Source organism: Streptomyces aurantiogriseus (assembly GCF_014649375.1).
Lineage (GTDB): Bacteria > Actinomycetota > Actinomycetes > Streptomycetales > Streptomycetaceae > Streptomyces > Streptomyces aurantiogriseus.
Map to the genome: position 1 here is coordinate 57672 of NZ_BMSX01000014.1, position 227999 is coordinate 285670.

206 protein-coding genes and 7 pseudogenes (2 of these 213 cut by a window edge) are annotated in these 227999 nt (G+C 72.0%); 92 read left to right on the top strand and 121 right to left on the bottom strand.

Features of this window, described 5'->3' with window-relative positions; genetic code table 11:
- On the bottom strand, window positions 1-469 hold the 5' end (the start) of the coding sequence (locus IE263_RS27365) for an alpha/beta hydrolase (protein WP_189940467.1). It extends 866 nt beyond the left edge of the window; the window shows 469 of its 1335 coding nt (coding positions 1-469); its start codon is at window positions 467-469; its stop codon lies beyond the left edge, outside the window.
- A 68-nt stretch (window positions 470-537) separates the two neighbouring features.
- Here IE263_RS27365 and IE263_RS27370 point away from each other — a divergent pair, with 68 nt between their 5' ends.
- Complete coding sequence (locus IE263_RS27370; protein WP_189940468.1) at window positions 538-1155, top strand: TetR/AcrR family transcriptional regulator; 618 nt, start codon at window positions 538-540, stop codon at window positions 1153-1155.
- Window positions 1156-1304: 149 nt separating this feature from the next.
- Here IE263_RS27370 and IE263_RS27375 read toward each other — a convergent pair whose 3' ends face one another.
- Window positions 1305-1943 (bottom strand): hypothetical protein, encoded by a 639-nt coding sequence (locus tag IE263_RS27375; RefSeq protein ID WP_189940469.1) that lies wholly within the window; start codon window positions 1941-1943, stop codon window positions 1305-1307.
- On the opposite strand from IE263_RS27375, the pseudogene IE263_RS27380 reads away from it, so the two are divergent.
- Window positions 1942-3182: pseudogene (locus tag IE263_RS27380) on the top strand (IS701 family transposase). The gene IE263_RS27375 and the pseudogene IE263_RS27380 sit on opposite strands and share 2 nt — an antisense overlap.
- 79 nt (window positions 3183-3261) lie before the next feature.
- A complete protein-coding gene (locus tag IE263_RS27385; RefSeq protein WP_189940470.1) occupies window positions 3262-3942 on the top strand; it encodes a hypothetical protein in 681 nt (226 codons plus the stop codon).
- 74 nt (window positions 3943-4016) lie between these two features.
- On the opposite strand, the pseudogene IE263_RS27390 reads toward IE263_RS27385, so the two are convergent.
- Together IE263_RS27390 and IE263_RS27395 are read right to left on the bottom strand one after the other, a co-directional pair.
- Window positions 4017-4418: pseudogene (locus tag IE263_RS27390) on the bottom strand (DUF4982 domain-containing protein); the annotation flags it as partial.
- Complete coding sequence (locus tag IE263_RS27395; protein WP_189940471.1) at window positions 4388-4693, bottom strand: hypothetical protein; 306 nt, start codon at window positions 4691-4693, stop codon at window positions 4388-4390. The gene IE263_RS27395 and the pseudogene IE263_RS27390, both read right to left, overlap by 31 nt.
- 269 nt (window positions 4694-4962) lie before the next feature.
- Here IE263_RS27395 and IE263_RS27400 point away from each other — a divergent pair, with 269 nt between their 5' ends.
- Window positions 4963-7347, top strand: coding sequence for a SpoIIE family protein phosphatase (locus tag IE263_RS27400; RefSeq protein ID WP_189940472.1), 2385 nt, complete (start codon window positions 4963-4965; stop codon window positions 7345-7347).
- A 39-nt stretch (window positions 7348-7386) separates the two neighbouring features.
- Here the strand turns inward: IE263_RS27400 and IE263_RS27405 are convergent, their stop codons facing one another.
- Window positions 7387-9405 carry a ricin-type beta-trefoil lectin domain protein gene (locus IE263_RS27405; protein WP_189940473.1) on the bottom strand — a complete coding sequence of 673 codons (2019 nt, stop codon included), beginning with the start codon at window positions 9403-9405 and terminating at the stop codon, window positions 7387-7389.
- 335 nt (window positions 9406-9740) lie between these two features.
- Window positions 9741-10664 carry a helix-turn-helix domain-containing protein gene (locus IE263_RS27410; protein ID WP_189940474.1) on the bottom strand — a complete coding sequence of 308 codons (924 nt, stop codon included), beginning with the start codon at window positions 10662-10664 and terminating at the stop codon, window positions 9741-9743.
- 63 nt (window positions 10665-10727) lie between these two features.
- Here IE263_RS27410 and IE263_RS27415 point away from each other — a divergent pair, with 63 nt between their 5' ends.
- Window positions 10728-11546, top strand: coding sequence for a phytanoyl-CoA dioxygenase family protein (locus IE263_RS27415; protein WP_189940475.1), 819 nt, complete (start codon window positions 10728-10730; stop codon window positions 11544-11546).
- A gap of 139 nt (window positions 11547-11685) precedes the next feature.
- On the opposite strand, the gene IE263_RS27420 is transcribed toward IE263_RS27415, so the two are convergent.
- On the bottom strand, window positions 11686-12654 hold the full coding sequence (locus tag IE263_RS27420; RefSeq protein ID WP_189940476.1) for an aldo/keto reductase: 969 nt from the start codon (window positions 12652-12654) through the stop codon (window positions 11686-11688).
- A 68-nt stretch (window positions 12655-12722) separates the two neighbouring features.
- A complete protein-coding gene (locus IE263_RS27425) occupies window positions 12723-14078 on the bottom strand; it encodes an ankyrin repeat domain-containing protein (RefSeq protein ID WP_229911190.1) in 1356 nt (451 codons plus the stop codon).
- Window positions 14079-14543: 465 nt separating this feature from the next.
- Between IE263_RS27425 and IE263_RS27430 the strand changes: the two genes are divergently transcribed.
- The 5 genes from IE263_RS27430 (at window position 14544) to IE263_RS27450 (ending at window position 20762) form a co-directional block, all read left to right on the top strand.
- Complete coding sequence (locus tag IE263_RS27430) at window positions 14544-17288, top strand: helix-turn-helix transcriptional regulator (protein ID WP_229911191.1); 2745 nt, start codon at window positions 14544-14546, stop codon at window positions 17286-17288.
- 97 nt (window positions 17289-17385) lie between these two features.
- Entirely contained in the window at window positions 17386-18210 is an 825-nt protein-coding gene (locus IE263_RS27435; protein WP_189940479.1) for an alpha/beta fold hydrolase, read from the top strand.
- A 53-nt stretch (window positions 18211-18263) separates the two neighbouring features.
- Window positions 18264-19085, top strand: a complete 822-nt coding sequence (locus tag IE263_RS27440; RefSeq protein WP_189940480.1) for an alpha/beta fold hydrolase — start codon at window positions 18264-18266, stop codon at window positions 19083-19085.
- A gap of 27 nt (window positions 19086-19112) precedes the next feature.
- A complete protein-coding gene (locus IE263_RS27445; protein ID WP_189940481.1) occupies window positions 19113-19910 on the top strand; it encodes an alpha/beta hydrolase in 798 nt (265 codons plus the stop codon).
- Between the two features lie 60 nt (window positions 19911-19970).
- Window positions 19971-20762 (top strand): MBL fold metallo-hydrolase, encoded by a 792-nt coding sequence (locus tag IE263_RS27450; protein WP_189940482.1) that lies wholly within the window; start codon window positions 19971-19973, stop codon window positions 20760-20762.
- 15 nt (window positions 20763-20777) lie between these two features.
- On the opposite strand, the gene IE263_RS27455 is transcribed toward IE263_RS27450, so the two are convergent.
- Window positions 20778-21293 carry a flavoprotein gene (locus tag IE263_RS27455; RefSeq protein ID WP_189940483.1) on the bottom strand — a complete coding sequence of 172 codons (516 nt, stop codon included), beginning with the start codon at window positions 21291-21293 and terminating at the stop codon, window positions 20778-20780.
- A gap of 264 nt (window positions 21294-21557) precedes the next feature.
- On the opposite strand from IE263_RS27455, the gene IE263_RS27460 reads away from it, so the two are divergent.
- From IE263_RS27460 to IE263_RS27470, 3 genes are all read left to right on the top strand, one after another.
- Window positions 21558-22763, top strand: coding sequence for an acyltransferase family protein (locus tag IE263_RS27460; RefSeq protein WP_189940484.1), 1206 nt, complete (start codon window positions 21558-21560; stop codon window positions 22761-22763).
- A gap of 347 nt (window positions 22764-23110) precedes the next feature.
- On the top strand, window positions 23111-23734 hold the full coding sequence (locus IE263_RS27465) for a LysE family transporter (RefSeq protein ID WP_189940485.1): 624 nt from the start codon (window positions 23111-23113) through the stop codon (window positions 23732-23734).
- A gap of 258 nt (window positions 23735-23992) precedes the next feature.
- Window positions 23993-24442, top strand: a complete 450-nt coding sequence (locus IE263_RS27470) for a nitroreductase family deazaflavin-dependent oxidoreductase (RefSeq protein ID WP_189940486.1) — start codon at window positions 23993-23995, stop codon at window positions 24440-24442.
- 108 nt (window positions 24443-24550) lie between these two features.
- On the opposite strand, the gene IE263_RS27475 is transcribed toward IE263_RS27470, so the two are convergent.
- Window positions 24551-25579, bottom strand: coding sequence for a cation diffusion facilitator family transporter (locus IE263_RS27475; protein WP_189940487.1), 1029 nt, complete (start codon window positions 25577-25579; stop codon window positions 24551-24553).
- Window positions 25580-25680: 101 nt separating this feature from the next.
- Between IE263_RS27475 and IE263_RS27480 the strand changes: the two genes are divergently transcribed.
- The gene (locus tag IE263_RS27480) at window positions 25681-26700 is read left to right on the top strand and encodes a glutathione S-transferase family protein (protein WP_189940488.1); all 1020 of its coding nucleotides are present in this window, start codon (window positions 25681-25683) and stop codon (window positions 26698-26700) included.
- Window positions 26701-26732: 32 nt separating this feature from the next.
- Window positions 26733-27029 (top strand): DUF4235 domain-containing protein, encoded by a 297-nt coding sequence (locus IE263_RS27485; protein ID WP_189940489.1) that lies wholly within the window; start codon window positions 26733-26735, stop codon window positions 27027-27029.
- A 96-nt stretch (window positions 27030-27125) separates the two neighbouring features.
- On the opposite strand, the gene IE263_RS27490 is transcribed toward IE263_RS27485, so the two are convergent.
- From IE263_RS27490 to IE263_RS27500, 3 genes are all read right to left on the bottom strand, one after another.
- Window positions 27126-27605, bottom strand: coding sequence for a hypothetical protein (locus tag IE263_RS27490; protein WP_189940490.1), 480 nt, complete (start codon window positions 27603-27605; stop codon window positions 27126-27128).
- 118 nt (window positions 27606-27723) lie between these two features.
- Entirely contained in the window at window positions 27724-28116 is a 393-nt protein-coding gene (locus tag IE263_RS27495; RefSeq protein ID WP_189940491.1) for a VOC family protein, read from the bottom strand.
- Window positions 28117-28184: 68 nt separating this feature from the next.
- Window positions 28185-28649, bottom strand: a complete 465-nt coding sequence (locus tag IE263_RS27500) for a pyridoxamine 5'-phosphate oxidase family protein (RefSeq protein WP_189940492.1) — start codon at window positions 28647-28649, stop codon at window positions 28185-28187.
- A 141-nt stretch (window positions 28650-28790) separates the two neighbouring features.
- On the opposite strand from IE263_RS27500, the gene IE263_RS27505 reads away from it, so the two are divergent.
- Both IE263_RS27505 and IE263_RS27510 read left to right on the top strand, forming a co-directional pair.
- On the top strand, window positions 28791-29153 hold the full coding sequence (locus IE263_RS27505) for a DUF1304 domain-containing protein (protein WP_189940493.1): 363 nt from the start codon (window positions 28791-28793) through the stop codon (window positions 29151-29153).
- Window positions 29150-29713: a TetR/AcrR family transcriptional regulator gene (locus IE263_RS27510; RefSeq protein WP_189940494.1), complete on the top strand. Its 564-nt coding sequence runs from the start codon at window positions 29150-29152 to the stop codon at window positions 29711-29713. Before IE263_RS27505 ends, IE263_RS27510 begins: the two co-directional genes overlap by 4 nt.
- Before the next feature lie 4 nt (window positions 29714-29717).
- On the opposite strand, the gene IE263_RS27515 is transcribed toward IE263_RS27510, so the two are convergent.
- Window positions 29718-30572 (bottom strand): hypothetical protein, encoded by an 855-nt coding sequence (locus IE263_RS27515; RefSeq protein WP_189940495.1) that lies wholly within the window; start codon window positions 30570-30572, stop codon window positions 29718-29720.
- Between the two features lie 163 nt (window positions 30573-30735).
- On the opposite strand from IE263_RS27515, the gene IE263_RS27520 reads away from it, so the two are divergent.
- Window positions 30736-31686, top strand: coding sequence for an NADP-dependent oxidoreductase (locus IE263_RS27520; protein ID WP_189940496.1), 951 nt, complete (start codon window positions 30736-30738; stop codon window positions 31684-31686).
- Between the two features lie 22 nt (window positions 31687-31708).
- Here IE263_RS27520 and IE263_RS27525 read toward each other — a convergent pair whose 3' ends face one another.
- Together IE263_RS27525 and IE263_RS27530 are read right to left on the bottom strand one after the other, a co-directional pair.
- Entirely contained in the window at window positions 31709-32815 is a 1107-nt protein-coding gene (locus IE263_RS27525; protein ID WP_189940497.1) for an NAD(P)-dependent alcohol dehydrogenase, read from the bottom strand.
- Between the two features lie 25 nt (window positions 32816-32840).
- Window positions 32841-34295, bottom strand: coding sequence for an aldehyde dehydrogenase family protein (locus IE263_RS27530; RefSeq protein WP_189940498.1), 1455 nt, complete (start codon window positions 34293-34295; stop codon window positions 32841-32843).
- 104 nt (window positions 34296-34399) lie between these two features.
- On the opposite strand from IE263_RS27530, the gene IE263_RS27535 reads away from it, so the two are divergent.
- Together IE263_RS27535 and IE263_RS27540 are read left to right on the top strand one after the other, a co-directional pair.
- Window positions 34400-34837 carry a MarR family winged helix-turn-helix transcriptional regulator gene (locus IE263_RS27535; RefSeq protein ID WP_189940499.1) on the top strand — a complete coding sequence of 146 codons (438 nt, stop codon included), beginning with the start codon at window positions 34400-34402 and terminating at the stop codon, window positions 34835-34837.
- Window positions 34838-35053: 216 nt separating this feature from the next.
- Entirely contained in the window at window positions 35054-35434 is a 381-nt protein-coding gene (locus tag IE263_RS27540) for an anti-sigma factor antagonist (protein ID WP_229911193.1), read from the top strand.
- Between the two features lie 90 nt (window positions 35435-35524).
- On the opposite strand, the gene IE263_RS27545 is transcribed toward IE263_RS27540, so the two are convergent.
- Together IE263_RS27545 and IE263_RS27550 are read right to left on the bottom strand one after the other, a co-directional pair.
- A complete protein-coding gene (locus tag IE263_RS27545; RefSeq protein ID WP_189940501.1) occupies window positions 35525-36478 on the bottom strand; it encodes a ribose-phosphate diphosphokinase in 954 nt (317 codons plus the stop codon).
- An 87-nt stretch (window positions 36479-36565) separates the two neighbouring features.
- The gene (locus IE263_RS27550; RefSeq protein ID WP_189940502.1) at window positions 36566-36916 is read right to left on the bottom strand and encodes an alpha/beta fold hydrolase; all 351 of its coding nucleotides are present in this window, start codon (window positions 36914-36916) and stop codon (window positions 36566-36568) included.
- Between the two features lie 19 nt (window positions 36917-36935).
- Between IE263_RS27550 and IE263_RS27555 the strand changes: the two are divergent.
- Together IE263_RS27555 and IE263_RS27560 are read left to right on the top strand one after the other, a co-directional pair.
- A pseudogene (locus IE263_RS27555) lies at window positions 36936-37115 on the top strand (response regulator transcription factor); the annotation flags it as partial.
- A 97-nt stretch (window positions 37116-37212) separates the two neighbouring features.
- On the top strand, window positions 37213-37875 hold the full coding sequence (locus IE263_RS27560) for a DUF4230 domain-containing protein (RefSeq protein ID WP_189940504.1): 663 nt from the start codon (window positions 37213-37215) through the stop codon (window positions 37873-37875).
- Between the two features lie 13 nt (window positions 37876-37888).
- On the opposite strand, the gene IE263_RS27565 is transcribed toward IE263_RS27560, so the two are convergent.
- The 6 genes from IE263_RS27565 to IE263_RS27590 are packed head-to-tail and all read right to left on the bottom strand — an operon-like array spanning window position 37889 to window position 41626.
- Window positions 37889-39649 carry a complex I subunit 5 family protein gene (locus IE263_RS27565; protein ID WP_189940505.1) on the bottom strand — a complete coding sequence of 587 codons (1761 nt, stop codon included), beginning with the start codon at window positions 39647-39649 and terminating at the stop codon, window positions 37889-37891.
- Window positions 39649-39999, bottom strand: coding sequence for a sodium:proton antiporter (locus IE263_RS27570; RefSeq protein ID WP_189940672.1), 351 nt, complete (start codon window positions 39997-39999; stop codon window positions 39649-39651). The genes IE263_RS27565 and IE263_RS27570 overlap by 1 nt, the downstream gene beginning before the upstream one ends.
- A 5-nt stretch (window positions 40000-40004) precedes the next feature.
- Complete coding sequence (locus tag IE263_RS27575; RefSeq protein ID WP_189940506.1) at window positions 40005-40745, bottom strand: MnhB domain-containing protein; 741 nt, start codon at window positions 40743-40745, stop codon at window positions 40005-40007.
- Entirely contained in the window at window positions 40742-41002 is a 261-nt protein-coding gene (locus IE263_RS27580; protein ID WP_189940507.1) for a Na(+)/H(+) antiporter subunit B, read from the bottom strand. Before IE263_RS27580 ends, IE263_RS27575 begins: the two co-directional genes overlap by 4 nt.
- Window positions 40995-41447: an MrpF/PhaF family protein gene (locus IE263_RS27585; RefSeq protein ID WP_189940508.1), complete on the bottom strand. Its 453-nt coding sequence runs from the start codon at window positions 41445-41447 to the stop codon at window positions 40995-40997. Before IE263_RS27585 ends, IE263_RS27580 begins: the two co-directional genes overlap by 8 nt.
- Complete coding sequence (locus tag IE263_RS27590) at window positions 41444-41626, bottom strand: hypothetical protein (RefSeq protein ID WP_189940509.1); 183 nt, start codon at window positions 41624-41626, stop codon at window positions 41444-41446. Before IE263_RS27590 ends, IE263_RS27585 begins: the two co-directional genes overlap by 4 nt.
- 221 nt (window positions 41627-41847) lie before the next feature.
- On the opposite strand from IE263_RS27590, the gene IE263_RS27595 reads away from it, so the two are divergent.
- Window positions 41848-42471, top strand: coding sequence for a VanZ family protein (locus IE263_RS27595; protein WP_189940510.1), 624 nt, complete (start codon window positions 41848-41850; stop codon window positions 42469-42471).
- Between the two features lie 132 nt (window positions 42472-42603).
- Here the strand turns inward: IE263_RS27595 and IE263_RS27600 are convergent, their stop codons facing one another.
- Entirely contained in the window at window positions 42604-42840 is a 237-nt protein-coding gene (locus tag IE263_RS27600; protein ID WP_189940511.1) for a hypothetical protein, read from the bottom strand.
- A 531-nt stretch (window positions 42841-43371) separates the two neighbouring features.
- On the opposite strand from IE263_RS27600, the gene IE263_RS27605 reads away from it, so the two are divergent.
- Entirely contained in the window at window positions 43372-44799 is a 1428-nt protein-coding gene (locus tag IE263_RS27605) for an MFS transporter (protein ID WP_189940512.1), read from the top strand.
- Window positions 44800-44954: 155 nt separating this feature from the next.
- Here IE263_RS27605 and IE263_RS27610 read toward each other — a convergent pair whose 3' ends face one another.
- Complete coding sequence (locus tag IE263_RS27610) at window positions 44955-45764, bottom strand: SDR family oxidoreductase (RefSeq protein ID WP_189940513.1); 810 nt, start codon at window positions 45762-45764, stop codon at window positions 44955-44957.
- A gap of 130 nt (window positions 45765-45894) precedes the next feature.
- Between IE263_RS27610 and IE263_RS27615 the strand changes: the two genes are divergently transcribed.
- From IE263_RS27615 to IE263_RS27630, 4 genes are all read left to right on the top strand, one after another.
- Entirely contained in the window at window positions 45895-46932 is a 1038-nt protein-coding gene (locus IE263_RS27615; protein WP_189940514.1) for a PHP domain-containing protein, read from the top strand.
- An 83-nt stretch (window positions 46933-47015) separates the two neighbouring features.
- Window positions 47016-47672 carry an HAD family hydrolase gene (locus IE263_RS27620; RefSeq protein ID WP_189940515.1) on the top strand — a complete coding sequence of 219 codons (657 nt, stop codon included), beginning with the start codon at window positions 47016-47018 and terminating at the stop codon, window positions 47670-47672.
- On the top strand, window positions 47669-48868 hold the full coding sequence (locus IE263_RS27625) for an FUSC family protein (RefSeq protein ID WP_189940516.1): 1200 nt from the start codon (window positions 47669-47671) through the stop codon (window positions 48866-48868). Before IE263_RS27620 ends, IE263_RS27625 begins: the two co-directional genes overlap by 4 nt.
- Window positions 48869-49152: 284 nt before the next feature.
- On the top strand, window positions 49153-50181 hold the full coding sequence (locus tag IE263_RS27630; RefSeq protein ID WP_189940517.1) for an SDR family oxidoreductase: 1029 nt from the start codon (window positions 49153-49155) through the stop codon (window positions 50179-50181).
- Between the two features lie 29 nt (window positions 50182-50210).
- Here the strand turns inward: IE263_RS27630 and IE263_RS27635 are convergent, their stop codons facing one another.
- From IE263_RS27635 to IE263_RS27655, 5 genes are all read right to left on the bottom strand, one after another.
- Complete coding sequence (locus IE263_RS27635; protein WP_189940518.1) at window positions 50211-51119, bottom strand: hypothetical protein; 909 nt, start codon at window positions 51117-51119, stop codon at window positions 50211-50213.
- A gap of 62 nt (window positions 51120-51181) precedes the next feature.
- The gene (locus tag IE263_RS27640) at window positions 51182-51412 is read right to left on the bottom strand and encodes a hypothetical protein (RefSeq protein WP_189940519.1); all 231 of its coding nucleotides are present in this window, start codon (window positions 51410-51412) and stop codon (window positions 51182-51184) included.
- Window positions 51413-51485: 73 nt separating this feature from the next.
- Window positions 51486-52769: an ROK family transcriptional regulator gene (locus IE263_RS27645; protein WP_189940520.1), complete on the bottom strand. Its 1284-nt coding sequence runs from the start codon at window positions 52767-52769 to the stop codon at window positions 51486-51488.
- A gap of 103 nt (window positions 52770-52872) precedes the next feature.
- Window positions 52873-53847 carry a phosphotransferase family protein gene (locus IE263_RS27650; RefSeq protein WP_189940521.1) on the bottom strand — a complete coding sequence of 325 codons (975 nt, stop codon included), beginning with the start codon at window positions 53845-53847 and terminating at the stop codon, window positions 52873-52875.
- A 24-nt stretch (window positions 53848-53871) separates the two neighbouring features.
- Window positions 53872-54012 (bottom strand): hypothetical protein, encoded by a 141-nt coding sequence (locus IE263_RS27655; RefSeq protein ID WP_189940522.1) that lies wholly within the window; start codon window positions 54010-54012, stop codon window positions 53872-53874.
- A gap of 12 nt (window positions 54013-54024) precedes the next feature.
- On the opposite strand from IE263_RS27655, the gene IE263_RS27660 reads away from it, so the two are divergent.
- The 5 genes from IE263_RS27660 to IE263_RS27680 all read left to right on the top strand — a co-directional run bounded on the left by IE263_RS27660 (window position 54025) and on the right by IE263_RS27680 (window position 59256).
- On the top strand, window positions 54025-54621 hold the full coding sequence (locus tag IE263_RS27660; protein ID WP_189940523.1) for an HD domain-containing protein: 597 nt from the start codon (window positions 54025-54027) through the stop codon (window positions 54619-54621).
- Window positions 54622-54768: 147 nt separating this feature from the next.
- Window positions 54769-55263 (top strand): FBP domain-containing protein, encoded by a 495-nt coding sequence (locus IE263_RS27665; protein ID WP_189940524.1) that lies wholly within the window; start codon window positions 54769-54771, stop codon window positions 55261-55263.
- Window positions 55264-55500: 237 nt separating this feature from the next.
- Window positions 55501-56754, top strand: coding sequence for an FUSC family protein (locus IE263_RS27670; RefSeq protein ID WP_189940525.1), 1254 nt, complete (start codon window positions 55501-55503; stop codon window positions 56752-56754).
- A 46-nt stretch (window positions 56755-56800) separates the two neighbouring features.
- Window positions 56801-57856, top strand: a complete 1056-nt coding sequence (locus IE263_RS27675; RefSeq protein ID WP_189940526.1) for a GyrI-like domain-containing protein — start codon at window positions 56801-56803, stop codon at window positions 57854-57856.
- A gap of 221 nt (window positions 57857-58077) precedes the next feature.
- Window positions 58078-59256 (top strand): lactonase family protein, encoded by a 1179-nt coding sequence (locus IE263_RS27680; protein ID WP_229911194.1) that lies wholly within the window; start codon window positions 58078-58080, stop codon window positions 59254-59256.
- On the opposite strand, the gene IE263_RS27685 is transcribed toward IE263_RS27680, so the two are convergent.
- Both IE263_RS27685 and IE263_RS27690 read right to left on the bottom strand, forming a co-directional pair.
- The gene (locus tag IE263_RS27685; RefSeq protein WP_189940528.1) at window positions 59224-59949 is read right to left on the bottom strand and encodes a DUF2470 domain-containing protein; all 726 of its coding nucleotides are present in this window, start codon (window positions 59947-59949) and stop codon (window positions 59224-59226) included. The genes IE263_RS27680 and IE263_RS27685 overlap by 33 nt on opposite strands.
- Window positions 59950-60130: 181 nt before the next feature.
- Complete coding sequence (locus tag IE263_RS27690) at window positions 60131-60745, bottom strand: TetR/AcrR family transcriptional regulator (RefSeq protein ID WP_189940529.1); 615 nt, start codon at window positions 60743-60745, stop codon at window positions 60131-60133.
- A gap of 109 nt (window positions 60746-60854) precedes the next feature.
- Here IE263_RS27690 and IE263_RS27695 point away from each other — a divergent pair, with 109 nt between their 5' ends.
- Window positions 60855-62426 (top strand): cytochrome P450, encoded by a 1572-nt coding sequence (locus IE263_RS27695; RefSeq protein WP_189940530.1) that lies wholly within the window; start codon window positions 60855-60857, stop codon window positions 62424-62426.
- On the opposite strand, the gene IE263_RS27700 is transcribed toward IE263_RS27695, so the two are convergent.
- Window positions 62388-63218: a pentapeptide repeat-containing protein gene (locus IE263_RS27700; protein ID WP_189940531.1), complete on the bottom strand. Its 831-nt coding sequence runs from the start codon at window positions 63216-63218 to the stop codon at window positions 62388-62390. The genes IE263_RS27695 and IE263_RS27700 overlap by 39 nt on opposite strands.
- Window positions 63219-63399: 181 nt before the next feature.
- Between IE263_RS27700 and IE263_RS27705 the strand changes: the two genes are divergently transcribed.
- On the top strand, window positions 63400-63600 hold the full coding sequence (locus IE263_RS27705) for a DUF5999 family protein (protein WP_189940532.1): 201 nt from the start codon (window positions 63400-63402) through the stop codon (window positions 63598-63600).
- Window position 63601: 1 nt separating this feature from the next.
- On the opposite strand, the gene sigJ is transcribed toward IE263_RS27705, so the two are convergent.
- The 10 genes from sigJ to IE263_RS27755 form a co-directional block, all read right to left on the bottom strand.
- A complete protein-coding gene (gene sigJ / locus IE263_RS27710; protein WP_189940533.1) occupies window positions 63602-64504 on the bottom strand; it encodes an RNA polymerase sigma factor SigJ in 903 nt (300 codons plus the stop codon).
- 34 nt (window positions 64505-64538) lie between these two features.
- Window positions 64539-65282, bottom strand: coding sequence for a PIG-L deacetylase family protein (locus IE263_RS27715; protein ID WP_189940534.1), 744 nt, complete (start codon window positions 65280-65282; stop codon window positions 64539-64541).
- A gap of 55 nt (window positions 65283-65337) precedes the next feature.
- Window positions 65338-66639: an alpha/beta fold hydrolase gene (locus IE263_RS27720; RefSeq protein WP_189940535.1), complete on the bottom strand. Its 1302-nt coding sequence runs from the start codon at window positions 66637-66639 to the stop codon at window positions 65338-65340.
- 102 nt (window positions 66640-66741) lie between these two features.
- On the bottom strand, window positions 66742-67773 hold the full coding sequence (locus tag IE263_RS27725) for a LacI family DNA-binding transcriptional regulator (RefSeq protein WP_189940536.1): 1032 nt from the start codon (window positions 67771-67773) through the stop codon (window positions 66742-66744).
- A 79-nt stretch (window positions 67774-67852) separates the two neighbouring features.
- Complete coding sequence (locus IE263_RS27730; protein ID WP_189940537.1) at window positions 67853-69283, bottom strand: BNR repeat-containing protein; 1431 nt, start codon at window positions 69281-69283, stop codon at window positions 67853-67855.
- A gap of 49 nt (window positions 69284-69332) precedes the next feature.
- Complete coding sequence (locus IE263_RS27735) at window positions 69333-69653, bottom strand: L-rhamnose mutarotase (protein ID WP_189940538.1); 321 nt, start codon at window positions 69651-69653, stop codon at window positions 69333-69335.
- A gap of 17 nt (window positions 69654-69670) precedes the next feature.
- Window positions 69671-70753, bottom strand: a complete 1083-nt coding sequence (gene rhaS, locus IE263_RS27740) for a rhamnose ABC transporter substrate-binding protein (RefSeq protein ID WP_189940539.1) — start codon at window positions 70751-70753, stop codon at window positions 69671-69673.
- Between the two features lie 33 nt (window positions 70754-70786).
- Complete coding sequence (locus IE263_RS27745; RefSeq protein ID WP_189940540.1) at window positions 70787-71797, bottom strand: ABC transporter permease; 1011 nt, start codon at window positions 71795-71797, stop codon at window positions 70787-70789.
- On the bottom strand, window positions 71790-72830 hold the full coding sequence (locus IE263_RS27750; protein WP_189940541.1) for an ABC transporter permease: 1041 nt from the start codon (window positions 72828-72830) through the stop codon (window positions 71790-71792). Before IE263_RS27750 ends, IE263_RS27745 begins: the two co-directional genes overlap by 8 nt.
- Window positions 72827-74344 (bottom strand): sugar ABC transporter ATP-binding protein, encoded by a 1518-nt coding sequence (locus IE263_RS27755; protein ID WP_189940542.1) that lies wholly within the window; start codon window positions 74342-74344, stop codon window positions 72827-72829. Before IE263_RS27755 ends, IE263_RS27750 begins: the two co-directional genes overlap by 4 nt.
- Window positions 74345-74659: 315 nt before the next feature.
- Between IE263_RS27755 and rhaI the strand changes: the two genes are divergently transcribed.
- The 6 genes from rhaI to IE263_RS27785 all read left to right on the top strand — a co-directional run bounded on the left by rhaI (window position 74660) and on the right by IE263_RS27785 (window position 82407).
- Window positions 74660-75820: an L-rhamnose isomerase gene (rhaI, locus tag IE263_RS27760; protein WP_189940543.1), complete on the top strand. Its 1161-nt coding sequence runs from the start codon at window positions 74660-74662 to the stop codon at window positions 75818-75820.
- 116 nt (window positions 75821-75936) lie between these two features.
- Window positions 75937-77976, top strand: a complete 2040-nt coding sequence (locus IE263_RS27765) for a bifunctional aldolase/short-chain dehydrogenase (RefSeq protein WP_189940544.1) — start codon at window positions 75937-75939, stop codon at window positions 77974-77976.
- A 5-nt stretch (window positions 77977-77981) separates the two neighbouring features.
- Window positions 77982-79433 (top strand): rhamnulokinase, encoded by a 1452-nt coding sequence (locus IE263_RS27770; protein WP_189940545.1) that lies wholly within the window; start codon window positions 77982-77984, stop codon window positions 79431-79433.
- 72 nt (window positions 79434-79505) lie between these two features.
- The gene (locus IE263_RS27775) at window positions 79506-80261 is read left to right on the top strand and encodes a (Fe-S)-binding protein (protein ID WP_189940546.1); all 756 of its coding nucleotides are present in this window, start codon (window positions 79506-79508) and stop codon (window positions 80259-80261) included.
- Window positions 80258-81736 (top strand): LutB/LldF family L-lactate oxidation iron-sulfur protein, encoded by a 1479-nt coding sequence (locus IE263_RS27780; protein ID WP_189940547.1) that lies wholly within the window; start codon window positions 80258-80260, stop codon window positions 81734-81736. Before IE263_RS27775 ends, IE263_RS27780 begins: the two co-directional genes overlap by 4 nt.
- Complete coding sequence (locus tag IE263_RS27785) at window positions 81733-82407, top strand: LutC/YkgG family protein (RefSeq protein WP_189940548.1); 675 nt, start codon at window positions 81733-81735, stop codon at window positions 82405-82407. Before IE263_RS27780 ends, IE263_RS27785 begins: the two co-directional genes overlap by 4 nt.
- 10 nt (window positions 82408-82417) lie before the next feature.
- On the opposite strand, the gene IE263_RS27790 is transcribed toward IE263_RS27785, so the two are convergent.
- Both IE263_RS27790 and IE263_RS27795 read right to left on the bottom strand, forming a co-directional pair.
- Complete coding sequence (locus tag IE263_RS27790; protein WP_189940549.1) at window positions 82418-83956, bottom strand: FAD-dependent oxidoreductase; 1539 nt, start codon at window positions 83954-83956, stop codon at window positions 82418-82420.
- 121 nt (window positions 83957-84077) lie between these two features.
- A complete protein-coding gene (locus IE263_RS27795) occupies window positions 84078-84443 on the bottom strand; it encodes a winged helix-turn-helix transcriptional regulator (RefSeq protein ID WP_189940550.1) in 366 nt (121 codons plus the stop codon).
- A 105-nt stretch (window positions 84444-84548) separates the two neighbouring features.
- Between IE263_RS27795 and IE263_RS27800 the strand changes: the two genes are divergently transcribed.
- The gene (locus IE263_RS27800; RefSeq protein WP_189940551.1) at window positions 84549-85394 is read left to right on the top strand and encodes an SDR family oxidoreductase; all 846 of its coding nucleotides are present in this window, start codon (window positions 84549-84551) and stop codon (window positions 85392-85394) included.
- Between the two features lie 10 nt (window positions 85395-85404).
- On the opposite strand, the gene IE263_RS27805 is transcribed toward IE263_RS27800, so the two are convergent.
- Window positions 85405-85983 (bottom strand): hypothetical protein, encoded by a 579-nt coding sequence (locus tag IE263_RS27805; RefSeq protein ID WP_189940552.1) that lies wholly within the window; start codon window positions 85981-85983, stop codon window positions 85405-85407.
- Window positions 85984-86113: 130 nt separating this feature from the next.
- Between IE263_RS27805 and IE263_RS27810 the strand changes: the two genes are divergently transcribed.
- Both IE263_RS27810 and IE263_RS27815 read left to right on the top strand, forming a co-directional pair.
- A complete protein-coding gene (locus tag IE263_RS27810) occupies window positions 86114-86971 on the top strand; it encodes an AAA family ATPase (protein ID WP_189940553.1) in 858 nt (285 codons plus the stop codon).
- Entirely contained in the window at window positions 86968-88326 is a 1359-nt protein-coding gene (locus tag IE263_RS27815) for a vWA domain-containing protein (protein WP_189940554.1), read from the top strand. The genes IE263_RS27810 and IE263_RS27815 overlap by 4 nt, the downstream gene beginning before the upstream one ends.
- Before the next feature lie 65 nt (window positions 88327-88391).
- Here the strand turns inward: IE263_RS27815 and IE263_RS27820 are convergent, their stop codons facing one another.
- From IE263_RS27820 to IE263_RS27830, 3 genes are all read right to left on the bottom strand, one after another.
- Window positions 88392-88757, bottom strand: coding sequence for a cupin domain-containing protein (locus IE263_RS27820; protein WP_189940555.1), 366 nt, complete (start codon window positions 88755-88757; stop codon window positions 88392-88394).
- 144 nt (window positions 88758-88901) lie between these two features.
- Window positions 88902-89879, bottom strand: coding sequence for a pyridoxal-phosphate dependent enzyme (locus tag IE263_RS27825; RefSeq protein ID WP_189940556.1), 978 nt, complete (start codon window positions 89877-89879; stop codon window positions 88902-88904).
- A complete protein-coding gene (locus IE263_RS27830; protein ID WP_189940557.1) occupies window positions 89876-90568 on the bottom strand; it encodes a helix-turn-helix transcriptional regulator in 693 nt (230 codons plus the stop codon). The genes IE263_RS27825 and IE263_RS27830 overlap by 4 nt, the downstream gene beginning before the upstream one ends.
- Before the next feature lie 253 nt (window positions 90569-90821).
- Here IE263_RS27830 and IE263_RS27835 point away from each other — a divergent pair, with 253 nt between their 5' ends.
- Window positions 90822-91640, top strand: a complete 819-nt coding sequence (locus tag IE263_RS27835) for an SAM-dependent methyltransferase (protein WP_189940558.1) — start codon at window positions 90822-90824, stop codon at window positions 91638-91640.
- Between the two features lie 10 nt (window positions 91641-91650).
- On the opposite strand, the gene IE263_RS27840 is transcribed toward IE263_RS27835, so the two are convergent.
- Both IE263_RS27840 and IE263_RS27845 read right to left on the bottom strand, forming a co-directional pair.
- Window positions 91651-92571: a helix-turn-helix domain-containing protein gene (locus IE263_RS27840; protein ID WP_189940559.1), complete on the bottom strand. Its 921-nt coding sequence runs from the start codon at window positions 92569-92571 to the stop codon at window positions 91651-91653.
- Between the two features lie 123 nt (window positions 92572-92694).
- Window positions 92695-92925 (bottom strand): DUF397 domain-containing protein, encoded by a 231-nt coding sequence (locus IE263_RS27845; protein ID WP_189940560.1) that lies wholly within the window; start codon window positions 92923-92925, stop codon window positions 92695-92697.
- A 127-nt stretch (window positions 92926-93052) separates the two neighbouring features.
- Here IE263_RS27845 and IE263_RS27850 point away from each other — a divergent pair, with 127 nt between their 5' ends.
- Genes IE263_RS27850 through IE263_RS27860 form a run of 3 tightly spaced genes read left to right on the top strand, consistent with a single transcriptional unit; the run spans window position 93053 to window position 94990 of the window.
- Window positions 93053-93508, top strand: coding sequence for an ATP-binding protein (locus IE263_RS27850; RefSeq protein ID WP_189940561.1), 456 nt, complete (start codon window positions 93053-93055; stop codon window positions 93506-93508).
- A 2-nt stretch (window positions 93509-93510) separates the two neighbouring features.
- Window positions 93511-94038, top strand: a complete 528-nt coding sequence (locus tag IE263_RS27855; RefSeq protein WP_189940562.1) for a hypothetical protein — start codon at window positions 93511-93513, stop codon at window positions 94036-94038.
- A complete protein-coding gene (locus IE263_RS27860; RefSeq protein ID WP_189940563.1) occupies window positions 94025-94990 on the top strand; it encodes a pirin family protein in 966 nt (321 codons plus the stop codon). The genes IE263_RS27855 and IE263_RS27860 overlap by 14 nt, the downstream gene beginning before the upstream one ends.
- A 296-nt stretch (window positions 94991-95286) precedes the next feature.
- Here the strand turns inward: IE263_RS27860 and IE263_RS27865 are convergent, their stop codons facing one another.
- The 5 genes from IE263_RS27865 to IE263_RS27885 all read right to left on the bottom strand — a co-directional run bounded on the left by IE263_RS27865 (window position 95287) and on the right by IE263_RS27885 (window position 100812).
- Window positions 95287-95694: a hypothetical protein gene (locus IE263_RS27865; RefSeq protein ID WP_189940564.1), complete on the bottom strand. Its 408-nt coding sequence runs from the start codon at window positions 95692-95694 to the stop codon at window positions 95287-95289.
- A 29-nt stretch (window positions 95695-95723) separates the two neighbouring features.
- Window positions 95724-96185, bottom strand: a complete 462-nt coding sequence (locus tag IE263_RS27870; RefSeq protein WP_189940565.1) for a hypothetical protein — start codon at window positions 96183-96185, stop codon at window positions 95724-95726.
- 260 nt (window positions 96186-96445) lie between these two features.
- Window positions 96446-97126, bottom strand: a complete 681-nt coding sequence (locus tag IE263_RS27875; protein WP_189940566.1) for a response regulator — start codon at window positions 97124-97126, stop codon at window positions 96446-96448.
- Window positions 97123-98343 (bottom strand): sensor histidine kinase, encoded by a 1221-nt coding sequence (locus tag IE263_RS27880; protein ID WP_189940567.1) that lies wholly within the window; start codon window positions 98341-98343, stop codon window positions 97123-97125. Before IE263_RS27880 ends, IE263_RS27875 begins: the two co-directional genes overlap by 4 nt.
- Window positions 98344-98457: 114 nt before the next feature.
- Window positions 98458-100812, bottom strand: coding sequence for an MMPL family transporter (locus IE263_RS27885; RefSeq protein ID WP_189940568.1), 2355 nt, complete (start codon window positions 100810-100812; stop codon window positions 98458-98460).
- Window positions 100813-101121: 309 nt separating this feature from the next.
- Here IE263_RS27885 and IE263_RS27890 point away from each other — a divergent pair, with 309 nt between their 5' ends.
- The 3 genes from IE263_RS27890 to IE263_RS27900 are packed head-to-tail and all read left to right on the top strand — an operon-like array spanning window position 101122 to window position 102472.
- The gene (locus IE263_RS27890) at window positions 101122-101604 is read left to right on the top strand and encodes a MarR family winged helix-turn-helix transcriptional regulator (RefSeq protein WP_189940569.1); all 483 of its coding nucleotides are present in this window, start codon (window positions 101122-101124) and stop codon (window positions 101602-101604) included.
- Window positions 101601-102050 carry a winged helix DNA-binding protein gene (locus IE263_RS27895; protein WP_189940570.1) on the top strand — a complete coding sequence of 150 codons (450 nt, stop codon included), beginning with the start codon at window positions 101601-101603 and terminating at the stop codon, window positions 102048-102050. Before IE263_RS27890 ends, IE263_RS27895 begins: the two co-directional genes overlap by 4 nt.
- Window positions 102051-102100: 50 nt before the next feature.
- A complete protein-coding gene (locus tag IE263_RS27900; protein ID WP_189940571.1) occupies window positions 102101-102472 on the top strand; it encodes a tetratricopeptide repeat protein in 372 nt (123 codons plus the stop codon).
- Window positions 102473-102532: 60 nt separating this feature from the next.
- Here the strand turns inward: IE263_RS27900 and IE263_RS27905 are convergent, their stop codons facing one another.
- The gene (locus tag IE263_RS27905) at window positions 102533-103930 is read right to left on the bottom strand and encodes a PepSY-associated TM helix domain-containing protein (protein ID WP_189940572.1); all 1398 of its coding nucleotides are present in this window, start codon (window positions 103928-103930) and stop codon (window positions 102533-102535) included.
- A 148-nt stretch (window positions 103931-104078) separates the two neighbouring features.
- Between IE263_RS27905 and IE263_RS27910 the strand changes: the two genes are divergently transcribed.
- Window positions 104079-104723, top strand: a complete 645-nt coding sequence (locus tag IE263_RS27910; RefSeq protein WP_189940573.1) for a peptide deformylase — start codon at window positions 104079-104081, stop codon at window positions 104721-104723.
- A gap of 23 nt (window positions 104724-104746) precedes the next feature.
- Here the strand turns inward: IE263_RS27910 and IE263_RS27915 are convergent, their stop codons facing one another.
- Window positions 104747-106165 (bottom strand): dihydrolipoyl dehydrogenase family protein, encoded by a 1419-nt coding sequence (locus tag IE263_RS27915; RefSeq protein WP_189940574.1) that lies wholly within the window; start codon window positions 106163-106165, stop codon window positions 104747-104749.
- A 143-nt stretch (window positions 106166-106308) separates the two neighbouring features.
- On the opposite strand from IE263_RS27915, the gene trxA reads away from it, so the two are divergent.
- Entirely contained in the window at window positions 106309-106701 is a 393-nt protein-coding gene (gene trxA, locus IE263_RS27920) for a thioredoxin (protein WP_189940575.1), read from the top strand.
- Window positions 106702-106704: 3 nt separating this feature from the next.
- On the opposite strand, the gene IE263_RS27925 is transcribed toward trxA, so the two are convergent.
- From IE263_RS27925 to IE263_RS27940, 4 genes are all read right to left on the bottom strand, one after another.
- Window positions 106705-108141: an aldehyde dehydrogenase family protein gene (locus tag IE263_RS27925; protein ID WP_189940576.1), complete on the bottom strand. Its 1437-nt coding sequence runs from the start codon at window positions 108139-108141 to the stop codon at window positions 106705-106707.
- 30 nt (window positions 108142-108171) lie between these two features.
- Window positions 108172-109350 carry a 4-hydroxybenzoate 3-monooxygenase gene (locus tag IE263_RS27930; RefSeq protein WP_189940577.1) on the bottom strand — a complete coding sequence of 393 codons (1179 nt, stop codon included), beginning with the start codon at window positions 109348-109350 and terminating at the stop codon, window positions 108172-108174.
- A 28-nt stretch (window positions 109351-109378) separates the two neighbouring features.
- The gene (locus IE263_RS27935; protein ID WP_189940578.1) at window positions 109379-110416 is read right to left on the bottom strand and encodes a LacI family DNA-binding transcriptional regulator; all 1038 of its coding nucleotides are present in this window, start codon (window positions 110414-110416) and stop codon (window positions 109379-109381) included.
- Window positions 110417-110516: 100 nt separating this feature from the next.
- Window positions 110517-111167 (bottom strand): TetR/AcrR family transcriptional regulator, encoded by a 651-nt coding sequence (locus tag IE263_RS27940; protein WP_189940579.1) that lies wholly within the window; start codon window positions 111165-111167, stop codon window positions 110517-110519.
- A gap of 117 nt (window positions 111168-111284) precedes the next feature.
- Here IE263_RS27940 and IE263_RS27945 point away from each other — a divergent pair, with 117 nt between their 5' ends.
- Window positions 111285-111848 (top strand): NAD(P)H-dependent oxidoreductase, encoded by a 564-nt coding sequence (locus IE263_RS27945; RefSeq protein WP_189940580.1) that lies wholly within the window; start codon window positions 111285-111287, stop codon window positions 111846-111848.
- Window positions 111849-111932: 84 nt separating this feature from the next.
- On the opposite strand, the gene IE263_RS27950 is transcribed toward IE263_RS27945, so the two are convergent.
- Entirely contained in the window at window positions 111933-112814 is an 882-nt protein-coding gene (locus IE263_RS27950; protein ID WP_189940581.1) for an LLM class F420-dependent oxidoreductase, read from the bottom strand.
- Window positions 112815-112992: 178 nt separating this feature from the next.
- Here IE263_RS27950 and IE263_RS27955 point away from each other — a divergent pair, with 178 nt between their 5' ends.
- The gene (locus IE263_RS27955) at window positions 112993-113940 is read left to right on the top strand and encodes an FkbM family methyltransferase (RefSeq protein WP_189940582.1); all 948 of its coding nucleotides are present in this window, start codon (window positions 112993-112995) and stop codon (window positions 113938-113940) included.
- Here the strand turns inward: IE263_RS27955 and IE263_RS27960 are convergent.
- Window positions 113930-114901 carry a TerC family protein gene (locus IE263_RS27960; protein WP_189940583.1) on the bottom strand — a complete coding sequence of 324 codons (972 nt, stop codon included), beginning with the start codon at window positions 114899-114901 and terminating at the stop codon, window positions 113930-113932. The genes IE263_RS27955 and IE263_RS27960 overlap by 11 nt on opposite strands.
- Before the next feature lie 242 nt (window positions 114902-115143).
- Here IE263_RS27960 and IE263_RS27965 point away from each other — a divergent pair, with 242 nt between their 5' ends.
- The 5 genes from IE263_RS27965 to IE263_RS27985 all read left to right on the top strand — a co-directional run bounded on the left by IE263_RS27965 (window position 115144) and on the right by IE263_RS27985 (window position 120788).
- Window positions 115144-116118 carry an alpha/beta hydrolase gene (locus IE263_RS27965; RefSeq protein WP_189940584.1) on the top strand — a complete coding sequence of 325 codons (975 nt, stop codon included), beginning with the start codon at window positions 115144-115146 and terminating at the stop codon, window positions 116116-116118.
- Window positions 116119-116406: 288 nt separating this feature from the next.
- Window positions 116407-117396, top strand: a complete 990-nt coding sequence (locus IE263_RS27970; protein WP_189940585.1) for a helix-turn-helix domain-containing protein — start codon at window positions 116407-116409, stop codon at window positions 117394-117396.
- Between the two features lie 181 nt (window positions 117397-117577).
- Complete coding sequence (locus IE263_RS27975) at window positions 117578-118708, top strand: ABC transporter substrate-binding protein (protein ID WP_189940586.1); 1131 nt, start codon at window positions 117578-117580, stop codon at window positions 118706-118708.
- A gap of 89 nt (window positions 118709-118797) precedes the next feature.
- Window positions 118798-120147 (top strand): sensor histidine kinase, encoded by a 1350-nt coding sequence (locus IE263_RS27980; protein ID WP_189940587.1) that lies wholly within the window; start codon window positions 118798-118800, stop codon window positions 120145-120147.
- Window positions 120144-120788, top strand: a complete 645-nt coding sequence (locus tag IE263_RS27985) for a response regulator transcription factor (RefSeq protein ID WP_189940588.1) — start codon at window positions 120144-120146, stop codon at window positions 120786-120788. Before IE263_RS27980 ends, IE263_RS27985 begins: the two co-directional genes overlap by 4 nt.
- Window positions 120789-120846: 58 nt before the next feature.
- Here the strand turns inward: IE263_RS27985 and IE263_RS27990 are convergent, their stop codons facing one another.
- Entirely contained in the window at window positions 120847-122304 is a 1458-nt protein-coding gene (locus tag IE263_RS27990) for an MFS transporter (RefSeq protein WP_189940589.1), read from the bottom strand.
- 120 nt (window positions 122305-122424) lie between these two features.
- On the opposite strand from IE263_RS27990, the gene IE263_RS27995 reads away from it, so the two are divergent.
- Complete coding sequence (locus IE263_RS27995) at window positions 122425-122880, top strand: MarR family winged helix-turn-helix transcriptional regulator (RefSeq protein WP_189940590.1); 456 nt, start codon at window positions 122425-122427, stop codon at window positions 122878-122880.
- 13 nt (window positions 122881-122893) lie between these two features.
- Here IE263_RS27995 and IE263_RS28000 read toward each other — a convergent pair whose 3' ends face one another.
- The 9 genes from IE263_RS28000 to IE263_RS28040 all read right to left on the bottom strand — a co-directional run bounded on the left by IE263_RS28000 (window position 122894) and on the right by IE263_RS28040 (window position 131904).
- Window positions 122894-123565, bottom strand: coding sequence for a formylglycine-generating enzyme family protein (locus tag IE263_RS28000; protein ID WP_189940591.1), 672 nt, complete (start codon window positions 123563-123565; stop codon window positions 122894-122896).
- A 24-nt stretch (window positions 123566-123589) separates the two neighbouring features.
- Window positions 123590-124414, bottom strand: a complete 825-nt coding sequence (locus tag IE263_RS28005; protein WP_189940592.1) for an SAM-dependent methyltransferase — start codon at window positions 124412-124414, stop codon at window positions 123590-123592.
- 159 nt (window positions 124415-124573) lie between these two features.
- Entirely contained in the window at window positions 124574-125764 is a 1191-nt protein-coding gene (locus IE263_RS28010) for a cytochrome P450 (protein WP_189940593.1), read from the bottom strand.
- Window positions 125765-125783: 19 nt separating this feature from the next.
- A complete protein-coding gene (locus IE263_RS28015; RefSeq protein WP_189940594.1) occupies window positions 125784-127166 on the bottom strand; it encodes an alkaline phosphatase family protein in 1383 nt (460 codons plus the stop codon).
- Window positions 127163-128431: a metabolite traffic protein EboE gene (gene eboE / locus IE263_RS28020; protein ID WP_189940595.1), complete on the bottom strand. Its 1269-nt coding sequence runs from the start codon at window positions 128429-128431 to the stop codon at window positions 127163-127165. The genes IE263_RS28015 and eboE overlap by 4 nt, the downstream gene beginning before the upstream one ends.
- Window positions 128432-128437: 6 nt before the next feature.
- On the bottom strand, window positions 128438-129292 hold the full coding sequence (locus tag IE263_RS28025; RefSeq protein ID WP_189940673.1) for a TatD family hydrolase: 855 nt from the start codon (window positions 129290-129292) through the stop codon (window positions 128438-128440).
- Window positions 129292-130026 (bottom strand): EboA domain-containing protein, encoded by a 735-nt coding sequence (locus IE263_RS28030; RefSeq protein WP_189940596.1) that lies wholly within the window; start codon window positions 130024-130026, stop codon window positions 129292-129294. The genes IE263_RS28025 and IE263_RS28030 overlap by 1 nt, the downstream gene beginning before the upstream one ends.
- 121 nt (window positions 130027-130147) lie before the next feature.
- Window positions 130148-131008, bottom strand: coding sequence for a sugar phosphate isomerase/epimerase family protein (locus tag IE263_RS28035; protein WP_189940597.1), 861 nt, complete (start codon window positions 131006-131008; stop codon window positions 130148-130150).
- Entirely contained in the window at window positions 131005-131904 is a 900-nt protein-coding gene (locus IE263_RS28040) for an SCO3242 family prenyltransferase (protein WP_189940598.1), read from the bottom strand. The genes IE263_RS28035 and IE263_RS28040 overlap by 4 nt, the downstream gene beginning before the upstream one ends.
- A 248-nt stretch (window positions 131905-132152) precedes the next feature.
- Between IE263_RS28040 and IE263_RS28045 the strand changes: the two genes are divergently transcribed.
- Both IE263_RS28045 and fxlM read left to right on the top strand, forming a co-directional pair.
- Complete coding sequence (locus IE263_RS28045) at window positions 132153-133061, top strand: hypothetical protein (protein ID WP_189940599.1); 909 nt, start codon at window positions 132153-132155, stop codon at window positions 133059-133061.
- A gap of 312 nt (window positions 133062-133373) precedes the next feature.
- Window positions 133374-135677: a methyltransferase, FxLD system gene (gene fxlM / locus IE263_RS28050; protein WP_189940600.1), complete on the top strand. Its 2304-nt coding sequence runs from the start codon at window positions 133374-133376 to the stop codon at window positions 135675-135677.
- A 103-nt stretch (window positions 135678-135780) separates the two neighbouring features.
- Here fxlM and IE263_RS28055 read toward each other — a convergent pair whose 3' ends face one another.
- From IE263_RS28055 to IE263_RS28085, 7 genes are read right to left on the bottom strand one after another with little or no spacing between them, the layout of a single operon-like run.
- The gene (locus IE263_RS28055; protein WP_189940601.1) at window positions 135781-136509 is read right to left on the bottom strand and encodes an alpha/beta fold hydrolase; all 729 of its coding nucleotides are present in this window, start codon (window positions 136507-136509) and stop codon (window positions 135781-135783) included.
- A 33-nt stretch (window positions 136510-136542) separates the two neighbouring features.
- Window positions 136543-137238: a maleylpyruvate isomerase family mycothiol-dependent enzyme gene (locus IE263_RS28060; protein ID WP_189940602.1), complete on the bottom strand. Its 696-nt coding sequence runs from the start codon at window positions 137236-137238 to the stop codon at window positions 136543-136545.
- Window positions 137235-138068, bottom strand: a complete 834-nt coding sequence (locus IE263_RS28065; RefSeq protein WP_189940603.1) for a fumarylacetoacetate hydrolase family protein — start codon at window positions 138066-138068, stop codon at window positions 137235-137237. Before IE263_RS28065 ends, IE263_RS28060 begins: the two co-directional genes overlap by 4 nt.
- Window positions 138065-139168 (bottom strand): cupin domain-containing protein, encoded by a 1104-nt coding sequence (locus IE263_RS28070; protein WP_189940604.1) that lies wholly within the window; start codon window positions 139166-139168, stop codon window positions 138065-138067. The genes IE263_RS28065 and IE263_RS28070 overlap by 4 nt, the downstream gene beginning before the upstream one ends.
- Window positions 139158-140831 carry a (2,3-dihydroxybenzoyl)adenylate synthase gene (locus IE263_RS28075; RefSeq protein WP_189940605.1) on the bottom strand — a complete coding sequence of 558 codons (1674 nt, stop codon included), beginning with the start codon at window positions 140829-140831 and terminating at the stop codon, window positions 139158-139160. The genes IE263_RS28070 and IE263_RS28075 overlap by 11 nt, the downstream gene beginning before the upstream one ends.
- Window positions 140824-142887, bottom strand: coding sequence for an acetate--CoA ligase family protein (locus IE263_RS28080; protein ID WP_189940606.1), 2064 nt, complete (start codon window positions 142885-142887; stop codon window positions 140824-140826). Before IE263_RS28080 ends, IE263_RS28075 begins: the two co-directional genes overlap by 8 nt.
- Window positions 142884-144389 (bottom strand): FAD-dependent monooxygenase, encoded by a 1506-nt coding sequence (locus tag IE263_RS28085; protein ID WP_229911195.1) that lies wholly within the window; start codon window positions 144387-144389, stop codon window positions 142884-142886. Before IE263_RS28085 ends, IE263_RS28080 begins: the two co-directional genes overlap by 4 nt.
- Before the next feature lie 204 nt (window positions 144390-144593).
- Between IE263_RS28085 and IE263_RS28090 the strand changes: the two genes are divergently transcribed.
- Entirely contained in the window at window positions 144594-145409 is an 816-nt protein-coding gene (locus IE263_RS28090; protein WP_189940608.1) for a PaaX family transcriptional regulator, read from the top strand.
- 10 nt (window positions 145410-145419) lie between these two features.
- On the opposite strand, the gene IE263_RS28095 is transcribed toward IE263_RS28090, so the two are convergent.
- Window positions 145420-146202: an IclR family transcriptional regulator gene (locus IE263_RS28095; protein ID WP_189940609.1), complete on the bottom strand. Its 783-nt coding sequence runs from the start codon at window positions 146200-146202 to the stop codon at window positions 145420-145422.
- Between the two features lie 336 nt (window positions 146203-146538).
- Between IE263_RS28095 and IE263_RS28100 the strand changes: the two genes are divergently transcribed.
- From IE263_RS28100 to IE263_RS28120, 5 genes are read left to right on the top strand one after another with little or no spacing between them, the layout of a single operon-like run.
- Window positions 146539-147531, top strand: a complete 993-nt coding sequence (locus IE263_RS28100; RefSeq protein ID WP_189940610.1) for an amidohydrolase family protein — start codon at window positions 146539-146541, stop codon at window positions 147529-147531.
- A gap of 16 nt (window positions 147532-147547) precedes the next feature.
- A complete protein-coding gene (locus tag IE263_RS28105) occupies window positions 147548-149098 on the top strand; it encodes a bifunctional 3-(3-hydroxy-phenyl)propionate/3-hydroxycinnamic acid hydroxylase (RefSeq protein WP_189940674.1) in 1551 nt (516 codons plus the stop codon).
- Window positions 149095-150387, top strand: a complete 1293-nt coding sequence (locus IE263_RS28110; protein ID WP_189940611.1) for an MFS transporter — start codon at window positions 149095-149097, stop codon at window positions 150385-150387. The genes IE263_RS28105 and IE263_RS28110 overlap by 4 nt, the downstream gene beginning before the upstream one ends.
- On the top strand, window positions 150384-151532 hold the full coding sequence (locus IE263_RS28115; RefSeq protein ID WP_189940612.1) for a maleylacetate reductase: 1149 nt from the start codon (window positions 150384-150386) through the stop codon (window positions 151530-151532). The genes IE263_RS28110 and IE263_RS28115 overlap by 4 nt, the downstream gene beginning before the upstream one ends.
- Window positions 151525-152382, top strand: coding sequence for a hydroxyquinol 1,2-dioxygenase (locus IE263_RS28120; RefSeq protein ID WP_189940613.1), 858 nt, complete (start codon window positions 151525-151527; stop codon window positions 152380-152382). Before IE263_RS28115 ends, IE263_RS28120 begins: the two co-directional genes overlap by 8 nt.
- Window positions 152383-152411: 29 nt before the next feature.
- Here the strand turns inward: IE263_RS28120 and IE263_RS28125 are convergent, their stop codons facing one another.
- The 5 genes from IE263_RS28125 to IE263_RS28145 all read right to left on the bottom strand — a co-directional run bounded on the left by IE263_RS28125 (window position 152412) and on the right by IE263_RS28145 (window position 158542).
- On the bottom strand, window positions 152412-154166 hold the full coding sequence (locus tag IE263_RS28125) for an amylo-alpha-1,6-glucosidase (protein WP_189940614.1): 1755 nt from the start codon (window positions 154164-154166) through the stop codon (window positions 152412-152414).
- An 86-nt stretch (window positions 154167-154252) separates the two neighbouring features.
- Complete coding sequence (locus IE263_RS28130; protein ID WP_189940615.1) at window positions 154253-155104, bottom strand: carbohydrate ABC transporter permease; 852 nt, start codon at window positions 155102-155104, stop codon at window positions 154253-154255.
- Window positions 155101-156084, bottom strand: coding sequence for a carbohydrate ABC transporter permease (locus tag IE263_RS28135; RefSeq protein WP_189940616.1), 984 nt, complete (start codon window positions 156082-156084; stop codon window positions 155101-155103). The genes IE263_RS28130 and IE263_RS28135 overlap by 4 nt, the downstream gene beginning before the upstream one ends.
- 21 nt (window positions 156085-156105) lie before the next feature.
- Window positions 156106-157347, bottom strand: coding sequence for a sugar ABC transporter substrate-binding protein (locus IE263_RS28140; protein ID WP_189940617.1), 1242 nt, complete (start codon window positions 157345-157347; stop codon window positions 156106-156108).
- 148 nt (window positions 157348-157495) lie between these two features.
- Window positions 157496-158542: a LacI family DNA-binding transcriptional regulator gene (locus IE263_RS28145; protein WP_189940618.1), complete on the bottom strand. Its 1047-nt coding sequence runs from the start codon at window positions 158540-158542 to the stop codon at window positions 157496-157498.
- A gap of 306 nt (window positions 158543-158848) precedes the next feature.
- Here IE263_RS28145 and IE263_RS28150 point away from each other — a divergent pair, with 306 nt between their 5' ends.
- Both IE263_RS28150 and IE263_RS28155 read left to right on the top strand, forming a co-directional pair.
- A complete protein-coding gene (locus IE263_RS28150) occupies window positions 158849-161542 on the top strand; it encodes a carbohydrate-binding protein (RefSeq protein ID WP_189940619.1) in 2694 nt (897 codons plus the stop codon).
- A gap of 94 nt (window positions 161543-161636) precedes the next feature.
- Window positions 161637-163460 (top strand): RICIN domain-containing protein, encoded by a 1824-nt coding sequence (locus IE263_RS28155; RefSeq protein ID WP_189940620.1) that lies wholly within the window; start codon window positions 161637-161639, stop codon window positions 163458-163460.
- Between the two features lie 308 nt (window positions 163461-163768).
- On the opposite strand, the gene IE263_RS28160 is transcribed toward IE263_RS28155, so the two are convergent.
- Window positions 163769-164473 (bottom strand): SDR family NAD(P)-dependent oxidoreductase, encoded by a 705-nt coding sequence (locus tag IE263_RS28160; protein ID WP_229911196.1) that lies wholly within the window; start codon window positions 164471-164473, stop codon window positions 163769-163771.
- Window positions 164474-164894: 421 nt separating this feature from the next.
- Between IE263_RS28160 and IE263_RS28165 the strand changes: the two genes are divergently transcribed.
- Window positions 164895-165833 carry an ATP-binding cassette domain-containing protein gene (locus IE263_RS28165; protein WP_189940621.1) on the top strand — a complete coding sequence of 313 codons (939 nt, stop codon included), beginning with the start codon at window positions 164895-164897 and terminating at the stop codon, window positions 165831-165833.
- A complete protein-coding gene (locus tag IE263_RS28170) occupies window positions 165830-166675 on the top strand; it encodes an ABC-2 transporter permease (protein ID WP_189940622.1) in 846 nt (281 codons plus the stop codon). Before IE263_RS28165 ends, IE263_RS28170 begins: the two co-directional genes overlap by 4 nt.
- Window positions 166676-166884: 209 nt before the next feature.
- On the opposite strand, the gene IE263_RS28175 is transcribed toward IE263_RS28170, so the two are convergent.
- Window positions 166885-167331 carry a MarR family winged helix-turn-helix transcriptional regulator gene (locus IE263_RS28175; RefSeq protein ID WP_189940623.1) on the bottom strand — a complete coding sequence of 149 codons (447 nt, stop codon included), beginning with the start codon at window positions 167329-167331 and terminating at the stop codon, window positions 166885-166887.
- A 234-nt stretch (window positions 167332-167565) separates the two neighbouring features.
- On the opposite strand from IE263_RS28175, the gene IE263_RS28180 reads away from it, so the two are divergent.
- Complete coding sequence (locus tag IE263_RS28180; RefSeq protein WP_189940624.1) at window positions 167566-168819, top strand: PP2C family protein-serine/threonine phosphatase; 1254 nt, start codon at window positions 167566-167568, stop codon at window positions 168817-168819.
- A gap of 153 nt (window positions 168820-168972) precedes the next feature.
- On the opposite strand, the gene IE263_RS28185 is transcribed toward IE263_RS28180, so the two are convergent.
- From IE263_RS28185 to IE263_RS28205, 5 genes are all read right to left on the bottom strand, one after another.
- Window positions 168973-169437, bottom strand: coding sequence for a helix-turn-helix transcriptional regulator (locus tag IE263_RS28185; RefSeq protein WP_189940625.1), 465 nt, complete (start codon window positions 169435-169437; stop codon window positions 168973-168975).
- 26 nt (window positions 169438-169463) lie between these two features.
- The gene (locus IE263_RS28190; protein WP_189940626.1) at window positions 169464-169874 is read right to left on the bottom strand and encodes a VOC family protein; all 411 of its coding nucleotides are present in this window, start codon (window positions 169872-169874) and stop codon (window positions 169464-169466) included.
- A 67-nt stretch (window positions 169875-169941) separates the two neighbouring features.
- Window positions 169942-170721: a YqjF family protein gene (locus IE263_RS28195; RefSeq protein ID WP_189940627.1), complete on the bottom strand. Its 780-nt coding sequence runs from the start codon at window positions 170719-170721 to the stop codon at window positions 169942-169944.
- A gap of 413 nt (window positions 170722-171134) precedes the next feature.
- Window positions 171135-171815 carry a cytochrome P450 gene (locus tag IE263_RS28200; protein ID WP_229911197.1) on the bottom strand — a complete coding sequence of 227 codons (681 nt, stop codon included), beginning with the start codon at window positions 171813-171815 and terminating at the stop codon, window positions 171135-171137.
- Between the two features lie 158 nt (window positions 171816-171973).
- Complete coding sequence (locus IE263_RS28205) at window positions 171974-174256, bottom strand: peptidoglycan recognition protein family protein (RefSeq protein ID WP_189940628.1); 2283 nt, start codon at window positions 174254-174256, stop codon at window positions 171974-171976.
- Window positions 174257-174985: 729 nt separating this feature from the next.
- Between IE263_RS28205 and IE263_RS28210 the strand changes: the two are divergent.
- A pseudogene (locus IE263_RS28210) lies at window positions 174986-175102 on the top strand (NAD-dependent dehydratase); the annotation flags it as partial.
- On the opposite strand, the pseudogene IE263_RS48800 reads toward IE263_RS28210, so the two are convergent.
- Window positions 175100-175252 (bottom strand): annotated as a pseudogene (locus tag IE263_RS48800) (two-component sensor histidine kinase); the annotation flags it as partial. The pseudogenes IE263_RS28210 and IE263_RS48800 sit on opposite strands and share 3 nt — an antisense overlap.
- An 82-nt stretch (window positions 175253-175334) precedes the next feature.
- Window positions 175335-178415, bottom strand: a complete 3081-nt coding sequence (locus IE263_RS28215) for an alpha-L-rhamnosidase (RefSeq protein WP_189940675.1) — start codon at window positions 178413-178415, stop codon at window positions 175335-175337.
- A gap of 529 nt (window positions 178416-178944) precedes the next feature.
- On the opposite strand from IE263_RS28215, the gene IE263_RS28220 reads away from it, so the two are divergent.
- Window positions 178945-179517 (top strand): LacI family DNA-binding transcriptional regulator, encoded by a 573-nt coding sequence (locus IE263_RS28220; protein ID WP_229911198.1) that lies wholly within the window; start codon window positions 178945-178947, stop codon window positions 179515-179517.
- 134 nt (window positions 179518-179651) lie between these two features.
- Here IE263_RS28220 and IE263_RS28225 read toward each other — a convergent pair whose 3' ends face one another.
- On the bottom strand, window positions 179652-181184 hold the full coding sequence (locus tag IE263_RS28225) for a glycoside hydrolase family 43 protein (protein ID WP_189940629.1): 1533 nt from the start codon (window positions 181182-181184) through the stop codon (window positions 179652-179654).
- Between the two features lie 124 nt (window positions 181185-181308).
- Window positions 181309-182348, bottom strand: a pseudogene (locus IE263_RS28230) (LacI family DNA-binding transcriptional regulator).
- A 628-nt stretch (window positions 182349-182976) separates the two neighbouring features.
- Here IE263_RS28230 and IE263_RS48805 point away from each other — a divergent pair.
- Window positions 182977-183618 carry a glycoside hydrolase family 5 protein gene (locus tag IE263_RS48805; protein ID WP_229911199.1) on the top strand — a complete coding sequence of 214 codons (642 nt, stop codon included), beginning with the start codon at window positions 182977-182979 and terminating at the stop codon, window positions 183616-183618.
- Entirely contained in the window at window positions 183615-183800 is a 186-nt protein-coding gene (locus IE263_RS28240; protein ID WP_189940630.1) for a hypothetical protein, read from the top strand. Before IE263_RS48805 ends, IE263_RS28240 begins: the two co-directional genes overlap by 4 nt.
- A 23-nt stretch (window positions 183801-183823) precedes the next feature.
- Here IE263_RS28240 and IE263_RS28245 read toward each other — a convergent pair whose 3' ends face one another.
- From IE263_RS28245 to IE263_RS28260, 4 genes are read right to left on the bottom strand one after another with little or no spacing between them, the layout of a single operon-like run.
- Window positions 183824-184735 (bottom strand): YceI family protein, encoded by a 912-nt coding sequence (locus IE263_RS28245; RefSeq protein WP_189940631.1) that lies wholly within the window; start codon window positions 184733-184735, stop codon window positions 183824-183826.
- 29 nt (window positions 184736-184764) lie between these two features.
- Window positions 184765-185862 (bottom strand): maleylacetate reductase, encoded by a 1098-nt coding sequence (locus IE263_RS28250; RefSeq protein WP_189940632.1) that lies wholly within the window; start codon window positions 185860-185862, stop codon window positions 184765-184767.
- Window positions 185859-186728 carry an intradiol ring-cleavage dioxygenase gene (locus tag IE263_RS28255; RefSeq protein ID WP_189940633.1) on the bottom strand — a complete coding sequence of 290 codons (870 nt, stop codon included), beginning with the start codon at window positions 186726-186728 and terminating at the stop codon, window positions 185859-185861. Before IE263_RS28255 ends, IE263_RS28250 begins: the two co-directional genes overlap by 4 nt.
- Window positions 186729-186746: 18 nt before the next feature.
- Entirely contained in the window at window positions 186747-188504 is a 1758-nt protein-coding gene (locus IE263_RS28260) for an FAD-dependent oxidoreductase (protein ID WP_308430763.1), read from the bottom strand.
- 186 nt (window positions 188505-188690) lie between these two features.
- On the opposite strand from IE263_RS28260, the gene IE263_RS28265 reads away from it, so the two are divergent.
- On the top strand, window positions 188691-190475 hold the full coding sequence (locus IE263_RS28265) for a helix-turn-helix domain-containing protein (protein WP_229911200.1): 1785 nt from the start codon (window positions 188691-188693) through the stop codon (window positions 190473-190475).
- 89 nt (window positions 190476-190564) lie between these two features.
- Here IE263_RS28265 and IE263_RS28270 read toward each other — a convergent pair whose 3' ends face one another.
- Window positions 190565-191377: a sugar isomerase domain-containing protein gene (locus IE263_RS28270; RefSeq protein WP_373312094.1), complete on the bottom strand. Its 813-nt coding sequence runs from the start codon at window positions 191375-191377 to the stop codon at window positions 190565-190567.
- A gap of 170 nt (window positions 191378-191547) precedes the next feature.
- Between IE263_RS28270 and IE263_RS28275 the strand changes: the two genes are divergently transcribed.
- The 6 genes from IE263_RS28275 to IE263_RS28300 all read left to right on the top strand — a co-directional run bounded on the left by IE263_RS28275 (window position 191548) and on the right by IE263_RS28300 (window position 201108).
- Window positions 191548-192432, top strand: coding sequence for a MurR/RpiR family transcriptional regulator (locus IE263_RS28275; RefSeq protein ID WP_189940637.1), 885 nt, complete (start codon window positions 191548-191550; stop codon window positions 192430-192432).
- 104 nt (window positions 192433-192536) lie between these two features.
- Window positions 192537-197009: a glycoside hydrolase family 38 N-terminal domain-containing protein gene (locus IE263_RS28280; RefSeq protein WP_189940638.1), complete on the top strand. Its 4473-nt coding sequence runs from the start codon at window positions 192537-192539 to the stop codon at window positions 197007-197009.
- Window positions 197006-197704, top strand: coding sequence for a peptidyl-prolyl cis-trans isomerase (locus tag IE263_RS28285; protein ID WP_229911201.1), 699 nt, complete (start codon window positions 197006-197008; stop codon window positions 197702-197704). The genes IE263_RS28280 and IE263_RS28285 overlap by 4 nt, the downstream gene beginning before the upstream one ends.
- 139 nt (window positions 197705-197843) lie before the next feature.
- Entirely contained in the window at window positions 197844-199214 is a 1371-nt protein-coding gene (locus IE263_RS28290; protein ID WP_189940639.1) for an extracellular solute-binding protein, read from the top strand.
- Window positions 199211-200233 carry a carbohydrate ABC transporter permease gene (locus tag IE263_RS28295; RefSeq protein ID WP_373312096.1) on the top strand — a complete coding sequence of 341 codons (1023 nt, stop codon included), beginning with the start codon at window positions 199211-199213 and terminating at the stop codon, window positions 200231-200233. The genes IE263_RS28290 and IE263_RS28295 overlap by 4 nt, the downstream gene beginning before the upstream one ends.
- Window positions 200230-201108, top strand: a complete 879-nt coding sequence (locus tag IE263_RS28300) for a carbohydrate ABC transporter permease (RefSeq protein WP_189940641.1) — start codon at window positions 200230-200232, stop codon at window positions 201106-201108. The genes IE263_RS28295 and IE263_RS28300 overlap by 4 nt, the downstream gene beginning before the upstream one ends.
- Here IE263_RS28300 and IE263_RS28305 read toward each other — a convergent pair.
- Both IE263_RS28305 and IE263_RS28310 read right to left on the bottom strand, forming a co-directional pair.
- Entirely contained in the window at window positions 201072-203297 is a 2226-nt protein-coding gene (locus IE263_RS28305) for a glycoside hydrolase family 3 N-terminal domain-containing protein (protein ID WP_229911205.1), read from the bottom strand. The genes IE263_RS28300 and IE263_RS28305 overlap by 37 nt on opposite strands.
- Window positions 203298-203433: 136 nt before the next feature.
- Window positions 203434-204453, bottom strand: a complete 1020-nt coding sequence (locus IE263_RS28310; protein WP_308430764.1) for a BadF/BadG/BcrA/BcrD ATPase family protein — start codon at window positions 204451-204453, stop codon at window positions 203434-203436.
- Between the two features lie 30 nt (window positions 204454-204483).
- On the opposite strand from IE263_RS28310, the gene IE263_RS28315 reads away from it, so the two are divergent.
- Window positions 204484-205767, top strand: coding sequence for a glycoside hydrolase 5 family protein (locus IE263_RS28315; RefSeq protein WP_373312098.1), 1284 nt, complete (start codon window positions 204484-204486; stop codon window positions 205765-205767).
- A 19-nt stretch (window positions 205768-205786) separates the two neighbouring features.
- On the opposite strand, the gene IE263_RS28320 is transcribed toward IE263_RS28315, so the two are convergent.
- From IE263_RS28320 to IE263_RS28360, 9 genes are all read right to left on the bottom strand, one after another.
- Window positions 205787-207280, bottom strand: a complete 1494-nt coding sequence (locus tag IE263_RS28320; protein WP_189940644.1) for a glycoside hydrolase family 3 N-terminal domain-containing protein — start codon at window positions 207278-207280, stop codon at window positions 205787-205789.
- 153 nt (window positions 207281-207433) lie between these two features.
- The gene (locus tag IE263_RS28325; protein ID WP_189940645.1) at window positions 207434-209809 is read right to left on the bottom strand and encodes a discoidin domain-containing protein; all 2376 of its coding nucleotides are present in this window, start codon (window positions 209807-209809) and stop codon (window positions 207434-207436) included.
- A complete protein-coding gene (locus IE263_RS28330) occupies window positions 209806-211011 on the bottom strand; it encodes a peptidyl-prolyl cis-trans isomerase (protein ID WP_189940646.1) in 1206 nt (401 codons plus the stop codon). The genes IE263_RS28325 and IE263_RS28330 overlap by 4 nt, the downstream gene beginning before the upstream one ends.
- Window positions 211008-212435 carry an alpha-L-fucosidase gene (locus IE263_RS28335; protein WP_229911202.1) on the bottom strand — a complete coding sequence of 476 codons (1428 nt, stop codon included), beginning with the start codon at window positions 212433-212435 and terminating at the stop codon, window positions 211008-211010. Before IE263_RS28335 ends, IE263_RS28330 begins: the two co-directional genes overlap by 4 nt.
- The gene (locus IE263_RS28340) at window positions 212432-212620 is read right to left on the bottom strand and encodes a DUF6903 family protein (RefSeq protein ID WP_189940647.1); all 189 of its coding nucleotides are present in this window, start codon (window positions 212618-212620) and stop codon (window positions 212432-212434) included. The genes IE263_RS28335 and IE263_RS28340 overlap by 4 nt, the downstream gene beginning before the upstream one ends.
- 48 nt (window positions 212621-212668) lie before the next feature.
- A complete protein-coding gene (locus tag IE263_RS28345; protein WP_229911203.1) occupies window positions 212669-213577 on the bottom strand; it encodes a carbohydrate ABC transporter permease in 909 nt (302 codons plus the stop codon).
- Between the two features lie 11 nt (window positions 213578-213588).
- Window positions 213589-214584 carry a carbohydrate ABC transporter permease gene (locus IE263_RS28350; RefSeq protein ID WP_229911204.1) on the bottom strand — a complete coding sequence of 332 codons (996 nt, stop codon included), beginning with the start codon at window positions 214582-214584 and terminating at the stop codon, window positions 213589-213591.
- Window positions 214585-214708: 124 nt separating this feature from the next.
- Window positions 214709-216031: a carbohydrate ABC transporter substrate-binding protein gene (locus IE263_RS28355; RefSeq protein WP_189940648.1), complete on the bottom strand. Its 1323-nt coding sequence runs from the start codon at window positions 216029-216031 to the stop codon at window positions 214709-214711.
- A 257-nt stretch (window positions 216032-216288) separates the two neighbouring features.
- Entirely contained in the window at window positions 216289-217308 is a 1020-nt protein-coding gene (locus tag IE263_RS28360; RefSeq protein ID WP_189940649.1) for a LacI family DNA-binding transcriptional regulator, read from the bottom strand.
- A 107-nt stretch (window positions 217309-217415) separates the two neighbouring features.
- On the opposite strand from IE263_RS28360, the gene IE263_RS28365 reads away from it, so the two are divergent.
- The 5 genes from IE263_RS28365 to IE263_RS28385 all read left to right on the top strand — a co-directional run bounded on the left by IE263_RS28365 (window position 217416) and on the right by IE263_RS28385 (window position 222970).
- Complete coding sequence (locus tag IE263_RS28365; protein ID WP_189940650.1) at window positions 217416-219257, top strand: glycoside hydrolase family 35 protein; 1842 nt, start codon at window positions 217416-217418, stop codon at window positions 219255-219257.
- Window positions 219258-219347: 90 nt separating this feature from the next.
- Window positions 219348-219995 (top strand): hypothetical protein, encoded by a 648-nt coding sequence (locus tag IE263_RS28370; RefSeq protein WP_189940651.1) that lies wholly within the window; start codon window positions 219348-219350, stop codon window positions 219993-219995.
- Between the two features lie 109 nt (window positions 219996-220104).
- Window positions 220105-220329 carry a ferredoxin gene (locus tag IE263_RS28375; protein WP_189940681.1) on the top strand — a complete coding sequence of 75 codons (225 nt, stop codon included), beginning with the start codon at window positions 220105-220107 and terminating at the stop codon, window positions 220327-220329.
- Window positions 220319-221710, top strand: coding sequence for an NAD(P)/FAD-dependent oxidoreductase (locus tag IE263_RS28380; RefSeq protein WP_189940652.1), 1392 nt, complete (start codon window positions 220319-220321; stop codon window positions 221708-221710). Before IE263_RS28375 ends, IE263_RS28380 begins: the two co-directional genes overlap by 11 nt.
- Before the next feature lie 24 nt (window positions 221711-221734).
- Complete coding sequence (locus IE263_RS28385) at window positions 221735-222970, top strand: cytochrome P450 (RefSeq protein ID WP_189940653.1); 1236 nt, start codon at window positions 221735-221737, stop codon at window positions 222968-222970.
- Window positions 222971-223012: 42 nt separating this feature from the next.
- Here IE263_RS28385 and IE263_RS28390 read toward each other — a convergent pair.
- A pseudogene (locus IE263_RS28390) lies at window positions 223013-223243 on the bottom strand (gamma-glutamyl-gamma-aminobutyrate hydrolase family protein); the annotation flags it as partial.
- A gap of 39 nt (window positions 223244-223282) precedes the next feature.
- A complete protein-coding gene (locus tag IE263_RS28395) occupies window positions 223283-223870 on the bottom strand; it encodes a rhodanese-like domain-containing protein (RefSeq protein ID WP_189940654.1) in 588 nt (195 codons plus the stop codon).
- Window positions 223871-223949: 79 nt separating this feature from the next.
- On the opposite strand from IE263_RS28395, the gene IE263_RS28400 reads away from it, so the two are divergent.
- Window positions 223950-224237 carry a metal-sensitive transcriptional regulator gene (locus IE263_RS28400; protein WP_189940655.1) on the top strand — a complete coding sequence of 96 codons (288 nt, stop codon included), beginning with the start codon at window positions 223950-223952 and terminating at the stop codon, window positions 224235-224237.
- Window positions 224238-224279: 42 nt separating this feature from the next.
- Here the strand turns inward: IE263_RS28400 and IE263_RS28405 are convergent, their stop codons facing one another.
- From IE263_RS28405 to IE263_RS28420, 4 genes are all read right to left on the bottom strand, one after another.
- Window positions 224280-225026, bottom strand: coding sequence for a sulfite exporter TauE/SafE family protein (locus tag IE263_RS28405; protein WP_189940656.1), 747 nt, complete (start codon window positions 225024-225026; stop codon window positions 224280-224282).
- Window positions 225023-225424 carry a rhodanese-like domain-containing protein gene (locus tag IE263_RS28410; protein WP_189940657.1) on the bottom strand — a complete coding sequence of 134 codons (402 nt, stop codon included), beginning with the start codon at window positions 225422-225424 and terminating at the stop codon, window positions 225023-225025. The genes IE263_RS28405 and IE263_RS28410 overlap by 4 nt, the downstream gene beginning before the upstream one ends.
- Window positions 225425-225474: 50 nt before the next feature.
- Complete coding sequence (locus IE263_RS28415) at window positions 225475-226842, bottom strand: MBL fold metallo-hydrolase (protein WP_189940658.1); 1368 nt, start codon at window positions 226840-226842, stop codon at window positions 225475-225477.
- Window positions 226843-227237: 395 nt separating this feature from the next.
- On the bottom strand, window positions 227238-227999 hold the 3' portion of the coding sequence (locus IE263_RS28420; protein ID WP_189940682.1) for a LacI family DNA-binding transcriptional regulator. Its footprint extends 240 nt past the window's final position; 762 of the gene's 1002 nt are visible here — the last part of the coding sequence; its start codon lies beyond the right edge, outside the window; the stop codon is at window positions 227238-227240.

The window sequence follows — 227999 nt, forward strand, 5'->3', positions numbered from 1 at the left end:
GGAGTTGCAGGAACTGGTGGTCGAGCACCGAGATGCCGCGGACCGGTCCGCCGTTGAGGTACACGAGCGGGATGGGGTGCCGGGGGCGGGCCTTAGCGGGCGGGTAGTGATACACCGCGACCCGGCTGCCTGTGGTCAGGGTCCAGTGCTGCGTGGCTACGAACGGCAGGGCGGGCGGGTACTGCCGGGTCGTCGGCACGGTCGGGATGCAGACCGCCGCCGTCAGTGCTGCCGCGACGAGCACCGGCAGGAACGGCACGAGCCGCGCCGGCCAGGTGCGGTGCCGGCCCCGCCACATGGCGAGGACAGTCCCGGCCCCGAGGGTCGTCAACCATGCGGCGAGCCCCGAGCCTGCCCCGTCTGTGAGGGCGATCAGTGCGAGAAAGACGACGACCAGCGTCGCGACGGCGGCCAGGGCCAGCAGTAAGCGTCCGGCGAAGCGGACGAGGCGTATGGCGGACGTGGGCACGGCGGACCTCCGACAGTTTCAGAACACTGTTTCAAAACGACGTTATCAGAGGGGGTAGGCTGCTGGCCGTGGGTAGGCCGAGAACAAACGACGAGGCCGTCAAAGAGCGGCTTGTGGAGTGCGCGACCGAGATGCTCGCCACCCGTCCGCGGGAGTCGGTGACGGTCCGCGCCGTGGCTGCTGCTGCCGAGGCGTCGACGACGGCGGTGTACTCCTTGTTCGGTGGTAAGGACGGCCTGATCGGTGCGGTGCGCGACAGAGCCGTCGCCAGCCTGTTCCAGGATCTGTCGGCGGTTCAGACCTCCGCGGACCCTCTCGCCGACCTCTACGCGTTGGCCGTCGCCTACCGTCGTTGGGGGTGCGGACACAGCCACCTGTACACGGTGCTGTTCGGTGGTGTGCAGTCCTTCGACCCGTCGGGGGAGGTCGGTGCCAGTGACCCGATCCGTCCGCTCCTCGCGGCGATCGATCGCGCCTTGACGGCGTCCGTCTTCACTGGCGACGCAACGTCGATCGCCCTGTCGATCTGGGCAACCCTGCACGGGCTCGTGACTCTCGAACTGGCCGGGGCCCTCGACGCCACCACGGCCGAGGCCGCATTCCGCTCGTCGATTCACGCCACACTGCGCGGATGGACGACCGCGGAGGTGTTCCACAGTCTTCGCCAAGCCGAACTCGCTCAGTGACAGGATCAGGGCCGGTATCCGGGCTCTCCCGATCCTGGCGAGGAAGCAGTGGTGCGTGGTCGGTGAAGACCGGCATGCCAGGGTCAACCAGCTGCGGCCGGCCATCGGTCGGAGCCCGTTTGAGGCTGTTGAGCTTGGCCATCGCGGCGTCAAAGCTGACTTGATGTCCTTCGCCCTCGCCGAGCCAGCCGTTGGCGCGGGCCTCTCGAATGCGCTCGCGGAGGTTCTGGATGATCTCCAGGAGGCGGGGCCGTTGGCGAGGATCCATCTGGAGGACCGGGCAACGGATGCAAGCATGCTCGTGCTTGCAGGGGGTTCCGTAGGGGCGCCCGCAGGTGCCCCAGTGACACCTCGCGGACCCCGCCGGGAAACGTCTGCTGAACGTCCTTGAACAGCCGTAATGCCTTGTAGCCGCGCAGGAAGGCGTATCCCGGCAGGACGATCCGACTCATCATCAGGCAGTTGAGGCCCGCCACCAGCCCGTTGCGCTGGGATGCACTGTCACCCAACACGGCGGCGAGTACGAATGCCTTCCCGCTGTCGGCGCCGGCCGCCCGCCAGCGTTCCTGCCACCCGTCGCCGGGATGATCCGCGAGCCAGTCCAGGATCTTGGCCGCGTTCAGCAGCCGCATGTGCCCCCGGTCCCGGTCCGCTTTGGAATCGCGGGACGGCCAGGACGGAGAGGTGGGCAGCAGCGCGAGAACTTCGGCGCGGGTCAGGTGATCGTGGGGCCCGATACGTCCCTCGTCGGCTTTCAGTTCATGGTCGACGAACTTCGAGGTAGTCATGGGCCGGATCGCTGCCCGGTTCGCGCGGGTCGAACCTCGGCTGTGGGCTGGGCGGTTGGTGCTCGGCCTGCTGTCGGACTTGCCGCGCAAGAACTGCTGGACGATCGCGGAGTGGGCCGGTGAGGCCACCCCGCACGGCATGCAGCACCTGCTTGGCCGGGCCTCCTGGGACGCCGATGCAGTCCGCGACGACGTGCGCGCATACGTCGTCGAGCACCTGCACGACGAGGCCGCGGTACTGGTCGTCGACGAGACGAGACCGGAGACGTGAAAAAGGGCACCCACACTGTCGGCGTCCAGCGCCAATACACCGGCACCGCCGGGCGGATCGAGAACGCCCAGGTGGCCGTCTACCTCGTCTATGCGGGCGAGCGCGGGCACGCGGCGGTGGACCGGGAGTTGTACATGCCGCGCTCCTGGACGTGCGACCCGGATCGCTGCCGGGCCGCGGGGCTCGGCGAGGACACTGCCTTCGCGACCAAGCCGGGCCTGGCCCGCACAATGATCGAACGGTTCCTGGACGCCGGACACCGCGCCGGCTGGGTGGCCGGCGACGAGGTCTACGGCGGCAACCCGAAACTACGGTCCGCGCTGGAGGAACGCGGCGTCGGTTATGTCCTCGCCGTGGCCTGCTCTGCCGAAGGGACCACCAGTGCGGGCACGTTCCGCGCCGACACTCTGATGAAGAAGGTGCCCAAGCGAGCCTGGCAGAAGCTCCCGGCCGGAAGCGGCGCGAAGGGACAGAGGCTCTACGACTGGGCCGTCATCGACCTGGCCGAACCGGCGCCGGGCCACCGCCAGTTGCTGATCCGCCGCAACCGCACGACCGGTGAACTCGCCTGCTACCGCTGCTACTCGCCCGAACCGGTGCCCCTGACCACGCTGGTGCGAGTCGCAGGGTCCAGGTGGCGAGTCGAGGAGTTCTTCCAGTCCGGAAAGTTCTTGGCCGGCTTGGACGAGCACCAGCTCCGCCGTTACGCGTCCTGGTCCCGCTGGGTCACCCTCGCCATGCTCGCGCATGCCTTCCTGGCCGTCGTCCGCGCAGACGAACATGCCCGCAGCCCCGCGTCGGACGGCCTCATACCGCTCACTTGCAACGAGATCCAGCGCCTGTTCATCACGCTCGTCGTCCGGCCCGCCCTCGACGTCGCCCATCGACTCGGCTGGTCCGACTGGCGACGCCGCCACCAGGCCCGATCCCGGGCCAGCCACTACCGGGACCGAGCCGTTCGGGGATGAAGGTCACGATCTGCGGCAGGGGCTGGCGGAGATGCGGCGGGGTTGGCAGTTACGGTTGCCGTTCCTAGGCTCGGCAACCATGACGGTTCTGATCACCGTGTGGGGAGCATCTCCCGGAGTGGGCAAGTCGACGCTGTGTGCTGGACTGTCCCGATGGCTGGCCGATGCAGGACTGCGGGTGGACCACTTCCGCGAGGAAGAGATCTTGACCAGGCCGCAGTTCGCTGCTGTGGCTGAGGCTTTCAAGACGACCGGCGCCGTCGACCTGGGGACGTTGATCGCGACGACTGCCCAGTTCGTTGATTCAGCTCTGGCCAGCGGCGATGACGTCGTGATCGCGGACGCCCTGATGCCGTTCGTGCCGACACTGCTGGCCATGGGGCACGGCGAAGAGACGATCGACGCTTTCATGGCCGACCTCACAGAGGTGCTCGCACCACTCTGCCCGGTCATGGTCTTTCTCGATGGGAATGCCGAGGCCGCATTGTCCCGGGCCGCGAGGAGGGAAGGGGAGCAGTGGCTGGACTGGTATGTCGGAAAGCTCGCCAGGTACGAGGTAAGCCCGTCGGTGACGGACGTCGCGTCTGCGGTGACGTACCTGCTGCGCGAACGTGCGGTGACACTTGGCACAGTCGGCCGGAAGGAATGGGGCCTCGTTGTGATCGAGCGAGCCGATGAGCTGCCCCCAGGTGAGGTGCTGAGGGCCGCGCAACGGAACCTGATGCCGTGGCTGGGCAGGACCGTCACACACGAACCGTAACGATCTACCGCTGGAGTACTAGGCCGACTGGGGGATGCGCAGTGGCCCGGCGCGTCGCTCGGTAGTCCGGTCAACACCTCCAGGACGCCCGCCTCGGAGCCGGAGCGCACGATGGCGAGTGCCTTGCCGTGGAAGGCGGTCCGGGTGCTCCCCTGGTAGCGCTCGGCGCTCTCCTGCCGCCCGTTGTCGAGCCTGGCGAGGGAGCCGCCGCTCACCTGGAAGGAGATGAGGTGTTCGGCGTCGGGCACGACCACCCCGCGCGCGTCGACGACCTCGGCGGTGACGAAGACCAACGAACGCCCGTCCGCCGGAACCGACTTGCGGTCCGGGGTGAGGCGGACCGCGTGCGGGGCGCCGGCCGTGCGCAGGACGTCGGTGGCGACCACCTTGCCGTCCCTGCGGGCCACCGCCTTCAGCACGCCCGGCGCGTACGGCACTTTCCAGGTCAGGTGCAGCTTGCCCGTGCTGCCGTTGGGGTCTGCTCGATGCTCCAGTAGTGCGGCACAGCCACCTCGCGCCAGGCGGAGTCGTCGTGACCGGGGGCGGCGGCGTCGGCGTACTGCCCGGTCGGGTCGGTGATCCCGCCCGGGTCGACCAGTGCGAAGCACCAGCCGTCGCGCAGCGCGACCGTGCGGCGGCCGGAGCCGCTCGCGCCGATCTCGGCGGCTGCGGCCGCCGGAGTGCCGAGGAGCGCTCCGGTGGCGGGTGCGGCCGCGGAGGCGAGCAGGACCGATCTGCGAGTGACCGTCATGGCGGCTCTCCCTCATCAGGAACCAGAAGTACTCACAACTGATCGTCAGCAAACAGAATCTGACGCCGCGGCACTCCTGCCCGTCAAGGGTGCGGTCCGGCCCTTCTGCCTCACGCACCCCGCCTGTCTCACATCGTCCGGGTCCGCGCTCCTGGCCGCCCGCTGGGAGGGCAAGGAGGGGTTCCCCTCCGCGCCCGAGCCGCACGCACTAAGGTGGAACTCAAGTGGCGTGCCTGTTCACTGTGAGTGTCCGCGATGGAGTGGGGACGATGAGCTCGGACTACCCGTTCGACGATGCCTCGACGGCGCGGGCGGTCATCCACGAGGACGGCACGCTGACCCGGTGGAGCGAGGGCGCGCGCCGCCTGCTGGGCTATGACCCCGCCGAGGTCGTCGGACGGCCGGCCGCCGATCTGCTCGCCGACGGCGACGTCCGCGGCCCCGACCCCGACGAGGAGCGCTGGAGCGGCACTGTCGCGCTGCGGCACCGCGACGGCCACACCGTGTCCGTGTGGGTGCTCGCCCACCGCAGAGGGCCGCAGGACGGGGGCCCGGTCACCTGGCTCGCCGTGACACCGCTGGTCAGCGGGTATCCGGCGCCCGAGGACGACGACCTGATGAGGGTTGCCCTGGCCCAGTCACCGTGCGCCACGGTGATCTTCGACGACCAGTTGCGGCTGCGCGGCGCCAACGAGGCCATGGCGGAGCTGATCGCACTGCCCTCCGCCCGCATGCGGGGCCTGCGGCCCGTCGACCTCGCCATCAGACCGCAGAGCACCGAGCTCGAGACGCATCTGCGCCGGGTCCTCGCCACCGGTGAGCGCCAGGAGATGCAGACCTACCTGAAGGCCACGAGCGAGGAGCGGGCGCACGCCTGGCTGGCCCGGATGGCGCCGCTCACCGATGCCGCCGGGCAGGTGCGGGGCGTCTGCATGACCGTCCACGACTTCACCGAGCACTTCCTCGCCCGGGAGCGGCTGCAGCTGGTCAACGAGGCGAGCGTGCGCATCGGCACCACCCTCGACGTCACGCGCACGGCACAGGAGCTGGCCGAGGTGTGCGTCCCCACGCTGGCCGACTTCGTCAGCGTCGACCTGCTCGATCCGCAGGAGTACGGCGGTGAGGCCACCGGCCCGCTCGCCGCACCGGTCCACCTGCGGCGGGCGGCCCATCACTCGGTCAACCCGGACGCCCCGGAGGCCGTGGTCAAGCCGGGCCAGATGGACGTCTACCCCGAGGGCCTCCCCCAGGCCACCTCCCTGCTCGCGGGCCGCACCGTCGTGGCCGCGGTGCCGAACGGCGACCTGGACGCCTGGCGCGCCTGGGACGAGCGGCGCGTGCAGCGGGTCAAGGAGTTCGGCATCCACTCCACGATGTCCGTGCCGCTGCGGGCCCGCGGTACGACCCTCGGTGTCGTCGTCTTCACCCGCTTCCGGCGCCCGGACCCCTTCTCCCCCGACGACGTGCTGCTGGCCGAGGAGGTCACGGCCCGCGCCGCGGTCTGCATCGACAACGCCCGCCGCTACTCCCGCGAGCGCGAGACCGCCCTCGCCCTCCAACGCAGCCTGCTGCCGCGCACCCTGCCGCGGACCGCCGCCGTCGACGCCGCGTCCCGCTACCTGCCGGCGGCCCGGGCCGGGGTGGGCGGCGACTGGTTCGACGTGATCCCGCTGTCCGGGATGCGCGTGGCGATGGTCGTGGGCGACGTCGTCGGGCACGGCATCCAGGCGTCGGCCACCATGGGCCGGCTGCGCACCGCCGTGCGCACCCTCGCCGACATCGACCTCGCCCCCGACGAGCTGCTCACCCACCTCGACGACCTGGTCGTCCGGCTCTCGGAGGAGGCCGGCGGGGAGGGCGGCAACCCCGGCGAGATGGGGGCGACCTGCCTGTACGCGGTGTACGACCCGGTGTCACGGCGCTGCACCCTGGCCCGGGCCGGGCATCCCGCACCCCTGCTGCTGCCGCCCAACGGCGTGCCCCGCGGCATCGACCTGCCCGCCGGTCCCGCGCTGGGCCTGGGCGGGCTGCCCTTCGAGTCGGCCGAGCTGGAGCTCACCGAGGGCTCGGTGCTCGCGTTCTATACCGACGGCCTGGTCGAGTCCCGAGCGGGGGACGTGGATGCCGGTCACCGGATGCTGAGCGAGGCGCTGGCGGCGTACTCGGACTCCCTGGACGAGACCTGCGACCGCGTGCTGCACGCGCTGCTGCCCGAGGGGGGCGCCTCCGACGACGTGGCCCTGCTGCTCGCCCGCACCCGGGGGCTGCCCGCCTCCCAGGTCGCGACCTGGGACATCCCGCCCGATCCGGCGCTCGTCGCGCCGATCCGCAAGCAGGTCGTCGAGCTGCTGGAGCGCTGGCAGCTGCTCGAGGCGTCGTTCACGGCCGAGCTGGTGGTGAGCGAGCTGGTCACCAACGCCATCCGGTACGGCGCCCGCCCCATCCGGCTCCGGCTGATCCACAACGCGGCCACCCTGCTCTGCGAGGTTTCCGACACCAGCCACACCGCCCCGCACCTGCGCCGTGCGAAGACCTTCGACGAGGGCGGCCGGGGGCTGCTGCTGGTCGCCCAGCTCACCCAGCGGTGGGGCAGCCGCCACACAGCCGAGGGGAAGACGATCTGGGCGGAGCTGGGGCTGATCGAGGAGGGGTGAGGGGATCCCGGTCCCCTGCCTCGCGCCGCCCGCTCGCCGTCAGCGGCGCCCGCCGTCCGAGTCCCCTCCACCGGATCCGAATCCGGAACCGCCGTATCCATAGCCGGAACCGCCGTAACCGGAGCCGCCGTACGAGCCGGACTGGCCGTTCCACGAGCAGTAGTACCCGTAGGGGTACGAGCAGGACGTGCTGCCGGAGCCGGGCGAGGAGCTCGTCGCGGTCGGCCCGGGGGTCGTCGGGGTGGCGGACGGCTTCGGGGTGGGCGTGGGCGTGGGGGTCCGCGCCGCCTTCGGGGTGGGGGTCGGCTCCGCGGTGACCTCGGCGTCCCAGTTGACGACCTGGAGCTGGGGGTCGGGCTGCGAGGTGTCGATCACCCAGCGCTGGGCCGCGCTGTCCTCGCGGTTCTTCAGGACGACGGCGCCCGATCCGTCGGTGGCGGCGGGGGCCAGGGCGAGGTTCTGGTTGCCGCGCGGGACGAGCGTGCCCTGCAGGGTGAAGTCGTAACGCATGTTCTTGGCAGCGGCCGTGCAGGGCGACAGCCGCACCGAGAAGCCGAGCTGCGAGTCGAGGCACAGATCCGGGTTCTGGGCGCTGCGCAACAGCCCGTCGGTCTCGTACGACCACTGCTGGCCGGCCGCGGAGGAGCAGTCGGCGAGTACGCTCTCGGCGCCCTTGACGGCCTTGCCCCCGGCGACGGTGATGCACAGTCCGGAGGAGACGTTGTGCAGGCGGCCGCGCAGGGTGCCCTGGACCTCCTCGCCCGCGCCGGCCCAGGACGGGCCGGAGGTGGCCGTGTCCGTGGCGGGGGCCGGGGTCTGTCCGGCCTCGTCGCCCGTCCCCGGGGCGCTCCCGTCGCCGGAGCCGAGGACGGACCACACCACGAGCGGCAGGACGACCAGCCCGCTGACGGTGAGGGCGGCGGCGGCCAGGTTGCGCCGACGGGCGCGGCGGGCGGCCTTCTGGGCGGAACGGCGTGACGCGGGACGGGAGTCGGCGGGGCGCGCTCCGGTGCCCGGCCGCGGTGCGGGACCGGGCTGCGGTGCCGTGCCGGGGCGCGGTCCGGCGGCCGGGAGCGGGTCCGCTTCTGGACGGGGTCCTGTGGGCGCCGAGGCCTCAGCGCCGTAGGTCTCGTACGTCTCGTCGGTGAACGCCTCGCCCACGACCGCCGGGGGCCGTCCCCCGAGCTCGGCGGCGGACGCGGCGGCAGATGCGCCGGCGGGTTCGGTGACACCGCTCGCTCTGATCGCCATGTACTCCGCGGCGGCCCAGCCCAGCACGCCCTCGGCGAGCGCGGCGCCGAGGTGGCCTTCGAACTGGCTCAGCTGGTCGGCGGTGTGGGCGCAGTGCCGGCACTGGTCCAGGTGGGCGCGCAGGTCGGGGTCGGCGTCGGCGCCGCCGCGGCGGCAGGTGACGTCGAGGAGCCGGTGGTAGCGGTGGCACTCCTCGTCGACGGCGAGTTCGCGATGGAGCTGGAGGCACTCCTCGCGCAGCCGTTCGTGGGCCCGGCGCAGTTCGACGCGGGCGCCCTCCTCCTCCATGCCGAGCAGACCGGCCGGGACCGCGAGGGGCTCGGCCTCGACCTCGGCGTGCCACAGCAGACAGGCGGCGGACTGGGGCAGCCGCTGGAACGCCCGGGAGAGCAGGCGCCGGTGCGGCGGCGGAAGCAGGCGGGCGGCCAGGCGCTCGGTGTCGCCCTCCGCGGAACGCAGATCCGGGTGCAGCAGATCGCGGCGGCCGTCGGAGTCCCACTCCGCGGCGATCCGGCGCACGGTGACCAGCAGTTGGGGGCGCCAGGCGGCGGTCGGCCCGTTCTGCCGCAGAGCCTCCCCGAAGAGCCGGGTGAAGGCCGCCGTGGTGAGCATGCCGGCCGCACGCTCCCCGTCGGCGCACAGCCGCGCGTAGGTGAAGGCCGCCGCCCAGTGCCGGTCCAGCAGTTCACCGACGGGATGCAGCGCGGGCGACGCTCCCGTCCAGCCCTTCAGCTCGGCGCTCAGCTGTTCGTCCGTCACCTCGAAGCGGCGCGCCGAAGGGGAATTCGACAGGCCTGCGTCTTTCACGGCTGCATTCCTCCCGGGAACTGCGGCATAAAAAGTACATACCAACGGGTATGCGACCCCGACGTCGCGGCGCCTGGATCCTCTCGCACTGGGTTCGACACCTCGGACGCCCTTGTGGCACAGCTCTTTTGGAGCAAGGGGGGTATGGACGGGAGATGCCTCGCGCGCACAGCGGGGAAAAGTATTGTCCGTGCGCCGACACGGCACACCTTCGCACAGCCGGACCAGGAGGAACAAGTGATCTCACGGTTTCGTGCTTTGCGTACCTGGGCTGACTTTGACGGAGTGTCAATCCGGGATCGCCATTCTGGGCGGTCCCTGTATCGGTGTCCCTTTCAGGGCGTCATTGTGCCGTGCATTCCGTCCCGGTACGCGCCGGGCGGCATCCCGTAGCGGGCGCGGAACACCCGGGTGAAGTGGAAGGGGCTGGCGAACCCGGAGGCGGCGGCGACCCGTTCCACGGAGAGCCCGGTGCCCTCCAGCAGCCGGGCCGCGTGCCGCAGTCGCGCCTCGCGCAGGGCGCGCATCGGCGACTGGCCGACCTGCTCGGTGAACAGGTGGGCGAAGCGGGAGGCCGACAGCGCGACCTCACCGGCGAGTGAGCGGACGGTGTGCGGGGCGCCGGGGTCGGCGGCGATCAGTTCCTGGGCCCGGCGGACGCGGTCGTCCACACCGGACTCGGACGTGGGCGGGCGTGCGGAGGCGGTGGTGAGCAGTACGGCCTCCTCCAGTGCGCCCAGGGCGAGTTCGCGGGCGGCGGTGCCGTGCGCCACGGCGATCTCGTGGTCCGCGTGCGCGGTGACGGCCGGTTGTCCGAGGCCGGCCCAGCGGGCGTCGGCGCGCATCCGGCGGAAGGCCGCCTCGACCCGCTCGTGCAGTGCGGGCGGCACGGGGGCGACGACGTACACGCCGTCGCCGGTGTCGTACGGGCGCAGCCACGGTGTCCAGGTCGGGCGGGCCTGGCAGTGGGCCCACCAGAACCGCCAGTGCCGGGCGGCGGGTTCGGTCGTGTAGCGGTGCGGGACGCCCGGGGCGAGCACGACCAGGTCGCCGGGGTCCGCCCGGACCTCGGTGGCGCCCTGGCGCAGCCGGCCCTGCCCGCCCGTCGTCCAGGTGAACAGCCAACTGTCCGAACCCAGCGGGCGGTTGGCGCCGTAGCCCGGGCCCTGGTCGAAGTGGCCGACCACCACCAGGCCGGGCGGCGGGGACGGATCCCCGGGCGTGGCAGTCACAGGCAGGTCGTCAGCACGCACGGGCATCCTCCCGGACCTCGAATCCACCTAGCGTGACGAGCCGAGGACCTCGGACCGAGGAGGGCACACATGACAGTCACGGGCATCGGCGCCGCCGGAGCTCCCATCCTGACGGAGACGGGGCTGCGGCAGTACCGGCAGGACGGCTTCACCGTCGTCCGCGGCCTGTTCGGATACGACGAAGTGGACCGGCTGCGCGCCGAGTTCGCGGCGCTCCACGCGGCCGGGCAGCCGGTGCCCGGGCACTTCGAGCCGCGGCCCGGCACGGACCCGCTGGACGCCTACCCGAGGGTGATGCAGCCGCACGAGTTCAACCTGCTCGCCCGGCGGACGCTGCTGGACGCGCGGCTGCGGGAGGTCCTGGAGACGCTGCTGGGCGAGGAGGTGCTGGCCGCGCAGAGCATGTTCTACTTCAAGCCGCCCGGTGCCCGGGGGCAGGCGCTGCACCAGGACAACTTCTATCTGCGGGTCGAGCCGGGCACCTGTGTGGCGGCGTGGCTGGCCTGCGACGAGATCGACCGGGACAACGGAGGCCTGGAGGTGGTCCCCGGCACCCACCGGATGGAGCTGTTCTGCCCGGAGGAGGCGGACGCGGAGGTGTCGTTCGCGCGGGAGTATGTGCCGCCGCCGCCCGGCCTGGCGGCCGTGCCGGTCGACATGGCGCCGGGCGACGTGCTGTTCTTCAACGGCAGTGTGGTGCACGGCTCGCAGCCGAACCGCTCCGCTCGGTTTCGGCGGTCGTTCATCGGCCACTACGTGGGCCGCTCCACGGCGCGGATCGGTTCGTACTACCGCACGCTGTCGATGAGCGGGGCGCGGGTGGCTCTGCCGGAGAGCGAGGGGGGTGGTCCCTGCGGCACGGAGTTCGTGCCGCAAGGACCGCATTGAGCTCCGCCGGAGAGGCCGTGTTACGGGTGCGGGTCCACGGTGGCCGGTCGCTCCCCCACTCTCGGCTTCGCTCGAGCGGGGGACCCCCATCGCGGCGGAGCCGCACATCGATACAGCCCCGCGCCTCTCTGGGGCGCCTTCAGTGGCCCGCGATCGGGTGTGGGGCGTACGGCTGCTCCAGTTCCTCCAGCTCCTTCTCGTTCAGGGTCAGTTCCACCGCTGCCACCGCGTCCTCGAGGTGATGCGGCTTGGACGCGCCGACGATCGGGGCCGTCACCGTGTCCTGGTGGAGCAGCCAGGCCAGCGCTACTTGGGCGCGGGGGACGCCTCGGTCGTTCGCGATGCGGGTGACCGCCTCGACGATGGTGCGGTCCCCCTCCTGGTAGAGGCGGCTGCCGAAGTCGTCCTGGGTGCTGCGGTCGGTGGCGGTTCCCCAGTCGCGGGTGAGACGGCCGCGGGCCAGAGGGCTCCAGGGCAGGACGCCGACACCCTGGTCGGCGCAGAGGGGCAGCATCTCGCGCTCCTCCTCGCGGTAGAGGAGGTTGTAGTGGTTCTGCATGGAGACGAACCTGGTCCAGCCGTGCCGCTCGGCGGTGTACTGCATCTTGGAGAACTGCCAGGCGTACATCGAACTGGCCCCGATGTAGCGGACCTTGCCCGCCTTCACCAGGTCGTGCAGCGCCTCCATCGTCTCCTCGACCGGGGTGTGGGGGTCGAAACGGTGGATCTGGTAGAGGTCGACGTAGTCGGTGCCGAGGCGGCCGAGGCTGTGGTCGATCTCGGTGAAGATCGCCTTGCGGGACAGTCCCCCGCCGTTGGGGCCGGTGCGCATCCGGCCGTGCACCTTCGTCGCGAGCACGATCTCGTCGCGGCGGGCGAAGTCGCGCAGCACCTTGCCGACGATCTCCTCGCTGGTGCCGTCGGAGTAGACGTTCGCGGTGTCGAAGAAGTTGATGCCGGCGTCCAGCGCCTGACGGATCAGCGGACGGGACGCCTCCTCGTCCAGGGTCCACTCGTGCACGCCCCGGTCGGGGAGGCCGTAGGTCATGCAGCCCAGACAGATCCGCGACACGTCCAGACCGGTCGAGCCGAGCTTCACGTACTGCATCGTCGCTGCTCCTGACGTCGGTGTGGGGTACCGAGGGTGGTTCGCAGGATAGCCCTCGCCTCCCACCGTCACTCGGACGTCGCGTCCTCCTGCCGCCACCTCCATCGCGCGATCCCGTCCACCCGGTGGTCGTGGGCGAAGGCGTCGGCGTCGAGCGGGCCCACCCGCTCGACGGCCTCGGCGGTGCGCGGATCGTCGCGCCGGACCAGACCGTAGGCGGCCTCCAGGCGGACCTGTTGCTCGTCGTCGCCGGACAGCGCCGCCAGGGCGTCGGCGACGGCGGGCGCGGGGTCACGGGAGCGGGCCAGTTCCGCCGCGGCGTCCCAGCGCACCTCGGCATCCGGGTCCTCGACCAGCAGGACCAGCGTCCGGGTGATCTCCGGGAGGAGTTCCTCGTCCCGGTCGCCCGCCGCGCACGCCGTGACCCGTACTCCGGCGTCCGGATCGCCGATGAGCGTGCGCAGCGCGGCCCGGCCTGCCGGCGTGAGGGGGGTGTCCTGCGAGGTGAGCAGGTAGGGCACTTCGCGCCGTACCCGGGGGTCGGGGTGGCCCGCATGACGGAGGGCGACGGCCTCCTGGGCGGGGTGCTCGTAGTGGGCGAAGGCGTCGAGGAGCTTCGTGAGCAGCTCGCCGTCCGCCTCCTCGGCCGTCCAGGTGGCCAGGAGTTCGCTCTCCTTCTTCTCGTAGTAGCTGTGGCCGCTCCACACGAACAGCCGCATCCGGAGGTAGTCCGCCACGAACCGGCGGTGTACGGGGTCGGGGTGGTGGCGGTGAGCCACGACGGCCGACCAGGTCTCGTAGCTCCGGCGCTCGACGAGGGTCCAGGAGGCCGCCGACCAGTCGACATGGTCCTCGTCGGCGTGCCGGACGGCGCGGGCGATCAGCTCGTCGACGGGCGTGAGGATGCGGAAGGCCCACTCCAGCGAGGTCAGGATGGCCGCGTGCCCGTCCCTCACGACGAGCCCGCCGAGCGAGACCTGGTCGACGTGATCGATCTCGTTGTCCTGGACCCGGACCGTCGTGGCGGGGCCCGGCGCGCCCGTCCTGCGCCGCAACTCCTCGGCCGCGCCGGTCTCGTACCAGCTCCGGGCCAGGGCGAGCAGCCGTTGGCGGGCGCTTTCCGGGAGCCGCAGCCGGGGCTCGCGGCCCAGCACCGCGCCGAAGACCGCCGGGGAACCGCCGTCGATGGCACGCCACAGCGGAGTGGTCCCGTCCGGCAGCACCCGGTCGGGGTCGGCTCCACCCTCCACCAGCGTCTCGGCGACCGGCTTGTCGTACGCCGCCACCGCCCGGCACAGCACCGGCAGCCCGTCCGCGTCCAGGGTGTCCGGGGCCGCGCCCCTCTCCAACAGGGCCTGCACCTCCTCCGCGTCCCCCTCCCGGACCGCCGACACCAGCCGACCGTCGAGTCCCCCCTCGGCCACGCACCGCCCCCTCCCGTGATCCACACCTGCCCGAGAGCCTACGGCGCCGCAGTCGCCGGCGTTGCTGCCCTTGACCGCGCAGAAGTCGAGCCCGACGCACCGCATCCAGGCGGGTGACCACCACGGACGCCCGCTGCGTCGATCCGCTGACCGGGCGCTCCCCCTCGAGGACCAGGAGCATGTACGCCCTCGACCGTGCCCTCGACGACCTGCAGCCGGGACGCCTCGCGACTGTCGTCGTGCGGGTAGCGGTGAAGAACACCTGCTCCGCGGTGGTGCCGAAGCCGGGCGCCATGGGATGCCGCGGAGGAAGGCCCTGCACACCGGGGCCATGCCCGCGGGCCCTACGGTCGTGTGCGGGTGACCGTTCGTGCCCCGCCGGTCGCCCTGGGTTGATTGAATGGGACCGCTTCACGGAATATGCCGATGGCCTTCACAACTGGGCCACTCTCGAAGGGCGTTGGCGTGATCCTCAGAGGGCGGGTCCGGGAACGGGAGCGGCTCGACGGTCTGGTCGCCGCGCTGCGCGAGGGCCTCAGCGGTGCGGTCCTGCTGCGCGGTGACGCCGGGATCGGCAAGACGGCCCTCCTCGACCACGCGGTCGCGCAGGCCGCCGATCTGCGGGTGCTGCGGGTCGCGGGGGTGGACGCGGAGTCCGGTTTCCCGTTCGCCGCGCTGCACCGGCTGCTCGTACCGCTCCTGGACGGTCTGAAGGAACCCGGTGTGCTGCCCCCGCCGCAGCACGCGGCGCTGCGGGTCGCCTGCGGACTGACCGACGGCCCGCCCGCCGACCGCTTCCTGGTGGGTCTCGCCACGCTCACGCTGCTGGCGGAGACCGCGAAACGGCGACCCGTGCTGGTGTGCGTCGACGACGTCCAGTGGGTCGACGAGGAGTCGCTGGGCGCGCTCGCGTTCGTGGCGCGCCGGGTGCACGCGGAGGGCGTCGGACTGCTGTTCGCGGCGCGCTCCGGCTTCGAGGTGCCGGCGGGGATCGCCGTGACCGATGTGGCCGGGCTCGAGGAGACGTTCGCGCTGGAGCTGCTGCGGGAGGCGGTCGCGGGGCCGCTCGACGCGCGCGTGGCGGCGCGGATCGTGGCGGCGACGGCCGGGAACCCCCTGGCGCTGGCCGACCTCGGACAGGAGCTGACGGCCGAACAGTTGTCGGGCGGCCTCGCGCTGCCCGAACCGCTGCCGCTGGGCAGCCGTCTGGAGGCGCACTACCTCCAGCGGGTCCGCGAGCTGCCCACGGCCACACAGGAGTGGCTGCTCCTCGCCGCCACCGAGCCCGGTGGCGACCTCGGCTATATCACGCGCGCGGGGCGGCTGCTCGGCTTCGGCCCCGAGGTGTCGGCCGCGGCCGAGCACGCACGGCTCGTGGTGCTGCGCGCCCACGCCGTCTTCCGGCACCCGCTGGTGCGCTCCGCGGTGTACGGCGGCGCGACCAGCGTCGAACGCAGGCGGGCGCACGGGGTGCTGGCCCGGGTCACCGACCGTCCCGCCGACACCGACCGGCGGGCCTGGCACCGGGCGGCGGCCGCGCTGGGCCCGGACGCGCGGGTCGCCGAGGAGGTGGAGCGGGCGGCCGACCAGGCGGGGGCGCGGGGTGGTTACGCGGGCCGGGCGACGTTCCTGACGCGCGCGGCGGAGCTGACGCCCGTGGGCGAGGTGCGGGCCGGACGGCTGCTGGCGGCGGCGGAGGCGGCCTTCACCGCCGGGGCGCCGCTGCAGGCCAGAACGCTGTTGGACACCGTCGACACCGACCTGCTCGACGGCGTCGGCCGGGGCCGGGCCCTGCTCCTGCGGTCCGGGACGCTGAACGGCCTGGGCGAGCCCGACTCCCACGCCGACGCCGCGGCGCTGTGCCTGGCAGCCGCGGCCGCCTCGGCGCAGCAGTCCCCGGAGTTCGCTCGTGAGGCGCTGCTGCGTGCCACCCAGTGGGCCCTGCTCGCACGGCACCGGGCCCCGCACCGCACGGTCGCGGAGATCGCCAAGGCGGTCCTGGTCCGTTCCCCCGTGGCCGGCCCGCCCACCTCGGTCGACCGCCTGCTGCACGGCTTCGCCGTCCTCGCCTCCGACGGCTATGAGCAGGCCGTCCCCCACCTGCGCGAGGCTCTCCACGCGCTGCTGGACCCGCAGACCACCGACGACGAGTTCCTGCGGGGCTATCAGGTCGGCGTCTGGTTCACCACCACCCTCTGGGACCACGAGGCGCGCACCGCCCTGCTCCGGCGTGCCGATGGCATCGCCCGTCGGACCGGCTCCCTCTGGCACCTCAACGTGATCCTTTTCTCCGCCGCCATGGCCGAGACCACCCTCGGTGCCCTGGCCGCCGCCGACACCCTCGTGGCGGAGGACCAGCAGATCCGTGCGGCGATGGGCGCGACGAGCACGCAATGGGACATGTACCGGCACCCGGAGCTGCTCGCCTGGCACGGGGACGACGATGCCGGTGCCGTGCTGCGCCGTGCCATGGAGGCGGCCACGGTCCTCGGCAACGGCGCGATGGAGTCCATCGCCCGGATCGGCATGGTGATCGTGGCGCTGGGGCGCGGCGACTACGCCGAGGCCCGCCCTCTCGCCCACGAGGTGATCGAGCAGGACGTACTCGGCGTGGACTCCCGGGTACTCCCCTGTCTGATCGAGGCGGCCGTCCGCTGCGGCGACCGGGTCCTGGCCGCCGCCGCTCTGCGGACCCTGGAGTCCCGGGCGACGGCGACCGGCACCCCGTGGGCACGGGGCCTCCTGGCCCGCTCGCAGGCCCTCCTCGCTCCGGCGAGCGACGCCGAGCCGCTGTACCGCCGGGCGCTGGAGCTGCTGTCCGGGACACCGACCCGCTCGGACCTCGCCGTCGCCCACCTTCTCTACGGTGAGTGGCTGCGCCGCCGCAAGCGCCGACGGGACGCCCGTGAGCAGCTGCGTACGGCGGTGGCGCTGTTCGACGCGATGGGCGCCGCCGGGTTCGCGGCCCGGGGCGCCCGGGAGCTGGCCGCGACCGGCGAGCACCCCCGCCGCGCGACGGCCGGCCCCCCGAACGCGCTGACCCCGCAGGAACTCGCCATCGCCCGCCTCGCCAAAGGCGGCGCGACCAACGCCGAGATAGCGGCCCAGCTGTTCATCAGCGCGAGCACCGTCGACTACCACCTCCGCAAGGTCTTCCGGAAGCTCGACGTGACCTCCCGGCGGCAGTTGGCGCGCTCTCCCGAGCTCTGAACCCGGGTCACGACTACGCGCCGCACGGGATACGGGCGGTCCGCCCCCGGACGAGGATCGGCCCATCGGACCACGTCCCGCAGACGGGAGCACCACCATGCCGTACGTCACCACGGCCGACGGCGCCGAGATCTTCTACAAGGACTGGGGCACCGGCCGCCCTGTCGTCCTCAGTCACGGCTGGCCGCTGAACTCCGACAGCTGGGAGGCCCAGCAGCTCTTCCTCGCCTCGAACGGCTACCGCGCGATCGCCCACGACCGGCGTGGCCACGGCCGCTCGACGCAGACCTGGCACGGCAACGAGATGAACACCTACGCCGACGACCTGGCCACTCTGATCGAGACGCTGGACCTGCGCGACCTGACCCTGGTCGGGTTCTCGACGGGCGGCGGTGAGGTCGCCCGCTACGTCGGCCGGCACGGTACCGCGCGGGTCGCGCAGGTCGTGCTCGTCTCCGCTGTGCCGCCGTTCATGCTCCGGACCGACGACAACCCGGGTGGGGTGCCCGGCGAGGTGTTCGACGCGATCCGTGCCGGTTCGCTGGCGGACCGGTCGCAGTTGTACCGGGACCTCGCCGACGGGCCGTTCTTCGGGCACAACCGGCCGGGGGCGGGCGTCTCGCAGGGCGTCCGGGACGCCTTCTGGCGGCAGGGGCTGCAGGCCGGGCACCGGGGCGCCTACGAGTGCGTCGCCGCGTTCTCCGCCACCGACTTCCGCGCCGACCTGGACGCGATCGACGTGCCCACGCTGGTGGTGCACGGCGACGACGACCAGGTCGTGCCGTTCGAGGTGGGCGGTCAGGCGTCGGCGGCCCGGATCAAGAACGCGACGCTGAAGGTCTATCCGGGTGCCCCGCACGGCATCACGGACACCCACAAGGAGCAGCTCGGCGCGGATCTCCTGGAGTTCCTCAACTCATGAATGAAGCTCTCTTCCTGACGTCTCATCAACGAAACTGAAAGGAATTCCCTCCGATGGAAGCCACCTCCCGTCGCCGTGTCCTCGGCGGCATGCTCGCGGCCGGCGCGGTCACCCTCGGCGCGACCGGCCCGGCGTCCGCCACCGGCGGCAAGGGCGCCAGACCGACCGTCGTGCTCGTGCACGGCGTCTTCGCCGACGCCTCCGGCTGGAGCGCCGTCACCGCCTCCCTGCTGGACGCCGGCTACGAGGTGATCGCCCCGGCCAACCCGCTGCGGGACTTGGCGGGCGACTCGGCCTACGTCGGCAGCGTCGTCGACTCCGTCCCCGGGCCGGTCATCCTCGTCGGCCACTCCTACGGCGGCGAGGTCATCACCAACGCCGCCCGCGGGCGCGCGAACGTCAAGGCGCTGGTGTACGCGGCCGCCTTCGCGCCCGACCAGGGAGAGACCGCGCTGCACCTGGCCGAGAAGTTCCCCGGCAGCCAGTTGCCGGGCGCGCTCATCGCCCGCGACTACCCCGTGCCCGACGGGAGCCCGGACCCCGGGCAGGACGGATACATCGACCCGGCGAAGTTCCACGACGTGTTCGCCCAGGACCTGCCCAGGTCCACGACGAGGATCATGGCGACCGCCCAACGCCCCGGCAGCTTCGGCGGACTGGGGAGCCCGAGCGGCGTCCCGGCCTGGAAGAGCCTGCCGTCCTGGTATGTCGTCGCGACCGCCGACCGGGTCATCCCGCCCGCCGTCCAGCGCTTCATGGCCCGCCGGGCCGGCAGCCACACGGTCGAGGTCAGGGGAGCCTCGCACGTGGTGATGATGTCGCACCCGGGCGCCGTGGTCCGGCAGATACGGGCCGCCGACCGCGCGACCCGCTGACCCCTCGCGCTCCGGAAAGGAGCAGTCATGAGCACTCCGGACACCATCGTCCTGATCCACGGCTTCTGGGTGACACCCCGGAGCTGGGAACACTGGATCGCCCACTACGAGAAGCGCGGCTTCCGCGTGCTGGCGCCCGCGTACCCCGGCTTCGAGGTGGAGGTCGAGTCGCTCAACGCCGACCCGACGCCCGTCGAACAGGTCACCGTCCCGCAGATCGTCGAGAGCCTGGAGTCCCTGGTCCGCGGCCTGGAGAAGCCGCCGGTGCTCATCGGGCACTCCGCGGGAGGCGTGTTCGTCCAGTTGCTGCTCGACCGCGGGCACGGCGCGGCGGGCGTGGCGATCAACTCGGCGCCCACCGAGGGCGTCGCCGTCCTCCCGCTGACCCAGGTCAAGGCGGCCTTCCCGGTCCTGAAGAACCCCGCCAACCGGCACCGCGCCGTCGGCCTGAACTTCGACCAGTGGCACTACGCCTTCACCAACACCTTCCCGCTGGACGAGTCGAAGGCGCTGTACGAGCGGTACGCGATCCCCGCCTCCGGGAGCATCTTCTTCGACAGCGCCCTGGCCACCCTGCGCCCCGGCCACCAGAGCACGTACGTCGACTACCACAACGACGATCGGGCGCCGCTGCTGTTCGTCGCGGGCGAGAAGGACCATCTGATGCCGCCCAAGGTGCAGCAGTCCAACGCCAGGCACTATAAGTCGAACACCGTGACCGAGATCAGGGAGTTCCCGGGCCGGCCCCATCTGCTGCCGGCGGCGCCCGGCTGGGAGGAAGTCGCCGACTACGCCCTGGACTGGGCGCTGGCGCAGGCGAAGTAGGCCGTACGTCCGGGGGCGGGCGCGCGCCCGCCCCCGGAACCTGCCGGAAGGGATCCCCGCATGACCGAGGTCCGTGTCACCCATGTCGGGGGCCCGACCACCCTGATCGAGGCGGCCGGATGGCGGCTGCTGACCGACCCGACCTTCGACCCGCCCGGCCGCCGCTACGCCTTCGGCTGGGGCACCTCGTCCCGCAAGACGGCCGGGCCGGCCCTCGGCAGCGACCAACTGGGCCCCGTCGACGCTGTGTTGCTCACCCACGACCACCACGCCGACAACCTCGACACGGCCGGGCGGGCCCTGCTGCCGTCGGCGGGGATCGTGCTGACGACTGTGTCCGGGGCCGGCCGGCTCGGCGGCAACGCACGGGGGCTCGCGCCGTGGGCGACGTGGCGTCTGGAGTCCCCCGGCCGCCCGGCGATCGAGGTCACCGCCACCCCCGCCCGCCATGGCCCCCCGCTGTCGAAGCCGCTGGTCGGTGACGTGACCGGGTTCGCGCTGCGCTGGGCGGGCCAGCGGCACGGCGTCCTGTGGATCTCCGGGGACACCGTCCTGTACGCCGGTGTCCGCGAGGTGGCCCGCCGCCTCGCCGTGGGCACGGCCCTGCTGCACCTGGGCGGAGTGGGTTTCCCGATCACCGGTCCCGTCCGCTACACGCTGACGGCGTCCCGGGCGGTGGAACTGTGCCGGATCCTGCGCCCGCACACCGTGCTGCCGGTGCACTACGAGGGCTGGTCGCATTTCCGGGAGGGCCGCCGCACGGTCGAGGCCCGGCTGGCGAAGGCACCCGACGGCCTCCGCGACCGTTTCCGGTGGCCGGCTCCCGGCACGGCCACCGAGGTCACCGTCTGACTCACTCGATCCGGCTCACTCGACGAGGTCCAGCGCCCGCTCCCACGCGAACTCCTCCCCCTCCGCGCCGGCGTACGGATATCCGAACCGCACGCCCATCCCGCGCAGCCGTATCAGGCTGTCGTTGTAGGCGGGGTGCGCGGCCAGGGCGTCGGACACGCAGGGCAGGACGGCGATGGGGACGCCGAGACCGGACACCTCGCACAGGGTGCCCAGGGCGAGGGTGTCGGCGATACCGGCCGCCCACTTGTTGATGGTGTTGAAGGTGGCCGGGGCGACGACGACCGCGTCGGGTTCCGGGAAGGGCCGCGGGTCGCCCGGGCGCCGCCAGGCGGAGCGGATCGGGCGGCCGGTCTGGGCCTCGACGGCGGCGGTGTCGAAGAAGCCGTTCATGGCGAGGGGTGTGGCGATGACACCGACATGCCACTCCCGCTCCTGGGCGGCGGTGATCAGTTTGCCGACGTCCGCCGCGATGCCGGCGGCGCAGACGACGACGTAGAGGAAGGGCGGCTTCTCGTCCTGTTCGGTCACGCGGGAACCCTACTCAGAAGGGGGCTCGGTTCGGGCCTCCGCGCCTCAGGGATGCGGAGCCTCCGTTTCCGTTTTGCGCCGTTGAACACAGAAAAGGAACGGCACGTCAGGAAGGGTATGGAATCTCCACTCCCCGTCCGGCCGCCGCTGGAGCGGCCGGCCGAAGCGCCGCCCCGGTCCTCCGCAGCCGACGTGTCGGCCCGCCCGCCCCGATCACCCACGACCGATGCCTCGGCCCGCCCGCCCCGATTACCCGCGTCCGGCATGCCGGCAGGACCGCCCGGACCGTCGCGGCTGGGCTGGCTGGACGCGTTACGCGGCATCGCGGCGCTCGTCGTGGTGTTCGACCACTCGTCGTACGCCTTCATGGCGGAGTTACGGCGGGAGCTGATGCCGCAGTTCAACACCAGCCGGTTCGGCATCATGGTGTTCTTCCTGGTCAGCGGCTACATCATCCCCGCGTCGCTCGAGCGCCGGGGCCGCGTCCGGACGTTCTGGATCGGACGACTCTTCCGGATGTACCCGCTGTGGGCGGCTGTCGTCGCCGCCGTCCTCGCCCTCGACCTGGTGGGCGTCGCGGAACTCCGCGCCGACTTCGGCGGGCAGAGCGCCGCCACGGTGGCCGCCGCCCATGTCACCTTGCTCCAGGAGCTGTTGGGGACGCCCAATCTCCTTCTCGTCCTGTGGACACTCTCCTACGAGATGGCCTTCTATCTGCTGGTCGTCGCTCTGTTCACGGTCCGCCTCCACCAGCGGTCGGCCGGGGTTGCCGTCGTCCTGGCCGTGTGCGCCGCCGTGAGCGGGACGGTGGGAGGCACCGTGCCGGCCTCCGCCCTCTCCGGTGCGATCGGCACCGCCCGGCTCATCGCGCTCGCCTCGGTCGTCATGGTGGTCGCCATCTGCTGTGCGAGCGCCAGGTCACCCGCGCTGCGCGTGTGCGGAGGACTGCTGGGCGGGGCGCTGGCGCTCGTCCTGGCTCTCAACGGCACGGTTCCCGTGTGGGAGAGCCTGGTCGTCCTCGCCGTGATGTTCCTCGGCACCGCCGTCCACCGCGCCGAGCGCGGTCAGAGCACCTGGCGGTGTGTGGGCTGGGCGACCGCCGTGGTGCTCGCCTGCGCCGTCGGCAGTGCGTACGGGCACGGCGACGGGCCGCAGTTCACCCGGCGCGGCTGGATCGTGGCGTTCCTGCTGGCCGTGCTCACCTTCGGTGCCGGACTGGCGTTGCGCCACCGGCGGACACCGCGCTGGCTGACCGGACTGGGAACGATCAGCTACTCGGTCTATCTCGTGCACCCGGTGCTGCTGGCGGTGACCGACGGCACGATCGGCCGGTGGCGACAGGACCGCCTCGATCTCGAACTGGCGTTCTTCGCCGTGCTGCTGCCGCTGTGCGCGCTGACCTACCGATGCATCGAGGCACCGAGCCAGACCTGGGGCCGGAAGCTGGCACGGCGCATGGAGCCGCCGTGACGGGCGGGCCGCGCGCGGGCCTCGTGACCGTGGCGGTTCCGGCCCCCTGACTGCACCGACCGGGCAGGCCCGTGCGGCCTCCCGGCCGGGCAGCAGGGGAACGAGCTGAAGCCGTCGTCGCCCCGGCGCTGGGGCCGGAACCGGCCACTGCGGCACGTGGGTGGGAAGGCGGCAGACGCCTCAGGTCGCGGCACCGCCCGTGAAAACCGGTTGCCGCCGGCCGCACCCCACCCCCAGGATCTGGCCATGCCTGCCCTCGTCGCCTTCCCGTCGCCGCTGTCCGCCGTCGCTCGTCCGGCGCGCCGACAGCAGCCCGGCCGTCCCCGAAGGCCCGATCCCGCGCGCCCGTGACGGCCGCGCTGGTCGCCGGCCTGGTCGCGGGATACGGCATCGCCGTACCCGTCGGCGCGGTCGGGACCTACCTCGTCTCCCTCACCGCCCGTACGTCCCTGCGCACCGGGGTGTGCGCCGCGCTCGGCGTCGCCACCGCAGACGGGCTCTACGCCCTCCTCGCCACGGCGGGGGGCTCCGCCGTCGCCGCCGCACTGCGTCCGGTGCTGGTACCGCTGCGCTGGGCCTCGGCGTTCGTGCTGCTGGGGCTGGCGGCCTGGGGCGCGGTCGCGGCCGTACGCCGGTACCGCGCCCACCGGCTCACCACCCGGTCCGCGCCTCCCCCACCGAGCCCGGCCCGGGCCTACCTGAGCCTGCTCGGCATCACCCTCCTCAACCCGACCACCGTGGTCTACTTCGCCGCGCTGGTCCTCGGCACCGGCACCGCGGACGCCGTACGCCCCCTGGAACAGGGCGTGTTCGTACTGGCGGCCTTCGTCGCGTCCGCGAGCTGGCAGGTGCTGCTGGCCGGGGGCGGCGCGCTGCTGGGCCGGGCGCTGACCGGGCATCGGGGGCGGCTGGTGACGGCGCTCGTGTCGAGCGGGGTGATGACGGTGCTGGCGGTGCGGATGGTGGTGTAGCCCGGTAGGGGCGGCCGGTGGTGGCCGCGAGCTCCCGGTGGTGGGCGGCCGCGTCGGCCCGGGCGGAGCGGTGCCGGATCCAGGGGGTCGCGACACGCCCGTGCCCGGCCTCCGGCCCGCTCAGCCTCGCCTGGGGTGTCATGGCGCACCGGTGCGGTGCGGATGAAACCCGCGGGTACCGGTGTTGAAACACGGTGCCAGTCGGACGACACCGTGCCGATGACCTGACGAGAAGACCTGACGAAGGGGACGGATGCCATGCCTCTCGAGGGCGAGTACGAACCCAGCCCGACCCAGTGGGTGCGCGAGCAGGTGGAGCTGTACGAGAGCTCCGGTGGGACGAAGGGGACGACCCTGCTGGACACGGGGCTGCCCGTGGTCCTGCTGACGACGCGGGGTGCGAAGAGTGGGAAGATCCGCAAGACGCCGCTGATGCGGGTGGAGCACGAGGGGCGGTACGCCGTGGTCGCCTCCCTGGGCGGAGCGCCCAAGCACCCGGTCTGGTACCACAACCTCACAGCCGACCCCCGGGCGGAGCTCCAGGACGGGCCGGAGAAGCAGGACATGACGGCCCGTGAGGTCACCGGCGCGGAGAAGGCCGAGTGGTGGGAGCGTGCCGTCGCCGCGTATCCGCCGTACGCCGACTACCAGAAGAAGACCGACCGGGAGATTCCCGTCTTCGTGCTGGAGCCGACGGACGGTCACTGACCTGCGGAAAGAGGCTCCCCCGCGACCGCGTGAGGGTCCTCGCCGAAAAACTCGTAGAAAAATCTGCCCGCAACGCGCATGTTCGGATGCGTGCCGGGCACCCGAAGGTCAGGCCCCGCCGCGTTCCCCCGTCGCGGCGGGGCTTTCTTGTGCCTCGCGGGCGGGTCGGTCCGTCACGTCGAGGAAGATCTGGTCCGCCTCGCGGACGGCGCCGGCGATGGAGCGCTTGATGCGGACGGCGACCTCCTCGACCCGCTCGCTGTCCAGGCCCGGTACGAGGTCGACGCGGGCCGCGACGAGGGCCGAGTCGATGCCGGTCTTCATCGTGAACAGCGCCTCCACGCTGTCGATCTCCGGCTGGGCCGCCAGGATCGCGTGGATACGGCTGCCGGTCTCGGCGTCGGCGGCCTCACCGATCAGCTGGTCGCGGGCCTCGCGGCCGAGGCCGTAGGCGACGTAGACGAGCAGGGCGCCGATCGCGAGCGAGGCGCACGCCTCCCACACGACCTGGCCGGTGAGCATGTGCAGGCCCATGCCGGTGGCGGCCAGGGTGACGCCGAGCACCGCGGTGCCGTCCTCGGCGACGACCGTGCGCAGGGCCGGGTCGCGCAGGCCGGCGGTGCCGCCCTGCCGGCGCACCTGGTGCAGGGCCCGGATCAGTGAGGCCCCTTCGGCAAGGAAAGCGACGCCGAGGACGATGAGGCCCGCCACGTATCCGCTGAACCTCTCCTCGCCACCGGACCGGAGGGCCTCGACGCCCTGCAAGAAGGAGAAGCAGCCGCCCATGACGAAGATGCCGACGGCCGCGAGGAGCGACCAGAAGAAGCGTTCCTTGCCGTAGCCGAAGGGATGGCGCCGGTCGGCCGGGCGGCGGCTGCGGCGCAGGGCGGCGAGGAGGAAGACCTCGTTGAGGCTGTCGGCGACGGAGTGGGCCGCCTCCGAGAGCAGGGCGGGTGAGGCCGCGAGCAGGCCGCCGGCCGCCTTGGCGACGGCGATGACCAGGTTGGCCGCGAGGGCCACCAGCACGGTGACGCGTGTCCTGCGGTCCGCCGCCCGTTCGGCCTGTTTCCCCGCATTCGCTGTTGCTTTCCCTTCTGTGGTCCGTCGCGTGCTGCGTTCCGAGGATGTACCGGTCACTTCCGCCGACTGCCCCGGCCCGTCCGCCTCACACCGTGCCGTCGGCGGAAAACGGGGAACGCGTTGAGCAGGGCACGCACGCACCACGAGCGGGAGGAACCATGAGCGGCGGGGGCGACGGCAACCGCGACTACGGGCACAAGGCGTTCATGCGCTCCAAGAGCCACTTCACCGACCGGATCACCGCGGACGGCCGGGACGGCTGGCCGGTGGAGGCCGGCCGTTACCGCCTGGTGGTCAGCCGTGCCTGCCCGTGGGCGAGCCGGGCGGTGATCTCCCGGCGGCTGCTGGGCCTGGAGGACGCACTGTCGATGGCGATCGCCGATCCGATCCAGGACGACCGCAGCTGGCGCTTCACCCTCGACCCCGAGGGCCGCGACCCCGTCCTCGGCATCCGCTTTCTCGCCGAGGCCTACGAAAGGCGGGAGACCGGCAGTCCGGGCGGGGTGAGCGTGCCGGCGGTCGTCGACGTGCCCAGCGGGCGGCTCGTCACCAACGACTACCAGCGGATCACCCTCGACCTCGCCACCGAGTGGTCCGACCTGCACCGGCCCGGGGCGCCCGACCTCTACCCGCGGGCACGGCGCGACGAGATCGACGCGGTGATGGCCGAGGTGTACGAGGACGTCAACAACGGGGTGTACCGGGCGGGTTTCGCCAACGGGCAGGACGAGTACGAGGAGGCCTGCGCCGGTGTCTTCCGGCGGCTGGAGCTGCTGGCGTCCCGGCTGGCCGGGCAGCGTTACCTCGTCGGCGACACGATCACCGAGGCGGACATCCGGCTGTTCACCACACTGGTGCGGTTCGACGCCGTGTATCACGGCCACTTCAAGTGCAATCGCTGGAAGTTGACGGAGAATCAGGTCCTGTGGGCGTACGTCCGGGACCTCTTCCAGACGCCCGGCTTCGGTGACACCGTCGACTTCGACCACATCAAGCGGCACTACTACCAGGTGCACACCGGTATCAACCCGACCCGGATCGTCCCCCTCGGCCCCGACCTGTCCGGCTGGCTGACCCCGCACCACCGGGAGGAGCTCGGCGGACGCCCGTTCGGCGACGGGACGCCGCCGGGCCCGGTGCACAACGGCGAGGAGGTGCCGGCGCGGGGCCGACCCTGACCCATCCCCCTGGTACGCACAAGGAGGCGCACGTGGGCAAGAAACAGAAACTCCCCCTCGTCTACAAGCCGGTCGGCTTCATGTTCGGCTGGGCGAGCGGAGCGCTGGCGGGCATGGCCTTCCGCAAGGTCTGGAAGGCGATACGGCACGAGGACGACGCACCCGACGCCCTCGACCGGGACCGCGGCTGGGGGGAGGTCCTGCTGGCCGCGGCGATCCAGGGCGCGATCTTCGCCGCCGTACGCAGCGCGGCGGACCGCACGGGGGCGAAGGCCATCGAACGGTCCACGGGGGTGTGGCCGGCCAAGGAGAAGGGGGGTCGGGACTGAGGTGCCGGCCGGGCCGGTCTCGGCCGGCACCGACGGGCAACCGGTGACGTTCCGGGCCCCGCCGTCCCGGGAAGGGGGCGGCGGGGCCCGGACCCGTCACCCGGGGAAGTCCACCCAGTTGAGGCAGACCGTGGAGGACTTCGCCTCGTTCGTCACCCCGTTGACGGTGAACCGCACGGTGCCGCCGTAGGGGCCGCCGGTGGCTCCGGCTCCCCAGTCGTAGCAGTCGGGGACGGCCGCAGTGGGTCCGTAGCAGGCCCGCTGGGTACCGGTGCTCAGCGTCATCTGCTCGCAGGAGGCGTCGCCGAAATCGCTGGCGATGGCGCCGGAGACGGTGACGGCTCTGCCGGAATGGTTGTTCACAACCAGGACGACCTGGGCACGGCCCAGTTCGCTGACGACGAGACAGCCTTGGAAGTTCACCCCGCCGACCGCGCTGTGCGCCACGCTCTTCTCGCAGCTGGTGACCTTGCCGACCGACTGCCACTGGGGCGCGGCCACGGCAGCGCCGGAGCCCAGGATCACACTGCCGAGCACGGCAGCTCCCGCCGAGATTGTCTTCACTGTGCGACGCATGGCGCCCCCCTCTGTGATGCCGATCACGAGATTCGAACACTAGATCAATTCAGAGGGGGGCGCGCCCGGGTTTTCGGACAACGGGCGGGGCGGAGCCGTGAGCGGGCGAGGGTGCCCTTCAGCCCTGCTTCGGGGCCGTGGACGGCACCCGGCGCAGGGTGAAGGAGTGGCCGGCCGGGTCGGCGTAGCCGCGTTCCTCGTACGGGCCGGGGGCGCCCTTGGCGTCCAGGGGACGGCCACCCAGGCCCACGACCTTGCGCTCCGCCTCGTCCAAGTCCTCGACGAGGAAGTCGAGATGGGCCTGGAGGGAGTTCTCGGGGCGGGGCCAGCTGGGCGGGGTCGCGTTGACGTCGCGGCGGAAGGCCAGCCGGGTTCCGCCGGCGCCCTCGACCTCCACGCGGTTGGCGGTGACGTCGGTCTCCCGGGCGTCCAGCAGCCCCTTGTAGAACTCGGCGAGCTTCTCGGGCTCGGCGCAGTCGAGCACCACGACGCCCGCTTTCACCAGTGCCATGTCTCCTCCGCAGGTCCTTGGCCGGGGACGGACCGGCACCGCCCCCGAACCTTGCGGATACCCCGGTTTCAGCCGCCCACCAGCCATTCCCCGTCCCGCATCAGCTCCCGCCCGACCAGTTCGTCGGCTTCGCGCCAGGCCTGGATCCGGCGGGGCAGGACGCGGAAGTACAGGTAGGGCGCGGCCAGTTCGCGCGGGTCGAAGCCGGTCTTGCCCGCGAAGATCTCGGCGTCCTCCTCCGGCAGGTCGGCGGGCTCCACGGCCGCGGCGGTGCCCTCGACGAGCACGACGTCCCGGGTGGGGCCGATGCCGAGGCGGACGACGCCGGTGTTCAGCAGGTTCCGGCCGGTGGGGCTGGTGGCCGGGGTGGCGAACAGGAAGGTGGCGCCGTCCCACACGAAGGAGAGCGGGACCAGGTACGGGGCTCCGCCGTCCGGGGCGGCCGTGGCGACCCAGGCGTCGACGTCGTGTTCCAGCCGGTGCAGGGTGTCGCGCTTGCGCTGCTCTGCGGGGCGTGCGGGTGCTGAGGTCATGTCTCCAGTGTGGCCGCCGACAGCCGTGCGCGGGGGGAGCTCGGTGATCAACGGCGGGAACGATTGGTCGATCACCCGGGGGAGACGTCTTGGACACCTGTCCAGCTATAGTGGACACCTGTCCAAGAAGTGAGGGAGACCATGGAAGCCGTCGCGAACGTGTTGGTGGCGCTGATCGCCGCGCTGCACCTCTACATCCTGGTGCTGGAGATGTTCCTCTGGCAGAAGAAGCCGGGGCGGTCGTTCCACGGCTTCGACGCCGAGATGGCGCGGGCGACCGCCGCGATGGCCGCCAACCAGGGGCTGTACAACGGGTTCCTCGCCGCGGGCCTGGTGTGGGGGCTGATCGCCGCCGATCCGACCGGCTTCCGCGTCCAGGTCTTCTTCCTGTCCTGCGTGATCGTCGCGGGCGTCTACGGCGCGGTCACGGCGAACCGCCGCATCCTGGTCGCGCAGGCCCTGCCCGGCGCCCTCGCCCTGGCCGCCGTCCTCGTCGCCCAGTGAACCGCGGCGCGCCGGAGGACCCGCGGGCAGCCCGGACGCGCGCGAGGCTGCGGGCAGCCCTGCTGGAGGAGTGCGCCGAGCGGCCGCTGGAGGAGGTCGGCGTGGCCGCGCTGGTGCGGCGGGCGGGCGTGGGCCGGGCCACCTTCTACGTCCACTACGCGGACCTGGAGGCCCTCGCGGTCGACGCCTGCGCGGACGTCGTACGCGAGGCCGTGGAGGCGCTGCACGCCTGGCAGGGGCGGCCCGATCCGGTGCGCGCGCCGGCCGCGCTCGCGGAGTTCTTCGCCTCGCTGACCCCGCACGCGGCGCTGTACCGCACGCTGCTCGCACCCGGTGGCGGCGGTCCGCTCGGCCGGGTGCTGCACCGGGACCTGCGGGCGTACAGCTCGCGGGAACGCGAGCGGGCGGGGGCGGCGGACGCGCCGCTGGTCGCCTCCGCCGTCGCCGCCACCTTCGCCGGGGTGCTGGCGGACTGGCTGCACGGCATGCTCGACGCCACGCCCGCCGAGATCGCCGACCAGGTATGGCAGTTGCTGGTCGCGCTGCACGCGAGCCGCTGAGCACTCACATGCAGCCCACGCCGTCCTTCGCCGAGGGCCAGGCCTCGACGCCGTCGGGCGTGCGGACGTACGCCGTCGCGCGGTCGTCCGTCAGCCACAACTGCCAGTCCTGGTAGCGGTATCCGGTGTCGTGCGCGTCGGCGGGCATCCGGACGTCGCCGTCGTACGGGGCGTTCAGCATGCCGGGTTCGAGGACATCGTCGGGGTCGCGGACGTACGTCCTGGCGTCCGCGCCCCGGCCCAGTGCCAGGAAGCGCGCCTTCTGCCAGCCGCAGTGTTCCGCGCCGACGGACGTGTGGATCCGCGCGACCGGCTGCCGCTCGCCGTGCTCGTCCGTCCAGACCTCGTACCACGAGGAGTTCGTGAACTCCGCCGGAAGTTCGGCCGGGTCGCAGGAGGCGTTGGTCTCCGGGCCCCAGCCGGGCCGGTCCTTCTGGTCCCGGGCGACCACGACCGCCACCTTCGTCCGGCCGCCGACGTCGAAGGAGTACAACACCCGGTCCGCGTCCTTGTGCTCCACGCGGTAGCCGGACCGGGGCACTTCGGGCTCGAACATGTCGAAGTAGAGCCTCAGTCCCTCCTCCGGTGTGTCACCGCCGTCGCGCCTGCTCCATCCGTCGGGCCCTTCGCCCGCGTACATCTCGCCGTCACACTCCAGCGCCCGGCCCGCCGCGCCGGACCGGAGGCGCAGCGCCTGCGGCGTGTCCTCGTCCAGGGCCTTGGTGGGGATGTCCAGGGGGCCGCCGTACGGCGTCGCCGGGGGTGTTCCCTCGACCACGACGTCCCGCCCGCTCCCGTCGCCGCACGCCACCCCCGTCACGGCCGCCAGCACCGTCACCGCCACGAGCCCTCTGCGCATTCCCGCCCCTGTTCCACCGGCTGTCCCTGCGCTTCTGCGACGCGGGAGCGGTCCGGAACGTTCAGTGGGCCGCCCGAGGGGCCGGCAGCACCTCGTGACGGCCGCCCACCACGCCGAGGATGCGGCTTCTGCTGCGGTGCGGACCCTGGCAGGCTGTGGCCTCATGAGCACTGAGCGCACGATGCGCGTCATCAGACAGGACGAACTCGGCGGTCCCGAGGTTCTGCGGGAAGTACAGGTGGAGCGGCCCAAGCCGCGGCCCAACGAGGTACTGGTGCGGGTGCGCGCCGCCGGAGTGAACCCCACCGACTGGAAGCACCGCGCGTCGGGCGGCTTCCTGGGCAAACCGCCCTTCGTGCTGGGCTGGGACGTCTCCGGCACGGTCGAGGAGGTGGGCATCGGTGTCGCCGCCTTCCGGCCCGGGGACGACGTCTTCGGCATGCTCCCCTACCCGCACGGCCACGGCTCCCACGCCGAGTACGTCATCGCCCCGGTCCGCGCCCTGTGGCACAAGCCGGCCTCGATCGACCATGTGCAGGCGGCCGCGCTGCCGCTGGTCTCGCTGACCGCCCTGCAGGCGCTGGGAGAGGTCGCCGACCTGCGGGCCGGGCAGCGGATCCTGATCCACGCGGCGGCCGGCGGTGTCGGGCATGTGGCCGTGCAGATCGCCAAGGAGCGCGGCGCGCACGTGATCGGCACGGCGAGCGCCGCCAAGCACGACTTCCTGCGGGAGCTGGGCGCCGACGAGGTGATCGACTACCGGGAGACGGACTTCACCGAGGCCGTGAAGGACGTCGACGTGGTGCTGGACACCATCGGCGGGAGCACGTCGACGGGCTCCCTGCGCGTCCTGCGGCCGGGCGGCATCGTGGTGTCGATCCTGCCGGTCGGCTCGCGGAAGTTCTTCGACGAGGCCGAGGCGCTCGGCGTCCGCGCGGTGCGCATGCTCGTCGACGCCGACCGGGCCGGGATGCGGACGATCGCCGAGCTGGTCGAGGCGGGCACGCTGCGCGCCACGATCGCCGGGACGTTCCCGCTGGCCGATGCCGCCGAGGCACACAGGCTCGGCGACACCGGCCGGACCACCGGGAAGCTGGTCCTGACCGTCGACTGACGGTCGCTGACGGTCCGTCGGCTCAGAACGTGAGTACGGGCTTGATGGTCTTGCCCGCGGTCATGTCCCGCACCGCCTGGTCGATGTCCTCGAACGCGTAGGTGCCGATCAGGCGGTGCAGCGGGAGCCGTCCTTCCTTGACCAGCCGGACGAGGGCCGGGATGAAGGTCTGCGTCTCGCTGTCGCCGAGGGTGAGGCCGACGACCTGCTTGCCGCCGAGCAACCCGTTGACGTCCAGGGCGACTTCGCTGCCGAAGGGCGGGGCTCCTACGACGACGAGGGTGCCGCGGGCGGCGAGCGCGTCGACGCCCTGGCGCAGGACACCGACGTTGCCGGTCGTCTCGACGATGCCGTCGGCGCCCTGGCCGCCGGTGATCTCGGCGATCGCCTCACCGAGGACGGCGGAACCCGCGTCCACGGTGTGCGTGGCGCCCAGCTCCTTGGCCAGTTCCAGGCGTTCGGCGACACGGTCGACGGCGACGATCGTGGTGGCCGGGGTGAGCGCGGCCGCCATGACCGCCGAGAGGCCGACGGCTCCGGCGCCGAGGACGACGACCGTGCTGCCGGTCACCGGCTTCAGCACGTTCCAGACGGCACCCACCCCGGTCTGCACACCGCAGCCCAGCGGGGCGATCGAGGCCAGCGGTACGTCCGGGTCGACCTTGACGAGGCTGCGCTCGTCCACCAGCGCCCGCTCGGCGAAGGAGGACTGGCCGAAGAAGTGGCCGCCGAGGGACTCGCCGTCCCGGCTGAGGGTGCTGGTGCCGTCGGCGCGGCGACCGCCGATGAGGTTCAGCGGCAGCCAGGTGGAGCAGTAGGCCGGGTGGCCGCCGTGGCAGTTGCGGCACTCGCCGCAGGAGGTGAAGGACAGCACGACGTGGTCGCCGGGGGCCACGCCGGTGACGGCCGAACCGACCGCCTCCACGACTCCGGCGCCCTCGTGGCCGAGGACTCCGGGCAGCGGGAACGGCAGTCCGCCGCTCGCCACACCCAGGTCGGTGTGACACAGACCGGTCGCCACCAGGCGGACGACCGCCTCGTGCGGTCCGGGGTCGTCGAGGACGACGTCGGAGAGGGTGAAGGGCGCTCCGGCGCTCTCGACGACGGCGGCGCGTGTGGTGATGGGCATCGTACGAACTCCTGGGGTACGGCGCTCAGTCGAGCGAGACGACGACGGACTTGACCTTGGTGTAGGAGGCGAGCGCCTCGGGGCCGTACTCGCGCCCGAAGCCCGACTCCTTGACGCCGCCGAACGGGACGGCGGGGTCGAGCATCGCCCAGTCGTTGACCCAGACGATGCCGGCCTGGAGCCGGTCGGCGACCCGGTGGGCCCGGGCCAGGTTGCCGGTCTGCACACCCGAGGCCAGGCCGTACGGCGTGGAGTTGGCGAGGGCGACCGCCTCCTCCTCTGTGTCGAAGGGCTGGACGGTGAGGACCGGCCCGAAGATCTCCTCCTGGATGACGCGGGAGTCGTTGGCCAGGTCGGCGATCACGGTGGGCTGGTAGTAGTAGCCGCCGTCCAGGTCGAGGCGCTCACCGCCGCAGACGATCCGGGCGCCCTCCTTGCGGGCGATCTCGACGTACTCCTCGACCTTGCGCAGGTGCCGCTCCCCCGCCATCGGGCCGACGACGGTCTCCGGCTGGCGCGGGTCGCCGACGGGGACGCCGGGGACGGCCTCGGCGAGGATGTTGAGCAGGGTGCTGTAGACCGGGCGGGCCACCAGCAGGCGCGGTCCGCCCATGCAGAACTGGCCGGTGTTGAAGACGAAGCCCTTGATGATCGCGCCGACGGCCTTCTCCAGGTCGGCGTCCTCGAAGACGATGTGCGCGGCGTTGCCGCCGAGCTCCATGGTGACCGGCTTGAGGGACTCGCCGGCGACGCTCGCGGCGTGCCGGCCGATCGCGGTGGAGCCGGTGAAGGCGATCTTGTCGACGCCGGGGTGGCGCAGCAGTGCCTCGCCGGCGACCGGGCCGGTGCCGGTGACCACGTTGACGACGCCGTCGGGGACGCCGGCCCGCTGGAGCAGCCCGGCCATGTACAGGGCGCTGAGCGGGGTCTCGTCGGCGGGCTTGTGCACGACCGTGTTGCCGGCGGCGAGGGCCGGGGCGATCTTGGAGCCCGCCAGGATCAGCGGGAAGTTGAACGGGGTGATCGCGGCGACGACACCGAGCGGGCCGCGCTTGGTGTAGGCGTGGGCGTTCATGGGGACGTCGCGGGTGGCGCCGTCGAGGGTGTACGCCAGGGAGGCGTAGTACTCGTAGTCGTTCGCCGCGTTCGTCACGTCGACGGCGTGGGCCAGGGTGATCGGCTTGCCGACGTCCAGGCTCTCCAGCCGGGCGATCTCGTCCGCGTTCTCCCGGATCAGCTCGGCCACGCGGTACAGGACGCGCCCGCGCTCACGGCCGCTGAGGCCGGACCACTGTCCGGCGTCGAAGGCCTCGCGGGCGGCCCGCACCGCGGCGTCCACGTCGGCGGCGCCCGCCTCCGCGACGGTGGTCACGACCGCGCCCCGGGACGGGTCGACCACCTCGGTGCGCGCTCCGTCGGCGGCCTCGCGCCACTGTCCCCCGATGAAGAGCCGACCGGGGTCGATCTCGAAGGTGGTCATCGCCACTCCTCAGCTTCGTCGCCAAGATTTCAACCAACAGGATTCCTGTTGGTTCGCAGTCTCATTACAGACAGGTTTCCTGTCAATGCTCTAGGCTCGCCCTCATGGCCGGCACCCAGACAACCAAGGCACCCCCGTCCCTGCTCTACATGGTGAAGCAGGTGGAGCTCGTCGTGCGATCCCATCTGGACGAGCTGGTCAGGCCGTCCGGGATCACGGCGCTGCAGTACACGGCGCTCACCGTGCTGGAACGCCACGACGGGCTGTCGGCCGCACAGCTGGCCCGGGACTCCTTCGTCACCGCCCAGTCCATCGCCGACCTGGTGCGCTCCCTGGAGAGCCGTGGCCTGATCCGCCGCGAGCGCAATCCGCGCAACCGGCGCGAGCTGCTGATCCTGCTCACCGAGGAGGGGCGCGAGCTGCTCGCACGGCACTCGGGGCCGGTCCGGGAGCTGGAGGAACGCATGGTGCGGGACCTCACGGACCGCCAGGCCGACCAGTTCCGGCTGGCCCTGTCCAAGGCGTGGCAGGCCCTGTCGTAGAGACGCGGCCCGCGCCGCCGCACGACCTCCCTCACCCCTTCGCTCACGACGCGAAAAAACTCGGTCGAGACACGTCCTCAATTCGAAGACATATGTCAACCGAACATGCTGGAATTCACCCCATCGGGGGTAACTTGCTGGGGCGGGGAACTGCTGTGCGCTCCCCCGCCGTTGGAGGCTCCCGACCGGTGGAGCTGTGTGGGAGGCGATGTCGTCGTGCAGCAGGAACCCGCCGCGGGCACCCCGCATCTGCGTGTCCGTCAGGACCGTGGATACACGGTGCTGGAGTTCCGCGGCGAGATCGACATCGTTGCCGCGACGGAGATCGCCCCGCGCCTCGACGAGGCCACGGCGGGTCGCGCCCCGCGGGTCGTGATCGACCTCAGCGGGATCGACTTCTTCGACTGCTCCGGGCTGCGCCTGCTCTACCGCGCCCGCGGTCGCGTCCTGGAGCACGGCGGGCATCTGCACCTCGTCTGCGCCCACCCGCTGACCCTGCGCATCCTGCGCGCCACCGGACTGTCCCGGCTGTTGCCGCCCGCGCCGACGCTGGACGCGGCCCTGGAGAAACCCGAGGCCACATCCGGCTCGTTATGACCGCGCCCCGCGCGCTGCCTGACGATCTCCGTGACGGGCCGGCGCCCACCGTCCGCCGCCCTCACGCATGGCGAACCTTCTCCTTCCCGTCTAGGCGTTCCGGGGCGCGTCGAACAGGGCGCTCACGGACTCACCGTTGTGGATCCGGCGTACGGCCTCGGCGAGGGCGGGGGCGACGGTCAGGATCCGCAGCTTGTCGGTGTGGTCCTCGACGGGCACGGGCACCGTGTTGGTGCACACGATCTCCAGCACGTCGTCCTGCTCGCTGAGCCGTTTGAGGGCACCGGCCGAGAACAGACCGTGCGTGCAGGCCACCCTGATCGACCTCGGGGCCAACTGCCTTAGCCGGTCGAGGAGTTCGAGGACGGTGCTGCCCTTGGCGATCTCGTCGTCGAGGACGATCAGGTCCCGGTCGGTGACCTCGCCGATCACGGAGCTGATGCTGACCCGGTCGTCGGCGTACCGCTGCTTGGCGCCGGCCGCGACCTGAGCGCCGAGCATCCGGGCGAAGGCGGCGGCCTCCTTGGCGTTGCCGAGGTCGGGTGAGACGACGGTGGTGCGGGAGAGGTCGTGGTGGCGGAAGTGGGCGGCCAGTTCGCGGCGGGCGTGCAGATGGTCGACGGGGACCGAGAAGAAGCCGTGCACCTGCGGCGAGTGCAGGGTCATGGCGAGGACACGGTGCACACCGGCCGCCGCGATCAGGTCGGCGACCAGACGTCCGCCCAGCGAGATACGGGGCGCGTCCTTCTTGTCGGAGCGGGCGTAGGAGTAGTGGGGCATGACGACGGTGATGCGGCCCGCGGACGCCCCGCGGGCCGCGTCGCACATCAGCAGCAGCTCGACGAGGTGCTCCTGCACGGGCCGCACCAGCGGCTGCACCAGGAAGACGTCGCGTTCCCGGCAGTTGGCCTGGAGCTGGACCTCCAGGCAGTCGTTGGCGAACCGGCTGACCCGGGTGGGGCTGAGGGGGACGCCGAGGTGGGCGCAGACCTCGGCGGCCAGGTCGGGGTGGGCACTGCCGCTGAACACGGAGATGTCTCGCACGATCGGCTCCTCGGATGACGATGGTCCGGCGGGCTCACTCCTGCTCTGGATCCCTCATGCTGGCGGATCTCTCCCGCCCCGTCACCCTCACGAGTCCAGGAAGCGGACGACCGCCCGCCGGTACACCCCGCGCTGCTCGGCGTCGACGAGGTGGCCCGCGCCGGCGACGGTCAGCAGCGTGGCGTCCCGGAGAACCTCGTCGTACTCGCGGGCGATGCCGGGGTTCTTGTGGTCGCAGACGCCGCGGACGACCAGCACCGGCACATGGGCGCGGCGCAGGACGGGGCGCGGGTCGGGGACGGTGAGCTGGTCGGCGGTGGTGAGCTGGATGGCGTAGAAGCCGGGCAGAGAGGCCGGGAGGCCGCTCAGGGGGCGCTCGGGGTGGAAGGTCGCCGCAGGGGCCGCGGACGGCCGGGAGGCGCGGCCGGCGGCCTCCACGGCGCCGGACGTGCACGCCGTGCTGCTCCTGCTCGGCCGTGGTCTGTCGAACGCGGAGATCGCCGGGCGGCTGCACATCGGCGAGGCGACCGTGAAGACGCACGTCGGACGGGTCCTGGACAAGCTGGGTCTGCGCGACCGGGTGCACGCCGTCGTCTTCGCCTTCGACCGTGGGCTGGTGCGGCCGGTCGGACGGTGACCCGCTGTACCACGGGCGCACTGTCACAGGTCCTCGACAAGCCGGTCTGCCAAGGAGTTTGGCGGGAATCCGGTCAGTAGGAAGGAGGACCGTCGACATGACGACTTCCATCAAGCGCCTCCCCAGGCGCATGCCCGGCTGGGCCAAGGTGCTCACCGCCGTCGTGGTCGTGCTCGTCGTGATGTTCGCCGGGATCCGGCTCAGCCTGCTGCCGGGTCTGCGCGACTTCTTCGGCACCGAGACCCGCGACCGCTCGGGCCCCGCACTGCTCAAGTCGATCCAGGACATGAGCCGTTACGACGCCGCCTCCGGCAACTTCCAGGTCGTCGTGGACCTGGAGAAGGACGCCAAGTACCTCCCCGACGCGCTCCGCGGCACCCGCACCCTGTACGTGGGGGCCGGCACCGTGGACGCCTACGTCGACCTCGGCAAGGTCGGCGACAAGGACGTGACGGTCAACGACGACCGCACGTCGGCCACCCTCAAGCTGCCCCACGCACAGCTCGGCACCCCGGCCCTCGACCCGGACCGCTCCTACGCGGTCTCCAAGCAGCGCGGACTCCTCGACCGCCTTGGCGACCTCTTCTCGGACAACCCCAACAGCGAGCAGGCCGTGCAGAAGCTCGCCGTGCGGCACATCGGCGACGCGGCCAAGGACAGCGAGCTGACCGCGCGTGCCGAGTCCAACACCACCGACATGCTCCAGGGACTGCTGCGCTCCCTCGGCTTCAAGGAGGTGCGGGTGACCTACGGCGCCTGATGCCCGCACCTGGTCAGGCGCCCAGCACGCCCGGCAGGGCCAGCGCGCCCAGCAGGGCCGTGCCGACCAGCAGCCAGGCCACGTAGTCCCCGACGTGCCCGGACTGCAGGCGGCGCAGCGGCAGGGCCCGGTCGGGGGCGGCGAGCAGTCGCGGACGGGTGACCGCGACGGCCGCCAGCCCGACGGCCGCGAGGGTCGAGGCCAGGCCCAGCAGGGCTCCGGTCCAGGTCCAGTGGACGGAGGTGAGCGCGCCTCCCGACCCGGCCTCGTGCACGGCGTGCGCGACGACGTGGGCGAGGCCGGGGGCCACGCCGGCGGCGACCGACGCCGCCAGCAGCAGCGCGGGGACGACCGTCATGGTGTCGGGGACGCGGGTCAGCCGGCCCCGCGTCTCCGGCCGGTCGCCGGCGCCGGTCGTCTCGTCCCCCTCGTGTTCCTCGGGGAGGGGGCCGAGGCCGAGGAAGACACGGGCGGTGACCCGCAGCACCGCACCGGCCGTCACCGCCGAGACGGCGACGTACACCACGGTGAGGGCGTGGCCCACGGCATGCTCCGTGACGGACTTGCCGAGCGCCGTACCGAACGGCGGCAGGCCCGCGAGCCCGAGCGCCCCGGCGGTGAACATCGCGGCCACACCCTTCAGCCGCCGTGCCCTGCCGTGCAGGGCGTGTTCGTCGACGCTGCCGTAGCGGTCGAGGAGGATGCCCGTGCAGGCGAACAGGGCGGCCTTCACGCCCGCGTGCCCGAGGACGTACAGGGCGACGCCGTCGTCGGCCTCGGGCTTCAGGACGCCGATGCCGATGAGGAACAGTCCGGTGTGGGCGATCGTCGAGTAGGCCAGCAGGCGTTTGATGTGCCGCTGGTACCAGCACATGACCGCGCCGAGCACCGCCGTCAGCGCGCCCAGCACCACCAGCGCGCGCTCCAGATCGGCGGCCGGGATGCCGCCGGGCCCGGCGAACACGGTCCCGTACACGCGCCACACGCCGTACACGCCGAGCTCGACCATGACGCCGGACAGCAGCATGCACACGGGGGTGGGCGCCACGGCGTGGGCGTCCGGCAGCCAGAAGTGGAACGGCACGACGGCCGCCTTGACGAGCAGGCCGGTCAGGACGAGGACGAAGGCGGCGAGGACCAGCGCGTCGGGCCCGCCGTGCGCGTCCAGGCCGCGCCCGATCTGTGACATGGCCAGTTCACCGGTACGCCCGTACAGCAGCCCGATGCCCATCAACATCGCGTAGGCGCCGAGCGAGTTGACGACGGCGAAGGCCAAGGCGCCCTGGACGGCCTTGGGTTCGTCGATGCGGTAGCCGGTGAGCGCGTAGGCGACGACGCTCATCACCTCGAAGAACACGAACGCGTTGAACAGGTCCCCGGCGATCGCGAAGCCGCACATGCCCGCCTGGAAGACCAGCATCAGCGCCGGGAAGGACCCCGCGTGGCGGCGCGGCGGCTCGTCGAAGTAGTGCCAGGAGTACACCAGTGCCGCCAGCGTGAGCAGGGAGGCGAGCGCGGCCATGCCGAGGCCCGGGCCGTCGCCGACCACGACGATGCCGACGCTCCGGCCGTTCACCGGTGTCCAGGCGCCGGCCCACTCGATCCGGGGCGGCGAGGAGTTCAGCAGCAGGACGAGGGCGAGCGCGGCCGTGCCGGCGGAGACGGCGCAGCCGATCGTCTCGGCGGCCACCCGGGGCAGTCGGCGGCCGCCCGCGACCAGCAGGGCGGCCCCGAGCAGCGGCCCGGCGACCAGCAGCGGCAGCAGGTGGCCCATCAGCCGCGCAGCTCGGAGAGTTCGTCGGGGTCGACCGTGCCGTGCCGCTTGGAGATCTGCACGACGAGCGCGAGCAGCAGCGCGGTGACGGTGGCGCCGACGACGACGTCGGTGAGGGCGAGGGCCTGCACGACGGGGTCGACGACCGGCCGGGAGCCGGGTTCCACGTCCGAGAAGACGGGCGCGGTGGCACCGTCGCGGTAGCCGACGGCCAGCAGCAGCACGTAGGTGGCGGACTGGCAGACGGCGAGGCAGCCGACGGCGTGGATCAGGTTGCGGCTGGTGGCGAGGCCGTAACAGCCGGCCAGGAAGATCCAGACGGCGACCAGGTACGGCAGGACGCCCATCATGGCGCTCACAGCGATCTCACTTCCTCGATCTCCACGGCCTGGTCCAGGAAGCGGGCGAGCAGCACGACGACCGCGCAGGCGACCTCCATGCCGATCGCCGCGTTCAGCAGCGGGACCGTGCCACCGGAGGACAGCGTGTTGAACGTGCCGTACGGCAGCAGGGTGTTGGCGAGGAAGGCGGTGCCGGCGAGGACTCCGGCGCATCCGGTGACGACGTAGGCGGAGGCGGACAGGGCGTCGCCGACCTCGTACACGCCGATGGGCCGGACGCGTTCCAGGGCGCGGTAGTCGGCGCCGACGTAGAGCAGGTGCAGGGAGGTCGCGGCGACGACCCCGCCCTGGAAGCCGCCGCCGGGGCTGAGCTGGCCGTGCGCGATCACATAGAGACCGGTGAGCAGGGCGACGGGCAGGACGAGCAGGGTGTAGCGGCGTACGGGCCGGTCCACGTGGGCGGGTTCGGGGCGGGCGCGGTGTTCGTCGCGGGTCTGGCGCAGCAGGACCACGCAGCCGAGGACCGCCGCGAACAGGATGCTCATCTCGCCGAGGGTGTCGAAGGCGCGCTGGTCGAAGTTGACGGAGGCGACGGTGTTGGCGGTGCGCCGGGCGAGGGAGGCGTCCACCGCGCGGTCGCCGTACGGGTGCCGGTCGCCGCCGAAGCCGGGCAGGTCCAGGCAGGCGGCGACGAGCAGCGCGGCGAGGCCGGAGCCGGCGGCGCACACGAGCCACAGCCGCAGACGCGGGCTCATCTCCCACCGTCCCTGTCCTGGGCCCGTCGCCGCACCTTGCGGACCGTCAGCAGCAGCAGGAGCGGGGTGAGCGCGGAGCCCACCGCCAGTTGCGACAGGCCGACGTCGGGGGCCTGGAGGACGGTGAAGAGCACGGCGAGGACGATGCCGAGGACGGCCAGGACCAGGGCCTGGCGCACCGGGTCGCGGGTGACGACGGCCACCGTGGCCGAGACGGCGACCAGCAGCAGCGCGACGGCGATCAGCGCGTCAGCCACGGCGCACCCCGCGGAACCCGCCGGCCAGCGCCCGTGAGGCGACGACGTTGCCGCCGATCAGCAGAGCACCCGTCAGCAGCAGCTTCACCGTGGCCCGGCCCGGCGCCGTGGCCGCGCACAGGGCGAGGACGACACCGGCCCCGACGCCCGCGGCCGCCCATGTGGCGCCCCAGGCGCGCGGCGGGTCCCCGGCGAGTTCGTCGGCGAGCAGACGGGCGAAGACGAGGGTGCCGACCGGGCCCAGCAGCGCGAGGACGAGGGCGAGGTCGACGTAGGAGGGGCGGTCGTAGCCCTGGGAGAGCAGGAGCAGGATGGGGCAGGCGAGGGCCGAGGAGAGGTTCTGGGCCACGACGCGGCGGCGCAGCGGGCCGGTGGCGACGCCCCACAGGGTCGCCCCCACTCCCCCGGCCAGGACGACGGCCGCCGCGAGCAGCCAGCCGTTCACCGGCCGGTCACCGCCCGCCGCGCCGCCCGGGCGGCGAGTGCGGCGAGAGCCGCGGTCCCGGCGCCCACCACGAGTTCGAGGACGTCGACGGTGCTGACGAGGACCAGCCAGAGGAGGGCGAGCGCGGTCCACCAGGCCAGGTACTCGCCCAGCACCGGAAGCGCCGTACGCGGTCTCATGCGCCGCCTCCCGGGGTCGTCCGTGATCACTGGTCACCGGCATCCAAACACCGCCCCCTGCCCTGCGGAGAGCGGCACGCGCGGCTCACAGCGCGGAGTGCCCCGAGCGCAGGAACGGAAACCCGGCGTGTGCCGGGGACAGCGGTGCCGCCGACCGCATCCTCCGGCCGTTCGCGGGTAACCGCCTTACTACGCAGGGAAGTTGAAGACTGGAGGACCGCATGGCCCGTGCAGCCTTGCGTCCGCGCGCCGTCCAGCGCGCGCTGACCGCGTTTCGCCTGCGCACCACCAAGCCCCGAGGGCCGGCTCCGACCGAGCCCGCCGAGGGGGCGAAGGACAAGAGAGCCCGAGACAGGAAGGACAAGGAGCCGAAGCGGCCCGAGCGCGGGCCGGTGCCGTTCCCGCTGCGCCTGCTGGCGATGCTGTTCGCCTTCGCGTTCATGGTGGCGTTCGCCGTGGTGCTCGCCCGCGTCACCCTGGCGCCGTCCCCCGCCTCGGAGGCGCTGGTGCACTCCAACCTGCGGCCCGGCCGCTCGCTGCGGGCCTATCTGGACCAGCCCGAACTGCGCGACGCGGTGAAGCAGATCGGCGGAAACCTACTGCTGGGCGTGCCGTTCGGCATCCTGGTGCCGGTCCTCGCGCCGAAGACGCGCGGACCGCTGCGGGTGCTGCTGCTGACGGCGTCCGTGATGCTGCTGGTGGAGTTCGCGCAGGGCGCGCTGGTGACCGGGCGCGCCTTCGACATCGACGACGTCATCCTCAACACGGCGGGCGCGCTGATCGGTTACCTGCTCGTCGGCCGGCGGATGAGCCGGGCGATCCACGCACGCGAGCGGCGCGCGTGACCCCGGCGGACGGCGGGGGCGCTGGGATCCAGGGCCTGTCCGGCGGATCATGCCGCAGACGCGGGGCTTGGCACGCCCATCCGCGTTGATGAGTCACCGCCGGTTCCTGCGACCTGATCCGCCGGACAGGCCCTAACGCGGTGTCCAGGTGTACCGGTCACCGCCCACCCAGCGCACCACGTCCGGGTCGTCGAGGTCGTGGACCGTGATGCCGAACGCGGCGGCTGTCTGGAGGACGTCGGTGACGGCCCTCGCCTCACCGACCACCTCGCCGTCTATTTCCACGATGCGGAACGGCGATGCGCCGGGCTGTACCCCGAGCACCGTGATCCGCGGGTGGGAGATGTAGGGGCTCGCGATTTCGGTCATGTCATAGAGCGTAGAGCGGAACCGGCGGGTAGGAATCTCCCCGTTTGCCCCTTGGGGAAGATCGAGTTCCGTCCATCGACGCGCCTTGGGGAGATCCAGCTCCGACCTGGTCGCCCACCGACACCCGGGCGATCTTGGTTCCACCCTTGGCCGGAAGGCGTGACCGCCTTCCCACCGTGAGGCAGAGAGCCGGCGGTGCCGACGGCAGGGGGCGCCGCTCCCCGGGTCGGCATCCGGTCGATGGCGCCACCGCGATCTCAGCCGAGCATGCAGGTGACCGCTGCGCGGCGGATGCTCGGTGAACCGGCCGGCGACGCCGGCCGCCACACCAGGGGAACACGCGGGCCCGTCACACCGACGGCGCATTCGACAGCGGTCGCAGCCCCGACTGGCCCGAGTTCCGTGGGAGAAGCGCCGATCTCGCACACGAGCCAGTCGAGCCGAGTGAGCAGCCCGGCTCCCGCAACGCCGAACACATATCCCTTATTGTCGCTTTTGATGTGATCTCGCGGACGGGATGGAGTTGGGGCCGTGGCGTTCGCGGAGTCGGCCGGTAGCGGTGAGTCGCTGCCCTCTCCCGAGTGCGCCCCGGAGTCCGAGCGGCGGTCCTGGGCACCGCTGCTGGCGGTGTGCGCCGGGTATTTCATGGTGATCCTGGATGTGACGGTCATCAACGTCGCCGTGCCGGTGATCGGCCGGGAACTGTCGGCCTCGCTCACCGGCATCCAGTGGATCACCGACGGGTACACCCTGGTCTTCGCCGGGTTCCTGCTGACCGGTGGCGCGCTGGGCGACCGGCTGGGCAACCGTCGGGTCTTCTGCTCGGGCGTGGTGGTGTTCACCGTGTCCTCGGCCGCGTGCGCGCTCGCGCCGAGCGCCCCCTTCCTCGTTGTGGCCCGGCTGGTGGAGGGGCTCGGCGCGGCGCTGATCGTGCCCGGTTCCCTGGCCCTGCTCCAGCAGGCCTACCCGGCGCCGACCGCACGCTCGCGGGCCTTCGGGCTGTGGGGTTCGATGGCCGGCATCGCGGCCTCTGCCGGCCCGCTGCTGGGCGGGCTGCTCGTCTCCACGGTGGGTTGGCGCTGGGTGTTCCTCATCAACCTGCCCGTCGGTGTGGCCTGCCTGGTGCTGACGCTGCGGTATGTGGCCCGCTCGCCCCGGCGCGCCGACCGGGCCCTGGACTGGCCGGCGCAGTGCGCGGTCGTGGCGGCGGTGGCGCTGCTCACCGCGGCGCTCAACGAGGCCGGACGGCGGGGCTGGTCCGATCCGGCTGTTCTCGCCGGGGTGGGCCTGGCCGTGTCGGCCACCGCGGCCTTCGCGATGCGCGAGCGGCTGGCCCGGTCTCCCGTCCTTCCGCTGAGCCTGCTGCGCTCCCGCGCGATGAGCGGTGGAGCCGTCATCGGCCTGCTGTTCAACTTCGGCTTCTACGGCATGGTGTTCACCGCCAGCCTGGAATTCCAGCACCAGCGCGGCTACAGCGCCCTCGGCACCGGGCTGGCGCTGTTCCCGGCGGTGGCGATGACCATGTTCGCCTCCGTCCTGTCCGGGCGGCTGACCCGCCGCACCGGCGATCGTCCGCTGGTGGTCTCCGGCATGCTCCTGGCCGCCCTGGGGCTGGCCGGCTGGGCCGCGGCGGGAGCCGACCCCGCCTACCCGCTGCTGGTGGCCCCGATGATGGCCGCGGGGTTCGGCACCTCCTTCGCCCTCACCGGATCGACCGCCACCGTGATGGGTGCCGCACCCCCGGCGTACTCAGGGGCCGCCTCCGCCCTGTTCAACACCACCCGCCAGATCGGCAGCGCCACCGGCGTGGCGCTCGGCGGCAGCCTGCTCGCCACAGCCACCGACTTCACCACCGGGCTGCGCACCAGCATGGCCATCGGCGCGCTCGCCTATGTGACCGCCGCAGGCCTCGCGTGGCTGTGCGTGCCGGCGAAGTCCGAAGGACACAGGGCGTCCTGAGGCCGTCGGGCAGGAGGCGTGACCATCCGTTCTCCGCACGGGCCACCGTCGACCGTCTCACCTTCAACGGCACCATCGGGCGGGCGCGACGGCACCCCGGGTGCTGCGCGAGCTGGACCGTGCCGGGATCTCGAGACGTTCTCCGTGGGACGGCCTCAGGGGCGGCGCCAGTCGTCGCTGGTGAGGTGGGAGCCGGCCTGCGGGCCCATCCGCAGCATGCCGCCGTCGACGCTCCAGGAGGCGCCGGTGACGTACGAGGCTTCGGGGCCGGCGAGGAAGGCGATGACGGCGGCGACCTCGCGGGCGTCACCGGGCCGGCCCAGCGGGACGCCGGGGCGGTCGACGGTGTGCACGTCGGTGTTCTCCTGCCCGGTCATGGGTGTGGCGATCTCGCCGGGCGCCACCGCGTTGACGGTGATGCCGAACTCGGCGAGTTCGAGGGCCATCACCTGGGTGAGCAGGCCGAGGCCGCCCTTGGCCGCGCAGTACGGGGCGGCGCCGACGCGCGGCTGGTGCTCGTGGACGGAGGTGACGTTGACGATCCGCCCGCCGTCGCCCTGCTGGATCATGTGCCGGGCCGCCTTCTGCCCGCACAGGAACGGGCCGACGAGGTCGACGTCGAGCACTCGGCGCACGTCCTCCAGTTCCAGGTCGAGGAACGGCGTCATGGTGCCCGTACCGGCGTTGTTGACCAGCACGTCGAGACGGCCGAGCCGGTCGCACAGCTCGTCGACGGTGCCGGCGGCGGTGGGCAGCCGGGTCAGGTCCAGCTGCGCGACGGCGGCCCGCCGGCCGTGCGAGCGGACCTCCTCGGCGGTCTCCTCGGCGCCCTTGAGGTCGCTGTGCCAGGTGATCCCGATGTCCATCCCGGCCTCGGCGAGGCGTACGGCGGTGGCACGGCCGATGCCGGAGTCGGCGCCGGTGATCACGGCCACCTTGGGGCGGGGTGCGGTGGGGGCGGACATCACTGACCTCCTCGTGGACGGCGAGGGTGGGTGGGACGTCGCAGTACCCGGGTGCGTACGGGGCAAACCGCCGGCCGTCCCGTTGTGCGGGCCGGGCGCGGCTGGGGAACCCTGGAGCCAGGAGGTGGCGATGGATCCCGTCGAGGCCCTGGACCGGATCGCCTTCCTGCTGGAGCGGTCCCTGGCGCCGACGTACCGTGTCCGCGCCTTCCGCACGGCGGCCCGGGTGCTGGGGCGGCTGCCGGCCGGGGAGGTGGCCGAGCGGGCGGACGCCGGAACGCTGGAGTCGCTCCGGGGTGTCGGCCCGAAGACCGCCCAGGTGGTGCGCGAGGCGCTTGCCGGGCGGGTCCCGGCCTACCTGGAGAAGCTGGAGGGCGAGGTCGGCAGGCCGCTGACGGACGGCGGCGCGCGGCTGCGGGCGCTGCTGCGCGGCGACTGCCATGTGCACTCCGACTGGTCGGACGGCGGCAGCCCCATCGAGGAGATGGGCCGGGCGGCGGCCGCGCTGGGGCACGAGTGGACGGCGCTCACCGACCACTCGCCACGGCTGACGGTGGCCCGCGGGCTGTCTCCGGAGCGGCTGCGCCGGCAGGTGGAGGTGGTCGAGGAGCTGAACCGGACCTGGGCCCCGTTCCGGCTGCTGACCGGCATCGAGTGCGACATCCTCGAGGACGGCTCCCTCGACCAGGAGCCGGAGCTGCTGGAGCGGCTCGACGTGGTCGTGGTGTCCGTGCACTCCAAGCTGCGCATGGACGCCCGCGCGATGACCCGCCGCATGGTGAACGCCGTCCGTGATCCGCACGCCGACGTGCTCGGCCACTGCACCGGGCGGCTGGTGACGGGGCGGGGGCGGCCGGAGTCGCAGTTCGACGCGGACGAGGTGTTCGCGGCGTGCGCCGAGGCGGGCACGGCCGTGGAGATCAACAGCCGGCCCGAGCGGCTCGACCCGCCGCGGCGGCTGCTGCGCCGGGCCGTCGAGGCGGGCGTGCTGTTCTCCGTCGACACCGACGCCCACGCGCCCGGCCAGCTGGACTGGCAGGTCCTCGGCTGCGAGCGGGCCGAGGAGTGCGGGGTGCCCGCGGAGCGGGTGGTGACCACCTGGCCGGTGGAGGACCTGCTGGGTTGGACGCGGGAGGGCAGGGTGCCGGCGGGCGTGGCGGGCGCCTGACGTGGTACTCGGGGCGCCGCCCCGCCAGGACGCCCACGATGAAGGCGCCTCCCGCTCGGGCGCCCGCGAGAGAAAGGACCCGGATGGAACGCGCCGCTGTCTTCGACGTCGACGGCACCCTCGTCGACACCAACCATCTGCATGTCGTGACGTGGTGGGAAGCCCTGCGGCAGGCGGGCCACCGGGTGCCGATGCACGCCGTGCACCGGGCGATCGGCCTCGGCTCCACCGACCTCGTCGCCCACCTCCTGGGCGAGGACCGCGACCAGGACGAGGACGCCGAGCTGAGCGCCGCCCACAAGGCCCTGTACGGGCAGTACTTCGACCGGCTGCCCCCACTGCGGGACGCCGGCCCCCTGCTGGAACGGCTGCACGGCGACGGCTGGACCGTCGTCCTCGCCACCTCGGCGAGCGGGGCGGAACTGTCGGCGCTGCGGCGCGCCCTCGACGCCGACGAGGCGATCACCGCCACGGCCAGCGCGGACGACGTCGAGCAGGGCAAGCCCGCGCCGGAGCCCGTCCAGCACGCCCTGGAGCTGGTCGGGGTGCCCGCCGAGCGGGCCGTGTTCGTGGGTGACACCGTCTGGGACATGCGGGCGGGCCGCCGGGCCGGGGTGCGCTGCGTGGGCGTGCTGTGCGGTGGCATCCCGCGCGCCGACCTGGAGGCGGCGGGCGCACAGGCGATCTACGCCGACCCGGCCGACCTGCTGGCGTCCCTGGAGGACAGCCCGCTGGCATGAGCAACCGGGTCGGGACACAGGCGGCGGACGGAGCGGGGGCTCGCTGGGCGGGGGCCGTACGGCGGGAGGCGGGGGCCGTGGGCCGGGCCGCTCGGGCGGCCCGGGACGGGCCCGGGCGCGAGCGGGACCTGGTCGTGCAGGCCCTCAAGGCGGCGCTGTCCGCGGTGCTCGCCTGGTTCGTGGCGAGCGACTGGCTGGGCGACCCGATGGCCCTGATGGCGCCCTGGGTGGCTCTGGTGCTGGTGCAGGCCACGGTGTACGGCTCGCTGCGGCAGGCCGCCCAGCAGTGGACGGCGATCTGCGCGGGCACGCTGCTCGCCTCGGCGGCGCAGGCACTCACCGGGAACACCCTGGGCGCGCTCGCGCTGTCCGTGCCGTTGCTGATGCTGCTGGCGCAGTGGCCCCGCTTCGGCGACCAGGGCGTCTACGCGGCGACCACGGCGGTGTTCACGCTGGCCTCGGGCGCGGTGTCGGTGCCGGCGGTGGGGCATCGGGTGGGGCAGGCGGCGCTCGGTGCGGTGATCGGGGTGGCCGTCAACGCGCTCGTGCTGCCGCCGGTGCATCTGCGGGACGTGCGGGAGAACCTGGGCGCGCTGGCGCGGGAGGCGGCCGAGGTGCTGCACGCGGTCGCCGCCGGGCTGCGGGACGGCGAGTGGGACGCGGCGACGGCCGGCGACTGGTCGCGCGGGGCGGCCCGGCTGGAACGGCGCCGGGAGGGACTGCGTTCGGCACGGGGCTGGAGCCGGGAGAGCCTGCGTCTGACCACCGGACCGCTGCGCGCCCTGCACCGGGTGCCGCTCGACGTACCGCCGGAGTCGGAGGACGCCCGCTGGGGCCGTGTCACGGACCATGTCACCGCTCTCACCCGCACCCTCGCGGTCGCGGCCGACGACACCCGCGCCCCGGCCCCGCCGGAGGCGGCGGCCCTGCGGGTCTACGCCCGGCTGCTGGACCTGATCGGGGACGCGTGCGAGGCCGAGGCCGAGCGTTTCCGGGGCGCGGGCGCCGTCGGGTATCCGGACGCCGAGGCCGAGACGGAGACGGAGGAGCTGCGGACCCGGCTGCAGGGCAGTCTGCGCGTCCATGCCGGGCAGGGCGCGGCGCGCACCGCGGTCCTCGGCACGCTGCTGCTCCAGGCGGAGAACCTCTGGGTCGAGGCCGTTCCCGGCACGCGACAGCGGGAGCGGGCCGAGTGACACGGATCACCGTGGAGGGGCGCCAGGAACGGGAACACCGGCAGGTGGTTCCCCGTTGAACGAGCCGTGGGTGCGGATGGGACAGTGTCCCCGGGCCTCACCTTTTGCCCACAGGGACGATCGTTCGGCTGAAGCCCTGTGGAGCCTTTCGCCGAGAGGCGACCGCCATCCGCGCCCACCACCTGACTGCCCCGACCGTGATTCCCCCGTCCGGTCGGGGCTTTCTCCTGTTCGGCACCGGGGTACTCGGGTCGCTCCAGCCGCAGCGGCGAGAGGAGTCGGTGGTGAGCAGCGAGTCGGGCAGAAAGGTCGTGGTCACGGGGGCGACCGGCAATGTCGGCACGAGTGTGGTGCGGCTCCTCGCGGAGGATCCGGAGATCGGGTCCGTGGTGGGGCTGGCCCGGCGGACCCCGGAGTGGGCGCCGCCCAAGACCGAGTGGTCGGCGGTCGACCTCGCGTCGGAGCAGGCCGACCTGGACGGGCTGTTCGAGGGCGCGGACGCCGTGGTGCATCTGGCGTGGGCGTTCCAGCCGACGCACGATCCGGCGGTGACGTGGCGGACGAACGTGCTGGGCAGCATGCGGGTCTTCGAGGCGGTGGCCGCCGCGGAGGTGCCCGTCCTGGTGCACGCCTCGTCGGTGGGCGCGTACTCGCCGGGGCCGAAGGACCGCCCCGTGGACGAGTCGTGGCCGACGCACGGGTGGCCGGACGCCGCGTACTGCCGGGAGAAGGCCTATCTGGAACGGGCCCTGGACACCTTCGAACGTGACCGGCCGGGCGTGCGGGTGGTGCGGATGCGGCCGGCGTTCCTGTTCAAGCGGGAGTCGGCGAGCGAGCAGCGCCGCATCTTCGGCGGGCGCTTCCTGCCGGGCCAGGTCGTCCGCCCGGAGCTGCTGCCCTTCCTGCCGGACATCCCGGGGCTGCGCGTACAGACGCTGCACACCGACGACGCGGCGGAGGCGTACCGGCTCGCCGTGCGCACGGATGTGCGCGGGGCGTTCAACCTGGCCGCCGAACCGCCGGTCGACGCCGAACTGCTGGGCGAGATGTTCGACGCCCGCCCGGTCCGTATGCCCCGTACGGCGGCCCGTTCGGCCATCGCCGCCGCGTGGAACCTGCGCCTGCTGCCCGCCTCCCCCCACCTCTTCGACGCGGTCCTGCGCCTGCCCCTGATGGACTGCACGCGCGCGCGTGTCGAACTGGGCTGGCGCCCGGAGCGTACGGCGACGGAGGTGCTGGAGGAGTTCCTGCGCGGCATGCGCGCCGGAGAGGGGGCGCCGACGGAGCCGATGCGGGGGCGGAAGGTCGGCTGAGACCCGCGCTCACCACCTGTCGCCCGCGCTCACCAGCTGTCGATCGTCCGTACGACGCGGTCCGCGACGGCGTCGGACACGGCCGCCTGCAGCCAGCCGAGCCAGAACGAGCCGGGCCGCTGGGACCAGTGGTGCACGGCGTCCTCCCGCAGTTCGGCGCGTGCCTGCTCGGGGCTCACCCGGGGCGGCAGGAACCGGCCGGGCGCCGCCCGGGCGTGCTGCTGCCAGCGGTCCTGCCAGCACTCCACCGTCCAGCCGGGCCACCGCGCGGCCATCTCGTCCGCCTCCGCCACCGCGCTGAGCAGCCACCAGCCGACCCGGCGGCGCACGGGGTCGATGTGCAGGCCCGCCTCGGCGGCGACGGTGCAGTGTCCGTGGTCGGGGGCGTCCGCCAGTCGGTCGAGGAAGGCCGGGCCCTCGACGACGGGATGGTCGTTGATGGCGGCCAGCAGGTGACAGCGGTCGTCGCCGATCGTGACGACGGTGACGAGCGGGTCGCGTTCCAGAAGTTCCTCGTCGTCGGGTTCGAGCACCGGCGCCGGATACACCTTGCGGTCGCTTTCGCGCACCGCTTCCGGGTCCAGGCCGAGGTGGCGGCGCAGGTCGGCCGGTCCGTCGTAGGTCCAGCGCAGTTCCCAGCCGGGCCAGGCCCGGGCGATGCGCTCCCAGGTGACGGCCCGGTGCCGGAACTGCGTGACCGGGCCCTCGCTCGCGAAGAACAACAGGATCCGGCGGCGGAGATCGAACAGAGCCGCCGCCTCGCACTGCGAGTCGCCGCGCCAGCACCCCTCCACACGGGACCGGGCGCGGACGGCCGGCAGGACGACGTCCGGGCCTGCCAGCAGGTCGAGGTCGATGCCGACCGCTCCGAAACGCGCCTCGTACACCTCGTGCGTGCCGTCCTCGGGCACGACGGCGAACACCGCCCAGTCAGCCATGCGGCAGATGATCGCAGCCGGCCCGTCGGTGCCGCCTGCCCTTTTCGGGTGCCCTTTTCGGGTCAGGCGGACGGCTCGTCCGGCACCGGCTGGTCGGGGTTGACGCCGGCCGCGTGCGGGGCGCCCTGCCGGCCGGTGCCCGCCTCGTCGGTGTCGGGAACGTTCTCGCCTTCCGGCTGGTCGGGGTCGTCGACGTCCCAGGGGTCCTCGCCCGCGTCGGCCTGCTGGTCCGGCAGGTCGCGCGGGACCGGCGTGCCGTTCTCGCCGGGGCCCTCGTCGCGGTGGTCGGCCACGGCGTGCTCCCTTCGCGGTCGTGCTGCACTCGGTGCGGGACACGCGAGTACCTCTGCCGCCACCTGCGAAACCTCAGCGCGGGGCGCGTTCCTCCAGCGCCGTGCGCCAGTCGGGCTCGGGGCCGCCGGCCAGGGGTTCGGGGCGTCGGCCGCCCCGGGAGAAGAAGTCGGCGAGCGGCAGGATCGCGGCGCCGACGGTGACCGCGTCGGGGCCGAGCCGGCCCAGCTCGACGGTGACCTTCCCGGCCGGGTGGCGCAGCGCGTACGCGGTGGAGTGGCGGCGTACGGCGGGCAGGAGGCGGGGGCCGAGCTGGAGTCCGGCCCAGCCGCCGATGAGGATGCGCTCGGGCTGGAAGAGATTGATCAGGTCGGAGAGGCCGGCGCCCAGGTACTCGGCGGTCTCCTCCAGGACGGCGAGGGCGACGGGGTCGGGCGCGCTGCCGTCGGGCGGGTGGGCGGCGGCCAGCATCGCCGTCAGCGCGGTCTCCTCGTCGGCGCCCCGGGGAGGCTCGCCGCCCTCCTCACGCCAGCGGTCGACGAGCGCCCCGGCGCCCGCATACGCCTCCAGGCAGCCGAGCGCGCCGCAGCGGCAGCGGCGCCCGCGCACCCGTACGGTCAGATGCCCCCACTCGACGGCCCGCCCGTGCTCCGCCTCGGGGGTGACGAGGCTGGCGCCGACGCCCGAGCCGAAGAGGACGACGACGGCGTTGTGGGCGCCGCGGCCGCCCCCGAACCACATCTCGGCCTGGCCGAGGGTCTTGGCGCCGTTGTCGATGTAGTACGGGACGGCGTCGGGCAGAGGGGAGCGCTCGCGGAGCAGTTGCTCCAGGGGGACGGCGTCCCAGCCGATCGTCTGGCCGTGGACGACGGCCCCGCGGCCGGGGGTGCGCTCGACGATGCCGGGAACGCCGATGCCGACGCCGAGGAGCCGGTCGGCTGCGAGGTCCGCGGCGGCGAGCACCTCGGCGATCCCGTCGCGGATGTGGCCGACGATGCCCTCGACCTCGTACCGGCTCTGCTCCAACGGCCGCTCCACGCGGGCCAGTTCGGTCATCGTCAGATCGAACAGCTCGACGCGCACCCGGGTCTCGCCGACGTCCACGCCGATCATGTGGCCGCTGCCGGGGGCGACCCGTAGCAGGATGCGGGGGCGGCCGCCGTCGGAGTCGACGCTGCCGGCCTCCTCCACCAGTCCGTCGGCGACCAGGTCGGCGACGACATTGCTGACCGAGCCGGAGCTCAGGCCGGTGACCGGGCCGAGTTCGAAGCGGCTGAGGGGGCCGTCGAAGTAGAGCCGTCGCAGCACGGCCGTGCGGTTGGCCCGCCTGAGATCGCGTACCGTACGCCCGCCCGCCATGCGGCTCCCTCCGAACCCCTGTCCGAGCTGCAACATACCGCCGTGGGCGGGCCCGGGCGCGCTGTGCCTCCACCCCTTGGTTTACGAGGTGAGCCAAGTTAGTTCACGATGTGAGCCAAGCGTCTCCCGCGTCCTCGATCTCGCGCAGCGCGGTGAGCAGTTCGGGGGCGACCGTCTCCTGGAGCCAGCGGTTGCGCCCCTCGTCGAACGCGCGCGGAACCGTCTCGGTGAGCATGATCAGGTAGAGGTAGGCGCGGTAGAGGGCGAGACGCAGACGGGCCGGGGCGTCGAAGTCGGCCCGGCCGCCCGCCTCCCGGTAGCCGGCCAGGAACGCCTCGTCCTGGCGGATGTCGCCCAGCAGCGCCAGGGAGACGAAGTCGGCCAGCGGGTCGCCCCAGAACATGCGCTCGCCGTCGATGAGTCCGCCGATCCGGGCCTCCCCCGCGGTGCGGTCCACCAGCACGTTGCCCGGCCACAGGTCGAAGTGGACGAGACGCGGGACACCGATCTCGTCGAGGGCGTGGTACGCGGTCCGGGCGACGGCGGCCACCTCGTCGGCGGGGCGGGGCAGCCGGGCCCGGTAGTCGCAGGCGTCGTCGAGGACGGCGTCGAACATCGCGGTGAACGCGGTGCGCCAGTCGGCGGCGAGCGGGCCGAGGGCGCCGGACGGGTAGCCGAAGCCGGGCCCGGTCACGCCGTGCAGGCGGGCGACCTGGCGGCCCAGCTCCGTGCGCAGGTCCGCCTGTTCGGTGGCGGAAAGCGAGCCGTCCCAGGGGTCGCCCGCGCACAGGGTCATCAGCAGCTGCTGTCCGTCGAGGACCACGACACGCGGCGCCGGTACGCCGACCTCGGCCGCCGCACGGTAGAACTCCGCCTCGGAGACGAGCAGTCGGTTCTCGTGGCGCAGGCCGGGTGCCGTGGGCGCGGCCTTGAGCACGTAGCGGCTGCCGTCGGTGAGGCGGAGTTCCTCGACGGTGTTGTAGGTGCCGCCGTCGAGGGGGCGCAGGTGCGCGAGGCGGTCGGGGGGTATGCCCGCCGCTCCGAGGATGTGCCGGGCCCGTTCCCAGGAGTCCGTCACCGTACGCCCACCCCTTCCCGTCGGTCAGCCCGCGGCGTACACGTCCTCGACGTCACCCCCGGCTGCGATCAGCTCGCCGAACCACGCCCCGGCCGTCGTGTCCTCGGCTCCGGCGTCCGGTCCCGGTACAGCGTACGGAACACCTTCCGCACGCGTACGGGTCATTACGCTGACCCGATGGCCACCTCCCCGAACCTGCTGTCGATCGCCCTGGACGAGACGCCGGATCCCCCGTTGCGGCCCCTGCCCGTGCCCGTCGCCGAGTTGCTGGGGGAACTCGGCGCGCCGCCCCGGCTCGTGGCCCACCTCCGTGCCGTGCACGATGTCGCCGTGCAGCTCGTCGACTGGGTCGGGCGGCGCTGCCCGGGACTGGAGATGGACCGGGAGGCGGTGGTGTTCGGCGCCGCCACCCATGACGTCGGCAAAACCGTGCACATCGCCGAGCTGTCCGGCCCCGGCGCCCGGCACGAGGAGGCCGGGCGGGATCTGCTGCTGGCCCACGGGGTGCCGCCCGGCCTGGCGCGCTTCGCCGCGACCCACGCCTCCTGGGACAAGGGCGTCGGCATCGAGGACCTGCTGGTGAGCCTGGCCGACAAGGTCTGGAAGAACAAGCGGGTACCCGGCCTGGAGGACCTGGTGGTGGCGGAGCTGTCACGCGCGGGTGGGCGTCCGGCGTGGGAGGAGTTCATGGAGCTGGACGAGCTCCTCACCCGCGTCGGCGAGGACGCGGACCGCAGGCTGGCCTGGCAGGCGGCCCATCCCGTGCGGGCGTGAGGAGGTTGGTTCGGGTGGACGCGGGTCGGCCTCATGGAAATTCACTGGCTCCCGCTCACTGCAGCTTCCTACGCTAGGCATGAACCTAGTACCCCTAGGTAAAGCGAATTCAGACCAACAGCCGGGCCACGCCCCAGGAGTCCCTCCATGAAGCCACTCACCGAGCACGACATCCGCTCCTCTTTCATCAACTGCTCCAAGGGGGAGGCCAAACGTCTGACGGTCCCGCGTGACCTGGACCAACTCCCCTGGGACGACCTGGACTTCCTGGGCTGGCGCGATCCGGGCGCCCCCGACCGCAGCTACCTGGTCACCGACCGGGAGGGCCGTCTCACCGGTGTGACCCTCCGCTTCCCGTCCTCGCAGCGCGGCTTCCTGCACCGCAGCATGTGCTCGCTGTGCCTGACCACGCATCCCGGCGGCGGTGTCTCGCTGATGACGGCCCGCAAAGCGGGCGCGGCGGGCCGCGAGGGCAACTCCGTGGGTCTCTACATGTGTACGGACCTGGCCTGTTCCCTCTACGTCCGGGGCAAGAAGACCCCGGAGGCGGGAGGCCGTTTCGAGGAGAGCCTCACGCTGGAGGAGCAGATCGCCCGGACGACGGGCAATCTGTCCGCCTTCCTCGACAAGCTCCACGCCTGAGGTCGGTCGCCGCGGGCGAGGCGGTGGCCGAAAACGTGGCGGACGTCACGGACAGGAGGGCCGACAGGGGCAGGACGACGGCTGTGCGAAAACCGGTCGGATGCCGTTTCATGGTCCGAGGCTCCCGCCGGAGCATGCGGGCCCACGATCCGGCAGGCCACCGCCACGTCGTGGGGAACCCCACCCGGTGGCGGAAGAAACGTTCGGGGCCCCCGAGGAACGGGAACTGGCCAAGGCATGGCAGACGTACGTGAGCGTGCCGCGCCGCTCGTGCGGTTCGTGCAGCGGCACCGGGAACCCGTGGTCGTCCAGACCGTGCGGTCCGCCGCCGCGGCGACGATCGCGTATGTCATCGCGCTGCGCCTGAGTCCCGAGGCCGCTCCGCTCACCGCGCCGCTGACCGCGCTGCTGGTCGTCCAGGTCACCCTGTACGCGACGCTCACCAACGGTGTGCGGCGGGTCAACTCGGTGGTGGCCGGGGTGCTGGTCGCCATCGCGTTCAGTCTGCTGGTGGGGCTGACCTGGTGGAGTCTCGCGCTGCTGATCGTGGCGTCGCTGGTGGTCGGGCGTCTGGTGCGGGTCGACGAGTACGTGCCCGAGGTGGCGATCAGCGCCATGCTGGTGCTGGGCGTGACCACGGTCGGGGACACGGCCTGGGCGCGGGTGCTGGAAACCCTGATCGGGGCCGCGGTCGGGCTCGGCATCAACCTGCTGCTGCCGCCTCCGGTGTGGGTGGAGGAGGCCGGCGAGTCGATCGAGGGACTGGCCCGGCGGGTGCGGCAGCTGATGCTGCGCCTCGGGGAGCAGGCCGCCGGACGTGTCGTGGTCGAGCAGGCGGCCGCCCGGCTGCACGAGGCGCGCCGGCTGGACCACGACATCGTGGGGGTGGACGCGGCGCTGCGGCAGGCCGAGGACAGCCTGCGGCTCAATCCCCGGGTGCGGGAGGGCCTGCTGCACCGCGTGGTGCTGCGCACCGGCCTGGACACGCTGGAGATCTGCACGGTCGTCCTGCGGGTGCTGGCCCGTACCCTCACCGATCTCACCAAGGAGCGCGAGCCCCATCCCCTGTTCGAGGCCGAGATCGGCGAGGTGGTGGAGCGGCTGCTGTCGGAGATCGCCGACGCCGTGGTCAGCTTCGCGGTGCTGGTCACCACCCAGGTCAGCCTCAACGCGGACGCCGCCGAGGCCCGGCTCTCCGCGGAGCTGCGGCAGGCCGCCGCCACCCGCGACAAGCTGGCCCAGGTGCTGCTGGAGCGGCTCCAGCACGACGCCCGCCAGTGGCAGCTGCACGGCGCGGTGCTCACCGAGGTCAACCGCATCCTCGACGAGCTCGACACGGAGCACCGCTCCCGCCGGCTCCTGGAGGAACTGGACCGTGTGTCGGGGGAACAGCGCGCACGGATGCCGCGTCTGACCCGGCTGCGCGAACGCCTGGGCGTTCAGGAGGAGCTGTGGCGGAACCGTACGGGCATCGGCGGGCGTTTCCGCTGAGGAAGCGCCGGTACGGGGCCGGCACGGGGCGCGAGGGAGCGGGCCGATGGCCGACACCGCCGTACGGATCGACGGGGACACACTGAGGCTGCCCGGGGGTGTGGCCGTACGGTTCATGCGGACCCTCCGCCTGCCGGAGAGCGGGACGCACGAGCTGCCACCCGGCCTCGGGACGTTTCCGGTCCGCCGGGTCCGCGACCACCCCGACACGGCGCCCGCCGAGTGGCTCGCGCGCGGGGGCGTGATGCTGCCCCTGTATCTGCGCGAGGCCATGTGGCTCAGCTTCTCGGGCACGACCCGGCCCGCGGCGCTCCAGGTCGGCGTGGGCAAGGTGTGCGCCGTCTCGGGCAAGCCCTGGAGCGACCGGCTCCGCCGGGACCCGCAGAACTACGTCGTGCTGCCCCGTCAGCCCTGGCTGGACGGCATCAATTCCGGCAAGGGCACGGTGCGCCAGTTCGTGGCGGTGCCGCTGGGACTGGGGGCGACGGTGGAGGGTCAGGTGACCGGCGAGGAGGTGTGGGGCGGGGTCCAGCTGCAGTCGTTCACGCTGAGTCCGGAGAAGCTCGCCGAGCTGCGGGAGGCGGAGCGGCAGCGGGCGGAGCGGATGCGCGTACGGAGCCCGCTGCCACCGCCGTCCGGTGGATACGGCGGCCTGCCCACTCCCGGCGCTCCCGCGATGCCCGCCGCGGCCGCCGCTCCCGGCAGCGCGCCCCGGGCCGCCGCCGCGCTGGGCCTGGGCGTCGGCGGGTCGATGCGGCAGGAGGTCTACCGGGACGACCGCCCGCTGACGGACTGGGCGCCCGAGCCCGCCGGCCGGGTCTTCGTGCACCTGGTGACGCCCCCGGACTGGCGGCGCATCACCGGCGAGGCACCCCCGCCGTCCCCGGTCGACCGCGCCGCCTACACCCGCGCGGGGCTGCCCTGGTTCGAGTACTACGACCAGGACGCCCACGATCTCGCCCCGAGCGACACGCTCGGCGAGGTGAAGCCGGTCGGCGACTGGCTCGGCGACGACCTCGACCCCTGGCAGGCGCCCGGCCCCCACCAGGTCAAGCAGCTGAAGGACGCGCCGGGGAAGCCGGTGGAGGACGGCGACTGGTAGACCGCGATTTTGCGTTCGGCGGTCCCCGCAGCCAGGGTGGAGTGTCACGGCAGTGGCGTACGACGACCTGAGGTGCGGGCATGGGCAGTGGGACGGAAGCGGCACGATGGGGGTCCCCCCGCTCATGGGGGTCCCCCCGCTCGAGCCAAGCCGAGAGCGGGGAAGAAGCGAAGAGTGGGGGAGGCTGGAGCAGGCGCCGCTTCGTCGGGGCGCTCGGCGCGGTGACGGCGGCGTCGGCGCTGGCCGGCTGCGGCGACGGCGCCTCGGAGACTCCCGGGGCTCCTTCCGGAACCCCTCGGGCGAAGGAGAGCACGCAGGGCGCCGCGCCTGCCCCGACGCCCACCTCACCCCAGGCCTCGAAGAAGCCGTCCGGCCCCCGGCCGCTCTACGTCGGCACCTACACCTCGGCCGAGGGCGGCGGCAAGGGCATCGGCCTCGCCACGTACGACCCCGCGTCGGGCCGGATCGCCGGTCAGGGCACGATCACGGGCGTCCAGGACCCGTCGTATCTCGCCGTACACCCGAACGGCGGGACGCTCTACGCGGTCAACGAGCGCGAGCGCGGGGCCGTGACCGCCGTACGTCTGTCGGACCGCGAGGTGCTGGGGAGCCGATCGACGGGCGGGGCCCACCCCTGCCATCTGTCCGTGCATCCGGGCGGGCGCTGGCTGCTGAGCGCCGACTACGGGTCGGGCAGCGTGGCCGTGCACCCGATCGACGCCTCGGGGGCGCTCGGCGAGCGCACCGACATGGTCACCCACAGCCGGCCGGCGCCCGCCCCCGGCCAGGAGGGGCCGCACGCGCACCAGTTCCTCACCGCCCCGGACGGCGGCCACGTCCTCGCCGTGGACCTCGGCACCGACACGGTCTACACCTACCGGCTGAACGAGAGGTCCGGCACGCTCACCGAGGTCGCCCAGGCGCACACCCGGCCGGGCGCCGGTCCACGCCACCTCACGTTCCACCCGGCGGGCCGGTACGCCTACCTCGCCAACGAGAACGACGACACGGTCGCGGTCTGCGCCTACGACCCGCCCACCGGCCGTCTGACGATCGGCAAGCCGCAGTCGACGGGCGCGAAGGCGGACACCAACTACCCGGCGCAGTTCGCGGTCACGCCGGACGGCGCGTACGCCTACCTCGCCAACCGCGGCGACAACACGCTCGCGCGCTACGCGGTGGAGGCGGACGGGGCCCGGCTGCGGCTGCTCGGCACGGTGCCGGTGGAAGGGGACTTCCCCCGGCAGATCGCCCTCTCGCCGGACGGGGGCCTGCTGTTCGCGGCGAACCAGCGCTCCGGCACGGTCAGCGTGTTCCACGTGGACGGCACGAACGGTGGACTGCGGCTCGCGGGCGAGCCGTTCGCGTCACCCGTCGCCGTCTGTGCGCTGCCGCTGTAGGGCGCGCGGGCAGGAGGCCGCGCTGGCCTGGCTGAGCAGGACGTGCATGCGCTCGGTGAGCTGCCCGACGTCGTCGGCGGGCGCGTGGAAGGGCAGGCGTACGTCGCCGTGGGAGCGGGCGCGCTCGATGCGCAGGGTGAGGCCGTGCCGGTCGACGGCGAGCGGCTGCACGCGGACGGCGCCGTGCAGGCTGTCGCTCTGGACGAGCCGGGTGAGCCGCTCGACCGCGTCGGGGTGGGCGTCCGCGAGGTGGGTGAGGAGCTGGGCCTCGGCGGTGGCGAGCGGGTCGGGTGCGGCGGCGGCGAACTCGTCGAGGTCGACGACGACCGCGCCGGAGGGCTGGTTCAGTACCACGCGGGTGGCGTGGAAGACGAGGTGGTCGTCCCCCGGGACGAACCAACCGGCGAGCCAGAGGCGGGCGCGGATACGGCCTCGGACGGGGACGGGCGCGACGTCCGCGAACTCCAGCACCGCGGACGGCTCGCCGCGGGGCGCGCAGATCGCCGCCGTGAGCAGCGCGCTGTCCTCGGGCACGTGCAAATGCACCCGCCCGTCCTCGTCGACGGTGTGCGCACCGACGAACTCCTCACGGCCGCCGTCCGCGGTCACCGCGCAGGACCACGAGGCGGCGAGCACCGTCCGGGCCCGTTCGGCCGCGGCAGGCGCGGCCGCCCAGCTGTGACTGTCGCCCATCCCAGAACCTCCTTAGGTAAGCCTTGCCTAACCTATCGGAGATCCGGGTGTGCGCCAACCGTGGTGGCCGCAGGCGTTGGACTCAGGCATGAGCCGCCACCCCTCGGACGTGAAGGTGAAGGTGTCGTCGAAGCGTCCGTCGCAGCCGAAGCGGGAAGGGAGGTTCCGCAGGCACCGACGATCACCCCGGAGGCGAAACGACCCCCAGCAGCGCCCTCGCGCACAGGTCCCGTACCTGGTCACGGGAGAGATCCGAGTCGCGCAGCCACTCCAGACAGACGGCTGTGATGAAGGCGAGCCAGCCACGGACCGCCAGCCGTACGTCGGCGCGTTCCTCGAAGAGCGGGCCGAACTCGGGGTCGGCGGCGAGGGCCGCCAGGATCTGTTCCTCCTGGGCCGCCAGCGCCCGCTGGTAGACCCGCCGGACCGCCTGGTCGCCGGCCGCGTCCGCGCGGTGGAAGGCGCGGTAGCCGTGGGCGTGGGTGCGGACGTGATCCAGATAGGTGTCCAGGCCGGCGGTGAGCTGTTCACGGACGGGGACGCCGGGCACCGCCGCCGTCAGGCACAGCATCCGCTCGCTCTCCCGCTCGACGACCGCCGCGAAGAAGTCCCGCTTGGTCGGGAAGTAGTGGTACAGCAGCCCCCGCGAGACCCCGGCGATCTCGGCGACCTGCTCGATCCACACCTCGTCGTAGGGGTTCTCCGAGAACAGGCGCGCGCCGACCGTGAGGAGCTGTTCCCTGCGCTCCGCGGTGCTGAGGCGGCGCCGTGTGCGCGTCTCGTGGTTCGCGGCCATGCCCGCACTTTACTTGACGCCGGTTCAACAACGGGACGAGACTGAGGCCGCACTATTGAACCCACGTACAACATGCTCGACCTGCCGCTGGATCAAGGGAGATCGCGTCATGGCGGAGACGACAGCAGGAGCGACGACAGGAACGAGGGCCGGCACGGCGACCGGGGCATCGACGAGGGCGACGAGCGAGGATCTGCCGCCGAAGGGATTCCGCGGTGCCGAGCTCGGGTGGCCCGAACTGCACCGCATCCCGCATCCGCCGTACCGGCTCCCGCTGCTCGGGGACGTCCTGGGCGCGAGCCGGACCACGCCCCTGCAGGACTCGCTGCGGCAGGCCCGCCGGCTGGGGCCGATCTTCCGGCGCCGTGCGTTCGGGCGGGAGTTCGTGTTCGTGTGGGGTGCCCGGCTCGCCGCCGACATGATGGACGAGGCGCGGTTCGCCAAGCATGTGGGGCTGGGGGTCGCCAATCTGCGGCCGGTGGTCGGGGACGCGCTGTTCACGGCGTACAACCACGAGCCCAACTGGCAGTTGGCGCACGACGTGCTGGCCCCGGGGTTCAGCCGGGAGGCGATGCAGGCCTACCACCCGATGATGCTGGACGTGGCGGAGCGGCTCACCGCCCACTGGGACCGTGCGTCGGCCGCGGGGCGGGCCGTGGACGTGCCCGGGGACATGACGAAGCTGACCCTGGAGACGATCGCGCGCACCGGCTTCGGACACGACTTCGGCTCCTTCGAACGGTCCCGGCCGCATCCCTTCGTGACGGCGATGGTGGGCACGCTCAGCTACGCCCAGCGACTGAACACCGTGCCGTCACCGCGATTGTTGTGGCGGGCCGCGCGCCGCAACGAGGCCGACATCGCCTACCTCAACCGCACGGTCGACGACCTGGTGCGGGCGCGCCGGGCCGGGAGGAGCGGCGAGGGCGATCTGCTCGACCGGATGCTGGAGACGGCCCACCCGGAGACGGGCGAACGGCTGTCGGCGCAGAACGTCCGCCGTCAGGTCATCACCTTCCTGGTCGCGGGCCATGAGACCACCTCCGGCGCGCTCTCCTTCGCCCTGCACTACCTCTCCCGGCACCCGGAGGTCGCCGCCCGCGCCCGCGCCGAGGTGGACCGGGTGTGGGGGGACGCGGCGGCGCCCGGCTACGACCAGGTGGCCAAGCTGCGGTACGTCCGCCGGGTGATCGACGAGTCGCTGCGGCTGTGGCCGACGGCACCGGCGTTCGCACGGGAGGCCCGCGAGGACACCGTGCTGGCCGGGGAGCATCCGATGCGGCGCGGCGCCTGGGCGCTGGTGCTGACGCCGATGCTGCACCGCGATCCCGAGGTGTGGGGCGCCGGCGCCGAACGGTTCGACCCGGACCGCTTCGACGCGGGGGCGGTCCGCGCGCGGGCCCCGCACACCTTCAAGCCGTTCGGCACGGGTGCGCGGGCCTGCATCGGGCGGCAGTTCGCGCTGCACGAGGCCACGCTCGTGCTCGGCCTGCTGCTGCGCCGCTACGAGCTGCGGTCCGACCCGGCCTACCGGCTGCGGGTCACGGAGCGGCTGACGGTGATGCCGGAGGGGCTGCGGCTGCGCCTGGGGCGTCGCACGGCACCTGCGGCGCCGGGTGGGCCGGTCGGGGAGGAGGGCGGGTCAGAGGCCCGCTGTCCAGTGCGCGGGGCGGGTGACTGACTCCGGCAGCCTGGTCCCGGCACTCCCCCGCGCCGCGTCGAGCTGCGGCTGAGTCAGGAAGAACGCCCCGGTGAGGTCGGCGTCCGTGAGGTCGGTGTCGCGCAGGTCGGCCCCTATGAGGTCCGCGCCGCGCAGATCGGCGCCGGTGAGGTCGGCGGCTATCAGGTAGGCGCCGCGGAGGTTCGCCCCGCGCAGGTCGGCGCCCTTGAGGCGGGCGCCCATCAGATCGGCGCCCCGGCGTTCCTTCTTGCGCCCGGGTATGCCCGCGCGGGCCAGTTCGCTGGTCTTCAGGAGCAGGGCGTTGACGTCCTGGCGGTGCGCCGGGACGTCCAGGGCGGCGAGTTCCTCGGGGGTCTGCCGGGCGAGGCGTTCGGTCTTCTCCAGGGCCTGCCGCAGCCGGGGGTGGACCGGGCGGGCCGCGGGCAGGGCGAGTGCCTCGGTGAGGTACCAGAGCAGCTCGTGGAGCTGCCGGACGACCGGGAACGCCTCGACCATGCGACGGGCGTGCTCGCGGTCGGCCGTACGCCAGTCCCGGCCGCCGAAGGTGACCTGCGAGACCTTCTGCCCGGCGCCGAAGCAGTCGTAGACCGTGCAGCCGGTGAAGCCCTTGTGCCGCAGCCGGGCGTGGATGCCGCAGCGGTGGTCCTCCCCCAGGTTGGGGCACGGCTTCCCCGCGTCCTTGTCGATGGCGAAGTCGGCCGATCGGGCGAACGGCAGGGCCACGCAGCACAGCCCGAAGCAGTTGGCGCAGTCACCGCGCAGGTCGTCCCGGTCCACCCTCTGTTCTCGCATTCCGTCCACCTTACTGACCTGCGGCCATGGCGCGGACATCGTGCCGCCCCCGGCCGGAACGAAAACTCACCGCTGAGTTTCCGGCCCTGTGGGGGTCCTCTCATCCAACGGAAAACAACGTCGGCTATCACGGAGTCAGGAGCCGGCAGCGGCAGGAGCCCGACGGACCGAGGAGTACGTCATGTGCAGTCACCAGCCCCCGTGCCCGACCGCGGACAGCGCCGACCGTCACACGGCCGTCGTCGTCACGGCCCACCCCGAGCAGGGGTGGAGCCTGCTGTGCAACGGGACCGTCGTCTTCGACGACACCGGTGAACTCCTGCCGGACGGGCGGGTCGTGGACCCGCACCGCGTCCCCGGCCCGCCCGTCCTCGCCGGCTGACTCAGCCGGCCTCGTCCGGTACCCGCAGCCCGGCCAGGCGCTCCGGGTCGGCCAGGATGTGCAGGGCGACGATCCTGCCGTCGACGACCGTGACGCCCATGACCGACAGCAGCTGCCCGTCGGGGGCGTTGAGGATGCCGACCTCGCCGTTGACCAGCGCGATACGGCCGTAGGGGGCGAACTGGCGGAACAGCAGCGCCTGTTCGGCGACCGCCTCGGCCCCGCGCACCAGCTTGGACGCGGCCGCGCCCCGCACCAGCGTCCCGGAGTCGGCGCGCAGCACCACGTCGGGGTCGAGGACGGCGAGCAGTGCCTCGAAGTCGCCGGCCCGGCAGGCGGCCAGGAAGGCGTCGACGATCTCCCGCTGTCGGGCGAGGTCGGGCTCCGGGGAGGGTGTGGCGCCCTGGACCCGGCGGCGGGCGCGGCTGGCGAGCTGCCGGGTCGCGGCCGAACTGCGTTCCACGATCGGCGCGATGTCGTCGAAGGGCACGGCGAAGAGGTCGTGCAGCACGAACGCGAGCCGCTCGGCGGGCTCCAGGGTCTCCAGGACGACGAGCAGGGCGAGGCCCACCGAGTCGGCCTGGAGCACCTCCTGTTCCGGGTCGATCGAGGAGAGGGGGCGGAGGACGGGGTCGGGGACGAACGTCTCGTGGCCGTCGTCCATCGGCTGCTCCCGGCGGGCCGTGCGTGAGCGCAGCATGTCCAGGCAGACCCGGCCGATGACGGTGGTGAGCCAGCCGCCGAGGTTGCGGACGTCGCTCGTGTCGGTGCGGCTGAGCTTGAGCCAGGTCTCCTGGACGGCGTCGTCGGCCTCGGCGAGCGAGCCGAGCATCCGGTAGGCCACGGCCTTGAGGTGCGAGCGGTGCTCCTCGAAGCGGTCCGCCAGCACTTCTTCGTCGTTCATGCTCCCCCTGTTCATGCTCTCCCTGTCGAGGGAACTATCGGTTGAAGAGTTCGAAGGCCACGGCCGGCTTGCCGCCGAAGCGCTTCCCCACGGAGTGCGCGATCTCGGTCAGGAAGCCGCGGGCGTAGGCCTCCGGTTCCTCGTCGGTCAACGCCTCGATGTACGTGCGGTGTTCGAGCAGTGAGGCCACGGCCCGCTCCAGGCCCGCCGTGGCGTCCACGGCGTGGGTGGGTGTCGCGGATCCGGCGACGGCGACCCAGCGGACGCCGTTCCACGGCTGAAGGCCCTGCTCGGCCAGTTCCGGGAAGATCCAGCGGTTGCCGGCGTCCGCGGCCGCGTCGAGGGTGGCGCGGCCGACGGCCACGTGGTCGGGCGTGTTCCAGGCGACCCCGCCCCAGGTGTCGCGGTGGTTCAGGGTGATCACGAGCTCGGGGCGGTGCCGGCGGATGGCGGCGGCGATGTCGCGGCGCAGGGCGACCCCGTACTCGATCACGCCGTCCCTGTGGTCGAGGAACTCCACCTCCGACACACCCACGACGGCCGCGCTCGCCCGCTGCTCCCGCTCCCGCAGCGGGCCGCACTCGGCGGGCGGGACGGTGTCGATGCCCGCCTCGCCGCGGGTCGCCAGCACATAGGCGACCTCGCGGCCGGCGTCGGTCCAGGCGGCGATCGCCGCGGAGCACCCGTACTCGAGGTCGTCCGGGTGCGCCACGACGGCGAGGGCGCGCCGCCAGTCCTCGGGCATGGGCTTGAGCTGAGTGATCGTCGGCTCGGTCATGCCCGCAGACTAGCCGGGGCGCGCGGCCTGGCACCTGCGACTTTTCCGAGGCGCGTCAGACCTCGTCGCGGGTGAGCGCCAGCAGCCGGTCGAGGACGCGGGGGCCGCCGGCGCGGACGCCGTCGTGCTCGAACTCGTCGGTGACCCACGTCCGCAGGCCGCGGACGGCGCGAGCGGTCCGCAGGGAGTGGGCGGTGTCGACGTAGAGATCGTCGTGGTAGATCGCCGCCGCGACCGGGACCTCGTTGGCGGCGAGGCGGGTGGGGTCGTACAGGGGCGTCCAGTCGGTGCGGGCGGCCAGGAGGCCGGCGGTCTCGCGCAGCGGGCGCAGCGCGGGGTCGCAGTCGAACAGCCAGGGGTGGACGGTCTCGCCGGTGAACAGCAGCGGTCCGTCGCCGGTGAGCGTCTTCGCCGCGTCGAACTGGGGGAACTCGGCGCGCACCCGGTCGGCCGCCCAGGCGGTGGGGCGGGTGTCCTGGCCGTAGATCGCCTCGTGGACGAGGGCGTAGAGGGGGTGGCTCGCGTAGGAGAGCAGGCCCTGGAGCTCCTCCTGGAAGGCGTCGGACAGGGCGGGGCCCTGCGGGGTGGGGACGAAGGCCTCTTCGAGGAGGTAGTGCAGACGGTGGCTGCCCTCGCTGCCGCCGAGGAGGATGCCGAGGCTCTGGAAGGCCTCGACGGTCAGCCGGTAGCCGTTCGGGAGGGTCACCTCGTGCGTGAGGAGGTGGTCGGCGATACGGCGGGCGCGGTCGACGTCCTGCGGGTAGCGAGCGTAGTGCGCGGCGACCTTGCGCTCCATGCGCGGGTAGGCGGCGCGGTAGACGTCGTCGGCGTGGGCGTCCAGGGAGGGCAGTCCACCGGTGATCACGGCGGCGGTGAGGCCCTCGGGGGCGAGGGAGAGGTAGGTGACCGCGCAGAAGCCGCCGAAGCTCTGGCCGAGGACGGTCCAGGGCGCGCCGCCGGTGACCTCGCGGCGCACCAGCTCGCAGTCGCGGACGATGGCGTCGGCGCGGAAGCGGGTGAGGTAGTCGGCCTGTTCGGCGGGGCCGCCGCGCAGCGGGAGCGTCTGGCGGTTGGCGGGGGTGGAGTGGCCGGTGCCGCGCTGGTCGAGCAGGAGGACGCGGTACTCCTTCAGGGCGCGGCCCAGCCAGGCCTGCCTGCCGACGAACCGGTTGGCGCCGAAGCCGGGGCCGCCCTGGAGATAGAGCAGCCACGGAAGGTCCTGGCCCGCCTTGTCGCTCGCGACGACCTCCCGGGCGTAGAGCTCGATCGTCTCGCCGGCCGGGTCGGCGTGGTCGAGGGGCACGGTGAAGTGGCGGTCGGTGAGGACGACGCCGGGCTGGCGGTAGCTGAGGGACAACAGAGGCTCCCGGGACGATCGGTGTGCGGGCCGCGTCCCAGTTCAGCACATGTCCGGGCGGCACAGGAGCCTGGGGATCATGAACTGCTACTGAACGGGCGCTCAGCGCGCCGACAGGCTGGAGCGTCGCACCACCAGCTCCGGCTGGAGCACCACGCGCCGGTGCTCGTGCGCCCGCTTCCTGCCGTCGGGCTCCTCCTCGGTCTCCTCCAGGAGCATCTCGGCGGCCAGGGCGCCCATGGTGACGGCGGGCTGGCGGACCGAGGTGAGGGGAACGGCCGCGGCGGCGGCGAACTCGATGTCGTCGTAGCCGACGATCGCGAGGTCGTCGGGGACGTTGATCCCGGCCGCGTACATGGCCTGCAGGACACCGAGGGCGAGCAGGTCGTTGGCGCAGAACACGGCGGTCGGGCGGTCGGCGAGGCCCAGCAGACGGGCACCCGCGTCCCGGCCCGCGGCGACGTCGAGCCGCTCGGTGGGCAGTTCCCGCAGGTGTTCCGGGCCCAGGCCCGCCTCGGCGAGCGCGTTGAGGGCGCCGGTGCGCCGGTCGCGGACCTGGTTGAAGCCGGGCGGGCCGCTGACGTAGGCGATCGAGCGGTGCCCGGCATCGATGAGGTGGCGTACGGCGAGGGCGCCGCCGGCCACGTCGTCGACGGAGACCGAGCACTCGGTGGTACCCTCCGCGACCCGGTCGACCAGTACGAAGGGGATGTTGTGCCGGCGGAAGGCGTCGATGTTGCGTCCGGTGGCGTCGGCCGGGGTGAGCAGCACGCCCCGCACCCGCTGCTCGGCGAAGAGGGAGAGGTACTCGGCCTCCTCCCCGGGGCTCTGGGCGCTGTTGCAGACCATCACGCCGAGGCCGGCCTCGCGCGCGGCCCGCTCGGCGCCGCGCGCGACGTCGACGAAGAAGGGGTTGCCCATGTCGAGGACGAGCAGGCCCATGATCCGGCTGCGGCCCGCGCGCAGCTGGCGCGCGGACTCGCTGCGGACGTAACCGAGCCGGTCTATCGCGGACAGCACACGGGCACGGGTCTCGGAGGCCACCGTGTCCGGGCGGTTGATGACGTTGGACACGGTGCCCACCGACACTCCGGCGACGCGAGCGACGTCCTTGATACCCACCGACTGGGTCATCGGGCAGGGACCTCCAGGAATACGAGGGGCGGCGGGAAGGCCTTCACATTACCGTCGGACCGCCCCGGAACAGCGGTGGTCAGGCGGGCAGGCGGAAGTTGAGGTTGCGCAGCGCCGAGGGCGTCGTCCCGCTGGACTTCTCCTGGTACATGATCGACAGGAAGTTGTCCTGGGCGATGCGCGTCTCGTCGATGACCACCTCGCCGAAGGCGCTGAGCCCGGCGCCGACGCCGTCGTACAGGATCGTCCAGTCCGTGTATCCGGATGCCTTGGAGGCTCCGGCGATGCGGCAGAAGGGGAAGATCGCGTACGCGTTGTCGTACTTGTCGAGGATCAGCTTGGTGCGCTGGCTGGAGTTCAGCGGGACCGGTATCTCGGTCTTCTGCCAGGCTCCGGAGGAGTTCTTGCGGACGTGGAAGGCGCGGCCGTTGTTCGTGCGGTCGGTGACGTAGTTGGTGGTGCACTGGCCGAAGCGGCCGGGGACGTAGCTGATGACGGCGTGCGGCAGGCCGGCCGAGTCGGTGAACTGGCTCTCCTGGTTCATCAGGGAGTGGTCCGGGTTGAGCGGGTCCACGACCAGCCCGGCGTCGGTGACGGAGACCCTGTCGGAGCCGCCGGTGGTGCCGACGACGGTGCCGGCGTTGTTGCGCCAGGTGCGGCCGCGGTCGTCGGAGTAGACGTAGCCGGTGTCGTGGTTGGTGATGCCGCCGCTGCTGCACATCACGGCGCCGTTCTGCTCGCGCCAGGTGAAGAAGGAGTGCAGGCGCCCGTTCTTGTCGTAGTCGATGCCGTGCAGGTACATGTTGCGGGCGGTCGAGGAGCCGTGCTCACTGGTGTAGGTGCCGGTGGAGCTGGTCCACTCGCCGAGGTTGGTCCAGGACGTGCCGTTGTACTCGGCGAGGGCGTTGCGGCCGTTGCCGGAGATGCCGACGCGGTAGCTCAGCTGCAGCTTGCCGTCGGGGGTCGAGATGAACTGCGGGTAGGTGAACTGCGAGGTGAGCGCGAGCCCGTCGAGGGTGGACTGGGGGGCGCCGAAGCGGCTCGCGGTCCAGCTCAGTCCGGCCGGGTTGTCCATCAGCCCGGCCACCGACTTCACATAGGTGAAGCCGTCGCTGTGGGAGTCCATGTTGAGGTGGAGGCGGCCGTCGACCTTGGAAATGCCCATGGAGATGACGTTGTGGGAGTCGTTGTAGCGGAGCGTGTGGCCGACCTTGACGGTCGACCAGGTGCTCGAGCCGAGGACGCGGCGACCCACGACGGCGTTGCGGTCGGCGGTGTACCAGACGGCGTACTGGTAGCCCTTGTAGCTCAGCAGGCCGTTCTTCTGGAAGGCGTTGTTGTTGACCAGGCCGTCGTACGACACGAAGTAGATGGCCTGCGTGTCGAGTGTGGTGGTGCCGGTCAGGGTGAGCGACGGGCCGGGGTCGGCGGCGCGGGCGGTGCCGGAGGCGAGGGCGGGGGTCATCACGGCTCCTGCGAGGGCGGCGCCCAGCAGCGTACGTCTCTTCATCTCGGGGACTCCGTTGTCGAGCGAGGTGCGGGAGGGGACGAGCGGGGTCTCAGGCGAGGTGGAACACCTCGGTGAGCGGCTTCATCGCCTCGTCGGGGCGGGACCCGTCGAGGGACTCGAAGAAGGGGGCCATCTCGGCCTGCCAGCGGGCGTTGACCTCGGTGGCCTCCATGCCGGCGAGGGCGGCCTCGAAGTCCTCGGTCTCCAGGTAGCCGACGAGCAGGCCGTCGTCTCTGAGAAAGAGCGAGTAGTTGTGCCAGCCGGTGGCCGAGAGAGCTTCGAGCATCTCCGGCCACACGGCGGCGTGGCGTTCGCGGTACTCGGCGATCCGGTCCTCGCGGACCTTGAGGAGGAAACAGACGCGCTGCATGAAGTACCGCTCCCGCACTAGAAGTTGAACTGGTCGATGTTCTTGGCGTCGAACACGGTCGGCTTGCCGAGGCTGATCACGCCGTCCTTGCCGATGGTGTAGCTGGTGCCGCCGGCCTTGAAGGTCTCGCCCTCCTTGCCGGTGATCTGGCCGGAGACCAGGGCGACGGCGGTCTGCGCGGCCAGGGCGCCGAGCTTCGCCGGGTCCCACAGCTCGAACGCGTCGACGGTGCCGTTCTTGACGTACTTGCGCATGTCGTTGGGGGTGCCGAGGCCGGTCAGCTTGACCTTGCCCTTGTACTTCGAGCCCGACAGGTACTGGGCGGCGGCCTTGATGCCGACGGTGGTCGGGGAGATGATCCCCTTCAGGTTCGGGTACTCCTGGAGCAGGCCCTGGGTCTGCTGGAAGGACTGCTGGGCGTCGTCGTTGCCGTACGCGACCTTGACGAGCTTGATGTCCTTGTACTTGGGGTCCTTCAGCTCGTCCTTCATGAAGTCGATCCAGATGTTCTGGTTCGTCGCGGTCTGCGCGGCGGACAGGATCGCGATCTCGCCCTTGTAGCCGATCTGCTCGGCGAGCAGCTGCACCTCGGTGCGGCCCAGGTCCTCGGCGGAGGCCTGCGAGACGAAGGCGTTGCGGCACTCGGGGTTGGTGTCGGAGTCGTAGGTGACGACCTTGATGTCGTTGCTCATGGCCTGCTTGAGCGCGGTGCACAGGGCGCCCGGGTCCTGTGCGGAGACGGCCATCGCGTCGACCTGCTGCTGGGTGAGGGTGTTGACGTACGACACCTGCCCGGAGGTGTCGGTGGCGCTGGACGGGCCGACCTCCTTGTAGCTGGAGCCCAGCTCCTTCAGGGCCGCCTCGCCGCCCTTGTCGGCGGAGGTGAAGTACGGGTTGTTGACCTGCTTGGGCAGGAAGCCGACGGTCAGGCCCTTCTTGGTGGCCGCGTTCGGGTCGGCCTTGCCGCCCGCGGCGGCCGCGCCCGTGCTCTCGTTCTTCACGTCCTCCTTCGTGGTGCCGCCGCAGGCGGTGGCGGCGAGGGCGAGGGAGGTGACGGCCGCGAGGGCCGCGCAGGCACGACGGAGGGATGACTTGCGCATGGCGGGTCCTTTACGAGGGTGAGCGGGGCGGTGTTACGAGGTGGGCGTGGGTGCCTTGGACACCGGCGCTGAGGCGGCTGTGCGCCCGGCCCTCGCGACGGAGATCTGGCGCGCGACCCGGGGGCCGAGCACGGAGACGACGAGCAGGACGCCGGTGACGACGATCTGCGACTGGGCGGAGACGTCCTGGAGGCTCATCACGTTCTGCAGCGCGCCCAGCAGGAAGACTCCCGCGATCGCGCCGCCGAGCGTGCCCTTGCCGCCGTCGAAGTCGATGCCGCCGAGCAACACAGCGGCGATGACGGAGAGTTCGAGCCCGGTGGCGTTGTCGTAGCGGGCACTGGCGTAGTGCAGGGCCCAGAAGATGCCGGTGAGGGAGGCCATCAGGCCGGTCAGCGTGAACAGGATCAGCTTCTGCCGCTTGACCCGGATGCCGGCGAACCGGGCGGCCTCCTCGCTGGCGCCGATCGCGAACAGCGACCGTCCGAACGGGGTGGCGTGCAGGGCGACCACGGCGATCGCCAGCAGGACCAGGAAGGGCAGGAAGGCCTGCGGGACGAACGTGTCGCCGATGCGGCCGGCGGCGAAGTCCAGGTACTGCGTGGGGAAGTCGGTCACGGCGTCCGAGCCGAGCACGATCTGCGCGATGCCCCGGTAGGCGGCGAGCGTGCCGATGGTGACGGCGAGGGACGGCAGCCCGAGCCGGGTCACCAGCAGACCGTTGATCAGCCCGCAGACGACCCCGAGGAGCAGGCAGATCGGGATGATCGCCTCGATGGTCATGCCCTGGTTCCACAGGGCGCCCATCACCGCGCCGGACAGGCCGGCCGTGGAGGCGACCGACATGTCGATCTCGCCGGAGACCACGAGCAGGGTCATGGGCAGGGCGATCAGCGCGATCGGCAGGGTGTTGCCGATCAGGAACGACAGGTTGAGGGCGTTGCTGAAGCCGTCGACGGTGGAGAAGGACAGCAGCAACAGGACGATCAGGAGGGCGCCGACGACCGTGTCCCAGCGGATCGCGCGGCTGAGGGACTCAGGCATGGCGGGCGTTCCTCTTCTTCAGTGCGGAGGCCACGCGCAGCGCGACGATCCGGTCGACCGCGATGGCGAGGATGAGCAGGGTGCCGTTGATGGCCATCACCCACACGGAGCTGACGCCGAGGGCGGGCAGCACGCTGTTGATGGAGGTCAGCAGCAGCGCGCCGAGGGCCGCGCCGTAGACGCTGCCGGAGCCGCCGGTGAAGACCACACCGCCGACGACGACCGCGCTGACGACGGTGAGTTCGTAGCCGTTGCCGGTGCCGGAGTCGACGTTGCCGAAGCGGGCCAGGTACATGGCTCCCGCGAGGCCGGCGAGGGCGCCGCAGAAGGTGTACGCGGCGAGAATCCGCTTGCGGACGGGGATGCCGGCGAGGCGGGCGGCCTCCGGGTTGGAGCCGAGCGCGTACAGTTCGCGGCCGCTGCCGAAGTGCTTGAGGTAGTAGGCGGTGGCCACCAGCACGGCGAGGGCGATCAGGGCCAGGTACGGCACGGCGGAGATGCCGCCGGAGCCGAAGTCCACGAAGCCGCCGGGCAGGTCGGCCGCGGTGATCTGGCGGGAGCCGACCCAGATGGAGTCGATGCCGCGGATGATGTACATCGTGCCGAGGGTGACGACCAGGGCCGGCACCTGACCGAGGCTGACGAGCAGGCCGTTCAGCAGTCCGAAGCCGATGCCGAGCAGGACCGCCAGGGCGATGGCGACGATCGGGTTGCCGCCGTCCTGGAGGTAGATGCCGGCGGCGAAGGCGGTGATGCCGAGGGTGGAGCCGACGGACAGGTCGACGTTCCTCGTGATCACCACCAGGGACTGGCCGGTGGCGACCAGCACCAGGATCGTCGCGTTGAGCAGCAGGTCCTTGATGCCCTGCTCGGACAGGAACTCGCTGTTGCCGGCCTGGGTGACGGCGATCATCACCAGGAAGACGACCAGGATGGCGAGCTCGCGCATCTTGAAGACGCGGTCGACCAGCCGGGTGCCGCTGGACTTGGGCACCTCTGCGGCGGGGGCTTGGTTCGGGGTGATCACCGTCATGCGGCGGCCCTCCCCGTGGCTGCGGCCATCACGGTTTCCTCGGTGGCGTCGGAGCGGGGGATCTCGGCGGTGAGCCGGCCCTCGTGCATCACCAGCACGCGGTCGGCCATGCCGAGGACCTCGGGCAGGTCGGAGGAGATCATCAGGACGGCCACACCGTCGGCGGCCAGCTGCGACAGCAGCCGGTGGACCTCGGCCTTGGTGCCGACGTCGATGCCGCGCGTGGGCTCGTCGACGATGAGCACCTTCGGGCCGGTGGCCAGCCACTTGGCGAGGACGACCTTCTGCTGGTTGCCGCCGGAGAGCGTGTTGACGGTGTCGGCGATCCGGGCGTACTTCACCTGGAGCTTGACCGCCCAGTCGAGCGAGCGGCTGCGTTCGGCGCCGCGGTCCATCAGGCCGGCCTTCACGGTCGTACGAAGCCCGGTGAGGCCGATGTTGCGCTCGATGGACATGTCCATCACCAGGCCCTGGGCGCGCCGGTCCTCGGGGACCAGGGCGAGCCCGGCGGCCATCGCGGTGGAGGGGGCGCCGTTGATCAGCTTCCGCCCGTCCACCTCGACCTCGCCGGCGTCCCAGCGGTCGATGCCGAAGACGGCTCGGGCGACCTCGGTGCGGCCGGCGCCGACGAGTCCGGCGAGGCCGACGATCTCACCGCGGCGGACCTCGAAGGAGACGTCGGTGAAGACGCCCTCGCGGGTCAGCCGGCGGACGCTGAGGGCGACCTCGCCCGGCTCGACCTCCTGCTTCGGGTACAGCTCGTCGAGGTCGCGGCCGACCATACGGCGGACCAGGTCGTCCTCGGTCATGCCGTCCAGCGGCTCACTGGCGATCCAGGCGCCGTCGCGCAGGGTCGTCACCCGCTGGCAGATCTCGAAGATCTCCTCCAGCCGGTGCGAGATGAAGAGGACGGCCGCGCCCTGTTCGCGCAGGGTGCGCACGACGTTGAAGAGGCGGGCGACCTCGCTGCCGGTGAGGGCCGCGGTCGGCTCGTCCATGATCAGGACCCGGGCGTCGAAGGAGAGGGCCTTGGCGATCTCCACGATCTGCTGGTCGGCGATCGACAGACCGCGCGCCGGGCGGTCGGGGTCGAGGTCGACACCCAGGCGCTGCATCAGGGCGGCGGTCGCGTGATGGGTGGCCTTGTGGTCGATGCGGCCGAGGGCCCGCCGGGGCTGGCGGCCCATGAAGATGTTCTCGGCGATCGACAGGTCCGGGAAGAGCGTGGGCTCCTGGTAGATGACGGCGATGCCGGCGTCACGTGCGTCACCGGGGCCGTGGAAGACGACGGGCTCACCGTCGAGCAGTACCTGGCCGGCGTCCGGTCGGTGTACCCCGGCGAGCGCCTTGATCAGGGTCGACTTGCCCGCGCCGTTCTCACCGGCGAGGGCGTGCACCTCGCCGGGGAACAGCTCCAGGGAGACGCCCCGCAGGGCGCGTACGGCGCCGAAGGACTTGGCGACGTCCCTGAGCGCCAGCACCGGGGCCGGTCCCGCGTCGGACGGGTGGGTCATGGGTGGCTCCTCGACGACGTCGGCGAACTGTTCCCATCGGGAGCGTCACGACGTCGTGAAAGGTTTCAACTGGATGGCCGGGACGTTAGGCATGGCGGCCATGTGACGTCAATGCCTTCGGCTCGAAAAGTTTTCGATAGCCGAAGGTCACGCGCCGGTCACGGAAAACGCTCCTGGACAGAGGGCTTGACACGCCCCCGACGGGCTCATAGCTTCCCGTTCTGAATCGTTTCATCACGAGCTCTTCAAAAGCTCGTCCCCAGCTCGTTGGAAGCTCGTCCGGAGCCGTCCGGACCGATGTCACAGGAGCCCGAAGTGACCGACCTCGCCGCGGTGAAAGCCGCGCTGAAGACACAGGCCGTCGAGACGCCGTCGTGGGCGTACGGGAACTCGGGGACCCGCTTCAAGGTGTTCGCCCAGCAGGGCGTTCCGCGCACTCCGCAGGAGAAGCTGGACGACGCCGCCAAGGTGCACGAGTTCACGGGCGTGGCCCCCACCGTCGCCCTGCACATTCCCTGGGACAAGGTGGAGGACTACTCCGCACTTGCGAAACATGCCGAGGACCGGGGGGTGAAGCTGGGAGCGATCAACTCCAACACCTTCCAGGACGACGACTACAAGCTGGGGAGCATCTGTCATCCGGACCCGGTGGTGCGGCGCAAGGCCGTCGACCATCTGCTGGAGTGCGTCGACATCATGGACGCGACGGGGTCGACGGATCTGAAGCTGTGGTTCGCCGACGGGACGAACTATCCCGGGCAGGACGACATCCGTGAGCGGCAGGACCGGCTGGCCGAGGGGCTGGCGGAGGTGTACGAGCGGCTCGGTGACGGGCAGCGGATGCTGCTGGAGTACAAGTTCTTCGAGCCGGCCTTCTACACGACGGACGTGCCGGACTGGGGCACGGCGTACGCGCACTGCCTGAAGCTCGGGCCGAAGGCGCAGGTCGTGGTGGACACCGGGCATCACGCGCCCGGTACCAACATCGAGTTCATCGTGGCCACCCTGCTGCGGGAGGGGAAGCTCGGCGGCTTCGACTTCAACTCGCGCTTCTACGCCGACGACGACCTGATGGTGGGGGCGGCGGATCCGTTCCAGCTGTTCCGGATCATGTACGAGGTCGTGCGTGGGGGTGGGTTCACCTCCGAGGTGGCGTTCATGCTCGACCAGTGCCACAACATCGAGGCGAAGATCCCGGCGATCATCCGGTCGGTGATGAACGTGCAGGAAGCGACGGCGAAGGCCCTGCTGGTCGACCGGTCGGCGTTGGCTGCCGCGCAGGCCTCCGGTGATGTTCTCGAGGCCAATGCGGTGCTGATGGACGCGTACAACACGGATGTGCGGCCGCTGCTTCGTGAGGTGCGGGAGGAGATGGGGTTGGGCCCCGACCCGATTGCTGCGTACCGGGCTTCCGGGTGGGCCGAGAAGATCATTGCTGAGCGGGTTGGTGGGGAGCAGGCCGGTTGGGGGGCGTGAGCGTCTGCCCGGTTCTGTTTCGTCGCGGGGTGCGGGCCGGTTGTGGCTGGTCGCGCAGTTTCCCGCGCCCCTGAAGCACATGCACTCACCCTCTCTCGAGTAAGGACTGACAGTTCATGGCAACCCATCCCGAAGCCGCTGCTCTTCTCGCCCGGTCCCGCCGACTCGGTGCTGATCCCCGTAACACGAACTACGCCGGCGGCAACGCCTCCGCCAAGGGCACCGACACCGATCCCGTCACCGGTGGTGATGTCGAGCTGATGTGGGTGAAGGGGTCCGGTGGGGACCTCGGGACGCTCACCGAGGCGGGGCTGGCGGTTCTGCGGCTGGACCGGCTGCGGGCTCTGCAGGACGTCTACCCGGGCGTCGAGCGCGAGGACGAGATGGTCGCCGCGTTCGACTACTGCCTGCACGGGAAGGGCGGGGCGGCTCCGTCCATCGACACCGCCATGCACGGGCTCGTCGACGCCGCCCATGTCGATCATCTGCACCCCGACTCGGGGATCGCGCTCGCCTGCGCGGCCGACGGGGAGAAGCTGACCGCCGAGTGCTTCGGGGACGCGGTCGCCTGGGTGCCCTGGCGGCGGCCCGGGTTCCAGCTGGGGCTGGACATCGCCGCCATCAAGGCGGCCAACCCGCAGGCGATCGGCGTGATCCTGGGCGGACACGGCATCACAGCCTGGGGTGACACCGCCGAGGAGTGCGAGCGGAACTCGCTGCACATCATCCGGACCGCCGAGGCGTTCCTGGAGGAGCGGGGGAAGGCCGAGCCCTTCGGCGCCGTCATCGAGGGGTACGAGGCGCTGCCCGAGGCCGAGCGCCGGGAGCGGGCGGCCGCCCTCGCGCCGTATGTGCGTGCCATCGCCTCTCAGGACAAGCCGCAGGTCGGGCACTTCAACGACTCCGAGGTCGTCCTCGACTTCGTGGCGCGGGCCGAGCATCCCCGGCTGGCCGCGCTCGGTACGTCGTGCCCCGATCACTTCCTGCGGACCAAGGTGCGGCCGCTCGTCCTCGACCTGCCGCCGACCGCGCCGCTGGAGGAGGCCGTCGCACGGCTGAAGGAACTGCACGTCGAGTACCGGGAGGAGTACGCCGCCTACTACGAGCGGCACGCCCTGCCCGACTCCCCCGCGATGCGCGGTGCCGACCCGGCGATCGTGCTCGTGCCGGGCGTGGGCATGTTCTCCTTCGGCAAGGACAAGCAGACGGCGCGGGTGGCCGGCGAGTTCTACGTCAACGCGATCAACGTGATGCGGGGCGCCGAGGCGGTGTCCTCGTACGCGCCGATCGAGGAGTCGGAGAAGTTCCGCATCGAGTACTGGGCGCTGGAGGAGGCCAAGCTCCAGCGGATGCCGAAGCCCAAGGCGCTGGCCACGCGGGTGGCGCTCGTGACGGGGGCCGGCAGCGGGATCGGGAAGGCGATCGCGCACCGGCTCGTGGCGGAGGGGGCGTGTGTCGTCGTCGCCGATCTCGACGCCGAGAACGCGCAGGCCGTCGCGGAGGAGCTCGGTGGGGCCGACAAGGCCGTCGCCGTGACCGTCGACGTGACGTCGGAGGAGCAGATCGCCGACGCCTTCAAGGCCGCCGTGCTCGCCTTCGGCGGGGTCGACCTCGTCGTCAACAACGCCGGTATCTCCATCTCCAAGCCGCTGCTCGAGACCTCGGCCAAGGACTGGGACCTCCAGCACGACATCATGGCCCGCGGGTCGTTCCTCGTGTCGCGGGAGGCCGCCCGGGTGATGATCGCGCAGGAGCTGGGCGGGGACCTCGTCTACATCGCCTCGAAGAACGCCGTGTTCGCCGGTCCCAACAACATCGCCTACTCCGCGACCAAGGCCGATCAGGCCCATCAGGTGCGGCTTCTCGCCGCCGAGCTGGGTGAGCACGGCATTCGTGTCAACGGGGTCAACCCGGATGGCGTGGTGCGCGGGTCGGGCATCTTCGCCGGTGGCTGGGGTGCGCAGCGGGCGGCCGTGTACGGGGTGGAGGAGGAGAAGCTGGGCGAGTTCTACGCGCAGCGGACCATCCTGAAGCGGGAGGTGCTGCCGGAGCACGTGGCCAACGCCGTGTTCGCGCTGACCGGTGGGGACCTCACCCACACCACCGGGCTGCACGTCCCGGTCGACGCCGGCGTCGCGGCCGCCTTCCTCCGGTGACGGCCGTGAAGTCGTACGCCGCGGTCGACCTCGGCGCCTCCAGCGGGCGGGTGATGGTCGGCCGTATGACCCCGGACTCGCTGGAGCTGACCGAGGCGCACCGCTTCCCCAACCGGCCCGTACGGGTCCCGGAGGGGTTGCGCTGGGACGTGCTCGGGCTGTACGCGGGGGTGCTGGACGGGCTGCGGGCGGCCGGTGCCGCGGCCGGGGGCCGGCTCGACTCGGTCGGCATCGACAGCTGGGCCGTGGACTACGGCCTGCTGGACGCCGACGGGGCCCTGCTCGGCAACCCGGTGCACTACCGCGACGCCCGCACGGAGGGCGTCGCGGAGAAGGTGTGGGCGACCGTGCCGGCCCCGGAGCTGTATACGGCGACGGGGTTGCAGTACGCCCCCTTCAACACCCTCTATCAGTTGACGGCGGCGGCGTCTTCGGCCCAGCTCGCGCATGCTCGGCGCCTGTTGCTCATCCCCGACCTGCTCGCATACTGGCTGACCGGCGAGCAGGGCACCGAGCTGACCAACGCCTCGACGACCCAGCTCATCGATCCCCGGACGCGTGACTGGTCGTACGACGTCGCCGCGCGGCTGGGCATCGACCTGAGTCTGTTCGCGCCGCTGCGACAGCCGGGGGATCCGGCGGGGACGCTGCGGGCGGAGGTGCTGGAGGAGACGGGGCTGGCCGGTCCGGTGACGGTGACGGCCGTCGGTTCGCACGACACCGCGTCCGCGGTGGCCGCCGTGCCGGCGACGGGCGAGAGGTTCGCCTACATCTGCACCGGCACCTGGTCGCTGGCCGGCCTGGAGCTGGACGCGCCCGTGCTGACGGAGGCGAGCCGCGCCGCCAACTTCACCAACGAGCTGGGGCTGGACGGCACGGTCCGCTATCTGCGCAACATCATGGGACTGTGGCTGCTCCAGGAGTGTGTACGGGCCTGGGGCGACCCGGATCTGGGCGTGCTGCTGCGGGAGGCGGCCGGCGTGCCGGCGCTGCGGTCGGTGGTGGACGCCGGGGACGCCGCGTTCCTGGCGCCGGGCCGGATGCCGGAGCGGATCGCCGAGGCGTGCCGGGCGTCGGGGCAGCCGGTGCCGGAGACACGGGGCGAGATCACACGCTGCATCCTCGATTCGCTGGCCCTCGCCCACCGGCGAGCCGTCGAGGACGCCCAGCGGCTGGCCGGCCACCCCGTCGACGTCGTGCACGTCGTCGGGGGCGGCACCCGCAACGCGCTGCTCTGCCAGCTCACCGCCGACGCCTGCGGGCTGCCGGTGGTGGCCGGTCCGACGGAGGCGGCCGCCCTCGGCAACGTCCTGGTCCAGGCCCGGGCGCACGGCCTGGTCGGTGACCGCCACGCCATGCGGCGGCTGCTCGCCCGTACCCAGCCCCTGACCCGGTACGAGCCGCAGGGCGGCACCGACCGCTGGCGCGAGGCGGAGGCCCGGCTCGCCACGCGGTGAGCCGGGGTCTCCCCCGACCCGAGGTGCCGGACTACTCTGCACTCATCCGATGACCAACCCCGAGGAGCCGCGATGCGTGTCGCACTGTTCCTGACCTGTGTCAACGACACGCTCTATCCGGACACCGGCCGTGCCGTGCTGAAACTGCTGACCAGGCTGGGCGTCGAGGTGGACTTCCCGATGGCCCAGACCTGCTGCGGACAGGCCCACTACAACACCGGCTACCGCCACGAGGCCGAGCCGCTGGCCCGGCATTTCTCCGATGTCTTCGGGGAGTACGAGGCGATCGTGACGCCGTCCGGGTCGTGTGGGGCGATGGTGCGGGAGCTGTATCCGCGGATGGGCGAGCGGGCGCGGGCCGAGGGGCGGGGGGACACACTGGCGGCGACCCTGGCGCCGGTGGTGCCGAAGACGTACGAGCTGACCGAGTTCCTGGTGGACGTGCTCGGGGTGACGGACGTCGGGGCCTACTACCCGCACACGGTGACCTACCACCCGACCTGTCACGGGCTGCGCGGGCTCGGGCTCGGGGAGCGGCCCCGGCGGCTGCTGCAGGCCGTGAAGGGGCTGGAGCTGGTGGAGCTGCCGGGGGCGGACGAGTGCTGTGGTTTCGGCGGCACCTTCGCGCTGAAGAACTCCGACGTCTCGGCGGCGATGGGCGCGGACAAGGTGCGCAACGCCCAGTCGACGGGCGCCGAGGTGCTGTGCGCGGCGGACAACTCGTGTCTCATGCACATCGGCGGCACGATGGCCCGGCTCCAGTCGGGCATGCGGCCGGTGCACATCGCGGAGATCCTGGCGAGCACGGAGGAGGAACCGGCGGTATGAGCGGCACGTTCGTAGGGATGCCGGCCTTCCCCGAGGCCGCGCACGAAGCGGTCAACAACCCGACCCTGCGCGGCAATCTGCGCCACGCCACGCACACCATCCGCGCCAAGCGGGCGAAGGCCGTGGCCGAGGTGTCCGACTGGTCCGCGCTGCGGGAGGCGGGCAAGCAGATCAAGGACCACACACTCCGCCATCTCGACCGCTACCTGGTGCGGTTGGAGGAGTCCGTCACGGCTGCGGGGGGCATCGTCCACTGGGCCGCCGATGCCGACGAGGCCAACCGGATCGTCGCCCGACTGGTCAAGGAGACCGGCGAGTCGGAGGTCGTCAAGGTCAAGTCCATGGCCACGCAGGAGATCGGCCTCAACGAGGCCCTCGAAGCCGAGGGCATCCGCGCCTACGAGACCGATCTCGCCGAGCTGATCGTGCAGTTGGGCCGCGATCGTCCCTCCCACATTCTCGTGCCGGCGATCCACCGCAACCGCGGTGAGATCCGGGACATCTTCACGCGCGAGATGAGCGAGTGGGGCCGCCCGGCACCCGAGGGTCTCACCGACACGCCCGCCGAACTCGCCGAGGCCGCCCGGCTGCACCTGCGGGAGAAGTTCCTGCGCGCCAAGGTCGGGATCTCCGGCGCCAACTTCATGGTCGCCGAGACCGGCACCCTCGTGGTCGTCGAGTCCGAGGGCAACGGGCGCATGTGCCTCACCCTGCCCGAGACCCTGATCTCCGTCGTCGGCATCGAGAAGATCGTGCCGACCTGGCGGGACCTGGAGGTGTTCCTGCAGACCCTCCCCCGCTCCTCCACGGCCGAACGCATGAACCCGTACACGTCCATGTGGACCGGAACCACCGACGGGGACGGCCCGCAGACCTTCCATCTGGTCCTGCTGGACAACGGCCGCACCGACACCCTCGCCGACGAGGTCGGCCGCCAGGCCCTGCGCTGCATCCGCTGCTCGGCCTGTCTGAACGTCTGCCCGGTGTACGAGCGGGCCGGTGGCCACGCCTACGGCTCGGTCTACCCGGGCCCGATCGGTGCGATCCTCAGCCCCCAGCTCCGGGGCACCGCAAGCGAGATCGACGCCTCACTGCCGTACGCCTCGTCGCTGTGCGGAGCCTGCTACGAGGTGTGCCCGGTCGCCATCGACATCCCCGAGGTGCTGGTGCACCTGCGGGAACGGGTCGTCGAGGGCGGGCCGGTGACGCGAGAGGGCAACAAGGTGGTGCTGAAGCCGGCCAAGGGGCATGCGGCCGAGCGGGCCGCGATGCGGGCCGCCCGCTGGGCCTTCGCCCGGCCCGGCGCCCTGCGCGCGGGGCAGCGGCTGGCGTCCCGTACCCGTCGGCTGCATCCGCGGACGCTGCCCGGTCCCGGGAAGGCGTGGAGTGATTCGCGGGATCTGCCGGCGGTGCCCGCCGAGCCGTTCCGGGACTGGTGGCAGCGGACGCAGGGCGGAAAGGGCGACGCGAAGTGAGCAGCAGGGAACGGATCCTGGGCCGGGTGCGGCGGGCGCTGGCGGACGTACCGCGGGACGACACTCCCCCAGTGCCTGAAGGGCCTGGGAGGGACCCCCAGTACGAGCAGGCGGTTTCACGTGCGTATGTGCGGGAGCACGGCAGCCGGAGTGTCGCGGAGACGGTGGATCTGCTGGCGGAGAACCTGGCGGACTACCGGGCGATCGTGCACCGCTGCACGGCGGACGATCTGGCCGCGACGATCGCCGGGATTCTGGCTGCCCGGGGCTCGGGGACGGTGCTGGTACCGCCGGGCCTGGAGCCGGAGTGGCTCACGGCGGCCGACGTCGAGCAGGTCCCGGACCGGGCCGCCAGCACCCCGCACGAACTGGACCGCGTCGACAGCGTGGTCACGGCGTGCGCGGTCGCCGTTGCGGAGACGGGGACGATCGTGCTGGACGGCTCGCCCGACCAGGGCCGCCGCCGCATCACCCTCGTCCCCGACCACCACGTCTGCGTCGTACGCGTCCCCGACCAGGTCGTCTCCTCCGTCCCGCAGGCCCTCGAACGCCTCGACCCGGCCCGCCCGTCGACCTGGATCTCCGGGCCGTCGGCGACCAGCGACATCGAACTGGACCGGGTGGAGGGGGTGCACGGGCCGCGCACGCTGGAGGTGATCCTGGTCGGCTGACCGGACATGCTCACAAGTCGCGGTGTTCCAGGGGGTGTTGGGCTGGACCTTGGATGATCCGGCCCTCGACGTCGAAGCGGGAGCCGTGGCACGGGCACTCCCAGGCGCGTTCGGCGTGGTTGAACGCGACCAGGCAGCCCAGATGGGTGCAGCGCGCGGAGAGGGCGTGGAGCTGTCCGGCCTCGTCGCGGTGGACGGCGCACCGCTCCCCGGAGACGCGGACGATGGCGCCGTCGCCGGGGGCGATCTCGTCCACCGAAGGGCCGGTCGCCGTCGGCAGCCGGTCGCCGACGAAGTGGCGGGCCACATCGGCCTGGTGCTTGAGGAAGGCCGCGCCCTCACGGACGACGGACGCGATGCGGCGCGGGTCGTAGAGGTCGCTCCAGGGGCAGTCGCGGCCGGTGATGCGCTCGCTGAGCAGGCGGCCCGCCATGATGCCGCTGCTCATGCCCCAGCCGCCGAAGCCGGTGGCCACGTAGGTGTTCTTGCTGCCGGGGTGGAGGGGGCCGACGAGCGGGACGGAGTCGGTGGAGTCGTTGTCCTGCGTGGCCCAGCGGTGGGTGAAGGTCAGGTCGCCGAAGCGGTCGGTCGCCCAGCCGGCGAGCCGCTCGAAGCGTTCCTCGACGTCTTGGCCGGTGCCCGGGGTGAAGTGCTCGCCCGTCACGACGAGCAGGCGCCGGCCGTCGCCCAGGGGTGCCGTGCGCACCGAGCGGGTGTTCTGCTCCTGGGTGATGTACATGTCGCGCGGTGCCCTGGCGGCGTCGATCGGCGCGGCCACCACCAGTTCGCGGCGCGGGGAGAGGCGGGTGAAGAGAAGGGCGCGGTCGAAGACGGGGTAGTGGGTGGCGACGACCACGTGGTGGGCGGTCACCTTCGTCGCGGAGGCCGGGGACTCGGCGATCAGTTCGCAGGGGTCGCCCTCGTGGAGGCCGGTGATGCGGGTGTACTCGTGGATGCTGCCGCCGAGCCGCCGGATGCCGTCGGCGACGGCCAGGAGGTACTTACGGGGGTGGAACTGGGCCTGTTCCGCGACCCGGACCGCGCCCGCGACGGGGAACGGCAGCTCCGTCTCGGTCACGTACTCGGCGGGCAGCCCCGCCTCCCGCGCGGCCTCCGCCTCGGCCTTCAGCCGGCCGGTACGGGCGGGGTCCTCGGCGTAGGTGTAGGCGGTGGTGTCCTCCCACTCGCAGTCGACGCCCAGCTCCTCGGCGGTCTCCGCCGCGTGGCGGATGGCGTCCATCTGCGAGCGGGCGTACAGGCGGGCGCCTTCCGGACCGCGGGTGCGCCGCAGGTGGTCGTAGACGAGGGTGTGCTGGGCGCTCAGCTTCGCCGTGGTGTGGCCGGTGACGCCGGCCGCGATCCGGCGCGCCTCCAGCACGGCGACCTTCCGGCCCCGCCGCGCCAGCTCCCAGGCCGTGCTGAGCCCCGCGATGCCCGCGCCGACGACGGCGACGTCGACATGGAGGGGCCCCTCCGGAGGGGGCGCGGGATCGCCGGGCGGGACGCTGTCCAGCCAGTACGACCCGTGGATGTCCGCCTGCTCGTCCATGGGCACCGAGTTCCCTCGGCCGGGCGGGTCACACGGACGACCGATGAGCGGGGGCATCGGTGACCGGGGGAATCGGTGACCGACGGGGCCGGTGTCAGGCGCACTCGGTGAGGGGCGGGAGTCACCCCCTCCGGTCGTAGCCCTCCCGGGCCTGCTCCACCTTGGGCAGGTTGTCGGTGGCCCAGTCGGCGAGGTGGGCGAAGAGCGGGGCGAGGCTGAGGCCGAGCTCGCTGATCTCGTACTCGACGCGCGGGGGCACCTCCGGGTGGTAGGTGCGCACCACCAGACCGTCGCGTTCCAGCTGGCGCAGGCGCTGGGTCAGGACCTTGGGGGTGATGTTCGTGATCCTTCGTTCCAGCTCGACGAAGCGCTGGCGGCCATGGGCGTGGAGGGTCCACAGGATGGGCGTGGTCCAGCGGCTGAACACGAGGTCCACGACGGGGGCGATGGGACAGGCGAGTTCGGGATCGGTCGTGACGCCGGTCATGTACACCCCTCTTGGGAAGTCACTTTCCTCTGGGTACCTACTATATCGGCGGTGTTAGCGTCGCCCCCGCAACGCCAACCACCCACTCGGAAAAGGGAGTTACTCATGATTGTGGTGACGGGGGCGACCGGGAACGTCGGCCGTGAGCTGGTCCGACTCCTCACGGCTGCGGGCGAGCGGGTCACCGCCACCTCCCGGAGCATCTCGAACGGGGAAGTCCCGGACGGCGTACGGCGGTTGCGTGCCGACCTCACCGACACGGACAGCCTGCGGCCCGTGTTCGACGGGGCCGACGCGCTGTTCCTGCAGAACGGTGGCGCCGCCCTGCAACTGCTCAGCCCGCGGGACATCCTCGACGTCGCCAAGTCCGCCGGGGTCGACCGGGTGGTGCTGCTGTCGTCCCAGGGGGTGGCGACCCGGCCGGAGTCGGAGTCGCACGGGGCGCTCGCGGGCGCGATCGAGGACGCCGTCCGGGAGTCGGGCCTGGACTGGACGATCCTGCGGCCGGGCGGCTTCCACTCCAACGCCTACGCCTGGGCGGAGCCGGTACGCGCCCATCGCACCGTCGCGGCGCCCTTCGGCGACGTCGGCCTGCCCACCGTCGATCCGGCCGACATCGCCGAGGTCGCCGCAGTCGCCCTGCGGGAGGACGAACACGCCGGTCGGATCTACGAGTTGACCGGGCCCGGCCCCACGACCCCCCGACAGCGGACGGAGGCCATCGGCAGGGCGATCGGTGAGCCGGTCCGGTTCGTCGAGCAGACGCGCGAGGAGGCGCGCGAGCAGATGCTGGCGTTCATGCCGGACCCCGTGGTCGAGACCACCCTGTCCATCCTCGGCGAACCGACGCCCGCCGAACGGCGCGTGAGCCCGGATGTGCAGCGGGTGCTGGGCCGCGCACCGCGCACCTTCGAGGAGTGGGCGCGGCGCAACGCGGACGCGTTCCGGTGAGCGGTCCGGCTCACGAGTAGACCAGGGGGCAGCCGTACCGCAGTGAGTACTGGGCGGCGCGCAGGTACAGCGCGGCGTAGAAGGCGGTGTCCAGGTCCGCGCTCCACGGCCCCGGTCTGGCCGCGGTGGCCCTGACCGCCTCGCCGTCCAGGAACCACGCGGTCAGTTCGAGGTTGCCGCCCGTCGCCGGTATGACGTCGAGTGGCAGGTCGAGGATCCCGGCCAGCCGCTCGGCGAGGGCGAGGATCTGCGGGGCGCCGGCGATCACCGTCTCGTCCCAGTACGCCGAGCCGACGGGCAGCAGGACTCGCTCCTCCAGGCAGAGCGGCACCAGGACGGTCCATCCCAAGAGGGTGTCCCGCTCGGCCTCGGTCAGATGCGCCTCGCAGAACGCCGCGAACCCCTGCATCGAGGGGCTGACCTTCTCCTCGAACCAGCCGCCGCCGACGGCGGCCCCGGAAACGGTCTCGTAGGGCGGCAGACCGCGCCGCCTCAGCTCCTCGTTGAGGCCCGAGGCAACGTCCGCGTGGCCGCCCTCGTCCTCACCGAACCATTCCCGCTCGTCGACACTCACCAGATACACGCCCATGATCGCAACGTACCGGGCGGCACTGACAACGCCGCCGGAATCCGGTGACAAAAGCTCTGAACAAGCGCTTAGATAGTGAGGTCGCACGCCCCGCGTGCGGTCCGACACCGCCCGACCTCCGGAGGCCCCGTTGTTCACGTCCGTCGACGATGTCTCCGCCCGTCTCGCCGAGACCGGCTACCTCGCCTCCCCCGCCGTCGCCACCACCGTGTTCCTCGCCGACCGGCTCGGCAAGCCGCTCCTCGTGGAGGGCCCGGCCGGGGTCGGCAAGACGGAACTCGCCAAGGCCGTCGCCGCGGTGGCGGGGGCCCGGCTGGTACGCCTGCAGTGCTACGAGGGCGTCGACGAGTCCCGGGCGCTGTACGAGTGGAACCACGCCAAGCAGTTGCTGCGCATCAGCGCGGGCCGCGACGAGACGTGGGACGAGACACGCACGGACATCTTCAGCGAGGAGTTCCTCCTCCCGCGCCCGTTGCTGACCGCGATCCGCGGCGACGAGCCGACGGTGCTGCTGATCGACGAGACGGACAAGGCCGACGTCGAGGTGGAGGGCCTGCTCCTCGAAGTCCTCAGCGACTTCCAGGTGACCGTCCCGGAGCTGGGCACCATCACCGCGACCCGCCGCCCCTTCGTCGTGCTGACGTCGAACGCGAGCCGTGAGCTGTCGGAGGCGCTGCGCCGTCGCTGCCTGTTCCTCCACATCGGCTTTCCCGACGAGGAGCTGGAGCGCCGGATCGTCCGGCTGAAGGTGCCCGGCATCGACGCGGCGCTGGCCAAGTCGGTGGTCCGGGTGGTCGGGGCGCTGCGCGCGATGGACCTGCGCAAGGTGCCCTCCGTCGCGGAGACCATCGACTGGGCGCGCACCCTGCTCGCCCTGGGGGCCGGCACGCTCGACGCGACGCTCGTCCGCGACACGCTGGGTGTGATCCTCAAGCACCAGGACGACGTGCAGAAGGCGGCGGCGAAGCTCGACCTGGACGCGGTATGACCGCGCCGGCGGACGCGACCGCACGGCTCACCGGTTTCGTCGCCGCGCTGCGTGCGCACGGCGTCCGCATCGGTACCGGGGAGACGGTGGACGCGGCGCAGGCAGCGGCGGCGCTGGGGTTCGCGGACCGGGTGCTGCTGCGCGAGGGGCTCGCCGCGACGCTGCTGCACACCACGGATCAACGGCGCCTGTTCGACGCCGTCTTCGACCTGTACTTCCCGCGAGGCGTGGGCGCGCCCGAGGGGGAAACCGGTGACCGGGACGACCTGCGGGACCGGCTCGCCGACGCCCTCGCCGCGGGCGACGACATACTGCTCGCCCAGTTGGCGGTCGAGGCGGTCGACGGGCTGGGCGGATACGGGAGTTCACCGGGATCGGACGGCTGGTCGTCGTACCAGACGCTCGAACGGCTGCGCCCGCAGACGCTGATGGCGCGCGTGCGGGACGACGTCCGGCGGCAGGGCGGGGGTGAGGGCTTCACCGGGCGGCTGCTGGAGGACGAGATCCGGCGGCGTATCGAGGCCTTCCGGGCGCTGGTGGCCGCCGAGGCGCGGCGGCGGGTGGCGGAGCGGCGCGGGCGGGACGAGATCGCCCGGCGGGCGGTGGCGCCGACCGCTGACCGGGTCGACTTCCTCTACGCGGGAAAGGACCGGCTGGCCGAACTGCGGCGGACCGTACAGCCGTTGGCGCGCAAGTTGGCCACCCGGCTGGCCGCGCGACGGCGTCGGGCCTCCCGTGGCACGATCGATCTGCGCCGCACTCTGCGCGGCTCGCTGTCGACGGGCGGGGTTCCGATGCGGCCGGTGCTGCGCCGGCGTCGCCCGGCCCGCCCCGAACTGGTGCTGCTGTGCGATGTGTCGGGCTCGGTCGCGGGCTTCTCCGACTTCACGATGCTGCTGGTGCAGGCGCTGCACGACCAGTTCAGCAAGGTGCGCGTCTTCGCCTTCGTCAACCGGATCGACGAGATCACCGGGCTCCTCGACCACGGCGCCGCCGACCCGGAGGGCCTCGGCGCCCGTATCCGCGCCGAGGCGACCCTGACCGGCTGGCACGGCAGCAGCGACTACGGCGTCGCCCTGGGCGAGTTCGCGGAACGGTACGCGGGCGCGGTCGGCCCGCGCACGACGGTGTTCGTGCTCGGCGACGCCCGTACGAACATGAGCGACCCGAACCTGGCGGCCGTCCGGCAGATCGCCGAACGGGCCCGCCACGTCCACTGGTTGAACCCGGAGCCGCGCGCGCAGTGGGGCACGGGCGACTCGGCCGCGTACGCCTACGCCGAGCTGGTCGCGATGCACGAGTGCCGCAACGCCCACCAACTCGGCGCTCTGATCGGGCGGTTGCTTCCCGTCTGACCCGGCTATGACCCAGCACGTCCTACCGGACCTGCCCAGCCCTGACCGGACCTGCCCAGCCCTGACTAGCCCTCCTTGGCCTTCGCGTAGTCCGTGGCCATGGCTCCCGCGAAGTCGTACAGCACGCACTGTTCGTCGCCCACGACCCAGGCGTCGTGTCCGGGCGGGACCACGAAGACGTCGCCGGGGCCCAGCTCACCCTCGCCGCCTTCGTCCATGGTGATGTGCAGGCGCCCCTGGACGACGTAGCCGTTGTGGTGGACCTGGCAGGTGTCGGTGCCCGCGATCGGTGCCACGGACTCCGACCAGCGCCAGCCGGGCTCAAAGGTCGCCACCGCGAAGTCGAGGCCCGTCATATGGACGGCTTCGAGGTGACCTCGGGGGAAATCACGCCGCTCGTCCGGCTTGTCGAGCGTCTTCACTTCCAGCATGACGCTCCTCCCTTCCGGCCGTGCTTCCACTACGGCCGGGGCCCGTCTCCCCGGCGGCCCTGGACGTCACCGGTGGGGCCGAGCCCCACACCTCCATCGTCCGCCCGCACCTCAGGGGCCGCCATTCGGGTGAACCGCGCCGCCTCAGGAGCCGCCGGCGCAGAGCCGCGCGAACCGGTCCGCGTCGATGTTGCCGCCGGAGACGATCACGCCGACGTGGCGCGGCAGGGCGCCGGCCCGGCCGGAGAGCAGCGCGGCCAGCGGGGTGGCACCGCTCGGCTCGACGACGATCTTCAGGCGCTCGAAGGCGAACCGCATGGCCGCGCGGATCTCGTCGTCGGAGACCAGGGCGATGGCGTCGACGAGCCTCCGGTTCACCGAGAAGGTCAGTTCACCGGGCGTGTGCAGAGCCTGACCGTCAGCGATGGTGTGCGGCACGGGGATGCTCACGCGCCGGCCCGCCTCCAGCGACCGCTTGGTGTCGTCCCCGGCCTCCGGCTCGACGCCCACGACCCGGATCCCCTCGTACAGCCCCTTCGCGACCGTCGCGCTCCCGGCGATCAGCCCGCCCCCGCCGACCGGTGTCAGCAGGGCACCCAGCTCCCCCACTTCCTCGAGGAGTTCGAGTGCGGCGGTGCCCTGTCCCGCCATGACGTGCGGGTGCTCGTAGGGCGGGATCAGGGTCAGGCCCCGCTCGGCGGCCAGGGCCTCGGCGATGGCCACCCGGTCGCCGTCGTAGCGGTCGTACGTCACGATCTCGGCGCCGTACGCCTCGGTCGCCTCCCGCTTGGAGCGCGGGGCGTCCTCGGGCATGACGATCACGGCGGTGGTGCCGAGTTCACGGGCGGCGAGGGCGACGGCCTGGGCGTGGTTGCCGGAGGAGTAGGCGGCGATGCCCCGTTCGAGCTGTTCGGGGCTCAGCCGGGAGGCCGCGTTGTAGGCTCCGCGGAACTTGAAGGCGCCCACCCGCTGGAAGTTCTCGCACTTCAGCAGGACTTCGGCTCCGACGAGTGCGTCGAGGGTGCGGGAGCGGAGCACGGGCGTGCGGTGGGCGACGCCCTTGAGTCGGGCGGCCGCGTCGCGGACGTCGTCGAGGGTGATCGGCGGGGGTGTGGTCGTCACGGGTTGGCTCCCTCAGAGGTGTCGTGGGCGCTGGTCGTGCCGGCCGCCCTCGCCTGGGACAGGTAGCTGTACGCGGAGGCCCGGGAGATGCCGAGGCGGGCGGCGACCTGCTCGATCGCGCGGCGCACCGCGAACACGCCGCGTTCGTCCAGGCTGCGGAAGAGCTCCAGGCGGCGCGGCCGGTCGAGTCCGGCCCAGGTCTGGTCCAGATGGCTGTCGAGGAGGGCGTCGACGACGGAGTCGATGTCGTCGCCGAAGGTGGTCACCGGCGCCTCCGCGGGCGGTCCGCCGGCCCCGGCGAGCGCGGCGAGCAGGCTCTGCACCCGGTCGACCTCGGTGACGTCGACGTTGACGCACAGGGCGCCGAACACCGCGCCCGTGGAGTCGCGCAGCACCATCGTCGACGACTTCACCAGCCGGCCGGCGCCCGTACGGGTGACGTAGTTCAGCTCGTCGGTGGCCTCGTCGCCGCGGGCGAGGACGCGCATGCCGATCTCGCTCATCGCCCCGCCGACCGTCCGCCCGGTCACCGACCCGGCGACGGCGACCACGGACTTCTCCGGCCGCCGGTAGTCGTGCAGCACCGCTTCGCACACCGGCCCGAACGTCGCCGCGATCCCGTCGACGACGGGGGCGAGCGCCCGCAGGATCGCGTCCCGCTCCGCCTCCCGGGGGTCCTCGACCGCCATCCACCCTCCCGTGCAGCTCCTGACGGATTCAGCTCCGCCGGACTCGGCTCCGTCCGACTCCGCTCCGCCGGACTCGATTAGACCACAAATCCAAGAGCTGGACGAACAGTCCAGCGAGCGAGCCTTTCGCCACCTCCCCCGTCCCGCCTTCAGGGGAACCGTCGATCAAGGGGTGGCACCGCCAATTGCCGTGTCCCTAGGATGGGTTGTCGACCGCGCCGGTCCGCGGCACGGCCCGGAACTGGGGGAAGAGATGCAGCCTGGCAACCAGTTGTCCACGAAGATCGATGCCACGGTTCCCACGGCCGCGCGCATGTACGACCACTACCTGGGCGGCAAGGACAACTACGCGGCGGACCGCGCGGCCTGCGAGGAGCTCGACAAGGTCGTCCCGAGCACCCGCGCCCTCGCGCTGAACAACCGGCGTTTCCTGCAGCGGGTCGTGAAGACCCTGACGCAGGAGTACGGCATCCGGCAGTTCCTGGACCACGGGTCCGGTCTCCCCACGCAGGACAACGTGCACCAGGTCGCCCAGCACATCGACCCCAGCGCACACGTCGTCTACGTCGACAACGACCCGATGGTGCTCGTGCACGGCCGGGCCCTGCTGGAACAGGACGAGCGCACCACCGTCATCCACGCCGACATGCGCGAGACCGAGGCGATCTTCAGCCACCCGGACACCGAGCGCCTGATCGACTTCTCGCAGCCGGTGGCCGTGCTGTTCAACTCGGTCTTCCACTGCATTCCGGACAGTGAGACGGACGGCCCGCTCGCGGTGGTCCGCCGGGTCGTCGAGCGTCTCGCTCCGGGCAGCTATCTGGTGATGTGTCAGCTGGTCAGCGAGGACCCGAAGGTGCGGGACTTCGTCACGGACTTCATGGACCAGGCCACCCAGGGACACTGGGGCCGCGTACGCGAGGAGAAGGACGTCGCCGAGTGGTTCGAGGGTCTGGAGATCCTCGAACCGGGGCTGGTGGAGGTCTCCACCTGGCGCCCGGACAGCGAGGTGACGCCCCGTCAGCTCACCCAGGAGTGGATCGAGTTCGGCGGAGTGGGCCGCCTGGGCTGACCGGAAAGGGTCACGAGGCGGGGTAGCGCCGGTCCCTCGTCTCCCTCAACAGGTCCAGGGAGTCACGCGGTTGGAGCGCTTCGTCGGCCAGCCGGTCCAGTGTGATCCGGTACTCCTCCGTCTCGTCCCGGCCCTCCAGGAAGGTGGCGCTCCTGATCTGCTCGAGATAGACGACATCGGGCAGATCGGAGCCGCCGAACCGCAGATAGGTCACGGGAATGGCCGGCGCGGAGGCATGCGTCACGTCCAACGGCACGACCTGGACGGTGACATGGGGCAGTTGCGCCATCCGCACGAGGTGGTCGAGCTGCTCCCGCATCACCTGGCGGCCGCCCAGGACGCGCAGCAGCACCGACTCGTCGACGATGGCCCACAACTGCGGGGCGTCGGGGCGGTCGAGCAGCTCGCGGCGCCGCGTCCGCAAGTCCACCCGGCGCTCGACCTCCCGGTCCGACGCCGTCGGCAGCCCGCGCTCCACGACGGCGCGGGTGTACGCGGGGATCTGCAACAGGCCGGGCACGTACTGGATTTCGAAGGTACGGATCGCCATGGCCGCCTCCTGCAGTCCGACCAGCCGGTCGAACCACTCGGGCATCAGCCGCTTGTCGTAGCGCTGCCACCAGCCCGGCTCCCCGGCGCGCCGCAGCAACTGCAGCAGTACGGACGCCTCGTACTCGTCGGCCTTGTACTGCTCCAGGAGCGCGCGCACGTCCGCCTCGGCGGGTGGGCGGCGCCCCTTGCCCGCCTCGATCCGCGACAGCTTCGCCGGGCTGAACCCGAGGGCACGCGCGGCCTGCTCCTGGGAGAGTCCGGCGTCCTCCCGGATGCCCGCCAACTGCACACCGACCAGCATTTTCAGCAAGGTCGGGGCAGGCTCGGCCCGGTTCAGATACGGTTCGAGGCGGGAGACGCGAGGTGACTCGGCAGGCATCCTGACTCCCCCCTTGACCGGCAGACGACAGACCGCATTATCGCACCCGAAGGCCTCCGACCGTACGGAGCACGGGAATTGATGCCGCACCCGTGCCCCGGACCAGAGGTGATCACAGGTCTTTCACAGCAGGTGGTCGAACTCCCCGCCCTTCGCCCCGGCGAGGAACGCGGCCACCTCCGCCGGTGTGTAGACCAGGGCCGGGCCGTCGGGGTCACGCGAGTTGCGCATCGCGATCCCTCCCCCGTCCAGGACGGCCACCTCGACGCAGTTGCCCTCGGCGTTGCTGTGGCTGCTCTTGATCCAGCGAACGCCCAGCGCGCTCGCCCGCACTCCGTTCGGCACTGACGACACTGCACTCTCCTCGCTCGTACGCGCAATTTCCCGTGAAATTGCACGAGGACATCGTCAGCGTGGATAATAACGGTGTCGTCAACCGCACTTCTGGCGCCCCGTTCTGACGTCGCCTCAGGGAGATGCCGTGTCATCACCTGCGCAGTTCCGGAGTCACGAGTCCGTCCGGTACTCGTCCAGAACCGCCACACTGCACCTCACAGGCAGCCGGGAGGGCTTCGCCGAGGCGCGGGACTTCACCCACCGCACCCTCGACAGCTGGTCCCTGGACCACTGCGCCGACGACGCGCTCACCGTCGTCACCGAACTCGCCGCCAACGCCGTCCTGCACGCACTGCCGGACCTGCCCGACGACGCTGCCGACGTACGGCTCAGGCTCACCCAGCGCCGCTCCCACCTGGTGTGCGCGGTCACCGACCCGAGCGACGGACTGCCCGTCTACCCGCGCACCGACGATTCCCTGCTGGAGCACGGCCGCGGCCTGCACATCATCGAAGCCCTCTCGGAGCACTGGGGCTGGACCCGGCGCTCCCCCGTGGGCAAGACCGTCTGGGCCATGCTGCCGACCCGTCCCCCCACCTGACCATGACTCCCACGAAGAGATCCGCACCGCTCGAGGACCTGGGACACGTGCCGTGGCCCGAGATCAAGGACTCGACCGGCTGCGCCGCGGCCATCCCCTTCCTGCTGGACGCCGTCGCCCGGGGCGACGCCGACACCGCGGGCTCCGCCCTCGGCGAACTGCGCCGGCGCATCTGCCAGTACGGCTTCCTGGTGGGCCAGGCGACGGCGGCGACGGTGCCCTTCCTCTGGGAGCTCGTCCGGCTTCCACAGGTCACCTGCCGCGTCGGGATCCTGCACCTGCTGAAGAGCATCGCCGACGCCCGCCAGTGGGAGACCACGGCCGCCGCCTACCCCAAGCTGCTGCGCCGCCGCGACAACTACGTGGAATGGGAACGCGAGGCCCGCCACGCCGTCCACGCCCAGCGCGGCGTCCTGCGCCACCTCCTCGACGAACCGGACCGGGAGATCGTCCGGGCGAGCGAGGAACTCGCCGCCACGCTGGGCAATCGGTCAAGCGCTGACCTAGGTTGTCGGCATGAGCAACCTTGACCGTGCGCCCGTGCCGAGCGTCTGCGGCGGACGTGGATTCGTCGTCGCCGAGCCCGTCCGTGAGCTGCTGAGCCCCCGGCAGGTGAAGCTCGGGGAGTCGACCGAGGTGCGTCGGCTGCTGCCGAACCTGGGGCGGCGCATGATCGGAGCCTGGGCCTTCGTCGACCACTACGGCCCCGACGACATCGCCGACGAGCCCGGGATGCAGGTCCCGCCGCATCCCCACATGGGCCTGCAGACGGTCAGCTGGCTGCACGAGGGTGAGGTGCTGCACCGGGACTCCACCGGCAGCCTCCAGACCATCCGGCCCCGTGAACTGGGGCTCATGACGTCGGGCCGCGCGATCAGCCACTCCGAGGAGAGCCCGAAGGCGCACGCCCGCTATCTGCACGGCGCCCAGCTGTGGGTCGCCCTGCCCGACGCCCACCGGCACACCGAGCCCCGCTTCGAACACCACGCCACCCTGCCCACCGTCACCGCTCCCGGCCTCACGGCCACCGTGATCCTCGGCGACCTCGACGGCGCGACCTCGCCCGGCACGGCGTTCACCCCGATCGTCGGCGCCGACCTCGCGCTCGCCCGGGGCGCCGATGTGCGGCTGCCGCTCGTCCCCGACTTCGAGTACGGCGTGCTGGCGATGTCCGGCGAGGTGCACGTGGACGGCGTGCCGGTACTGCCGGGCTCGATGCTCTACCTCGGCTGCGGCCGCTCCGAGCTGCCCCTGCGGGCCGAGTCCGACGCGGGGCTGATGCTGCTCGGCGGCGAGCCCTTCGCCGAGGAGCTCGTCATGTGGTGGAACTTCGTCGGCCGCACCCAGGCGGAGATCGAACAGGCCCGCCAGGACTGGATGACAGGCACCCGCTTCGGCGAGGTCCACGGCTACGACGGGGCTCCGCTGCCCGCGCCGGAGCTGCCGACCACGCCGCTGAAACCGCGGGGAAGGGTGCGCTGACCTGGGAAAAGCCGGGCTTCCGGTCCAGGCAGTCAAGATGGCGTGCTCGTGTCCTGAAGGGCGGTGGCTCAAGGCGTCACCGGTAGCGCGGGATGCGCACCGGTGCGGCGACTGGGAGTGAACCGCCTCGTCGGCGGCCGGGATGGTGCGCGCACCGGTGCGCAGGATGCGGAACATCGTGGTGCGCACCGGTGCGCGCGATGCGGTTCATCGCCGGGCGCGGAGCGCACCGCGTGGTTCGACTCATCCCTGGCAGCGCTTGCGATGGCGCGCGGGCTGCCACGGGGGGTTCGGTATCAGGCGGCCCAACTCCCGTTGGACAAGGCCGCCGAGCGGAAGTGGAAGTAGAACTGCGTGCCGTCGGGGACGTCGTACTCGATCACGTTCCACTCACCGCCCACGGCAAGGGTGTAGCCCGAGGGGCAGTGGCTTCCGCCGGACGCCGTCTCGAAGCACACCATGACGTAACGGTTGGTCCTGGGCATGATGTTGATGTCGGCGCAGTTGCCCGACGTCACGAACAGCCGACCAGCCGGGAGATCGGCGGTGCCCTCCGGCTTGGAGTAACTGTGCGCGCTCCCGTAACAGGAAGCGGCCGCGGCCCTCTCCTCGCCGGCCTGGGCGGCGGTCGGGGCGAGGATCGTGACCCCGGCGAGCAGCGAGGCCGCGAGGGTGCCGTTGGCGAGGCGCTTGCGGACATGCATGGTGGGTTCCTCCAGGAGAACGGCCTTTGCTACGCGTACATGACGTCCGAGGCGCAGCGCGCCCCGGAGTCGCCGGGGTACTTCGTGCCGAGGCAGACATAGACGCGGACGGACGTGTTGCCGGTGGTCGTGGAGTCCCAGTAGCCCAGGTCCTGCCCCCCGGACGTGGAGGTGTCGTCCACGGCGAGCGGCCCGTACAGACCCCAGCTGTCGCGGATGTACGCGCGGGCCGCGACGCCGTCGGCCTGATGGTCCTGGACATAGTTGTAGTAGGAGGTGTTCAAGTCGGCACTGCCACCGGAGTAGATGCAGACCGTCGCCTGCACAGTGCCGCCGCTCAGTCCCTGGGAGTTGGCGACGGTGGCCCGCAGGGTCTCGCAGCCGGCGGCGGCCCGGGCCGGCGCGGCCGCCTGGGCGGGCACCGCGAAGGTGGCGAGGGCCAGTGCCGTGCCGAGCACCACGCCCGTACACGCCGTTCGTATGCGCATCATCAGTTCCCTGTCGTCGAGGTCGGGGAGCGTCTGCGTACCCGTGGGCGGCGTGGGACGCACCGGGCGCCCACGGCCTTCGAGCCGCGGGGCTCCGGGTCGTGATCTCCCCCTCACCACGACCTTTCGCCCGGCGACCGCCACCGATGCTGGCGGCCCCGGGGAACGAGAGCAACGACAACCGTTTGTCCCGGACAGTCCCGGACAGTGCCGGGCTGTCCGGGCAGGTCAGAGCCCCGCCGTGCCCGTGTCCGGGACAGTGGTCAGGGCCTCGACGATTCCGGGCGTACCAGGCCGGTCTGGTAGGCGATGACCACGAGTTGGGCCCGGTCGCGGGCTCCGAGCTTGGCCAGGGCACGCTGGATGTGGGTGCGCACGGTCAGGACGCTCAGGACGAGTTCGGCGGCGATCTCGTCGTTGGACATGCCCTGGGCGGCCAGCACGGTGACTTCCCGTTCGCGGGGGGTGAGGTCGCTGAGGCGCTCCGGAGGGGCGAGGAGAGATCCCGGTGCAGGGGTGGAGAGGAAGCGGGTGATCAGTGCTTGTGTCGCCCCCGGCGACAGCAGGGCCTCACCGGAGGCGACCGTGCGGATTCCGGCGAGAAGCGCGTCCGTGGTGACGTATTTGCCCAGGAAGCCGCTGGCGCCCACGCGCAGCGCCTGGGCGACGTACTCCTCGGTCTCGAACATGGTCAGCACGAGGACCCGGGTCCCGGCGAGGTCGGGGTCGCCGCAGATGGTGGCGGTGGCGGCCAGCCCGTCCGTCCCGGGCATGCGGATGTCCATGAGCACCAGGTCCGGGCGGTGGGTACGGGCGAGGTTCACCGCCTGCTCGCCGTTGGCGGCCTCGCCGACCACCTCCATGTCGTCGCAGGAGTCGATCAGAAGCCGGAACGTGCCCCGCAGCAGGGCTTGGTCGTCGGCGAGCAGGACGCGGATGGTCACTGGGCGGCCTCTTGTCGTTCTGTCAGGGTCTCTTCATGGACGCGTGCCTGGAGCGGCAGTGCGGTGGTGACTTCGAAGCCCCCTTCGGGGCGAGGACCGGCGCGCAGGTCGCCACCGACGGAGTGGGCGCGTTCCCGCATGCCCATCAGACCGTAGCCGCCGCCTGGAACGGACGGAGCCACGGCGTGCCCGTCATTGGTGACGGTGATGAGCAGGCGGGAGCCCGAGTAGGTGAGCCGGACACGGGCCGCGGGGTCGGAGGCGTGTTTGGTGGCGTTGGTGAGGGCTTCCTGGATGATCCGGTACGCCGTCAGGTCCACACCCGGTGACAGGGGCTGCGGCTCGCCTTCGGTGGTGACGGTGACGGCGAGACCAGCCGACTCGCACGCCGAGACCAGCTCGGGCAGGCGGTCCAGGCCGGGAGCCGGTTCCAGGGAGTCGGAGTGGGGATCGCCGGCCTGGCGCAGCACACCGACCGTGGCGCGGAGTTCGAGCAGCGCGGAGGACGTGGTGAGGGCCAGGTCGGCGAGGATCCTCTGGGCCTGCTCGGGGTGCGTGGGCGCCAGGTGGGCGGCGGTGCCGGCCTGGGCGTTGGCGACGGCCATGTGGTGGGCGACGACGTCGTGGAGTTCCCGGGCGATGCGCATGCGTTCCTCGGCGACGCGCAGACGGGCCTCCTCCTCGCGGGTGCGCTCGGCGTGCGCGGCGCGCGCCTGAACGGACTCGGTGTAGGCGTGCCGCAGGCGGGATCTGCCGCCGCCGACCAGGGGCAGCAGCAGCCAGAGCACCGGGCCGACGGTGCGAAGCAGCAGCATGTCGGTCGTGGGTCTGTCGAGGATCGCGGTGATCACCACCATGGCCATGGCCACCAGGCCGTACACGCGCGTGATGGTGGGATCGGTGGCGGCGGCAAGCCAGTACAGCGCCATCATGAGAGGCGCCAGCAACAGGGGGGTGGGCAGATATCCCATGGCGCCGACGGCCACCGAGGAGGCCGTGGCCAGGGCGACGGCGATCCGCGGGTGACTTCGCGCCTTCACGACCACGAAGCAGGAGAGGCCGGCCAGGAGCGTGGCGGGTCCGTCGTTGTCCGGGAGATCGGTCCCGGGGACGCTGAGCGAGGTACCAAGGGCGGTGCAGCCGCACAGCGCGAGGAACATCAACGTGTCGGCGACGCGCGGATGGCGCTCCGCGTACCGCTCGAGGTTGCTCGTCATCGTGTTTCTCCGGGTGAGGGTTCCGGGTCCATGGTCGCCGACGCTCGGCTGGACGGTTGTCCGGGCCGCCCGAGGTCCTCGCCTCGGGCGGCCCGGGGACGGGCGAGCACCCGGTCAGACACGCGCCTCCACCGGCTCGTCCGGCGTCGGGTCCGGGTCGGGGGCAGGGCCCTGGGCCTCGGTCGGACGGCGGCTGAGGGCCTCTCCCTCCACGTCGACCCGCGGCAGGATCCGGTCCAGCCACTTCGGCAGCCACCAGGCCCTGTCGCCGAGCAGCGCGAGCACGGCGGGCACGATCGCCATCCGTACGACGAAGGCGTCGAAGAGCACCGCGGAGGCGAGACCGAACCCGATCATCTTGATCATGGAGTCGCTCTCGCCGATGAACCCGGCGAAGACCGCGATCATGATCAGCGCGGCGGCCACGACCACCCGGGCACTGTGGCGGAACCCGGACACCACTGCCGGCCTGGCAGCCTCGCCGTGGGTGTACGCCTCCCGCACCCGTGAGACGAGGAAGACCTCGTAGTCCATGGCCAGGCCGAAGACGATGCCCACCATGAAGATCGGCATCAGGCTCATGATCGGACCGGTGGTCTCCGCGCCCACCAGTTCCGCACCGTGCCCCTGCTGGAAGACCAGAACGACCACGCCCAGGGACGCCAGCACCGACAGCAGGAAGCCGAGGGCCGCCTTCAGCGGGACGAGCACCGACCGGAAGACCACCAGCAACAGCACGATCGCGAGACCCACCACCACGATCAGATACGGGACCAGTGCCGCCTGGACCTTCTCGGCCATGTCGATGTTCAGCGCGGTGGTACCGGTGACCTCGAAGGACGCGTCCGTCGCCGACTCGACGGCGGGACGTTCGTCACGAATGGTCTTGACCAGGGTCTTGGTCTTCTCGTCGGTGGGGCTCGTGGAGGGAGTGGCCATGAACACCGCGGTGTCACCGGCCTCGTTGAAGCGCGCCTGCGAGACCGAGACGATCCCCTTCGTGGCACCGATCTCCTCGCTGATCGTGCTCACGGCGGTCTTGGGATCGTCTGCTCCCCTGGCGTCCACGACGATGGTCAGAGGTCCGTTGAAGCCGGGTCCGAAGCCCTCGGCCAGCGCGTCGTAGGCCCGGCGCTCGGTGGTGGCGGTGGACTTGGCCTCGTCGCCCGGCATGCCCAGCTGCAGGGACGCCGCCGGCAGGGCGAGGCCGCCGAGACCCAGGACTCCGAGGAGCAGTACGGCAAGGGGGCGGCGCAGGACGAAGCGGGCCCAGCGGGTACCCAGGTTGTCCGGCTCAGGCTTCTCGTTCTCGGTCCCCCCGCTCCTCAAAGCCACGACCTCGGCCCCGGGGCTGCTCCCGGCCGGCGCGTTCTTCCTGCGCGACAGGATCCTCCTGCCGCGCAGGGTCCGCTCGCGGGTCTCGGCCTTGTCCTCGCGCTTGGCTCCCTTGCGTACCCGACGCGACAGCACCGCGTCCGGCCAGAACCCGAGGAACGCCGGGACGAGGGTCAGAGCGATCAGCACGGCGACGGCCACCGCACCCGCGGCGGACAGGCCCATCTTCGCCAGCATCGGGATGCCGACCACCGACAGACCGGCCAGCGCGATGACCACGGTCAGTCCGGCGAAGACGACCGCCGACCCGGCGGTGCCCACGGCCAGCCCGGTCGCCTCCTCCGGCGTACGGCCCCGGGCGCGCTCCTCGCGGTAGCGGGAGACGACGAACAGGGCGTAGTCGATACCGACCGCCAGGCCCAGCATCATCGCCAGGGTGCCGGTGCTGGCGGACAGGCCGAGCGGGTCGGCCAGGGTCAGGATCGCGAACAGGCTGATGCCGACGCCGACGATCGCGGTCAGCAGCGGCAGTCCGGCGGCGGCCAGCGACCCGAAGGTGAGCAGCAGCACGACAGCGGCCACCGAGATGCCGATGATCTCGGCCACTCCGCCGGGACCGCCACCGCTGTCCATCGCGGAACCGCCCGCCTCGACGGTCAGGCCCGCCTCCCGCGCCTGGTCGGCGGCCTTCTCCACCGCCGTACGGCTGGCGTCGGTGACGTCCTCGGACGTCACCTTGTAGGTGACGGTCGCGTACGCCGTCGAGCCGTCCTCGCTGACCGTCTGCGACGCGAACGGGTCCGCGACATCGGCGACCTGCGAGCCGCCGGCCAGGGAGTCCACCGCTTCTTCGACGGCCTTCCTGTTGTCGGTGGCGGTCACCTTATGCCCGTCGGGGGCGACGAAGACGACCCGCGCGGTGGCGCCGTCGGCTGCCGCGCCGGGGAAGCGTTCCTCCATGAGATCGAATGCCTTCTGGGACTCGATCCCCGGCATGGAGAACTCCTCGTCGGAGGCTGCCGGCGCCTGCAGCGCGCTCAGCCCGACGGCGGCCAGGACGGCCACCCACATCAAGGCGGCGTACCCGCGCCGCCGGAAGGCCAGACGGCCCAGCCGATACAGAAAAGCAGCCACGTCAGGGAACTCCACATCCGTACTCGACATCCGTACTCGATTGCCTGCTCAGACTGTCCTCGCGGGGCCGGTCTCGTCGTCGTGCGGCTACTGGCACTGCCGTCTACCGCAATCGCAGGTCTGCCTACTGAAACCGCAGTAGGCGCCCGGCCCGCCGTGTCCTGCGCCGGTACGACGGAGGTCCGCGTCAGCCCACGGCCCCGGGGCCTGAGGAAGGTCGACGCGGACTTGCCGTCGCCGTTCCCGGGCCTCTCCGGCCCTCACCAGAAATAGTAGCCATGGACATAGTCGCCATGTACTGTATCCGCCATGAGCAAGGGTTCCGAAAGGGCCACACCCGGTTACCTGGTGTGGCGGCTGTCGACGAAGTGGCGCGTGGCGGTCGATCGGGCGGTGGCGCCGCTGGGGCTCACCCACGCCCAGTACTCCCTGGTGGCCTCGCTGTACGGCATGCAGCGCGGTGGTGAGCGCCCTAGTCAGCGGCGTCTCGCCGACCACACGGGACTCGAACCGCTGTACGTGTCGAAGCTCGCGCGGGCGCTGGAGTCCGCGGGGCTGATCGAGCGCACCCGGGATCCGCGCGACCCGCGCGCCGTCCAGCTGGCGCTGACCGAACAGGGCCGGGACGTCACGCGACGGGCCGTCGCGGTGGTCCAGGGGCTGCTGGAGCAGCTGCTGGAGCCGCTGGGCGGCCTGGACAGCCCGCGGACGCGCACCTTCACGAGCGAGCTGACGGCCCTGCTCGACGTACCTCTCGACGTCACCGACGACCACCCTCAGGGGGAGACATGACCACCACCGCACCCACCGTCGACGGCCGCGCGATCGGCCTGGCGCACTACGCCGGCCGCGCCGTCCTGGAGCACGTCCTCGCCCGCCACGGGGCGACCTTCCCGCAGCAGATCACCCTCCGGGCGGCGGTGGTCGCCGACGGCCCGCTGGACCTGGACGCCCTGGTCGCCCAGGTCACCGGGGCACTCAAGACCGACCCCGCCGACGTCCGCGTCACGGTCGACGAACTGCTGACCAAGGGGCTGCTGTCGGCCGACGGTCCGCAGATCCGGGCCACGGAAACGGGGCGCGAGCTGATCGCCACGGTCGCCGCCGAGACGGGCAGGGTCTCCGCCCGGATCTACGCCGGCATCCCCGCGGAGGACCTGGCCGCCGGCGGCCGCGTGCTGGCGCTGGTCACCGAGCGGGCCAATGCGGAACTGGCCGCGCTCACCTCCCAGAGGTAGTGGAATATTCAACCGGCAGGTCCGGTTGTCGGCCTCGAAGGAGGCCACGAGTGGACATCACCTACGAGGCGACGTACGACACCGCCTACTACGACCACGGAACACCGGCCGAGCGCTGGGAGCGTGCGCAGCTGTTCTTCGGCGCGCGCGACTACGCCGCCGCCGCGCGGGTCCTGGCCGGGCTGGTCGAGGAGGTGCCGGAGCAGACCGGACCGCGGCTGCTGCTCGCCCGCGCCTACTACCACTCGGCCCAACTGCGCCGCGCCGAGGCCGAGTTGCGGGTCATCGTCGAACGCGACCCGGTGGAGCACTACGCCCGGCTGATGCTGGGCCGCACCCTGGAGCGTCAGGGACGGCACGAGGAGGCGGGACCGCACCTGCGCATCGCCTCCGCGCTGGCGGGCGACTTCCCGGAGGCCTGACACCACGACGGGAGCGGCCCGGCGGTGGAGATCACCGTCGGGCCGCTCCCGTCCGAGCACTCAGGCGGACGTCCGCCGCCCGCGCCGGTGCGCGATCTCGCCGAGGACGACGTCCACGACGAGGAACGCGGCGAGCGGGATGCCGAGCAGCGGAACGAAGTAGCCGAGCACGGCGATCACCGCCATCAGCGGGACGAGGACGTACGGCGGGACCTGCGCCCACGCGCCGCGCGGGATCGGCCGGCCGAAGGCGTTGCCGCGGCCGCGCTGCCACCACATGCGGTAGCCCCACACGATCAGCAGGATCAGTGCCAGTGCGAGGAGCATCAGCGCGATCTGGTTGACCAGGCCGAACAGGACGCCGGTGTGCAGGTCGATGCCCCAGCGGGTCAGCTTGGCGAGCACCGGGTAGTCCTCGAACCGCAGGACGTCGGTGACCTCGCCGGTGGCCGGGTCGACCGCCACGGAGTCCTGCTTCGTGGGCCAGCTGCGCTGTACCTGCCTGACGACGTACGCCGACTCGGCGTCCGCGGGCGGCACGATCTCCACGGGGTCGCCCAGGCCCTCGGCGCGGGCGGCGGCCAGGACCTTGTCGAGGCCGACGCCGTGCTCGCCGTTGCCGCCGGTGCCGGAGGCCGCGTCGTGACCGCCGTGTTCGCCGGCGGTCACCGCCGCCGAGATCGAGGGGGTGGACCCGCCGAGCGAGGTGCGTAGCTCGTCGATGCTCGCGCCCGCGTACTGCGACCAGGTCAGACCGGTCGCCGACAGGAAGAAGAAGCCGGCCGCGGCCCACACGCCGACCGTGCCGTGCAGACCGAGCGTGCGGCGCCGGCCGCTGGTGCCGCGGACCTTGCGCAGGTCGCGACGGCGGGAGAACCACAGCGCCACGCCACCGGCCGCGATCACCCACAGCCAGCTCGCGGCGAACTCGCTGTAGAGGCGGCCGTTCTCGCCGAGGTGCAGGTCGCGGTGGAACTCGTCGATCCAGGTCCGCAGCGGCAGCGCGCCGGTCGAGCCGTACTGCTCCAGGGCGCCGCGCACCTTGCCGGTGTACGGGTCGACGAACACGGCGAGGGTGTGGGTCTCGTCGACGCCCTTGACGCCGGACAGCATCACCCGGGTCGTGGCGTCGTCGGCCGGGGAGGGCCGTACCGACGCGACCGCGCCCTCGGGGTGCGCCTTGCGGGCGGCAGCCACCTGCTCGGATATGGGCAGCTTGGTCTCGCCGACCGGCACGGTCATCTCGTGCGCGTAGACGAGCTTCTCGGCCTGGAACGCGCCCGCGTACAGGAAGCCGGTGACGGCGGCGACGAGCAGGAACGGGGCGACGAGCACGCCGGCGTAGAAGTGCAGGCGCAGCACCAGGGGGCGCAGGGGTGCCCACGGACCGCGGGACGTCGGCGCGGGCGCTGCGGGTTGCGGGGCCTCGTCCGTGGTGGTCGAGGGAGCGGTGGACATCGGCGGGCTTCTCCGAGGGTCGTGGGGACCTTTTCAGGCGTGACGGTCCAGTAGTCGGAGCGGGACCCCGCCGAGTTCCCAGCCACCCAAGTGACCTGTGTCACAAGGGAATCCGGGAGATGCGAGGCCGTCGTGGCATGCTGGCCCGATGGCATCTCCCAGTCCCCGCGCTCCCCTTGCCGAGCGGATCGAGCAACTCCTCGCCCTCGGCGGCCCGTTGCCCATCGTCGCGGCCGGCGACCCGGTCCTGCGCGTCGGCACCGAGCGCTACGACGGTCAGCTCGACCCCGCGCTCCTGGCCCGCTTCGTCGAGGCCCTGCGCGTCACCATGCACGCGGCGCCGGGTGTGGGTCTGGCCGCCCCGCAGGTCGGTGTGGAGCTGCGGATCGCGGTGATCGAGGACCCGGCGCCGGTGCCGGAGGAGGTGCGGGTGGCCCGGGGCCGGGTGCCGCAGCCGTTCCGGGTCCTGGTCAACCCGTCGTACGAGCCCGTCGGTTCCGCCCGTGCCGGGTTCTTCGAGGGCTGTCTGAGCGTGCCGGGGTGGCAGGCGGTGGTGGCGCGGCATGCCGAGGTGCGGCTGAGGGGTGAGGACGAGCACGGCCGCCCGCTGGACGAGGTGTTCAGCGGGTGGCCGGCCCGGATCGTGCAGCACGAGACGGACCACCTCGACGGCCTGCTCTACCTGGACCGGGCCGAACTGCGCTCGCTCTCCGCCAACGAGACCGTGGCGCAGCGCTGGGCGCAGCCGACGCCGGAGACGGCAGCCAGGGCGCTGGGCTTCGAGCTGCCGTAAGGCGAGTTGCCGCCGCAGGCAGGTCAGTGGTCGCGGAACGCCTCCAGCAGCCGCAGCCACACCTCGCTGATCGTCGGGTAGGACGGGACGGCGTGCCACAGGCGGGCGACGGGGACCTGGCCGGCGACCGCGACGGTCGCCGAGTGGATCAGCTCGCCCACGCCGGGGCCGACGAGGGTGACGCCGCGCAGGATCTCGTCCTCCAGGTCGACGACCATGCGGGCGCGGCCCTTGTAGCCGTCGGCGTACAGGCCCGCCCCGGCGACGGAGGACAGGTCGACGTCGACGGCGCGGACGCGGTGACCGGCCTGTTCCGCCTCCGCCAGGGAGAGACCGACCGCGGCGGCCTCGGGGTCGGTGAAGACGACCTGCGGGACGGCGTGATGGTCGGCGGTGGCGGCGTGGGCGCTCCACGCGTCGGACTCCAGGTCCGCCACCCCCGAGGCACGGGCGGCGATGGCGGCACCGGCGATGCGGGCCTGGTACTTGCCCTGGTGGGTGAGGAGGGCGCGGTGGTTGACGTCGCCGACCGCGTACAGCCACTCGCTGTCGGTGACGCGCAGGCTGTCGTCGACCGTGAGCCAGGAGCCCGGTTCCAGGCCGACGGTGTCGAGGCCGATGTCGTCGGTGCGCGGGGCGCGGCCGGTGGCGAACAGGATCTCGTCGGCCTCGATGCGCTCGCCGGTGTCGGTGACGACCACGACGGTGCCGTCCGACCGGCTCACCGACTCCACCGAGGTGCCGGTCCGCACGTCCGCGCCGGCCTCCGTGAGCGCCTCGGCGACCATTTCGCCCGCGAAGGGCTCCATGCGGTTGAGCAGGCCCTTGCCGCGGACGAGGACGGTGACCTGTGCGCCGAGGGCCTGCCAGGCGGTGGCCATCTCGGTGGCGACCACTCCGCCGCCGACCACGACGAGCCGGCCGGGGACGGACTGCGCGCTCGTCGCCTCCCGGCTCGTCCACGGCTTGACCTCGGCGAGGCCCGGCAGATCGGGCAGGACGGCGCGGGAGCCGGTGCAGACGGCGACGGCGTGCCGGGCGGTCAGGATCTTGTCGCCCACGGTCACTGTGCGGGGGCCCGCCAGACGGCCCCTGCCGCGGTACAGGTCCGCGCCGATGCCCTCCAGCCAGCGGACCTGGCCGTCGTCTTGCCAGTCGGAGGTGTAGTAGTTGCGATGGGCGAGGACCGCGGGCGCGTCGAGGGGGCCTTGCACCGCCTGGCGCAGGCCGGGCAGCCGGCGGGCGTCGGCCTGGGCGATGACCGGCCGCAGCAGGGCCTTGCTGGGCATACAGGCCCAGTACGAGCACTCGCCGCCGACCAGCTCGTTCTCCACGACCGCGGTGGTGAGGCCGGCGGCGCGGGTGCGGTCGGCGACGTTCTCCCCCACGGGCCCGGCCCCGAGCACCACGACGTCGTACGCGATGGTTTCCGTTTCCGTCATGGGGTCAGTCTGGTGGGTGGTGTGCGGGGTGGCCACACGGGTAGGGGCGCGGAATACGCGACCGGCCGCCCGTGTTGTGCGGACGGCTTCACCTCATGCCAGGAAGCACCTGGCAGGAAGCACCGGGAAGAGGGAATGACGCCATGAGCAGCACCGTGGAGCTCACCAAGGAGAACTTCGACCAGACGGTCACCGACAACGACTTCGTCCTGATCGACTTCTGGGCGTCCTGGTGCGGGCCCTGCCGTCAGTTCGCCCCGGTGTACGACAAGGCCGCAGAGGAGAACCCCGATCTGGTGTTCGGCAAGGTGGACACCGAGGCGCAGCCGGAGCTGGCCGCGGCCTTCGGCATCCAGTCCATCCCGACGCTGATGATCGTCCGTGACCGCGTCGCCGTGTTCGCGCAGCCGGGTGCCCTGCCCGAGGCCGCCCTGGCGGACGTCATCGGGCAGGCCCGCAAGCTCGACATGGACGAGGTCCGCAAGTCGATCGAGGAGCAGCAGGCCGCCCAGGGCCAGGGCGCCCAGGGTGAGTAACTCCTAGAAGGGGTACGGCGCCACGTCCCCGCGCACCGTCGTCCAGCGCACGTCGGTGAAGGCCTCCAGGTTGGCCTCGCCGCCGAAGCGGGCGCCGGTGCCGGAGGCGGCGATCCCGCCGAACGGCGCCACGGCCTCGTCGTTCACCGTCTGGTCGTTGATGTGGACGATGCCGGTCGGGATGCGTTCTGCGAGTTCGAGGCCGCGGGCGGCGTCGCGGGTGACGATGCCCAGGGAGAGGCCGTAGGAGCTCTCCGCGGCCAGGGCGGCGGCCTCGTCCGGGGTGGAGAAGGCACGCACCGGGGCCACGGGGCCGAAGACCTCCTCCGCGTACGCGGGCGTGCGGTCGTCGACGCCCGCGAGGACGGTGGGCCGGTAGAAGAGGTTCTCGTGCGTGCCGCCCGCCGCGAGTTTCGCGCCGGCGGCCGTGCTGGCCTCCACCAGGCCGTGGACCTTGGTGAGTTGGCCTTCGTCGATGAGGGGGCCGAGGTGGACCTGGGCGCGGTGCGGGTCACCGACGGCCAGGGAGTCGGCCTTCGCCGCGAGCCGCTCGACGTACTCCTCGTAGAGGGAGGCGTGCACGAGGTGGCGGCCGGTGGTCATGCAGATCTGGCCCTGGTGGAAGAACGAGCCCCAGGCGGCCGTGGAGATCACCGCGTCGAGGTCGGCGTCCTCCAGCACGACGAGGGCGGAGTTGCCGCCCAGTTCCAGGTGGGCGCGCTTGAGGTGGCGTCCGGCGGCCTCGCCGACGGCCCGGCCGGCCGCGGTGGAGCCGGTGAAGGAGATGACGGGCACGCGCGGGTCGGCGACCAGGGCCGCGCCGGTCTCGGGGCCGCCCGGCAGGACGTGCAACAGGCCCTCGGGCAGACCGGCCTCGGCGAAGACAGCGGCCAGGGACAGCCCGCCGCACACCGCCGTACGCGGGTCCGGCTTCAGGACGACCGCGTTGCCGAGCGCGAGGGCGGGCGCGACGGAGCGGATGGACAGAATCAGCGGGGCGTTGAACGGGGAGATCACGCCCACGACGCCGACGGGCACACGCCGGGTGTACGACAGCCGGGGCGCCTCGCTGGGCAGGACCTGACCGGCCGGGCGGGAGGCGAGGGCGGCGGCCTCGTAGCACTCCTGGGCGGCGACGTGCAGTTCGAAGTCGGCCTTGCCGGGGATGGAGCCCGACTCACGCACGAGCCATTCCCGCAGCTCTTCGGCGTGCGCGGCGAACAGGTCGCCGGCCTTGCGCAGCACTCCCGCACGGACGAAGTGCGGGACGCGGGCCCACTCGGCCTGGGCGGCGCGGGCCGCCTCGGCGGCCGGGGCGACGTCCTCGGCGCCGGCCAGGACGACCGTGCCGAGGGTGTCGCCGGTGGCGGGCTCGGTGACGGGGTGCTGGGGGCCCGACAGGGTGCGGGACTGCCAGGTCGTGGGGTCGAGCAACGGCATGACGGCTCTCCGATCAGTCACCCGCGGGACTCACGTGGGAAGCGGAAGTCCCGTGTAGTTCGCCGCCAGTTCGGCGGCCGCGTGGCGGGATGCGGTGATCCGGCGCAGCCGGGCGAGCTGCAGGTGGTGGTCGAACGCATCCCCATCTGGTTGAGCGTGCAACATCCTAGTCATGTCGTAGGAGAAACGGGTGGCCTGCCACACCCGCTCCAGGCACAGGTCCGAGTACCCGTCCAGGAGCCGGGTGGAGCCTGTGGCGTGCAGTGCGGTGAAGGCGTGGGCGAGCACGCTGACGTCCGAGACGGCCAGGTTGAGTCCCTTGGCGCCGGTCGGCGGGACGATGTGGGCGGCGTCCCCGGCGAGCAGGAGCCGGCCGTGGCGCATCGGCGCGTGGACCTGGCTGCGCATCGGGGTGACCGCCTTGGCGGTGATCGGGCCGCGGTTCAGGGTCCAGTCACCGTCGATGGCGAAGCGCGCGGCGAGTTCGTCCCAGATCCGGTCGTCGGGCCAGTCGTCGAGGCTGGTGTCGTTGGGGACCTGGAGGTAGAGGCGGGACACATACGGCGAGCGCATGCTGTGCAGGGCGAAGCCGCGTTCGTGCCGGGCGTAGATCAACTCGTCGCAGGACGGCGGGACTTCGGCGAGGATCCCGAGCCAGGAGTACGGGTAGTCGTGGGTGTACGTCCGGCCGGCCGCCGCCGGGAAGGCGGCGCGGGCGATGCCGTGGGAGCCGTCGCAGCCGACCACCCAGTCACAGACGAGGGTCTGTTCGCGGCCGTCGTGCAGGAATCGTACGACGGGTGTGTCGCTCTCCGGCTTCTCCACGGCGAGCGCCTCCGCCTCGAACAACAGGGGTGGCCCGGCGGCGAGTTGGAGGGCGACGAGGTCCTTCACGATCTCCGTCTGGGCGTAGATGGTGACGGTGCGGCCGCCGGTGAGGACCGGGAAGTCGAGGTGGTGGCGCTCGCGCTCGAAGCGCAGCTCGATGCCGTGGTGGACCAGGCCCTCGGTGTCGAGGCGGTGGGCCGCGCCGGCCGCGCGCAGGGCGTCGACCGTGCCCTGCTCCAGCATCCCGGCACGCTGGCGCCGCTCGACGTACTCGCGTGTCCTGCTCTCCAGGACGACACAGTCGATGCCGGCGCGGTGCAGCAGACGAGCGAGGAGCAGTCCGGCGGGGCCGCCGCCGATGATGCCGACCCTTGTGCGCATGGCATGCCTCCCCTGGTGCGGCGGTGGGTCAGGTGGAGTCGCGGTGCACCACCGTGGCCTCGAACATCTCGTGCGACTCGGGCTGGGCGCCGGGGTTGCGGACCGCCCGGTCGACCAGCCCGGCGAGGTCGCGGCCGGAGGGCAGCGCGATGCGGACGGTGCTGAGCCGGGGGCGCAGCAGCCGGCCGAGCATCAGGTCGTCGGCGCCGATGACGGCCGCGTCCTCGGGTATGCGCACGCCCTCGTCCTGCAGGGCGCGCATCAGCAGCATGGCGTACTCGTCGTTGTAGGCGAAGACCGCGTCGAGGCCGAGGCCGGGCCAGCGGGCGGCGAGGGCGGCCGCGGACTCCTCGGTGTAGGCGAGGGGCAGCTCGGTGATGGTGGCGTCGGTGCCCTGCACGGCTTGGCGGGCGCCGGCGAGACGGGGCACGGAGAACATCTTCAGGCCGGGCTCCACGGGGACGACGACACCGATGCGGCGGCGGCCCCGGGCCACCAGGTGCCCGGCGGCGCTGCGGCCGACGCCGGCGTGGTCCAGGAGCAGGGCGTGGGCGCCCTCGACGGGCTCGGAGCTGAGGGTCACCACGGCGCGGGCGCCGGAGCGCTTGAGCACGGCGACGCCCTCCGGGCCGAGGCCGGGACCCGGCACCAGGACGGCGACCGGTCGCAGTTCGGCCCAGGCGCGGGCGGCGTCGTCCCCGTGCAGTCCGCTGGCGCCGTACTGGACGACGATGTAGTCGAGGCGGCTGAGGGCGCCCTGGAAGTCGTGCACGAACTGGCTGTAGAGGGGCCCGGCCGGGACGGGCGGGGCGGGCATCAGGACCATCCGGCTGTGTCCCGCGCGCAGCGTGCGGGCGGCCGCGTGCGGGACGTACCCGAGTTCCTTCGCGGCCTGGTGGACGCGGCGGCGCGTGGGCTCGCTGATCCGTACGGCGCTGGTGTTGTTCAGGACGTAGGAGACGGTCGCGCGCGAGACGCCGGCCAGGCGGGCCACGTCGGCGCTCGTGGGCACGGAGCGCGGCGCCGACGACGGTGTCGGCGCGGGCGTGTTCGGTATCTGCACCATGACGTACCGCATCTTGGCAGACGCGGTCGGGGCGGGGTCGGGCGGGGGAACACGAAGTGGCGCTCCACGGCCCCGCGTTACCGCGGAACCCCCCGTTCCGTCACCCCCGTGTCACACGGTCCACCAGGTCGTTCCAGGCGGCCTCCAGCCGCTCCAGCGACATGCCGCACTGGCGGGTCAGGTGATGTATGAGGACCGGGTTGAGGGAGCCCATCAGGGTGTGGGCGAGCAGGTCGCCGTCCGCGTCCGGTGCCGCCTGCCGCAGCAGCAGCGCGAGGTGGCCCTGGTGGAGACGGCGCACCGGCACCAGGAACCGGCGGTCCGCGCCTGGCTCGGCGGCCAGTTGCAGATCCAGTTCGCCGACCGATCGCCGCAGCACCGCGATGCCGAACGCCCGCAGCCGCTCCACGGGCGGCGCGCCGGGCCCCAGCGGCGGGGGACCGGTCAGGAAGGCCGCCTGGAACTTCCTCTCGGAGTGGTCCAGCAGGGCGTTCAGCAGGCCGGTACGGTCGCCGAAGCGACGGAAAACCGTCCCCTTGCCGACGTTCGCCGCGGCGGCCACCGCCTCCATCGTGACCGCGGTCACGCCGTGCTCGGCGATCAGACGGGCGGCGGCGTCCAGCAGCCGGGCCCGGTTGCGGGCCGCGTCGGCGCGCAGACAGGGCTCGTCCCCAGGCGGCCCGAGCTGCAGCAACTCGGGTTCACCGACGGTCTCCTCGGGCTTCGGCAGGGGTGGCAGGGCGGCGGACATGAACACAGCGTAAAGCACCGGGAATGAAACTGGACCGCGGTCCGGTTAGAGTGATACAACCTTAAACGGACCTCGGTCCGGATAGTTACGGCCATGTTTCAGCCCCTGGGAGTACCCATGTCTGTTCGCATTCTCGCGCTCGTCGGCAGCCTCCGCGCCGGTTCGACCAACCGCCAGCTCGCCGAGGCGGCCGTCAAGTTCGCTCCCGAGGGCGCCGAGGTCAACCTCTTCGAGGGCCTGGGCGACATCCCCTTCTACAACGAGGACATCGACGTCGAGGGCAGCGTCCCGGCCGCGGCCGCCAAGCTGCGCGAGGCCGCCCAGGCCGCCGACGCCTTCCTGCTCTTCTCCCCCGAGTACAACGGCACGATCCCGGCCGTCCTGAAGAACGCCATCGACTGGCTGTCCCGCCCGTACGGCGCCGGCGCCTTCGGCGGCAAGCCCGTCGCCGTGGTCGGCACCGCCTTCGGCCAGTACGGCGGCGTGTGGGCGCAGGACGAGGCCCGCAAGGCCGTGGGCATCGCCGGCGGCAAGGTCATCGAGGACCTCAAGCTCTCCATCCCCGGCTCCCTGACCCGCTTCGCCGAGACCCACCCGGCCGACGACGCCGAGGTCGCCGCGCAGCTGACCGAGGTCGTCGCGCGTCTGCACGGCCACGCGGGCGAGGTCGCGGCCGCCTGAGCGCCGTAGATACCGCGTCTGCGGCATGATCCGCCGGACAGGCCGAAGGGGCCCGGAGAAACCTCCGGGCCCCTTCGGCGTGGCTCAGTCCAGCTCCGCGAGACGCTCGACTGCGGGGGCCACGAACCGCTCGATCCACCCGGCCGTCTCCCCCAGGCGTGGCGCGAGGATCACGGTGTCGACGCCGAGTTCGGCGTAGCCGGTGATGTCACGCAGGAAGGCGTCGAGGTCCCCTTCGGTGGCCGGATCGGCGCCGTAGGTGAGCGTCTTCAGGATGGTGTCGTAGTCGCGGCCCTCGGTCTCGCAGTGGCCGCGCAGCACCTCCAGCTTGTGCCGGACCTCCTCGGGTGAGGAGGTGAACAGGTTGCAGGCGTCCCCGTAGCGCGCGACCAGCCGCAGCGTCTTGCGCTCACCCCCGCCGCCGATCAGGATCTCCGGGCGCGGGGCGCTGACCGGAGCCGGGACGCACAGGGTCTCGGCCAGCCGGTAGTGGCGGCCCTCGAAGGGGCCGTTGTCGTCCGGGTCCCACATCCGCAGACAGATCCGCAGGGTCTCCTCCAGCCGCTCGAACCGCTCGGCGACCGGCGGGAACGTCACGCCCAGCCCCGCGTGTTCACGGTCGTACCAGGCCGCCCCGATCCCCAGCCAGGCCCGCCCGCCGGACACCACGTCGAGCGTGGTGGCGATCTTGGCGAGCAGCCCGGGGTGCCGGTAGGTCACGCCCGTGACCAGCGCGCCGAGCCGGACGGTGGAGGTGTGGGCCGCGAGGTAGGCCAGGGTGGTGTACGCCTCCAGCATGGGTTGCTCGGCGCCACCGTTGAACTCCATCTGGAAGTAGTGGTCCATCACCGACAGCCGGCTCACGCCCGCCGCCTCCGCCGCCTCGCCGGCCGCGGCGAGTTCGGCGCCGATCGCGGGCGCGCCCCCGGAGTGACCGAACTGGTTGATGTGCACGCCCACACGCATGTCCGTCTCCGTTCACCGGGGTCTCGCCGATCCTCGTGACGCTAGATCTTGGAGCGCACTCGAAGTCAAGGCTCCCCGTCCCGGCCGAACCGTGTGTATGTAAGAAGCCGGTTACCGCAGTGCCGAATGTCGTTCAACCAGGCGACCGCGGCCCGCCCTGTCTGATAGGGGTGGCTGGATGCAGACCCTTTACCGACGACTCCTCCGGCTGATGCCCCGCCTCGGTGTGGAGGTGACCGACCTCGCCCCCGGCGCAGCGCTGGTCTCCCGGTCCACCGCCCGCTACTCGGTCACCGGCGCGGACAAGAGCACCTGGATCGTCCGGCGGACGAAGAACGGCGCGGCGGACGACACCGGCGGCGGCAGCGCGGTCCGGCTCGGCGAGAGCGGCGCGGTGCTCCTGATGGACGGGGCGGCCCGCGAGGACGAGCGCAGGCTGCAGTTGGCGGCCGCCGAGTACCTGTGCACCCAGCACGTGGCCGCCATGCTGGACCTGTACGGCGTGAACTGCGTCTTCGACGTCGGCGCCAACACCGGCCAGTACGCCCGGCGACTGCGCCGGCTCGGCTACCGCGGCCGGATCGTCTCCTTCGAGCCCGCCCCCGAGACGTTCGCCCGGCTGGAGCAGGCCGCCGCGAGCGACCCCGACTGGCGGGTGTACCCCTGCGCCCTGGGCCGCGAGGACACGGCCGCCGCCCTGCACACCGGCTGGAAGACGATGAACTCCCTGCTGGCCCCCAGCGACTACGGCAAGGACCGCTACGGGCGGTTCGCCACGTCCGACACCGCTCAGATCCCGGTCCGCCGACTGGACGGGATCATGGACGAGGCCCTGGAGGGGCTGGCCGGGCCGCGCCCCTTCCTGAAGATGGACACCCAGGGCTACGACCTGGAGGTGTTCGCCGGGGCCGGGGAGCGGATCGCGGAGTTCGTGGGCCTGCAGTCCGAGGTCGCCGTGTTGCGGCTGTACGAGGGCAGCCCGCCCATGGCCGAGGCGATCGCCGCGTACGAGACGGGCGGGTTCGGCATCACCGGGATGTACCCGGTGACGCGTGAGGCGACCACCGGGCGGGTGATCGAGTTCGACTGCGTGATGATGCGCGCGGACGCGGCGCCTACACCGTAGAGGTGTCCTGCGCGGCCTCCTCCTGCCGCTTCGCGGCTCGCAGGCTGGTGACGGTCGTGACGGTGAGGACGAGCACGATGAAGCCCAGCGAGAAGGGGATGCTGATCTCCGGGACGTGGACCCCGGACTCGTGCAGCGCGTGCAGCAGCAGCTTGACGCCGATGAAGCCCAGGATGATCGACAGGCCGTAGCTGAGGTGGACCAGCTTCTTCAGCAGGCCGCCGATGAGGAAGTACAGCTGCCGGAGACCCATCAGGGCGAAGGCGTTGGCCGTGAAGACGATGTACGGGTCCTCGGTCAGCCCGTAGATCGCGGGGATGGAGTCCAGGGCGAACAGGACGTCCGTGGAGCCGATCGCGAGCATCACGACCAGCATCGGGGTCATGACCCTCTTGCCGTTCTGCTCGATCCACAGCTTCGTGCCGTGGTAGCGGTCGGCCACACCGAAGCGCCGCTCCACCGCCTTGAGCAGCTTGTTCTCCTCGTACTCCTCGTCATGGCCCTGCTTACGGGCGTCCTGGATCAGCTTCCAGGCGGTCCAGATCAGGAAGGCGCCGAAGAGGTAGAACACCCAGGAGAACGCGGAGATGATCGCCGCGCCGGCCGCGATGAACACCGCGCGCAGGACCAGGGCCATCAGGACGCCCACCATGAGCACCCGCTGCTGGTACTGCGTGGGCACCGCGAACTTGCCCATGATGAGGACGAAGACGAAGAGGTTGTCGACGCTCAGTGACTTCTCGGTGATGTACCCGGCGAAGAACTCGCCGGTGGGCCTCCCCCCTTCGAAGAGGAACAGGCCGAGGCCGAACAGGCAGGCCAGGACGATCCAGACGATCGTCCAGGTCCCGGCCTCCTTGACCGACACGTCGTGGGGCTTTCTGCCGATGACGAAGTCGACGGCGACGAGCGCGCAGAGGGCTGCGACGGTGAGCAGCCAGACGGAGAGAGGGACGTTCACTGGTGGTACTCCTGGTGCCTGCGTGGGGATCGACATCGTTGTCCGCCCCGGGCCTGCCCTTCCACCTCCTCGAGGTGAACAAAAGGTCAGGTCCTGGCAAGGAACGAAGGCGGGCGCCGGGTGGCACCCGCCGGATGGCGGGCAGGTTCCGCCGGACGGCGGTCCTCCGCCGGGCTGCCCGTGCCCCGATGATGACCGCACGAGCCGCACGAGCCGTCGCGTTCCCGCGTGAGGAGAAGCCGATGACGTCCGTTCCCCCGCCTTTCGACCCCGAGCTGGCCGCCGCCCTGGAACTGATCAAGGACGTGATCTCGCCCGGCATGACCCCGCAGGACATCGACGTCGTCCGCCAGGGTCCGGGCATCGCGCTGCTGGCCGATCTGGATCTGACCCAGGCCGGGGCCTTCGAGGTCGAGGACCGGGCGGTGCCGGGCCCGCAGGGCGCCCCCGAGATCTCGCTGCTGATCTGCCGGCCCACCTCGCCGGCTCCCGACCGGCCGCGTCCCGTCGTCTACCACGTGCACGGCGGCGGCATGGTCCTCGGCAACAACCGGGTCGGCGTGGACGTGGCCCTGGACTGGGCGCGTGAGCTGGACATGATCGTGGTGTCCGTGGAGTACCGGCTGGCGCCCGAGCATCCGCATCCGGCGCCGGTCGAGGACGTGTACGCCGGTCTGCTGTGGACGGCGGAGCACGCCAAGGAGCTGGGCGGGGACCCGGACCGGATCGTGATCGCCGGGGCCAGCGCGGGCGGCGGTCTCAGCGCCGCGCTGGCGCTGCTGCTGCGCGACCGCGGCGGCCCGCGGCCGCTCGGCCAGCTGCTGATGTGCCCCATGCTGGACGACCGCAACGACACCCCCTCCTCCCACCAGATGGCGGGCCTCGGCATCTGGGACCGCACCGCCAACGAGACAGGGTGGACGGCCCTGCTCGGCGAGCGGCGCGGTGGCCCCGACGTCTCCCCCTACGCGGCACCCGCCCGCGCCGAGGACCTCTCCGGCCTGCCCCCGGCCTTCCTCGACGTCGGCTCCGCCGAGACCTTCCGGGACGAGGTCGTCGCCTACGCCTCCCGCATCTGGCAGGCCGGCGGAGTCGCCGAACTCCACGTATGGCCAGGCGGCTTCCACGGCTTCGACGGCTTCGCCCCCCAGGCCGCCCTCTCCAGGTCGGCCCGGGCGGCCCACCTGGACTGGCTGCGCAGGTTGCTGGCGGAGTAGGGCGTGACGGGGCCGGGGCGGGCCTCTCGGCCCGCTCGGGCCCCCGGCCGCCGCGTCCCGCTCCCGCTCCCGCTCCCGCTCCCGCTCCCGCTCAACGGCGTCCACCAGTCACCACGGCTACGAGGCACGGCCGGGGCGGGGCCCACCGGTTCCGGTCGGCACGCTGGGTTCCCCGCCACTGTGTCAGAGGGGTACGGATCCGACCGCCGCGGCGGTTTCCGCAGGTACTCGGTGCGGCCCGGCGGTCGGCCCCTCGTCTCCGGGGAGACCGTGGCGCATGATGGCCGTATGAAAGAGCTGGCCGGGCGCCTCACCGCGCTGGATCCGGATGCCGGTGCCGCCGTGCAGGTCATCGCCTACTTCGACCGGCTGGCCGAGGCGCGGGCCGGGGTGGAGGCGCTGGTGCGTGGGGCCGCCGTGCTCGCCGGGGTGCCCGCACGACTGGCCGACGCCGAGCGGCGGGTGCGGGTGCGGGTGGAGGCCGACGGCGTGCGCCGGGACTCCGACCTGCCGCCGGATCCCGCCTGGCCGGCGGCCGCGCTGACGCCGGGCGGGGCACCGGCGCTGTGGCTGGAACGCAGCGACGCGGCGCCGAGTGTGGTGGACGCCGTGATCCTGGAGCGGGCCGCCGGCGTGGTCCGGCGCGTCCTGGACCGGACGCGGGGCCGCGCTCCGCTCGACGACCCGGCTCTCCTGGAGACCTTGCTGGACGCCACGGCGCCCGAGTCCGCCCGGCTGCACGCCGCCCGCCGGCTCGGCCTCGACCCCGCCGCCCCGGCCCGTGCTCTGGCCACTCCCGACGGGCGGCCCCGGGTCCTGCCCGCGAGCCGGGAGCCGGAGGCGGCCACGGAGCGTACCGGTGTCGGCCCGGCCGTGACCGTGCTCGACCTGCCCCGCTCCTGGGCCGCCGCCCGCACCGCGCTGCGGTTCACCGCGGACGGCACCGCCCATGACCCCGGCCCCCGGGTCGTGTACGCCGACGAGCTCGGCGGGCTCGCCCTGCTGGCCGACCTCGTCGCGCCCGGCGCCGAACCCCCGCCCGACGTGCAGGCGCTGGAGACGGCCACCGCGGAGGCCCCGTGGCTGCTCGCCACCCTGCACGCCGTCACCGCCACGACGAGCCTGCGGGCGGCCGCCGCCGAGATCACCGTGCACCACTCCACGCTCCAGGACCGCCTTGTCCACGCGGAGCATCTGCTGGGCTGGCCGGTGCGCACCCCGCAGGGCCGGCTGCGGCTGCACCTCGCGCTCACGATGCGGCGGCTGGCACGGCCGTAGCGCCAGGGGGCGGGCCGTTCAACCGATCGGTTGAACGGGGATTCCACCGGACGCTCGTCCTGCGCACCGTCCGGACGACGCGCGCTCCCGTGCCCGGAGGGCAGGATCGACAGCGGTGACCGTGGCGCCCGGTCCCCTTTCCCCTTCTTTCCCTCTTCGGAGTCAAGAGAGGTCTTCCCCCATGCCCAGCTTCCCCAGCAGACGGCGTCTCCTCGCCACCGGCGCCGGTGCCGCCCTCGGCCTCGGCGCGCTCGGTGCCGCCTCGTCCCCGGCCGCGGCCACTCCCCGGCGCGCCGGCGGGGCCGAGGAGACCAGGTCGCTCGACGAGCTGTACCGGGCGGCGCTCGCGGAAGGAGGGAAGCTCGTCATCTACGCCGGCGGGGACACCCCGACCCAGCAGGACGGCACCAAGGCGGCCTTCCTCAGGAGCTTCCCGGACATCGACCTGACGCTGATCGTGGACTACAGCAAGTACCACGACGTCCGGGTCGACAACCAGCTCGCCACCGGCACCCTCGTCCCCGACGTCGTCCAGCTCCAAACCCTGCAGGACTTCGTCCGCTGGAAGGCACAGGGTCGCCTGCTGCCCTACAAGCCCGCCGGGTTCTCCCAGGTCCACGCCGGGTTCAAGGACCCGCAGGGCGCGTGGGTCGCGATCGCGGCGATCGCCTTCAGCTTCATGTACGGCACCGCCGCCGTCGGCGCGGACGCGCCCCGCACCCCGCTGGACCTGCTCGACCCGAAGTGGAAGGGCAAGATCGCGTCGTCCTATCCGCATGACGACGACGCCGTCCTCTACCTCTACTCCCTCTACGTGAAGGAGTACGGCTGCGACTGGGCGGCCCGGCTCGCCGCGCAGGACGTGCGGTTCGCGCGGGGCAGCCACTCGCCCGGGGACGCCGTACGCTCCGGGCAGTACGCGATCGGCGTCGGCGGCGCCGGCGCACCGCTCGCGACGGGCCCGGTGAAGTGGGTCCTCCCGGACGACGCCCCGTTCATGGCCTGGGGCCAGCGGGCGGCGATCCTCAAGGGGGCCAGGAACACCGCGGCCGCCAAGCTGTACCTGAACTGGCAGCTGTCCACGGCCACGCAGCAGGCCTCCTTCAACGGCTGGTCCGTGCGCACCGACGTCGCTCCCCGGGCCGGGCTGAAGCCGATCTGGGAGTACCCGAACGCCCATGTCGACGGCTTCCCCCGCTTCATGGCCGACCGGGCCGAGGTGGAGCGCTGGAAGCAGACGTTCGCCTTGTACTTCGGCGAGGTGACGGGCGCTCCCACGCCGGGTGTGCTCGGGCTCCACCCCGGGGTGTAGCGGCGGCTGCCGTCCTCACATCGCGCCTACAGGTCACGGATAGACTCGGGCCCCCTGCTCGAACAGTTCATCGTCCAAGGGGATCCGTCGTGTCCGATCGCGCTCCCGCCCGCATCCGTCCGACGGCCGCCCGCGGGAGCCGGTCGGCCCTGCCCCGGGTCGCCCATCTGACGTTCTTCCTCGTCCTCGGCGCCGGGACCGTCCGGCTCGTGCGGCTGCGGGATCCGCTGTGCTGGGACATCGTGGCGGTCAGCGGGCTGCTGGCGCTGGTGTACGCGGGCGGTCTCCTCCTCTGGGACCGGCTCGGCCGCGTGGGGCGAGCCGTCTGGGCCGTGGCGCTGCTCCTGCTCTGGGCCGGCCTGCTGCTGCTCATGCCCGCCCCGCTCGTCTCCGCCTACGGGTGGTGCGCGGTCCCGCTGGCCTGTGCGGCCCTGCGCGCGCTGAACAGGCGCGCGGCCGGTGCCGCCGTGGCCGCGATCACCGCCGTCCTGGCGGGTCAACTCGTCCGCAGTACCGGGCAGTTCGACCCGGAGGCCGTACTCGTCCCGGTGGCGGCCGTGTGGGGCACGGTGGCCCTCTACCGGGGCCAGCAGCGCGACGCCGCCGAACGGCAGCGGCTCGTCGAGGAGTTGAGGGGCACCCGGGACGTGCTGGCCCGGCAGCAGCGCCAGGCCGGGGTGCTGGCCGAGCGGGCCCGGATCGCCCGGGACCTGCACGACACCCTCGCCCAGGAACTCGCGGGCAGCGTGATGCTGTTGCAGGCGGCCGAGCGGGACTGGGACACGCGGCCCGACACGGCCCGCACCCGCGTACGAGCGGTAGCCGACGGGCTGCACGCCAACCTCGGCGAGACCCGCCGCATCATCCGTGACCTGACGCCGTCCGCCGTGGACGAGGCGGGTCTGGAGGGCGCGGTGCGCCTGCTGTGCGCCCGGGCCCAGGCGGAGGGGGCGGCGGCCCGTGTGCGGTTCCGCTCGGCGGGCGCACTCCGCCCGGCCCTGGACTCACAGGCGGCCGCGACGCTGTTCCGGGTGGCGCAGGGCACCCTGGCGAACGTACGCGAGCACGCCCGCGCGGTCGACGTCCTGGTCACGCTGCACCGGCACGAGGACCGGGTGGAGCTGGAAGTACGGGACGACGGGGTCGGGTTCGATCCCGGCCGTGTCGGCCGGGTGGGCGCCGGCGCCGGCCGCGCGACGGCCGACGGAGACGTTCCTGACCCGTCCCGTGCCGATGCGGGGCGCGTCAGGAACGGTCACGTCACCTCCGGGGGCGTCCGTGGTCTCGGGCTTCCCACCGCCCGGGCGCGGCTGCGGGAGTGCGGTGGCGACCTCGATGTGAGCAGCGCGCCGGGGCGTGGCACGCGGGTGCGGGCCGTGGTGCCCGCGTTGCCCGAGTCCCGGCCGGCCGGATCGGCGAGTGCGGTGGCCGCGCGGTGAGCGGCACGCCGTTGCGGTTGTTGATCGCGGACGACCATGCCGTCGTACGGGCCGGGTTGTGCGCGTTGCTGGAGGGTGAGCCGGATCTCGAGGTGGGCGCCGAGGCGGGCAGCGGTGAGGAGGCCGTGCGCCTCGCCGTCCGGCTGGTGCCGGACGTGGTGTTGATGGACCTGCGGTTCGGGGAGGGGGGCGGCATCGACGGGGTGGAGGCGGTGCGCCGGATGGCGGTCGAGGCTCCGGGGGTGCCCGTGGTGATGCTGACGAGCTACTCGGGCCGGGCGGACGTCGTGCGGGCGCTGGAGGCGGGGGCTCGCGGGTACGTGCTGAAGGCGGGGCCGCCGGAGGAGCTGTTCCGTGCGGTGCGCGGTGCGGCCGCCGGTGCGCTCGGCCTCGCGCCCGAGGTGGTGGGCGGGCTGGTCGGCCAGGACGGCGGCGGAGAGCGGGAGTTGAGCGGGCGGGAGGTCGAGGTGGTGCGGTTGCTGGCCGAGGGGCTCGGCAACCGGGCCATCGCCGAGGCTCTGTTCCTGAGCGAGGCGACCGTCAAGACGCATCTGGTGCGGATCTACCGCAAACTCGGTGCGGAGAACCGGGCGGCCGCGGTGTCGGAGGCGGTGCGCAGGGGGCTGCTGGACCTCGCGTGAGGCGGGCGGTGCCGTAGGGGCACCCGGCCGGCGGGTGCCCGTACGCGTCCCCGAGGGGTCAGACCTTGGCCTGGGCGGGCTCGGGAGCCGGGTCGGTGTCCTCCGTGCCGGACTCCGTGGTGCGGGCGGCGGGGATGACGGCGGCGATGGCCGCGGAGACCAGGGCGAGGCCGCCGCCGACCAGCAGCGCGGTGCGGAAGCCGTCCTCGGAGGCGAAGGTGTGGCCGCCCACGGTCGTGGTCATCTGGGCCAGGATCACGCCGATGACGGCAGCGCCGACGGAGGTGCCGAGCGAGCGCATGAGGGTGTTGAAGGCGTTGGCCGCGGCGGTCTCCGTCAGCGGCACCGAGCTCATGATCAGGGCGGGCATGGAGCCGTAGGCGAGGCCCACGCCGCTGCTGGTGATGATCGTGACCAGCATGACGCCCCAGGCGGAACCGAGCAGGGCCAGGGCGGCGAAGTAGCCGACGGCCAGCACCAGGGCGCCGCAGATCAGCGTGAACTTCGGACCGCGGGCGTTGGTGAGCTTTCCGCCGAGCGGGGAGACCAGCATCATCATCAGGCCGCCGGGCGCCATCCACAGACCGGCCGCGAGCATCGACTGGCCGAGGCCGTAGCCGGTGGCCTCCGGGAACTGCAGCAGCTGCGGCATCACCAGCATGCTCGCGTACATGCCGAAGCCGACGAAGACCGAGGCGACGTTGGTGAGGAGCACCCGGGGGCGGGCCGTGGTGCGCAGGTCGATCAGCGGGTCGGTGGTGCGCACCTCCCACACGCCCCAGCCGGCCAGCGCCACGACGGCGGCGGCGAACAGACCGAGCGTGGTGGCCGAGCCCCACCCCCAGTCGGCGCCCTTGGAGACCGCGAGCAGCAGGCAGACGAGGCCGGCGCCGAGGCCGATCGCGCCGGGCAGGTCGAAGCGCTGGCCCTTGGCGCCGGCGGGGACGTCCGGAACGAGCGTGAAGATCAGGACGGCGACGACGGCGGCCAGGGCGGCGGACCCCCAGAACAGCACGCGCCAGTTCGCGTACTGGGCGACCGCGGCGGCCAGCGGCAGGCCGATGGCGCCACCGATGCCCATGGAGGCGCTGACCAGTGCGATGGAACCGCTGAGCTTCTCGACCGGTACGACGTCCCGCAGCAGCGCGATACCGAGGGGCACCATGCCCATGCCCATGCCCTGCAGACCGCGCCCCACGATCATGGTCACGACGTCGGAGGCGAACGCGCACACCACCGAGCCCACGACCAGCGGCACGGAGCAGGCGAGCAGCATCCGGCGTTTGCCCACCAGGTCGCCGAGACGGCCCACGACCGGCACGCACACGGCCGCCACCAGCAGGGTGACCGTGATCACCCAGGCCGCGTTCGAGGACGAGGTGTCCAGGATCTGCGGCAGCTCGGCGATGAGGGGCGTGACCAGCGTTTGCATGACCGCCGCGGTGGTGCCGGCGAAGGCCAGTGTGGCGATCACCGGACCCGGACGGGCCGTGAGCTGGGGAGCGGGGGCGCCCATGGGGGACTCCTCGAGGAATGTGTGCAGAAGAGATGCGTACAGGAAGGATGTGCATCGTACATGTCGTGTGTATCAAGCACATGACGTGGCCCATACACACCCATATGCCAGGATGGACTCATGGAGACGCCCACCCATGAGGTCGAGTACGAGCAGATGCTGCTCAGCCGCCACACGTTCCTGAACCAGCGGGGCGGCCGCCGCAAGAACAGCCTCCTGGAGCGCAGCGCCTACATCCTGCTGAGCCGGATCGAGGTCCAGGGGCCCATGTCGATCGGCGAGCTCAGCGAGGCCTTCGGCCTGGACGCCTCCACCCTGAACCGGCAGACCGCGGCGGCGATGCGGGCGGGCCTCATCGAGCGCATCCCCGATCCCGAGGGCGGGATGGCCCGCAAGTTCCGTCTCACCGACGAAGGCACGCGGCTGCTGGCCGCCGAGCGCGAGGGGATCGTCGAGATCCTCGACCGGGTGATGGACGACTGGTCGGACGACGACATCGCCGCCTTCGCGGGCTACCTGCGGCGCTTCAACAACGGGATCGAGGCCATCGGCGGCCGCCCCTGGCCGCGCCCGTAGCGGTGTACGCCGGTCAGTTCACCGTGCGCGCGAGGCGGAATCCGACGTCGTCCACCCGGAAGGTGGGGTGACTGCGCCGCCGTACGGAGGCCCGGCAGCTCCAGTGCTCGTCGAACCAGCCGCCGCCGCGCAGGACCCGGTAGCTGCCGTAGACCTCGGGGTCGTACAGGTCCCAGCACCACTCCCACACGTTGCCGAGCATGTCGTGCAGGCCCCACCCGTTGGGCTGCTTGCCACCGACCTCGTGGATCCGTTCGTCCGAGTTGCCGCGGTACCAGGCGACGGCGTCGAGGGCGCCGTAGCGCGGTCCGGTCGTGCCGGCCCGGCAGGCGTGTTCCCACTCGGCCTCCGTCGGCAGGCGGTAGCCGTCGGCCGCCTGATCCCAGGCGACGGTCTCGCCGTCGGACCGGATGTCGTAGGCGGGGGTGAGGCCCTCGTGCAGGGACAGAGCGTTGCAGAAGCGGACCGCGTCCCACCAGGAGACGCCCTCGGCCGGCAGCCGCTCCCCGCCCTCAGCGTACGGCTGCCGGCCGGTGATCCGCGCGTACAGCTCCCGGGTGACCGGATGGACGCCGAGCCGGTAGGGCGCCGACTCCACCGTCCAGGTCCGCCGCGTCCGCCGGTCGGACAGCGTGACCTGCCCCGCCCCGACGCCGGTCATCCGATACTCCACCCCCGTGTCCATGGGCGGATGATCTCACCCCGAGGGCTACGGCTTGCGCCCCACCCCGCCGTAGGCGTCGACGGTGACGACGGGACCGGCCGGATCACCGAGCTCCGGACGCCACTCGGTCACCGGGACGATGCCGGGGTCGACCAGCTCCAGCCCGTCGAAGAACCCGGCGATCTCCTCGACACCGCGCACGTAGTACGGCACCGCGCCACTCGCGTTGTACGCCTCCGACGCGGCGATCATGCCCTCGCTGGTGGCGGTGCTGTCGCTGATCACCAGATGGCTTCCCGAGGGAAGGCCCGCCATGAGCCGGCGCACCAGGTCGCGGGCCAGCTCGTAGTCGGCGACATGGCCCAGCGTGTTGAGGATCATGAGGGCGACCGGCCGGGAGAGGTCCAGTGTGCCCGCGGCCGCTTCCAGGACGGCCTCCGGGTCGTACAGGTCCGCGTCCAGATAGGCGGTCCTGCCTTCGGGCGCGCTGGTGAGCAGGGCGTTCGCGTGGGCCAGCACGATGGGGTCGTTGTCGACGTACACGATCCGCGAGTCCGGGGCGACGCGCTGGGCCACTTCGTGGGTGTTGTCGGCGGTCGGCAGGCCGGTGCCGACGTCCAGGAACTGCCGGATGCCCTGGGGGCCGGCCAGATGGCGGACGGCGCGCCCCAGGAAGTGCCGGCTGGTGACCGCCACGTCGACGAGGCCGGGGAAGATCTCCTTGATCTGGTCCCCGATCTCCCGGTCGACCTCGTAGTTGTCCTTGCCGCCGACGAAGTAGTTCCAGAAGCGGGCCGAATGCGGCTTGGACGTGTCGATCCGGCCGGGTAACGCCCCGCTGTCGGTGGTCTGGGGGGTGGAGTCCGACACAGCAAAGCCTCCTGCGCGCATGAACGTTGATGATCAGAAACCAACTTAAACGAACTTGCCGCTGCACCACGGCGGTTGACTGCTTGCGGCATCGATCACCGTGGTGTTTCGGCCACTCCCGTCACAGCGGAGGTCTGTGACGGGAGGGGGCCGGATCCCTCACCAGGCCACGGGCAGCTCCCGCACGCCGTGCACGGCGCGGCCCTCGAACGCCAGGTCCTCCGCGGCGGGGCCGGTCAGGCGCAGCCGCGGAAATCTGTGGAACAGGGCAGGGAGCGCGATCTGGAGTTCGGCGCGGGCGAGGGACTGGCCGAGGCAGTGGTGGAGGCCGTGACCGAAGGCGAGGTGCCGGCCGGCGTCCCGGGTGAGGTCCAGCTCGTCCGGGTGGCCGAAGACCTCCGGGTCGCGGTTGGCGGCCTGCAGGGCGATCACCACGCCCTCTCCGGCCCGGATGGTGACGCCGCCGACCTCGACGTCCTCGGTGGCGATACGGCGCAGTCCGATGTGGACGACGCTCAGGTGGCGCAGGAGTTCCTCGACGGCGGCCGGCACCAGGGCGTCGTCCGCGCGCAGGGCGGCCAGCTGGTCCGGGTGCCGCAGCAGGGCGACGGCACCGAGGGACAGCATGCTCGCGGTCGTCTCGTGGCCGGCGATCAGCAGTTGCACGAGCACTCCGGCCGCCTCCGCCGGGTCGGCCTCCCCGGTGGCGACCCGGTCGGTCGCGAGCTTGCTCATCAGGTCGTCGCCGGGCCGGCGCGCCTTGGCGTCGAGCAGTTCCCGCAGATAGCCGAAGAGCGCCGCCCAGCCGGCCCGCATCGCCTCGGGCCCCTTGGAGACGGTGGCGAAGGCGGCGGCCTGCTCGTGGATGAACTCCCGGTCCCTGGAGGGAACTCCGAGCAGTTCGCAGATGACCAGCAGGGGCAGCGGCAGGGTGAAGTGCTCGACCAGGTCGGCCGGTTGTGGCTGCACGGCGAGGCCGTCGAGCAGTTCGTCGGTGAGCTTGCGGATGGCGGGCCGCAGCTGCTCGACCCGGCGGAAGCTGAACTCCGGGATGAGCATGCGGCGCAGCCGGGTGTGGTCGGGCGGGTCGATGGCGAACAGCTGGCCGGGGGTGCGCGGCGGGGTCGTCGGCTGCAGTCCGGGGAAGCCGGGCCGGAAGTTCTCCGAGCTGAAGCGGGGGTCGCCGAGGACGAGGCGGGCGTCCTCGTGCCGGGTGACGAGCCAGGGCTGGTTGTCGCCCCACAGCGTGATCCGGGCCAGCGGCCGTTCCTCGCGCCAACGCGCGTACTCCGGGGGCGGGTTGAGCAGATCGGGGCGCTGCTGCGGCAGGGGTGGCGGGGTGGTGTGCATCGTCCGGGCTCCGGTCGGGTCAGGGGGTGGTGAGGCCGGCCAGGCCGAGGAGGAGGTCCTTGACCTCGGTGGCGTGGATCTCGTCGCGGGGCGCCGCGGGGAGGGGTCGCGAGCACAGCAGTACGGGGCTGTCCTGCGGGTCCTGGGGCAGTCGGCCGTGGCTGCCGCGCACCCCGGAGGGATCCAGGGGGACGGTCTGTATGCGATACCGCATGCCGAGCTTCTTGCGGGCCACCTGGGCCGCGGCGCGTGCCTTGATGCCGGGCACGGTGGGGTCGTAGAGGAGTTCGGCGGGGTCGTAGCCGGGCTTGCGGTGGATCTCGACCTGGCGGGCGAAGTCCGGGGCGCGGTCGTCGTCCAGCCAGTAGTAGTACGTGAACCAGGCGTCGGGTCCGGCGACGGCGACCAGCTCTCCGGAGCGCTCGTGCGCGAGTCCGTGCTCGGCCTTGCCCAGGTCGTCGAGGACCTGGTCGACGCCGTCCAGACCGGCGATCACCTCGCGGGTCCTGTCGATGTCCGCGGGGTCGCGGACGTAGACGTGGGCGATCTGGTGGTCGGCGACCGCGAAGGCGCGGGAGGTCCAGGGGTCGAGGTACTCCATGCCGTCCTGGGTGTGGACCTCAAGGAGTCCGGCCCGGCGCAGGGCGCGGTTGATGTCGACCGGGCGGGAGGCGGGGGCGATGCCGTACTCGCTGAGGACGACGACCGTGGCGCCCTCCCGTTCGAAGTGGTCCAGCAGCGGGCGCAGCGCCTGGTCGAGCCGGCGTGCCTCGCGGGCCGACTGCGGGGAGCCGGGGCCGGAGCGCTGGGGTTCGTAGTCCAGGTGCGGAATGTAGACGAGGGTGAGGTCGGGGCGGTGTTCGTCGAAGACCTGGCGGGCGGCGCCCAGGATCCACCGGGTGGCGGGCAGTCCCGCGTTCGGCCCCCAGTAGGTGAAGAGGGGGAACGGGCCCAGTCTGCCGGTGAGTTCGTCGTGCAGGGCGGGCGGCCGGGTGTAGCAGTCGGGTTCCTTGCGGCCGTCGGAGTAGTAGACCGGGCGCGGGGTGACCGTCCAGTCGACGTCGGCGCCCATGGCGTACCACCAGCAGATGTTCGCCACCTTGTAGTCCGGCTGGGCGCGGCGGGCGGTGTGCCACAGTTTCTCGCCGCCGACGAGGGCGTTGTGCTGCCGCCAGAGCAGGACCTCGCCCAGGTCGCGGAAGTACCAGCCGTTGCCGACGACGCCGTGCTCGGAGGGCAGGGCACCGGTCAGGAGGGTGGACTGCACGGAGCAGGTGACGGCGGGCAGGACGGTGCCGAGCCGGGCCTGGAAGCCGCGTGCGGCGAGGGCCGACACGGCGGGCATGTGGCGGAGCATGCGCGGGGTGAGGCCGACGATGTCGAGGACGACCAGTCTGGTCATGCGACGCCCTCCTTTCGGGGGTGGTCCTGCGGCCGGGGGTGGTCCTGCGGCCGGGGGTGGTCCTGCTGTCGAGGACGGTCGTGCCGTCGGTGCCGGGTCTTCGTCTCCGGTGTGAGGCCGAGCGCCTCGAACCGGTCGCGGGTCCAGGCCAGTTCGGCGGCGAGACCTGCGACGAGGCCCTCGCGGCCCTGCGGGCGGAGGTGTTCCGGCAGGACCGACCAGGTGTAGGTCTCGACCTCGACGTGATCGGTGAGGGCCTGGGGACCGCCGAGCAGCGCGTCGAGGGCGGCGGCCAGTTCCGGGGCGGTGGTGCGCAGGGGCGGTTCGGCGGCGGCGTGCAGGGGGGCGTGGAAGTGCACGCGCCAGGCGGAGTCGGGGGCGAGGGCGCCGGTCAGGGCGTCCGGGAGGTCGTCCACGCCGGTGACGGCGCCGCCGGGGGCCGTGCGGGTCTGGTGCAGGAAGCGCGGTTCGGCGAACCGGGCGAGCGCCGTCCGGGCCTCCGGGTCGGCGGGGTCGTCCGCCTGGAGGGCACAGGACGCCTGCACCTTGACGACGGGGACACCGGCGTCGGCGAGCCGGCGCAGGGCCTTGTCCGGTTCCTCGAACTGCACGGCGAGGTGGCAGGTGTCCAGGCAGACGCCCAGCCGTTCGGGGTGCAGTCCACCGAGTTCCCTCGCCGCCTGCACGGTGTTCTCGACGACGCACCCGGGCTCGGGCTCGAAGCCGACGCGGATCGTGCGGCCCGTCTCGCGCTCGATGTCGGCCAACCCCGCCGCAAGCTCGTCGAGGGCCCGGCGGGCGGTGTCCCGCGCGGCCGTCGGCCAGGGTGTGCGCCAGGCCAGGGGCAGGGTCGAGACGCTGCCGCGGCGTGCGTCGTCGGGGAGGAGTCCGGCGAGGACGCGGGCGCAGTCGAGGGTGTAGCGCAGGCGGGCGGGGTCGGTCCAGTCGGGCAGGTAGACGTCCTTCTTGACCACTTCGCGGTGGAATCCGCCGTAGGGGAAGGCGTTCAGGGTGACGGTCTCCAGGCCGCGCGCGGTGAGTTCGGCGCGCAGCCGGCGGACGCCGTCGGGCCGGGCGGAGAGTTCGGTGACGACGTCGCGGGCCAGCCACAGGCCGAGGCCGAGGAGGTCGGCGCCGAGGGCCGCGCGGACCGGCTCGGCGTATTCGGTGAGCTGGTCCACCACGCCGGTCATGTCCTCGGCCTGGTGGACGTTGCTGCAGTAGGCGAGGTGAACGGTCGTACCGTCCGCGTGTCGGAAGCGCACGCCGGGTCACTCCCCGCCGCGCTTGATGGAGTTCCCCTGGAACAGGGCGGTGTCGTCCGGCTTGATCTCGTCGAGGCCGAGGCGGCCGCTCTGCCCGTAGAAGTCCACCGGGTTGCGCCACATGACCTGGTCGACGGTGTCGTCGTCGAAGCCGGCGGCGAGCATCGCGTCGGCGGTTCTGCGGGTCTTCAGCGGGTCGCTGCGGCCCCAGTCGGCGGCGGAGTTGACGAGCATCCGCGCGGTGCCGTGCTCCTGGAGGACGCGCACCATGCGCTCCTCGCTCATCTTGGTGTCCGGGTAGATGGAGAAGCCCATCCAGCAGCCGCTGTCGGCGACCATGGCCACCGTGAGCTCGTTGAGGTGGTCGACGAGGACCCGCTCCGGCGGGATGCCGGACTCGCGCACCACGTCGAGGGTGCGACGGGTGCCGACGGCCTTGTCCCGGTGCGGGGTGTGGACGAGGACCGGCAGGTCGTGCTCGACGGCGAGGGCGAGCTGACGGGCGAGGGCCTCGTCCTCCTCGGGGGTCATGGAGTCGTATCCGATCTCCCCGACGGCGACCACCCCGTCCTTGGCGAGGTAGCGCGGCAGCACGTCCAGGACCTCGGCGCAGCGCGGGTCGTTGGCCTCCTTCGGGTTGAGGGCGACGGTGCAGCGGTGCTGGATGCCGAACTGCGCGGCGCGGAACGGCTCCCAGCCGAGCAGCGCGTCGAAGTAGTCGGTGAAGCTGCCCACGGAGGTGCGTGGCTGGCCCAGCCAGAAGGAGGGCTCCACCACCGCGCGGACGCCCGCCGCGTACATCGCCTCGTAGTCGTCGGTGGTGCGCGAGGTCATGTGGATGTGGGGATCGAAGATGCGCATCATGCTGCTCCTGCGGCGGTGGGGGTGGCGTCGTACGCGGCGAGGGCGCGGGCGGCCGCGGCCCGGCGCTCGGGCACGGCCGAGTCGGCTTCCGCGGGAAGCCCGGAGGCCTCCAGGGTGTCGGGGTGGACGCGGACGACCGGCCAGATGTCGTCCGGTACGTCGCGGCCGGCGGCGACCCGCTCATGGGCGAAATCGACCAGCATGCGGGCGAGTTCACGGTCCACGCGGTCCTCGAGCCCCGCGACGCGGTCGAGCGGGATGCCGCAGAAGACACACTTGAGGACGGCCTGCCGGTAGGCATCGGCGGCGAGGTGGCGGGCGGCGTACGGGCCGAGGGCGGCTTCGATCAGATCCGTGTCGTTGCCGCGCAGCGCCTCCCGCACGAGCGGCAGCCCCAGGGCCCCGAACGACGGGTCGGCGTCCTCCAGCGCGGCCAGCGCCCGCAGCACCGCCCGCTGCTCACCCGCGTCCCCGTACCGGTGCAGTGCGGTGACCTCCTCGGCGAGCGCGGCGCCCCGTAGCGGCAGGGCGATGAGCAGCCGGACGCGGGCGGCGTCGGCGACGGTCCAGCCGGCGGTGAGGTGCCCGCGGCCGCAGCGCCGGCCCACGGCCGGGAAGGCGGTGCGCACGGTCGCCGGGTCCCCGGCCGCGCGGGCGACGGCGTCGGAGAGCCACCGGTGCGCCTCGGGGGTCAGGGTCCGGTCCAGCAGAGACGATAGGGGTGAGTCCAAGACACGTACCTCCTGTTGCGGACGCGCACACCCCAAGGGGCGTGTGGCGGTGAGGGGTTGAGGTGTGTGACACCCGGCGGCGGTCGAGGTGGTGACACCACGGCGGCGGGCCGCCGCGGTCTCAGCAGGGCTCCGCGCCTCTGAGGAACTCCAGGGACCGGCGGGCGACTTCGGGTGCGTCCAGGGACGCGCCCTGGATCTCCACCGAGACCGGCCCCCGGTAGCCGGCCGCCTTCAGGGCGGCCAGGACCGGCGGGAAGTCGATCTCGCCCGCCCCGAACTCCAGATGCCGGTGCACGCCGCGCCGCATGTCCTCGATCTGCACGTTGCGCAGATGCGGTGCGGCCAGCCGGACGCAGTCCAGCAGCGGCCGGCTCTCGACGCAGTGGGCGTGGCCGATGTCGAGGGTGATGCCGAACAGGTCGGGGTCACCGAGCCGGTGCCGCAGCTCCAGGAATCTCTCCACCGTGTCGACGAACATGTACGGCTCGGGCTCGAAGGCCAGGGCGACGCCGTGCTCGTCGGCGAGGTCCAGCGCCTCCGCGCACCCGGCGGCGAGCCGTTTCCAGGCCTCCTCCTCGGTCACGTCCTCCGGCGCCGGGCCGCTGCACAGGTGGACGGCCGGGGCGCCCAGGTCCGCCGCGATGCGCAAGGCACGCGCCAGCAGGTCGACGCGCCGCTCGGCGCCGGGCTCGGACATGAGGGTGGGGAGGTGTTTGTGCCAGGGGTCCAGCAGGTACGGCGCTCCGGTCTCCACCATGACGGCGAGGCCCAACCGGTCGAGCTTTCCCGCCAGTCGGGCGACCCGGCGGGGCAGATCGGCGGCGTACGGGTCGAGGTGGCCGTGCTCGAGGGTGAGCCCCACCGAGTCGTACCCCAGGTCGGCGAGGACGGTGAGGACGTCGTCGAGCCGGTGATGGGCGAAGCCGTTGGTTCCGAAGCCGTACCGGAGCCGCGGTGCGGGCACGGGCGGCGCGGTCATGTCGGGGACACCTTCCGTGCGAGCCGCCGGGCCACGGGGTGCGCGGCGGCCAGCAGGCCGGCCAGGGCCGGTGCCCCGCCGCCCGCGGTGAGCGCCGCCTGCAGGGGCATCAGCGACATGATCCCGGTGCCGACGGCCCGGCGGACGTTCCCCGCGGACGGTTCCCGGGCTGCGCGCAGCTGCGCCGTGCCGTACGAGGCCAGGTAGACCGACGCCCCGGCGGCCGCGCCCACTCGGGCCGCCCGGTTCCCGGGTCTCAGACGGGGCAGGGCTCCCGCGGCCAGGGCGGTGGCCGCGCTGCCGGCCAGGGTGGCGGCGGGCACCGTGCGCGGTGCGCCGACCACTTCGTGCCGGCTCAGCGCGGTCACCGTGTAGGTGTGCGCGCCGACCAGCAGCGCGGTGGGCAGCGCGGCGGTCCGGTGCCCCGGCTGCGTGCCGGCCAGGACGTTGAGCGTCCGCGCCCCGGCCATGGCGGCGGGCCCGGCGGGGGTGTCCTTGAGGCGAAGGTCGTAGGCCCAGACCAGCCCGGCCAGCGGCAGCGCCACGCCGAGCGCCCGGCGGCCGCCGGACAGCGCGGCGAGACCGAGACCGGCCGCCGTCAGCGCGCAGGCCGTGGCCAGCGCGGTCCGGCGCGGGACCCGGCCGGAGGGTATGGGGCGCTGCGGACGCTCGACCGCGTCGACGGCGGCGTCCGCGTAGTCGTTGAGGGCCATGCCCGCCCAGTAGAGGGCGACGGACGACGCGATCGTGCCGGCCGTCCGGAGCCGGGGCCTTCCGTCACCGGCGACGGCGCCGGCGAGGATGTCACCGGGCACACTGAGCGCTGCGGGGAGGCGGACCAGCTCAGCGACATCGGCGAGGCGTGGGCTGTGGCCGGGACCTTGGGTGCCGTACATGATCAGACCGTAAGAGATGATGCTTCAAATTTCATACACTTCCTCGCGGTCGCATCTGTGAAGATCTCGTGCATGGTGCATGGTGCATGGTGCATGGTGCGTGGTGCCGGGTGGACGGTGTGCGGGTAGGCGGAAGGCGTTCAGGCGGGTGGTGATGTGGGACGCCACGCCCTCCATCAGCGTGGCGGCCACTCCCCTGTCGCGCGCCGCTGCCTCTCCAGCGGCATGCGCTGGACGACAGTGAGGGCGTGCATGTCGAGCAGGTCGTCGATGAGCTGTACGCGCTCCCACCGGCCGAGTTCACCGCGGCGAGAGACGCCCGTGTCGCCGAGGCACGCCGGGCGAAGGACACGGCCGCCGCGAGGACGATCGCCGGACTGCGCAGACCGACGCTCGCCGCTTGGGTGTCGAACCTGTTCGTCCGCGAGCGGCCGAAGGAAGTCGAGAAGCTCCTGGCCCTCGGTGAGACGCTGCGCGAGGCGCATCGGACACTGGACGCGGCCAGGCTGCGGGAGGCCGGCAGCCGACAGCACAAGGTGATCGACGCGCTGGCGCGGGAGGCCGCCGGGCTCGCGCGGCAGGCCGGGCATCCGGTGAGCGAGGCCGTCCGGCACGAGGTCGAGCAGATCTTCCACGCCGCCCTCGGCAGCCCCGACATCGCGGCGCAGTGGTCGGCGGGACGGCTGGAGAAGGCTCCCCAGGCCGCGGTCGGCTTCGACTCGATCACCCCCGACGTCCTGCCCGAGCGCCGGACGGCACCGGCCGGAGAGACACCCGCGGACCTCTCCGAAAAGCCGCCCTCGGAAAAGAGGCCGAGCGCGGCGGACAGGGAACGGCGTCAGCGGCTGAGGCGCGCCCGATCCGAGGCCGACGAGACCGCTGCGGAAGCCCGTCGTAGGGACGAGGAGCTCCGCACCGCCGAGGAGGCGCACCAGGCCGCCGTCGCCCGTGCGAGCGACGCCGACGAACGTGTCGCCCAGGTGGAGGAGCGCCTGCACCGGGCCCGGCAGGAACAGCGGGACGCCCGAGCCGCGGCGGGGGAAGCCGAGACCGCGGTGAAGGCAGCCGACCGGGCGGCGCGGGACGCCCGCCGCGCGGCCGACCGGGCAGCCCGCGCACTGTCGCGACTCCCCGATCCGTCGGACGGCTCGACGTGATCGCTCAGCACCGCCGAGGCTGCTGCGACCGCTGATCGGCAGGACGGCGCTCCGACGGCCCCGCACGCACGGATGACGGTCCGCAGGCGCCGTCCCGTACGGAACATGAGGCACAGCAGGCCGACGGCCACGAGGACCAACGGGATGGTCCAGCTCGGCACTCACCACTCCTCGAAGCGTCCCCGCGGGGTTCGTATCATCGCCTCTCCTGCCCGTAACGCGTCCCGGATCAGCCCAGTTGACCGGTCGCACGTCCACGGCACCTTCCGCTGACCGACCCACACCCCTACGACCAGGCAAGGAGCCTTCACGGTGGGATACACCACCCCCGACGAGTGGGACGCGCACTACGCGAGCGGGCTGAGCTTCCGCCCCCTCGGCGACGCCGAGCGCGAGCTGCTCGCCGTCCACGCCCCGGCCCCCGACGGCGGACTCGCTCTGGATGTCGGCTGCGGGCTGGGCGAACTCGCCCGCCATCTCGCCGAGACCGGCTGGGAGGTCGACGCCGTCGACCACGCCCCGGCCGCCCTCGCCCGGGCGGAGGCCCGGGACACCGGCGCCCGGGCGGTGACCTACCGCCGGTTCGACATCGAGCGGGACAGCCTCGACGACCTGCCGCACTCCGCCTACGACCTCATCACCTTCCGCCTCAGCTGGGCCTTCGTCCGCGACCGCGCCCGTGTGCTGAACCGGCTGCGCGAGCGGCTGCGCCCGGGCGGCGCCCTCTGCGTGATCACTCCCCTGGCCACGGCCGTACCGGACAGCAAGCGGGACATCGCGCTCGACGAGGACGAGATCGGCGTGCTGTGCGCGGGCTGGGCGGTCGCCGAACGTCATGACGCGGACGGCCTGGCCTTCGTCGTCCTGCGCGAACCCGTACCCGCCCAGGTCGAGTGCGCCGACAGGGGGCGCCCCTCCCCGCACGCCCTCACCGGCGCCGGCGTCGTGGTCACCGATGCCGCCGGGAGGGTCCTGCTGGGCTGGTCGGCGCGCGGGGTCTGGGAGTTGCCCGGCGGCAAGAACGACGCCGAGGAGGACTTCCTCGACGCGGCCGTGCGGGAGCTGGAGGAGGAGACCGGGCTGAAGGCCGACGCCGGCGACGCGCGGCTGCTGGCGCTGATGATGGACTCCGTCCACGGCATCCCCCGTATGACGGCCGCCGTCCGGGTCACCGCCCACACCGGCGACCCGGTCGTCACCGAGCCGCACCTGATCCACCGCTGGGAGTGGCACGAGCCCGCCGACCTGCCCGCCCTCACCCAGCCGCTGTTCACGCCGAGCGCGCACGTCATCGACACCGTCTGGCCCGGCCTCCTGACCGGCCTGCCGCCCGTCCACCGCTACCCGATCGCCCCCATCGAAGCACCCGAGCCCGCCCGACAGGCCGCGGAAGCAGGTCGGTTGCGGCACGCGATGGCCGACCGGCTGGTCGAGGACGGCCGGGCGGAGGCAGGCAGTGCGGTCGAGGAGGCCTTCCGGCGCGTCCCACGCCACCGCTTCCTGCCCGGGCTCGCCCTGGAGGACGCCTACGACACCGAGCAGGCGCCCGTCACCAGACGCGCCCCCGGCGGGGCGGCCACCAGCTCCGTCTCGGCACCCTGGCTCCAGGCCCTCATGCTCCGCGACGCCGCCCTCCGCCCCGGCGACACGGTGATCGAGATCGGCTCCGGCGGCTACAACGCCGCCCTGCTCCAGGAGATCGTCGGTCCGCACGGCACCGTGCTCAGTGTCGACATCGACCCCTGCGTCACCGACCGCGCCCGCCGCCTCCTCGCCGACACCGGCTACCACCGCGTCGGTGTGCACCTCGGCGACGGCGAACACGCCCCGGCCCGGCTCACGGCACCCGGGAGCGTCGACGCCGTCCTCGTCACCGTCGAAGCCCGCGACATCCCGCCCGCCTGGATCGGCCGGCTCACCGAAGGCGGGCGGCTCGTCGTACCGCTGCGCATCCACGGCTACACCTGGTCCATCCCCTTCACCAAGCGGGACGGTGTGCTGGTCGCGGACGCCTACACCGTGTGCGGGTTCGTCCCCCTCCAGGGCCCGGGCCACCGCCCGGACGTCACGACCCGGCTGCGGGGCGGCGAGATCACCGTGCGCTTCGCCGACGGCACCCCCGCCGACACCAGCCGCCTCGACGCCGCCCTCGACCTGCCCCGGGTCGAACGGTGGACCGGGGTCACCATCGCCGGGAACACGCCCTTCGACATGCTCCTGCTCTGGCTGGCGACCCACCTGGGCCACGGGTTCGCCCGCGTCGCCGTCGATCCCGAGCTCGACACCGGCGTCCTCACCCGCTCCGGCGGCTGGGACGCCGCGGCCCTCGTCCGTGACGACTCCCTCGCCCACCTCCTGACCCGCAGGCTCCCCGCCGACGCCTCCCCCGCCGGCCTCTGGGAGTTCGGCGTCCACGCCCACGGGCCACATGCCGACGCACTCGCCGAGACCATGGCCGGCCTCGTCGTCGCCTGGGACCGCGGGGCACGCGACAGCCCCGGGCCCCGGCTGACCGTGCACCCCAGGGGAACCGCCGGCCATGGAGAGACCGAGGGGCACGTGCTCGACAAGCCGCACAGCCGCCTCGTCTTCACCTGGGACGTCGAGACGCCGTGACCTGAGAGCTGTCCCCTGACGGCGGCCTCTTCCAGAAGCACGAGAAGGGCGCCCGGCCCCGGGTGGTCACGGTCCGGTGCCCTTCTCGTGGGGATGACGCCGGCTACTGCGCGCAGGCGCGCAGGAACGCGTCGGCCAGTTCGGCGGGGCGGGTGAAGAGGGCCTCGTGGCTGCCGGGTGTCTCGATCATCAGCGGGTTCTTCAGGCGCTGGGGGAAGCGCTCGGCCCAGTGCCACTCGCCGGGGAGGGAGAGGTCCTCCTCGGACAGGACGTACGCGGTCGGGATGTCCATCGCGTAGAACGCGCTCGTGTCCGGCTTCTCCGTGAAAGTGCCGAGTGGCTGCGGCACGAGAAGGGAGTGGACGATCCGCTGTGTCTCCTCGTCGGCGTCCTGCATGAACGCCTGCTGGAACACCTCGAACGGGAAGGTCACTCCGTTGTTGCCGGAAGCGGCCGCCACGGCGCGGAACATCTCGCCGTAGTGCGGCGGGCACGCGTCGATCAGCGACTCGCCGTCGTTGGGCACGAACGCGCTCCAGAAGACCAGCCGACGCAGCCGGGAGGCCAGCCGGGGCGCCGCGCCCACCAGCACGTAGCCGCCCCAGCTGTGGCCGACCAGCGTGATGTCCGTCAGACCGGCGCGTTCGACGTACTCCACGAGGCTGTTCACACAGTCGGTCAGGGTCACGTCGCGCGGGTCGTCGTCCTCGCCCAGTCCGGCCAGCGTGGGGGTGTGCACCTCGTGCCCGGCGGCCCGCAGCTCGTTCGCGACGGAGCGCCAGGCCCATCCTCCGTGGCAAGCGCCGGTCACCAGGACGAAGGTCTCGCTCATGCCGATCTCCTTTGATCGTTGACAACCACTCGGTCACATCCAGCGAGGGAGCTTCGGCAGCTCGCCGCGCAGTTCTTCGGTGCTGCCCCGGCCGGTGAGCCAGGCGGCGAGGGCGTGCGGCGGTCCGGAGACCGTGCCGGCGCTCGGGGAGGGCGTTCCGAGTACGACGGTGCCGTGGCCCTCCGCCGTCAGCTCGGCCCCGATGTCGGGCGCCACGCGGGCCGACATCCACCCGGCCACATCGCGTACGAGGGCCCAGGCGAGGTCGGGCGGCAGCGCGTCCATGCCGACGCCCACCCTCAGGTCGACCAGGTGGATCCACACCTCGCGGGCCCGTAGCCACAGCACTTCGGACGCCGGGATCTCGCGGCCCTGCCCGCTGGTGACCGTGGCCGACCAGGCGTCGTCCGTCAGCGCCTCGGCCGCCTCGGCGAACCGGGCGGCGGACTCCCGTACGTCCGTCCGCTGTTCGTCGAGCGGTCGGCCGGCGCCCGCCTCGATGTCCGTGGCGCGCTGGTCCGGCGAGGTGTACATCGGGGTCGGGATACCCGTCCGGGCCCAGGTCAGGAGGTTGACCAGGGCGTCCGCGTTGCGCGCGAGGTGGGTGAGCAGGTGGCCGCGGGTCCAGCCGGGCAGGGCGGACGGTTCGGCCACCGCCGTCGGGGGCAGCGCGTCGATCGCCTGTTGCAGTCGGCGCTGCCCGTCCTCGACCCAGCCGAGGACCGTCACGGCTTGTCCTCGACGATGGTGTTCACGCACTCCCCCACACCCTCGATCACGGTCCGCACGACCTGCCCGGGCTTCAGGAACACCTTCGGGTCACGGGCCGCGCCGACCCCGCCGGGCGTACCGGTGAGGACGAGGTCGCCCGGCTCCAGCGTCGTGAACGTGCTGAGATACGCGGCGATGTGCGCCGGGGTGAAGAGCAGGTCGGAGGTGCGGGAGCGCTGCATGACCTCGCCGTCCACCTCGCAGCGGATCTCCAGATCGGCCGCGTCGTCGATCTCGTCGCCGGTCACCAGCCAGGGCCCGGCCGGGGTGCTGGCCTCCCATGCCTTGCCCTGCAGCCACTGCGGGGTACGCCACTGCCAGTCCCGCATGGAGATGTCGTTGACGACGGTGTAGCCCGCGATCGAGGCGGCCGCCTCCTCCTCGGTGGCCCGGCGGCGCAGCGGCGCGCCGATGACGAAGCCGAGTTCGGCCTCCCAGTCCAGCTCCTGTGTCTCCCCCGGGTGGACGATGTCGTCGCGGGCGCCGAGCAGCACGTTGGCGAACTTGGCGAAGAGGGCGGGGTACGACGGCATCTCGCGGCCCATCTCCGCGATGTGGGTGCGGTAGTTGTGGCCCACGCAGAAGATCTTGGCCGGTGTCGTGACGACGGGGGCGAGGTCGAGGGCCGCCGTGTCGTGTGCCGGGCCGTCCGCGGCGGCCGCGTACGTGCGCCAGTCGGGTCGGCGCAGCAGGGCGGCGACATCGGGGGCACCGGTCTCCACGGCCCGGTCGCCGTCGAGGCGGACGGCCGCCGTGCCGTCGGCGGTGCGGATGGTGGCGAGCTTCATGAGGCGCTGCTCCCGGTCGTTTCGGTGCGGGCGAGGTGGAGCGCCTCGTAGAGAGGCGCGTCGTTGAACGTGAACAGGTCGAGCTGGGTGTCGGCGGCGATCGTCAGGGCGCACCAGGAGGGGACGGCGATCAGGTCGCCGTCGCTCACCTCGACCATCCGGTCGTCGAGGGTGACGGTGCCGCTGCCGCGGAACACCTGCCAGACGGAGGAGCCGACGGTGCGGCGGGGGGCGGTGGTGGTGCCCGGGCGCAGGCGGTGCATCTCGGTGCGCAGGCTGGCGAGGGCGTCGCGGCCGGTGGCGGGGTTGGTGAAGCGGATGCCGGCGTGGCCGGGCTCGATGACACCCGCGTACCCCTCGGTCTCCAGCTGCAGCTGGGCGGTGAGGGCGTCGTCGGTGTCGGCCCAACGGTAGGCCATCAGCGGGGAGTTGGGGGTCTGCGGGGCTGCGATCGGGCGCAGGCCGGGGTGGCCCCACAGCCGTTCGTTGCGTGACCGGGACGGGGTCGACCGGTCCGACACGCCGTCCTCGCCGAACTCGAAGAACCCCGCGTCGAGGCGGTGGACGAGGGGAATGTCGAGGCCGTCCAGCCAGACCATGGGCGCGTCCCCGACGTGATGGTGGCCGTGCCAGTGCATCGACGGGGTGAGCAGCAGATCGCCGGGGCGCATCTCGACCGCGTCGCCGTTGACGACCGTCCAGACGCCCTCGCCCTCCAGGATGAACCGGAACGCGCCCTGGGAGTGGCGGTGCGCGGGGGCGACCTCGCGCGGGCCGAGGTACTGAACGGCCGCCCACAGGTTGGGGGTCGCGTAGGGCCGCCCCGGCAGGCCCGGGTTGGCGAGCGCGATCGCCCGGCGTTCACCGCCGCGTCCGACCGGCACCAGGTCGCCGGCCCGGCGGGCGAGCGGCAGGAGGGTGTCCCACTGCCAGACGTGCGGGACGGCCTCGGGCTGCGGGGTGAGCGGCATGAGGTTGCCGATCTCGGTCCACAGGGGGATGAGTCCCGCTGTCGCGAAGCCGTCGTAGAGCTTCCGGAGTTCGGGGTCCGTCTCCTCCGGGGCTATGACCGGCACGGTGGCGTCGGTGTCATTGGTCATCGGGGGTTCCTTCGGCGTCGAGGCGGCGCGCGATGTCGGCGCGCAGGGCCTTCTTGTCGATCTTTCCGACCTTGGTGGTGGCGAGTTCGGGGACGGTCACCAGCCGCTCGGGGAACTTGAAGCGGGCCACACCCGCGCGCGCCATGACGTGGTGGACGTCGTCGAGGGTCACCGTGTGGCCGGGTTCCGGTACGACGTAGAGGCAGACGCGCTCGCCGAGTCGGGCGTCGGGCATCGCGACGGCGGCGGCACGGGCGACGCCGGGGGTCTGGTAGGCGAAGTTCTCGATCTCCTCCGCGGAGATGTTCTCCCCGCCCCGGATGATCATGTCCTTGTCGCGGCCCTCGACGACGAGGTTGCCGTCCGGCCGCAGCCGCACGATGTCGCCGGTGCGGTACCAGCCGTCCTCGGTGAAGGCGCGGGCGTTCTGCTCCGCGGCGCGGTAGTAGCCGCGCGGGGTGTACGGGCCGCGGGTGAGCAGCACGCCGGGTGTCCCCTCGGGGACCGGGTTGCCCAGCTCGTCCACGACGAGCAGTTCGTCGTCCTCGCACATGGGGCGGCCCTGCGTCGTGCAGATGACGTCCTCGGGGTCGTCCGGGCGGGTGTAGTTGAGCAGCCCCTCGGCCATGCCGAACACCTGTTGGAGGGTGCAGCCCAGTTCGGGGCGTACCCGGCGGGCGACATGGTCGGCGAGCCGGGAGCCGCCGACCTGGAGGAGGCGCAGCGAGCTCAGGTCGGCGCCGGGGTGTTCCCGGTGGTGGTCGAGCCAGCGCTGGGCGACGGCCGGGACGAGGGCGGTCGCGGTGACGCCCTCGCGTTCGACGAGCGGGAACGCCTTCTCCGGGTTGGGGGAACCGAGGACGACACGGCCGCCGTGGAGCAGGGTGCCGAGCAGGCCCGGGCAGGCGAGCGGGAAGTTGTGTCCGAGGGGCAGGGCGGCGAAGTAGACCGTGTCGGGGCCGATTTCGCAGACCTCGGCGCTGCGGCGGGCGTTGTAGAGGTAGTCGTCGTGGGTGCGGGCGATGAATTTGGGCAGTCCGGTGGTGCCGCCGGAGAGCAGGAAGACGGCGATCGAGCGGCTGTCGGGCCGGTGGGCGTCCATGGCGGCGCGGGCACCCTGTGTGTCGGGGGCCCCGCACAACTCCCGCAGGTCCACGGCATCGTCGCCGACCTTGTCGCCGAGGACCAGGACATGACGCAGCGTCGACGAGGCTTCGGCGATCTCGAATGCCATCGTCTGGTGGTCGTGGTCCTTCAGGAAGTCCGGCACCGCGATGGCCACGGCCTCGCTGTGGTCGACGAGATGACCGATCTCGTGTCTGCGGTGCCCGGGCAGCGCCATGACCGGGACGACTCCGAGGCGCAGGCACGCGTAGGTGAGAATCACGAACTCGACGGTGTTGGGCAGTTGCACCACGAGCCGGTCGTCCGGGCGCAGGCCGAGCGCGGCCAGGCGCAGGGCCGTGGCGTCCGCGTGCTCGGCGAGCTGCCGGTACGTCAGCCGGCGGTCGCCGTCGACGACCGCGGTCGCGTCGGGCGTCGCGTCGGCGGTGGCGTGGAGCCGGTCGCCGAGGGCGTGGCCCTCCCAGTAGCCCTTCGCGGTGTAGAGCTCCGCGTACTCCGCGGGCCAGGGCACAGCACCGTCGCTGCTCGGCCTAGGCATGGTCGTTCTCCTCAGCAGGTGGAGCGGTATGCACGATCACGGCGTCCAGTGCGATCAGTCCGTCGGCGGTGAGCCGCAGCGGGTTGATCTCGATCTCGGCGGTGTCCGGGCTCGCGGCCAGGGCGGCGGCGAGCGAGGCGACGACCCGTCCGAACTCGGCGCGGTCGAGCACCGGTCCGCCGCGCCAGCCGTCGAGCAGGGCACGGGCGGCCAGGTCGTCGGGCATCGAGGCGGCGTCGGCCGCGGAGAGCGGGGCGAGCCGGATCGCCACATCGGCGAGCGCCTCGGCCGCGGTACCGCCGAGACCCGCCAGCACGACCGGCCCGAACACCGGGTCCCGCCGCACCCCGAGCACGAGGTCGCCGCCGGCCGGGGCCATCGCCTCCACCAGGCACCGGCGGCCGGGGCCGATGGCGTCCAGCGCCGCGTCGAGTTCCTCGGGGGTGCGCACGCCCAGGTGGACTCCGCCGACCTCCGTCTTGTGGAGGATCGCCGCGTCGAGCACCTTGACGGCGACGGGCCCGCCCAGCAGGCGCAGGGCGTAGTGGGCGTCGGCGCGGGAGTCGCAGGCGACGCGGTCGGGGGTGCGGATGCCGAGCCCCGCGAGGAACGTCTTGGCGGCGTCCTCGTCCAGGGGGCCGGGGGGCACCGGGGCAACGGCCTGCTCCGGAGCAGGCCCGTCCCCCCGCAGTGCCCTCTGCCGGGCATGCGTGACCAGGGCCCGTACGGCGTTGGCGGCGGAAGCCGGTCCGGTGAGCGCCGGAATCCCCGCCTTGTGCAGCCGTGCCCGCTGCTCGGCGACGTCCTCGGGAAGGCCGCCGACGACCACCACGGCCGGGGAGTCCGCACCGAGGCCCGCGTCCTGGGCGGCCGAGGCGAGGTCGACGCTGTCGGGCTCGGTCAGGGCGTAGACGGCGAGCAGGTCCACCGCCGGGTCCGCGGCCGTCGTGGCGAGCACGCGGGCGAAGGTCTCGCCGGGCCGGCCGGTGTCGACCGGGTTGCGCTGGTAGGTGAGCGGGGGCAGCAGCTCGCTGAGCGCGCCCTGGGTGGTCGCGGCCAGCTCCGGCATCCGGATGCCGTCGGTGCCCGCGCGGTCCGCGAGCAGCAGCCCCGGCCCGGCCTGGGCGGTCACGATGCCGAGCCCCGGGTCCGGGTCGGGCCGCAGCTGGACGCGGGAGAGCGCGGTGAGCGCGTCCACCAGCTCCCGTTCGTCGTCGACGACCACTGCCCCGGCCTGGCGCAGCGCGGCCCGCGTCGTCCGCCAGGAGGTGGCGAGCGCGCCGGTGTGCGACCGGGCGAAGTCACCGACATCGCTGCGGCCGACGACCAGGGCCACGACCGGCTTGACGGCAGCCACGCGGCGTACGGCCGCCACCAGCCGCGGCCCGTCCGGCACCGTCTCCAGATGCAGCGCGACGGCTGTCGTACGGCCGTCCTCCGCGAGGTGCTCCAGGACGTCCGCGGCGTCGACGTCGAGGCCCGCCCCGATGCCCACGCCGAGGCTGATGCCGTTCCCGGCGGCGACCAGGTCGAAGGAGAGCGCGTGGTTGACGCCGCCGCTGGCCGCGACCACGGCGATGTCACCGGCCGGAAGCTGTCCTGCCGCGGGGACGAAGCTGGCCGTCAGCCCGAGGTGGGGGGCGAAGAAGCCGGAGGTGTTGGGGCCGAGCAGCCGGACGCCGGTCTCCCGGGCGACGCGGCGCAGTTCCTCCGCGTGCTCCTCGCCCTCCGGGCCGGCCTCGCCGAAACCGCCGGCGCAGACCAGCGCTGCACGGCAGCCGGCGGCGGCCGCTTCGGCCAGGGCTTGTGCGCAGCCGGCCGCGGGGACGCAGAGTACGGCCAGATCGAGCCGTCCGTCGGTGTGCGCGGCCGCTTCGGCGACCGAGGCGTACACACCCTCGTCGGGTTCGGGGCGGCGGGCGTTGACCAGGGCGCGGGCGCCGGGGAAGGGGGCGAGTGAACGGGCCATGGCGGCGCCGAGCTTGCCGCTCTGCCGGGAGGCGCCGATCACCACCACGCCCTCGGGCGCGAACAGCGGGGTCAGGTGCGTGGTCATGCCCGCTCCCGTCCCACCAGGTCGGCGCGTCCGGACAGCAGCAGCGTCTCGGCGCGGTCGTCGTCCATGCCGTCCTCCACGATCAGTGCGGGCACGCCGTGCACCAGGCGGGCCTGTTCGGCGAGCAGCGAGCGGGTGAGCGGGGTTCCGTCCTGGACGGCGACCAGCGCGGGCGGGGTCGTGCCGTTCACGGCGCGGGCCAACTGCTCGAATATCTCGGTGAGTTGAGCTTCCGTGTCCGGTGCGGTGAGCCACAGGCACCCCGACTCCGGGCCGCTCAGGTCCTCGGGTGACACCCACCGGCCGCCGAACTCCCGCTCACCCGCCCGCAAGGGCGTGTCCAGGGGGTCGCGCCCGCCGTGCGTCGCCCGCCAGTCGCGCACGACCCGTTCGACGAACTCGGGGTCGCGGCGCGCGATGCGTTCCTTGCCGATGCTGCGGGAGATGAAGTGGAAGGCGAACTGCGTCGGCCGGAACGCGTCGTGGTACCGCCCGAAGTGCTCCCACCAGGACAGGCTGGGCCGGGCGGAGGCCTGGATCTTCTCGACCGAGGGCCGCCGGGCCGCCTCGTACGCCTCCAGGGCGCTCGGCAGGTCGTCGCGGTGGGCGAGGAGGCTGTCGGCGAGGGCGATGGCGTCCTCCATGGCCATCTTCGTTCCGGAGCCGACGGAGAAGTGCGCGGTGTGCGCGGCGTCGCCGAGCAGGACGAGGTTGCCGCTGTGCCAGCGGTGGGTGCGCCGGGTGCGGAAGTTGCCCCAGCGCGAGTTGTTGACCAGGAGTTCGTGTCCGTCGATCTGTTCGGCGAAGAGTTTCTCCAGGTAGTGCCTGGTCTTCTCGTCGCTGGGGCCGGGCGGCTGCGCGGTGTCGAAGTCGTCGAGCCCCGCCCGCCGCCAGGACTCCTCGTCGGTCTCCACGATGAAGGTGCTGACGCTGTCGCTGATCGGGTAGCCGTGCACCGCGAAGGTGCCGTGCGGGGCGTGCTCGTGGACGAAGGTCAGGCCGTCGAAAAGGTAGTTCGTACCGAACCAGATGAACTTCGCGGTCGCGACCTCCACCTCCGGCACGAGAATGTCGGCGAGACGGTCACGGAAGCGGGAGTTCGCCCCGTCGGCGGCCACGATCAGGTCGTAGTCGGCCAGCTGCTCGGGATCCGCGGGGACCTCGTGGCTGAACCGGAGCTCGACGCCGACCTCCGCGGCCCGCCGGTGCAGCAGGTGGAGCAGGGTCCTGCGGGTGATGGCCGCCATGCCGTTGCCCCCGCAGCGGATCCGCTGTCCCTTCAGCCGCACCTCGATGTCGTCCCAGTGCCGGCCGTGCTCCGCGAGCGCGGTGCGCAGCACGGGATCCGCCTGGTGGATGGCGGCCAGGGTCGCGTCGGAGAACACCACGCCGAAGCCGAAGGTGTCCTCCGGGCGGTTCCGCTCGAAGACCGTCACCTCGACCGACGGATCGGCCTGCTTGATGAGCGTCGCGAAGAACAGCCCGCCGGGGCCGCCTCCCACGCAAGCGATCCGAGAAACCATGGCTCCTGCCTCCACATCGAGTACAGGCCCAGACTCAGGCCCGGACGCATCTTGTGTCAATGGATACACGGACGTCAATAATTTGTTTCGCTTTCCTGCGATCGTTTCTCGGGCCCTGGCACGGGCTTATGACCTTCGGTGGCTCATCTTCACGACGGCCGTCCGTGTGACATAGTCGGTTCCGTGAAGCCTCGATCGATCGTCTTCGACCTGTTCGGCGACTACGTCCGCTACCGCGGCGGTGCCGCCCGGCTGCGCACCCTCAGCACCCTGATGGGCTGCTTCGGTGTCGGTGAGAGCACCGTGCGCGTGGTTCTCGCGCGCCTGCGCAAGGAGGGCTGGTTCGACGTCCGGCGCGAGGGCAGGGAGACTCTCTACGCGCTCAACAAGCGCAGCCTCCAGCTCCTCGACGAGGGCCGCTCACGCATCTTCGACCGGGCGCCGTCCGACTGGGACCGGCACTGGTACATGGTCATCTACTCGGTCCCCGAGACCGAGCGCGGCGTCCGCGACCGCATCCGCAAGGAACTGGCCTGGCTGGGCTTCGGCCCGCTGGCCCCGTCCACCTATGTCTCCCCGCACGACCGGCTCCAGCAGGTCCGGGAGAAGTTCGCGGACGAGCCGGCCGTACGTCTGGACACCCTGCGCTGCCAGTCCGGCGGGCTGCCCGTCGACCGCGAGATGGCGGCGCGCAGCTGGGATCTCGCCGCCCTCAACGAGGACTACCGGGAGCTGCTGCGCACCTACCTCGGCCGGATGCCGTCGTACCGCGCCGGGCACCTCAGCCCCGAGGAGGCGCTGGTCGAGCGCATGCGGCTGACGTACGACTACCGCAAGTTCCCCTTCCGCGACCCCGATCTGCCGACCGAGCTCCTCCCGGCGGGCTGGGTGGGCCACGAGGCGCACGAGATGTTCCTGGAGGCCCACGACCTCCTCGGCCCGTCGGCCGAGTCCTACTACGACGAGGTGGCCGGGACCCGCCCCGCCCCTCAGGAGTAGCGGTCCTGCCCTACGACAGGTGCCCCAGCTCGTGCGAGGCCGCGGCCACCGTGCTGCGCAGCTCACGGGTGACCTCGGCGAGGTGGTCCGGTGTGCCGAGGCTCTCCGGCAGGACGACGGACACGGCGAGCGGCAGCGGGTCGCCGGCCGCGAAGACGGGGGCGGCGACGGAGATGATGCCCGGGATGACACCGCCGTGCGTCACGACATGGCCCTGCTCGCGGACCTGAGCCCGCAGGGCCGCGAGGCGCTCGTCGCTCCACTCCGCCTCCCTGCCGCGGAGCTCGGAGCCCAGGACCTCGTCGGTGAGACTCTCGGGCAGGTGGGCCAGGAAGACCCGGCCCACGGACGAGGTGAGCAGGGGAAGCGTGGCGCCGACCCGCACCGTCAGGGGCAGCGGCCGGGTGCCGTACGCCCAGCTCACCACGATCGGTCCACGGTCCCCCCAGACGGCGAGGTTCACGGAGTGGCCCGTGCGGTCCCTCAGCTGCGCCGCGTGGCCGCTCGCCACCGCCACCTCGTTGGTGCGGCGCAGCGACTCGGCGCCCAGGCGGCGCATCGCGGCCCCGAAGTCGTAGAGGCCCGACGCGGGATCCTGTGAGGTCAGGCCGATGCGGCCGAGGCTGACGAGGTAGCGGTGCACCTTGCTGGGCTGCATCCCGCTCGCCTGCGCGATCGCCGACAGACTCAGCGCGCCGCCGCCGCTCTCCAGCGCCAGCAGGACCCGCATCGCCGTCTCGACGGACTGGATCCCCTGACGCTCCCCGTTCTCCCGGGGGTCGGTCGTGGTCACGGCGCGGTCCTCTTCCCTGCCGGCGAATGAACGCGTTCAGCCTATCGGCGCGGCGAGTCCGAACCGGTCCGCAAACCGATCTGACATTCACTATTGCGGAACGCGTTACGTTCTGGTGAACTGCGGGAGCGGTGGCACTCGCCTCCGCCCAGCTGCCCCCCGCCGCACCGGCGGGCCGTTCCGCAGCCGCCCCGAGCAACTGTCCTTCGGCGCACACACCCGCGCATCTCATCCGCTCCGGCACGCCCACCGAGCCGGGCACCGCTCCCCGACTGCACCCGAGACCTCGATCGCGGACGAGATCCGCGGTCGAGATCACCCGAGGAGAACTCCGCAATGAAGCTGATCGGCCTCGAAGAGCACTTCGTGACCCCGGACCTGGTCGGCCACGGCGCCTCGACCGCGTCCATCGCCGAGCCCCGAGCGTGGGCCGAGGCCTCCCGCCGCCTCCTCGACCTCACCGGGGAACGCCTCGCCGACATGGACGCCGCCGGCCTGGACATGCAGGTGCTGTCGCTGAACTCCCCCGGCATCCAGGCGGAGAAGGACCCGGAGGCCGCCGTACGTCAGGCGGCCACGGTCAACGACTTCCTCGCCGGCGTCATCGCCGAGCACCCCGACCGTTTCTCGGGGTTCGGCGCCCTCCCCCTGCAGGACCCGAAGGCCGCCGCCGACGAGCTGGAGCGGGCGGTCACCCAGCTCGGCCTGCGTGGCGCCCTCGTCAACGCGCACACCCACGGCAGGTACCTCGACGACCCCGAGCTGCGCGTCGTCTGGGAGCGCGCCGAGCACCTCGACGTACCGCTCTATCTGCACCCGGCCAACGGCGTCGACACCGCGCATGTGTTCTCGGGCCACCCGGAACTCGTCGGACCGATGTGGAGCTGGGGTGTCGACACGGCCACCCACGTCCTGCGGCTGATCTTCGGCGGCGTCTTCGACGACTTCCCGAACGCCAAGCTGCTGCTCGGCCACATGGGAGAGGGCCTCCCCTTCGTGATGTGGCGCATGGACTCGCGCTGGGAGTTCCACGCGCACCACGGCATCGAGCTGAAGCGCGGGCGCCCCTCGGAGTACATCCGGCACAACCTCTACATCACGACCAGCGGCGTCTGCTCCCCCGCCCCGCTGCTCACCGCCCTGCTCTCGATGGGCGCCGACCACATCCTCTTCGGCACCGACTACCCCTTCGAGGACATCGAGACGGCCACGACGTTCCTGCGCGACGCGCCGATCAGCGACGCCGACCGGCTCAAGATCGGCCACCGCAACGCCGAGAAGCTGCTCGGGCTCGCTCCCACCCCCGCACCCGCGTACGCCGGTGTCTGAGCGGAAGGGCACGCACATGTACGACGTCGCCGTCATCGGGTACGGGCCCGTGGGCATGGTCACGGCGGCACTGCTCGGTCGGGCAGGCCACGACGTGATCGTGCTGGAGCGCTACCCCACCCTCTACAACCTTCCGCGCGCCGCGATCTTCGACGACGAGACGATGCGGACGTTCGACCTCCTCGGCATCTCCCACGACCTGCTGCCCACGGTGCACGCCCAGCGGAACTACGAGTGGCGCAACGGGGCGGGCGAGCTGCTCATCGAGCACGACTTCGCCGCCGTCGGCGGCCAGGGCTGGGCGGAGTGGTACATGATGTACCAGCCGTACCTGGAGGACGCCCTCGACGGCCTGGTCCGCGGACTCGGGAACGTCGAGGTCCGGATGGACTCCCGGGTCACCGGCCTGCGGACCACACACCACGGCGTGGACATCGAGGTCGCGGGCGACGACACGGCCGTCTCGGCCCGGTACGTCGTGGCCTGCGACGGCGGCAACAGCTTCACCCGCTCCTGGCTCGGCATCGGGCAGGAGGACCACGGGTTCTCCGAGCCGTGGATGGTCTGCGACTTCCGTCTGACCGGTGCCGCGGACATCCCCAAGGCCCGTCAGGTGTGCGACCCGAAGCAGCCGGTCTCGATCATCTCGCTGGGCCCGCGCCACCACCGGTTCAGCTTCATGCTCGACTCGGAGGACGCGTTCTCCGTCGAACGCGAGCCCGACCGGGTGTGGGCACGGGTCGCCGCCTACGTCGACCGCGGGCAGGCCGACCTCATCCGCGTCGCCACGTACACGTTCCGCTCGCTCGTCGCGGAGCGCTGGCGCAGCGGCCGGATCCTGCTCGCCGGGGACGCGGCCCACCAGATGCCGCCGTTCCTCGGGCAGGGCATGTGCTCGGGCATCCGCGACGCCCAGAACCTCGCGTTCAAGCTCGACGCCGTGCTGCGGGGCGCCGACGACGCGCTGCTCGACACGTACCAGAGCGAACGCGAGCCGCATGTGCGGGCCATCATCGCCAAGGGCATCGAGCTCGGCCGCGTCCAGACGATGCGCGACCCGGTGGCCGCCGCCGAGCGGGACGCCCGGCTGATCGCGCTGCGCGAGGCGAACGGCCGCCCCGAGAAGATGCGCTTCCCCGGCCTCGGCCCGGGCCTGCGCGACGAGTCCCCGCAGGCGGGACACCTGATGCCGCAGGGCCGGGTGGAGTCGCACGGCACCGCGGGACTCTTCGACGAGGTGCTCGGCCGCGGGTTCGTCCTCCTTGTCGACGGCCGGGGTGGCGCCGCGCTCGACGCCTCGACCGCCGAGCTCGCCGCCCGGCTCGGCGTCGCCGTGCACCACCTCACCGATCGCCGTCTCACCACCGAGGGGATCACCGATGTCGGCGGCGTCTACGGGCGCTGGTTCGACGACACCGACCGCGCCGCCGTTCTGTGGCGGCCCGACTTCTACATCCTCGGCACCGCGGGCGTCCTGTCCGACGTCCCGGCGCTGCTGAAGACACTTGCCAACGCAGTCGAGCCCGTACAGGCTCCTGCCACCGTCGGAGAAGGGACCCGGCCATGACCGCACCGTCCGCCATACGCCCGACCGTCCGCAGCGTGCCCGCGAGCACGTTCATGCTGATCGCCGCCTGGGTCGTGGCGTCCCTCGAGGGCTACGACCTCGCCGTGTACGGCGTCACGGTCCCCGCGATCCTGGGCGACCCCTCGCTCGGCATCGACAAGGCCGAGGCCGGCACCATCGGTTCACTCGTCGGCATCGGGATGCTGATCGGCGCGGCCCTCGCCGGAGCCCTCGTCCACCGCACCGGCCCGCGCCGGCTCCTGCTCGTCGGCACCGTCGTGTTCACGGTCGGCATGGCGGTCTGCGCGGCCGCCGGCGGCGTCCCGTCCTTCGGCGCCGGACGCCTCGTCGTCGGTCTCGGCCTCGGCGTCGTGCTTCCCACGATCAACGCCTTCGTCGCCGACCTCAGCGAGCCCGGCCGCCGCAGCCGCAACGTCGCCCTGATCATGAGCGGCTACGCGGCCGGCGCCCTGCTCTCCCCGCTGCTCGGCACGGCCCTGCTCCCCGACGTCTCGTACCGCTGGCTGTACGTGATCGGCGTGCTCCCGGTGTTCCTGGCCCTGCCGCTGGTGCTCCGGCTGCCGGAGAGCCCGTTCCACCTCAGGCGCACGGGCCGCACGGCCGAGGCGCGGGAAGTGGAGGAGCGGCTCGGCCTCGCGCCGTCGGACGCCACGCCGACCTCGGACCCGGGTCGCTGGCTGGGCCTCGGCTCACTGCTGACGGGCGGGCTCGCGGTCTCGACCGTGCTCTTCTGGGCCATGTCCTTCTGCGGACTCCTCCTCGTCTTCGGCATCAGCACCTGGCTGCCGAGCATCATGCAGGCCGCCGGCTTCTCCCTCGGTTCGGCGCTGCTGCAGACGGCGGCCATGTGGCTGGGCGTCGGTGTCGGGGCGATCGTCGGTGGCCGGATCGCGGACGCGCTGGGCGCCAAGCGGGTCGTGGTCGTCGCGTTCCTGGTCGGTACGGTGAGTCTGATCGCGATGAGCACACGCCCGCCGACGCCCGTCATGTTCGTGCTCATGTTCATCAGCGGATTCGGGTTCATCGGCTCGCAGATCCTCGGCAACGCGTTCATCGTGACCAGGTATCCGGACGCCGTGCGGGGCAACGGCCTCGCGTGGGCCCTGTCGATCGGCCGCTTCGGCGCGATCGTCGGCCCGTCCCTGGGCGCGTTCGTCCTCAGCTCGGGCGCCGACATCGAGTGGGCCTTCTACGCCTTCGCCGTCCCCGCCCTCGTCGGGGCGGTCGCGGCGGGCGTCGTGCCCCGGGCCCGGCCGGTGGCGGCGTGAACCCGCTCCCGTCGCCGGTCGTCCACGAGTCCTGGGGCCAGCGGGTCGTCTTCGGCTCGGGCACCGCCCGGGAGGACGTGGCGGCCGAGGTCGCCGGGCTCGGCGCGAGCCGGGTCCTGGTGATCGCGGCCGACCGGGAGCGGGCCCTGGCCGAGGACCTCGGCAAGGACCTCCCCGTCGTGGCGGTCTTCAGCGATGTCCGGCCCCATGTGCCGGCCGAGGTGGCGCGGGCCGTACGGTCGGCCGCCCGTGAGTACGCGGCCGACCTGCTGCTCAGCGTCGGCGGAGGATCGACCACGGGCACGGCCAAGGCCGCGGCGCTCACCACCGGGCTGCCGGTCCTCGCCGTCCCCACCACCTACGCCGGCTCCGAGGCGACCCCCGTCTGGGGCCTCACCGAGGACGGCCACAAGCGCACCGGCGTCGACCCGAAGGTGCTCCCCCGGGTCATCGTCTACGACGCCACGCTGATGCTGTCGCTGCCGGCCCGGCTGTCGGTGACCTCGGGGCTCAACGCGCTCGCCCACTGCGTCGACGCGTGGTGGGCGCCGCGGCAGAACCCGATCAGCTCCGCCCTGGCCGTAGAGGGCGTCCGGTGGCTCGCGTCCTCGCTGCAGCGCATCGTCGCCGACGGCCAGGACGTCCCGGCCCGCCGCGACATCCTCTTCGGCACCTACCTCGGCGCGGTCGCCTTCGCCGGCGCCGGTTCCGGGCTGCACCACAAGGTGTGCCACGTCCTCGGCGGCGCGTACGACCTCGAACACGCCGCCCTGCACTCCGTGGTCCTGCCGCACGTGGTCGGTCTCAACCTGCCCGCGGCACCCGACGCGGCGCGGCTCCTCGAAGCGGGGCTCGGCAGTACCGCCGACCCGTTGGGCGCACTGCTCGACCTCTACGCGAAGCTCGAACCCCCGTGTTCCCTGCGTGAGTTGGGCCTCGCCGAGCGGGAGCTCGACCGGGCCACCGACCTGGTCATGGCACAGGTGCCGGACTCCAACCCGCGCCGGGTCGCCCACGGCGAGATGCGTGAACTGCTGGGGCGCGCGTACCGCGGCGACACCCCCGTGCCGGTCCCTGTCACCGGCCTTCGCACGAACGACCCGGACTTTCGCAGGAACGACACGGAAGAACGCACCGATGACTGAACAGGACCTCACCGACAAGGTCGTCGCGAGCTTCGACACCGCGAAGGACGAACGCTTCCGCGAGGTGATGCAGGCCCTTGTACGGCACGCCCACGCGTTCGTGCGGGAGACCCGGCTCACCGAGGACGAGTGGTCGGCGGCGATCGCGTTCCTGACGGCTGCCGGCCACCTCACGACCGACACCCGTCAGGAGTTCGTCCTGCTCTCGGACGTCCTCGGCATCTCCATGCTCACCGTCGCGGTGAACGAGCCGGGCCTCGGCGACGCGACCGAGTCCACCGTCCTCGGCCCGTTCTTCGTCCAGGACTCGCCGGAGATCGAGCTCGGCGGGGACATCGCCGGCGGCGCGAGCGGCGAGCCCTCCTGGGTCAGCGGCACGGTCACGGACACCGGTGGCGCCCCGGTCTCGGGGGCCCGCATCGAGGTGTGGGAGGCCGACGACGACGGGATGTACGACGTCCAGTACGACGACGGCGCCGGCGCCCTCGCCGGTCGCGCGCACCTGTTCACCGACGCCGAGGGCGGCTACCGCTTCTGGGGCCTGACTCCCACGCCGTACCCGATCCCGGACGACGGCCCCGTCGGCCTGCTGCTCCGGCACGCCGGCCGCTCACCGATGCGGGCACCGCATCTGCACTTCAAGGTGACGGCGCCCGGCTTCCAGCCGCTCATCACGCACATCTTCGTCGCGGACGACCCCTGGCTGGACAGCGACTCGGTCTTCGGCGTGAAGGAGTCGCTCGTCCGCCCCTTCGACCGTCACCAGGCCGGCACGCCGACGCCCGACGGCCGGCGGTCGGCCGGCCCGTGGACCTCGGCGCGCTTCGACATCGTCCTCAGGAAGGAGTAGAGGCCCCGCTCGGCCCGCCGGTGCCGTCATCAGCCGGACCGCACCCCGGGTGCCGTGTGCCGGAGTACGTGGGCCTCGGCGAGGATCAGGTAGCCGGCGGCGGTCCAGGTGTAGGCGCGGTCGCGCAGGCCCGTGCCGGTGAGGGCGTCGAAGTTCTCCGCGAAGCCGTGGGTTTCGCACAGGCGCAGGAAGCGGGCGCTGATCTCGTCGGCGAGGCGGTGCTGGCCGGCGCGGCGCAGGCCGTCCTCGACGAGGACGGTGGCGGGCGCCCAGATCGGGCCGCGCCAGTAGCCGTCGGGGCGGTAATGCGGTGAGGTGGGCAGCTCGGTGGCCAGGCCGTACGGAGTCAGGTGGGCCTCGATCCGGGCGGCCAGCGTCTTGGCGACGTGCTCGGGCAGGTGCTCGCCCAACGCGATGGGCATCAGGTCGAGGAGGCTGGAGCTGCCCCAGGTGTCGCCGCTGTGGGCGCCCCGTGCGACGAACCGCTCCCCCGTCCACAGCTCGTCGAGCATGGCCGCCTGCGTCACCTCCGCGGTACGTGTCCAGCCGCGGGCGTCGTCGCCACGGCCGAGTTCCGTTGCCAGGGCGGCGAGTTCCCGCAGCTGGAGGACGAGGAAGGCGGCCAGGTCGGCGGTGACGACCACGCGCTCGGGGTCGAAGGTGGTGGCGTTGTCCCAGCCGCTGTCGTTGCCGTGCTGGTAGTGGGGCAGGGCGGCGTCCGGTGCTCGGCGTGCGGTGAGCCAGAAGTCCGTCCAGCGGCGCAACCGCGCGTAGGCATCGGCGAGTTCGGCCCGGTCCAGGGGTTCGGAGAGGCGTCTGCGCAGGTGGGACAGCGTCCAGCCGTGGATGGGGGGTTTGACGAAGTTGTGCAGGACCTCCGAGTGGGTCACCGAGTCGGGCAGGCCTCCGCTGTCGTCCTGGTGGTCGAACGGCAGCGAGAACTGCTCCCAGGCCAGTGCGGGCGCCCCCGGTGCCAGGGCGAGGGCGTTGAAGCAGTGGTCCCAGCTCCAGACCTTGTCCATCCAGTGCTTGGACATCAGCACCGCCGGCCGGGTGACGAGACCCGCCGGGTCGACGGTCGCCGACCACAGGACGTACACGGCGAGTTCGGCGGCCGGGGTACTGGAGGAGCGCCAGGGGGCCACCGCGTCGGCGAAGTCGGCGAAGGCCCGCTCCGCCGCGGCCACGACCTCGTCGAACGTCGTCCAGGCGCGGTAGGGACGGCGTGCGCTGTCGAACTCCTCGACGGCGGCCTCCCAGCTTCCACCGGCGTCCGCGGTGATCGTGAGCCCGCGGTCGGCACCGCCCAGGGCCTGCCCGCCGGTGGCGTCGGCCACGACGCCGGCGAGTACGGTGACCCGGTAGCGGCGCCCGGTCTCGTACGAGGTGAACACGTACGCCCCGTCCACCGGGTCGCGGAAGAAGTAGGTGCCCGTGAACGGCGTCAGCGTCCCGGCCGCCGCGGCGATGCGCAGGCCGAGCCCGTTCCCGCGCAGGCGTACGGTGTCCGGCGACTCGTAGGCGAGGTCGACACGTCGGCCCTGCAGGGTCCAGCTGAGCCGGCCCGGTGTCGCCTCGACCCGCGTCTCGGCGCGGTCACCCCGGGCGGGGTCGAGAGGGACGAGGCGCAGAACGGCGTGCATGCCGTTCTGGTGGGAGACGAGGTGGAGGTCCTCGGCGTACGTCTTCTCCGCCAGGACCGGGGAGATGCCGAACCAGGATCCGTGCGTGCTGAACGGGATGTCGTGGACGGAGAAGGCCGGGCCGGACGGGGCGGCGGTCATGTGGACTTACTCGTTTCTTCAGCAGGGGAAGACCAGTCAGCAGGGGAAGACCAGGGGAACCCAACCGGCGGTAGGCCGGGAGGAGTTCAGTCCTTCACGGCTCCGGCGGTCACGCCGGCGGCGACGTAGCGCTGGGCGAGGACGAGGATCACCGTGGCGGGCAGGGAGGCCACGACGGCGGTGGCCATGATGGCGTTCCACTCCTGGTTGTTGTTGCCGATGTAGTGGTAGATGCCGAGGGTGATCGGCTCGTGCGCGCCGCCGTTCGCGAGGGTGCTGGCGAAGACGAAGTCGGACCAGGACCACAGGAACGCGAACAGGGACACCGTGACGACCGCGTTGCGGCTCATCGGCAGCACGATCGACCAGAACGTGCGCAGGGGCCCGGCGCCGTCCGTCCTCGCGGCCTGGAGCAGTTCCTCCGGGATCCCCGACATGAACGCGGTGAAGATCAGCACCGCGAACGGGACCGCCAGGGTGGAGTCCGCGACGATCAGACCGGGCACCGACTGGAGCAGGCCGAGGCTGAGATAGAAGGCGTAGAAGCCCATCGCCATGATGATGCCCGGGATCATCTGGGCGACCAGGAAGAGGAAGCCGATCACACCGCCGCCGCGCGGGCGCAGATGGGCCAGCGCGTATCCGGCGGGCGCGGCCAGCGCCACGGTCAGGACGACGGTGCCCAGACCGATGACGAGACTGGTGCCGAGGTAGGGCAACTGCTCGTCCAGGACCTTGCGGTAGCCCTCCAGCGTGCCGTGGACGGGGAACAGGTCCGGCGGGCTCTTGCGCATGTCCTGGTCACGGGTGAGGGACACGTTGAGCATCCAGTAGACCGGGAAGAGCATGACGGCGGTGAGGACGAGCCCTGTGGCCGTCTTCCACCAGGCGGTCCGTGCCTGACGGGGGCGTGGTCGTCGTGTCGTCGCGGTGGTCATGAGGCGTACTGCTTTCGCTGGACCCTCAGATACACCAGGCCGAAGACCAGGGCGGCGACGACGAGCAGGTTGCCGACGGCCGCACCGGGGCCGAAGGAGGGCAGCAGGTTGCCGAAGCCGAGCCGGTAGGACCAGGTGGCGAAGGTGGTGGACGAGTCCGCCGGGCCGCCCTTGGTCATGATCCAGATGATGTCGAAGACCTTGAGCGTGTAGACCAGGCCCAGCAGCAGGGTGATGGCGGACACCGGCCGCAGCAGCGGGAAGGTGATGTTCCAGAAGCGCCGCCAGGCTCCCGCGCCGTCGAGGGCGGCCGCCTCGTAGAGGCTGTGCGGGATGGACTGCAGGCCGCTGTGGAGGACGACCAGGTTGAACGGGACGCCGATCCAGATGTTGGCGATGATCACCGAGGTCAGCGACCAGGACGGCGAGGTCAGCCAGTTCACCGGACCGATACCGACGGCGTTCAGGGCGGCGTTGACGATGCCGGAGTCGCTGTTGAGCATCCACGACCAGGTGGAGGCCGACACGATCAGCGGCAGCAACCAGGGCACCAGGAACAGGGCGCGCAGGGTCGCCGACAGCCGGAAGTGCTGGTTGAAGAAGACCGCGAGGGCCAGGCCGATCACGTACTGGAAGACCAGGCAGACGGCCGTGAACACCACCGTGTGCACCAGGGCCGGGGCGAAGGTCGGGTCGTCGAAGACGGTTTCGTAGTTCTTCAGGCCGGTGAACGGGGCGTCGCCCTGGACGAAGGAACGGACCGTGTAGTGGCGCAGGCTCAGATCGATGTTGCGGTAGAGGGGATAGGCGTAGAAGAGGACGAGGTAGAGGGTGACCGGGGCGAGGAAGGCCCAGGCGGCCCACTGCTGGGAGGTCGGACGGCGCCGTGCTCGCGCGGGGGCCGGGGGCGGGGCGGCGGTGGCCACCCCGGTCCCGGCGCGCGCGGACCGGCGGTCCGGCAGCTGTGTCGTGTGGTTCATCTGCGGACCGGGAATCCCTGGCTACTTGACGGCGGACTGGGCCTTGCCCAGCGCGTCCTCGGGCGACTGGGCACCGCTGAGGGCGGACTGGACCGCCTTCCACATCTGCTCGGAGATCTTGGGGTACTTGGTCCCGAGGTCGTCACTGGTGCGTCCCTTGGCCGCCTTGACCGCCTCGACCCAGGGCTTCAACTCGGCGTCGGCCGCGATCTGCTTGTCCTGGACCTCGCTGGTGGGGGCCACGTACGACAGGGTGGTGTCGGTGGCGTACAGGTTCTCGGTGCTGGTCAGGCAGGTCACCAGCTTCTGCGCGGTGGCGTAGCGGCCGGTGTCGCCCTGGACCGGGACGGTGACGAACTCCCCGCCGGTCGGGGCCGCCGCGTTGCCCCCGCTCGAGGCCGGGATGGGCAGGACGCCGTAGTCGAAGCCGGCCTTGTCGGCATTGGCGAGCTGCCAGGTGCCGTTCTCGGCGAACGCGTAGTCCCCGCTCGCGAACTCCTGCCAGCTGGTGGTCTGGGTGTTGTTGATGACCGAGTTGGGGGCGTAGCCCTTCTTCAGCCAGTCGGTCCACAGCGACAGCGCCGACGTTCCCTGGGCGGAGTCGAGTTCGGTCAGCTTCGCCCCCGAGCCCCAGAACCACGGCAGGAACTGGAAACTGCCCTCCTCGGTGCCGATCGCGGAGAAGGTGATGCCCTTCTTGCCGGCCTTCTTCACCTTCTCCAGCGCCGCCGTCAGCGACTGCCAGTCCTTGATCGAGGCGACATCGACACCCGCGGCCTTCAGCACCTCCTTGTTGTAGTAGAGGGCGAGGGTGTTGGCGCCGATGGGCGTGCCGTACGTCTTGCCGCCCGACTGCCCGGCCGCGAGCAGGTTGGGGTCCACCTTCGAGGTGTCCAGCTTGTTGTCGTCGGTCGTGGTGAGCACTCCCGCCTCCGCCAGGGTCGACACCACCGGGTTGTCGACGATGAGCACGTCCGGGGAGTTGTCCTGCTGCGCCGCCAGGAGCACCTTGTTCGTCAGGTCACTGGTGTCGAACGCGGTCCGCTCGACCTTCACGCCCGCCTTGCTGCCGCAGCCGTCCAGCAGCTTGGCCCACGCCGAGTCCTTGGCGAACTGCGGGTACGGGTCCCAGAGGGTGTACGTGCCGCTGTCGTCCCCCTTCGCGGACGAGCTGCCGCCGGACGAGCAGGCGGTGGTGCCGGTGGCGAGGGCGACGACGGTGAGGGCCACGGCGGTCAGCCGTCGTCCGGTGGTTCTGTTCATGACGCGTTCCTTTGTGAATGCGGCGGTGAATTCGGCACGTTTTCGGCAAGGGCATGCCGAGGAAGCAGTCGTGAGCCGGCCGGCCGACAGGGCCGGTGAAGGAGCGGCGGAGGTTCCCCAGGCGCCGCGGGGAGGAAGGGAGTTGGTGTCAGTCGTCGGAGCCGGAGCCGGAGCCGGAGTCCCGGTGCGCGTGGGCGGGTCCGGTGCTGGCGCGCAGGGAGATGGGCGGCGCCAGGAGGTGGTGGCGGGGCGAGGCGTCGGGATGGTCGAGCCGCTCCACGAGCAGTTCGACGGCGAGTCGTCCCATCTGCTCCGCCGGTACGTCCGCCGCGGTGAGCTGCGGGGTCACCGTCTCCGCCCACCGGCCGGCCACCACCCCGGTGACGGAGAAGTCGCGCGGCACATGGCGGCCCGCCACGGCCAGACCCCGGTACAGACCGCCGAGCGCGGCCTCGTTCAGGGTGACCAGCGCCGTGGTGGCCGGGTCGTCGTGCAGGATCCGCTCCAGGCACGCCTGCCCCGAGGGGGCGTCGTCCCCGCAGCAGTAGGTCCGTACGGTGAGTCCGCGCTCGGCCGCGGCCTTCGTGAAGCCGTCCAGCCCGCGGTGCGCCGACTCGTAGCCGGCCCGCAGCAGGTGCTCCGGGCGGTTGACGAAGGCGATCCTGCGATGGCCCAGGTCGGCGAGGTGGTGGACGCAGGCCTCGACCAGCGCGGTGTGGTCCAGGCCGACCCACCAGTCGCCGTCCGGGTGTGCGGTGCGGCCGATGGAGACGGCGGGGAAGTTCTCGGCGACGAGGTGGTCGACCCGGTCGTCCTGGAGCCTGATCTCCATGAGGATCGCGCCGTCGACGCGCCGCTCCCCCAGCAGCCGCTGGAACGAGCGGTCGCTGTCCACGCCGCTCGGGGAGAGCAGCACGTCGTAGTCGTAGGCCGCCGCGGCCTCCACCACGCTGCCGATGAAGTCGAGCTGCATCCCGGTGTAGTGGGTGCCGGCCGGCGGAAAGACCAGGCCGATGGTGCTGGTCCGGCCGTTGGCCAGGGCGCGTGCGCTGGCATTGGGCCGGTAGCCCAGTTCGTCGATGACCCGCTGGATCTTGCGGCGGGTCTCCTCCGACACCGAGCGCTTGCCGCTCAGCGCGTAGGACACAGTGCTCCGCGAGACACCGGCCCGCTTGGCGATCTCACCGATGTTCACGGCACTCCTCGGTCGAACCGGTTCGAAAGCGAGCCGGTTGTCGAACCGGTTCGCGTGAAGGGAAGTTAGGAGCGGCCGGAGCGGCTGTCAATGCCTTGCGCGCACTTTCGGGAAAGCACCGTTCAATCCGTGTCGGAGGTATTGCTGGCCCTTTTCCGGCGGTGCTAGCTTCCGGCGAACCGGTTCGACGAAGCCGCCCAGCAGCCCGACAGTCCCCCGGCTCGAGCCTCTCCATTCCAGGCCTCTCCAGCTCGACCAGCATCGAACCGGTTCGAATCATGGGACGAATCACCCACGGAGACCTCAGTGCGACGCACACGCAGCAGAACCAGAGCCGGCGCCGGTGCCACCGCCGTCACAGCCCTCGCCGCCCTGCTCGCCGTACCCGCCGCCACGGGCACAGCCCGCGCGGCGGAACCCGAACGGCTCACCATCGACCTCGCCTCCGACACCGGCGCCTTCCACGGCGGCGCCTCCGGTTCGCTGTACGGGGTCTACGGCGACGGCGTGCCCAGCCGCAACGTCCTCGAAGGCATGCACGTCCGCACCGTGTCGACGAAGGCACAGGACGGACCCCAGCACCCGGGCGCGGACGCCCTGGAGATGCTGCCGCCGTTCGTGGACTCCGGCGGCAAGGACGTCTACATCTACATGACCGACATCTACCGCGGCTTCCCCTACCAGTGGCCGGGCGCCGACGGTCCGGCGCGGCTCGCCGACTTCAAGGAGAAGATCAAGAAGCAGGTCCAGCAGGTCCTGACCATGGGCGACTACCAGGACCACGTCGTCTACGTCCCCTTCAACGAACCCGAAGGGAACATGTTCGGCACCGGCCAGTGGAGCTACAACAAGATCTCCTGGCTGAACGACCCGCAGTACTACTTCGCGGCCTGGAAGGAGGTCTACCACCTCATCAAGGGCCTCGACCCGGACGCCCGGATCGCCGGTCCCAACACCAGCGTGCTCTACAGCCAGGTCAAGGGATTCCTGCAGTACGCCAAGGCCAACGACGTGGTCCCGGACGTGATGACCTGGCACGAGCTGTCGTCGCCCGCCGCGGTCCGTACGAACGTGGCGAAGTACCGGCAGATGGAGAAGGAGGTGGGCATCGACCCGCTGCCGATCAACGTCAACGAGTACGGCCACAACTACCACCTCTCCGTGCCCGGCCAGGTCGTCCAGTGGGTCTCCGCCATCGAGGAGTCCAAGATCGACGCCGACCTGGCGTACTGGAACATCGACGGCAACCTCAACGACTCGGCCGTCGAGGCCAACAAGGGCAACGGCCAGTGGTGGCTGTTCAACGCCTACGGCCAGATGTCCGGTCACACCGTCCAGGTGACCGCCCCGCACCCCAACCAGCAGTACACGCTCCAGGGCGTCGCCACACTCGACGAGGCCAAGAAGCAGTCCCGGGCGATCTTCGGCGGCAAGAGCGGCGACGCAGACGTCGTCTTCAAGAACATCGACCCGAAGCTGTTCGGCACGACCGTGCACGCCACCGTGCAGGAGATCCCGTGGACCGGACAGGTCGGCGACTCCTCCCAGCCGCTGCGACTGGCCGACCAGGAGCTCGAGGTCGGCGCGGACGGCACCGTGACCCTCCCCATGACCGGCATGAACGAGATGTCGGCGTACCAGGTCGTCCTTTCCCCCGGCGGCAACGGCGGCGTATCGGCCGAGCCCTCGGTGAGCTGGCGGAAGACGTACGAGGCGGAGAACGCCACCTACACCGGCAGCGGCTACTCCAAGAACGGCCCCGAGGGATCGCCCTCCCAGGTCGGGAAGTTCGCGACGTCCGGCGCCTACAACGTCGGCGGCCTGCGCACCGGCTCCGACGGAGTCCTCACCTTCGACGTGGAGGTCCCGCAGGACGGCACCTACGACCTGAGCGTGTTCGCCAACTCCTACAACCTGTACGACCTGGTGAAGGAACAGGGTCCCACCAACGTCTTCCTGCGCGTGGACGGCAAGGACCCGCAGGAGCTGCGGCTCCCGCTCGGCTACAAGTGGGTGGTCTGGGGCCACACCGACACCACGGTGCAGCTGACCGCCGGCAAGCACCGGATCACACTCGCCGCGAAGGACCCCGACCTGGGCGTCACCAAGGGCGACGCCATCATCGACAAGGTCGACCTGTCGCTGCGGGACGGACACGTGACCGCGCCGGCGATCTACGAGGCCGAGTACGCCACCCTCTCCGCGGCCCGGCCCGGCTACACCTACCCCGGTGCCTCCGGCCCCGGCGCCGTACCCCTGGCCAAGGGCGACTCCGCGACCTTCTGGGTCCACTCCCCCACCGACCGTGAAGCCGCCGTGTCCGTCGACCACCTGGGCGGCGGCCGGGCGAGCCTGTCCCTCAACGGCGAGAAGCTCGACGTACCCAAGGCGGGGGGCGGCAAGAAGGGCACCGACACGGTCCGGATGTTCCTGTCCGGCGGCGTCAACAAGATCACCGTCACGGGCGCCTCACGCGCACTGGTCCTCGACCGGCTGCGGGTCTCCCCGGCCGGCGGCGCCCTGACGACCAAGGTGTACCAGGCGGAGGACGGCACCCTGACGGGGGCCGCCGAGGTGACCGGCGCCCACCCCTTCGCCTCCGGCGGCAAGGCGGTCACCGACATCGGCGACGGCAAGGCCAACGCCCTCACCGTCGATGTCGTCGCCGGACGGTCCGGGCGGCACGCGGTGACCATCCGCTACTCCAACGCCGAACAGGCGCCCGCCACCCACTACAACCCCGACCCGATCGCCCGTCACGCCGACCTCTCGGTCAACGGCGGACCGGCCCGCAGGGTGCTGTTCCCGACGACCTTCCACTTCAACAACTTCTGGGAACTGGCCGTCCCGGTGACGCTGAAGAAGGGCACGAACCGGCTCACCTTCACGGCGGAGGAGCTGCCCGACTTCAACGGCGACACCTACAACCAGTACGACCAGCGTTCCCCGTACGCGCCGGTCATCGACCAGCTCGCGGTCACACCGCTCGCAGAGAAGTAGCCCGGCGGACGGCCCGGGCCCTCACCGGCCCGGGCCCCTCCTTCGCCCGGGCCGCGAACGGCCCGGGACCCCCCGACACCCGGGAGAGCCGCTCATGCACCTGCGTTCACCACGCCTGCTGACCACAACCGCCGTCCTCCTGGCGACCATGGCGGCGAGCCTGCTGCCCGCCACCGCCTCGCACGCCGCCGACACCAGCGTCACGGTGGACTTCGCCACCGCCGGAGGCGCCCCCGCCCACCGTGCCTCCGGAATCATCTACGGGATGACCCCGGACGGCTCGCTGCCCCAGGACCACTTCTTCAAGGACATCAAGTGGCACTTCATGCGGGCCGGCGGCGCCCAGCTCAACAACGGCGGCTACGCCACCAGCCTCGCCGCCTACCAGACCCGCTGGAACGCCACCCTGGCCCAGTACAGGCGCACCGTCGCCCTCGGCGGCACGTTCGTCCTGCTCCCGCACGACCTGTGGGGCGCCGACGGCACCACCAGCCAGGGCTGGCCCGGAGACAACGGTGACTGGACGAAGTTCGACAACTTCGTCACCCAGCTCATGGCCGACGTACGCGCCAACAACATGACCGTCCAGTGGGACCTGTGGAACGAGCCCGACCTCAGCATCTTCTGGGGCGCCTCGCAGAACCAGTACCTGCAGATGTGGTCGCGCTTCCACGCCCGGGTACGCGCCGCGTTCCCGAACCAGCTCATCGTCGGCCCCAGCACCGCGCGGCAGCCGAACTCCACCAACACCTGGTGGACGACCTTCCTCACCCATGCCAAGGCCGACAACGTCGCTCCGGACATCTGGAGCTGGCACGACCTGCCGGGCGACCCGGTCACCGACGTCGGCCGCGCCAACTCGACCCTCGCCGCGGCCGGCCTGACCAACACCCGCCCGTACCAGATCAACGAGTACGCCCCGGTGGACATGCAGACCCCGGGCGGCGGCGCCTGGTACATCGGCCGCCTCGAACGGGCCGGCGCCGACGGACTGCGGGCCAACTGGGCCTCGGGCCGCAACCTGCACGACTACGCGGCCAACCTCCTCACCAAGAACAGCGCCGGCCAGTACGTGCCGCTCGGCGAGTGGTTCATGTACCGCTACTACGGCTCCCAGACCGGCAACATCGTCAAACTGACCCCGGGCACCGGCACCGACGGCCTCGCCACCAAGGACAACGCCGCGAGGAACGCCAAGCTGCTGCTGGGCAGCAACGGCAACACCGGCACGGTCACCGTCCACCTCACCGGCCTGGGCACGACGTCGGTGGTGGAGAACAGCCGGGTCCGGGCGGTCGTCCAGCGTGTCCCGTACGACAACGGCGCCGCGGTGACCGGCCCGGAGACGATCTCCGACACCACCCTGCCGGTCAGCGGCAACGCCGCCGCGCTGAACATCCCCTGGTCGAACGCCAAGGACGGCTACACCGTCACCCTCCTGCCGCCGTCCGACACCACCGTGTCCACGGTCGCCGTCAGCCAGAACAGCGGCCAGTGCCTGGACGACACCGACCTCAGCACCGCCGACGGCACGCAGTACCAGCAGTACTACTGCGAGGGCGGCTACCAGCAGATGCTCGACCTCAGGCCGGTCGCCGGCCGGCCGAACACCTACACCGTCGTCAACGAGCACAGCGGCAAGTGCCTGGACATCGCGGGCGCCGCCACGGCCGACGGCGCCGCCGTCACCCAGTACACCTGCAACGGCCGGACCAACCAGATGTTCACCCTCAACCCCGTCAGCGCGCTCGGCAACAGCCACGACCACCAACTCGTCGCCGTCCACAGCGGCAAGTGCGTCGACGTCTCCCACGTCTCCACCCAGCCCCGGGCCCTGATCCACCAGTGGACCTGCGACCCGGCGAGCGCCCTCGGCAGCAAGAAGAACCAGATCTGGCGGCTCCTGGGCAAGATCTGATCCCCCGCCCCTCTGCTCCCCGGCGACGGGTGATCGAGGGGCGCACCACCAGGTGGATGACGGGGCGAGCGCCGTGACGGGCCGCCGGGGAGCGGCGGCAGCGCGTGCTCCTCCGGCGGCTCGTCCTCAGTGAGTCCGCGGTCGGCTGTAGCGGGTTGCGGGAGTCGGGCGGTTCCCGCCCGACAGGAGGGCGGTCTCGGCGGCCAGGAGGGCATCGAGAGCTGCGGTCCGGTCCTCCAGCCCGGGGACGCATATGGTCTCGCCCAGACGCAGACCGGCCAGGCCGGCCTGGGCCACGCCTTCCGGGGTCATGGCGACGGGAACGCCACGGCCGGCTCCGTCGTTGAAGTCGGTCGCCACCAACCCGGGGCAGACCCCACCTGGGCTCGGACACCGGTGTCGGCGACCTCGTGGGCGAGGGTCCGTGTGAAGGCCACCGTGGCGGCCTTCGCGGCCGCGTACAGGGTGCGGGACGGCATGTGCGGATCGACCTGTCCGGCACTGAAGGCAAGCAGCGAGGCGACGGTGACGACGGCGCCGTCGTCGGCGGCCAGCATGCCGGGGAGGGCGGCACGGGCGAGCTGGACGGGTGCGACGGCGTTGAGGGTGAGCAGGCGGTCGATCTCGTCCGGGGCGACATCGACGAGCGGGGCGTAGCCGCCGGCTCCGGCGTTGCTGATCAGCAGGCGGACATCGCCGGCGGCCAGGCGCTTGGTCACCGCGGCGATGCCTTCGGGCGTCCCGAGATCGGCGGGCAGGACCTCCACCGCGGCGCCGGTGGTGCGGAGTTCGTCCGCCGGCTCGGAAAGGCGATCGGCCCGCCGGGCCACCAGCACGAGGTCGTGGTCGTCCGCGAGAAGGCGGGCGTACGCGGCACCGATGCCGGACGAGGCACCGGTGATGAGTGCAAGGGGGCGAGACATGAGCCCATCGACGAACATGCCGAGACAGGCCATGACCAGTGTGGCCACCTGCCGTTCTCGCGGCTCGTTCACCGTTGGCGTGGCGTTCACGAAACTCTCCCTCGTGGCGCGGCGACGCCGCACTCGGCTGACACGAGGAAGCCTTCGAGGCACTGCCCTGGCCCGAGCCAGCCACAGCGCCCAGAACCGGGAAAACCGACATCCGGAGCAGGTCTGCGAGGGTTTTCCGACGGGCCGAACGGACTTCCGGACGCTCCTCGCGGTCCGGTCGGAGCGGCAGCCCGTCCCCGAGGAGACGAGCTGCTCCCTCGACCTTCACTGCCAGCGACTTTCGGCCACGTTTACATAGCAAGCTATATAAAGCAGGGGTGCGCGGCAGGCGTCAGCCCCAGGTCGTTACCGCCGACGGCCGCGTACTGCGGTCGTGGTACGCGCAGTGACCGCCGTAGGGCGACGCAAAAGCGCCCCCGCTCCAAGAGTCTTGAAGCCTCGAACAGCCCGGAGGTAGAACGTGATCGAGGTGAACGACCTCAGCAAGAGGTACGGGGACAAGCTCGCGGTCGACGCGCTGAGCTTCGCCGTGCGTCCTGGAGTGGTGACGGGCTTTCTCGGGCCCAACGGCGCGGGCAAGTCGACGACGATGCGCATGATCATGGGACTTGACCGGCCGTCGTCCGGAACGGTCCGCGTCAACGGCCGCCCGTACGAGCAGCACAAGGCCCCGCTGCAGGAGATCGGGGCGCTGCTGGAGGCGAAGGCGATCCACCCCGGCCGCTCGGCCTATCACCACCTGCTCGCTCTCGCGGCGAGCAACGGCATCGGCAAGCAGCGGGTGCTGGAGGTGATCGACATGGTCGGCCTGACGGAGGTGGCCCACAAACGCGCGGGCGGGTTCTCGCTGGGCATGGGGCAACGACTGGGCATCGCCTCGGCGCTGCTGGGTGACCCGCGGATCGTCATGCTCGACGAGCCGGTCAACGGTCTGGACCCCGAAGGGGTGCTGTGGATCCGCAACCTGCTGAAGGACCTCGCGGACGGCGGGCGGACGGTCTTCGTCTCCTCCCACCTGATGAGTGAGATGGCGTTGATCGCAGAGGACCTCATCGTGATCGGGCGCGGCCGGCTGCTGTCCGCCGGCCCGCTCGCCGACTTCGTCGCCCGGTCCTCCCGCCGCAGCGTACGGGTGCGCTCCCCACAGGCCGCGTCCCTGCGCGACCTGCTGACGGGCGACGGCGTCGCGGTCAGCAGCGACGAACCCGGTCTGCTGCACGTCCAGGGCCTGGAGGCCGCCGAGATCGGCGAACGCGCCGCGGCCGCCGGCGTGGTGCTGCACGAGCTGTTCGTCCAGGAGGCGTCGCTGGAGGAGGCGTTCATGGAGCTGACCCGCGACGCCGTCGAGTACCACGCCACCACCACGGAACTCGCCACCGCCGGAAGGACGAACCGATGAGCACCACCGCCCTCGGCCCACAGGACACACAGAGGACGACCGGGACCGCCGGCCGGCCTGCGGGCGGACTGCGGGTCACCTTCCCGCGCGTCGTCCACATGGAATGGATCAAGCTCCGGTCGCTGCGCTCGACGCTCTACACGCTGGCGATCACCGTGGCCCTCGTCATCGGCCTCGGGCTGCTGCTGAGCAGTCTGGTCGGCTCGGGAGAGGGCCCCGGACAGGACGACTTCAGTGACCCGACCTCGATCAGCCTGGGCGGGGTGAACCTCGCCGCGCTGGCCGTGGCGGTGCTCGGGGTCCTGATGAGCGCCGGCGAGTACGCCACCGGGTCCATCCGCGGCACGCTCGCCGCGGTACCGGCGCGCCTGCCGGTGCTGTGGGGCAAGGTGGTCGTCTTCGCGGTAGTGAGCTTCGTGCTCATGTCCGTCGCGGTCCTGGGGGCCTTCCTGGCCGGTCAGTCGGTGCTGTCCTCCCGCGACATGGCCACCGCCGCGCTGTCGGATCCGGGGGTGTTCCGCGCGGTGATCGGCGCGGCGGTCTACCTGACCGGTGCCGGGCTGATCGGCCTGGCGGTCGGCGTCCTGCTGCGCAACACGGCCGGAGCGATCACCACCGTGGTGGGCGCGCTGTTCGTGCTGCCGGGCCTGATCCAGCTGCTGCCGAGCAGCTGGAACGACGCCATCGGCCCGTACCTGCCGTCGAACGCGGCGAACGCGTTCATGACGGTGGGGAGTTCCGGTGACTCGCTGTCAGCCGGTTCCGGGTTCGCGGTGTTCGCCGGTTACATCGTCGTGCTCCTGGCCGGCGCGGCCGTCCTGCTCAAGCGACGCGACGCGTGAACGCGGTCGCCGCCGACACTCCGCCGGCCGCCCGCGCTCCTCGGGGTGTACGGGCGGCCGGCGGCGATTTCGCGGCGGGGCGCTGATCCCTCGGTGGTCGGGTGAGGAAGGCCCCCAAGGATCTGCGGCACCGTCAAGTCGGGCCTCCGGCCGCTGCGTCGGAGCGGTTCACCGCGTCGGCAGGACGAGGGCGGACGGGGTGTGCCGCATTACTGTCCGCCATCTGCTTCCAGGTTGCGCATCATTCGCGCGGTGAGGTCCAGGTACGTCGCGATCTCCGCGTCGGTGAGCCCGCCCGTGGCGGCACCGTTCACCGCCAAAGCCGCGGAGACGAGTTCCTGCTCGATCGCTCGGGCACGTTCGGTCAGACGGACGTGCGCGCGGCGCCGGTCGGACGGGTCGGGCACGCGCCGGACCAGGCCGTCCCGCTCCATCCGCTGCAAGGTGTTCGCCATGGTCGGCTGCTCGATGCGAACCCGGTCGCACAACTCGCGTTGCGACAGACCGTCCTGTTCGAACAGGGCGAGCAGCGGGGCGAACTGCCCGGGAACGACGCCGTACGGCGCGATGCGGACAGCAAGAGCCTGAGCGAACAGACGGGCCAGGTGGTTCACCTGGTAACCGAGTGACTCCTCACGAGGCAGCGCGTCCGTCATGCCTGGTTCCTCCGGTGCGTCATGGCTCCAGATCATAGCCAGCTATGCATGCGGGGAGGCGGACACGGACCGGCCGCACCGAGGGACGCGACAGCCCTCCCGCGGTCGGTCTTTCGGTCCCGTGCCGCTCATCCGCTCCGGGCGGCCGGCCACGAGCGTGCTGGCGGGCCCCCTGGTGTGTTCGCTCCTATCGTGGAACGGCACAGTCACGCTCGGCGCCGAGGCAGGCAGGACATGAGGGATCCGCAGATCGACTATGCGGCGGTCTTCCGGGCCCTGCCCGGGATGGTGGCGCTGCTCACCCCTGACCTGGTGTACGTCGACGCCAACGACGACTTCGTGCGGCTGGCCGGGCGCACACGCGAGCAACTCCTGGGCCGCTACATCTTCGACGTCTTCCCCGAGAACCCGAACGAGCCGGCCGCGGCCGGTATGCGGGAGACCCAGGCGTCGATGCTCCGCGTGGTGGCCACCGGCGAGCGCGACACGATGGCGCTGCTCCGCTACGACATCGAGGATCCCCAACGGCCCGGCCACTGGGAGGAGCACTACTGGAGCCCCGTCAACGCCCCCGTCCACGGCCCCGACGGACGGGTGGCGCTGATCGTGCACCGGGTCGAGGAGATCACCGAACTCATCCGCGCGCGCGGCGGTCCGGGCGGCGACACGCACGCCGGCCCGGCCGCCGACACCAGGGCTCGTGTCCTGGAGGCCGAGCTCTACACCCGCGCCCGGGAACTCCAGGAGGTCAACGAACGCCTTCGCACGGCGCACGCCCGTGAACGAGAGGTCGCCCTGGCCCTGCAGGCGGCGATGCTGCCCGCTCCCCGGCCCGTCGCGCAGCACCAGGCGGCCGTGCGCTACCGACCCGCCGTCGGCGCCCTGAACGTGTGCGGCGACTGGTACGACCTGGTCGACCTGCCCGGCGGGAACCTCGCGGTCGCCGTCGGCGACGTCGTCGGCCACGGGCTCGCGGCCGCCTGCGTCATGGGGCAGCTGCGCAGCGCCCTGAGCGCGGCCTGCCGCGTTGCCGGCGGCCCGGCTCCGGCCCTGGACGTCCTCGGCCTGTACGCCCGCTCCGTCGACGGCGCCGAGTCGACCACCGTGGCGACGACGTTCATCGACTGGGACGACCACTCCATCACGTACAGCTGCGCCGGCCACCCTCCGCCCGCCCTGCTGCACCCCGACGGCACCGTCGCCTTCCTCGACCGGGCCACCGATCCACCGCTCGGCGCCCGTCCGGAACACGTTCCCCGCCCTCAGGCCCGCACGCCGTTCACCGAAGGCGCGGCCCTGGTCCTGTACACCGACGGGCTGATCGAACGCCGCACCGAGGACATCGACACCGGTCTGGCCCGCCTCGCCGACGCCCTCACCCGACACCGGCGATCCGACCCCGATGCCCTGGCCGACGCCCTCCTGGCCGACCTCCTCCCACCCACCGGCGCCACCGACGACACCGCCCTGATCGTCCTGCGCCTGTGACTCGCCGGGCCTCCCGCCGACGCCGGAAGGCCCGGGGCGGAAGACCCGTGGCGGAGGGTGCAGCGGCAGTGAGGCCTCATTCGAGTGGGGGATGGCGAGCCGGTGCGACCCCGTACACGTCGTGGGTGACGGATGCGTGGGATGCCATGACCTTCACACCAGGTGCGGCTCGGTGACCGGCGCCTCCTGCTTCCTGACCGGTCTTGTCACCTGCTTCGCCACACACGGCGGCATCCCGGCCGCAGCGGCGGTCACGCGGCGCCGGTAGGCGCTGGGCGGCATGCCGACCAGTTGGGTGAAGCGGGTGCTGAAGGTGCCGAGCGACGAGCAGCCGACCGTGAGACAGACCTCGGTGACGCTGAGGTCGCCCCGGCGCAGCAGCGCCGTCGCGCGCTCGACGCGTCGCGTCATCAGGTACGCGTACGGCGACTCGCCGTAGGCCAGCCGGAACTGGCGGCTGAGGTGCCCGGCCGACATGTTCACGCCGCGGGCGAGCGTCTCGACGTTCAGCGGCTGCGCGTACGCGCGGTCGATCCGGTCGCGGACGCGGCGCAGTCGCGCGAGGTCGCTCAGGCGCTGCGCAGCGGCGCGTGCGCGCGCCCACGAGGGGTGACACATGAGAGAACTCCTCTTTCGTCGACGGCTCAGCGGAGTTCCTGGATGCGGACCAGGTTGCCCGCGGGATCGCGGAAGGCGCAGTCGCGGATCCCGTACGGCTGCTCGGTCGGCTCCTGCACGACCTCGGCGTCACCGGCCTGCAGCTTCTCGAAGGTGCCGTCGAGGTCCCGGGTGGCCAGCAGGATCCAGCCGTAGGTGCCCTTGGCCATCATCTCGACGATGGTGCGGCGCTCGTCCTCGGTGATCCCGGGGTCGGCGGCCGGCGGCGCCAGGAGGATGGACGTGTCGGGCTGACCGGCGGGGCCGACCGTGATCCAGCGCATCTTGCCCTGCCCGACGTCGCTGCGGACCTCGAAGCCGAGGGCGTCGCGGTAGAAGGCCAGGGACGCTTCCGGGTCGTCATGCGGGAGGGCGCTCGTGTGAATCGTGATGTCCATGACGATCAGGCTAGACGGGGCTCCAAGACAGGTGCTTCTCGATTCCTGATCGATCCGGCTGCCGCGGTCAGGGCGTCGGAATACCGGCCGGGCGGGCGGGACGGCCGAAGCGGGCCGGGACGCCCGGCGAGTACAGGACACTCACCGGCTCCCCCACCGGCTTCGGCAGGCCCGTCGCCACCACCAGATCCTCTGCGCACTCGACCAGGTCGGCTCGGTGCAGGGGCCAGCGCGGGTGGGCGTTGGGCAGATACATCGGCCGGCCGAAGAAGGCGCCGTGCATGCCCCAGCGCGCGGTCAGGAAGTGCTCCAGCCCGGTGGGCTCCTCGATCCGTTCGCCCACCCGCACGGTGATGCGGCTGTGGGCTCCGCGCGGGCCGGGCCAGCGGCGGGAGCTGGTGTAGGTGACGGTGTCGCCGTCGGCGTGGACGGCCATGCGGGACCAGAGATAAGGCATCCGGAAGCCGATCCGGCCGACCACCACGGGCAGCAGGCGAGAAGCGTCCAGTGACAGGAAGACCACTCCGCGGCGTCCGTGCGCGTCCACCGAGTAGAGCCGGACGTTGGTCTCCGGGAAGTTGCCGAAGTAGGGGACGCCCGGGAGGTGCAGCCAGCCGACGCGGTGCATCCGGAAGGCGACCAGACCGACATAGGTGACGCCGTCCAGGGTGTCGGGCACGGTCCCCGACGGCAGCAGACCGGCCACGTCGGCCGGGTCCGCGGCCCAGTGGAGGAAGGTGAGGTCGAGCCAGGACTGGGTGAGCAGCGGGCGCGCTATCGCCTCCGGCGCGTCAGCCGTCACGGGGTGCGGGGGCACCCCTGGCTGTGGCTCTGGTGTCGGCTGCATCCCGTCAGTATCACAGGGCGCGCACCCGTCCCGGGCCCCCACTCAGTGCTGATGCGGGATGCCCGGCCGCGCGGCGCCGTTGCCGTCCGGAACCTCCAACTCGCCCAGGTGAGCAAGTAGTCCGGGCGATGGACGCAATGGTCCCCGACCCGCTCCCGAATCCGGCCCCCACCCGGCATCGGGGTTTCCCCTCATCCTCCTCTCGGCGAGTCATCCCCCTCTCGGCGAACGCCCCCTCTCGGCGAACGCCCCCTCTCGGCGAACCCGATTCACCCGCCCCGCAGTCGGCCCGCCAGATTGAACTGCGCGGGGTGGATCGCTTCCCGCTCCTTGCATCGGACCTGTCGATGGCCGTCGTCGACGCCGGTCCGCCTCGCTGTCGAGCGGCTCGGCATGCCGTCGCGGAGCGGACATCAGCTGACGCGTACGGGCAGGCTGCGGAAGCCGCGGGTGATGTTGTTGAGGGCGCGCACCGGCTCGCCGGCCAGTTCTATGCGTTCCACGCGGGCGGCCAGGGCCTTGAGCACGGCGTGCACCTCGAGGCGGGCGAGGCCCTGGCCCGCGCAGGCGTGGTTGCCGTAGCCGAAGCCGAGGTGGTCGACGAGGTTGCGGCGGACGTCGAAGCGGTCGGGGTCGGGGAAGTGGCGCTCGTCGCGGTTGGCGGCACCGTAGCTGTGCAGGACGCGGGCACCGGAGGGGATGACGGCGCCCTCGCCCAGGTCCACCTCTCGGGTGGTGACGCGGGAGAAGACCTGGATGGGGCTCTCGACGCGGACGATCTCGTTGAACGCGGAGGGCACCAGGGCCGGGTCGGCGCGCAGCAGGTCCCACGGGTCGGGGTGGCGGGCGAACAGCCACATGCCGCTGGAGATCGCGCTGATGGTGGTGTCGAAGGCGGCCACGACATAGCCCGCGAGCAGGCCGATCGCACCCTCGACGGGGATCTGTCCCGCCTTGTGGGCCTCCAGCATGGTCCAGCCGAAGCCACCGGGCACGAGGCTCTCCTTGGCCACGACCTCGGCGAGGTAGCCCATGAGGGCTTCGACCTTGGGGACCGAGGCGGCCGTGCGCGGGCAGCTGTCGGTCGGCGGCAAGCCCCGGGCAGCCCGCGCCTGTGGCGCGCACGGTGCGGTGGTACGGCCCGGAAGCCGGCGGGCGGGCCACGGCTCGGCCTCGGCTCCCCGAGGAAGCGCGCCGCCCAGGGGCCCGGTCGCACACGATCCGGGCCCCTGGGCGGTGTCGAGCGGCCGGGTTACTTGATGTACACGAGGCCGTCCGTGGTGACGGTCGGCCGGCCGCTGGTGCCGACCACCACGATCTTGACGGTGTGCTTGGCGCTGGTGGACCAGGACCTGGTCCAGATGGCGTCGCGGTACATCGTCGTGGAGGAGCGCAGGTCGACGGTGGCGACCTTCGTGCCGTCGACGTACACGTACACCTGGCCGGAGGTGGAGGCGCGGGAGACCACCCAGGCGGCGGAGCGGCCGGTGAACGTCCAGGTCAGGCTCGCGCCCTTGGAGCCGCTGGAGTAGGACGTGCCGCCGAGGTAGCTGGTGGAGGAGCGGGTGGTCCAGCTTCCGGACCTGGTGGCGGCCGTCTCCTGCAGGACGACCGGGGTGTAGGAGGGCGAGGAGGTGCGGGAGTTGCCCGCGTAGTCGTAGGCACGCATCGACCAGGTGGAGGCGGTCCCCGGCTTGGCGGTGAGGTTGGCGGCGGTGGTCGTCGGGCCGTACGTCGCGGTGGTCGGGGAGAGCAGCTTCACGTACTGCAGAGCCGCGTTGTCGGTGGCCTTCCAGGCGAGGCGGACCGGGACGGCGGTGGTGTTGACGGTGCCGGTGCGCAGGGTCGGTTGCGGTGCGGTGGTGAAGGTCGGGGCGGTCGTCTCGGCGACGACGGTCGCGGCGGTGCTGGTCGCCGTCCTGCCGGACTGGTGGACGGCGCGTACGGCGACCTTGTGGGTGCCCACGGCGAGGGTGGCCGAGGCGGAGGTGGCGGAGCCGGAGGCGGTCGCGGCCACCTTGCCGTCGACGAGCAGTTCGAACCTCGAGATCAGCGAGGCCGGGGTCGTGGCGGACCAGTGCACGGTGATGCCGGCCTTGGTGTAGTACGTCGAGCTGTACAGGCCCGCGCCGGTGATCGAGGTGAGCTTCAGGCCGGCGACGGGACCGGAGGCCCAGCTGCGGATGGTGGGCAGTTGGGCGTAGAGCGCGCTGCCCGGGCACTGGGTGTTGTAGCCGTCGCGGTGGCCGGAGATCCGGTTGAAGGTGTACTTGGTGCCGACGGTGTAGCTCGTGCCGAAGTAGTTGTTCTGGGTCGCCCCGGCGGTGAGTTGGGCGGTGCTGCCCGGGTCGGCCCCGTACTGGCCGAGCTTCCACGCGGCGAGGCGGGCGATCGAGGTCAGCGCGGCCTGGGACGCGCCGGCGGACGTGTACTCACCCAGGACGGCGATCCCGGAGGACTCCCGGTTCCAGCCGTAGGTGTGGGCGCCGAGCACCGGTCTGTCGACACCGCCGGCGCGGCCTTCGAAGAGGGTGCCGCACTTGTCGACGAGGAAGTTGTAGCCGATGTCGTTCCAGCCGTTGGTCTTGACGTGGTAGATGTAGATGCCACGTACGATCGAGGCGGAGTCGGCGCAGCTGTAGTCGTTGGTCCCGTCCGTGTGGTGGACGAAGACGGCCTTGACGTCCGCGTCGTACGTCGGGGGATCCTCCGGGGTGATGCCCGTGCTGTCGGCGCCCCACCCGGCGCGCGAGACGATCGGCGGCTCCGGCACGGTCGACGGCGGCCCGCCGGTGGCGGAGGCGCTCGGCGAGGGCGACGTCGTCGCCGTGCTGCTCGACGAGGCGGACGGGGTCGCGCTGGTCGACGACTCGGTCGGTGACGCGCTCGGCGACGCAGAGTCCGTGGCCGTGGTCGCCGTGTCGGTGGGCGTGGCGCCGGGCGTTGCCGTCTCGGTGTCGGTGGGCGTGTCGGTCACCGTCGGGCTGTCCGAGGGAGAAGGACTCGCGCTGTCGACGGTGTACGCGGCCGGGGCGGGGTCGGCCGGGGCGGCCTTGCCGGGGTCCACGAGGTCGAGCCGCAGGCCATTCGGCAGCGAGGCCGACGTCTTGTCGCCTGTGGTGACCCGGAGTTGCACGCCGTTGGAGGGACCGGCCCAGAAGGGCTCGGTGGCGCCGCGCTCGTCCTTGGCCGGGGCGTCGCCGAGGGCGTCGTTGTTCCCGATGGTGAACCAGTGCGACCAGCTACCGGACCTGGCTTCACGTGTGCGTGCCTCGACCTTGCCCGGGGCCTTGGCCGTCGGGTCGGTCCAGCTCACTCCCAACAGGCTGAACGGCTTGGTGGACCGCTGACCGACTGTCACGTTGCCGTCCGCGCCGGGCCTCAGGGCGATGTCCTGCACGGAGGCCTTGACCGGCCCGGACTGCGGACCGCCGCCGCCATCCGTCGGGCCGCCGGCCAGTCCCTGGAAGGCCAGCACGCCTGTCACGCCGGCGGCCACCGCGGCGGCGGTCCCCCATATGCGTCGCGCTCTCAACGTCTCTCCTCAACGCCCGTTGCCGGGCGGTCCGGTGGTGTGCCCTGTGAGCCTGGGCGGGGTGTCTGATCAGGTAGGGAACGACCTGTACGCACGCCGCCCGCATCGGGGGCGCTGTCGTCCACGCACTGGGCGGCGAAACCGCCGAATTCAGCGCGCCGGCAGGCGACCTGGAAGGGATTGGCGACGTCGAGAATGCGGCGGTCGCGGTGAGCAGCACAGCGGCGCGGTCACGGCGACCGACGCCACGGCATGGCGGAGCTTCATGAAGACCTCATTCCGGGCCTGACGGGAGCAGGAAAAGCCGGGCCGCTGCAACGCATGGGGGGAAGGGGCGGAGCGGACGCAGCGATGCTAGGGGTCAACTGCGGAGGCTGGAAAGGCACTGACGCCTTGCCCTCGACGGAGGCCGAATCACCGGGGCGGGATAAATCTCGCAAATGCGCGTAGTTGCGCTGATGGCACGAGAATTTCGCATGAGCAAGGTCACATTGCGGGCGGAATTCCTCTGCACGGAACGCGCACGCCCGGGCTTTACCCGCTTGCGAATACATTACACAGCCATGATTCGCCGATGACGGAATATTTCTGCAACCCATACGACCGCGGGCTTTCGACGTCTCTCCGCGAGTCGGCTTCAACGAGCCCGCCGGCCTTACGGACTGATGACGTGCCGGGCGGTTGACCGGGCCCGGCGCGGTCGCGGGTCTGGAGTGGTCCGCGAGCGTGCTCACGATGCACAACACCGGCAGCGGCGGGCCGCACACCGTGGGCGAGACGGCCGGTGCCCCGGCCGCCGCGTACGGCGGTCCGGAGCCCGTCGTCACCGGCGAGTACCGACTGGGCCGGTGGCGTACGGGCGTGGGTGCCGCGGCGGCCGGTGTCGGAGACGCGCGGCAGGTCCTCCTCGGGGATGCCGCCGCAGCCGTCCGTCACCGGCACCACCGCCCCCTCGGGCGAGCGCTCGGCGGCGACCGCCACCGTGCCGACGGCGGGGGCCGCCGGATGCCGAGAACCGGCTGGTGAGGGCGGACCACGTGCTGCCCACGCCTGTCACGTACTCATGGGCCCACGCGGTTCAGTGCAGCCGGGTGGTCAGGTGGTACCGGCCGGACGGGATCCGGTACGAGGACACCCCCTCCGCATGGCCGAGGAAACGCACTCCGTCCACCCGTGCCAACGGCGTGCGTCCCTCATGAACGGCATCGGCGGAGGCGGCCGGAAGGCGCAGGGTCGCCTCGCTGTTCGCGGGTACGACCGCGTCGTACACCAGGGTCCGGCCCTCCTCGTCGACCTCCCACTCGCTTCTGATCTCGCCGTACGGCGACTCGTACGAGCCGGACACCCGCGTGATCCTGCCGGTGGGATCGATGTGGGGTTGCAGAACGAAGTGCTTGAAGCCGGGGCTGTCCGGGTCGCGGGCGATGCCGGCCATGTAGGCGTACATCCACTCCATGATCGCGCCGTAGGCGTAGTGGTTGAAGGAGTTCATGCTGACCGGGCCGAAGCCGGCGTCCTCGGAGTAGGAGTTCCAGCGCTCCCAGACGGTGGTGGCGCCGTTCCGCACCGAGTACAGCCAGGACGGCATCGCGTCCTGGTGCAGCAGCTTGTAGGCCAGGTCCGCGCGGCCCTCGTCGGTGAGGACGGGGGCGAGGACGTTGACGCCGAGGAAGCCGACGGACAGCGTGTTCTCGGCGTACCTGACCCGGCTGCTGTCCGGATGCGCGGCCTTGTACGCCGCGTCGTTGCCGATGTTGTCGGCCAGGTGCCCGACGAGCGTGCGGCGCTGCGCCTCCGTCTCGTAGAACCCGAGCTTGAGGACCCACAGCAGCGCCGACTGGCTGTTGTCCTCCGTCTTCTGGTTGGGGTCGGCGCCCGGTTCGATCGGGGAGGCGTCGCCCAGACTGGACTTCACCGTGACGCGGCCGTCTTCGGTGCGGAGGTACTTGGTGATGAACGCCTGCCTGATGCGCCCGAAGAACCGCTCGTACGCCTCCCCTTCGGCCGTCCGGCCGATCGCGCGCGCCATCTGCGCCATCAGCTGCGCGGCATAGCCGTAGTAGACGTCGCTCATGAGCTGGGCGCTGGTCTTCTGCGGCGCCAGCCAGTCGCCGGTGAGGGATCCCTGTCCGGCGTGGGTGTCGCCGGTCTGCTCCCGGATCCAGTCCAGGTAGCGGGTCATCGCCGGCCAGTTGTCCTGGACGATGGTCGCGTCACCGGTCATCTGCCACACGGTCCACGGCACGATGACGCCGGCGTCCGCCCAACCGCTGCCGCCCCCGGGGAAGTTGTACCGTCCGCCGGGTGCGACCCCGGTGAACTGCGCCTTGTCCATGCCGTAGAGGGTCTGGGAGTCGACGACGGTGTCCTGGAAGTGGCTGAGGAGGACGCCGGCGTCCGCGTTGTACAGGCCGGTCACCGAGAAGACCTGGGTGTCGCCGGTCCAGCCGAGGCGTTCGTCGCGCTGCGGGCAGTCGGTGGGCACCCAGAGGTAGTTGCCGCGCTGCCCCCACCGGATGTTGCTCGCCAGCTGGTTGATGTCGGGGTCGTCGGTGGTGACGGTGCCGGTCTCGCGGACGGCGGACGTGGCGACCTTTCCGGTCAGGCCGGTGATCGTGACGGTGTCCGTCGCGGTGACGGACACATAGCGGAAGCCGTAGAAGGTCAGTGAGTCCTGATGGGTCTCGCCGCGCCGGTCGCCCTTGAGGATGTACGTGCTGGTGGCCTTGGCGCTGCGGAGGTTGGCCCGGTAGACGGAGCCCTCGGGGCCGTCCGCGCCGACGCTGTCGTCGTTGAGCATCTCGCCGAACCTGAACTCGACCCGGGCGCCGGCCGGGCCGCGCAGGCTGTAGCGGGCGACGCCGACCATGTTCTGGCCGAGGTCGAAGACGGCCGTCTCGCCGCTGCCGATCGTGACGGAGGCGGAGGCCGCCTCGGCGGGGTCGGTCACCGTCCGGGCGGGGTCCACGACGATGCGCCCCCTGCCATTGGGCCTGCCGTCCTGTCCGGTCACTCCGGTGGCGACGGTGATCGACTGCGGCCGGCGGTCCCACTTCGGCATCAGGCGGGCGGTCTCGCCCGGGTAGGCGAGGAGTCGGACGTCCGGGTACCTGTCCTCGAAGGCGACTCGTTCCACGTCCGACCAGGCGGAGTCGTCGAAACCGTGCGCCGTCCAGCCCGGCAGCTGCATCCGGGCGTCGTAGGTCTGGCCGTCGTAGATGTCGTCGGCGCGGTAGGGGCCGGTGTCGGTGGCCTTCCAGCCGCTGTCCGGCGCGGTGACGACCGTCCGCGACGTGCCGTCGGCGTACCGGATCATCAGTTTGGCCTTGACCGCCAGGGCGTTGCCGTCCTCCGAGTAGTACGTGCTGCCGTCGGAGACGCGGCCGTTGTACCAGCCGTTGCCCAGGACGAAGGCGAGGGTGACCGCCCGCTCCCGCGTCACGAGTTCCGTGACGTCGTACGTCAGGTAGTTGACGCGCGCGTCGTAGTTCGTCCAGCCCGGGGGCAGCAGCTCGGTCGTGGTGCCGCCGTCCTGCGGAACGGTCACCTGGTGCCCGTTGACGTGGGCCTCGTACACGCCGAGGGCCGAGACGTACAGCCGTGCCTCGCGGACCTTGGGCCGGCTTTTCGCGGTGCTCGCCGTCCCTGGGGTTTCCTCCGTCCGCAGCAGCGGTGCGCCGGGTGAGCCGGGGGTCTTCCCCTTCATCCCGATCCACTGCGCGCCGTCCCAGCCGGCCACGCCGTCGGTGCTCATGAGGCCGGTCTCGAAGAAGGAGGGGGATGCGCTACCGACCGGGCGGCCTTCGGCGTCCCAGACCGTGACGGTCCAGTGATAGCGGGTCGAGGCACGCAGCGGCTTGCCCGCGTAGCGGACGGCCACCGAGTCGGAGGAGCGGACACGGCCGCTGTTCCAGACGTCCGCACGAGCGGCGGTCAGCTTGTCCGGAGAGCTCGCCACGAGGATCCGGTACGCCCCTTGGCTCCGGCCACGGGCTGACGACCGCATGCGCCAGCCGAAGCGTGGGCGGGCGGCGTCCACGCCCAGGGGGTTCGTGCGGTGTTCGACGGTCAGCCCGGACACCGCGGCATCTCCCGTGCGACGGGAGGCTGCCGCGTGCGCGGTGCTTCCGCCGCCCACGGCGCCGGCGACTACGGGCACAGCGCCCGCCGTCGCCGCGAGCACGCTCCGGCGGCGGACTCCCCCGCCGCCGGGACGGTCACTGTTCTCGGCATCACGGGCGGCGCCGTCTGCGTCGTGTCGCGCATTGCTCACACCTGCATCCCTTCGGTCTTCTTACGTGATCCGGGCGGTGGTCAGGAGCCGGCCGTGCAGTCGGCGTGCGCGGTCCGGACGCTGTCTGTGCGGGGCCGGGGTCACCGGGGAGCTCCTTTCTGAAACGTTTCAGTGCGGATGCCGGGTCAGGGCTCCGATCAGCGCTGGGTGCACAGGAGCGCGGTCGTCCGGGGTGGTCGGTCCGATGCCGGGCCGGGTGGTTCGCGGAGCGGGTGGGTAACGTTTCCCACAGGATGTGGCCAGACCCTAGAGAGGGTCCCGCGTGACGTCAAGATGCCGCGCACGCTGCATGATTGTTACGGCATTCGCACAGCGCAGCCTCTACGTGACACCTACCGAGCTGCACGGCCCGCCGTACACACGGCGGCAACGTTTCCCACGGGGAAGGACCCGGATGGAGCCACCAGCACCACGCCGCCGCGTCACCATCGTCGATGTCGCGCGTCACGCCCAGGTGTCCACGACCGCCGTGTCCAAGGTGCTGCGCAACGCGTACGGAGCCGGCCCCGACATGCGCGCGAGGGTCCGCCGGGCGATCGACGAGCTGGGCTACCGGCCGCACGCGGGCGGCAGAGGTCTCCGTGGGCAGACGTACACCGTCGGCGTGATGCTGCCCGACATCCGCAACCCCTTCTTCCCCGAGATCCTCGACGGGATCACCGCCTCGCTGAAGGAGACCGAGTACCAGGTGTTTCTGGGGCCCGGCTGCAACGGGGAGAAGGAGGAGGCCCGCGTCACGGAGGCGATGATCGACCGCGGTATGGACGGCATCATCCTGATCGCGCCCGTGTCGTCGCGCGCCCACCTCGAACGCGTCGCCTCGTCCGTGCCGACCGTCGTCGTCGGCCGGCACGGGACCTCTCCGGTCTACGACACGGTGGCGGACGACGACATCGAGGGCGCGTCCTTGGTCGTCGGTCACCTCGCCGGTCTCGGGCACCGCCGGATCGTTCATCCGCCCGGTTGAACCTGGATCCCGTCTTCCGCGCGCTCACCCCCGACGGGGCGTGGCCTCGGCGATCTTCCGGGACGAACCGCTCCGGGAGCGACGGAGGTTCCAGCAGACCCGGAGCGGTTCATCACCAGCCGCGTGGTGGCTCCTCAGACGAGCGGCTCGTAGTCGAACCAGTCGAAGTGAACGGAGCCGGCTGAGGCGAACATGCCGATGACCCGGCCGGTGAAGCCGCCGGCGACCTCCGTGGACAGGTACCGGCCGTCCAGTGAGGTGAGCTCGACGAACGTGCCGTCCGGTTCCTCGATGCCGATCGAGACCTGATCGGGGCCGGTGCGTGCGTCGTCGACCGTGTGCACGGCGGTCACCTCGATGCGGAGGACCACAGGGCCGGGGGGTGTCGGCCGGGCCGCCACGACTGTGCCCAGCGGACCGATGCGGGCGCGCACCCGCACCTCGCCGGACGAGACCTCGATCTCGTAGTGGTGCTGCTCGTCGAGGCGGACGGCCAGGCCACCACGTCCTTCCGCCACGTCGGCCAGGGCTCGTACCCGGCAGGACGAATGTTGCTGGCGCCGGCCGACGAACGTCACGTCGGCGTCGTCGAGCGATCCGCCGCGGGCGTTCAGGGTCAGCCAGCCGGGCCGTTCCTTGGTGGTGCAGTCCTCCGCAGGGCGGTGACGCGGCGAGATCCAGCGCGGGGCCGGCTCACTGACGTCGAAGTCGTCCCGGACCGGTTCGGCGGCAGGGGGCTGGAGCGGCCAGGAGGGCGCGGGCATGACGGACGAGAGTGCGCCGACGACCGGCCAGCCGTCGACCCAGTCGACCGGCACCAGGAACGTCTCCCGGCCGAGTACGTGCCAGCCGGGCGTGCCACCGCCCGGCCGCACGCCGAGCAGCACCATCCACCACGAGCCGTCGGGCGCCTGCACCAGGTCCGCGTGACCGGTGTTCTGGATGGGGTGGTCGGTGCCCCGGTGGGTCAGGATCGGGTTGGCCGGGCACGGCTCGAACGGGCCCGTCGGCGTACGGCCGCGGGCGATCGAGACGCCGTGGCACCGCTCGGTGCCGCCCTCGGCGATGAGCAGGTACCAGTAGTCGCCGATCCGGTACAGGTGCGGCGCTTCCGGGGCCTTGGCGCCGGGGGTGCCGGACCAGAGCCGGCGCGGCGGGCCGAGCGTCTCCCCGGTGTGGGGATCGATGCGGACCTGCCCGACTCCGGCAGTGGTGCACCAGCAGTTGCCGTCCTCGTCCCAGGCGAGATCCGGGTCGATGCCGTGCACCCCGGGCAGCCGGATGGGATCGGACCAGGGGCCGGCCGGGTCGGTGGCCGTGAAGAGCAGGTTGCCGTCGCCGCTCACATTCGTGACGATCAGCCAGAAGCGGCCGTCGTGGTAGCGCAGGGTGGGCGCGTAGATCCCCCCTGAGGAAGCCGCGTCCTGGGGCAGACGCAGCTGACTCGGGCGGTCGAGTGCGTTGCCGATCTGGGTCCAGTGCACCAGGTCCCGGCTGTGGAACACGGGCACGCCGGGGAAGTACTCGAAGCTGGAGCACGCGATGTAGTAGTCCTCGCCCGCCCGGCAGATGGACGGATCAGGATGGAAGCCGGGGATCACAGGGTTGCTGAAGGTGCTGTCCGTCTCGGGCACAGGCAGAACCACGAAAGTTTCTCTCCTCTGCATGGATAGTTTCCCGGAGGCTAGCGACGGTCACCACCGTGGTCAATGACCCCACGCAGAAGCGCCCCCAGCCGACTGGCTGCGGGGCGCCGACGCAGTGGTGCGAGGAGGAATCGGCCTTGCGGGGTCAGCTCTTGGGTGGAGCCGTGCTGGCCCGGACCGTCAGGGTGGTCGCGATCTCCAGCCCGACCTGCGGGGCCTCCTCACCGCGGCCGAGCGTGAGTGCCAGCTCGGTGGCGGCCGCGGCCATCTCGGTCAGGGGCTGGTGGACGGTGGTCAGGGGCGGGTCCATCCAGGCCACGACCGGCAGGTCGTCGAAACCGACGACGCTGAGGTCGTCGGGGATGCGCAGGCCGGCCTCGCGTGCCGCCTGGTAGACGCCGAGCGCCTGGAGGTCGTTGGCGGTGAAGATCGCTGTCGGACGGTCGGGCAGGGCCAGCAGGGGACGGGCCGCCGCGCAGCCGTCCTCACGGGTGAGCGGCGCGTGCACGACGAGTTCCGGATCGACCGGCAGGCCGGCGGACCGCATCGCGGAGCGGTATCCGTCCAGGCGGGCGCAGCAGTACAGCTGGTCCTGCGGGCCGCTGCGGTGAGGTGGCGGGTCGCGGCCCGGCCGCCGGACCAGTTGGTGGCACCCACGAACGGGACGTCGTCCGGCAGTTCCGTGGCCGGGTCGAAGACGACGAACGGGATACCCTTCGCCTTCAGTTGCTCGCGCTCGGCCTCGGAGAGCTGGGCCACGGACAGGACGCAGTTCGGACGCCGGGAGACGGTGTCGTCCCAGGTGGGCGGGTCCGTGTCGTGCAGCCCGAACTCGGACACCATGACGCCCACACGATGCTGGCGGGCCACCCGCTCGACGCCCCGGATGATCTCGACCGCCCACATGTGCTTGAGCTCGCGGAACACGAGTTCCACGACGTTGTTCCGGTTGGCGCCCGCGGGTCTGCGGTAGCCGTACTGGTTGACCAGCGCCTCGACCCGCGCCCGCGTGTCCGCGGAGACTCCCGACTTTCCGTTGATCACCTTGGACACGGTCGGGACGGACACCCCCGCCGACTCGGCGATGAACGCGATGGTGACCGGCCGGGAGGTGTCGCCCTGCCCGCCGTCCTTGTCCACCGGCCCGTCAGCTGTGTGGTCCGCCAAGGTCGCCTTCCCGATCATCGAACCGCTCGCGCCCGGTGGAGGCCTGGCGCGAAAGCCGGTCAACAGCGTCGTGTGGTGTGCCCGGCCATTCTGGCACCTCTTACCGACGAACCTGTGGCCTCGGGCACCTCTTCATGTTAATTTCTCCGCCGCACCCAGCGAAAGTTTCCTTCCCTCGTCGGCTCACACATCGGCCGACTTGAGCACACCGCACGTGTCGAACGCGTCTGGCAGGGACCCGCCAAGGTGGGGCCGCCCCCAACCGGAAGGTGCACGCGATGACGAGGAGACTGGCAAGATTCCTTCCGCGACGACGCCGGTCGTCGCGCCCCCCGCGGAGACTGGCGGCGCTCCTCCCGGCGATCGCCCTGCTTCCGCTGGCGCCCGCCACCGCGCAGGCCGCCGATCCACCCGTACCCCCGCCCAGCGCCCCGGCCGCCCGCAGCGCGGTGGCAGCCATGCAGCCCGGCTGGAATCTGGGCAACACCTACGACGCCATCCCCGACGAGACCTCCTGGGGCAACCCGCCCGTGACCAGGGAGCTCCTGAAGAAGGTCAAGTCGCAGGGATTCAAGAGCATACGACTGCCCGTCACCTGGGCATCCATCAGGGCGCCGCCCCCGGCCACCCGATCGACCCGGCCTGGATGGCGAAGGTGCGGCAGGTCGTCGACTGGGCACTGGACGAGGACCTGTACGTCCTGCTCAACATGCACCACGACTCGTGGATGTGGGTCAACAACCTCTCCACGGATCACGACGCCGTGCTCGCCCGGTACAGCGCCACCTGGACCCAGATCGCGGCGGAGTTCCGGGACGAGCCGTCCAGGCTGGTGCTCGAAAGCATCAACGAGCCCACGTTCAGCGGCACTTCCGGTGACGACGAGAACTACCGGCTGTTGGCCGAACTCAACAGGGTGTTCCATCGGATCGTCCGTGAGTCCGGCGGCGGGAACGCCACACGCCTGCTCGTGCTGCCCACCCTGTACACCAACGCCGACCAGGGCCGGCTCGACGCGCTGGCCGCCGAACTGGCCGACCTGCGCGATCCCATGGTGGCCACGACCATCCACATCTACGGCTGGTGGCCGTTCAGCGTGAACATCGCCGGCTACACCCGGTTCGACGCCACCTCGGAGCAGGACCTCACCGCCACGTTCGACCGCGCTTACAACACCTTCGTCGCGCGCGGCATCCCGGTCGTCATCGGCGAGTACGCCCTGCTGGCCTACGACCACAACCGTCCCGGCATCATCGAGCGGGGTGAGCAGCGCAAGTACTTCTCGTGAACCGCGGCAACGGCCTGCCGGGCTCCGTCAACAGCGGGTTCGGCAACGCCCACGCGGAGACCGCGCCGTTGTCGTTGCAGATGGCCGTGGTCGTGCTGACCCTGGTCCCCCTGCTCGTGGTCTACCCGTTCATGCAGAAGGACTTCAGGACCGGTGTGCTCACCGGAACCGTCAAGGGCTGACGGAACCGCGCCGAGGCCCGCTCCTACTCCGGCGGTGTCGGTGTGTCGTGCGTGCGGTACATCGCCTGGATGTCGAGTTCCAACTGGACCGTCGGGCCGACCACCGCGATGCCGCGCGCCAGCATCGAGCGCCAGTTGAGCGTGTAGTCCTCGCGGTGCAGCTCCGTCTTGGCCAGGGCGGCGCAGCGCAGTTCCTCGCCGTAGCCGCCGTTGACCATGCCCAGGTAGGTCGTGTCCAGCGCCACCGACCGGCTCACGCCGTGCATGGTCAGGGTGCCCAGCAGTGTCCATTTGCTGCCGCCCCGGTAGGCGAAGCGGGTGCTGCGGAAGTCGATGTACGGAAAGGTGTCGACGTCGAGGAAGTCGGCCGAACGCAGGTGCGCGTCACGGGTGTTGTTGCCCGTGTTGATGCTCGAGGCGTCGATGCGCACATGGACCCGGGAATCGGCCACTTCCTGCATGACCTGGATGCCGCCCTCGAAACGTTCGAAGCGGCCGTGCACATGAGCCATGCCGACATGCTTGGCGATGAAACGGATCGCCGTGTGCGGCGGGTCGAAGAGCCAGGTGCCGGGGACCGGGAGTTCGGCCTGCCGGGCCGGCTGCAGCCACACGCGCTGCGGGGACAGGCCGGAGTCGGCGACGACCTCGACGGTCTCACGGTGTGGTTCCAGCCCTTCCGCCACGATCAGCAGGCTGTAGCTGCCCGGCGGCAGGACGGCCAGGAACAAGCCGTACGGGTCCGTGGTGCCGCGTACCGAGACCTGGTGGCTGCGGAGTTCCGTCACCGTCACCTCGGCGGCGCCCAGGGGCTGGTTCACCGGGTCCAGGACCTCACGGAGGACGACACCCCCGCCGGCCGGGACGGGGAGCGTGGGGCCCGCGGCGCCTGCGGGGGCACCCCTGAGTCGCCGCCGGAGCAGTCCGAGGGGCATGGTGTTCACCTTTCGGTCTTCATCCGTCTTCATCGGTTCGGGTCGGTTCTCGTCGGTCTGGGCTTCGTTTGCGGCCGGTCGCCCTGGTACGCCGCTGTCAGTACGTCGAGGACGCCCGCCACGGTGACCGGGCGCGGGTTGGGGTACGCCTGACCGGCCGCCGCGCGCGCCGCCACCGCCAAGTCGGCTTCCTTCAGCCCGAGTTCGGCCAGGGAGCGGGGTGCGCCGAGACGGCCGGAGAGTTGCTGGAGGGCGTGCGGGGCGTCGTCGGTGTCCAGGGCACGGCCGAGCGCCGTCATCGCCTCGGGTGCGGCGGGCGCGTTGTGGGCGAGGACGTACGGCAGGACCACGGTGTGGGTCTCGGCGTGCGGCAGTCCGAAGGTGCCGCCGAGGACGTGGCACAGCTTGTGGTGCAGGCCCATGGTGGTCGCGCCGAGGGCGGCACCGCAGAGCCAGGCTCCGTACAGGGCGCGACCGCGGGCGTCCAGGTCCGCGGGGTCGGCCGCCACTCGGGGCAGTGCGCCCGTCATGGCCCGTACGCCCTCCTCGGCCATCAGTGACACCAGCGGCGAGGCGTCCGGCGCGTACAGGGCCTCTGCCGCGTGCGCCACCGCGTTGATGCCGCTGGTCACGGAGAGGGCCACCGGGAGCGACAGGGTGAGCTCAGGGTCGTAGACGACGCTGCGCGGCAGGACCGACGGGTCGCGGCCGGTGCGCTTGGCGCCGTGTTCGGTCAGGCCCCAGACGGGGGTCATCTCGGAGCCGGAGTACGTCGACGGCACGGCGACCAGCGGCAGGCCGGTGCGCAGCGCGATCACCTTGCCGAGGCCGATGGCGGAGCCCCCGCCGACGGCCACGCAGCCGTCGGCGCCGGCGGCGCGCGCCACCTCGACGGCACGGTCGGCGACCTCCGCGGGCACATGCATACGGGCCTCGGCGTGCAGCCCTGCGCACGCGTCGCCCAGCGCGTCCGCGACGGCCAGGGCCGTCCGGGCACCCCGCGGCCCGCTGACCACCAACAGCCGCCGCAGTCCCAGCCGTTCGGCCTCGTCCGGGGTCGCGGTCACGGAGGCGCCGGGCCGCAGCACGACCCGCATGGGCTGAGCCTCGTGGACGAACCCCCTCATGACCGGGACGGATTCAGTACGAGGTCGAAGCGCGCGTGCCGGAAGGGGTTCGGGACGCCGAACTCCCGCGCCAGAGACGGATCGTCGGTCTCGGTGAAGTCCTGGACGAGGCTCTCCTTGACCGCGAACACGGCGTCCGAGTCGAGGTGGTCGCTGCCGGCCACGAAGATGTGCGTGGTGACCGGCGCATGGCCTTCGGCCGAGGCGATGAAGTGGATGTGGGCCGGGCGGTAGGGGTGCCGGCCCGTCGCCCGCAGGAGGTCCCCGACGGGGCCGTCCGTGGGGATCGGGTACGGGCTCGGCACACAGGTGCGGAACCAGAAACGGCCCTCGGCGTCCGCGGTGAACAGCCCTCGCCCGTTGCCCGGCGGCTGGACCTCGGGCTGCTGGACGTCGTAGTAGCCCTCGGCGTTCGCCTGCCAGACGTCGAGGACCGCGCCGGGCAGCGGCGTGCCGTCCCGGGACAGCACGCGCCCGCTGACCACGCACGGCTCTCCGCCGCCGACCAGGTCGATGTCCGCGCCGAGTTCACGGACCGGGGACTCGGTCATGTGGAAGGGGCCGAGCACGGTCGACTCCGTCACGTCCCCGCGGCCGTCGCTGTTGATCGTCTCGACGAGCATCGAGACGCCGAGCACGTCCGACAGGAGGACGAACTCCTGCCGGGTGTCGGTGCAGGTCTGCCCGGTCGCCGTCAGGAAGTCGATCGCCTGCTCCCACTCCGCCATGGTCGGCTCGGTCTCACGGACGAAGGCGTGCAGGTGGCGGGTGAGGGCGGCGAGCAGCTCGCTCAGCCGGGGGTCGGCCGTGCCCTTGAGGCTGTCGACGACGGCCTCGGTGAGGTGGGTGGTGTATGCGGTGGTCATGTCCGGGGATCCTTCCGGTCAGGCATGCCCGAGGATGCGCCGCACCGCCTCGGTCAGCAACCGCTCGGCCTCCTCGCCGGAGGCGGCCGCCGTCGCGTGCCGGAAAGCGACGTATCCGTCCGGCCGTACGAGGAGCGCTCCCCCGTCGGCCACCTCGCTGAGCCTCGCCCAGTCCCCGTACGGGTCCTCGTACTCCTGACCGGGTCCGATGACGACGGTGGCGATCTTCGGCCCCTGTGCCTCGGCCGCCCGTACCCAGTCCGCGCCGCCGATGCCGGTGATCAGGGTGAATCGGCCCTGCCCGACGGTGTCGAGCGTGGACAGGGTGCGCGTGCCCGAGGTGATCCAGGCATGCGGGAGCTTGGCGCCGGGGCGGGAGGTGGGCTGGTGGTACAGCTCGGGGTCGCGGTCGAAGCCGGGGTCGGGGGTGCCGTCGGGGAGGATCGCTTCCGACGTGTACCGCTGGTTGAGGTCGACGCCGTGCGCGTTGAACTCGTACACCTTGAAGGCGATCGCCTCGCGCAGCTTCGTCCGCTGCTTCTGCGCCGCCTCGGTGTCCTCCTTGCGGGCCGCGATGTTGGCCCACAGCTGCTCGGGGGTCTGCGGGGAGAGCCCGTCGAGCGCCTCGAAGATCGGGGCGGTCTCACCGATGGACTTGTTGGCGCGGGTGACGATCTGCCTGCCGATCGGGGCGCGCTCGGCGGTGTAGGAGTCCAGCAGCTTCGGGGAGGCGGTGCCCTCGAGGACGAGCTTGAGCTTCCAGGCCAGGTTGTAGGAGTCCTGGATGGAGGTGTTGGAGCCGAGGCCGTTGGACGGCGGGTGGCGGTGCGTGGCGTCACCTGCGCAGAAGACGCGGCCGTTGGAGTAGGTCTCGGCGTACATCTCGTTGACGGTCCAGGCCGAGGACGACTTGATGGTCACCGGGATCTCGTCGTCGCCGACCAGCTTGCGGACGACGGACTCGGCGTACTCGGTGGTCAGGTCGGGGGCGCCCGCCGTCACGTCGTACCCCCAGACGATCAGCCACTCGTTCCAGGGCCTCACGCAGCGCACCAGGCCCGCTCCGATGCCGCCGACGGTGGCACCCGGGGCGAGCACCCAGTACAGGGTGGACGGCCGGTGGGCGGTGTACTTCGACAGGTCCGCGTCGAAGACGATGTTGATGCTGCCGGCGACACCCATCTGGCCGCCCATGGGCAGCCCGGCGTCCTCGGCGACCTGCGAGCGGCCGCCGTCGGCGCCGATGAGGTACTGGGCGCGGATGGTGTACTCGTCGCCGCGCAGCCGGTCCTCGACGGTGACCGTCACCCCGTCTGCGTCCTGGACGAAGGACTTGTAGACGGTGCTGAAGCGCAGCTGCGTGCCGCGCGCGACCGCCGCGTCGACGAGCACCGGTTCCATGAGGTGCTGGGGCATGTCGCACATGCGGGTGGGGCTGGCGAGGTCGTGCGCGGCCTGGACGAGCGGGTCGTTGCCCCAGGAGCGGACCCGGCCGAGTTCCTCGCCGGCGAGGCTGGTGCAGAAGGTCGTGTCGCCCATCAGGTGCTGGGGCGTGGCCTTCGCGACGACCTCCTGCTCCACGCCGAGGTCGCGCAGCACCTCCATGGTGCGCTGGTTGGTGATGTGCGCCCGGGGCGTGTCGGCGAGGCTCGCGTAACGGGTGACGACGATGTTCGGTACGCCGTAGGTGCTCAGGGCGAGCGCGGCGGAGGCGCCCGCGGGGCCACTGCCCACGATCAGTACGTCGGTCACGACATCGGGCTCGACGGTGTGCACGGGGGAACGCTCCAGGGATGAGGACGGGCGCCGACTGTTCAAGATCATGTAGGCGGTTCCGGGAGCGTGGGTGTCTCAATAAGAGACAGTGCGTCGGGGCCTCGACAAGAGACCGTGCGTCGGGCGCGCCGCGGAGGGAACTCGGTGGTTGCGTGTTCAACCGCTCCCGGTAGGGTGAGCGGTGCCGTGACCACCGCAGAGCGCCCCTCCGTCCGCCCTCCGCTCGCCGCGCTGCGCAGGGCCCGCGAACTGTTCCTGCAGGGACAGCAACTGCCGGACGGGATACCGGAAGAAGTCGTGGCCGGATGGAAGCGTGCCCGGTTCTTCGGTGTGCGGCACGACGTGCGGGACCCGGTGCCGGACGCCCGCCGGCCTTCCGCACAGCCGGCCGACTCCCCTCTGTTGGCCGCGGCCCGGCCCGTACTCGAACGCATCGCCCCGGCCCTGGACACCGGGCAGGCGGCGCTCCTGCTCACCGACGAGCGGCTGCGGGTCCTGTGGATCACCGGAAGCGTGCCGGACCACCCCCGCTCCGACCTCTCCGAGCAGCTGGTCGGCCACAACAGCGCCGCCCTCGCGCGGCACACCGGCCGCCGCGCCGAGGTGCACGGCCCCGAGCACTTCCTCGACTCGTGGCAGGACCTCTCGGCGGTCAGCGTGCCGATCCGGGCGCCCGAGACCGGACAGACGCTGGGCACGGTGACCGTGACCTCCCGGCTGTGCGCCGAGTGCGCACCGCATCCGGGCGCCCCGCTCGCCGAGGCCGCGGCGATCGCCGTCGAAGCGGAACTCCTCGCACGGTCGCGGGCGGCGGAACGGGTCCTGCTGGACGCGTATCTGCGGGCCGTGGGAGAGCGAGGACGCGCGGTCGTCGCCCTCGACGGACGCAACCGGCTCGTCAGCGAGGCGGCGGGACAGCTGCTGTCGCCGGAGGGGCTGGAGGCGCTGGAGCGGAGCACGGTCGCCCTGCTCCGGGGCTCGGCCGGGAGGGGCCCGCATACGACAACCGGCCCTTCCGACGGGTCCGGAGCGGCAGCCGGCCCGGCACCTTCGGCCTCGTACCGCATCCGGCTCCCGGACGGCACGGGGTCTACCGCGACCGTCACCCCTGTGCCCCACGAGGGTTCGGTGGTCGGCGCGGTCGCCGTGCTGGAGCAGGTGGGGCACACGGCCGTGACGCCGGCCGCGCGGCCCGACGTCGGACTGGCCGGGCGATCGGTGCCCTGGCGCCATGCGGTCGGCCGTGCGAGGGAGTTGACCAGGTCCTCCGAGCCCCTGCTCCTCGTCGGCGAGCGCGGCACCGGGAAGACCTCGCTGGCACGCGAACTGGTGGCGGGCTCCCTCGTCCTGGACGCGGCGGAAGGTGAACCGCCCGCCGACTTCGGCGGGTTGCTGAACGGTCGCCCGCTCCTCCTCCGCCATGTGGAGCGTCTCGCGCAGCCCGGCACAGCGGCCCTCAACTCGCTGCTCACCGCGCATCCAGGCGTACCTCTGCTGGTCACCTACACCCCCGGAACGCCGCCGGGCCCCTGTCTCCAACGGCTCCTGGACACCCTGGCAGCACGCTCGGTCACCCTCCCCGCGCTGCGCGACCGGCCCGAGGACATCAGGGAGTTGCTCACGGCCCTGGCTCCCAGGCCCTCCGCGGGACAGCCCCCGCTCACCTGGACTCTGGACGCGCTGCGCGCTCTCGAGCAGCACCCGTGGCCGGGCAACGTCACCGAACTCACCCACCTGGTCCGCGCGTTGGCCGAGCGCCGTCGCACGACTGGACCCGTCCGGCGGAGCGAACTCCCGGACCCCGTGCGTGAGGGACCCGCGCCCCGGCCGCTGAGCCCGATGGAGCATGCCGAGCGCGCCGCCATACTGGACGCCCTTCGCCGCCACGGCGGCAACAAGGCCCGCACGGCGGCGGCCCTGGGCATCGCCCGTGCCACGCTGTACCGGAAGCTGCGGGGCTACCGGGGCTGAAGACATCGCCGCGGTGCCCGTCCGCCGGCGGTCGCGCCGCCTCCGCCGGCGGTCGCACTGCCCCCGGACCTGCGGAGCCCCCGGGTCTCTCAGCCGGCGGTGCGCCGGATCCGTCCGGCGTACCGCTTCTCCAGTTCCAGGTTGCTCTCGAAGCCGCCGGGCACGTTGGCGGAGACGTAGACCGGGGGGCGGTCGCCGGAGGCGAGGAGCTGGGCGGCCGTCTCGGCGACCGCCATCTGTACCAGCAGCACGCCGGTCAGCGTGGACAGGGCACAGACCGCGCCGCCGCCGGGGAGTTCGAGGAGGGCGTCGCCGCGCGGGGCCGCGTTGTCGAGGACGACGTCGGCGAGGTCGGCGAGCTTCCTGCCGCTGGGGTGGACGGCCGGCACGGTCCCGGTGTGGGCGAGGGAGGTGACGGCGAGAAGGCGGTGGCCGCGCTCCTTGGCGTGCAGGGCCATCTCGACGACGACGTTGTTGACGCCGGAGTTGGAGATGACGACGAAGAGGTCCTGGGGACGCGGGGCGGCGAGTTCGTAGAGGCGGACCGCGATGCCGGGTTCGCGTTCGAGCAGCGGGTCGTCGAGGGCGCTGGGGTGGTCGCCGCCGTAGAGGACGAGGTCGGCCATGCTGAGGCGGTTGGTGGGCACCAGTCCGCCCGCGCGGCCGGCGAGTTCGAGGACGAGGGCCTGGGAGTGGCCGGTGCCGAAGGCCTGCACCACACCGTCCGCGCGCACGCAGTCGGCGATCAGGCCGGCGGCGGCGCTCACGTCGGCGCGGGCGGACTCGGCGAGGCGGTTCAGCACGCCCAGGCTCTCGCGCGCGAAGCGGTCGGCGCTCACCGGCTCGGTCACGGCCCCGTTGGCGGACTCGTTGGCGGACTCGTTGGCGGACTCGACGGACACCTGAGACTCCCCACTGGTGGATTGAACCACCCCATACATGGCTATCAGTGAATCACTGAACCACACGCTCGGCGTGGCGGGCAATGGCCCCAGTTCACCCGGCGATGCGTGAGGAGATCCGGTCCTGGTATTCAGGGACCACCGCCGCGGGTGGCTGTTACCTTCTCTGCATGCCCTCGACCGATGTCACCACGCTGATCCGCACCGAGCTGCCCCGGCTGGCCGGCTCCCTGCGCAAGGTCGGCGAGCTGATCCTGGAGGATCCGGCCGCCGTCACCCACTGCTCGGCCGCGGAGCTGGGCCGGCGCACCGGCACCTCGCAGGCCACCGTCACTCGGTTCTGCCGGGCCATCGGCCTCGACTCCTACCAGCACCTGCTGATCGAGCTGGCCCACGAGCGCGGCCGTGGTGAGTCCTCGGAGTGGGGCAGCGCCGAGATCGGCCCGGACATCTCACCCGACGACAGCCTGGAGCGGGTCGTCCAGGTCGTCGGCAGCGCCGATCTGCGCGCCGTGCAGCAGACCATCGACCGGATCGACCTGGACGCGATCGAGCGCTCGGCCCAGGCCGTGGCCCGTGCCCGGCGCATCGACGTCTACGGCGTCGGCGGCAGCGGCGCGGTCGCGCAGGAGACGGAGACCCGGCTGTTCCGCATCGGCTGCGCGGTGCGGGGCTGGACCGAGGTGCACGCGGCCACCACCTCCGCCGCCCTGCTCACCCCGGCGGACGTCGCCATCGGCATCTCGCACTCGGGGGCCACCCGGGAGACCATCGAACCCTTCGAGCTGGCCAAGGAGCGCGGCGCGACCACGGTGGCGCTCACCTCCGACCCGCGCTCGCCGCTCGCCAAGGCCGCCGACATCCGGCTCATCTCGTCCTCCTCGGAGACCAGCTTCCGGACCGGCAGCATCGGCGGCCGGCACTCCGTGCTCGTCCTCATCGACTGCCTCTACGTCCGGGTCGCCCAGCTCTCCTACCAGCGCGCGAGCGCCTCCCTGGCGCTGACCGACCACATCACCCCGCAGCACGCGGTGAAGTCCCGACGGAGCCGCTGAGCCCCCGGGCCGCATGGATGAACCAACCAAGGCGACAAGAAGTGGTTGATTGAATCATCCTGCGCTGCCAGGATGGGGCCCCGCCGAGCCCTCGTAGGAGCCCCATGCGCGTCATCTCTGTCGAGTCGACCGAGCTCTTCACCGGCACGGAGGACCAGCCGCACCAGGTGGTCGCCGTCGACGTCGAGCACGCCCCCGGCCGGCCGGTCCGTCTGAGCGTGGCGGGCCCGGGTGTCCGCAGCGTCGGGAAGACCGTCGTGACCGTCGACGAGGACGGCACCGCCCACGCCGAGATACCGGTGGCCGCCGACGGCCTCGCTCCCGGCGACCGCCGCCCGGTCACCGTCACCGCCGAGGACGCGGGCGCGCGCCGACCGGTCCGGCACGCAGCCGAGTTCACCGTCGCCGAACCCGGCTGGACCATGTTCATGGTCAGCCACTTCCACTACGACCCCGTCTGGTGGAACACCCAGGCCGCCTACACCGAGACCTGGGACGTCGCCGACGCCCCGGCCGTCACCGGACTGCCCGCCCGCACCTTCGACTCGCGCGGCCAGAGCGGCATGAGCCTGGTCCGGGCCCACTGCGACCTGGCCCGGCGCGACCCGGCGTACACCTTCGTGCTCGCCGAGGTCGACTACCTCAAGCCCTACTGGGACGCCTTCCCCGAGGAGCGGGCCTTCCTGCGGCAGCTGATCCGCACCGGCCGGGTCGAGATCATGGGCGGCACCTACAACGAGCCCAACACCAACCTCACCGGCGCCGAGGCGACCGTACGCAACGCGCTGTACGGCGACGGCTTCCAGCGCGGGATCATCGGGGCCGCGCCGCAGACCGCCTGGCAGCTGGACGCGTTCGGGCACGATCCGCAGTTCCCGGGACTGATGGCGGACGCGGGGATCTCCTCCAGTTCGTGGGCGCGCGGGCCGTTCCACCAGTGGGGGCCGACGCTGTCGGTGTTCGGCGAGGAGCCCCGCGACCCCCAGCGGATGCAGTTCCCGGCCGAGTTCGAGTGGATCGCCCCCTCCGGACGCGGACTGCTGACCGCCTACATGGTCAACCACTACGGCGCCGGCTGGGCCATCGACAACGCACCCACGCTCCCCGAGGCGGAGGCGGCGGCGCTCAAGCTCTTCCAGGGGCTGAAGAAGGTCGCACTCACCCGCAACGTGCTGCTGCCCGTCGGCGGCGACTACGCCCCGCCGTGCCGCTGGGTGATGGCCATCCACCGTGACTGGAACGCCCGTTACGTCTGGCCCCGGTTCGTCAGTGGCATCCCCAGGGACTTCTTCGCCGCCGTCCGGGCCGAGCTGGCGGCCGAGGGCCGCAGGGCGAGCCCGCAGACCCGGGACATGAACCCGGTCTACACCGGCAAGGACGTCTCCTACATCGACACCAAGCAGGCCCAGCGGTACGGCGAGACGCTGCTCGCCGACGCCGAGGCCTGGGCGACCCTCGCCTCCCTCGTCGCCGGGCACCCCTACCCGGACGCGGCCCTCGACAAGGCCTGGCGGCAGCTGGTCTACGGCGCCCACCACGACGCCATCACCGGCTCGGAGTCGGACCAGGTGTACATCGACCTGCTCACCGGCTGGCGGGAGTTGTACGACCTCGCCCGGACCGTGCACGCCGACGCGACCGACGCGCTGGCGCGCAGGGTGGTCCCGCTGCCCGGCGACGCGCCCGACCTCGTCGTCTTCAACTCCGCGACCTGGCAGCGCCGGGACGTGCTGACCGTCGCCGACCCGGGCCTGGTCCCGCTGGACCTCACCGGTCTGCCGCTGCCCGCGGTGCGCGAGGACGGCGAACTGCGGGTCGTCGTCCCGGACGTGCCCGGTGCGGGCCTCAAGGCGCTCTCCCTCGCGGAGGGCAGCGTGCCCGGCTGGACGGCGGCCGAGGGGACCACGATCCGCAACGAGTTCTACGAGGTGACGGTCGACCCCGCACGCGGCGGCGGTGTCAGCAGCCTGCGCGCACTCGCCGAGGGCGGCCGGGAACTGCTGCGCCCCGGAGACATCGGCAACGAGCTGGTGGTGCAGGAGGAGTACCCGAGACACCCCCGCTTCGGCGAGGGCCCCTGGCACCTCACGCCGACCGGGACCACCGCCGCCAGGAGCCGTGACGTGACGGCTGACATCGATGTCGAGCACGCGCCGGCCGGCTCCCGCATCACCGTCCGCGCCGACCTGGGCCTGTTCCGGTACACCCAGCGGCTCATCCTCTGGACGGGCGTCGACCGGCTGGACGTGACGACGACCGTCGACGGCTACGACGGCGCCGACCGGCTGATCCGGGTGCGCTGGCCCTCGGACGTGCGCGGCGGGCTGCCGGTGCACGAGGTCGCGGACGCGGTGATCGGGCGCGGCTTCGGGTTCGTGGAGGTGGACAGCGAACGGTTCCCGTGGACGCTGGACAATCCGGCCAACACCTGGTTCGGGCTGGACTCCACGGCCCGCGTCGCCGTCCACGACGACACCGGCGCGCTGCTCGGGCACCGGTCGATCGGCGTCGCCGAGCTGGTGTTCACCGACTGGGACACCGCCGGTGAGCTGGGCACCCCGCTCGCGGCGGCCCTGGTGCGGACGGGCGTCACGGCCACCTCGACGATCGCGGGCGGGCCGCGGTACGGCGACCTGGAGGTCGACTCCAACCTGCCCGACATCCGGATCGCCGTCGGCGGCCCGGACCGCAACTCCGTGGTCGCCGAGGCCCTCGGCTGGGACCCGGCGGCCGCCCGCGAGCTGCGCCGCCAACTGGCCGAGGACGGCCTGGCCGCCGTGTGGGTGGCGCCCCGTGCCTCGCTGCGCGAGGAGTGGGTGCCCGGCGCCGACCTGCGCGACCTGGAACGGCTGCCGCTGCTCGTGGTGGCGGGCGCCCGCCCCGAGGACGACGCGAAAGCCGTCGACGCGCTGGTCGCCGACCTGGAGGACGCGACCGTACGGGCCACGGCGGCCGGCGGCGGCGAGGCGCTACCGCCGGGCGACGCCTGGGACGGCCGGAGCTTCGCCATCCTCAACCGGGGCACGCCGGGCTGTGTGGTCACCTCGTCCGGCGACCTCTGCATGTCCCTCATGCGCTCCTGCACCGGCTGGCCCTCCGGTATCTGGGTCGATCCGCCCCGGCGCACCGCTCCGGACGGCTCCGGCTTCCAGCTGCAGCGCTGGTCGCACACCTTCGAGTACGCGATCGTCGCCGGCCAGGGCGACTGGCGCGAGCTGGGTCGGCCGCGCGCCGGCCACGCCTTCAACCATCCGCTCACGGCACGGCTGCGGCAGCCCGATCATCCGCTCACCGCACGGCTGCGGGAGCCCGCCGGGACACCGGCCGACCTGCCGAGGACCGCGACCCTGCTGAAGCTGGAACCCGAGGGCCGGGTGCTGCTGGACGCCCTGAAGCCGGCCGGCTCCCCGCTGGCCCGGGGCGGTACCGCGCCGGTGGATCCCGCGCGCGGGGTCGTCGTACGGGCACACGAGGTGGACGGCAGGCCGGTGCGGGCGCGACTGACGGGCCCCTCGGCATGGGCGGAAGGCACCCGGGCGGACGTGCTGGAACGGCCCGGGGAGCCTCTGGAGCCCGGCACGGAGGGCGCTTTGGAGCTGGACCTGACGGGCTTCGAAGTGGCCACCGTGCTGGCTCTGCCGCGGGACGGCCGGCGGGCCGGGGGACCTGGTGCCGCCGCGCCACTGGACAGCCACCCGGCCGAAGGGCTCCGCGTCGCCGCGCCACCTGACAGCGACCCGGCCGAAGGGCCCGCCACCGCCGCGCCACTGGACAGCGACCCGGCCGAAGGGCTCCGCGTCGCCGCGCCGCCGGCCGGTCACCCGGCCGAGGGTCCCGGAGTCGCCGCGCACGAGCCCGCGCAGCCGGTGCACACCCGCTACTGGTTGCACAACTCCGGCCCGGCGCCCCGAGGGAACATGCCCGTGGCCGTCCACCTCTCGCCGACCCCGCTCACCGCCGACGGCCCGGTCACCGCGACGGTCCGTGTCTCCTCCGAGCTGACCGACGCGTCGGTGTCGGGTGCGGTGGCCCTGGAGGTGCCGCCCGGCTGGACCGCCGAGCCCGCCGAACTGCCGTACGCGCTCGGCCCGGGAGGCTTCACGCTCGCCGAGATCACCGTCACGCCCCCGCCGGGCCCCGTGCCCGGCCGGTACCGGCTCGCTGCGCGGCTGGTGTACGGCGGGCAGACGTTCGAGGACGTGGTCGCCCTGGACGTGCCGGGCGAGGCCACGGAGGGCGGACCGGACGGGCGGACCGGGCCGAGTCTGGTGCTGGAACTGGGCGTGGACCGGGTCGAGGTGCGCCGGGGTGAGCGGGTGCGCGTGCCGGTGAGCGTGCGCAACACCACCCGGGGGCCGGTGAGCGGGACGCTGTGGGCGGTGTCGTCCTGGGGCACCTGGGCCGGCGTCGGGCCGGGCTGCCAGGGGTTCACCGTGGCCGCCGGGGAGAGCGCGCGATGCCTGGTCGACGTGGACGGCTCGGCGGTGCCGCCGGGGTCGTACTGGCTGATGGCGAAGGCAGGCTGGCACGGCTGCGTGGCCTACACGGAGGCGGTCGTGCTGGAGGTGACGGCATGAGCGGGCACCCCACGGCGGTGGGAGACGATGCCGTGAGACGGCACGCGGCGGGGGCGGGAGACGGCGCGGCGAGGCGGCCCGCGGCCCTGGTGGGAGACGAGGCCGTCCCCGTGGAGCGGGTGGACGCCCTGCTGGCAGCCGTCCCGGCGCGGGACCGGGAGACCGGCCCGGAGGCCCTGGCGCGTGCCGAGCGGCAGCGCAGACGGTGGGCCACGCAGGTCGTGGTCACCGACGAACTCGCCCGTCGGGCCTGCGCGGAGCGTGGGCTGACGCCGCCGGCCGAGGTGACCCCGGCGCGGGTTCTCGCGGTGTCCGCGACCGATGTCGCCGACCTCGGCAGCATCGTCGCCGTGGCGCTCGCCCACTCCCCGGCCGCGCGCGCCCTGCTGGCCGCACTGGAGGCCGAACAGACGGTCCCGGAGCGGGCCGTGCGGGACTACTACGACCGCAACCGCGACCGGTTCCTCACCCGGGAGGCACTGCGGCTCGGTGCCGACCCCTACGGCGACCTGGGGCCCGCCGACGTCCTGCCGTACGCCGAGGTACGCGACGAGATCGCGTGGGAGCTGCGGCGGGCGGTGGCCCGGCAGGCGTTCTTCGACTGGCTGGACCGCGCCCGGGCCGCAGTGGAGTACGCGCCGGGGCACGAGCACCCGGGCGACCCGTCCCACCCCGATCACGAGCATCGGCACTGAACACTCCGGTAACGACCCGGAACCGAAAAGCAACACGGCAAGCCATTGACCTCCGATGAATTCTGGTCCACCTTTTCATCAATCGGAGTCCAACTTGGTGATTTGAACCAGCAGCAGCTGACGGATCGCAGGAGGCACCATGCGCGCGCGAAGACTGACCGGAACCGTGGCGGGCGTCATCGCCCTGGCCCTGACCGCCGCCGGCTGCGGCCTGTCGGGGGGCTCCGACAGCGGGGAGGCCACGGCCGGCGGCTGCAAGGTCGACAAGGCCAACGTCGGATCCGGCAAGCTCTCCGGCGAGGTCAAAGGCAAGATCACCTTCCAGACCACCAACCTGAAGAAGGACTTCGGCGGCTTCTTCAACGGAGTGATCAAGGCCTTCGAGAAGGCCCACCCCGGCGCCTCGGTCAAGTGGATCGACGACCCCGGCGACAACACCTTCACCCAGCGCACCGTCGCGGACGCCCAGGCCTGCACCCTCCCGGACGTGCTCAACGTCAACTCCGAGACCGCGACCGCCCTCACCAAGGCCGGCTACCTGCTCGACCTGGGCGTCAAGGACCCCGACTCCGCCAAGCCCTTCGTCCCGGCGTTCTGGAAGTCCAGCACCATGAAGGACTCCTCGGGCGCGTCGGTGCACACCGTGTTCCCCTGGTACACCGGCGGCATCGTCCTGACGTACAACACCGACCTGCTGAAGAAGGCCGGGATCGACCCGGCGCAGCCGCCGAAGACCATCTTCGGGCTGTTCGCCGACTACGAGAAGATCGCCAAGTCGGCCCAGGGCAAGTACTACGCGACGATGGCCAACCCGGTCTGGCGGATCCCGGCCGACTGGGACCAGATGAACATCAGGACGCTCTCCGCCGACGGCAAGTCCGCCACCTTCGCCGACGACCCGCGCACCACCCAGTGGGTCGCCTGGATGGCGAAGCTGTACAAGGAAGGCGCCATGCCGAAGGACTCGCTGTCCTCCAGCAACGACCCCTCCACGCCGTACAGCCAGGGCAAGGTCGCGTACGGCTCGACGAACCCGAGCTTCGTGCGCTTCGTGAAGCAGAACAGCCCGTCCGTCTACGCCAAGACCGGCGTCGGCCAGCAGCCCTTCGACGCGCTCGGCCACACCACCGGCGCCCCGCAGTACATCTCGGTCGCCGCGACCAGCAAGAACGCCCCCACGGCGCTGGCCTTCGCCGAGTTCCTCACCAACGCCGAGAACCAGACGGCCTGGTGCAAGGACCCGAACGTGGTGATCTTCCCGACGACCACGGCCTCGCTGGACGACCCGTTCTTCCAGAACGTCACCGGCGACGACCCGTTCGCGGAGGCCCGCAAGCTCGTCGCCGAGCAGCTCAAGACCGCCACCGCCTACCAGACCAACCTCTCCCCGGCCGTGCAGAACGCCATCGTGAGCCAGGTGCAGCTGGCCATGCAGGGCAAGAAGAGCCCCGAGCAGGCCGTGAAGGACGCCCAGGAGAAGGCCGACGAGCTGCTGAAGCAGGGCAGCTGACCGTGGCGACGCAGACCGTGAAGCCGGTGTCCGTGCCCGGTGCGGAGCCCACCTCCGCGCCGGGCACGGCCCCGTCCCGCCTCCGCAGGCTGGCCCGGGCGCTGCTGCCCGGTCCCGCTCCCGGCGCCAACGGCGCGGCACTGTACCGCCGCTGGTGGCTGCCCTGGCTGTGGACCGCCCCCGCCCTCGTCTGCGCGGCGGTCTTCGGCGTGTTCCCGTTCCTCAACACCGTCCTGCTGTCGTTCACCGACGCCAAGCCGCTCGGCGGCGCCGCGAACTTCGTCGGGCTGTCCAACTACACCCGGATGCTGGACGACTCCGACTTCTGGCTGGCGACCCGCAACAGCGTGCTGTACGCGCTGATCGTGGTGCCGCTGATGGTGCTGCTGCCGCTGATGCTCGCCGTCCTGGTGGAGAAGAAACTGCCCGGCATCGGATTCTTCCGCTCGGCCTTCTACACGCCGGTGCTCGCCTCCAGCGTGGTCGTGGGTCTGAGCTGGCAGTGGCTGCTCGCCGACGACGGGCTGATCAACACCTGGCTGCAGAAGGCCCATCTGATCAGGCACGCCATCCCGTTCCTGTCCGACTCGTGGCTGATTCTGTTCTGCGCGATGGGCCTGACGCTGTGGAAGGGGCTCGGCTGGTACATGATCTTCTACCTGGCCGCCCTGGGAAACGTGCCCAGAGAGCTGCACGAGGCGGCGGCCATGGACGGCGCCGGGGCGATCCGGCGCTTCTGGCACATCACGGTGCCGGGCGTGCGGCAGGCCATGATGCTGGTCGGCACGCTCACCGGCATCGGCTCGCTGCGGGTGTTCACCGAGATCTTCATGCTCGGCAGCTACACCGGAGGCCCCGGCGGCGCCGACCGCACCCTGCCCTTCTACATCCGCGACGTCGGCCTGGACCCGCTGACCGGCAACGCCGGTTACGGGTCGGCGGTCAGTGTGGCGCTGTTCCTGCTGACGCTGGGGCTGACCCTGCTGGCGCAGCGCCTGACGAAGGAGGACGAGTCATGACGACCGCGCCCCTGCCCCGCCGACGCCTGATGCCGCGCTGGCGGGACTACGGCCGCCCCCGGGAGCTCGTCGTCCGCTACCTGCTGCTGCTCTTCGTGCTGGCCATCACCGTGGGACCGCTGCTCTGGCAGCTCCTGGCGTCGCTGAAGAGCACCAGCGAGGACGTCTTCGGGGCGAACGCCTCCCTGCTGCCGCAGCACCCGACCCTGCGCGCCTACGAGGCGATCTTCGATCAGGTGCCGGTGGCCACGTACATCAGGAACAGCATGATCGTGGTCGTCCTGTCCCTCGCCAGCCAGCTGATCTTCTCCACCACGGCCGGCTACATGCTCTCCAAGCCCGGCTGGAAGGGCCGCAAGGCGGTCTGGGTCGTGCTGGCCGCCTCCATGATGTTCCCCTTCGAGGCGATCATGGTGTCGCTGTTCCTGAGCATCCGTGACCTGGGGCTGGTCGACAACCTGGTGGGCGTGTGGCTGCCCGGGTTCGTCGGTGCCATCAACGTCCTGCTGATGCGTGGTGCGTTCCTGGCGGTGCCGCGCGAGATCGAGGACTCGGCGATGCTCGACGGCGCGAGCGAGTGGCAGCGCTTCCGGTACCTGTACCTGCCGTCCGCGTGGGGCGCGATCATGGTGGTCGTCATCAACACCTTCATCAGCGCCTGGGACGACTTCCTCTGGCCGCTGATCGTGCTGCGCTCGGAGCACAACATGACGCTGACACTGGGTCTTTCGCGGCTGCAGAGCTCGTCGTTCGGCTACGACCAGCGGTTGGTCATGGCCGGGTCGGTGATCTCCATCATCCCGGTGCTGGTGCTGTTCGTGATCACGCAGCGGTGGTTCTACAAGGGGGTGTCGGCGGGGGCCGTGAAGTTCTGACCACCGTCCAGGCGGACCACCACCGGTACGGCGGTCAGCGCGGCCCTCGCCGACTCGGCGATCCGGATCTCCACGGTGCCGGGCAGGACCGCGGTCTCCAGGTCGGCGCCGACCTGGGCGAGTCGGCCGGCGCCGAGCGGGAGGGTGACCGTGCGGCACTCGCCCGGCGCGAGGTCGACGGAGCGGAAGCCGCGCAGTTCGAGGGTGCGCGGCCAGACGGGGGTGACCAGCCGCCGGATGTAGAGCTGGACGACCGTACGCCCGCGCCGTTTCCCGGTGTTGGTGACGTCGACCGTGACGGACTGCCCGGACAGGCGCGGGGGGTCGTAGGCGAAGGTCGTGTACGACAGCCCGTGCCCGAAGGAGTAGAGCGGCCCGGCATCGGCGTCCACGTAGGTGCCGTACTCGATGTCCTTGTGGTTGTAGTGGACGGGGAGTTGAGCCGCCGAGCGCGGCACCGAGACGGGGAGGCGGCCGACGGGATCCGCCAGCCCGAGCAGGACCTCGGCGATCGCCTCGCCGCCCCACGGGCCCGGATACCAGGCGGTGAGCAGGGCGGCCGCGCGGTCCGCCGCCTCGGGGACGGCGTGCGGGCGGCCCTGGATCAGGGCGACCACCGTGGGCGTGCCGGTGGCGATGACGGCGTCCAGGAGCGCGTACTGGGCCTCCCCCAGCCGCAGTCCGGCGAGGTCGACGCCCTCGCCGCAGGTCATCTCGGACACGACCGTCCGCGCGGCCCCGTTGGCGTCGAACTCCGTGTCGGGGGTGCGGGCGCTGCTGCCGCCCAGGACCAGCACGGCCAGGTCGGAGGCGGCGGCCGCCGCGACCGCCTCGGGGATGCCGGTGCGTTCGTCACCGGTGAGGGCCGTGCCCCGGGCATGACGGACGTCCGTGCCGGGTGGGGCGAGCCGCCGCAGTCCGTCGAGGACACTCGCGCCCCTGCCGGGGCGCTGCGGGGCGGTGTAGTCGCCGAGCTGGTGGGCGGTGGTGGCGGCGTGCGGGCCGAGCACGGCGACACTCCGCACCGAGGGCCCGAGCGGGAGCACTCCCCCGGTGTCGTGGAGGAGGGTGACGCAGGCGCGGGCGAGGTCGGTGCTCAGTGCGCGCCCGGCGTGCTCGGGGACCGACACGCGGTGCGTGTAAGGCCGTTCGAACAGCCCGAGGCGGAACTTCAGACGCAGGACGCGGGCGACCGCGGCGTCCAGGGCGGCCTCGCTCACCAGGCCCCGCTCGACGGCCTCCTCCAGGTGGGTGAAGCCCTCGTCCCAGAGGCTGAGGTCGACCCCGGCGTCGAGGGCGAGGGCACCGGCGGACACCTTGTCGCCGGTGATGCGGGCCAGCCGGTCCACGGCGAGCCCGTCGGCCATGACCAGGCCCTGAAAACCCCAGCGGTCGCGGAGCAGTCCGGTGAGCAGGGCACGGTTGCCGGAGCAGGGCAGGCCGTCGACCTCGTTGTACGCGGCCATCACGGCGGCGGCCCCGGCACGCACGCCTGCCCGGGCGGCCGGGAGGTGGATCTCGTGCAGTTCGCGCAAGCCGAGCTCGGACTCGGCGGAGTTGCGGCCGCCGACCGTGGCGCCCTGGCCGGCGAAGTGCTTGAGGACGACGGGGGCCTTGTCGGAAGCGAAGAGTTCCCCCACACCCTGCATGCCACGGACCAGTGCCTCCGTCAGCCGGGCCGCGAGGTACGGGTCCTCGCCGAAGCACTCCTCGGTACGGCCCCAGCGCGGGTCCCGGGCGATGTCCAGCGCGGAGACGAGCGCCACGTGCCCGCCCCGGGCGCGCAGTTCGGCGGCGGCGTGGGCGGCGGCCCGCTCGTACAGGCCGGGGTCCCAGGTGGCGCCGACGGCCAGGTTGACGGGGAGGACGGTGCTGTCGAGGGCCATGTGGCCGTGCGGCACCTCCTCGACGAACAGGGCGGGGATACGGAGGCGGCTGCGCTCCCGGACATGGCGCTGGACCAGGTCGGCGAGGTCGGCGCTGTCCTCGACGCCGGGTCCGTCGGGGTGGTCGACGCCGGACCAGGCGTCGGCGCGCATCAGCCCGTAGAGGGCGCCGAGTCCTTCGAAGCGGTCGGTCTCGGCGTACAGGGCTTCCGTGAGTTCGAAGTCCCCGTCCGGTGTGCGGCGACAGGCGTCCCAGCCGTACATCCGCTGGTTGAGCTGGCCCACCTTCTCGCGCGGGGTCATACGGGAGAGGAGGTCGGCCACGCGGGTGTCGAGGGGGGCGGCCGGGTCGAGGTACGGCGGCCGCAGGGGGAGGGCTGCGGGCGCGACCGACTGGTCCTGAGGGAGCACGGCATCGTCCTTGTGGGTGCGGGTGGCGTCAGCGGCCGGTGCCGTGGGCGAGGCGGGCCAGGGCCACGGCGCCCGGCGAACCGTCCGACACCGCGGTGATGGTGAGCGCGAGGTGTGCCAGACGTTCGGTCAGGGGGGTCAGCAGGGGGCCGTCCGGGGCGAGCAGGCCTCCCGTGACGACCAGAGGTTCACCCGGGCGCGGCACCAGTGCCATGACGGTCTCGGCGAGATGGCGGGCGGCCTCCCGCAGGATCTCCACGGCGACGGCGTCCTTCTCCTCGGCGGCCCGGACGACCAGCGGCGCGTGGTCGGCCAGCCGGACCGGCGCCCGCTCCATGACGGCGGGCAGCACGTGCGCGCGGTAGGCGGTGCGCCGGCCGTCGCTCCAGGGAACGGCGTCAGTGACGCCGTAGCCCTCGGGGGGCAGGACCCGCGGCGGCAGCCCGAGTTCCCGGCCGACGGCGCGGGCGAGCGTGGTGGGCGCCCCCCGGCCGTCGGTCGCTCTCAGGGCCGCCCGTACGGCTGCGCGGCCGATCCAGAAACCGCCGCCGTCGTCACCGAGGAGCCAGCCGTCGCCCCCGGAGGTCGCGGTCGGCGCCCGTGCGGCGATCCGGGCCGCGACCGCGCCGGTGCCGGCCACCAGGACCAGACCGTCGGCGGGGTGGCTGGGGGCCGCGGCGAACGTGGTCTCGATGTCGCTGTGGACGCCGACCGTGGCCGCGGTGATGCCCAGCCGGGCGAGCGCGGCGGACAGGGCGGTGTGGGCCCGCACCCGGCCGGGCTCGTCGGCGCCCTGGCCCTGGTGGCCGGCGCCGGCGAAACCGCCCGCCACCGCGACCACCTGCCCGCGCAGCGGTTCGGGCACGGCCCCCGCGAGAGCCTCGGCGAGGTGGTCGGCGAGCTCCGGCCCGGGCACGGTGAGCGCGTTGCCCGGCCCGGCGGTGCCCTCGCCTCGGGCGCGACCGTCGTCCAGGTCCGCCAGGACGGCACGGGTGCGCGTGCCGCCGGCGTCGAGGCCGACCACGAAAACCGAGGAAGCCCGGTTCAAATCACTATTCATTGTTGTCCATGGTGGTTGATACATTCGCCGCACACAAGGTCCGTCTCCCGTCTCGAGGAGGACGCCATCGACACCCCGCCCTCGCCCGCGCTCCGCTTCGGTGTCAACTACACCCCACGGCGGGGCTGGTTCCACGCGTGGCACGACTTCGATCCCGGGCTCGCGCGCGAGGACCTCGCGCAGATCGCCGGGCTGGGCCTGGACCACGTCCGGGTCTTCCACCTGTGGCCCCTGCTCCAGCCCAACCGCGCTCTGGTGCGCCCATCGGCCGTGGACCAGCTCGTCCGCCTGGTGGAGCTGGCGGCCGAGTGCGGCCTGGACGTCCTCGTGGACGGCGTCCAGGGCCATCTGTCGAGCTTCGACTTCTACCCGGAGTGGACGCGCAGCTGGCACCACCGCAACGTGTTCACCGACCCCGAGGCGATCGAGGCCCAGGCGGTGCTGCTGCGCACGCTGGGCCGCGCCCTGTCCGGTCACCCCAACCTCCTCGGCCTCCAGCTCGGCAACGAGCTCAACAACCTGGTCGAGCACAACCCGGTCTCGGTGGCCGAGGTGGACCACTACCTGGACACGCTGCTGGCCGCCGCGCGGGAGGGGCTGGGCGAGGGCGGCGGCCTGGTCACGCACTCGGCGTACGACGCCGCCTGGTACGGCGACGACCACCCCTTCACCCCCGAGGCCTCGGCCCGCAAGGGCGACCTGACCACCGTCCACCCCTGGGTGTTCTCCGCCGACTGCGCCCGCCGCTACGGCCCGCGCTCACCGCAGGTGCACCACCTGGCGGAGTACGGCACGGAGCTGGCGGCGGCCTACGCCACCGACCCGGCCCGCCCGGTCTGGGTCCAGGAGACCGGGGCGCCCGAGCCGCACATCCCGGCGGCCGACGCCCCCGGCTTCGCCCGCGCGACCCTCCGCAACGCGGTCGGCTGCGCGCGGCTGTGGGGCGTCACCTGGTGGTGCTCCCACGACGTCGACCGCTCCCTGGCCGATTTCCCGGAACTCGAGTACACCCTGGGCCTGTTCGACTCCACGGGCCGCCCCAAGCCGATCGCGGACGCCCTGTCCACCACGGTGGCCGAACTCCGCGCCACCGCCGCCCCTCCCCCGCCCCGCACCACGGCCCTGGTCCTGGACTGCACCCCGTCCACCCGCTCGGCCTCCGGCCCGGGCGGCACGTTCTTCGAAACCTGGATGCGTCTGCGCCAGGAGGGCGCCCGCCCGGCGGTGGTCCTGGCGGAACACGCGCAGGACACGGCGCACCTCGCGGCGCGGGGGATCACGGAACTGATCAAGGAAGGGTGATCCCAGGGGCGGAGGCCCGTCAGGCCGTCCGCCCGGTCAGGACCTCCGCCACCGCCCGCAGATTCACCCGCCCCCTCCCGTACGCGCACACCGCGCTGCCCGGCTCCGGCAACCCGGTGGACACCAGCAGCGCGTCCGGTCGTGCGGTCAGCAGCGCGTCCCGCAGGCGCCCCTGCCAGGGATGCAGTCCGGCATCGCACAGGGCGACGACCAGTGGCCGCCCCTCCGCGGCCCGCAGCGCCTCCCCCACGACGGCCCCGGCGTCCCCCGGCTCTCCGGCGACCGCCGTCCCCGTGGCCGTCGGGTCGAAGGCACCCAGCTCGGTCAGGAGGTCCTCGCCGCCCCAGTTGAGGGCGGGATGCGGGCGCGGGAAGACGTCGACGACGTGGGCGCCCGGCACCGGCTGCGGCAACGGCCTCCCGCTCCGTACGGCCCGCCGCGCAGCCGTCAGCCCAGCCTCCTCGTCCCACGGGGCCACGTCACCCGGCCGGTACGGCACCGCGTACCGCAGCGCGAGCCGTCGTACCCGCTCCGCGGCCTCGGTCACGCGCTCCCGCCGAAGCTCGCCCGCCCGCAGGGCCTCCAGCACGGCGTCCCGGCAGGCGAGGGTGACCTCCAGATCCGCTACGGCGACGATGACCTGGTCCGCTCCGGCGGCGAGGGCGAGACGCGCGCCGGCCGCCTCGCCGTAGCGGTCGGCGATGGCCTTCATCTCCAGCGCGTCGCTCACCAGGACGCCGTCGAAACCGAGTTCGCCGCGCAGCACCTCGGAGAGGATGCGCGGGCTGAGGGTGGCGGGCCGGTCCGGGTCGAGAGCCGGGAAGACGACATGGGCGCTCATCAGCAGGGGCACGCCCGCGTCGACGGCGGCCCGGAAGGGCGCGAGGTCGAGCCGGTCGTACGGCCTCGGGTCGACCGCGAGCTCGTGGTGGCTGTCGGTGACGGTCCCGCCGTGGCCGGGGAAGTGCTTGGCGCAGGAGGCCACGCCGCGCGCCTCGGTCGCCGCGATCCAGGCGCGCAGATGCCGGGAGACCAGCTCGGGGTCGGAGCCGAAGGCGCGGGTGCGCACGATCGGGTTCTCGGGCCGGCTCTGGACGTCGGCGACGGGGGCGTAGGAGGCGGTGATGCCGAGCGAGAGCAGGTGGCCGGCCAGGGCGTCCGCGCACGCGGCGGTGAGGTGAGGGTCGTCGGCGACGCCGAGCGCCCAGGAGCCGGGCACCTCGGGGGCGCCCGCGGCCACCAGGTGGCCGATGCCGCCGCCCTCGTTGTCGATGGCGACCAGGAGGTCCTGGCGCAACGCCCGCAGTGTGCCGGTGAGTTCGCGGACCTGGTCGGCGTCGCGGACGTTGCGGGTGAACAGGATGACCCCGCCCAGTCCGCGATCGATGAGCCGCTTCAGGGTGTCGGGGACGGTCGTCGTCCCGTCGAAGCCCGCGACGAGGCAGCGGTGGGCCGCCTCGTCGAGAGCGGCGGGGAGGGCCGGGCCGGCACGGCCGGGGGCGGAGTGTGTCACCCCAGAATGCTCCGGTTCACCGAGCCGAAAGTCAACAAGTTGATGGATGGATGATTCACAGGCTCGTCGAGACCGCGATGCCGGTTCGCGTGCGGCCGGAGGGCGGGTGGACGCCGTGGCATCCACCCGCCGGTGGTCGTCGCACGCTCCGGCCTACTGGCCGGTGCGGTAGACAGCGACCTCGGTCAGTGTCGGGGTGTACTGCTCCGTCGCGATCTGCCCGGTGAGCGCCACCCGGAGCCGGGTGGTCGTCACGCTGCCGAAGCCGGTCACGGTGAGGTCGTGCCCGATGCCGGTGTCACGGCTCGCGAAGGTCACCCACTGGCCGGTTCCCGCGTCCCACCGCTGCAGCTCGAAGGACTGCACCCGCGGGTTGGTGCCCGAGTCGGTGTACTCGTCCACATAGACCTCGTCGAAGGTGGTGCCCGCGCCGAAGTCGATGTCGAGCGTGATCGGGTAGGTCGCGTCATCGGCCGCGGCCCAGCGGGTCGTGAGGTCGCCGTCGGTCAGCCTGTCCGCGGTGAGCGTCCCGTTCGCCCCGGGGTGGGTCGAGCTCGCGGTGACGGGTTTGCCGAGCGCGAGGTCGACCCGGTTGTCCACCTCCTCCTCGATGGGGTCGTCGTCGACGGGGTCGGTGATCTGCTCGCCGATCCGGCTTTCCGCCATGCCGATGTCCGGTGCCTTGCCGTAGTAGATGTGCGTGCCGAGGAAGTCCTTCGTGCCCAGGTGGGGGTTGTACCGGCCGGCGTCGATCAGCGGGGAGTCATCGCGCAGCCGGAAGTGCGCCGCGGCCTTGCGGATCTTGTCCACGCCCGCCCCGGTGACGTACTTCGCCGGGTCGCCCACGAACTTCGGATTCTCCCGAGATCCCTTCGGGTCGGCCGGTTCCTGGGTGGAATGGGTTCCGCTTGCCTCGTAGTAGTCGTTGTTCGAGAACACGGCCTGCCGAAGCGCGCCGGTTCTGCGATACCACGGCGTCGAAGCCGTCTTCGAGGTGTTGTAGAAGATGTTGTTCAGGAAGTAGACCCTGCTCAGGAACGTCTCATCGTGGACGTAGTCGAGGTCCGCGCCGTCATAGACGAAGGTGTTGTTCGTGAAATACGTCGGCGAGTAGTTCGTCGACAGCATGTTCTTCACGAGCACGCCGTTGTCGTTGACGCTCAGGTTGTAGCGGGCGATCGAGTTGGAGGTGTTGCCCATGTAGGCCATCCAGCCCGCCGCGTTGTCGTGCGAGTAGTTGTACTGGTACGTGACGTTGAAGTTCGTGTACTCCAAATCCCACGGGGTGCCGTCGAACTCGTTGTTCGGGCCGTCGTAGACCTCGTTGAACTGCATGACCGAGTCGGCGCCGGCCCACAGGTAAAGCGCGCAGGACACCGCGTCGTAGCGCTTCAGATACCCGTTGACCTCGTTGTACTCGACCTTCATGTTCTTGGTGTTGGCGAGCTGGATCGCGCCCTGGCCTATGCTCTCGGCGTAGTTGTGGCCGATGTAGACGTCACGGCTGTACAGGTCGCGGGTGCGCACCCACAGCTGTTCCCAGCCCTCGTGCCACTTCCCGCTCTCGTCGTACTGGCCGGCTTCCGCGTACCGGTCGTAGAACCAGTTGAACGCGAACTGGATGGCGTGCAGTTCGACGTTCTCGAAGGTGTTGTCCTCGATCCGGACGTCCTTGAAGTAGTAGCCGCCGGTGCCGTATTCCTTGTAGCTCTTGCTGCCGAAGACCTGGAAGTCGACGGCGCCGTAGTGGATCTTCTGCCAGTAGCTCGGGCCGTCGATGTTGTGGACGTGTATGTCCGAGATGCGGAAGTGGTCCATGATGCTGTCGTCGCCGGGCTTCAGCAGGTCGGCGTTGATCGACACCATGATTCCGTCGCGGACGTAGGTCCCTTGGGTGATGTCGGCCGCGAAGTCGTCGTCGTTGGACAGCTCGACGTTGTTGATGTCCCAGTACTGCTGGTTGCGCAGCACGATGGCGCCGGTCAGGCCGACGGTGGCGGGATTCTTCGTGCCGTCCGCGTTGAAGGGGATCGGCACCTTCCCGTTCGTCGCGATGTACGGCCGGCCGGCGCCCGGGTCGCCGTAGGCCGAGATGGTGATCGGTTTGCCCGCGCTGCCCGAGCCCTTCGGCCACAGCTGCTCGTCCTGCCACTGCTCACCGGCCTTGAGCAGGATGCGGTCGCCGGGCGCGAACGTCGTCGCGTTCGCCTTGGCCAGGGTGCGCCACGCGGTCCTCGGCGAGGTGCCGGCCGCGTCGTCGTGACCCTGCGTGGCGTCGATGAAGTAGTCCTTGCCGCCGGTCCTGTTGGGTGTGTTGCCCGGCCAGGACGGCTTGGCGGCGGCGGGGGTGGAAGCGCGGTCCGGGACCGCCGCGGCGTGCGCGGCGGGAACGAGCGATCCGACGAGCAGCCCGGCGACCAGGGCGGTGAACAAGGCCCTGAGAGCCGCGCGGAGTGCCTGTGCCGAGAGCCGACGAGGCGTCGGCGCCGCCTCGTCGTCGGGGGGTGGCTCGGGGTCGAAGGGTCTCATTGCTGCACATCCTTTGCGTTGATGGCGTCCACCGCCGCGGTGTCGACATCGATGTCGCCGGCGTCGACCCGGCGCTGGAGGAACTGGGTGAACTTCTCGTCGACGAGCGACTGCCGGATCCGCTGGGAGTAGTCGGCGAACGCCTTGTCCTCGTCGACTTTCTTGCTGTCGAGCTCGTAGTAGGTGATCTGGCCGGTCTCCGTGACGGGTGCGGAGACCTGGCCCGGTGAGAGTTTCCCGAGCACCGTCATGAGTTCCTGGTCACGGGGGTTCAGCCCGGTCGAGCCGCTGCCGCCGTACGTACCGGTCGTGAGCTTGGCTCCGGGGTCCCCGGCGGCGACGGCCTTGAGGCGCCCGGCGGCGGTCACCCGCCGCTGCAGGCGCGCGGCGTAGTCCGCGGAAGCGCCGTCGGGCACCCGCACGACGAGCTGCGAGTACGTGTACGTGGTCGCGTTGGCGCTCCAGGAGTCCCGGTCGGCGTCGAACTCGCGCCGGACTTCGGCATCGGTGACGCGGAGGGGGTCGCCTGCGTTTGCGCTGAGGCGCTTCTTCAGGCTCGTGGTGAGCTCGGTGAGCCGGTGTGTGTAGTACTCCTCGGGGGAGAACTGCGCGACGCCGTAGACGGGCCGGCCCGCGGCGATGGCCTTGGCACGGGACTCGTTCTCCTCGGCCATCTCGGCGAGGAAGTCCGTGTGGGCCACGGAGTCGATGAGCCCCTGCTCCTTCGCGAGGACGAGTGTGGTCTTGTCCCGCCAGATCTCGTCGAGCGCCTCTGTTTCCAGCCGCTGCAGTGCGGTCTTGTCGCCGGCCTTCGCGTTCCAGTCGATGGCGCCCCGCAGGTGGTACTTGTTGCGCAGCTCGTTCTGCACGGTCGGGGCGAGCCGCCGCATGTGGAAGAGCAGCTCGTCGCGGGTCACGGGGTGCCCGTCGAGGGAGGCGACCTCGTCCTCGCCGGTGCGGTGGCTGAGCATCGTCACTGTGGTGACCACCAGCGCGGCGAGGGCGATGCACACGCCGGTGAACAGGGCGACGGCCCGGCGCGAGGGCCGACGGGAGGTGCCCGGCTTGCGGGAGGTACTCGGCCTGCGCGACGCGCTTGGCCTGCCCGGCTTGCGGGAGGTGCTCGGCCTGTGCGAAGAGCCCGGCTTGCGTGAGGTGCTCTGGTTGCGCGAGGTGCCCTGTCTGGGCAAGGTGCTCTTCATGAGGCCGCCCCTATCGCGGCCACCCGGGCGACGACGGGCGTGTCCCGGGCCTCGGTCACCTCGGCCAGTACGGTGTCGACCTCGGCCGGCGGAAACGTCAGGATGCGCTGGTAGCCCACCGCGTTCGCCTCGGCGAGCGTCGTCCACCGGCCGTCCCGGCGGCCCCGGACGACGACATGCTCGATGCGCTGCCCCTGCGTGATGTCCTCACCCAGAACGACCGCCTCGACCGGGCGGGGCCCGGCGAAGGCGAGTGTCACGGCGGGCAGGGGGTCCGTGTCGTCCGGCCGCCACGGCGTGCGCCCTCTGCCGGGCCACGCGGTCGCGATATCGCCCGGGGTACCGGACGAGACCGTCGCGGTCGCCTCGATCCGCCGCGCCCGGAAGTCCTCGATGCGCCGCCCGAGCCGATCGAGGACCGCCACGTCGATGTCGCGCATACGCCCGTCCCGGGCCGGCGGGACGTTGAGCAGGAAGCAGGAGTTGCCGCCGACGGCCCGCAGGTAGACGGTGAACAGCTCGTCCACGGAGCGGATCGCGGCGTCCTCGGCCGGATGGTGGAACCACCCGGGACGGATCGAGGTGTTGACCTCGGCCGGGTACCAGACCAGGTCGTCCTCGTGCCCGGCGAGCGCGACGCGGCTGCCGAGGTCGCGGTCGTCGCTGCGCACGAGCCGGGCGAACGCGCCGTCGTCCGCCTTCTGCGAGCGGTCCGCGGTCCGCTCGGCGTCCTGCAGGGCGCGCGGGACCACGCTCCACTCGTCGGGGCGGGTGTCCCCGGCCTCGTTGCCGCACCAGCGGACGTCGGGCCCGCACACGCTGATGACCGCGTCCGGCTGCAACTCCCGGACCACCGCGTAGTAACGGTCCCAGTCGTAGACCTGGACCTTGCCGTTCGGGCCCTCGCCGTTCGCGCCGTCCAGCCAGACCGAGAACACCGGCCCGTACCGGGTGAGCAGTTCGGTGAGCTGGGCGACGTAGAAGTCGTCGTACGCGGTCCCGGAGCCGTAGGACGCCTCGGTGCGGTCCCAGGGGGAGAGGTAGATCCCGAACCGCAGGCCGTGCCGGCGGGCCGCGTCGGCGACCTCCGCGACCACGTCGCCCTTGCCGCCTCGCCACGGCGACGAGGCGACCGAGTGGGTCGTGACGTCGCTCGGCCACAGACAGAAGCCGTCGTGGTGCTTGCAGGTGAGGATCACGCCGGTCGTCCCGGCGCTCTTGAGTGCCGTGACCCACTGGTCGGCGTCGAGCCCGGCCGGGTCGAAGGCGGCCGGGTCGTCGTGTCCCTCGCCCCACTCCCGGTCCGTCATCGTGTTCATGCCGAAGTGGACGAAGCCGTAGAACTCCATGGCCTGCCAGGAGAGTTGGCGCTCACTCGGCCGGACCGCGGCCAGCGCCCGTCCGTGTGCCTCGGCCGTGGTCACCGGAACCGCCGGTTGTACGAGGCGAGCAGGGCCAGCAGCCCGGCCAGCGCGGCGAGCATGACCAGGAGGTTTTCCCACCCGACCGTCGTGCGCGCGAGGACGACGAGCGTGAGGCAGGCCGCCGCGACGAGCATGCGGGCGGTGACGAGCAGCGCCGTACGTGTCGATTCCTTCATGACGGGCATGAACGGTTTTCCTTCCAATGACTGACTGCTGATGCCGCGAAGGGTCGGTCAGCCCTTCACTCCGCCGGATGCCATGCCCTCGATGAGCCGGCGCTGGATGAGCGCGTAGACGAGGAGGACGGGCACGATGACGATGACCATGCCGGCGTAGAGGCGTCCGTAGTCGGCCGCCCCCTTCTGCGCGGTGAACAGGTTGAGCAGGCCCACCTGCAGCGTCTTGTTGTCGCCGGGGAGCAGGGTGAGCGAGATGATGAAGTCGTTCCAGTAGGCCAGGAAGTCGAACAGGATGACGGTGGTGACCGCCGGACGCGCCATCGGGAGCATGATCGTGGTCATGATCCGGAGGCGGGACGCTCCGTCCAGGGCGGCGGCCTCCTCGTACTCGACCGGTATCGACCGGAAGTACGCGGTGAGCAGATAGATGGTGAACGGGATCGACGTGGCGGCGTAGACGAGTGACAGGATCGCGGGGTTGTCGATGAAGAACCCGCCGGGAAAGACGTCGACGAGCGCGCGGTCCCAGTCGACGAGCATGAGGAAGATCGGCACGACGATGTAGTTGACGTTGACGAAGAGCCCGCCCAGGAGCGCGAGTTCCACGAGGCCGCGACCGCGGAACTCGTACCGGGCGATGACGTAGGCCGCCGGCACGGAGACCGCCAGGACGAGCACCAGCCCGAGCGCCGTGACGAGCACCGAGGTCAGGAAGTACTGACCCATGTGCGCGTCGACGAACGCGTCGATGTAGTTCTCGAGGTGCAGGCCCTCAGGCAGCGTCCAGGGGCTGCCGAAGAACTCGCTCTTCTGTTTGAGCGAGGCGAGCAGCACCCAGGCGACCGGTACCGCGATGGCGAGCGCCAGGGCGACGACGAGGGCGTGGGTGAGCGCACGGCCCGTCCCCGGCCGGGTGGGGCGTGGGCGGTCGGTGCGCGGGCGGGACGAACTGATCAGGGTCATGGTGTCTGTCCTCAGAACTGGAGAGGCTCGCGCCGCGTCGCCCGGCTCACCAGGAGCGACACGAGGAACGAGAACGCGAAGACGACGACACCGATGGCCATGCCGTAGCCGTACGACGAGTTCGTGTACGCCTGCTTGTACATGTAGTTCAGCAGGACGTCGGAGGAGCCGTCGGGCCCGCCGCCGGTCATCGCGCGGACCAGGACGAAGCTGAGGTTGACGGCGCTCATGACGAAGAACGTCAGCGTGGTGCGCAGGCTCTGCCAGATGAGCGGCAGCGTGATGGCGAAGAACTGCCGGGTGGCGGAGGCCCCGTCGAGCGCGCTCGCCTCGTAGAGCTCCTCCGGGATGCTCGCCATGCCCGCCATGTAGAGGACCATGTAGTAGCCCAGCGACTGCCAGACCATCGCGATCGCGACGGAGTAGAGCACGATCCTCTGGTTGCCGAGCCAGACCTGTTGCAGGCCGTCGAGGGAGAGCAGCCGGAGCGTGCCGTTGAGCAGACCGTTCTTCTGGTCGTACACGGCGGAGAAGATCGCCGCGATCACGACGACCGAGAGCACGTTCGGGATGTAGAGGACGAACCGGTACAGGTTCCGCCCGCGCAGCCGTTGCCGCGTCATGATCGCGGCGAGGAACAGGCCCATGCTCATCGTCACGACGGTCACCACGACCAGGAGCGCGACCGTGTTCTGGAACGCGCGCACGAACTGCTCGTCGTCGAGGAGACGGCGGAAGTTGTCGAGCCCCACGAAGCGCTTGTCGGGAGAGAACCCGCCCCACGTGTAGAGGGACGTCCGGAACACGTTCACGGTGGGGATCACCATGAACACCGCGAAGAGCACCAGCGCGGGAAGCAGACAGGCGAGCACGAACCCGGTGTTGCCGCGCCGGCGGGCCGGGGCCGCCCGGGCGCCACGCCGGGAACTCCCTGCGGACGGCGCCTTCCCGCCCGTTTCGGATGTGCGGTTCGTCGAGCCTGGAGAGGGGGTGGAGAGGGTCGTCACCGTGCCGGTCCTTGGGTCGTCCGCATACGAAGCAGTCCTGGGTGAGTGGAGAGCGTCTCCCGGGCCTTCCGGGTCGGACAGGCGCCGGCGGCGGTCCGGGCCGGCCGGGCCGCCGCCGGGCGCGTCAGTCGCCCGCCTGGCGCAGCTTCTCGCTGGCGTCGTTCAGCGCGGCCTGCCACTTGTCCTCGGTGGTGTCGCCGCTGATGATGCTGTTGGCCGTGTCGAAGAGCGTGGCCTTGATGTCGACGCCCGCGACGGGCGCGGTGCTCGCGAACCCGCCGACGAGCGCGGCGACCGACGGGTCCTCGTACACCTTGTAGAACTCGGCGTTCTCCCCGGACAGGCTGCTCGCGATGCCCTCGATCGGCTGGATCGCGTTCGACTGGGCGAAGGTCTTCGCCGCCTCGTCGGAGTACAGGTAGGCGATGAAGTCCTTCGCCGCGTCCTTGTGTTCGGCGGCGCTGGGGACCCAGGCCGACTCGACCGACGTGGTGATGTAGCGCTTGCCGCCCGCGGTGACCGCCGGCAGCGGTGTCAGACCCCACTTGAAGCCCTTCGCGCGGGGAGCATCCGCCATCTCGCCCACGATCCAGGTTCCGTTCGGCATGAACAGCGCCTTGTTGTCGAGGATCAGCTGCTGGTTCTTGGTGAAGTCCTGCTCGTTGGCGTATCCGACGGTGGCCGGCGCGGCGTAGCCCAGCAGCTTGGTGGTGATGTCGAGCGCCTTCCGGGCGTTCGCCGTCTTCCAGACGTCCTGCTTGTACGTCATGACGTCTTCGTAGAACTGCTCCCCGCCGATGTCGGCGAGGAGCGCGAAGAAGAACGAGTCGAGGTACCCGGCGGTCGGGTAGGTGAACAGCGGTATGCCCTGCTTCTCGGCCGTGTCTCCGAGCGCGAACATCTCGTCCCAGGTGCCCGGGACCTTCCAGCCCTTCTGCTCGAACAGGCCCTGGTTGTAGAAGAGTCCGGTCGGGGCGTAGTACATCGGCATGAGGTACGTCTTGTCCGTACCGTAGGGGTTGGTGTTGAGGTTGCCGACGATGCCCTTGGTGAGCTTGTCCCCGACGGTCTTGTTCTCGCCGGGGATCTTCGCCTGGAGCACCGGTGTGAGGTCCTCGAGGGCCTTGTCCTTGATGAGGGTCTCGGTGAGGGCGGCCTTACGGCCCTGGCCGAGCACCACGACGTCCGGGTACCGTCCCGCCTTCATGTTCGGCGTGATCTCGTCTTCGATGCTCTTCGAGATCTGCAACTGGACATCGATGTCGGGGTGCGAGGCCTCGTACTGCTTGATGACCTGCGTGTACATGTCCCGGCCGTAGCCGCCTTCGAGGGCGGCGACCTTGAGGGTCGTCTTGCCGGAGTCCGAGCCACTCCCGCCGGACGAACAGCCGGCGAGCAGTCCGAGCACCGTGACCGCGGCGCCCGTGAGGACGAGCGATCTCCTCATCTGGGGTCCTTCCCGTGGACTGTTGCCCACCTGACTGCGAGCGGTAGAACAGGTCCGGGGCCGGCCCGTCGCAGGCCACGCCGCCGTGACGCCGCGCCACCGTGCCCGAGAGCCGGACCACATGGCGATCCGGAGTTGTTACGGTGGCACCGATAACATGCAGCCTTACGGTGGCACCGATCCGCATGAGGGCGCAAGGGGCCCACGAGAGGCATTTCGACGGACGGCCGGCGCTCCGCTCCGCGCCGGCGCTGTGCTCAGCGGGAGCGCGGCGGGGCGGTGGAGGCGCGTACCGACAGGGACGCGGCGGCGACGGATTCGTCGACGTCGGCATCGTCGCCCTGCAGCAGCAGGGCGACGGCCGCCGCGCCGTAGCGGTAGAAGTCCTGCCGGACCGTCGTCAGCGGCGGGGAGCAGTAGGCCGCCAGGGCGATGTCGTCGACGCTCACGATGGACACGTCGTCGGGCACCGACCGGCCGCGCTCCTGCAGGGCGCGGATCACACCGAAGGCCATCTCGTCGCTGGCGACGAAGACCGCGGTCACCTCCGGGATCATCGCGATGATCTGCCCCTGCCGGTATCCCGAGTCGGGCGACCAGTCGCCCTCGAGGAGCGGCGGGGCCTCGACGCCGGCCGCCGCCAGGCACTCCTGCCAGCCCTGTCGCCGCCGGCGCGCCTCGATCCACTCGTCCGGCCCGGACAGGTGCCAGACCTGGCGGTGCCCCAGGTCGAGCAGGTGCTGCGTGGCGACACGGCCCGCCTCCTGCTGGTCGATCCCGAGCACCCGGGCGCCCGCCGTCCGTGAGCCGTCGAGGGTGACGGTCGGGATGTCGCGGGTGATGTCCTCCATCTTCGGCGTCACGGAGATGAGCGGCACGGCGATGACGAAGCCGTCGACTCCCTGGTCGGCGAGCTTGGACAGGGCTCGCTCCATCAGGCCGGTGTCGAGCGCGGCGATGGTCGCGATGTTCACCGCGTACCCGGCCTCACCGGCGGCCGCCTCGACACCGGCGGTCACCGCCGAGCGCGAGTAGTACCCGCCGGACGCCAGCAGCACGAGCCCGATGGTGTGGCTGCGCCCGGAGGAGAGCGCCCTGGCGGCGCTGTTGAACCGGTAGCCGACCTGTTCCACGGCCACCAGCACGCGCCTCTTGGTCTCGGGGTTGACGTTGGGCGAGCCGCGCAGCGCACGCGAGACGGTCTGCGCCGACACCCCGGCGGTCCGCGCCACGTCGGCCATACTCGGCTGCCTCGTCCTCGCGGTGCCCTCGGTCATGGTGCTCCCCTTCCGCGGTCGGCCCGCGGCGTCGTCCCTCATACCCCGTCTTCTCTCAGATCCTAGCGTTCTTGTTAGCCATAGCATCGATAACATAGGCTCGTCCCGTGACTGAGCCGAGCACGACACACATCTCTGCGGCCCACACCACGACCGACGCGGCGGCCGGCATCGCCGCCGGCGCGCTCACCTGGCACGGGGGCCGCCTGTACCGGCACGGCCTCCCCCATCGCATCCTGTCCGGGGCACTGCACTACTTCCGCGTCCACCCCGACCTCTGGCGTGACCGTGTCCGCCGGCTCGCCGACCTCGGGCTCAACACGGTCGACACGTATGTCGCCTGGAACTTCCACCAGCCCCACGAGGGCGAGGAGCCACGCTTCGACGGCTGGCGCGACGTCGAACGGTTCATCCGCACGGTGGGCGAGGAGGGCCTCGACGTCATCGTCCGGCCCGGCCCGTACATCTGCGCGGAGTGGTCCAACGGCGGCCTGCCGAGCTGGCTCACCGGCCGGGACGTCGCGGTCCGCAGCTCGGATCCGGCGTTCACCTCCGCCGTCGGCCGCTGGTTCGACGAACTGGTCCCGCGCGTCGCCGCGCTCCAGGCGTCCGAGGGCGGGCCGGTCGTGGCGGTGCAGGTGGAGAACGAGTTCGGCAGTTTCGGCGACGACCAGGCCTACCTGCGCTGGAATCGCCAGGCCCTGACCACGCGGGGCATCCGCGAGCTGCTGTTCACCGCCGACGGACCCACCGAGCTCATGCTGGACGGCGGCACCCTGCCCGGGACCCTGACGGCCGTCACCCTGGGCTCCAGGCCCGACGCCGCCCGGCAGCTCCTCACCACGCGGCGACCGGACGAACCGTTCGTGGTCGCCGAGTTCTGGAACGGCTGGTTCGACCACTGGGGCAAGCGGCACCACGTCCGCGGCGTGGACAGCGCGGTGGGCACTCTCCGCGGCATCATCGCCGACGGCGGCAGCGTGAGCATCTACATGGCACACGGCGGCACCAACTTCGGGCTGTGGGCGGGTGCCAACGACCACGAGGGCCGGCTCGAGCCCGTCGTGACAAGCTACGACTCCGACGCGCCGATCGCGGAGGACGGCAGCCTCACCGCCAAGTTCTTCGCCGTACGTGAGGCGCTCGGCGCGCGTGGCCCCCTCCGGTCGCCCGCACGGATGCCGACGCTCCCTCCGGCACGCCTCCCGCTCGTCCACCGCGCCGACCTGCTCGCCGGCCTCCGCGCCGTACCCGCCCCGGCCTCGACCGCCCCGCGCCCCGCCTCGTTCGAGGATCTCGGGCTGGACGCGGGCATGGTCCTGCACACCGCGCACCCCCGCATCCCGGCAGGCGAGCACCGTCTCGTGCTCACCGACGTACGCGACCGGGCACTGGTCCTCGTCGACGGCAGCCTGCTGGGCATCGCCGATCCCGACTCCCCGGAACTCCCCGTGCACGGGACGGGCGACGTCGTACGGCTGGAGGTCCTGGTCGAGAACCTCGGCCGGGTGAACTACGGGCCGGGCATCGGCCGGCACAAGGGCCTGCTCGGCCCCGTCCTCGTCGACCGGCGCATCGTGCAGGGCTGGGACAGCACGCCGGTCGCGCTGCAGGAGTGGTCCTCCACGGAGCTGGCGGGCGCGGTCGCGGCCGGTCCCGCGACCACGCCCGCCGGGTTCGCCGTCGCGACGTTCGAGGTCGACGCCCCCGCGGACACCTTCCTCGCACTGCCCGGATCGAGCCGTGGCCTCGTCTGGGTCAACGGCTTCCTGCTCGGCCGCTACTGGGAGATCGGCCCGCAGGTCACGCTCTACTGCCCGGCGCCGCTGCTGCGTGTCGGCGAGAACACCGTGACGGTCCTCGAGCTGGAACGGCTCGGCGCAACCCTGGAGTTGCGGGAGCGCCCCGAGCTGGGACCGCCGGAGGAGTACGTCGAGGAGTTCGGCTGACGACGTCCGCATGAAGGCGGCCCCCGGTGGCGCGAGGTCCCGGATTGCTGCTGTCTGTAGGAAAGAAGTGCGGACAGAAAGCGAGGGGCCATGGGGCAGAAGCACGAGCGCCTCGGGACACCCCGGGCCGCCGGGATCGCCGGGGTCGTCTTCGCGATCCTGCTGGCCGCGGCGATCGTCCTGGTGCGCATCGCCCTGCCCGAGGGGGTCGGCGGTGACGACATCGCCGTCGATGCCGGGCAGCGGAGCGCCGTGCAGACGGCGCTGGCGCTGATCCCGTTCGCCGGGATCGCCTTCCTGTGGTTCATGGGAGCCCTGCGCGAGCAGTCCGGTGCGGGCGAGGACCGGTTCGTGTCCACCGTGTTCCTGGGCAGCGGGCTGGTCTTCGTCGCCACGCTGTTCGCCAGTGCCGCGGCGGCAGCGACCGTGCTGGACGAGAGTCAGCAGCAGTCGCCGTTCGGCCGCCACTTCGCCTACGCCCTGCTGACCACGTACGCGATGCGCATGGCGGCGGTGTTCATCTTCACGACCTCGGCCATCGGCCGCCGGCTCGGCGCCCTGCCTCGTCCGCTCATCGTCCTCGGCTACCTCGCGGGACTGACGCTGCTGGTGGTGGGAGCGGACGTGCCCTGGTCCGAGCTGGTCTTCCCGGCCTGGGCGCTGATCGTCAGCCTGCACATCCTGCGGGGCCGGCGTCCCTCCGACGCACGGCCCGCCGCCCCGGCCGCCCCGGCCTGATCCGGCGACAGCGCTCACTCCAACGGTCTCCTCCTCGTCGCCGCATCCACTCCGGCCGCGGAGGATGGTCGCAGGGGGCCACGGGCCATAGGAGAGGACCGATCCCTTGGTGAGGCTTGTCGTCGACCTGAACCGCTGTCAGGGATACGCGCAGTGCGCGTTCCTCGCCCCCGACGTCTTCGCCATGCACGGCGAAGAGGGGCTGCTGTACACCCCGGAGGCCGACGAGGCGCAGCGCGAGAAACTGGCACAGGCCGCCGCGGCCTGCCCCGTCCAGGCCATCCTCGTCGACGCGGTGGACCCGCCGGCCGAGGCGGTGTCCGGTGAACGGTGACGCATCCCTGGAACAGTTGAGGCGCGAGGGCCGTGTCGTCATCGTCGGCGCCTCGCTGGCGGGCCTGCGGGCTGCGGAGACCCTGCGCGAGAAGGGCTTCGCCGGATCCCTGACCATGATCGGCGACGAGCCCTACGAGCCGTACGACCGGCCCCCACTGTCCAAGCAGGTGCTGCTGGGCATGGCCGGAGCCGACCGCACCGCGCTGCCCAGGCGCCGTGCCCTCGACGCGACGTGGCGGCTCGGGGTCCCGGCCACCGGCCTGGACATGGCCGCCGGACGGGTGCGGCTGGCCGACGGCGACGAGGTTCCGTACGACCGGCTGCTGATCGCCACCGGCGTGCGGGCGCGGCCCTGGCCGCACGCGGCGGAGGCGGAGCTCGACGGCGTCTTCGTCCTGCGGACCCGCGACGACGGCGCCGCGCTCGCGCGGCGGCTCGCCGAGCGCCCCAAGCGGGTCCTCGTCATCGGCGCCGGGTTCACCGGCTCGGAGATCGCCTCCGCCTGCCGCGAACGCGGCCTTGCCGTCACCGTCGCCGAGCGCGCCGCGGCGCCCCTGGTCGGCGCACTCGGCGGGGTGGTCGGCGCGGTCGCCGCCGAGCTCCAGCGCGAGCACGGTGTGGACCTGCGGTGCGGGGTCATGGTGACCGCTCTGGAGGGCGACGCCACGGGACGGGTGCGTGCCGCGCATCTGTCCGACGGCTCCAGTGTCGAGACAGACGTGGTGATCGTCTCGCTCGGCGCCACCCGCAACACCGAGTGGCTCGCCGGGTCCGGACTCGGGGCCGGGCCCCGCGGCATCGCCTGCGACGCCGGCTGCCGCGCCTTCGACATCCGCGGCATCGTGACCGACGACATCTATGTCGCCGGCGATGTCGCCCGCTCCCCGCACGCCTTGTTCGGCTACCAGTTCCTGTCCCTGGAGCACTGGGGGAACGCCGTCTCCCAGGCCGAGACCGCGGCGCACAACATGCTCAGCGCGAGCTCCGACCGCCTCCCCCACCTGTGGATGCCGGCCTTCTGGTCCTCGCAGTTCGGCGTGAACATCAAGTCGGTCGGTGTGCCGACGCTGGGGACGGAGATCGTCGTCTCGCAGGGCTCACTCGCGGATCGCCGGTTCGTCGGCGTCTACGGGTACCAGGGGCGCGTCATCGGCGCGGTCGCCTTCGACCACGCCCGGTGGCTGCCCTTCTACCAGGAGCTGATCGAGACCACCGTGCCGTTCCCTCCGCCGTTCCCCACGGTCGACCGGCGCCCGGAGGGCCGGCGGCCGGTGGACGCGGACTTCCCCGACCCGTCGGTCCCCACCCACGGCCCGACCGTGACCCTCAGCGGATATTCGCCGGCCGACCGCCGGATGACGTTCACGCCCGCGCACTGACCCGCACGGCCTCGAGGACCCGCCATGACGCAATCCCTGCTGCACCAGATCCTGGACTACGCCAACCGCGCCGACCCGTACCCGATCTACGAAGAGCTGCGGAAGACGCCGGTCCACCACGAGGAGGACGGGCCGTACGTCGTCGGCACCTACTACGAGATCCGCAGCCTCCTGCACGACCCCCGCATCAGCTCCGACGCCCGCAACCTGGCCTCGACCGCCCGCGACCCGCTGGCCGAGTCGGCCCAGGAGGGGAGCGCCCTGCCGCCGAGCTTCCTGCGGCTCGACCCGCCGGAGCACGACCGGTTGCGACGCATGACGAACCGGCCTTTCGGCCCGCCGCACTCCCCCCACCGGGTCGACGGGATGCGCGGCGAGCTCCGCGACATCGTCGCCGGCCTCATCGACGGCATCGGTGACCCGGGCCGGATCGACCTGGTGGAGGAGTTCTCGTACCCCTTCCCGGTGACGGTGATCTGCCGGCTGCTCGGCGTGCCCCGCGAGGACGAGGCCCGTTTTCACACCTGGGCGGACACCATCGCCGCGAGCCTGGACCCCGATCCGGACGCGGATCCCACCGAGCGGGGCAAGGAGTCGCACGAGGCCCGTATGCAGCTGGGCATGTACCTGGCCGGCCTGATCGAGGAGCGCCGCAAGAAGCCGGGCGACGACATGCTCTCCGAGCTGGCGACGGCCAAGGGCCCGGACGGCGCGATGACCACGATGGAACTGCTCAGCACCGCGGCGCTGCTGCTGATCGCGGGGCACGAGACCACCGTCAACCTCGTCACCAACGGCATGCTGACGCTGCTGCGCAACCCCGACGTCCTGCAGCGGCTGCGCGCCGATCCACGGCTCGCCGTGCCCGTCGTCGAGGAACTGCTGCGGTTCGAACCGCCGGTGCAGCTGGTGCCGCAGCGCACCCCGCTCGCCGACATCGAGATCCACGGCGTCACCATCCCGAAGGGCGCCTCCCTGTGGCTCGTTCTGGCGTCCGGCAACCGCGACCCCCAGCGCTTCGAGAACCCGGACCGTTTCGACCCGGACCGCCGCGACATCCAGCACCTCGGCCTGGGCAGCGGCATCCACAGCTGCTTCGGCGCGCCGCTGGCCCGGCTCGAAGCCCAACTCGCCCTGGCGGAACTGGCCCGCAGACTGGAGAACCCACGCCTGCTGGAGGACCCACCCCCGTACCGGCAGAACGCCGTACTGCGCGGACCGCGGCATCTGCCGATCGCCTGCGACGGGATCCGTCCCTGAGGCGGCACCCCGAACACGGTCATGGTGGGGTCGGTCCCCGTCGCGGGCCGCTCGTGCCAGGGCGTCGAAGAGGCCCTGCTGGGCGGGATCCTCGTGGGCGGTGTCCTCGGGGTGCCACGGGACGGCCGTGAACCACCCCGAGGTGCCGGGGAGTTCGAGTCCCTCCACGGTGCCGTCGGCGGCGCGCCCGGTGACCACGAGTCCCGCGCCGGGACGGTCCACGCGCTGGTGGTGGTAGCAGGAGGCGTCCGCCTTCTCCGCGCCGGTGGCCTGCGAGGTGGCGGCGAGGGCGGGCCGTGGGGCAAGGACTGGTCAGCGGCTGCGCAGGGCGGCCAGCGCGGCGTCCAGGTCTGCCTCACGGGGGCGGTTGTGCGGCAGTTTGCCGAGCAGGGCGGCCATGCCGCAGGTGTTCGTGAGGGCGGAGAAGACGAGGCCGCCGGCGATCCCCGCCGAGAGGATCTGGAAGCCGGGATGGACGAGCAGGCCGAGAGCCAGGCCGATCACCACCAGCGCACCGGCGGTGAAGCGCACCTGGCGCTCCATGCTCCAGGTCGCGCGGGTGTCGCGGGCCGGGGGCCGGTGCAGGTCGTGGCCTGCCGTGGCCCAGGCGCCGGTGCCGCCTGCGAGTGTGGCCGCGGGAACGCCCTGCCCGGCCAGGAGCTCGCAGGCTTTCTCGGAGCGGGCGCCTGAGGCGCAGACGACGAGGATGTCGCGGCGCTCGGCGGCGTCGCGCAGCTCCGGCAGCGCGCGCCGGAGTTGGTCGAGGGGGATGTTGAGAGCGCCGGGCAGGTGGCCCGAGGCGTATTCGCCGGGTGTGCGCACGTCGATGACGGTGAGCTCGTGCAGCCGGGTACGGGCCCGGTCGATGCCGAGGGTGACGGGGGTGAGGGGAGCAGTCATGAGTGAGGATCCTTGGTGGTCGACGACGTCCCCGACCGGGACGTACAGTACCCCGAGGGGTATCGATCGAGGAGTGATCTTGGAACTGGAGCTCGGGGGCGCGGATCTGAAGGCGGTGCTGAACCGGCTGCGCCGCGCGCAGGGGCAGATCTCCGGGGTCATCCGGATGATCGAGGAGGGCCGCGACTGCGAGGAGGTCGTGACGCAGCTCGCCGCCGCCTCGCGCGCACTCGACCGGGCAGGTTTCGCGATCATCGCCACTGGTATGCAGCAGTGCCTGACCGACATCGAGTCCGGCCGGAAGAACGGCGAGGACGCCCAGCAGATGCGTGCCCGTCTGGAGAAGCTCTTCCTGTCGCTGGCCTGAGGCACGGGCCCCGCACGCGGGGCCCCGGGGGATCGACGCGCATCACACCAGCGCACCCATCAGCATGCACGTGGCCACCGCCAGGAGCACCAGCGCGAAGACACGCTGCAGCACCTGCCCGGAGACCTTCGCAGCCAGGCGTCTGCCGTCCCACGCGCCGAGGGCCGCCGCACCGGCGAATGGAGCGATGACCGCCCAGTCGAGGCCCTCGAGGGTGCCGGTGCGCAGCGCGAGCGCGGCCAGTGAGTTGACGGTGATGACCAGCAGACTGGTACCCACCGCCGCCCGCATCCGCAGGTCCAGCACGCCCACCAGCGTCGGCACGGCGAGGAAACCGCCGCCGACACCAAGGACACCGGTGACCGCGCCGAGCCCGGCACCGGCCGCCGCCGCCCCGCCGGTCCGCACGCGCCCGGTTGCCTCCGACGGCCGGCGCGAACGCAGCATGCGCACCGCGGCGACGCCCGCCACCACGGCGAAGGCGCCGGTCAGCACGGACTCCGGCAGCCGCCCGGCGACTGCGCCGCCCAGCATCGCCGGACCGATGCCCGCCGCCGCGAACAGCAGTCCCGTACGCCAGCGGACCTGTCCCTCGCGCGCGTGTCCGGACAGCGCGGTGGCCGACGTGACCACCACGATGACCAGGCTCGCGGTGCCGGCGGCGGCCGGGGTGAAGCCGAGCAGATAGATCAGGGCGGGCACCGCGAGGACACTGCCGCCGCCCCCGAGCGCCCCCAGGGCCAGGCCGATGACCGCTCCGGAGGCCAGGGCGAGTATCAGCGCGCTCACGCGATCGTGCCGTCCCGGCCCTGCTGGTCCACCACCGGCAGACCGGCCCGCAGCCATTCCTCCATGCCGCCGATGACGTCCACGGCCGCGACGCCCCGGCCGACCAGCAACTCGGCGGCCTGCCGGGAGCGGTTGCCGGAGCGGCAGATGACGATCAGCGGACGGCCCCGCGCCTCGGCAGGCAGCGGTGCTCCCGCCTCCAGGGCGGACAACGGGACGTGGATCGCCCGCGGGGCATGGCCCGCCTGCCACTCGTACGGTTCACGGACATCCAGCAGCATCGCCTCGTCACCGGCGCGACGTCCGCTGCCCTGCGGCCCGCCAGCCCGGTCCTGGCCGGTCTGCTCGGCCGCCTCCCGTACGGTGACCCGGCCGGGACCACGGTGGAACAGGTTCATCGGCGCTCCTCTCTCCCTTCGGACGCCCGGTCCGGCGTACCGATGCGTGGTCACACGGTCCGGACGGTGAGTCCGGCCTTCCCGGCGGCGTCGAAAGCGTCGTCCACCGCGACGACGTCACGGCCCGCCGCGTCCAGCAGGGAGGCCGCGATGGCGGCGCGCATGCCGCCCGCACAGTGCACCCACACCTCGCCCTCGGGGATCTCACCGAGCCGCCGGTGCAGGGTGTGAACCGGGATGTGGACCGAGCCGTCGACGAAGCCCCCGGCTCGTTCGGACTCCCGCCGGACATCCAGGACGACGACCCCCTCGCCGGGGTGCCGCGCCGCGAGGTCGGCGAACGTCGCCCGTGGGAAGGCAGCCGGCGTCTCGCCCTCGCGCACCCAGGCCGATGGATCTCCGGTGGCCGCGGCGGCCGGGCGGTCGATGCCGACCCGGACCAGTTCCCGCTGGGCGGCGGCCAGTTGCCCGGCGGACTCGGCGAGCAGCGTCACGGGTTTGCCCCACGGGATCAACCAGGCCAGATACGTGGCGAGTTGCCCGTCGGCCTCGAAGTTGAACGAGCCGGAGACATGCCCGCCGGCGAAGGCCACGCGGTTGCGCAGATCGACCACCCACTCCCCCGCGGCCAGCCGGGCGGCGATCTCCTCGGCGTCGGCCACCGCGGGTGGGGTGAGGTCGACCGGCGCGGGACCGGCGGCGTTGACCGGCCCCATGTGCGCGTAATAGGCGGGGATGTCGTCCAGACCGGCCAGCAGATCGGCGACGAAGGTGTCCACGTCCCGGGTGAGTGCCTCGTTCGCCGCCTTCTCCCTGCCGATGGTGGTGCCGCTGCCCCCGGCCTGACTGGAGGAGCAGAAGCTGCCGAAGCCATGCGTGGGCAGCACCGCTGTGCCGTCCGGGAGTTCGGCGGCCAACCGGTGCGCGGAGGCGTGCTGCGCGCGGGCGAGTTCCTCGGTCAGGCGCGGTTCGACGAGGTCCGGGCGGCCCACTGTGCCGATGAGCAGCGAGCCGCCGGTGAACACCGCGACCGACGTGCCGTTCTGCTCCAGCACATACGCGGTGTGGTGCGGGGTGTGACCTGGCGTCGCCAGGGAACGCAGGACGAGGCCGGCTGCCGCGTCGACAGCCGTCCTGTCCCCGTCATGCACCGGTGTCCGCTCGAAGGACACATGGGCCCCGGCAGGCACGAGGTAGGCGGCGCCGGTGAGGCGGGCCAGCTCCAGACCGCCGCTGACGTAGTCGTTGTGGACGTGCGTCTCGACGACGTGCGATATCCGCACGCCCCTTCGGACCGCTGCCTCGATCATCCGGTCCACGTCACGCAGCGGGTCGACCGCCACGGCCGTCCGCTCACCGCCCGCCAGATAGCTCCGGTTGCCGAGCCCAGCCACCTCGATGGTGTCGACGAAGAACACGCGGGCACTCCCTTCCAGCGAAGAATTACCCCCCGGGGTATACAGCAGACCCTAACACGGCACACGAGTACCCCCGGGGGTATTGCTCAAGCAGACGACGGCACGATGGCAGATGACGGCACGACGGCAGATGACGGCACGACGGCAGACGATTACCAGGACGTGAGCGGCTGCAGGATTCGCCGGATCGCCCAGCCCTCATCAGAGAGCAGGCGCCTTCTGCGTGCCTGGCCACACATGCGTGGCCCAGGCGCGGAACTCGGCCCACCGGCCGTGGACGTACATCTCGTCAGGCAGAGACCACGCGCCTCAGACCTGGCTACCACGCGCCTCAGACCTGGCTACCACGCGCCTCAGACCTGGGCCACCACAGCGGCTCAGACCTGAGCTACGGCTCAGACCTGGGGCTCGGGAGCCGGCCCGCTGGTCCCCCTGACCACCAGCTTCGGGTCCAGCACGGCCTCGCGCGGTTCCACGTCCTCGCCCTCCAGCCGCTCCACGGCGAAGCGCACCGCATGCTCCGCCATGAGGACCGCGTCCTGGCGCACCGTGGTCAGACCGAGCGGCATGAGGTGCGACAGATGACTGTCGTCGTACCCTACGACCGACACATCACCGGGGATGTCGACCCCCGCCCGCGTCAGTGACATCAACAGCCCCCACGCACACCGGTCGTTGCCCGCGAGGACCGCGGTCGGCAGGGGCTTGCCGCGGTCGCGCTCCGCCAGCAGCGATTCGCCCGTCTCGATACCCGACAGCTCCGTGTGGTCACCGGGAATGACCCGCACCTCGGACTCCAGCCCGTGGCGGCGCATCGCGGCCCGGTAGGCACGCCGCCGCTCGGCCGACCCCGGGCCACGGCCGCCGTCGATGTGCACGATCCGACGGTGCCCCAGCTCGACCAGGTGGTCCATGGCCTGTCGCACCCCCTTGGCCTCGGCCGAGTGCACGAAGTCGACGTGGGCGTGGGGCACTCGGCGACTCACCGACACGGTGACCGTGCGGCGCCCGAGCTCGTCGAGATAAGCAGCCTCCGCGTCGGGGCCGAGCAGGATCACCGCCTCGCACCGGTGGCCGAGGAGCGCCTCGATCGCCTTGGCCTCCTCGCGGCTGTGCGTGGCCGCGGACAGCAGGACGTCGTAGCCGAGCCGTTCGGC

Coding starts and splice junctions, on each gene's coding strand:
- IE263_RS27890 (WP_189940569.1), top strand. CDS start 101,122: ATGAGCAAGGGTTCCGAAAGGGCCACACCCGGTTACCTGGTGTGGCGG.
- IE263_RS27955 (WP_189940582.1), top strand. CDS start 112,993: ATGCAGACCCTTTACCGACGACTCCTCCGGCTGATGCCCCGCCTCGGT.
- IE263_RS27665 (WP_189940524.1), top strand. CDS start 54,769: ATGAAGCCACTCACCGAGCACGACATCCGCTCCTCTTTCATCAACTGC.
- IE263_RS27775 (WP_189940546.1), top strand. CDS start 79,506: ATGCGTGTCGCACTGTTCCTGACCTGTGTCAACGACACGCTCTATCCG.
- IE263_RS28065 (WP_189940603.1), bottom strand. CDS start 138,068: ATGAAGCTCGCCACCATCCGCACCGCCGACGGCACGGCGGCCGTCCGC.
- IE263_RS27975 (WP_189940586.1), top strand. CDS start 117,578: ATGCCCAGCTTCCCCAGCAGACGGCGTCTCCTCGCCACCGGCGCCGGT.
- IE263_RS27660 (WP_189940523.1), top strand. CDS start 54,025: ATGGCCACCTCCCCGAACCTGCTGTCGATCGCCCTGGACGAGACGCCG.
- IE263_RS27835 (WP_189940558.1), top strand. CDS start 90,822: ATGCAGCCTGGCAACCAGTTGTCCACGAAGATCGATGCCACGGTTCCC.
- IE263_RS27715 (WP_189940534.1), bottom strand. CDS start 65,282: ATGACCGAGCCGACGATCACTCAGCTCAAGCCCATGCCCGAGGACTGG.
- trxA (WP_189940575.1), top strand. CDS start 106,309: ATGAGCAGCACCGTGGAGCTCACCAAGGAGAACTTCGACCAGACGGTC.
- IE263_RS27620 (WP_189940515.1), top strand. CDS start 47,016: ATGGAACGCGCCGCTGTCTTCGACGTCGACGGCACCCTCGTCGACACC.
- IE263_RS27970 (WP_189940585.1), top strand. CDS start 116,407: ATGAAAGAGCTGGCCGGGCGCCTCACCGCGCTGGATCCGGATGCCGGT.
- IE263_RS27415 (WP_189940475.1), top strand. CDS start 10,728: ATGACAGTCACGGGCATCGGCGCCGCCGGAGCTCCCATCCTGACGGAG.
- IE263_RS28370 (WP_189940651.1), top strand. CDS start 219,348: ATGGGGCAGAAGCACGAGCGCCTCGGGACACCCCGGGCCGCCGGGATC.
- IE263_RS28345 (WP_229911203.1), bottom strand. CDS start 213,577: ATGACCCTGATCAGTTCGTCCCGCCCGCGCACCGACCGCCCACGCCCC.
- IE263_RS27440 (WP_189940480.1), top strand. CDS start 18,264: ATGGAAGCCACCTCCCGTCGCCGTGTCCTCGGCGGCATGCTCGCGGCC.
- IE263_RS27460 (WP_189940484.1), top strand. CDS start 21,558: ATGCCGGCAGGACCGCCCGGACCGTCGCGGCTGGGCTGGCTGGACGCG.
- IE263_RS28105 (WP_189940674.1), top strand. CDS start 147,548: ATGTACGACGTCGCCGTCATCGGGTACGGGCCCGTGGGCATGGTCACG.
- IE263_RS28410 (WP_189940657.1), bottom strand. CDS start 225,424: ATGAACCTGTTCCACCGTGGTCCCGGCCGGGTCACCGTACGGGAGGCG.
- IE263_RS27860 (WP_189940563.1), top strand. CDS start 94,025: ATGAGCAACCTTGACCGTGCGCCCGTGCCGAGCGTCTGCGGCGGACGT.
- IE263_RS27505 (WP_189940493.1), top strand. CDS start 28,791: ATGGAAGCCGTCGCGAACGTGTTGGTGGCGCTGATCGCCGCGCTGCAC.
- IE263_RS27375 (WP_189940469.1), bottom strand. CDS start 1,943: ATGACTACCTCGAAGTTCGTCGACCATGAACTGAAAGCCGACGAGGGA.
- IE263_RS27930 (WP_189940577.1), bottom strand. CDS start 109,350: ATGCGCACAAGGGTCGGCATCATCGGCGGCGGCCCCGCCGGACTGCTC.
- IE263_RS28185 (WP_189940625.1), bottom strand. CDS start 169,437: ATGTGTCACCCCTCGTGGGCGCGCGCACGCGCCGCTGCGCAGCGCCTG.
- sigJ (WP_189940533.1), bottom strand. CDS start 64,504: ATGAACGACGAAGAAGTGCTGGCGGACCGCTTCGAGGAGCACCGCTCG.
- IE263_RS27995 (WP_189940590.1), top strand. CDS start 122,425: ATGGAGACGCCCACCCATGAGGTCGAGTACGAGCAGATGCTGCTCAGC.
- IE263_RS27755 (WP_189940542.1), bottom strand. CDS start 74,344: ATGACCCACCCGTCCGACGCGGGACCGGCCCCGGTGCTGGCGCTCAGG.
- IE263_RS27990 (WP_189940589.1), bottom strand. CDS start 122,304: ATGGGCGCCCCCGCTCCCCAGCTCACGGCCCGTCCGGGTCCGGTGATC.
- IE263_RS27645 (WP_189940520.1), bottom strand. CDS start 52,769: ATGGCGGGCGGGCGTACGGTACGCGATCTCAGGCGGGCCAACCGCACG.
- IE263_RS27685 (WP_189940528.1), bottom strand. CDS start 59,949: ATGGGCGACAGTCACAGCTGGGCGGCCGCGCCTGCCGCGGCCGAACGG.
- IE263_RS28250 (WP_189940632.1), bottom strand. CDS start 185,862: ATGAGGGGGTTCGTCCACGAGGCTCAGCCCATGCGGGTCGTGCTGCGG.
- IE263_RS27565 (WP_189940505.1), bottom strand. CDS start 39,649: ATGGGCCACCTGCTGCCGCTGCTGGTCGCCGGGCCGCTGCTCGGGGCC.
- IE263_RS27780 (WP_189940547.1), top strand. CDS start 80,258: ATGAGCGGCACGTTCGTAGGGATGCCGGCCTTCCCCGAGGCCGCGCAC.
- IE263_RS27730 (WP_189940537.1), bottom strand. CDS start 69,283: ATGAAGAGACGTACGCTGCTGGGCGCCGCCCTCGCAGGAGCCGTGATG.
- rhaS (WP_189940539.1), bottom strand. CDS start 70,753: ATGCGCAAGTCATCCCTCCGTCGTGCCTGCGCGGCCCTCGCGGCCGTC.
- IE263_RS27735 (WP_189940538.1), bottom strand. CDS start 69,653: ATGCAGCGCGTCTGTTTCCTCCTCAAGGTCCGCGAGGACCGGATCGCC.
- IE263_RS28055 (WP_189940601.1), bottom strand. CDS start 136,509: ATGAGCGAGACCTTCGTCCTGGTGACCGGCGCTTGCCACGGAGGATGG.
- IE263_RS27700 (WP_189940531.1), bottom strand. CDS start 63,218: ATGCGAGAACAGAGGGTGGACCGGGACGACCTGCGCGGTGACTGCGCC.
- IE263_RS28000 (WP_189940591.1), bottom strand. CDS start 123,565: ATGGACACGGGGGTGGAGTATCGGATGACCGGCGTCGGGGCGGGGCAG.
- IE263_RS28255 (WP_189940633.1), bottom strand. CDS start 186,728: ATGACCACCGCATACACCACCCACCTCACCGAGGCCGTCGTCGACAGC.
- IE263_RS48805 (WP_229911199.1), top strand. CDS start 182,977: ATGGCGAAGGTGCGGCAGGTCGTCGACTGGGCACTGGACGAGGACCTG.
- IE263_RS28395 (WP_189940654.1), bottom strand. CDS start 223,870: ATGACTGCTCCCCTCACCCCCGTCACCCTCGGCATCGACCGGGCCCGT.
- IE263_RS27750 (WP_189940541.1), bottom strand. CDS start 72,830: ATGACGGTGATCACCCCGAACCAAGCCCCCGCCGCAGAGGTGCCCAAG.
- IE263_RS27675 (WP_189940526.1), top strand. CDS start 56,801: ATGGCCGACACCGCCGTACGGATCGACGGGGACACACTGAGGCTGCCC.
- IE263_RS27690 (WP_189940529.1), bottom strand. CDS start 60,745: ATGGCCGCGAACCACGAGACGCGCACACGGCGCCGCCTCAGCACCGCG.
- IE263_RS27855 (WP_189940562.1), top strand. CDS start 93,511: ATGACTCCCACGAAGAGATCCGCACCGCTCGAGGACCTGGGACACGTG.
- IE263_RS27495 (WP_189940491.1), bottom strand. CDS start 28,116: ATGGCACTGGTGAAAGCGGGCGTCGTGGTGCTCGACTGCGCCGAGCCC.
- IE263_RS28325 (WP_189940645.1), bottom strand. CDS start 209,809: ATGAGACCCTTCGACCCCGAGCCACCCCCCGACGACGAGGCGGCGCCG.
- IE263_RS27590 (WP_189940509.1), bottom strand. CDS start 41,626: ATGAGACCGCGTACGGCGCTTCCGGTGCTGGGCGAGTACCTGGCCTGG.
- IE263_RS27765 (WP_189940544.1), top strand. CDS start 75,937: ATGGCAACCCATCCCGAAGCCGCTGCTCTTCTCGCCCGGTCCCGCCGA.
- IE263_RS28220 (WP_229911198.1), top strand. CDS start 178,945: ATGGAGCCACCAGCACCACGCCGCCGCGTCACCATCGTCGATGTCGCG.
- IE263_RS28110 (WP_189940611.1), top strand. CDS start 149,095: ATGACCGCACCGTCCGCCATACGCCCGACCGTCCGCAGCGTGCCCGCG.
- IE263_RS28195 (WP_189940627.1), bottom strand. CDS start 170,721: ATGCAGCCGACACCAGAGCCACAGCCAGGGGTGCCCCCGCACCCCGTG.
- IE263_RS27400 (WP_189940472.1), top strand. CDS start 4,963: ATGAGCTCGGACTACCCGTTCGACGATGCCTCGACGGCGCGGGCGGTC.
- IE263_RS27480 (WP_189940488.1), top strand. CDS start 25,681: ATGAGCGGCGGGGGCGACGGCAACCGCGACTACGGGCACAAGGCGTTC.
- IE263_RS27950 (WP_189940581.1), bottom strand. CDS start 112,814: ATGCGTGTGGGCGTGCACATCAACCAGTTCGGTCACTCCGGGGGCGCG.
- IE263_RS27450 (WP_189940482.1), top strand. CDS start 19,971: ATGACCGAGGTCCGTGTCACCCATGTCGGGGGCCCGACCACCCTGATC.
- IE263_RS28015 (WP_189940594.1), bottom strand. CDS start 127,166: ATGACCAGACTGGTCGTCCTCGACATCGTCGGCCTCACCCCGCGCATG.
- IE263_RS27625 (WP_189940516.1), top strand. CDS start 47,669: ATGAGCAACCGGGTCGGGACACAGGCGGCGGACGGAGCGGGGGCTCGC.
- IE263_RS27385 (WP_189940470.1), top strand. CDS start 3,262: ATGACGGTTCTGATCACCGTGTGGGGAGCATCTCCCGGAGTGGGCAAG.
- IE263_RS28035 (WP_189940597.1), bottom strand. CDS start 131,008: ATGACCGCGCCGCCCGTGCCCGCACCGCGGCTCCGGTACGGCTTCGGA.
- IE263_RS28280 (WP_189940638.1), top strand. CDS start 192,537: ATGCGCGTCATCTCTGTCGAGTCGACCGAGCTCTTCACCGGCACGGAG.
- IE263_RS27490 (WP_189940490.1), bottom strand. CDS start 27,605: ATGCGTCGCACAGTGAAGACAATCTCGGCGGGAGCTGCCGTGCTCGGC.
- IE263_RS27695 (WP_189940530.1), top strand. CDS start 60,855: ATGGCGGAGACGACAGCAGGAGCGACGACAGGAACGAGGGCCGGCACG.
- IE263_RS27500 (WP_189940492.1), bottom strand. CDS start 28,649: ATGACCTCAGCACCCGCACGCCCCGCAGAGCAGCGCAAGCGCGACACC.
- IE263_RS28285 (WP_229911201.1), top strand. CDS start 197,006: ATGAGCGGGCACCCCACGGCGGTGGGAGACGATGCCGTGAGACGGCAC.
- IE263_RS27525 (WP_189940497.1), bottom strand. CDS start 32,815: ATGCCCATCACCACACGCGCCGCCGTCGTCGAGAGCGCCGGAGCGCCC.
- IE263_RS27820 (WP_189940555.1), bottom strand. CDS start 88,757: ATGCTGGAAGTGAAGACGCTCGACAAGCCGGACGAGCGGCGTGATTTC.
- IE263_RS28040 (WP_189940598.1), bottom strand. CDS start 131,904: ATGTACGGCACCCAAGGTCCCGGCCACAGCCCACGCCTCGCCGATGTC.
- IE263_RS28100 (WP_189940610.1), top strand. CDS start 146,539: ATGAAGCTGATCGGCCTCGAAGAGCACTTCGTGACCCCGGACCTGGTC.
- IE263_RS27615 (WP_189940514.1), top strand. CDS start 45,895: ATGGATCCCGTCGAGGCCCTGGACCGGATCGCCTTCCTGCTGGAGCGG.
- IE263_RS27520 (WP_189940496.1), top strand. CDS start 30,736: ATGAGCACTGAGCGCACGATGCGCGTCATCAGACAGGACGAACTCGGC.
- IE263_RS27895 (WP_189940570.1), top strand. CDS start 101,601: ATGACCACCACCGCACCCACCGTCGACGGCCGCGCGATCGGCCTGGCG.
- IE263_RS27600 (WP_189940511.1), bottom strand. CDS start 42,840: ATGACCGAAATCGCGAGCCCCTACATCTCCCACCCGCGGATCACGGTG.
- IE263_RS27925 (WP_189940576.1), bottom strand. CDS start 108,141: ATGCCGTTGCTCGACCCCACGACCTGGCAGTCCCGCACCCTGTCGGGC.
- IE263_RS27420 (WP_189940476.1), bottom strand. CDS start 12,654: ATGCAGTACGTGAAGCTCGGCTCGACCGGTCTGGACGTGTCGCGGATC.
- IE263_RS27840 (WP_189940559.1), bottom strand. CDS start 92,571: ATGCCTGCCGAGTCACCTCGCGTCTCCCGCCTCGAACCGTATCTGAAC.
- IE263_RS27830 (WP_189940557.1), bottom strand. CDS start 90,568: ATGGCGGTCGAGGACCCCCGGGAGGCGGAGCGGGACGCGATCCTGCGG.
- IE263_RS27725 (WP_189940536.1), bottom strand. CDS start 67,773: ATGACCCAGTCGGTGGGTATCAAGGACGTCGCTCGCGTCGCCGGAGTG.
- IE263_RS28155 (WP_189940620.1), top strand. CDS start 161,637: ATGCACCTGCGTTCACCACGCCTGCTGACCACAACCGCCGTCCTCCTG.
- IE263_RS28245 (WP_189940631.1), bottom strand. CDS start 184,735: ATGCCCCTCGGACTGCTCCGGCGGCGACTCAGGGGTGCCCCCGCAGGC.
- IE263_RS27530 (WP_189940498.1), bottom strand. CDS start 34,295: ATGACCACCTTCGAGATCGACCCCGGTCGGCTCTTCATCGGGGGACAG.
- IE263_RS27815 (WP_189940554.1), top strand. CDS start 86,968: ATGACCGCGCCGGCGGACGCGACCGCACGGCTCACCGGTTTCGTCGCC.
- IE263_RS27575 (WP_189940506.1), bottom strand. CDS start 40,745: ATGAGCCCGCGTCTGCGGCTGTGGCTCGTGTGCGCCGCCGGCTCCGGC.
- IE263_RS28385 (WP_189940653.1), top strand. CDS start 221,735: ATGACGCAATCCCTGCTGCACCAGATCCTGGACTACGCCAACCGCGCC.
- IE263_RS28175 (WP_189940623.1), bottom strand. CDS start 167,331: ATGACGGACGCGCTGCCTCGTGAGGAGTCACTCGGTTACCAGGTGAAC.
- IE263_RS27435 (WP_189940479.1), top strand. CDS start 17,386: ATGCCGTACGTCACCACGGCCGACGGCGCCGAGATCTTCTACAAGGAC.
- IE263_RS28120 (WP_189940613.1), top strand. CDS start 151,525: ATGACTGAACAGGACCTCACCGACAAGGTCGTCGCGAGCTTCGACACC.
- IE263_RS27535 (WP_189940499.1), top strand. CDS start 34,400: ATGGCCGGCACCCAGACAACCAAGGCACCCCCGTCCCTGCTCTACATG.
- IE263_RS28135 (WP_189940616.1), bottom strand. CDS start 156,084: ATGAACCACACGACACAGCTGCCGGACCGCCGGTCCGCGCGCGCCGGG.
- IE263_RS27880 (WP_189940567.1), bottom strand. CDS start 98,343: ATGACGAGCAACCTCGAGCGGTACGCGGAGCGCCATCCGCGCGTCGCC.
- IE263_RS28275 (WP_189940637.1), top strand. CDS start 191,548: ATGCCCTCGACCGATGTCACCACGCTGATCCGCACCGAGCTGCCCCGG.
- IE263_RS28080 (WP_189940606.1), bottom strand. CDS start 142,887: ATGACCACGCACCTGACCCCGCTGTTCGCGCCCGAGGGCGTGGTGGTG.
- IE263_RS27410 (WP_189940474.1), bottom strand. CDS start 10,664: ATGCCCGTGCGTGCTGACGACCTGCCTGTGACTGCCACGCCCGGGGAT.
- IE263_RS28360 (WP_189940649.1), bottom strand. CDS start 217,308: ATGACCGAGGGCACCGCGAGGACGAGGCAGCCGAGTATGGCCGACGTG.
- IE263_RS27800 (WP_189940551.1), top strand. CDS start 84,549: ATGATTGTGGTGACGGGGGCGACCGGGAACGTCGGCCGTGAGCTGGTC.
- IE263_RS27395 (WP_189940471.1), bottom strand. CDS start 4,693: ATGACGGTCACTCGCAGATCGGTCCTGCTCGCCTCCGCGGCCGCACCC.
- IE263_RS27670 (WP_189940525.1), top strand. CDS start 55,501: ATGGCAGACGTACGTGAGCGTGCCGCGCCGCTCGTGCGGTTCGTGCAG.
- IE263_RS28300 (WP_189940641.1), top strand. CDS start 200,230: ATGACGACCGCGCCCCTGCCCCGCCGACGCCTGATGCCGCGCTGGCGG.
- IE263_RS27445 (WP_189940481.1), top strand. CDS start 19,113: ATGAGCACTCCGGACACCATCGTCCTGATCCACGGCTTCTGGGTGACA.
- IE263_RS28330 (WP_189940646.1), bottom strand. CDS start 211,011: ATGAAGAGCACCTTGCCCAGACAGGGCACCTCGCGCAACCAGAGCACC.
- IE263_RS27515 (WP_189940495.1), bottom strand. CDS start 30,572: ATGCGCAGAGGGCTCGTGGCGGTGACGGTGCTGGCGGCCGTGACGGGG.
- IE263_RS27745 (WP_189940540.1), bottom strand. CDS start 71,797: ATGCCTGAGTCCCTCAGCCGCGCGATCCGCTGGGACACGGTCGTCGGC.
- IE263_RS27865 (WP_189940564.1), bottom strand. CDS start 95,694: ATGCATGTCCGCAAGCGCCTCGCCAACGGCACCCTCGCGGCCTCGCTG.
- IE263_RS27905 (WP_189940572.1), bottom strand. CDS start 103,930: ATGTCCACCGCTCCCTCGACCACCACGGACGAGGCCCCGCAACCCGCA.
- IE263_RS27915 (WP_189940574.1), bottom strand. CDS start 106,165: ATGACGGAAACGGAAACCATCGCGTACGACGTCGTGGTGCTCGGGGCC.
- IE263_RS28355 (WP_189940648.1), bottom strand. CDS start 216,031: ATGAGGAGATCGCTCGTCCTCACGGGCGCCGCGGTCACGGTGCTCGGA.
- IE263_RS28010 (WP_189940593.1), bottom strand. CDS start 125,764: ATGCACACCACCCCGCCACCCCTGCCGCAGCAGCGCCCCGATCTGCTC.
- IE263_RS28170 (WP_189940622.1), top strand. CDS start 165,830: ATGAGCACCACCGCCCTCGGCCCACAGGACACACAGAGGACGACCGGG.
- IE263_RS27910 (WP_189940573.1), top strand. CDS start 104,079: ATGGCATCTCCCAGTCCCCGCGCTCCCCTTGCCGAGCGGATCGAGCAA.
- IE263_RS28025 (WP_189940673.1), bottom strand. CDS start 129,292: ATGCGCATCTTCGATCCCCACATCCACATGACCTCGCGCACCACCGAC.
- IE263_RS27705 (WP_189940532.1), top strand. CDS start 63,400: ATGTGCAGTCACCAGCCCCCGTGCCCGACCGCGGACAGCGCCGACCGT.
- IE263_RS27945 (WP_189940580.1), top strand. CDS start 111,285: ATGTCTGTTCGCATTCTCGCGCTCGTCGGCAGCCTCCGCGCCGGTTCG.
- IE263_RS28305 (WP_229911205.1), bottom strand. CDS start 203,297: ATGACCCCGCGCGAGAAGGTGGGCCAGCTCAACCAGCGGATGTACGGC.
- IE263_RS28190 (WP_189940626.1), bottom strand. CDS start 169,874: ATGGACATCACGATTCACACGAGCGCCCTCCCGCATGACGACCCGGAA.
- IE263_RS27570 (WP_189940672.1), bottom strand. CDS start 39,999: ATGATGGGCGTCCTGCCGTACCTGGTCGCCGTCTGGATCTTCCTGGCC.
- IE263_RS27870 (WP_189940565.1), bottom strand. CDS start 96,185: ATGATGCGCATACGAACGGCGTGTACGGGCGTGGTGCTCGGCACGGCA.
- IE263_RS27560 (WP_189940504.1), top strand. CDS start 37,213: ATGACGACTTCCATCAAGCGCCTCCCCAGGCGCATGCCCGGCTGGGCC.
- IE263_RS27635 (WP_189940518.1), bottom strand. CDS start 51,119: ATGGCTGACTGGGCGGTGTTCGCCGTCGTGCCCGAGGACGGCACGCAC.
- IE263_RS28070 (WP_189940604.1), bottom strand. CDS start 139,168: ATGACCAATGACACCGACGCCACCGTGCCGGTCATAGCCCCGGAGGAG.
- IE263_RS27940 (WP_189940579.1), bottom strand. CDS start 111,167: ATGTCCGCCGCCCTGCCACCCCTGCCGAAGCCCGAGGAGACCGTCGGT.
- IE263_RS27595 (WP_189940510.1), top strand. CDS start 41,848: ATGGCCCGTGCAGCCTTGCGTCCGCGCGCCGTCCAGCGCGCGCTGACC.
- IE263_RS28290 (WP_189940639.1), top strand. CDS start 197,844: ATGCGCGCGCGAAGACTGACCGGAACCGTGGCGGGCGTCATCGCCCTG.
- IE263_RS27935 (WP_189940578.1), bottom strand. CDS start 110,416: ATGGTGCAGATACCGAACACGCCCGCGCCGACACCGTCGTCGGCGCCG.
- IE263_RS27795 (WP_189940550.1), bottom strand. CDS start 84,443: ATGACCGGCGTCACGACCGATCCCGAACTCGCCTGTCCCATCGCCCCC.
- IE263_RS27965 (WP_189940584.1), top strand. CDS start 115,144: ATGACGTCCGTTCCCCCGCCTTTCGACCCCGAGCTGGCCGCCGCCCTG.
- IE263_RS28075 (WP_189940605.1), bottom strand. CDS start 140,831: ATGCCTAGGCCGAGCAGCGACGGTGCTGTGCCCTGGCCCGCGGAGTAC.
- IE263_RS27655 (WP_189940522.1), bottom strand. CDS start 54,012: ATGACCCGTACGCGTGCGGAAGGTGTTCCGTACGCTGTACCGGGACCG.
- IE263_RS27470 (WP_189940486.1), top strand. CDS start 23,993: ATGCCTCTCGAGGGCGAGTACGAACCCAGCCCGACCCAGTGGGTGCGC.
- IE263_RS27805 (WP_189940552.1), bottom strand. CDS start 85,983: ATGGGCGTGTATCTGGTGAGTGTCGACGAGCGGGAATGGTTCGGTGAG.
- IE263_RS28225 (WP_189940629.1), bottom strand. CDS start 181,184: ATGCAGAGGAGAGAAACTTTCGTGGTTCTGCCTGTGCCCGAGACGGAC.
- IE263_RS28180 (WP_189940624.1), top strand. CDS start 167,566: ATGAGGGATCCGCAGATCGACTATGCGGCGGTCTTCCGGGCCCTGCCC.
- IE263_RS27610 (WP_189940513.1), bottom strand. CDS start 45,764: ATGTCCGCCCCCACCGCACCCCGCCCCAAGGTGGCCGTGATCACCGGC.
- IE263_RS27790 (WP_189940549.1), bottom strand. CDS start 83,956: ATGGACGAGCAGGCGGACATCCACGGGTCGTACTGGCTGGACAGCGTC.
- IE263_RS28140 (WP_189940617.1), bottom strand. CDS start 157,347: ATGAACAGAACCACCGGACGACGGCTGACCGCCGTGGCCCTCACCGTC.
- IE263_RS28130 (WP_189940615.1), bottom strand. CDS start 155,104: ATGACCACCGCGACGACACGACGACCACGCCCCCGTCAGGCACGGACC.
- IE263_RS28340 (WP_189940647.1), bottom strand. CDS start 212,620: ATGCCCGTCATGAAGGAATCGACACGTACGGCGCTGCTCGTCACCGCC.
- IE263_RS28125 (WP_189940614.1), bottom strand. CDS start 154,166: ATGACCGCCGCCCCGTCCGGCCCGGCCTTCTCCGTCCACGACATCCCG.